This window comes from Microbulbifer sp. VAAF005 (assembly GCF_030012985.1).
Classification (GTDB): Bacteria; Pseudomonadota; Gammaproteobacteria; order Pseudomonadales; family Cellvibrionaceae; genus Microbulbifer.
In genome coordinates, this window is sequence record NZ_CP120233.1 from 1,595,001 (window position 1) to 1,825,686 (window position 230,686).

Sequence of the window (230,686 nt, forward strand, 5' to 3'; positions counted from 1 at the left end):
AGCCGGCCTTTTTTAGGGAACTGTTTCACTACTCGTTGCCACCCTCCTCGGAGGACTGCTTTTCACGCTGAATGCGCTGATAAATCTCTTCACGGTGCACAGCAACTTCTTTAGGGGCATTGACACCAATGCGCACCTGATTGCCTTTCACCCCCAGCACGGTAACCGTGACATTGTCGCCAACCATCAGCGTTTCGCCAATTCGGCGGGTTAAAATCAACATTACCTACTTCTCCTTGATCATCCTGTGATTAAGAGCAGCCGGCATTCCCCTGGAACTGCTCTTATTTGGTCATCATAACCGGATGGCGGTACACAAAGGCTAAAAACTACCCTTCACACTCTTCAGTATTGACCAGTCGAACAAAATCTCAACAGGTTGGAAGCTACGTCGAGCAACTGAATTGTAATGTGTTGTTTTTCCTGCCAGCTAACCGGTTAAAAAATCTCGTTATCTTTCTTTGTCTGAAAGTTCAAATTCGCTATGCAGCGCCCGAACAGCAAGCTCCAAATAGCGTTCATCAATAATCACCGAGATCTTAATTTCCGAAGTGGTGATCATTTGAATATTGATATTGTCTTCACCCAAAGCGCTAAACATACGACTTGCCACATTTGCATGTGAACGCATACCTACGCCAACTATAGAAACTTTGGCGATCTTGTCGTCTGTGATCACCTCTCGGGCACCAAGTTCCGCAGAAACTCGCTCCAATACATCTCGAGCCTTGCCAATATCATTGCGGTGAACAGTAAAAGTGAAGTCGGTCGTACCGTCGATAGCACTGATATTTTGAACAATAACGTCAACTTCAATATTTTCAGCACCAACTGGAGCCAAAATTCGGCATGCAACCCCAGGGGTATCGGGCACTCCACGGATTGTCAGCTTTGCTTCATCGCGGTTAAATGCGATACCGGATACAACGGGCTGTTCCATATCGTTATCTTCCTCATCCAGGCTAATCAAGGTTCCGTTACCCTCTTCAAAAGTTGAGAGCACGCGCAAGGGAACCTTATACTTACCAGCGAACTCTACGGCGCGAATCTGCAGGACCTTGGAGCCGAGGCTGGCCATTTCCAGCATCTCTTCAAATGTGATTCGATCCAGTCTGCGTGCACTATCGACCACTCGAGGGTCGGTGGTGTAGACCCCGTCCACGTCGGTATAAATCTGGCACTCGGTAGCATCTAACGCCGCAGCTAATGCCACACCCGTCGTATCAGACCCTCCGCGTCCCAGCGTGGTGATATTGCCGTCGTCATCCACTCCCTGGAAACCAGCTACAACAATGACCTTGCCTTCATTGAGATCGGTGCGCATTCGCTCCACATCGATACTTTGAATGCGAGCTTTGGTATGAGCATTGTCCGTAAGAATTTTTACCTGCCCACCAGTGTAGGAACAGGCGTCATAACCACGCTTCTTCAGGGCCATACTCAAAAGGGCAATTGTGACTTGCTCTCCCGTGGAAACCAGAACATCCAACTCTCTGGGATCTGGCTTTTCCTGGATTTGATAAGCGAGATCAATCAGACGATTAGTTTCACCACTCATGGCAGACAAAACGACAACCATGTCATGTCCCTGAGCGCGAAACGCGGCGACTTTATCGGCCACAGCTTCAATTCGCTCAATGGAGCCAACTGAAGTCCCGCCATACTTCTGCACGAACAAACTCATAACTTACTGTGTTTCCTTAGCTCCACAATAAGTACGCTTCCTGCCCAACTCGTGCAGGCGCGCACTTAATCACCAAACCTCTGCGAAATCAACTCAACTACGAATTCAGACCACTAATTTGACAAAACTTAACTAGTTTAAGGATTGCTCAATCCAATTTGGCACTTCTTTCAGCATATTAGGGAGTGCGGACACATCGGTTCCACCACCCTGGGCCATATCTTTTCGACCGCCACCCTTGCCGCCCAGCTTCCCGGCAGCAAAGCGCATAAGGTCACCCGCAGAAAGCCGATCTGTCAGGTCTTGGGTAACTGCGGCAACCAAAGCCACCTTTTCATCGCCCGGAGCCGCCAGCAACACTACGCCGCTGCCCAGCTTGTTCTTCATTTGATCCGCCAGATCTCTCAGTGATTTGGGGTCAGCTCCGTCAATAGAGGTTGCCAGCAACTTAAAGCCCGCCAGCTCAATGGCCTGAGCGGAAAGATCTCCGCCAGCACCACTGGCCAACTTGGTTTTTAACTGGGCAATCTCTTTTTCCAGTTTTCGGTTGTTAAGCAGCAACTGTTCAACTTTGTCAGCCAAGGAGTCCGGACGCGCCTTAAGCAGAGTCGCTACATGCTCCAGACGCTGCTGTGCCTGATCAAACAGAGACATTGCGTGAGCGCCAGTAACCGCTTCGATTCGACGTTGGCCGGAAGCAATACCGCTTTCCCCAACAACGCGAATCAAACCGATATCACCGGTACGCTTCACGTGAGTACCGCCACACAACTCAACGGAAAAAGCCTTGTCATCGGTTTTGCCCATGGAAAGTACACGCACAGTATCGCCGTACTTTTCGCCGAACAGGGCCATAGCGCCCATCGCTTTTGCAGACTCAATATCGGTTTCGTGAGTTTCAACTGGAGTATTTGCGCGAATTTGACTATTAACCAGGGATTCAATCGCATGTAACTGCTTTGCTGTTACGGCTTCTGGGTGGGAGAAGTCAAAGCGCAGGCGCTCGGAGTCCACCAGGGAGCCCTTCTGGGTGACATGCTCTCCCAGCACTTTGCGCAAGGCGGCGTGTAATAGATGGGTTGCGGAGTGATTCAGGGCGGTGGATTGACGAACATCTGCAGATACGACTGCCTCAAGGGTTTCGCCCACAGCGATGCCCCCGTTCAACACCTTACCAGTATGCAAATGATGCGCGCTCTGCTTGGTGCAATCGCGCACTTCAAAGCGGGCATCACCGGAACTCAAATAGCCACTATCACCTACCTGACCACCGGACTCTGCATAGAAGGGTGTCCGATCCAGAACAATTGCACCCTCTTCACCTTCTTCCAAGCGTTCAACCTGCTCACCACCTTTGACGATGGCCAACACTTTGCCTGCTGCCTCGGTCGCGTTGTAACCGAGAAACTCTGTAGCCCCTTCCAGTTCGAGGACATCGGTATAGTCCTGTTTAAATTTACCGGCAGCGCGAGCTCTCTGACGCTGGGCTTCCATAGCAGCTTCATACCCATCCATATCCAGGGATAGATCGCGCTCACGGGCAATATCCTGGGTTAGGTCTGTTGGGAAGCCGTAAGTATCATGCAGAGTAAATACCAACTCACCGGGGATCTCACTGCCTTCGAGGGACGCCAGGGCATCCTCTAGCAGCGCCATTCCCTTATCCAGAGTCTTCGCAAACTGTTCTTCCTCTTTGCGCAGCGCATTCTCAATCACCTGCTGCTTTTCACGCAGCTCCGGGTATGCGTCACCCATCTGCTCGGCGAGCGCTTCTACCAGCTTGTAGAAGAAGATGTCTTTGTGCCCAAGCTTGTGGCCATGGCGCACTGCGCGGCGAATAATGCGGCGAAGTACAAATCCACGGCCTTCGTTGGAAGGCATTACGCCATCGGCAATCAGGAATGAACAAGAGCGGATATGGTCAGCGATCACTCGCAGGGATTTCTCTTCCAGGTCGCTGCAGCCAACCACTTCCCCCGCCGCTTTCAGCAGCGCTTGGAACAAGTCAATTTCATAATTGGAGTGTACTCCCTGCATTACGGCGGCAATACGCTCCAGCCCCATACCGGTATCCACTGAGGGTTTGGGCAGTGGGTGCAGCTCACCATCAGCGGTGCGCTCATACTGCATAAATACCAGGTTCCAAATCTCGATATAGCGATCGAGATCGTCATTATCGGAACCGGGAGGGCCGCCGGGCACATCGGCACCGTGATCGTAGAAAATCTCAGAACTTGGACCGCAGGGACCAGTGTCACCCATCTGCCAGAAGTTATCCTCGTCGAGACGGGAGAAGCGCTCGGCACTCACTCCCATTTCCTTCAGCCAAATATCAGCGGCTTCATCATCGCTGATATGTACGGTTACCCAGAGACGTTCTTCCGGCAAGTTCAATACTTTGGTCAGGAACTCCCAGGCAAAGCGAATCGCTTCGCGCTTGAAGTAGTCGCCGAAGCTAAAGTTACCGAGCATTTCAAAAAACGTGTGGTGCCGTGCGGTGTAACCGACATTTTCAAGGTCGTTATGCTTGCCTCCTGCACGTACACAGCGCTGTGAACTGGTGGCGCGATTGTAGGAACGCTTTTCCTGCCCCAGGAAGGTGTCCTTAAACTGCACCATGCCGGCATTGGTGAATAACAGCGTCGGGTCATTGCCCGGAACCAGGGAGCTGGAGGGCACAATAGCATGGCCCTGCTCAGCAAAATAATTCAGAAAGGCGTCGCGAATCTGTGCGCTTTTCATCCAGCGTAATTCCACTTCGTTAGTTGAGTTTTATTTGATTGGCGTCAGTGACACGGTGTCACTTCTGTTCCACTACTGTGCCAGCCCCTGTTCGGGCATTCTTTTTTGGGCAAGCAGGTGAACATGCAGGTGAAATACGGTTTGACCTGCGCTTCGACCGTTATTAACTACCAGTCGATAGCCCTCGAGTCCCAGCTTGCGCCCCAATTCTGTCGCCACCCACATTAGGTGGCCGAGCAAGGGTTTATCCTCAGCCTGAGCAACGGATAAATTCACGAGGGGTTTGCGTGGGATAATGAGGAGATGGGTCGGCGCTTGTGGCGCGCGATCCTCAATAACGACACATTGGTCGTCCTCGTAGATCATCTCAGCAGGGATATCTCCCGAGATAATTTGACTGAAAACGCTGGGTTCACCCATTGGTTTACTTTTCCAGCTTTTCCTCGGCTGTCAGCTGCCGCGCTTCAGATTCCAGCATTACCGGTATACCGTCCCGCACCGGATAGGCTAGACCACTGGCCTTGCAGACCAGCTCCTGTGTGTCCTCCCGGTATTCAAGCGGCGCTTTACTCACCGGACATACCAACAGGCTCAGCAACTTTTTATCCATGTTCCACCCCACTATTTTCCCTCGGTAATACTTCCGATGGGCAAAAATGACCGCGTATCATACAATGCTTCATACGCTTTTACACGGTATTCGCCATAGCTTCTGCTGCGCCACCTGCTGGCTTAGCGCTTTTTTACCCTTATGTGACAGAAGCAGTCTCTACTGAAACAGAATTGAGATGGCTAAGTAACAGCTCCCGGGCTAAACGCCCCTCCTCTATTTCATTAAATACCTCGTGGTAAGACCTTGAGAAACAGTGCAACTGCTTGTTTTTTGACCCCACCTGTCCAAACCACTTGCGGCTGAGTTCCACATCGACAATATGGTCTGATTCCGGCAATAACAGAAGGCAAGGCATGGATATCCCATCCAACCGGCCAGATAAAAACTCCCGCTCCTGCAAAAAAGTCTTAAACCAGCGCAGAGAGATGCTGTGATGCACAAGTTCATCACTGACATACCGCTTGACCACATCCGGGCTACGAGATATCCACTGACTATTTATCTGGCTGGAAAGAGCCAACCCCGGAAGCCAGCGAGCCAAAAATAGCGCGAACCATAGCAGAAGGCCTTTTGGCTCACTTTTACCGCGAAAGCCCGGTGCGGAAAGATTTAAACTGTCGACAGATTTATATCGAATAGCACAGCCACAAGCGATAACAGCTCCCATACTGTGGCCAAGAAGATGCATCCCAAGTCCGGGGTTTCCACTTTTTACCAAGGAAATAAATTCATTTAGATCCTCACTATAAAGTGCAAAATCCTCAATATCCCCGCGCTTCCCATCCGACAATCCATGGCCATAATGATCTAAGGCATAGACACTGTACCTAGCTCGATTGAGGTCTTCCGCCAGATCACTGTAACGTCCACTGTGCTCTCCCAACCCGTGGGATATAACTACCACACCCACGGCTTCTTCTACCCACCAGCGCCGGTAATACAGCGTCACTCCCCTGGTCACAAACTCCATTGCAATCTCCTTATTGATTATTATTTTGCTAGCTAACTGCTATTCCAGGGTTTCGCGGTACCTGCCCAGCATGGCCAAATGATTCATGCGGGACCGTTTAAGTAGCGCTTCCTGGGCTGCTTCAACATTCTCCGGGCGCCCTTGCCAAGCAGCGAGTGCTGGCTCTTGTAGTGCGCGCCCATAGGAAAAGCTCAACTGCCAGGGGCCACCACCCTGCTGATTCATTGCATTGAGATTGGCCGTGGCCTCTTCTGGTCCCTGCCCCCCGGAAAGAAAATTAATCCCCGGCACTGCTGCGGGGACCGTTCGCCGCAAGCTGCGCAGGGTGTATTCGGCCACCTGCTCAGGATCAGCCGTTTCCGCCTCCGCACCCGGGGTTACCATACTGGGCTTGAGCAACATCAGTTCCAGTATTACCCCGTGCTGGTGGAGTGCGTGGAACACAGAGTGCCAAACCCGCTCATTTACCGCCGCACTGCGCTCTATATCGTGCTCACCGTCCATCAGAACCTCTGGCTCCACAATAGGAACCACCCCTTCGGCCTGGCATACCGCTGCATAGCGGGCCAACATCTCAGCATTTGCGGTAAGCCCCAGGCGCGTGGGGTTGTGATGGCCTATAGGATAGACTTCACGCCACTTGGCGAAGCGAGCTCCTTGCTTTTTATATTGCTGCAAGCGCTCAGACAACCCGTCCAGCCCGTAGGTGATCATATCCCCAGGCGCTCCAGGCAGAGGGCCCTTGCCCTTATCCACCTTAATACCCGGCACTATCCCCTGTGACGCTGCCACTTCCGGCAAGGGCTGACCCTCGGCATCTTTTTGCCCCAGAGTTTCCTCGAACAAAATAACGCCACTGACACATTCACCTAACCCCTTACAGGACAGCAGCGCAGCACGGTAGTCGCGCCGGTTTTTCTCAGTGGAATCCACTCCAATCGTGGCAAAGCGCTTGGCAATAGTGCCGCCACTTTCATCGGCAGCCAGGATACCCCTTTGACCATCGACCAAAGTTGCTACAGTTTCCTCCAGCATATCGATATGTGACATCTCTACCCCTCCCTTAGGTTATTACGCTAAGAGGATAGGCGGTCCAGCCTAAAAAGCTTTACAGGCTTTTACCGCCCTCCGCCAACCAGCCAACAACTGCTCCCTCTCCGCCTGAGTCATTGCCGGCATAAAGTCCCGTTCAATTTCTTGCAAACACTCCGGTAATTCCCTTGGTCGCCAGATCCCACTGCCAATACCAGCCAGCAACGCAGCACCAATAGCCGTCGATTCAATCTGCTGGGGCCGTTCAACACGCAAAGAGGAAATATCCGCCTGGAATTGCATCAGGAAATTATTCGCGCAAGCACCCCCATCCACACGCATATGGGTAATCGGCAAGCCCAGGGCCTGCTCCATCAAGCGGGCCAATTCATCACTCTGGTAAGCTATAGATTCCAAAGTGGCACGCACCACCTCAGCTCGACCAGCCCCCCGACTCAATCCGCAAATAGTCCCCCGTGCCGATGGGTCCCAGTGCGGCGCACCCAGTCCACTAAATGCAGGCACAAGATAAACGCCGCGGGTATGAGGAATACTCTGGGCGATAATTTCGGTATCCACCGCCTGCTGGATCATTCCCATCTCGTCCCGCAGCCACTGTATAGCGGAGCCCGCTGTGAAAACTGAACCTTCTACGGCATAGGCCGGATTACCCTGGGCATCACAGGCCACTGTAGCCAGCAACCCCTGGGGTAGCTCCGGGCGATCCTCGCCGGCAAAAGCCAGCATAAAGCAGCCGGTTCCATAGGTGTTTTTTATACTACCGAGCTCGGTACAACCCTGGCCAAACAGTGCTGCCTGCTGATCCCCGGCAACACCACAAATCGGAGCCGATGTGCCGAGAAAAGCGTGGGGGTCTGTATCGGTAAAGTGGCCAGCCGACGGTAGAATTCTGGGAAGAATGGATTCAGGGCACTGGAAAAAATCCAGCAGCTCACTATCCCAGGCTTTATCTTTTATGTTGTACAGGAGGGTACGACTGGCATTGGTGTGATCGGTGAGATGGGCTTTGCCACCGCTCATTTTCCAGATCAACCAGCTATCTACGGTACCGAAACACAGGTCGCCATTTTGAGCTCGGGTTAGTAAATCCGGATTGCGGCGGAACAGCCAAGTCAACTTACTTGCGGAAAAGTAAGCATCCAGCAATAGGCCACTGCGCTCTCGCAACCAACCAGACCTGCCGAGTTCCGCCAACTCCCGGCATACCTCTGCCGAGCGCCGGCACTGCCACACAATCGCAGGAAAAACCGGCTCACCGGTATACCTATCCCAGACGATCGTGGTCTCACGCTGGTTGGTAATTCCCACCGCGGTGATATCCGATGCGCGAACACCTGCGCGCTGGAGTGCTGCGGCACAGACTCGGAGAGTTACCGACCAAATCTCTTCCGCATCCTGCTCAACCCAGCCAGGCTGGGGGTAATGATTGGGAATTTCCGAGTAACTGCGACCAATCAGGTGGCCCTTACCATCGAAGATAAAGGCTGTGGTACCGGTGGTGCCCTGGTCAATAGACAGGATCATAAAGTTCTCGCGCTTATTCTTTTAGTCTCTTTCTGTACCTGAAAATACGGCCGAAACCTATCGACCAGTCATTCAGGCAGTAGTCAGAGTATAAGCCCGATTAATTGCCGTCCAGCGCCCAGCTAATCGCATCCGTGGGGAAGCCCCGGTAAGCCAGGTATCGCTGGCGCCGCGCTCGCTCCTTCATCCACTGATCCCGTGGAAGCTCTGCGCTCATAGGGACCCGGTATTTTCTCTGAAGCATTTCCGCAGCTAACTCAAACCAATCCACTTCCAACTGATCGAGCGCCTGGGCAATTAGTTCACCGCGTACGCCGCGCTGCTGTAGCTCCTGGCGAATACGCATCGGCCCCTGACCGCGCTGGACACGGGAGCGGGCAAAAACTTCGGCAAAGCGTTGATCGGATTGATAGTTGAGTTCGTGTAGGCGCTCAAATAGCGTGTCGAAATCGGCGCTGGGGAATTTTGCCGCGAGCTTTTGCCTCAATTCATGGCGGGAGTGCTCGCGGCGGGTCAACAGCTCAAGCGCCGCGCTGAAAAGCGCTTGAGCTGGATCAACGGAAAAATCCGCTTTTGAGTACGGCATTTACTCTTCCGGTAATTCCGCAGCCTCTTCAGGGGTCGCAGGCACTAAATCACCGAGCAGCTGCGCACGCAACTGGCCTTCAATCTCGTTGCGAATATCGGGGTTATCGCGCAGGAACTTGGTAGCGTTCGCCTTGCCCTGGCCAATTTTGTCACCCTTGTAGCTGTACCAGGCTCCGGCTTTATCCACCAGCCCCATCTTCACGCCGTAATCGACGACCTCACCAATCATGTTAATGCCTTCACCATACATGATCTGGAACTCGGTCTGCTTAAACGGAGGAGCGACCTTGTTCTTAACCACCTTCACTCGGGTTTCGTTACCCACCACCTCATCGCCATCTTTAACGGAACCGATACGACGGATATCCAAGCGCACAGAAGAGTAGAACTTGAGGGCATTACCACCAGTAGTGGTTTCAGGGCTGCCGAACATAACACCGATCTTCATGCGAATCTGGTTAATGAAGATCGCCAGGGTGTTGGTGTTCTTGATATTACCAGTGAGCTTACGCAGTGCCTGGGACATCAAACGAGCCTGCAAGCCCACGTGGGAATCACCCATCTCACCTTCGATCTCAGCGCGCGGGGTCAAGGCCGCAACGGAGTCTACTACCAGCACATCAACGGCACCGGAGCGCACCAGCATATCGGCAACTTCCAGCGCCTGCTCACCGGTATCCGGCTGGGATACGATCAGCTCATCGACGTTAACACCCAGTTTTTCAGCGTAGATAGGGTCGAGGGCGTGCTCAGCATCCACGAAAGCACAAGTGCCACCCTTGCGCTGGGCCTCGGCAATCACCTGCAAGGTGAGGGTGGTTTTACCGGAAGATTCTGGCCCATAGATTTCAACGATACGGCCACGCGGCAAGCCGCCTATACCCAGGGCCACATCCAAGCCGAGGGAGCCGGTGGAGATCGCAGGAATACGCTCGCGCTCCTTATCTCCCATACGCATCACAGTGCCTTTACCAAACTGACGTTCAATCTGAGATAGCGCCGCTTTTAATGCCTTGTCTTTATTGGAATCCATGACCATTCCCGTATTTCTGAGCTGAATTGAGTGGTGGCAAGCTTAACGAAGGATTACTGTATAGGCAACCAGTAATTCCTCATACTGAGTACCAGCTTCAGGCTGAGCGAGCCTCGCTTCAAAAAGAAGTCTGAAGCCGGGGTAAACGAACAAAGATTGACCCGGCGGACAAGTTCAAACCGGGTGCTCACGGACAATCCTTAACATTCCCTTCAGCGCCTCAACGACCGTCTGCGATTGTACCTCTGCCCGGTTACCACTGAACAGAAAACACTTCGCATCAATCTGCACTGGCTCTTGCCCCTCCGCATGGGCCCAGGCGATCCAAACCGTACCTACCGGTTTCTCAGCAGTGCCGCCATCAGGCCCCGCGATACCACTGACCGCAACCGCAAGATTGGCATCCATCATCGCCAGAACCCCACAAGCCATCTGCCGAGCAACCGGTTCACTCACTGCCCCAAACCGCTTGAGATCATCGCTGTCGACACCCAGAACACCGTTCTTGATACGATTCGCATAGCTCACGATCGATCCATCGAACCAATTAGAAGCACCTGCTATAGAGGTAATAGCCGCCGCAATCGCACCACCGGTGCAAGATTCTGCCGACGTCACACGCCAATCTCTCTTTTCCAGCTCCCCGCCCAACTCTCTGGCAAGCTCAGTTATCTCTCTGTATTCCACCGTTTCTTCCTATTCAACCGCTCCTGGGCCACAACCGAATATTACAGCACAGAAGTGGGCTCTTATTCTGGGTGCCGACCTGCAGCAAGCTTACAAATTCAATTTTAAGTAAGCTGCCCCATACCGAATATACAACCGCCCCTCAGTGGTGAAGCCACAACCCCTTTAAAAACTCAATCCACGCCGGCTGCACACCGGCGCCGACACCAAAAGATAAATCTCACGCTATCGAAGCGCTCGCAAGCGGCGGCAGCACTCTAGAAAATAAAACTACCTATGGGAACCAGGTTGCCAATTCTAATTTCCGCCGCCGGCCCACCTTCAAATTAGAATTTAAATTTTAAAAGGGGTCTTAAATCAGCAAATAATTTCAGGCGGGCAATCCAATAAGCAACAGCAAATTTAAAAATAAAAACGTAAACAATGTAAAAACACATTAATACGCACTGGCTGATTCTAATTTTAAAGCAGAAAAGTTTTGTATATGCGATAAGTTGGACCAGTCTTACGACAAAGGGCCCGGGCTTTCCCTATGCAACAATCGGCTTTTTGTTAGTCTGTTACTGCTGTACTGAATATATAAATATCACAATAAAAAAGCAGATAAATTCCCAAGCCCAACAAGCATTAATCATCGTGGCAGATCACCGCCATTATAAAAACACAATGAAGTTGGCACCCCCATAGATAATTAAAGAAAGACAAAATCATGAATTTGAAAAAATCAGCGATCGCGGCTGCTATTGTAGGCGCCTGTGTGTCCTCACTTGCCAATTCAAAAACTTTGGTCTGGGAAGATAATTTCGACGGCGACAGTATTGATAAGTCCGTTTGGACTTACGATGTGGGCAACTCAGGCTGGGGTAACAATGAGCTGCAAACCTACACCGATGATAGCGCCAATGCCTATGTTGAAGATGGCAACCTTATTATTCAAGCACTGCAAAACGACGACGGCAGTTTTACTTCCGCCCGCCTGAAATCCCTGGGTCGTATGACTTATAAATACGGCACCATTGAAGCCCGCATTAAATTACCCGACCTGGATGCCGGATTGTGGCCCGCCTTCTGGCAGCTGGGTGGCGACTACGGCCAAGTGGGCTGGCCCGCTTGCGGCGAACTGGATATTCTTGAGGCAGGCATGGCAGATGCGCTCAACGCCGGCACGGTCAACTCAGAGGTTTCTGGCGCTTTTCATTGGCAGTATGAATCCGATGAAGGTATAAACTACACAGCGGACTACGGCCTATCAAAAAATCTAGTTGACGACTTCGGCCTCAGCACAGACCTTACCGAGGACTACCATATTTTCGGCATGACCTGGACCCCGGACAGCATCATTATGTGGGTCGACGACGAAGCCAATGAAATCATCAGCTTCAACACTGAACCCGAGGATAGACCCGAGACGCTAGATGAATTCCGCCAGCACAACTTCCTGATTCTAAACCTGGCGGTAGGTGGCAAATTCCCGGGGATTTATGCCAATAGCGACGTCACTGCCCCCATGCCCGCCAAAATGTATGTGGACTATGTTCGCATCTACGATAACGACGACAGCAGCTACAGCACAGAAATCTCCCTGGCTGAAGACACCGCCAAAACAGGTGATATCGGCGTATTTTCCGAGGGCAGCAACCTCTCCGAATCCCTGGAGCTTGGCACCGATACCGAGCTGTATGTCTGGAACCAAAACAGCATGTCAGCTACTGTCAGCGCCGAAGCTGCCGAGGGTGATGAGGCCCTGGAGTTTGATATTACCGCTGGTGAATGGTTCGGCATGGGCTTCTGGATGCACTATGACCTAAACCTAATGAACTACGAAAACGGTCATCTCAATTTCAAAATGAAAACCACCAGCAGCCAGACTATCGGCATTGGTATTTCCAGTACTGGTGGCGGAGATGCCTGGGTAGATCTGGTGGATGGTGATGATACCTACGGCCTGGAGCGCGATGGCGAATGGCATCAGGTCAGTATCCCCCTAAGCAAACTGGGAGTGGACTTCAACACTATCAGTCAGGCGTTTATGATTCGAGGTGATGCCGCCTCTGAAGATTTTGTTCTGTCCATTGACGATATCTACTTTAGCGAAAGTGTTGAAAAAACAGCCCCGACCGGTGTCTTTTCTCTCTACACCGAAACTACAGAGGCCAACTCAACTTTCACACTGGGAACTGATGGCAACCTGTATATTTGGGGCGATACCCTGCTGGAGGCCACTCAAACCCCATTCGAAGGTGAAGAGTCCCTCTCCTATTACTCCTCCGGGGCCGGCTGGTTTGGAATGGCATTTACTGCCGACAGCTACTACGATCTATCCGCCTTCGATAATGATACTGCAACGCTGAATTTCGCCCTGAAAACCAGCTCAGAAACCACCTTTAAAATTGGCATGAAGAGCGGTAGCGTCAGCGATATTGGGCAGCAGTGGATTGAATTTGCCAACGGCTCTGATCCTTACGAATTCGCGCGGGATGGCGAGTGGCACCAGGTATCAATCCCCGTTACTGATTTCAGTAGCGAGGTAGATATGTCAAATGTTATCCAGTTATTTGAGCTACTGGGTGTTGATGGAGATATCAGCGATATTGAGATTGACGACATCTATTTCTCTGGCGGAAGCTCAGACAGCGATAGCAATGGCAACTGCCGTCCTCACTCTCACAAGTGCCACCCTCATCATAAAGGGCACAACCATCGCCATAGAGACTGCAACCCACCCGCACGATGCGCACAGGGACCTCGCAGAAACTAAAAGTACAAGGGCGCTGCCAAATAGCAGCGCCCCTTTCTTTATTACACCACTCAATCTTTTTCACCAATATCAAAACCTGCCTTATTTGCCGACAGATATTACCTTTTAGGATATGACCCGGCGTAAGACAAAGCATAAAAACAATAAATCCAGATTAAATCGCTTACAATTTTGTTCAATGCAGTAGGGCCGGAAAAAAAATTTCCACACAAAATATTTGCGAACAAAAACACAAAAAAGAATTTTTTCTTTTTGTAAAAAAATTACAAGAAATTATCTTTCCGATGTATGCGACAAGCAGGACCACAACTACGACGAGAGGCCTAAATTCACTTCCCTGTAGAACAATCGTTTTGCTAGGCTTTGCTCGTGGCCAGCACCCGATTTTCAAATGAATTGAAGGAAACTGCAATTTAAGTATCTAGCATTCACTAGATTTACAAATAGTATTTAACTGTGTCACACCATCACTATCAGGCATTTTATTCTTATAAATAATTAACAACGAAAGAAAATCATGATTATTAAAAAAACAGCGATAGCAGCCGCTATTGTCGGCACAATTGTGTCCTCAATGGCCAATTCAAAAACTCTGGTCTGGGAAGATAATTTTGACGGGGACACGATCGATACTTCCGTCTGGACCTACGACGTTGGCAACTCCGGCTGGGGCAACAACGAATTACAAAACTATACCGATGATAGCGACAACGCTTACATCGAAGATGGAAACCTAATTATTCAGGCCGTAGAGGAAAGTGACGGCAGCTTTAGCTCGGCACGCCTTAAATCCCTTGGCCGCCTAACCTACAAATATGGAACTATCGAAGCCCGTATTAAATTGCCAGATATGGACGCAGGCCTATGGCCGGCCTTCTGGCAGTTAGGCAGCGACTACGGCCAGGTTGGTTGGCCCGCGTGTGGTGAGCTGGATATTCTCGAAGGCGGTATGGCCGAAGCGCTTGAAGCTGGCATTGTAAACTCTGAAGTATCTGGGGCCTTCCACTGGTGGCACGAGTCCGATGATTACACAGGACAAGCAGACTATGGTGAATCCAAGAACCTGGTTGAAGATTTTGGCTCCAGTACCGACCTGACTGAGGATTACCATATCTTCGGTATGACCTGGACACCTGAAAGCATTGCTATGTGGGTAGACGATGAAACCAATGAGGTTATCAGCATTGGCACCGATGACCCTGCATTTGATGAATTCCAACAACATCACTTTTTAATTCTCAACCTCGCGGTTGGCGGCATATTCCCACAACTTTACGCCAATAGTGATATCACTGCGCCCATGCCAGCCAAGATGTATGTAGACTACGTGCGTATCTATGACAACGATGACAGCAGCTACAGCACTGAACTCTCCTTCGCAGCCGATACTGCGAAAAGTGGCAACCTTGGTGTCTACGGTGATAGTAGTGAATTTTCCGAATCCCTAACATTTGGCACTGACTCCGAGCTCTATGTTTGGAACAACATGGAAAGCCAGGACAGCAGTGACGCACTTGAATTTGAAGTGGGTACTGGCGAATGGTTCGGCATGGGTGTATGGATGCAGTACGACCTGAATTTGATGAACTATCAAAATGGTCACCTGAACTTCCTGATGAAAACGACCACCGAGCAGACCATCGGAATCGGCATTGCCAGCACCAGTGGTGGAGATGCCTGGGTAGACCTGAGCGTTGACGGAGACACTTTTGGACTTGAGCGCGATGGCGAGTGGCATGAAGTAAGCATTCCCCTAAGCAAATTCGGAGTGGACTTCAACACCATCAGCCAGGCAATTATGGTGCGTGGCGACGCACCATCAGAAGCCTTTACCCTATCCTTCGATGATATCTACTTTAGTGAAAGCGTCGATAAGACGGCACCAACAGGTACCTTCTCTATTTACAGCGAAACTACCGAAGCCGACTCCACTTTCGAGCTGGGTACCGATGGTAATCTGTACATTTGGGGAGATACCCTAATTGAAACCTCCCCCTCCCCCTATGAAGGCTCTGAATCCCTATCCTACACATCATCCGGTGCAGGCTGGTTCGGCATGGCCTTTACCGCTGATTATTACTACGACCTATCAGCATTCGACCACGATACTGCCACACTCAACTTCGCCCTGAAGAGCAGCTCGACAACGACTTTCCAGATCGGCATGAAGAGCGGCAGCGTCGGTGATATTGGACAGAAGTGGATTGAGTTTACCAATGGCTCAGATCCCTACGGCTTTACCCGAGACGGTGAATGGCACCAGATATCCATCCCAGTATCCGACTTCAGTGATGAAGTTGACATGTCCGACGTTATCCAGCTATTTGAACTGCTAGGTGTAGATGGCGATATCAATGATATCGAGATCGACAATATCCACTTCGCTGGCGGTAACGGAAGTAGTGATGACTCTGGAAATGACTCAGATAGCGGCGACGATAGTGACAACAGCGAAGCCGGCGACCAAGACCTAACTGCCCAAGCTATCGTCACCGCCAGCAGTGAGGTCCAATCCATAGCTAATGCCGTTGATGGCAACAGCAGCACCCGCTGGGAAAGCGCCCATGGCGGTGACTCAGTATGGGTACTACTGGACCTGGGTGAGGCAGAAGCTCTGAACACCCTGACAATCGACTGGGAAACAGCCAACGCTGAGACCTATACGGTACAAGGCAGTAACGACACTATTTCCTGGACCACACTGGCCAACTTTAGTGGTGGTAGCGCCGGAGAGAGAACCGATGAGCACTCCCTGAGTGGAAGCTATCGATATGTGCGCCTGTACTTCACTGAGCGCAGCACAAGCTATGGCTACTCCATCTGGGAGCTGGGCTTAACTGGTGGCGACGGTCAGGCTTCAAGTATCTCTGCAACCTCTGAACTGCAAAGTGCTGACCTGGCAATCGACGGAGATAGCAACACCCGCTGGGAGAGCGCCCACGGTGTGGACAATGTCAGCCTGACTTATGACTTGGGCTCTGTACAGTCCATTGGCACCCTCAATATCGACTGGGAAACTGCCAATGCGGCTGCCTACACTCTGCTCGGCAGTACCGATGGCAGCAACTGGACAACTGTTGAGTCATTTTCCGGAATGGGAACCGGTGAACGCACCGACGCAATCACCGTAGAGGGAAACTACCGTTACCTGAAGATTGACTGCACTGAACGCAATACCGTGTACGGCTACTCCATTTGGGAAATTAGCACTTACTAATTGCAGCTGGTAGTAGCAACTTGGGCAGCACTTTTACAGTGCTGCCCTGCCTATAATCTGTCCCCGAAAGAACTAAAATTCCAAAGCTAGAGGTACTACACATCTTTGCACAGTAATTCGTTCTAATTCAAAGCCAACCTGAAAATAATAACCTTCCCAAGGCTAACGGTAGACCATCGCCAGGATCGAGCGACCCTGCTTCACGTAACCGCGGAATAAATCCCCAACAGGACCACTTAACTCATTCACTTCAACCCTCTCAAACCCCAAAGAGGAGTAAAAAGGCTCCAGATGGTCGTAGGGAAATGTATAGGTGTCACTATCAAAACGTTCAGCGAGGAGCGTCAGCAGCTGCCTTGCAACACCCTGCCCTTGATGATCTGGTGCAACAGCAACTCCGGCCAGGAGCTTAAAGTTCTCATAGCGCCGCAAATAACCGCAGGCAATCACCTCCCCCGTTCGCCGCGTACTATCCCGCAGTCCTCATGGCGTTTGGCTTTGCCACGAAATCCATACATGCGATAAAATTTGTTCGCTAGCGGAATCTCTATATCTGCCAGCCACTGAACACTATTAGAAGGCTGCGTTTTCGCCATAAACCTGCCCCTGTACCCCTGAAGTAGAAAAATGCCCAGAGAGACCTGTAGCACCTGCCTGCGCCCGCCCAATGTCTGCTACTGCAGTGCGTTGGTGAGCCTGGCTAATACCATAAAAGTGGTGATCATACAGCACCCACATGAAGAGAAGCACCCGTTCAATACCGGGCGTATGGCGAACCTGTGTTTAAATAACAGTGAAATGCTTATTTCTGAAACTCTTCCTAATCAACAGCTGGAAAGGCTACTCGATACACCCAGCGCTCTACTCTATCCGTCACTATCATGGCTACCCCAAACACCCCGATTAGCTGAAGGGAACAATACCCCTAGCCACCAGAATCAGCTGGAAAAGATTGAACAGCTAATTGTTATAGATGCGACTTGGAAAAAATCTAAAAAGATTCTTCACCTGAATCCCAAGCTACAACAGCTTCCAAGAGTCAATCTCAGTGGGGACTTGAAATCCAACTATGCAATTCGGAAAACCACCGTTGCGGATGGTCTGTCAACCATTGAAAGTATTGCCTTGGCTATGACTCGACTTGAAGATAAAAATGAGTATTCCAAGCTTCTGCAACCATTTGAAAAGATGATTAGCCTGCAACAGCAGAGCTATTCAGTAGAGCCAGTTTAGGGCATTTGGTTGTCACAGTCAGTGAGGCCTCAAGCAGAGAACCTAAACAATCACACCACCAGAAAATATCAAATTAGAAATCCCCTGATAGGTCAGCACACACATAAAAATTGATAAGGCATATCGAATAATCGATCGATATCGCTCTTCATCAATCCTCGATTGAAGCTTAAATCCGATAATTAGTCCAAAATATGCAAATACGGTAATTGCAGATAGCGACATCAACTCCAAATCATCAAAACTCAAGTAAACTGAAAGCACAGAAAGCTGTATCAGCTTGCCAATCAAGAAACAAATATTGGAAATAAGGATTACTTCCTTTGAAGACTTGGCAACTTCCAATAAGTAAATCATCAGTAGAGGCGCAATCGCATTAGTCGCGCCACCAATCACCCCAGCCAAGCCGCCCATAATAACAGGAAAAAGTACTGGCCGACTGGAGAATTTGGACAGATAACCCCTTAAACGATTGGAAAACAGGTAAATCAAGATTGAAACCGCCAGTAACAACTTGAGAATATCCGGATTTGCCCAGGTTAACAGCCATGTTCCGGTAAGGCTTCCAATAGACACCAATAGTATTACTAAACTATATTTAGAAAGATCAACCCTATAATCTCGGCACTTATAAAGACTGGATATAATTACCAAAAGCGACGGCAAGATGGTTAACACCACCGCCGTTTTCAAATCATAAGCAAGTGCCAGAATAGGCGTCGCAAGCATTGGGAAACCAAACCCCAATGCTCCGTGAGCCATACCTGCTACCAAAATAAGCAACAACCCAACTATAACTATCTCTATGACCACCCGTTAAGCAACCCTCGATATAGCAGGCATATTAAAACGTATTCGTTTAAGGTGCCTTTTCCTATCCTTAATTCCTGTTCTCGCGTGAAGGTATCGTCGATTATCCAATAACAATATCTGATTATTATTCAACCTAACCTTAAACATATTATGTGGCAACGATATTTTTAGCTCCAGCTCACGTAAAGCATCAAGCTCATCTGAAGAGCAATACTCACGCTCGATAATATCATACCTGTATCTGAAACCATGGCTCTCATCAATTAAGGATGCCTCTATAAACTCAGACGACTTGCGAAACTCTTCAGGAACACGCAGTTTAAACTTACTACTTGAAAGCACCTGGAAAGTTTTATCGGAGAGGCTCTCGATTATCCTGTCGGCACAGACAAGAATATTTTCTCCGCCTCCATGCATATCAGCGTGCACAACGAAGAGACCAAAGTAGCCAGGCATCTCCGATTCAAAAGCACCGTCATTGTGCAAGAAGAATTCTCTATCACTATGAGATATAGCCAATGCCTCATCGCCTGTCTCACCACCAATTCTCACATCCCAAACCGTTCGCCCCATAGAATCATGCTCATGTACCAACCCAATGGTATTGACAATATCCTCCATCACTTCAGCAGAATCATCAGAAAATTTGAGATGGATAAGCGCAATCCCCTTTTTAAACAGGGCTATCTTATAGCTTTCATACTCTATGTCCGAACAGGACCCAAGTTCAAAGCAGCAGTAACTTGGGACTCTAAGTGGCATGGCATGCGATGAAAAATAGAGTGACGACATTTTCAGCTCCCTTGATGAACAATTCCTTTACGATTCCAACAATATGAACTTCTACCCACAAGATAAAAGGAGCAATCTTTATGCCAAATATCACACATGTACCAAACTCATACGTCTCCAACTTTAGTCCCTGATGGCGTTTAAAGCTCTTTAACACCGAAAAAGTAAGTGTCCCCGTGGAAACTCTCTGAATCGCCTATCACAAAGTAACCCAGGCCATTCTAATAAGCCCCCTGTTTATTTCACAAAACAGCAACAATCCTCGGTTCAGGCCAAGATAACCTACCTCCAAGCAGATAAAATTTATCATAGTACGGTAAAACCACAGCGAAATAGCTCCCTAGTCATGACCATTTAATAAAACCACAACAAATACCCCTTAAAAAAGAAAAGAAAGAATCGCAAGATAAGAGCCAATATCGGGGACAAGCATGCCCTATTAACTCCCCAATCAGGTGGAATAATAAAAAGTCAGGCGCTCACAATAAAATATATAAAGTGGATAAAGGTACCACCTATCAGGACCAATTCTGCTTTCGAGCCAAGCCGAGGGGAAAAGTATGGAAGATTTAAAGACACGGGAGCCATTTAAATGCCGTTACCAAACAGCCCCCAAGGAGATATCTAAACAAACCCTCCCCGATGGCAGCCATATAAAGTTGAGCGCCACAACTAAAGTACTCGTCAATTATTCAGAGACACGCAGACGCATACGTCTATTAAATGGGGAGGCCCAAATAAGCATTTGTAAAGAGGTAACCTGGCCATTTATAGTAGAATCACGACAAGCATTGATCCGTACACATAAGGCCACTTTCAATATTGACCAGCGATATGGAGTAACAGAAGTCACTGTTCTCGAAGGGAAAATCACTGTCAGCCCAGTAAAACAAAATAAAAATCGCGCCGAAATAAAGAAAGGGGAGATGCTCAAAGTAACTGAGCACAACACCGGTGCAATCAAAGATTTTGAGGTTTCCAGCTATAAGGATTGGGGAAGTGGATTTACAAAGGCTGATAACATCAGATTAACAGAACTTCTAATATCGCTAAATCGCTTTACAAATACACCACTTGTGACGAGAGACCAGAACACTAGTAGACTACTTGTTAGTGGAGTTTATGACCTGAATCATATAGAAGATACCGTCCTCTGTCTGAGCAAATCTTATAACCTGAAAGTCACAAAAGAAGAGTCTCACACAGTGTTAGAGCTGCTTCCAGAATAATAACCTAGCTTGTTAAATACCAACAAAAGTCGTCTTGTGTACCTAACAATAAAGATAAAACAGTACTTTTCTGTAATTCTACCAGCAAATACGGTCAATCTTAGGGGCTCAGTATTACTAAAAATACGTAGTTTGCTAGCCTAGTACCCTCAGCTGGCAAGGGGTACCAGGAATTCTCTTTCTGGTCCAGAGACTCCGAACCTTGCCAGCTTTTTTTATCACTTTGACTCAAAGTAAGTGACAGTAGAACCAAAGAAAAGACAGTAAATCCTACTCAACCGTATCCTTATCTTCTTGCCTCAAATAACCAGCCGCATTTTCATCTTGAGCTAATTGTCCCTGTTCTGTCATTGGCAGAGCACGACTTTGCTGATTAATAGCATGAATATTCGAAGTGTTTTCCAAGTCTCTACTGCTTGTAATGGAGGCAATAGACTCTCTATCTTTCAAGAAACTAATTACGTCATCCCTGATTTCAGATAAGTCGCGTTCAGACTTATGCATTTCAAGTATATGCCTTGGATACTCCAAGTTTCTCATGCCAGAAGCCGCAAATGTACTTGAGACAACCCTGGTTACTATCACCCAAGGCGTAATCGAACTTCTGACTAGTACATTTTCAGAGCGAGTACTGTCATGTATTCCAGTGCCCGTTGAGATCTTAGATTCAGTGAATGTCCCTTCGCATTTAAAATACACCAATAGTGATTCAAACTGCATCTCAGCAAAGAAGATATGTGACGCATTGACCAACAATCGAGCAAATGTATTAAGAATAAATCCTATCAAAAGCAGGTGAATTAGCGTCATACAGAGAGCGCCACCTGCTGAAATATACTGTTCTAGCAGAGCTAAGCGGCCAGCTTCCCCCTCTAAGGCGCCAAACTCCTGCTTAATGGCTGTAATAGATTCCGGCTGAAAAAAGTGAATAACATCAATCAAAGAGTATGCCAGCCAAATAGCTAGCGCAGTAACAACGATATAAAGCGCATTACCTGCGAAAAGACTAATATCGCGAATCAGCCTGAATTTTTCACCCAAATCAACAGGACGAACCGTAGGTTGTACTTCCTGGATCATTTCCCCATTGAATGAACCTTTACCATCCACTTGCTCTTCAAGTTTTGGATCAAGCTCTCTGTAAATACGATTGGGCACTTCCTTATAACGACGATTTGCCATCACAAGGTTATCCAAGTTTATAAAGATTTCCTTCGGGTGAACCGATTCCTGCCAGTTATCCCTTAATTCAGAAACCTCAGTGACTGGGTTTGCTATTTCGCTTCTAAAGCGCAGCATATAGACAACAGCAAAACTACAAGCAGCGCCTACAAATATAACCCCAAGAATATACAAGAACGGGCTAAAGCTCGGTAAAGCCTCAGTCAATACACCGGACACACTGATTATTTCATCTAGGGAAGTAGTACCTTCCCCCTTAAAAGCCTCAACGCCTAAACTTAACCCCAATCCCAGTAACAGGGGCACCACAATCGAGAATAATATCGTTTTTGCAATACTTCCCCCCGTAAGGCTCGCTACACTTTTCTGGGCTTCCCGTGAAATACCTTTACTCGCAGAGTGCCATACAATCAATGTATAAAGTAAAGCGATGGCAGAGTACATCGGGAATAGCTTTTCTCCCATATCACCAGCAAAACCACTGAGACAAATAAAAGCGACAATGACATAAGAGAGCAAGACAGTTAATGTACTTACCCATGCGCCAAACTGTGCCTGAGCCATATTTCGAATGGGGTATGGCATATAAAGCAATTTAGGGAAGATACTGTGTAATACCCGAGCCAAGAAGCCCTTAGGCTCTAGAAAGGTTGGATTCTTCCGGCCAACTAACATCTCTTCTAAGCCGGAAGCGGTATAAGCCACTTCATTTTTCTCTTCTGATGCCGTACTCGTTTCAGATTTAGAATGGTTAAAAGCTAATGATACGGGATGATTTCGACCAACAAAGAAGCGCAATAAGGCCAAAATGCCGCCTGATAGAGCCCTGATACCGCCGACCAGTAGAATTGCCCCCACTACGACAAGCACCCAACCACTTACGGGGTCCGACTTCACTTGGCCAGCAGCGATAAACAGCAAGATTAGGGCAACAAGAAACTGAACTCCCCCTAATTGCGGTAACCCGGCCTTCTTTCTTAAAAGGGTTCTTCAGGCCCAAATCAATCGAGCCGTAATCAAACGCCATAGAGTATCCCCTTAGTACTGGTACTTATGCTTAACGCCTTAATCTGCTAAAAGAAGATATACTTCTCAACTCAATGCAGCTTAAGGCTTTCCTGACTATTTTTCACTCACTTTATATAAAGATACTTACTATGCACTAGTAAGCTAATTGCAGCCCCCTATGTGTTGCATGTATTTCCGTATAACTGGGTATTCTTGAGGGCTTGGATAAGGAGTTATAGGCTGCTCACATATGGCCTGTACAACGCCTAGCCGATAAGTTACCTATACCTGTTCCCAGGCCAGAACATAGAATCGAGTTAATTCTCTCCGGGGAGTTTGATCGGTTAAATAGCTGCACAGAGTTTAAGATTGCTCGAAAAACGTAATATGCATTTAGCCTATTGGAAACATCTTCCGGCACGCGCGTAGTTGGAGCTGATATTAAATATGGCCAATTTTCATGGGAGGTAGGTACTAATACAGCTGATCCTATCGGGAGTTCTACATGAAAGTCGGATTTGATCCGTGCTTGCACCCGATCCTCTACTTGAAAACCGAGCCTACCCATAATTGGCAGATCCAACCCTCCATCCCTAATTCCGAAGCTATTGGCAGGGCTAACCATTGCATCAGCTGATTTGGAAAAGAAATCTCCCTCAATAACACCTACAACTCCAAAATCTTCAAATACTTCGCTCCAAGCTTCCACAAGCTCCTTGGGCTTATCAATTAAATAGATTTTATCTGGCAGCATAGGTATCTCAACCTTCAAAAGAACAGAAACATGTAGCAATATATAATCAACAGTATCTACAGCTCATAATTCCCTCACCTGATAATCAACTGTAAAATCCTTTACCCATGTAATTCCAGAGCCACTCATAACTTCATTCCCAAGTTCTATATCGGCAATAAATAGCCCCTTAGGGATTAAACTATTTCGAACTGCGTAATTCAGTAATTCCAAACCAGGAATAGCGGCAATCATGGAAGGTTGCTTGGCCCTAAATGATACATACACCCAATTATTATCATTTACTCCCGACATATCCTTCCAATTCTTATGGTACCAAACCTCCCATACTGAATCATTAATTGATACCTCACTATGTTTTATCCCTGCAGGATTGAAATGTCCGTCAGTAAAATATGTCCAGATCATAATTTCAGCAGCTATTACTGAACGATTTGGTTCACGCCCCCTATAAGCTTCAGAAATTAACCACATCGTCGTAGCCGTATTATAATCTCCACTCGATTTGCTTTCTGTATGATGTGAAATGCCAAGCTTCGCCAGGCTGGATATCTTTAAGGGAAATGCATCATCAAACTTAGGTTCCGGCGCCCAAGGAGAAGACCCTATTTTTATTTGTGGTTGGGAATAAATTACCCGTCGATCTAAAGGCCAAGACCATGACCAACCAAATTGTAACTCACCCTCTACCAGTCTTTTCTCCAAACATTGGGACCAAGGATCATCTTCTGCAGCATATTTATTCCAGACATTATTATTCATTATACCCAGCTTGGTAGCTACATTGTGAAAGTCTTCACAGCTAATAGTTGTAGTTTCTGGCTTTACCCAACCAGAACCATTACTAACTTTAGTAGCACAAGAAGCAGTCATAATAATAAAAAAACACAATAAAAATCTCAAAACCCCACTTCCCAGTAAGTTACCAAATAGCATTTTTACTCTTAAACTACCTAATTCTTTATTTTTGATAACAAACAAAATATTTATCATCCAATATTAGCCCCACCACCCATACTTTCGGCAACTGGTACATAACGTATATTGTTATGCCGCAATAGAGGAAAACAATATACATTTATATACTTACTCTTGCCTAACTCTAATGTTGAAAATCCGTTCCACTCATGGATAAATTGAGCCCACCTTCGGCGGCCACCGAAGGCCTTGTTTGTCACACTTGGTTTGATTGCCAACTCATAACAGTCATTAATACCCAGGAGCGTGACGGACACTCACTAGGCATAGCTCAGATAGCACTATGGGCAATGGGCCTCAAGCCAGACTAGCAAGTCAGAGATAGCTTATCTTATGAAACCTACAGAGATCGATATCGATATCGATATCGATATCAGCAGTAAACAACTCAATATTTATGTGAAACCTACTGACCAATTCTTTAGTGTTGCCAATGATAAAAATTACATTAAGGGCACCATTAAACAACGACAACCACTTAAACCTCAAAGAGCATTAATAGAGCCTATAGGAGGACTCGAGATAGAGTTTTTTGTGCCGCAGACAAAGCAGGATTACCTGTAGTTTTTTGCAATCGTTCTCAGATAAGAGGCTTTGCCAAATCCGCAGGACATTTTACCAAGGCTGGCAGGCTAGATACTATTGATATCACACAATTTGGCGAGAATATGAAAGCAAGACTATCAGCGCTTAAGCCAGAAAAAATCTGAGAGATCAGTGACTTACTAACTGTGAGAGGTCAGCGTTTAGAGATGAGCACAATGCAAAAGAATCGGCTTCAGATTATTGTTGATTGCCAAAGGAGTCGGAAATGTATTGGCTTATACGCTAATTAGTGAACTTCCTGAGCTAGGAAAATTGAATCGTATAGAAATTGCCACACTTGTAGGTATCGCCCCGATAAACCATGATAGCAGCAGCTTCCCGGGAAGGAGATATATTCGGGATGGAAGGCATCCTATACGCACGGTTCTGTTTGTTTCCATCACGTCGGCCATACAACATCACCCCAAGTTAAAGTCGATGTATAAGCGATTAGTCGACGCCGGAAAACCTAAAAAGCTTGCTCTGATTACGTGCATGAAAAAGCAGATTACGATCCTGAATACGATGGTGAAAAATAGCACCTACTGGGATGAAAGTATGGCTTAAAGACTTTACGAGCAACCATAGTCACTAGTTATGTGTTTTCAATACCTGCCCATGACTGGGCGCTTACTAACTTGACCTCTACAATAATCTCTTCAAATTCTGGAGAAAAGTCTTCAACATGAATAAAGTCATTGGAAATTTTATTACCTGATTCATCTTGAAGTATCAACTCCAGATCATCTCTCTTTTGATAATACTCATCATATTGCTCGCTGGTGAATAACTTAAAAACATTTTTTACTTTTTGATAGCCCGGACCTTGTATAAAACGCCCATGAACCATGCCCATACTTAAATCAGAATACTCCAGTCTCGATTGACCTATGTAAAAATCTTTTGAAAATATATAGTAATTCATATGTTCACATAACGCTCGCAGCTGCAGACGACTTGTAGCGACGAAGTAGTAGAAAGGCGTTCCGGCAGTCTGCGTTTGATATGTATTTTATGTGTCCGCATAGATACTGGCCTCTCTGACACTCAATATTTCAGCTTTCTCCCAGTTTTTATACTATGAACCTGTAGCTCACCGGTAAGAAGCCCATCCCTATTTTCTGCGCATTAAACTTCTGCGACTTTCTCGGCAGCACTAAATATTTCAACACCCACCTCTGACTCTATATCAGAGATGACGCCATACGACAAAGCCTGGTCGTTTTTTAAGCTCACTCAAGAAGGAAGTCAGTAAAAAGGTTCCCTCCCCTGCGTACCGGTCCATTATATCTTTCGATAAAGGTGTACCTACTTGAACTCTATTCATCTATCAAATCTTTGTTACACATTCCGTTGAGTGAAGGGGAGAAGCACCCAGTGCTTTGTCCCGCTTGCTCGACTTGTATGGTTGTTCTTGCCCGATTCTGATGTTGAAAATCCTTTTCGTTAACGGGTAAATTGAGACCCACCTTCGGCGGCCACCGAAGGCCTTGTTTATCACAGTTCGCTGCTTGGCTGGTTCGTAAAAGACCGATAACAAGTATGAACGTGATAAGCACTCACTAGGCATAACTCGGATAGTCATGTGGGCCTCGAGCCCGAATAGCAAGGCGGAGATAGCTTATCTTATGGAACCTCAAGAGATCAATGTCGGTATCGATACCAGCAGTAAACAACTCGATATTTATGTGAGACCTACTGGCCAATTCTTTAGTGTTGCCAATGATAAAAATGGCATTAAGGATGCCATTAAACAATTACAACCTCTTAAACCTCAAAGAGTATTAATAGAGTCTACAGGAAGACTCGAATTAGAGTTTGTTTGCGCCGCTGACAAAGCAGGATTACCTGTTGTTGTTTGCAACCCTTCACAGATAAGAAGCTTCGCCAAATCCGCAGGGCGCCTCGCCAAAACTGACAAGCTAGATGCAATGGATATTGCACATTTTGGTGAGGCCATGAAGCCAAGACTATCGGAGCTAAAGCCAGAAAAGCTTTGGGAGATCAGTGACTTACTGGCTGTAAGAAGTCAGTGTTTAGAGATGAGTACAATGCAAAAGAATCGGCTTCAGAGGATGCCGAAATCAGTACACAAACCTATCCAGACCATTCTAAACACCATCAAGAAAGAGTTACAAGGTATCGACAAGCAACTGGATAAACTGGTTAACAGTGTGTCTGAGTGGCGGCAAAGGCGCGACCTATTGTTGAGTGCCAAAGGGGTCGGAAATGTATTGGCTTATACGCTGATGAGTGAACTTCCCGAACTAGGAAAATTGAACCGTAAAGAAATCGCTGCACTTGTAGGTATCGCTCCGATGAACCGTGATAGCGGCAGCTTCCAGGGAAAGAGATATATTCGAGGAGGAAGGCATCGTGTACGAACAGTTTTGTTTGTCTCCATCATGTCAGCCATTCAGCATCATCCCAAATTAAAGCCGATGTATAAGCGATTAGTCGACGCTGGCAAACCTAAAAAGGTTGCTCTGATTGCCTGCATGAGAAAGCAGATTACCATCCTGAATACGATGGTGAAAAATAACACCTATTGGGATGAAAGTATGGCTTAAAAACTTGACGAGTAACCATAGTCACTTGTATTGCCATAACGGCAGATACTCATGAGGTATAGTAAAGACCACATGAAAATGTTCTGTATCAAATAATTTACGACGCTGCTGATCAACCCACTGGAGCTGTTTTCTGCCTGAGCAGAGCGGGCAACTTCTATGCCTACAAGAATGATGCTGTTCAGTGACATGGTTGTGCTTACAACGATAATAACTGCTTCCCATCGATTTTGTACGGCATTCTTGTATCGAGGAGATAGCTTTTAAATTTTTTAGTGGCTGCGCAGTTTTAGATAAATAACCACTGTACGCAGAAAATATATTTTGCAATACCCGGTTATGCATTTTCTAAAATGCCTCTTATAATTTAAAAGTGGCACCACTCCCGCGCAGCGGGTTTGTACAACGCCGCCATAAACGGCGCGAGTTTATGAGCGTCCGGCGACCAAAGGGAGCGAATTTAATGGCTTTGTTATGCGCTAGGACAATTAACACCACTACAGTACTCCTGAACGCCTGATTTCAGCTCTTTGACTGCACATTGTTCTTGCAGCTGATTCTCTAGCTTGATAATAAATGGGTAGATTGCATCAACAGCTTCTTGGGGTGGATAGCAGTTTAGACACCCATACCCATGTCTGAATTCGACTTTTCCATCGTAGGATTCTAAAAAATAGAAGTTATTCTTAATTCCGCTATACGTATACCAGTAGCGATGAACGATATTTGGCTTTTCTATTCTATGCAAAGTTAATGGTCTGCCCCCTTCCTCCCTACTGTAAGAAATTTGAGAGATACCATCGATAGCTTGCACAGCGGACAAAACACAATCGGTAGTCGGGTATGCCTCGAAATATGCGACACGAGTGACTCCTCTTATTGTGTCACAGCCCGTTAATATCAAAAATAGTATTGGTATTAGTAGATACTTCATATCAATTTCGCGTATAACGCCTCAAACACCGGCTTAGTGAAGTTGGCGGCTTTTTTGGAACAAAAAAGGTGACAGCTTTGCCAAGTCCGAGTGCTTTGACTTGTTAAGCCTTTGGTTCGAAATAAAGCTCATACCTTTCTAAGTGCTCCAGTTTAAAAAATTCTTGGTCTTCAAGATCTTCTACGGCATCAGGGTCTTCCTTGCCTGAATTTAGAGATCTTATGGTTAGCTTGTAAACCCCAGCCCCAATATTAAACTCTGGCTCATCATCACGACCATAAACTGGTGATGACAATTTTACCTTGCCAGAATTGATTATAATTTCAGTGATAGCATCATGCCCGCCTTCAGGCAGTGCTTCACTGGGGGCACCTTTGTGGATGGTCACAGCATGATCATTGTAATCACCGATAGCAACAACATGGATGCTGTTCTTACCTTGAAGATATCCTTTTTTAAGCACTTCATCAGACCACTCTTCATCTACCGCATAAGGGTCGGCATCACTGTCAAAGACATAAAACTGATAGTGATCTGCAAATATTCTGTGTTGTCCGATCATGACTTCTCTTGAGGCTTAATCGGGATAGGGAGGCACCTCACGATGCCTCTCCTCCCACACCACCAGGCATACGGGTCACGTACCATGGCGGTTCAATTCTATTCCCCTTCCTATCTGCCAATTCCGGCAGCCCCAAGTTCCTAAAGTATCTATTTGGCAATGCTCTGTAAAGGGCAGGACTTTTGCTTAGCCTCCATGGTCCATGCGCTGATTTGGCCGTGTTCCACGCTAAAAAGCGATCAACACCCAGCTTTCTTAATCTGCGGTAACCACTACGTCCCCATTGCTTCCATAGATAACATCGCAACTTCCGCCTTATCCACTTGTCCAGATCTTTCAGAGGGCTCAGTACTTCACTGATGTCAAAGTACGCTTTCCAACCAAGCAGGGACTTCTTTAACTCTTCTATGATCTGAGTAAACTTGCGGCCTCGTGTTCGGCGGGTGATCATTCTGATCTTTGCCTTCAATTTATTAATCGATGATTCTGATACCTTTATCCGGGCATCCTTCTTCAGCAATCTAAATCCTAGAAAGCTCCGCTTCCAGAAGTGATCCTCTGCACTCTTCTCAGTATTTACTGTGAGCTTCAGCTTACATTTGATGAAGTGCGTAAGGCTTACTTTTATCCGCTCTGCAGACCGACGACTTCCCACCAGTATTTGAAAATCATCGGCATATCGCACAAAACTGAGTTGCCGCTTGTGCAGCTCCCAGTCCAGTTCATTAAGCACAATATTAGCTAGAAGCGGAGATAGCGGCCCACCTTGCGGTACGCCTTTTGTAGTAGCTATTAACTCGCCATCGACTACCGTCGGCGCTTTTAGGTATCGGTTTATCAACCCCAGAACATCAGCCGGTATTCCACTTTTCTTCAGTGTTAGCATGAGCTTGTCATGATTCACTTCATCAAAGAAGGATTTCAAGTCCATATCGATCGTCCAGCGCTTTCCTTGCCGGACAAAGTTTTGGACCTGTCTAATCGCCTGGTGTGCCGATCGATTTGGTCTAAAACCAAAACTAAGAGCATGAAACTTCGGCTCCCATTGCTCACTGAGTATCTGTGCGATAGCTTGTTGGATCAACCTATCTTGCACAGTGGGTATACCCAATGGACGCAGGCCTCCATTGCCTTTTGGTATAAAGACGCGTTTCACCGGTTGAGGACGATAGCTACTACTTAACACCTTTTGTCGGGTAGCAATCCAGGTCTGCTTAAGATGTTCCGGCAACTGTTTTACCGTCATACCATCGAGACCTGGCGCACCCTGGTTACGAGAAACTTGTTGTAATGCTCGAAACAGATTATTCCTATCTAGAATTCGCTGCATTAAAAGAGATGGGAAATTGGACAATGTATGATTAAGTTTCCAGTTTGATGTTCATCCAGAAAAAAATATTTTTTTTCTGGCAACTAAGTTACTTGTCAGATGCAGTCATCAAGCTCTGCATTAATAATACCGTCCAGAATTGTTCAGGCCTTCAGTAGCACGAAATCTACCTACTATGCCCTCTGCTGACTTCTATGGGTCGGTCAAAACCAATCTCTCAGTTTTCAGTTACTCCATTAACAACCCATAGACCTCCCAGGGTAAGACATTTAACTTTCTTCACGTAGATGCTGGATTTATAAAACGTAGGCCAGTTGTGGATGGAGAGCTTTATGGTCACGTGCCCACTGGCTCCGCCTACGTCACACCTCATATCCAGTTCTTGTTCATCACCCCGTGAATTTGCGTTGGGCTTCCTCCAGCCAATACCTCGCGATATTAACCTTGCCCTTTCGCTAACCTTCGGCTCCACGAATACCTGGTAAGAGGACTTTCACCTCTCTAGTTAAATGCCATGCCTGGCACACACGCCGCTAGCAAGGGCAGCCGAAGCAACGCGTAGGCTGTCCAGCCCAGCCCCGAAGGGGTTGGGCGAGCTTGCCTAGCCTGGTTATGGCTGGCGCGCTCGGGACCGACTACTAGCACTTTGCCAGCCATAGTTTGGCTGGCCGCTGCCCAATATTTACGAGGGAAGAATACCGCACTTTCCCTAACCAATTCCTATCTTACTGGCAATCCGCGAAATTGCAGCGGACTGCCTCTTTTTACAACACCCGAGCGAACACTCTTGGAGCGAAACTGCCTGAATAGCAATCAGTAAAATTGCTCAATACCAGATGCTATTTAGTGGCACGAAACCTTCAGTTATCACGAAAAATCAATAAAACCGACCGCCACAATAACGCCCGCGTAATAGGCGCGAGCTTGCGAGCGTCCTAATTGACGCGCTTGTTAAGCGATTCATGCCGACTTTTCCAATGCCCAATCGCTTGGCCCAGAGACTGCCAATATAGGAGCGCGAACTCTAATATCGATCCGAGAAAGCAGCCCATACAATAGGTCGTTTAAATTATGGTCATTTAGATAGTGCGAAACAAACATATCGAGAGAGTCTATTTTACCGGTAAGGCTATATGCTTCTTTTATATTCGGGTGATTGAAGAGCTTTTCGGTAAATACATAATTCTTGAATACAGGCAAAATATTCTCTGCTTCAGACTCCCGTTTAGCTTCAGAAACTGCCTCCTCTAAAGCAGCCTCATCAATTGACGCTTCCTTTTTCAAGATTGCCACTGAATCTATGTCGCCCAGCGCATGACTTAAATAGTTGAAATACATATCTTGCCACTGCATCCTGACGATGCCTTTTTGAATATCTTCATTCATGGCTTTAAATAGCTCATCAAAATTGGTGGCCAAATTAGAAAGAAGAGATAATGACTTATTGAGATTCTTTAAGTCCGAATTCTCACCAACCTCCATACCACTTATAACAGTGATCATTTTCTCTAGCTGTGATTCGGCCTCTTTGGCAATTATTGCCTGCCTCTGCTGAATTCTGTTTTTTCGGAATTGAACAAAAGCCAAAATAAAAGCTAGAGCAGTAGCTATTTGTGCGATGCCATTGATGAGGTCTAAAAACGTTATTTGGGCACCAGAGTCGTATCCATTCACAATTCCATATATAACACAGGCGCCATAGGTGACATACGCTGTGATTATCACAACGATACAAATCATCCCGACTAGATCAAGCGATATAGGCCTTTTTAGATTCGGTTTTTCAAATAGCACGATGCTAGTTCCTTGCTACCGCTTAACGCCGCATTCAGCGGCTTGTCCGCTGTAATGCTTTGTTAAACGCTTTACCGGCTAAATCTATCAACTTAGATGAGTTCGTTTTGATATTTTTTATAGTGGTGAATAAGGTTTTTCTATAAATAGATTCCTCTCTACCCCCAAACAACTCTCTGCTTGAATTTGAAACCTTGATGCCGATTAGTATTGAAAATACAAAAACAAGAATAACCCATCGCTTATTTTCTTTAGTAGATTTTCCATTAATTTTATTCTTAATCTCTTTAAATTTACTCCACTCTCTTGTGATAGTCGGCATTATAGCCTCTATAGAAAGTGCATACTTTGTATAAGGATTCACATCGCCTTTAAGTAAGCCGGGATGCCTGTTCAGATCAACACTTAATGAACTGCAATAGGCTGATGTTTTACAATTATTAGTATTGTATCGCTCGATTTCAGCCTTCAAGTTAACAGCACTGATATTCTGGTTTCTGGATAATGATAATATCTCATCAATATTTGGAGCCGAGGTAAGAGTGACCTCTACATCGTTCATGTTTCTATAGCGATCAATGTAATTTTTAGATTCTTCTGACCACAAACATAGATCCTGGTATTCTTTTTTCAGATTACCGGCACATCCGTTGTTTAGGCGTCTTAACTCGTTATCCAGTCTTGAAAGTGATGTATAAAGATTACTTTTTGCTTGTGAAAGCTCATTAGATGGGCCGACTGTGCTTTGATCGCTTACATAAAAAACAATTGCTGACACACCAAAAAGGTACCAAATATGGTCAAAGAAGCTTTTAAAACTCTTGCCTGCTCGGAATGCATGAAGAGTAATTGTTGCTATCGACCAGCTAAGCACGACTACAGTAATAGAGTTTATTAGAGCCCCTTCAGGCAAGCCCATTTGATCTGGACCACCTGATCCAATGGTAAACCTCTCTGGAACTACTGGTTCAACCGTATACACCCCAAAGCTATGCAATATGCATGGAGATAGCCAGGCCGCAAAGAGCGCAAGTGCAAACCTACTAGATAGTGCTACGGAGGAAATTACATTAACTAGGCATAGGAGCAATAGAAATAAAAAATAACCTCCTGAAATAATGTTTATTGTGCCCGGCAAATCAATATATGGGCCACTCCATATACTAGTTATTCCCAATGCCTGAAGGTTCTGTAATAAAGCGTAAGAGCCTGTCAAAGCAATGAAGTAAATGGGGGATAAGAAATCTAAGATTGCTTCCATAATTATCGTTTAACAGTGTATTCAAAAGCAGCTGCATTATATCACCTGCCAATATATCCCAGGAGTAAGAATTCACCAAAACCCAAAAAACACATACAAATCAGTGAGTTAGTCAACGCCAACATAAAAACACCCAAGTGGATATATTGCAGCTGCACCATATCTTGTTATTTTGCTCCTTTTGATCACAAACCTAAACCGTTAAAAATCAATAAGTTAGCGCCTATATTGATGTGGATATGTGCAGCTGCTTTTGATCTCCGATATTGACAGCATAGGGAAATAGCAAATACTGTATATAAAAACAGCATGAGAAAGTATCATGGATGATATTCGCCCTAAGCTGCCCGCTAAACCAGAGCGTTTTATGGATATCTTGCGCCAGCATATTCGCAAGCAGGGACTATCGTACCGAACGGAGCAGACTTACACCCATTGGATAAAGCGATTTATCCACTTTCATCGCTTGAAGCACCCTGCCGATATGGGGGCCGCTGAGGTTGAGACATTTCTTACCTACCTTGCTGTTCAGGGGCTCTGCGCAACCAATACGCAAAGAGTGGCATTGAATGCCATTGTCTATCTCTACAAACAGTTCTTAGACAGGGAAATCCCAGATTTGGATTTTAAGCTTGCCAAGAGGCAGCGGCGACTGCCTGTTGTTTATAGCCGCGAGGAAGTGTTCGCAGTTCTCAGTCATTTACAGGGCGTTTTCAGATTGCAAATTGAGTTGATGTATGGCTCAGAGCTTCGCAGTGCCGAACTACTGTCTCTCCGAATAAAGGATGTGGACTTTAGCAGCAACAATATTTTTGTCCGTGGCGGGAAGGGGAATAAGGATCGCACTACCCTTCTGCCGAAAGGGATAGCTGAAGATATACAGCGTCAAGTCAAGCACGTATCTCTTCTTCACCAGCAGGATTTACTCGCCGGTTGCGGCTCAGTTTATCTACCAGATGCCCTCGATCGAAAATACCCCAATGCTGCCAAACAGCTGGCCTGGCAATATTTGTTTCCCGCTAATTCTATCAGTCAATGTCCCCGCTCCGGCATATATCGAAGGCACCATATGCACTCATCCACATTGACGCGCCAAGTAAGTAACGCCGTAAGAAAGGCGGGAATCAACAAACCAGCACGCTGCCATGCATTTCGCCATAGCTTTGCGACCCACTTGCTCGAAGCAGGTTATGACTTGCGTACGATTCAGGAGCTGCTTGGGCATTCGGATATAAGCACTACTGAAATTTATACTCATGTCGTAAATCGGGGAGATAAAGGCGTTTTAAGCCCCTCAGATCGCCTGCGCAACATAAATAAAATTGAAGAGACTGAAGCTAACTATTTTGTAGCGCGCAAAATAGGGGAGGTGCTAGGGCTTAGCTTATTGGCCGCGCCTTAGCAGCGGGGAGACCGAATACCAGCTTGCGCCGGTATCCCAATAAAAAATATAAATATCGGTCGAATTATCCCGGAGTGACATCACCATTTTGCGCGCGCTGGCGCAGGGTGTGATCGATCAGGACTAGGGCCATCATCGCTTCGGCGATCGGCGTTGCCCGAATACCAACACAGGGATCGTGGCGGCCTTTGGTTATCACTTCAATGGGGTTGCCGGAGCGATCGACGCTGCGACCAGGGATACGCAGGCTGGAAGTCGGCTTCAGGGCGATATGGGCAATAATGTCCTGGCCACTGGAAATCCCCCCTAAAATGCCGCCGGCATTATTTGATAGAAATCCCTCTTGCGGGGTGATTTCATCCCGGTGCTCGGTGCCCTTCTGTTCCACGGAGTCAAAGCCCGCACCAATCTCCACACCTTTTACCGCATTAATACTCATCAGGCCGTGGGCCAAATCTGCATCCAGACGGTCGAAGATCGGTTCGCCCAGTCCGGCGGGAACGCCGCTGGCGTGTACAGAGATACGCGCACCGATGGAGTTCCCCTCTTTGATCAACGCCTGCATATAGGCTTCCATTTCAGGAACCCGCTCCGCGTCCGGGCAGAAAAAGGGGTTTTGTTCTACCTGGTCCCAATCCAGTTTTTGTACTTTTATCGGGCCCAATTGTGAGAGATAACCGCGCACTTCAATGCCGTATTTTTGTTTTAGCCATTTTTTGGCGATGGCCCCGGCGGCAACCCGCATGGCAGTTTCACGGGCGGAGGATCGGCCACCCCCACGGTAGTCGCGGATGCCGTATTTTTGCCAATAGGTGAAATCGGCATGGGCTGGCCTTACCTGTTCAGCGATATTGCTGTAGTCCTTGGAGCGCTGGTCAGTATTTTCAATTAACAAACCAATGGGCGTGCCGGTGGTTTTTCCCTCGAAAACACCGGAAAGGATTTTTACCTGGTCGGGTTCGCGGCGCTGGGTGGTATAGCGGGAAGTGCCCGGCTTGCGGCGGTCCAGCTCTCGCTGAATTTCTTCTTCACTAATCTCCAGACCCGGAGGGCATCCATCGACGATACAGCCGAGCGCGGGGCCGTGGCTTTCGCCAAAGGTGGTGACACAAAACAGCTTGCCAAAGGTATTGCCCGACATAGACGACTTTTCCAGCTAGTAGGTGGTAAAACAGGATGGCCCACAATAGGGGCGCGCATTATAAATGATCTGCCCGCCCCAGTGCGCAGACTGGGGCAAAAAGCACAAGTGTCCGCAGAACCGGGCTTGTACCCATAACCCGGCAACCGAGATGGCCGCGGAGGCAAAAGGAATTATTCCTTTTCGAAGTAGGGTTGGTAGGCGAGCAGTTCTTCCCGGCTGATGGCAAAAACACCGTGGCCACCATCCTCAAACTCGGGCCACATAAACGGCACCTCCGGGAAGGCTTTTTCCAGGGCTTCCCAGCTATTGCCCACTTCGCAGATCAACAGGCCGTCGGGCTGTAAGTGGTTGGCAGCCTCGCGCAGCAAGCGGCGGGTAAAATCGAGACCGTCATCGCCAGAGCCCAGGGCTATATCCGGCTCAGCGTGGTATTCCTTGGGCATTTCGGCCAGATCGCGGGCATCGACATAGGGCGGGTTGCACACGATCAACTCGTAACTCATACCGTGCAGGCCGGAAAATAGGTCCGACTGCACTGCGCGCACGCGTTCGTTCAATTCGTGACGATTGATATTGATCTGTGCAACTTCGATCGCGTCCTCGGAAATATCGCTCACATCGACACGCGCTTCCGGGAAGGCCTCGGCACAGGCGATACCGATACAACCGCTACCACAACAGAGGTCCAGAATCGCCAGGGGCTCAACATTGAGCCAGGGCTGGAAGTTGTGGCGAATCATCTCGCCAATCGGTGAACGGGGTACCAGTACCCGCTCGTCCACATAAAATGTCATATCGCAGAAATGCGCTTCCTTGGTCAGGTAGGCCGCCGGTACCCGCTCGCTAAAGCGCCGCTCCAGGATAGTGAGTACGTCACGGCGCTCCTCCATGGTCAAACGGGCCTGGAGTATCTCCGGCTTACTGTAAGGGGGAGATGCAGGGCGTGGGTTACCAGTAAAACGGCCTCGTCCCAGGCGTTGTCGGTGCCATGGCCGTAGTAGAGGTCGGCCTCATTGAATCGGCTGGTCCCCCAGCGGATATAGTCCAAAACAGTGGTCAGTTCGTGGAGGCTTGTTTCACGCCTTTCTATCATCAATCTATCCTTAAGTGCTTTGTATCTCGTCGGGGCCCACTGTCACTAGCGGGTGCCCTCTGTTGCTGCTGCAGAGGGGCCAATCAATGCCCGGGGAGTGTAGTTTGCTCACACCAAATAAGCGACGAGTAAGGTTAAGTGGCCATTTTACAGCTGCTACCTAAAGACCCTAAGCCATTTTTCCGCCCAACTTCGCTCCGCCCTGCTAACAAAATAGCCTTCGTCAGTGGTCGTCAAATAACACCTAACAAGCTCCTCGGGCCGCGTGGATCTTTACTCTCGGGTTACAAACGCTTAGGGTAGCGCACCCGCCCTTCGGGCTGAGATGTTGGAAAGAGCAGCATGAACGAACATTACGCGCGAATTATTGAAGCAATCGGCGAAGATCCGCAACGCCCTGGGCTCAAAGACACCCCGGAGCGCGCCGCCAAAGCCATGGAATACCTGACCCGCGGCTATAAACAGACCGTGGAAGATGTAGTCAACGACGCGCTCTTCCCGTCCGACTGCAGCGAAATGGTGTTGGTTAAGGATATCGAACTCTACTCCCTGTGTGAGCACCACCTGCTGCCGTTTATCGGCCGCGCCCACGTAGCCTATATTCCCAATGGCAAGGTCGTTGGCCTGTCCAAGGTAGCACGCATTGTGGATATGTTTGCGCGCCGCCTGCAGATCCAGGAGCAGCTGACCGTAGAGATCGCCGAGACCCTGCAAAACGTTACCGGTGCTGCCGGTGTCGGCGTGATCATCGAAGCCAAGCATATGTGCATGATGATGCGCGGTGTGGAAAAACAGAACTCTGTGATGAAGACTTCGGCTATGCTCGGTACTTTCCGCAGCAACCAGGCCACCCGCAACGAGTTCCTCTCCCTGCTGCGCCAGTAAACGCCACAGGTACCCAGCGGCCGCCAGGGCCGCTTTGACCGAGGAGTGACCGCTATGCCTCACCTGATCATAGAGTATGCGAAAAATCTGGAAGAGAAGATTTCTGTCGCTGCACTGGTCAGCTCGGCTCAGGAGGCGATGCACCGTTCCGGTTTGTTCGCCTCCCACAATATCAAGACCCGCGCCAAGTCCTACGACCAATTTATCGCTGGGGACAATGGCAACAGCTTTATCCACGCAGAGATCCGCTTGCTTGAAGGGCGCTCTACGCGGGAAAGGGAGGCATTGAGCTCGGCGGTTTTTAACAGCCTGTGCCAATTTGCCGAGGGAGTTCCCGCAGTCTCGGTAGAGGTGCGGGAGATGGATGCCAGCTGCTATTCCAAGCGGGTTCCCTTCTAAGCGGTTTCACCGCGCAAGAAAGGCCCAAACCACTCTGCAATCGCCTGGGCACCACTCTCCTCCAAGTGTAAGTGGTGGCTTCCGGGAATCTCACGCGCCTCAATACCCGGAAACTCTTGCAGTACAGGGCGCAGGCGCTTGAGCATATCTGCGATACCGTCTTCAGCGAGAACCAACTGCACCGGCATCTTCAATCGGGATAAGTAAGCTTTAATCTGTGGCTCATTGAGCTTGGCCGTGGAAGCCGCCATCAGCCGGGGATCATTACTCCACATATAGCCACCCTCCACTTCCCGGGTGCCCCGCTCGGTCAATACCTGCGCAGCCCACTCAGTTAGCGGAAACATGCCATTCTTGCGCGCTTCGACAGCCTCTTCGAAGGTACCGTAAACCCGCAGCTTGCGCGTGCCGTAACGGGCTCTCTGGGCAATGGCCTTGGCCAGGTTCTCCGGAGCCTTTTCATCTTCGGTGGAGGGAGGTACCAGACCATCGATCAGTGCCAAGCGCTTTACCCGATCGGGAAAAGCGCCAGCGGTAATCACCCCGGCAATAGCACCTCGGGAATGCGCCACAATAGAGAACTTGCGCCAGCCGAGTGCGTGCACCGCACCCAAAATATCTTCCGCCTCTTCCCAGATGTTGTAGTTGGCATCAAGTGAGCGGTGATAGCTGCGTCCGTGGCCCGGCATATCTATCGCTACCAGATTAATTCCGCTCAGCAGGGGAGCCAGCCGACTGAAGGTGGCACAGTTATCCAACCAGCCGTGAAGAGCAATTACCGGCTCTCCCTCCGGGTCGCCCCACTGGCGTGCGGCAATCGACTTGTGATCAAACTCAAGGGTGATTTCACGGGGAGTGATTTGATTTATCGCCAAAGTGATATCCACCGGATAGTGACTAAAACAGGTGGTGAAATGGTGCGGCCCACCAACAACATCCGCAATGACAGTTGTGATCAGCGCAATAGGGATTTACTGGCAGACACGACCGGAAAAATTACTCTGCGTGCTGCAACCACTCCAGGTCAGCGCAGCCATTAGCCCATACATCCGCACTGACACAGGCGAGGCTGGAAGTGCCCATCGGGTGTTCGTTACCGCTGCCACAGAGGCCATTAAGCAGGCTGCCCACCAGAGGCTGGTGACTAACCAGTAGAAGCGGAAAGGTATCCTGGGTTTGCAAATGGTCGAGCAGTTGCTGTGGGTGGGTATTACCGATTAGCAGCGGCTCGGTAATAACGGGCAACCCCAACTGGGCGGCAGCAATCTCAGCGGTTTCCTGGGTGCGTACAAATGGGCTGGCCCAAATTGCCTTTACCGCCGCCAGTTCCTCAGCGCGCTTTTTACAAACCTGTGCAACCTGCCTGCGCCCGCGCTCTGTCAGGGCTCTCTCTGCATCATTGGCGAGCATGGGCTCGGCTTTACCGTGACGCAAAATAAACAGCTGCATGGGGCTTCCTCAACGGTGGGTTGTTACTTTATCGATGCCTGCGGGAATATTCGTAGGGAGGGCAGCGGATATTTATCCGGCGCCCACGGATAAGGCACCGGATAAATTAGCGATAGGAAAAGCGATCAATTCTTGTCGACAGGTTTGTCGGCGTCGTCGGCACTTTCCTCAACCAGCTCGGGCTTTTCACTGCTCTCGGGCTCGGAGCTACCCAGGATAATCGCATCCTCAGCTTCGTCTTCAGCCTTGTCCTTTTCACGCTTTACTTCCGTAGAAACCACTTCTGCAGAAACATCTTCGGCGCCCTCGTAACCGGACAAATCCTCTACTTCAGATTCAGGCCACTCGGCAAACGGGAAAGGCTTTTCGTCGGAGTTGTAGATCAGGAACTGGATCGCCTGGTAAACATAGGAGGCGAGCTGATCGCCAAAGCGACGCAGATTATCGTTGGATTTCCCGCTGATAATCGAAAACAGGAATTGCAGTATCACTACCGCCATCAGTAACCACGCGGCAACCTGAAGGCACACTGCAAACAGCACCATATAGATAAGGCGCACCCACTGGTTGCCGGAAGTAAGATTGCGCTTTAGATCGTCATTTTTCATATGAGGCTTCCATTTAAGGCTTGGCCGAGTAGGCCACATCAAAAGTTTGCGCGCCCGACATCAAATTACGAATCACCTCAGGAATCGGCCGCTGTTCAAATAATATGGCGTGAATCGCGGAAACCAAGGGCATGTAGACACCCATTTCGTCGGCTTTCTGTTTAATCAGACGAACCGTATTCACACCTTCGGCCACCTGACCGATTTCTGCGACAGCCTGATCGAGCGGCTTGCCTTTACCGACCATATACCCCACCCGGTAATTTCGGCTGAGATCTGAGGAACAGGTTAGAATCAAGTCGCCGACACCAGCTAGACCGATAAACGTCATGGGATCGGCACCCATCGCTTCGGCAAAACGCATCATTTCTGCCAGGGAGCGGGTGATCAATAAACTGATGGTATTTTGCCCGCGCTCCAGCGCCGCAGCCATACCAGTGACGATCGCGTAGATATTTTTTAGCGCACCGGCAAGCTCTACCCCAAACACATCGTTACTGGAATAAACCCGGAAAGTTTCCGAGTGCAGTGCCGATTGAATCGCTTTGCAAAGTGCCTCGTCTTCACTGGCCACCACCGTTGCAGTGTAGTGCCCCGCAACAATTTCTTTTGCAAAATTTGGTCCGCTTAAGACCCCGACACGCATGTCGGTGGTTTCCTCGCGCAGGATATCGCTCATTAAGTGGAAGTTGTCGTGCTCGATTCCCTTAGTGGTGGAGATCAGCATGGTGCCCGGCGCCAACAAAGGGGCTACTTTTTTTACCACCTCGCGAAAGGATTTACTGGGTATCGCCACAAAGACGATATTGCAGCCATCGACCGCTTGCTCCAGGTCGCTGGTAAGTTGCAATTCCGGGTGCAGGGGCACGCCGGGCAGGTATCTATGGTTTTCTCGAGTGTCGCGACACTCAGCCGCCGTCTCCGCATTGCGCATCCACTGGCGGGTATCGTGGCCGTTGCCCGCCACAATGTTAGCAATCGCGGTTCCGAAACTGCCGCCGCCCAATACGGCAATAGCGAGGGGGTTGGAAGTTTCTTTTTGCATTGTCACACCGATAAAGCTTCTTATAAGACTTGCGGATTATAGAGGCATGACCCGCTGAGCCCAATGGGGTCAATTTGTTTTAAACTTCTGCCAATTGTGCGAAACGGCACAGTAAATAGCAAAAACGGCCCTCTGCCTTGACCAACCGATAAAACACCGCTCGATCCGGCAGGGGCCGCTTCTGGGACCAGCAAAGTCTAAAACAACTCCGCTGGCCATCGCTTAGCACCAATCAATAGCGCTGACTTAGCCGTGCATTTCCAGCAACAGCGTGTTCAGGCGGCGCACATAATCCGCCGGATCTGCCAACTGGTTACCGGCAGCCAGATTAGCCTGGTCCATCAGGATATTGGTGAGATCCGCAAAGCGATCTTCATCCGCCTCCTGGTCCAGACGCTGTACCAGTGGGTGGGACGGATTGATTTCAAAGATCGGCTTGGCATCTGGCAGGGCCTGGCCAGCCTGTTCCAGGATGCGGCGCATTTGCGGGCCCATATCCTGTTCGCTCACCACCAGACACGCTGGGGAGTCCACCAGGCGAGTGGTTGCGCGTACGGATTCAACGCGACCTTCCAGAACTTCCTGTACCCGCTCAACCAGGGCACCGGACTCCTGCTCAACTTTTTCGCGCTCAGCTTTGTCTTCGTCGCTCTCGGCTTCACCCAGATCCAGCGCACCTTTGGCCACGTCCTGGAACTGCTTGCCGTCGAACTCGTTCATATGGCCCACGAACCACTCGTCCACCTGATCGGTGAGCAGCAGCACTTCGATACCCTTCTTGCGGAATACTTCCAGGTAGGGGCTGGACTTGGCCGTAGCGAAGTTGTCGGCACACACGTAGTAGATCGCCTTTTGGCCATCCTTCATGCGACCCACATAGTCTTCCAGGGATTGATCCTGCTTCTCGGTATCGGTATGGGTGCTGGCGAAGCGCAGCAGCTTGGCAATTTTCTCTTTGTTGGAGAAATCTTCAGCCGGACCTTCTTTTAATACATTACCGAACAGATCCCAGAACTTCTGGTACTCATCGCCATCTTTTTTCGCCAGTTTATCCAGCATATCCAGAACACGCTTGGTCAGCGCACTCTTGATCGCATCGGTATTGCGATCTTTTTGCAGGATTTCACGGGATACGTTCAGCGGCAGATCGTTGGAGTCCAGAACACCTTTCACGAAACGCAGGTACAACGGCAGGAACTGCTCCGCATCGTCCATGATAAAAGTGCGCTGCACATACAGCTTGAGGCCGCGAGCGGCATCGCGCTGGTACAGATCAAACGGTGCGCGCGCAGGGATGTATAGCAGGCTGGTGTAATCCTGTTTGCCCTCTACGCGGTTGTGACTCCAGGTTAAGGGATCGTCGAAATCGTGGGAGATATGCTTGTAGAACTCCTTGTACTCCTCAGATTTCACTTCCGAGCGCGGGCGAGTCCACAGGGCCTGGGCAGCGTTTACTGCTTCAAACTCAGGCGCTTTCTCTTCTTTCGGCTCTTCGCCCTCTTCCGCTGCCGGCATTTCCTCTTTCAACATTTCCACCGGAATGGCAATGTGATCAGAGTACTTTTTAATGATGGAACGCAGGCGCCAGTTATCGGCAAACTCTTTCGCTTCTTCTTTCAGGTGCAGAACCACCCGGGTACCGCGCTGGGGCCACTCTACAGTCTCTACGGAGTATTCCGCTTCACCGTGACACTCCCAGTGCACACCCTGGTCGGAATTCAAACCGGCGCGACGAGTGAATACGTCCACTTTGTCAGCAACGATAAAGGCGGAGTAAAAGCCCACACCGAACTGGCCGATCAGGTGCGCATCTTTTTTCTGGTCTCCGGTCAGCTGCTGCATAAATGCAGAGGTGCCGGAGCGGGCGATAGTACCGAGGTTTTCGATAACTTCATCGCGGCTCATACCAATACCGTTATCGGTAATGGTGAGTGTGCCCTCTTCCTTGTCAAACTCGATGCGAATGCGCAGGTCTGCATCTTCACCCAGTAATTCGGGCTTGGACAGCGATTCAAAACGCAGCTTGTCGGCGGCATCAGAAGCGTTGGATACCAGCTCGCGCAGGAAAATCTCCTTGTTGGAGTAGAGCGAGTGGATCATCAGGTGCAGTAGCTGCTTGGCTTCCGTCTGGAATCCATGGCTCTCTTTTTGGGCCTCAACGGTCATCTATTCGGTCTCCCCGTAAACGTCAATCGGAACAGGGAGCAAATATTGGGATCAGCCAGCAGGTTTCAAGGGGGAGGGACAATCACTTGCCAGTAGAGATCAGCGATCTCCACTGGTTTGAGCGGTAGCGAGATTGCCTTTGCCAGTAATATCGATCACGAAATTGGCAGTAAGATCTGAGATCACTCGGGACTCCGCATTCATCAGGATGGCAATACCCACTTTCAACTTTTCCGAATAGGCCACCGCCGCGCGGAAGCCCGCAACCCAACCGCCGTGATAAATAATACGATCGTCACCGATGGTGTAGAGGCGCCAGCCCAAGCCGTAGCCCGCGTGAGACAGGTAATCTCTCCAGATACGATGGCGCATATGGCGCTGGGTAGCGACTCGCTCAGTAGTCATATCGGCGATCACTTCCGGTGACAGCACCTTCGGGTAGTAGCCCATCTGCGCTTTCAGCCACTGGGCCATATCGGAGATACTGGCATTCACTCCCGCCGCCGGTGCAGCAAAGTAGTATTCCTTCTCTACTTTTACCGGGCGCCAGCCGCTGCCTGTCTGGATATGGGGTGCCGCACGGTTGTCGGAGGCCATAAAGCTCTCCCAGCCGACCGATGCGTTCTGCATTTTCAGCGGGACAAAAATTCGCTTTTTCAGCTGGCTGGCAAAGGAGACCCCGGTCGCCTCAAAAATCACGTCCTCAATCAGGCTGAACAACACATTCTGGTAGCCGTAGCATTTTCCCGGCGTACAGCGCGGATCGATATTGGCAAACTTGGGCAATATCTTGCTGAGAGGCTTGTTGTCCTCAAGGTAGTTGTCGTAGGCGTTGGGGGTCAGGCCCGAGGAATGGCTGAGCAAGTGCTCCACCTGAAGCTGGCGAGACAGCGAGGGCGTCTTAAAGCTGAGGTCTGGCACATAGTTGACCACCTTGTCATCCCATTTGAAGCGATCTTCATGCTCCAACATAGTGGCCATACTGGCAGCGAAGGTCTTGGATACCGAGGCCAGGCGGAACACCGTGTCCTGATCCACCTTGCCGGATTTACCCCTGACCCTGACGCCATAGGTGTCCATCGCGACCACCCGGTTGCCATCCACAATGACATAGGCGCCGCCGGGTATAGATTTACCCGCCATCATCTGTTTGAAGTAGCGGCCAAACTGCTTGGCCCTGTCGTCTATATCAACCGCTTGCGCAGGCAGGGACAGACTCCCCAGAATCATCAGGGAGAGGAAAAAACGTGCCATAAAAGCGCGCGTGCCGTAGACAATATTTGAAAGAATTGCAGGTCTCATAAGCAAATCGAGCCGCCAAAGCAATCCGGTAGTTGCAGATAAGACTAGCAGCCAGCGGGCAAAAACTCTATTTAGGCGCCACGCAGGACTGACCGCTGAATTCTAGTCTGCACTTTTCTCCGGCGCGGGGACGGCCATGCCAATCAGCGCAGATCAGCGCAACAAGGCTTGTACAAACAAAAAAACCGCCTTACGGCGGTTCTTCTTTTTGGAGTCCGGAGACCCCAACGCAAAAAGCGTCTTACAGCTTCTCAGCGTTCTCACTCAGGTAAGCCGCTACACCTTCCGGAGAAGCGTTCATACCTTTGTCGCCTTCCTGCCAGCCGGCGGGGCAAACTTCACCGTGCTCCTGGTGGAACGCCAGAGCGTCAACCATGCGCAGCATTTCGTCAACGTTACGGCCCAGCGGCAGATCGTTAACTACCTGGTGACGTACATTGCCTTCTTCGTCGATCAGGAAGGAACCGCGGAAAGCAACACCAGCGTCAGCTTCTACGTCGTACGCCTGGCAGATTTCGTGCTTAACGTCTGCAACCAGAGTGTACTTAACCGGGCCAATACCACCGTCGTTGACGGAGGTATTACGCCATGCGTTGTGAGAGAACTGGGAATCGATGGATACACCGATTACCTCAACACCGCGCTTTTCAAACTCAGCGAAACGGTGGTCGAAAGCGATCAGCTCAGAAGGGCATACGAAGGTGAAGTCCAGCGGGTAGAAGAAAACTACAGCCTTCTTACCTTTGATTGCTTCTTTCAGGTTAAAAGTATCGACGATCTCGCCGTTACCCAATACCGCTGCAGCGGTGAAATCCGGAGCCGGCTTGCCTACCAGAACTGCCATGAAAACCTCCTCAATCCAATGATGGGTTGTTGATGATACGTAGAGTGTTCAATTTATGAGCAGCAGCTATAAATCGAATGGGAATTAATAGTGGGCCGCTATGATACACACCCACTTATTTCAGGCCCATAAATTTTTTAAATCAGGCTGATAGCAGAACGGCTATGCGTGAACTAACACCCAAAATAGGATGACCTACCCGCAAAGATGTACAAATAGCAAACAAAGAGGGCGAAATGCGACCATTCCGGAATCTTATTGACACTCATTCTCAATTGCAATAGGATTCCTACCTGACTACTATTGAGTAAGAGTTGAACAGAGCCACCGCCATGTATGTATGTATTTGTAAGGGCATAACTGACCGCCAGATTAAAGAGGCGATCTATGATGGCTCCACTTCGGTGAAGGCTTTGAGACGCCAGCTAGGCGTTTCTTCTCAATGTGGACGCTGTGCCGAGCAGACCAAGGAGATCATCGACGAGACCATGAGCGGTGGGATGGTGTCCTCTGCCAACAGCGGCCTCTTCTACTCCGCCAGCTGACCGTCCAAGATGGCCACCCTCCTCTAGTGGCCTCTTTACCACTTTCATCTCTCCAGCTCTCCGTAAAACCTTACGAGCCTGTATAAGACCCCCACTCAGATCGAACTTACTTACACCCATTGTCTTTGTCGCCGCTCTCAGCCTGAACATATATTGGCCAACCTTAGACAGCTATAAATCTCAACCTGAAAACGCCCCCCGGCTTTACATACCCACCAAACTTTAGCCCTCCGAGTTACTTACCTCTCCGGTCTCTCAGCAATATCCTTTGGATCGGAAGAGCTGAACATTAAGAAAACCTGTTTTAGAGAGCTTCTAAATAGTTCCGTGAGGTTTTTGGTTCTTACAGCGCAGAGCATGAATTGCCATGAAAGCCTGTAGGGTGGGTCTTGTTAGACAGGGTACTTGCAACGAAGCACCGAATATCTGCTGACTTCAGGAGCCCGAAAGTATCATGGATTTATTCAGACACCGCTTTGTTAATCCCTTTGTAATCCACGTGACATTCAACAGTGATCAACATCAATTCAGGACATGATTCCATCAACAAAAGATCCCCCAATCACTTTTATATCTCAGGTAGCCATTCAATGAGTCGGTCAGATGGCAAACCATCAAAAGATGAGGTCATTTAATTTATAAATAAAATTAATTATTCAAGCGCCATTCGAATACTGGAAAAGGTTTTGACTCAGCTTATGACTACAAGCGTTTCACCTGCATATATAAATAAGAAGCATTATTAATACCAAACGTGAAAACATTAGCCTCAACTAAAGTACGCAACCTATCAATAACAAGGGTTAATATTCGAAATAAATGACTTATTGCTGCATTGCTCACACAACCTAAATGATAATTATTTTCGTTGCCATTTTCGGCTAAATTTGCGTTAAAACCCTTGTTTTTCCTGCATTCCGCAAGAAAAATTATTTCTTGACTTGCCGCAAATCGCAACGCAAACTCAGCCCCGATTGCAGCTTAAACCCTAAAATAAAATTAGGTAAATCAGGCAGCCGCAGACTTTAGTGACTAATAAACTTTAGTAACTAAAAATATCAACTAATCTCTAGCGACTTACAAATAGGAACTCTCTGCAAACCTTATTGAGTTGGCAGGGCTTCAGGAGCACAGGCTATGAAAGGCGACCCCAAGGTAATTGAGCATTTAAATAAAGTACTGGGTAATGAACTGGTAGCTATTAACCAGTATTTCCTACACGCCCGCATGTACGATAACTGGGGTTTAAAAGAGCTGGGCAAACAGGAATATCATGAATCCATCGATGAAATGAAGCATGCCGATTGGCTGATCGAGCGCATTCTTTTCCTCGAAGGTATTCCAAACCTGCAGCACCTGGGCAAACTTCTGATCGGTGAAAATACCGAAGAGATGCTCAAATGCGACTTAAAAATTGAATCCAAGGCCATCCCCGACCTGCGTGAGGCCATCGCCTATTGCGAGTCCGTTCGGGATTACGGCAGCCGTGAATTGCTGGAGAAAATCCTCGAGTCTGAGGAAGAGCATGTAGATTGGCTGGAAACCCAGCTGGAGCTGATCGACAAAGTTGGCATTCAAAACTACCTGCAAACTCAAATGGAAACTGCAGCCGGCCACTCTGGCAAGTAGTTTAAGTCCTCTCACAGGCATAAAAAAACCGCAGTTTTCGCTGCGGTTTTTTTGTTCCTACAATATGCCTGCCATCTATAGCGACAGACATATTGGAGCAAAAACGGAAATCAATCCTCGCCCTCGCTCTCCGCTGATGCCTCATCAATCAAGGTTTTCAGCTCACCGTTCTCGTGCATTTCCATAATGATGTCACAGCCACCGATCAGTTCGCCCTTAACCCACAGCTGGGGGAACGTCGGCCAGTTCGCGTACTTAGGCAGCTCAGCGCGGATGTCCGGGTTAGCCAGAATATCAACGTAGGCAAAGCGCTTACCGCAAGCCATCATCGCCTGGGAGGCCCGCATGGAAAAGCCGCACTGGGGGGCATTAGGGCTACCTTTCATATAAAGCAGAATGGTGTTATCAGCGATCTGCTGCTTGATGTTCTCCAGTGTATCCATAAGCGTGAAAAACCTCAGGTGGTCGAAGCAAAAAGTAAGTGTATAGGCACCATACCATCATCTGATATAGCGCGCCGGCATCCATTGTACCCCAGTGGGGCCGGCACACCATCCCCCTGATGAATGCAAGAACCGCAGACCTGAAACACTGCACACAATGTTGAAAATTCAGCCACCCAGGTAGCGCACAGTATATAAATGCTGTGTTAGTATTACCCCAATCAATATTAAGTGCAGATTAAAAGACTTAAACAAAATTTTCTGCGGAAAAGAGATAATCCAGACAGTCAATATCTAAGGAGATGCCTCAGTGGCCACCTCGACACTCATGCAAAACTATGGCGATCGAACCCTCACGCTAGTGCGGGGTGAAGGCAACTATGTGTGGGATGATCAGGGCCGACGATACCTGGATGCAATCTCTGGAATCGCCGTCTGCGGCCTTGGCCACTGCCACCCCAAAGTGACCCTAGCCCTACACGAGCAGATCCGAACCCTGTTACATGTATCCAATCTCTACAATATCCCGGCTCAGGAGAAACTGGCGGACAAGCTGGTACAGTTGTCTAGCATGGACAATGTCTTTTTCTCCAATTCCGGTGCTGAGGCCAATGAAGCAGCGATTAAATTAGCTCGCCGGCTAGGCAATAGCCGCAACATTGAAATCCCTCAAATCCTGGTAATGGAAGGCGCTTTCCACGGCCGTACCCTGGCCACCCTGACAGCAACCGGTAATGAAAAAATCCAAGAAGGCTTCGGTCCTCTGCCTGAGGGCTTCCTGCGTGTACCGTTTAATAACACCGCAACCATCGAAAAGCTCGCGGCTGAACGTAACGATATTGTCGCAATACTGGTAGAACCGATCCAGGGGGAGGGTGGTGTACGTATCCCCTCCCCCAACTACCTAAGTCAATTGCGAGAACTCTGCGATCAGCATGATTGGCTCCTGATGCTGGATGAAGTGCAGAGCGGGAACGGCCGCAGCGGCAAAATGTTTGCCTACCAGCATGAAGGAATAAAGCCCGATGTTGTGACAACCGCCAAAGGGCTCGGGAATGGCGTTCCCATCGGAGCCTGCCTGGCAAGGGGAGTTGCCGCACAGTTATTTTCTGCGGGCACCCACGGCTCCACTTTTGGCGGCAACCCTCTCGCCTGCAGCGCAGCCCTGACAGTTCTCGAAACACTGGAAAATGAATGGCTGGTAGAGCGTGCCGAGGTGTTAGGGCAACGCTTGCTTCATCAGCTGCAACAGCAGTTATCCGATTGCAACCAGGTTAAAGAGGTGCGCGGGCTGGGGCTGATGATCGGCATCGAATTACAGCAGCCCTGTGCCACACTGGTGGACAAAGCCCGCGAGCTCGGATTACTGATCAATGTTACAGCCGGCAATGTAGTTCGCCTGCTTCCCCCACTCACACTCAGCGACGACGAGTGCCATCAATTGGCAAACGATATCAGCTCACTGATTCACCAGTTTGCACTGCAAGCAGTCTGATGCAAAAAAAGGAGAACAGCTTATGGCGATCAGACATTTTCTTACCCTGACAGACTTGTCTTCGGAAGAGCTCAAGCAAATTATTGAGCGCGCGATCGAACTCAAAACACTGCGCACTCAAGGAATAAATACCGACCTTTTTCGCGGCAAAGTGCTGGGGATGATTTTTGAGAAATCCTCTACTCGCACCCGCGTTTCATTTGAGGCCGGTATGGCACAGATGGGCGGCAGCGCCCTCTTCCTATCTCCCCGCGATACTCAGTTAGGCCGTGGGGAGCCCGTTGAAGACAGCGCCCGAGTAATTTCCAGCATGGTGGATATGGTGATGATTCGCACCTTTGGCCACCAGGTACTGGAGCGCTTCTCCGAATATTCAAAGGTACCGGTGATTAATGCCCTCTCCGACAGCTACCACCCCTGCCAGCTGCTCGCAGATATCCAAACCTTTGTAGAGCACCGCGGCAGTCCAGAGGGCAAGGTGGTCGCCTGGGTTGGCGACGGCAACAATATGTGCCACTCCTATATTAATGCTGCCCGCCTGTGCAATTTTGAGCTGCGCATAGCCTGCCCGCCCGGCTACGAGCCCAACGCCAATATCCTCGCTTCGGCAAGTGATCGGGTCACCGTAGTACACGATCCAGTGGAGGCTGTGAAAGGGGCCGATTGGGTGGCTACCGATGTGTGGGCTTCCATGGGACAGGAAACTGAACAACAGATCCGCCTGAAAGCCTTCGAGAACTTCCTCGTGGACCACGAGCTGATGAGCCATGCCAATAGCGATGCCATCTTTATGCACTGCTTGCCCGCCCACCGTGGAGAGGAGGTGAGTGCCGAACTTTTAGAGGATGGCAACATCTCGGTGGTATGGGATGAGGCTGAAAACCGCCTTCATGCGCAAAAAGCCCTGATGGAATTCCTCCAAGACCACAGTCGATAAACCCTAAAAGGGTACAGCCACTCCTGCGGTTGTACCCTGCTACCTGTACTCACTCCCCTGCGCCTCTCCCCGACAATGTATAAAAGATGCGATTGGCGACAAAACAATCAAGAGATCGCTAAATTTAGCAATCGGCGCCAACGACTAATTTACAGCCAGCCAAGATGTCAGAATTAAATAAGCGTCAGTAAATTGAGCAATTGAGTACCACTTTGCTCAAAGAGCAGCCATTTGCAAATGGTTATTGCCGTTGTTAATTTACAGCGCTCGAGCTATTAAAAAAAATTGTAAGACACTGTACCCAGCGTTCTTCCCCGGCACCCACTCCTTTGCAGCCCAGGGCTGGCGGGCTCTGCCGCGAAAGTGGCTACTGACTCAGCACCTCTACCCACAATTTATCCACAAACAACTACATAGTTATTCGCCTTGAACTGACCCGCCTACCGCATTATCTTGTAGCGCACTCGAGGCCGACCCCCTATATATTGGGGTAGAGGCTTAAGAGCACCCCCATTTTGTGGGGCAAATTCCGGCGCATCACCACACTTTTTGGCAGTGGGCGTCAGGCGCTGCTTTTTTCAAAGCAGAATCAGAGGTAAGCGGGCGGAATGGAATTTCCGCCACAGGCAGCAGCTGGCAAACCTTTTCAGATAGCCAGTGACAAGCCGCCTGTTTCCAGTGTCCACAGCTGTGGATAAACACTGGCAATGCGAAGGACACGCTCCGCCATGCCACGCAGTCATGTGGCCGCCGTTCTTTTGAACGCACGCGGACAGACAACAGTACAAACCTTTCGGAGATTTACATGCACACAGAGACAGGGCGCTCTCAAGCCGTGCCTGCGGAAAAATCAGGCACCTCCAGCGACCAGGCGACTGGCGGCACGACTCTGGCCGCTACTGCACCGGGCCAGATCCGCGTAATCAAGCGCAATGGCACCGTTGTACCCTACGACGACAGCAAAATCGCCGTCGCCGTGACTAAAGCCTTCCTCGCTGTTGAAGGCGGCACCGCCGCTGCTTCCAGCCGTGTCCACGAGCAAGTTGAAGAGCTGGTCGGCCAGATCAGTGCCACTTTCAAACGCCGCATGCCCTCTGGCGGCACTATCCACATTGAAGAGATCCAGGACCAGGTAGAGCTGGCCCTGATGCGCGCCGGTGAACAAAAGGTTGCCCGCGACTACGTACTCTACCGCGAAGAACACGCCCGCCTGCGCGCAGAGAAAGAAAAAACTGCTCAAATTGCCGAGCAAGCCGTCGATGCCCACCCCAGCATCCGTGTAAAGCAGGACGATGGCAGCCTTGCACCTCTGGATATGGAGCGCCTGCGCACCGTTGTCAAAGAAGCCTGTGAAGGCCTCAAAGATGTCGACAGCGCGGCAATTCTTAACGAAGCCCTGAAAAACCTGTATGACGGTGTTTCCGAAAACGATATCAATACCGCGCTGGTAATCACTGCGCGCACCTTGGTTGAGCAGGAGCCCAATTACACCTTCGCTACCGCCAGCCTGCTGCTGGACAAGCTGCGCTCCGAAGCTCTGCGCTTCCTCGGTGTTGCCGAGCGCGCCACCCAGCACGAGATGGAAAAGCTGTACGCCTCTACCCTGCCCACTTACGTGAAAAAGGGTATCGAGCTGGACCTGCTGGACCCTGCGCTGGCCACCTTCGACCTTGAAAAACTCGGCGAAGCTCTAAAAGGCGAGCGCGATCACCAGTTCACTTATCTGGGCCTGCAGACTCTGTACGACCGCTACTTCCTGCACAGCGACGATATTCGTTTCGAGCTGCCGCAGATCTTCTTTATGCGCGTCGCCATGGGCCTCAGCATTAATGAAGAGAACAAAAACGAGCGCGCGGTAGAGTTCTACAACCTGTTGAGCTCTTTCGACTACATGAGTTCCACCCCGACCCTGTTCAACGCCGGCACCCTGCGCCCGCAGCTGTCCTCCTGCTACCTGACCACGGTACCGGACGACCTGCATGGCATTTACGGCGCGATCCGCGACAACGCCATGCTGTCCAAGTGGGCAGGCGGTCTCGGCAATGACTGGACGCCGGTGCGCTCGCTGGGTTCCTATATCAAAGGCACCAACGGCAAGTCCCAAGGTGTTGTGCCCTTCCTGAAAGTGGCCAACGACACCGCAGTAGCCGTCAACCAGGGCGGTAAGCGCAAAGGTGCTGTCTGTGCCTACCTGGAAACCTGGCACCTGGATATCGAGGAATTCCTCGAGCTGCGCAAAAACACTGGTGACGACCGCCGCCGCACCCACGATATGAACACCGCTAACTGGGTCCCCGACCTGTTTATGAAGCGCGTGTTCGAAGACAAAGAGTGGACCCTGTTCTCCCCGGCCGATTGCCCGGACCTGCACGACCTGTTCGGCACCGCATTCGAAGAGCGCTACAACCACTACGAGCAACTGGCTGCCGAAGGCAAGCTGCGTCTGTTCAAAAAGATCCGCGCACTAGACCTGTGGCGCAAGATGCTGGGCATGCTGTTCGAAACTGGCCACCCCTGGATCACCTTTAAAGACAGCTGCAACCTGCGCAGCCCGCAGCAACACGCCGGTGTGGTTCACAGCTCCAACCTGTGCACCGAGATCACTCTCAACACTAAGGCCGACGACGAAATCGCCGTGTGTAACCTGGGCTCCGTCAACCTGGCTCAACACATTGGTGAGAATGGTGAACTCGACCGCACCAAGCTGGCCAATACCGTAAAAACTGCGGTGCGTATGCTCGATAACGTTATCGACATCAACTACTACGCAGTTGAAAGTGCACGTCAGTCCAACATGCGTCACCGCCCTGTGGGCATGGGCCTGATGGGCTTCCAGGATGCGCTGTACAAGGCCGGTATCGCCTACGCCAGCGACGAAGCCGTCGCCTTTGCCGACAACACCATGGAAGCGATCAGCTTCGAAGCCATCTCCGCTTCCAGCGACCTGGCTGCCGAGCGCGGCAAGTACCAGACCTACGAAGGCTCCCTATGGAGCAAAGGTGTCCTGCCACTGGATTCCATCCAGATCCTGGCTGAGCAGCGCGGCCAGCAGTTTATCGAACAGGACACCAGCTCCACTCTGGACTGGGACGGCCTGCGCGAGAAAGTAAAAGCCCAAGGTATGCGTAACTCCAACGTAATGGCAATCGCTCCTACTGCGACCATTGCCAATATCACCGGAGTTTCCCAGTCGATCGAACCGACTTACCAAAACCTGTATGTGAAATCGAACCTGTCCGGCGAATTCACCGTAGTAAACCCCTACCTGGTACACGATCTGAAAGATCGCGGCCTGTGGGATCAGGTCATGGTTAACGACCTGAAATACTATGAAGGTTCTGTACAGAAAATCGATCGCGTACCGGAAGACCTGAAAGCGAAATACCGCACCGCGTTTGAAGTGGAGCCACGCTGGATCGTGGACGCTGCCAGCCGTCGCCAGAAGTGGATCGACCAGGCCCAGTCCCTGAACCTGTATATTGCCGGCGCCGACGGCAAGAAGCTGGACCTGACCTATCGCATGGCTTGGTTCCGCGGCCTGAAAACCACTTACTACCTGCGCGCACTGGCTGCCACTACCACAGAGAAATCTACGGTAAATAGTGGCACCCTGAACGCGGTAAGTGCACACGGCGGTAGCAACGGAGTGGCTGCGGCAGCACCTGCTGAGCAAGCTGCACCTGCACCGGCCGCAGTGCCTCAGGCCTGCTCACTGGACGACCCGGATTGCGAGGCCTGCCAGTAAAATTTAAGCCCCTTTTTTATAGGGGCTGCACTGACTCTCGGGGGAGAGCGTCGTAACCGCAAGTGCGGGCATGACCATGCGCAGCGACCCCGGTCCACCCATTATTTTAATAGTGGGTAATACCATAGGGACCGGGGATCGGCTGCGGCTTATTTTTCCGAGAAAACCCAGTGCAATTGCTAGCGAAAATTCAGTGCAAATAAATGCACAAAAGCGCAGCAAAAATTGATCTGGCACAGGATTTTCTGTGCCCAGGCGAGTTAAAAATACGAGCCTGTAATGAATTATTACCGGTAAAAAATATCACCGGTATGTCATCCCTGGTTACACACAATTAGTGAGTAATACACCAGGAAGATTTAAGAATTTTTTATCGAACTTTCGATAGTGAGACCGATCAAAAGGGCCAACTATGCTGAGCTGGGACGACATCGACACCAAGCCCCAACAACCTGAAAAAGCAACCGAACCGCGACCGACGCCGGAGGCCCAGGCAAAATCCGTGCAGGAGCCCAGCGCTTCCTACACAGCCGCTCCGGCGTCGCCTGCGGCCCAAAGCGGCTCCACTGCCGTTGATGCCGCCCGTGCCGCAGTTGCTAATATGGACCCGGCTCCCGGCCTGGAAGAACTGGAAATGGGTGCGGCCCGTATCCAGGTAGATGAAAAGCGCATTATTAATTGCCGCGCTGACCTCAACCAGTTGGTTCCCTTTAAATACGACTGGGCCTGGCAAAAATACCTGGACGGCTGCGCCAACCACTGGATGCCCCAGGAAATCAACATGAACAAAGACGTGTCCATGTGGAAAGACCCCAACGGTCTGACCGAGGACGAGCGTCGCATCGTGGAATACTCTCTGGGCTATTTCTCCACCGCAGACTCCCTGGTTGCTAACAACCTGGTATTGGCGATCTACCGCCATATCACCAACCCTGAGTGCCGCCAGTACCTGCTGCGTCAGTCTTTTGAAGAAGCCATTCACACCCACGCCTACCAGTACTGTGTAGAGTCCCTGGGTATGGACGAAGGTGAAGTCTTCAATATGTACCGCGAAGTGCCAGCGGTTGCCAAAAAAGCGGCCTGGAGCCTGTCCCACACCCAGGCCATCGGTGATCCCAACTTCAAAACCGGCACCGTTGAATCCGACCAGGAGCTGCTGCGCAACCTGATCGCCTTCTACGCTGTCACTGAGGGTATTTTCTTCTACTGTGGCTTCAGCCAGATCCTGTCCATGGGTCGCCGTAACAAAATGACCGGTGTTGCCGAGCAGTTCCAGTACATCCTGCGCGACGAGTCTATGCACCTGAACTTCGGCATCGACGTCATCAACCAGATTAAGCTGGAAAATCCACACTTGTGGACAGCGGAATTCCAGCAGGAAGTGACCCAGATGATTCTCGAGGGTATGGAGCTTGAAGTAGCCTATGCCCGCGACACTATGCCCCGCGGCGTACTCGGCATGAATGCGAATATGATGGAGGAGTACCTCCAGTTTATCGCCAACCGCCGCCTTAGCCAGCTGGGCCTGAAAGAGCAGTTCCCTGGCGCTCAGAACCCATTCCCGTGGATGTCTGAAATTATGGACCTGCGCAAAGAGAAAAACTTCTTTGAAACCCGCGTTATCGAATACCAAACCGGCGGCGCACTGCAGTGGTAAGCGCTTCCTGGTTAGCGAATTACTAAAAAGGAGAAAGTAGTCGCTCACAGGAAGAGAAGTATTGAAAACGGGCTTAATGCCCGTTTTTTTTATTTTGAGCATCCCAGTTTACTCTTCACTCTAACCATAGACTTAAGTTCTATAGAAACTCTTTCTCTCCCCCTGGCGCTGACCATCTCGGCAAAGCATTTGGATAGCGGCTTGTATTCGCGCATAATGCCCCGCATTAATTGGTATAACAGCTATGCCTCTAGATGAGCAGGCCTTCAGTTATCCCTACTCGCCTATTACCTAGCTACAATGAATTGATATATGAGCACCCCAGATTTAAGTGAAATAACTAATCTCAGCTGTGAAGATCGCTACGAGTATTTTCTGAGCATAGCCGGAGAAGAGCGGGAGATCTGGATACTGATCGATAGCCAAAATTGCTTTCTTAAAATACACACCGATGAAGATGGTGGCTTTGAATATCTGCCAGTATGGCCAAGCGCTGAATTTGCCCAAGCCTATGCTGAGAATGAAACGGGCCTCACCCCTAAAAGCATTCCCTTACCACAGTTTTTAAAGAAGTGGCTTTCCGGCTTAAAAGGTGACGACATTGAAATAGGTGTATTTCCTGCGCCGGACAAAAGCGTATGGATTACCGACTCAGAAGAATTAGGGGATGACCTACGTGAAGAACTAAATCAATTTTAACGTTCACACATCCATATCCCCCCACACAATAATCACACAAAAACCTTATAATAGAGGGCTCACTACCAAAAGCGGGCCTTTTATTAAACCCTGAACAATACATGTCAACAAAACACCCACAAATACCCCCTCCTCTATAAAAACCTAAAATTCCCGAAATTTATTCACAGAAAGTGAAGATAACTTACTACATATCTGTACTTCCAGCCTAAAAAAATAATAAAATATGAGCTGCTTTCCATAACAAAAACTCTAAAATGAAAACTGTTAGGCTGAATCAAATTATACATATATTATTCTTACTAACCATATTAAGCGAATCAATTTCAGCTTCGCAACTTAGAGATACCCTGGATAACACGACCACAACACATCAGGGATCAAGAAAGGCCCAAGAAGCTTATAATTCTCTCGAGCAGGGAACTGCTACTGCAGAGACTTTCTATTGGCTAGGGGTATCCAACCTCTACGGCAAAAATGGCATCCCACAAAATTCCACCAAAGGTATCCAGTTTATATCTGATGCAGTATATCTTGGCTCCTCTAAAGCAGAGTTACATCTAGCCGAACTATATTTTGATGGCGTACTTACTGAGAAAAATTGCGGTTATGCTATTCAAACATTAACAAATCTAGCAAGCAATGGAAACGCCAAGGCCCAGGTTAAGCTGGCAAGTGCTTACGGGCTTGGACTCTGCGTAAAGCAAAACCGTTCTCTCTCAAGAGATTATCTTGAGAAAGCCCTAAAGTCTGACAGTGCCAGCGCTCACTCCCTAGCAGGTGTTGAGTACTTCTTTGGTAATCTTTATCCCAAAAATCTAAAAAAAGCATTTAAACACTTTGAGAGAGCTACAGCCCTGGGAAGCTGTGATGCTGCAGGCAACTTATCTGCCATGTACGATAATGGACTATATGTACCAATTGACATTGAAAAATCTTTTTTGATATTACAGAGGGCTGTAGATTTAGGATGCCCAACTCTATTCGATGAACTTGGTAATTATTACATTAGAGGAAGGCATGTAGAGCAAAACAATGAGAAAGCCTTTGAACTTTATCAAATGGCTACAGATCGCGGAGATCTGTCTGGCCAGGTTCAACTAGCATATATGTATATTAATGGGCAGGCACCGTATCGATCCACTTCTAAGGGCTTAGACCTGCTTATTGATGCCGCAGGAAAAGGTCACGATGAAGCCGCTACTGAGCTAGGAATTTTATATCAAACAGGCGTAATACCCCGCGATTATGAGCAAGCAATTTACTGGCTAAAGGAAGGCATTAAGTACAACGACCCAAGAGCTCTATACAACTTAGGTCTGCACTATGAGTATGGATATGGAACTTCGATAAACCTTTCAAAAGCACATCACTATTACAATTTGTCACTAGCCCAAAATTTTGAAATGGCTATTTTGCAGCAAGCATATTGGAATGCAGTAGGAAAGCACCACCCGAAAGATCTTTTAAAGGCAAAGAGTATATATGAAAAATATATGAATCATGAAAATGGATTTTTAGAATTAAGTTATGCTTTATTTCTAATGTGTACTCCCTCCCCCTTTAAGGATGTACAATACGCCGCCACCTTAATCAAGAGTAGAAAGGCCAACAAAAGTCAGTTCTTTCCATATATCGATTTTGTTGAGTCTGCCTTAGATGCTGAAAAAGGTAATTTTTCAAAAGCCATCCAAACGTTACAAAGACTACTCGAGTTTGATTTGTTACCACACGAAAAAAGGGAAATCCAACATTACATAAACCTATATAGGAACCAATATAAGTGTAGTTTATTCAAAGAGTGAAGTGATACTTCAAACGTTTGAATATTCCCTATGATCTGTATGTTCAGCGGTGCCTGTATATAAGGGCCCTAGTAAGTCCCTCGAACCGGATAATTATTTTCTGGATTGCGAATAAACTCAATGCCCACCAACAATGTTTGTAGATCTGGCCTTGCAAATGGCGCGTTAGAAATATCTACAACCTGCAAGCTCCCAGATTCATTGATAACAAAAACACCTGGTTCAGCAAAGGGCCTATCTGTTTCTTCAGGGGAGCGGGGCTTTGAAATATAGAGCCCAAGCTGCTGCATTTGGGGTATTGATAAATCGTAACCGATAGTAAATCCCGGCTGAATTGTTTCCATATGCAGAGAAGCTTTTTCCTTTGTATCAGAAGAGACAGCGACCACGTCTATACCCTCCGCATGATAGCGGGGTAGTAGCACACTCAATACACGCAAATACTTGGTACAAAGAGGGCAGTGCTTACCTCGGTAAACGACTACCATTTGCCAAGGGAAGCTACCTTCAGGCTTCCCCAGTACCAACTCACCTCCACCAAGTCGCTTTACTTCTATTGCAGGAAAATCGATACCAGCAGCAAGCTTTATATTGCTCATTAGCACTCCACTTGAGAATATAAGAAGAGATTTGGTCAACCAATGAATCCCATCGTTAGTATAGGAGACTCGATGAAAAAGCCCCTTATTCGTTTTCTATCAACGCTATTAGCAGCCGGACTGCTAAGTGGCTGCCCTGCTAACCACCAAAGTAACTCTTCCCCTGAAAGTCATTCCCAGCCTCTTGAGTTTTTGCCTGCCCTGAATGGGGACTACTTTAAGCTGGATTCAGCGATTATTGGGCGCCCCTACCATATCTATACTCGCCTGCCAGAGGGCTATAATCCAAACGAGGATACAACTTACCCGGTCATTTATCTCCTTGATGGGGATTCCCTATTCCCAATTTTGGCTACTAATCACCTGTTTATGCATTACGACGATTACGCCCCCGAGGCGATTATTGTAGGTATTGCTTACGGCTCATTTAAACCCGAGATCAATCATCGCAGTTTTGACTTTTCTCTACCCGGTGACAGTGACACACTTAAGTATGGCGGTGCGGCGCAGTTTCTCAACTTTCTAGAGCAGGAGCTCTTGCCAGTAGTTGAAAGCCGCTACGCGGTAAACCCTCAGCAACGGGTTCTCTTCGGTCAAAGTCGAGGGGGATATTTTGTGCTTTACACGGCATTTTCTAAGCCCGACTTATTTCAAGGCTTGATAGCTAGTAACGCCACCTTCCTACCACAACAGGAATTTTTCTACAGGGAACCTGTGCAAGCGACAAGAGAGGATCTGACTCTGGTAGTAACCAGCGGCTCTAAAGATATGCCAAACCTGCGCAATGATGCACTCTCTTGGCATAAGCACTGGAAAGAACGAGGAAACACTCCCTGGCGCATTGCATTTACAACGATTCCATACGGTACCCATGCGGCAAATAGTACTGACAGTTACCGTTTCGGCATCCATGAGATTTTTGCGGAAGAGATCGAAATATCTCGTATGAAAGCAGAGAACAATTTGCAAGTGATAGAGGATCACTAGAGCTAAAAATTAATAGCAGTAAATATTAGGTTCCCGCAAATTAAAAAGCCCGCGTAAAAGCGGGCTCTTTAAAACGATCAGCTAATTACTCTGTGCAGGCAGCAATACGACCAGCCGTATTTTTACCGGCACCACAGTTCAGGCCATCGGGGATACCGGTGTAGTCTGGGGCCATAATACCGCCGTTACGCTGAGCATCATGGTCGGTATAAATACTCGCCAGGTTATAGGAACGCGCTGTTCCCTTGTTGTCATTATCGCAGGAGAAGATAGCACTCCCGTAAGCAACTCCCAGGAAAGTCTTATATTCCTTTAGGTTTGACCACAAGTTACGCTTGGCAGATCCAGAACAGTTCATCTGGGAAGCCAAGTTGATGTAACCATCGTCCTCACCGCTTAATAACAGGGAGCTAGCGCTCTCGATACCAGGGAAGCCCGCATAGCCACCAATAGTATAAACCGGCGCGGCCAGGTTGGTGCCAACATAGTTGCGTACAGCATAGACATCATTGGTCTGCAGGTAGCGTACGGCTGAACACTCACGACCGATAAACCAGTCATTGATCAAGTCTTCAATCCAACTACCATTACACAAACGGTCAACGCCCTCAGTGCCAGTTATTGCGCCACCGGTAGTAAAGATTGCTGCGATGCCACTGATGGCAGTTTCAAAATCCACTTCAACTGCGTAATCGTCATCCAGGCCGGCAACATTTACAGTTTCGGTTTTCGTTTTGCAGCTTTTCCAAAACCAGGAACCAGAACAAACTTCAGAGGTTTCGGTCACGGTGTTGGAATCATACTGGTTGTAGGCGCGGTTATAGTAGGGCGAACCCGGGATCGCATTACCAGCGAGATACATCATCTGGGTAGCGCCCTGACTGTGTGCAATCACATAGAAAGTATCATCGGCTGCACACTGGTTTTCGTGCTCAAAGTCATCGCCTTCCCCATTGCGAATGGCAATAATCTGCCGGGCAATTTCACCCGCTGTGCCGTCATGCCAATATGGCATCTCGCCTTCATCGGTAGAGTTATACCCAACTACACCATAATTACCGCCGTTTACACGCAACTGCTCAATAAAGTCACTACCCGTATACTCATCGAAGTACGCTTCACTCCAGTAATCCAAAGCTGGCTGCTCAAGATTCCCCTGGGAATCGGTTCGCTGTTTAATATGGCCCTCAGTACCATGGCCATGAACCAGGATGTAGCAATTATCTGCACTCGCTGAAGTCGACCCCAAGAGTCCAGCCAATAGTAGAGAGAAGCTCGCACCCAATCGCTGATAAAGTGTCATTGTGATGTCCTTTTATTTTGCTCGGGCTTGTTCCCAATTTTTAAATTGTCTTTTTATATTGCCGAGACTGTTTTATGGCTTGCGAAAGGTATCTGGTTAATTAGTGCCAAGAATATGACTAATAGCGCCACATAGATCTCCAGGGCGACAATGAAATTGACCAGCCGGTCAAGAAAGGCTTCTGAACTTAATGCAGTGTGATCCATTTCTCAAAATCTCTAATTTCCCAAGCCTAAACCGTGTCAAGTGAACCAGAGAGAAAGTGAGTAATGCTTACACAAATTTGAGATATAGCCCCCCAAAATTGAAAGATTGATATATTTGGAGAAAGCAGGCTTCGTATAAAATTTGACTTAACCCATATAAAGTAAAGGAAATTATTTAAGTCTCATTTTTTATGTTTATACATATATCAAGATAGGTAATTAAGAATAAGCTATCTACCCAAAATAAATACACATTATATTTCTAGTACAAATTTTGGCGCGGAAGTTAAACACTTAGTAGAAATTTCGAGATATAAATATATGCAGCAATCACCTTTGGGTAGAGAACAATGGTAGCCACTAAAGTTCCAAAAATATGGAAAGCTTACTTCCATCCTGAAAAGTTAGCCGGCAACAACTAGAAACCGTGAGAGCAATTTATATTGAGCATATTATCCACAGTTTACATAAACATCAGCAACCAAGCCTAAAGAGGGAATGAAAAGTGATAGATTCAAAAACATTTTGGGACAAAACTGCAGCCCGATACGAGAAAAGCCCAATAAGAGATTTAGATGCCTACAAAAGGAAACTGGCTATAACACAAGGGTATTTTAAATCAAACTGGTCTGTACTTGAGTTTGGATGTGGTACCGGCAGCACAGCAATTCAGCATTCACCATATGTGAACAACATTACTGCTACCGACATCTCTGATAAGATGCTGGAAATTGCCAAACAAAAAACGATAGATGCCTCAATAAAAAATATTATATTTCAGCAAGGAACGTTAGATACACTGAAGCTTACCAATGAGAGTTTTAATGCCATTTTAGGATTAAATATCCTACATCTACTGCAAGATATAGATACAGCAATAGCTAGAACCTATGAACTATTAAAGCCTGGAGGTATATTTATTTCTAGCACAGTGTTACTCAAAAACAGCAATTGGAGACTTATATTGCCCATTATGCAGTTCTTAAAGTTAGCCCCTTATGTTAATCCACTTGACAAGCAAGACTTATCAAATAAACTCACTCAAGCTGGGTTTAGCATTGAAAAAGAGTGGCAGCCAGGAAAAGGGTCAGTATTTTTTGTTGCGAAAAAACAAGTCTCACCCAATAAAACATCACCTTAAATAATACTTAAGTTCACGCCACTAAACTCCTATAAACACTAAACAACCTACAATAACCATCCACCTGAAACCCCCAAATTATTCGAGAGTTTCAAGCTCAACAAGCACAATTACTGGGATACTAATAATCCCTCAAATAAACTAATCACGAAGTAACTATGGATTACTTAAAGCTAATACCCATAAAGTCACTGGTTTTATCGCCATCTAAATCGGTACATACAACATTATCGTCCGTATACCTGACCACAATACTTCTATCTGAGGTAATAGCAGCCATCGTCATAGACAAAATTGAATTAAGCTGGCGATCGGTTGCTTGATCAGAAGTTTTGAAGATCCAATTTCCCTCTTCAAACTTCACCCAAACATTTTCGGCGTCAAGGCCAAGCCAAACATGCTCAGGGGTAAAGGTACACTCAGTCCAAGCAAGTGCTGAATTGGAAAAACCAATCGCAGCTAAAAATAAAAAAATCTTTTTCATAACTAATACTCACTCTAGCTGACAGAATATAAATACTCACTTGCAAATACAAAACTGTAAAGGTTCAAAACCCGGATGAGATTACACCAACATTCACACCAAGTCACCCTTAAAACTATATTGTTCCTATATTAATCGCCACATGACTCAAAAGTGACAACTACCCTAATTGGTTTAGTCAAATACAGAGTAATCTTATATTTTTGGACTGGAAAAAGAGGTGACGGCATCGCCCTGACAACATAACAGGTCAAAATCTATATAGTTCAAAAAAGGTACGGGAATCTTACTTCTAAATAGGACTATTTAACCAGTTAAGGCATAAAAACCCCTGAAGCCATCATCAACAACCTGAGAAAAAGGATGAAGTAATACAAATGTATAAACTAGAACGTACATTATATCCTGTTGACCACAATGAACAATCAAAACTTGAACCAGAAAAATACACCATCCGCAGAGCTGATGGATTAATGCGAACCAACATCATATAATAGTAAAGTCTCCCACCTTACTCTAACTATCTGTGTATTAAGATACACAAAGTCAGAAGTTGCCGATAAAACTGTGGAATAGACAATTAACACAATCATACCAAAAGCAGGGGCCAATATATATTATGAGATCTAAACTAGCAGCAATTCTAACAGCAGGTCTTCTAAGTACTCATAGCTATGCAGCAGAATACTCTGGGTGGACAACCATCGAACAGATTTCTCTTGGATGGGGCACTAAAAGAGTAAACCTAACACTAAAAGATGAAATGCCGGACCCACTTGATTGTAGCGATGCAGTGTACATGGTTCAGGCCGATGAAAGTGCACCGAATTTGGACCATATTCTTTCTATTGCCCTTAGCGCTCATACCGCAGGAAAAGAAGTAAATCTAATAATAGATGATTCAAACTGTTCAGCTGGAGGAAACATTAAATTACTTTCCATTCTAATTAGATAATCAATAGAATTTAATGTAAAAATATCCAGATCAGAATAAGAATTTTTGTTTTAACAAAAGCTAATAAAAATTACTGATCTGGATTTATCAAATAAATATTAATGTTTGACAAGATTGAAATCATCCACTAACGGTCCATCATCCTTTCATTCTACTAGAGTTTATTATAACTTAGTGTTTTATTAGGTGAGGCTACCCACACCAATCCAAACTATAAGTTGATCACAGATAAACGTCATGGGCCTGTTATCCCTTAGAGGATTAAATTGGGCTCTATAAATTGGAGAGGTCAAAGCTAAGTCTCGCTCTTTTCATTTGAATCTAGAAAATAAACACACTCCGATCACAATGACAATTAACCAGAAAACGATTTAAATCAAAAAGGAATAAGCGCACAGCAAGCTCGAATGGACCCCCAAAAAACTACCACTTGTGGTTGGCGAGCGTATGTATGAACACGCTTAAGGGACTGCCCTTTCATTTAGATCTCAACTTGGTACTGGTGGAGTGGAGTGGGCAACATTTAGCCCCCAGAAAATGCGGTGCTATTTTGAAGATATCTCCTCTACCTTCAAGCGGCTAGGCGTCTCACCAAAATACTGGCTCTACCTCAACCGAAACTTTGAAAGCCGATTTAAAATCTTGGTGGGATCCGCAGAAGCGGTGCGGAAAGCCTGCTCTCCGCTCGATAAACGCTGGGTACATGGACTGCGAGACTGCCAACAATTTCTTAGTCCTACACTCAGCTGAACCGCAAAACACCGATTTGCATTTATCGCCGAAGTACCAGCGCCCCAACCTGCCCCGCACTTTTTCACCTCTAAGATAACAACCTTATTTACGCCAGATCTCCGTCCACTTCGCTGTGAGTTGCCCAGCCGGCAGCCCTTTGGCACAGAAACTCTTAGTCAACGGCCACCTTCTAATCTATGGGTGTCCATTTCCTCTTTTAAGCTTTCTCCATCAAGGCCCCGAGTTTCTTTGCGGCTGATGCTTTTATAAGCTTCGGCCAATAGTCGCGGGGTGAGATGGTGGAATAAGTTAGTGAACCGTTCCTTGCGCTGCGCTTTTGCACGAGTGTGTAGACGCTCCAGCCCCGACGACCCTGCGGCTGCGCTCTGAGTCGCAGTCAGATCCGGCACAGAACGCCATTTCTTATCGTTAGATCCCTTCGCTCCACCGGCTCCGCCATGCGGCACTTTATTAGTTAGCACTTTGTTCACCGGGTTCTTCACTACTATGGATCTATCTGACTTCCTGAAGGCGTAAATGCCCGGCCTTTGCCTAACTGGCTTCGCCGGACCCGACCCGTGCGGGACACGCACGAATCACCTACAGGATCTCCCGAGTTCCGCGCAAAAGACATCAGTACATGCATCAGGTCAAATGACTCCGGAGACCGATGTAGATACTCGCAAGAAACGCATCTACCTCTGTTGCCTTCCCCATCACCCAACAAGGTCGGCGATCTCAAATCTTGTTTTCGGAGCTCAATACTGAGCCTGCACCTTCCCCTGTCAACGCTTAACCCTGGCCGTTACCGGACAGCGCCCATGACTCGGGGCCCCAGCGGCTTGCTAAACCTTACCGGGTAGAGGGCTTTCACCTCCAATCTTTTGCCGATTTATCTCGGCGCACTGGGTGTCCATTTCCTCCTCGATTGAGGTGTATGACACGAAGTTGGTTTTTATTGTGGGTTAAATAAAAAAGCCCGCGAATGCGGGCTTAATTACTATGAGTAAAAATACAAGTTGCAGTAAGGGTGATCTAACTTTTTGATCAATTCCTGAGATACCGCCTCGGCAAAATCTTTTTTAAGATTTTCTTCCGAGTATGCGGGATATTTCTGCGGACAGCTAGAGATATAACCAGACAACCGCCATAGATCAAAACCATCACTCCTATTATCAGGCCCAAAATCAAAATCAACTTCGCAATCATTAAAAATTAATAAACAACCGATTCCATGAAATTGATATTCAACGCCACTAGGGAAACTACCTGATTGAGGTAGTTTTTTATCGCGCCAAGCCTCCAGCGGTGGCATTTCTCCAACTTCTTTTTTAAATAGAGAAATACCTTTTCCCACTGCCGCGAGATAATCATCAACAACTTTTTTAAATTCTACGCTAATCATCTTCTTGGAGGTCTCAATCTATCAGGGCCTACTGAATCAGCGGACTTCAAAACATCATCAAGGCTATTAAAACTGCTCGGGTGATTCGCAATATCATCGACTACATTAACGTTCACATTTGTGCCTGTTCTCCTTGCAGCGGCTGCACGATGGTGGCCATCAATAATAAAACGTTGACCATTATGTTCAACTACGTCAATCCCATCTCCAACAAAGCCATCTTGCCTCATGCTATCGGAAATTTTATCGACTTTTTTCGATGATGTTTTACCCGAAATACTATGAGTGCGTTGCAAAGTATTTGGATCTACACTCTTTGTAACCTGCGACAAAGAATCCTCAAGCTTCTCCTCCTGCTTCTCAAGCTTCGAGACCATATTGACTGCTTTCAGAGGCTTTACGACAGTCTGTGCTGCCTTAGAAAGGGCCCCGCCTAGATTTCCTGCTGCCGCTTCATCTACCGCATGCAAAGCATCAGCAACAAACACCTCAAATATCGTGGTGAACCCAACATAGGCAAATGCCCCTGAGAACCCTCCTTGTTGAATACCATAATCCTGGATCTTATGGAGGTTGCGCATGGCCGCGTCATAGGCGCCAAGATTATCGATCCAAAAACTTCCATTCTCAGGTGGATGACCAATCACTATGATTTCGCCATCATCAAGAACCCCTGGGTCATTGAAACGATGAGTAGACTGCTCACTATTACCAACTACATAGTAGCCACTGGGATCAACAAAGCTGAGCGGGTTGTTAAAGGTATAGGTATACCGGTTGAAGCTCTGGCTATTGTAAGGCGACTGGATAAACAGGTCCGCGCTCATAAAGCGGCCAATGACTGGATCATAGACCCGCCCATTCATATGCACCAAAGAGAGCTGATCCAGCATTTCATGGCCGGTGTAACCCTTTGTGGTCGGTAGAGCCTCTGGGTCACCACCAGTTGGGTCGCCATCACTCCAATCATCCAGGCGGCGCAATCCAAATGGGCTGTAGGCTAACCGCTCCACCAAGTTGCCATCGGCATCGGTAATACTCTCTACAGACCCCTGGTGATCGAGGTGCATATAGAGTATTTGTGTATCGCCGGAATCAGCTTCACTGTGCAAAAGGTAGCTACCCAGGTAGCTCTTTTGGGTGGTGTCACTCTCCCCAACCACTACTTCATACTGGCCTCCCGCCAGGTAGTAAGTAGTTACTGAATCATTGACCTGCTTATAGCGAGCGCGGTCCGGACCATAACTGAAGTAGGTACTATCGATACGGGTGGGCTTGTTAAATACATCGTACTCCGCAGCAACACCTGCCCGACTCGTCATATTGCCGTAAACGTCGTACTGGTATGAAAGACCGCCCGCTTCAGTTACCGCATGGACGCCAGCATTACCGCTACGCTCGTATTTAAGGGTGCCCACATCGGTACGGGAGGTCAGATTGCCCAGGTCATCATAACCGTAATTGATAACCCGACTGCCAGAGGAAAGGCCCGTGGTACTCGCTTTAGTCAGGCGGTTAAGGTCATCAAAAGTAAAGCTCTCAACAATCGCTTCCTGCGCGGAACCCGCACTGTCCTCTCTGCTGCTGGCCCGATTCAGCAGGTTGCCCATGCTGTCATATTGATAACTTAGGGATTGGACATTGCCGGTAACCGTACCCCCCAGGTTTCCATCTCCGGTAATAATTCCGGTTAACAAGCCACTGTCGCTATCGTAAATACTTTTACTGACCAGGCCATTACCGTACTGCTGATAAATCAGGTTGCCCCGCTCATCCTCAGTATCATCCGCCTGCCACAGCAAGGCCGGGGCACTGAGATCGGTAATATCGTAGGCGTACAGCGGGAAACCTTTGCTGTCATAGCTATGCTCAACAGCAAACCCTCCAGGATAAGTAACCGATTGCTCCCGGCTGAAAGCATCGTAACTATAAGAAAAACTCTTTGTGCCCAGCCCAGTGATTGTTGTCGATATCTGGTCGACTCGTGTCAGACTGTCGTAATGATAGGATTCACTAAAGTCCGCCTTGGATTTACTACTGAGCAGACCGTACTTGGTTGTATCGTAAACCCAGCTACTGGTCTCAGACGTATTATCTGCCGCAATATCTATACGGGAGGTAACCCGGCCCAGTAAATCAAACTCCTGGATAAAATACTTTTCATTAGCCGTTCCCTGCGCCCAAGTCTGCCTGCGCAACTGACCCAGCCCATCGTATTCAAAGTTGAGCTGTCCCGAGTCGGGGTCTTGCATCTGAATCTTATTGCCAGACAAGTCGTAATCAATAGAAATCCGACTATTCGAATCACCATTAACTTCAGTTTGCACCAGGTTACCCTGGCTATCGTACTCATAGGAGATAGGCGTGCCGTTGGCATCGACTACACGAACAACCTGCCCCAAACTATTCAAGTAGGTGTAGTGCTCTTGCTGGCTACTGCCTCCATCACCATCTTCTACCGTCACCGTACGCTTTATTTTTTGTGCGTAAGTGCTGTCGCTACTGTAACTAATTACAAGGCTGCCACCTGCATCACGCTGCTTGGTCTCCATCCGCGACAGCTCGTCATAGGTATAAGTCGTCCAGGCCGTCGCTGAGCTTCCAGTAAAAGGTTCTGACTCACGGTAGACTTGGCCAGCCGCATTGTATTCAGTATCCACTTTAACGCTGCCGCCACTCATGGTGAGTTGCTCACTGCGCACCTCTCGCCCCAGCATATCGTAGTAGGCCGCTGAGGTCGGAGCGCCGAGATAGCCTGGCAGCGCGTCATTGGTTACCTCAGAAATTACCGCATATACAGCGTCTGCAGGGCAGGATACCTCACCAGAGTCACAGAAATAACGGAAAATTTCTGTGTAGGTGCCATCTGCAGACTGCTCAACCTCAGCACGGCCAAATGCGTCATACAGCGTAGTTTGGGTCAGCCCGTTGGCATCGGTAGTAGAGTTAACCAGGCCATACCGTGTGTCATAGGTTAAGGTGCCGGTATGGTCCAGTGCATTTTTTACAGTCTGGGGATAGAGCTGGTCCAGGAAATCACTGAGCGTTTCAATGGAGCGGCTACTTACATTGCCGCCATCGATATCGCCACCGGTAATCTTGGTATTGGTCACCAAGCCTTGGCTATTGCGTGTGTAAGTACTTTGCAGCCAGTTATCCTCGCCTACAAACTCCTTACTGACCGCTACCGCCAGCGTATCAGGTTCTGCAGTGTAGGAATGGGTATAGGAACGCTGGTCAGAGCTACTGCCATTATTGGTAGTTACCGTACGGCTATCTACAAAGGAAATCAGCCAGTCACTTTCATTCGGGGAAACACTACTAACTGTTTTCTTAGTGCCCTCCACCCCAGTCACCGTACTGCCAGAGAGGCCTGCACCGGAGGTTAAAGTAACTGTTAGCGAATTTCCGTAGGCATCAAAACTGCTCTCTGCTTTGCTAACTTTTAAAGGAGACGATGCACTACTCGTTGTTAAGCCGTATTCACGGGTAATACTATCGGCCAAATAGGGGAAGCGATCATTACTGCTATGTAGCTTATAGCTATTATCGATTATCTCTACCAGCTTGCCATTGGAGTTTTTAATCGTCTTGGAAGACAAAAATCCAGTGTAGGGAAACTCTTGCAAGTATTCGCTGGTTGTAACCAAATCGGAAACAGCATCTTCAACTATCTGCTCTTCAAAGCCCAAGAAACCACGACCGTATAGATCGCGCTTGAATCCCTTATAGTGATAATAACGATTTCTATCTCCTCCTAAGCCATCACTGGTTTCCGTTTGGTAAACCACATAGTGGCCACTGACATCATTAATAGCCGGAAAATCAGAGCCCTGTACACTGGTATATACGCTACCGCCATTCACTATACGACTAGATATCAGGGGGCTGTATGAAAATTCTACGCCGGCACCAAGACTGTTAGTGGCACTCTTTAAGAGATCAGTCCTACTCTCAGCTCCCATTAATAATTGAACAGGGTCTCCAGCTCCCCCAACCTCAGATGGAGCCGCCCTACTATAGTAAACATCTGCTTGGCCATCGCTATTGATATCAAATATCACTGGAGGATTATCTTCAGAGATATCGTAATCCAACAGGTGCTCCAGAATCCCACCAAAGGGGTCAACATCGAGCTCTACAAAAGTTGGAGTTGCCTGCCCCTGCGAATCGGTTACTTGTGTCGACAGCAATACTCTCCAGGCCGATCCATCCGCCTTCTGAGCGACAATATCCATTAACCCATCGCGGTTATAGTCCATCGGGAAGGACACCTGGTTTTGGTGATCACCAGTACTAATACCTGTGTCAATTTCATCACCAAATGTACCGCCTTCGTTTAAATAGATCCGCCAGCTACCGTTTGTTGCACCATCATCTGTAATTCGGACCAAGAAGTCTTGCAGTCCATCGCCATTAATATCGGTAAATATACCGTTATAGTTAGTGTCGTAATGCTTGTGTTTCGTCGTTTTTATATGCCACTTATTAGTCCTAAAAATTGACCGGTTTGTGCCTGACAACTCGGAGACCTGCACGATATCAACATCTTCACCATCACCGCGCGGTAAAATCGGTGTGGAGTCATATTCCAGAACTCCATCACCCTTGTTTCTAAGAATGTAGCGCCCACTACTGCTATGAACAGAAAGATCTAGCAGACCGTCATTATCTATATCAACAACCAAGGGGCTTCTTGTGCTGAAACGATCCGAACTCCCGTACATGGAGCCATCACCTTTATCAACAAAATTATCCCCGCCATCATCCCATTCAGCGTCATTCCTCAACCATACAGAACCACCAAACCCGATACGACTTAGGAAAAAGTCATCGCGACCATCACTATTAAAATCCGCAACTACCACAGTGGCCTGAGAGGACACCATATTGGCGCAACAGTCATCATCTTTAGGGAAAACCTTGGTAATTGTAGAGTTACCAGAACCATCGAGATCAAATCGGACTACATGTAACGCTAAATATGCTTGGCCTGTAGGAGCAACGGACCGATCCCCCAACAGCATCCCGTACTCACTACCAAGCCTAATGGGCTGAACGATATCCCCATCATCGGTGCCCTCTGTAATGACACCATCTGCCGTAGTAACCGCTGTAGAAGTAAAACAACCCTCCTCAGTCCCCCGAGCAACAAACCAACTATCACCCTTAAAAACAATGTCCTTAATACCATCATTATCGACATCCATAATCAAAGGAGATACAGAACGGAGGTAATCAGCTGGATCATTTTCACAGTGGCTAAAATCTGAGCTCTCAAAGCCCATCTCACCATCTTGCCAAGCAAAAGTAGTCGGGCGCGCGCAATCCTGGGTCACCCCATCATCGCGATACCCACATTCGGTTATACCCGCTAAGCGATATCGATGAGTAATACCGCCACGCTCATAGTGCAGGTTATATTCCCGCACAGGGGTTCCACTGGTAGAGCTTGAGGGATTGGTAACATCAATATAGGTGGTTACAGATGTAAGAAGCTTACTGGTGACGATACTGCCACCATCGCCATAACCCCAGGGGCGATCTGTCAGATAGCTGGCACTACCAGTCTCGCGATCTTCATATTCAAAACGCACAGCTGAATCGGGACTATAATCCACTCGCTGGGGATAAAACTCACCAGAAGAATTATCCTCGTAATAGGTAACCGTATAACTATTACCAAAACGGTCGGTTACTTTATTGACAGCCCAGGTACCTATAGGACCGCTGGATTGGCCTGGGGCCTCTACCCGACTATCGGAAGTATTACCAAATTCCAGAATCAGGCCACTTCGGGTCCAGGCTTTAAAATACTTGGGGCCATTACTTTGTGAACCACTGGAAACAATTTTGGTAAATACATCAATCTCAGTGCGGTACTCTGTACCGCTTGCCCAGTATTGGCTATTGGTTGCAGGATCACTGGCAGCGCTAACTGCAATCAGTTTTTTCCCGTCCAGACAAAGGCGCTCACTGGTGCTGTAACGCTCCGCCCCCGATTGGGCAGACGTGCCCTCTGTTGCCAGAGTAGGCTTGCAGCGATGAATATAGGAAAGGCCGTTTAGTTGCCACCCCATTCCCAGCAAGCCGTTACCACTTTGACTGCTGTATCCTAAAGAGAGCTTGGGCTCTATCCCGTTAATACCCACAGGGATCTCAAGGGGCATATTATATGAAGCTGTTCCGGTGGGCCCCACCCCGGCATTGCCTTTCGAAAGGGCAACAAAACTACTACTGCTATCGAGGTAAACCTTAAGCGCTGATAGTTCACCACTGCTATCACCGTAAGCTACTTCATGAACACTATCAGAGCCTTCAAGCAGCAGATCATCAATCCCGTCACCATCAACATCCGATACCGACACCGATGCCCGATTAGATGCAAATAAATTGCTATCCAAATAATCTGAAATAACAGGAGTGTTCCCCGACAATAAAATCAGGCTGTCATCACTGGCGCTGGTGCCTTGCAGGAAATAGTCAGTATTACCATCCCCATCAAAATCGCCCGTCAAAAGTGATTGGCGTGCACTGGACCAACTGACACTATCCAGCGTTGACTGATTGGGAGAAGAGACCACGCTATAAGTCCCATCACCATTAGAAAGCAGTACAATTGCCTCGTACAACGAATCAGTAACAATAGGGGTAATTACATCTCCGTGAAGTAAGACATAATTGGGATTTGGTGACAGGTAGAGGTCATCTTTACCATCTCCATCATAATCCCCAGTCAATACTTCATGGCCAACACTTGTCCACTCGACTTCATTGGCATTAGCTGTTCCAACGAAACCTGCAAAAGTAAAAAATAATGCTAATTTAAGGGGGGTCGAAAATCGAAAAGACAACCCAATACCGATTTCATTTTTAACATGCGTCTTCATCCCCCAGAACGATGCTTTTGTAGGCTACTTACGTTTCTTTAACGTAAGAATAAAGGTCAAGTTCTTATTGTTTTAAGTACGTAACCAGAAAGTGCCCCTAAACAACTGCACTTACAAACATTTCTAAAATGTAAAAAATTGCCGGAATACTATTCCGTAAAGAACATTTTTACAAGAAAAGCCTAAAACAACAAATAACAATTTGAGAAAAAGCACAAATGTAATAAGAGTCATATTTTCGCTTCATATATGCACTAGAATTTTTTCTAAGCACTCACAAGCAGAAAATCCACATTACCGTAAAATGTGTCCGCAACAACTCAAAAAGAAGGGCGCCGCTTGACATCAAGGTGTGAACATGAAAGCAAATCAACAAAAAGAATAGCGACACCTAATAATAATTATGAGGCAAACAAAAAGGGAAATAGAGCTAGAAAGATAAATTTAGAGCACAATCAAGCGAAAAAAATGAGATGCCAAGAAAGTAAGCTCCAGAAAATCACGATTCAGCCCAAGCGAAAAGGGTATCAAAAGGCTATAGAAAACTATTTACAATTATTAACAAGGGGGAGGTATAGCTCCCCCAGCCTTATCAGTTCACGCTATTTGAATGATATACCATTGCCTGCCAAACATTTTGCTGACCACTCACATAGTTATCATGCGTTGGATTCTTGATATAAGTCCAAGCCACCTTTCCATCGCCTAAATACATAGGCTCATCCAAGCCACCCCAACCATAATTTGGCAATTCTACAGGCCCTTCAAGTACATTTAAATCTGCATCAATTTCCATTACATAGAAGGCCTTTGGCACTAATAATCGCTTAGAGCCGTTATCGGCATAAATACGGTTATATGCGAGGTTGTCAGAAATACACTGAAATTTTGCATACCCAAATAAGTAACGTCCATTTTTTAAATCAATAAGTTGTGGATCACTGATTTGGCAATCATCGTCCTCGACCAACCAATTAAAGCCCTGCCCCTCCATACTACCAGTAGAGCTGACCTTGGCGATGCCAATACGGGTTAATGAGCTGGAATCTAATGCATCACCAGAATATAGTCCTTGCCTGGTTATTGTGGGGAAACTGTCATCACCCTCCCAGTAGTTGTAACTCATATAAGATAGGAAACAGTTTGTGGTGTCGTAGTCTGCACAATCTTCATCAAACGGCCCCTCCCCAGATAGATCAACACCAACCTCATCCTCAAGAAAACGATCCATATCCGCATCTTCAATATATTTAGGCGAGACGATCAAGGAAAGGTTGGTATTCGCATCCACAGGTACAACAGTGTGACCTCCACCATTAGATACCATCGCAGACGTTGAAGGCACGAAGTGATTAAAACGCCCTTCAATTGATGAGCTGGATGTTTCCATCTTAACGGCAATAGTTCCCAGCTGCCCATGAGTACTGCCAATCCAGTCATTCCAATCACTGGTACAAATCGCACCGAACATTTCATTATCTGGATTATAGAACGAGCGAATATTTACAACGTGGCCATCACCGCAGGCCCAATACCAACCGCGATTATCTGTGCTACTCATATCCAGAGACCAATTATTACGATCAATAACCGTTAAGCCTGCCGAATAATGGGAACTCCCATTCCCGTCAAATACCCGCGCAGAAACTGAGAACCCGTAGCTACTACGACCTTGGCTGTCATCTTCAACATAAATCAGCTCTTGTGCGCCAAGATGAGTTCCGCCATGCATTTTATTGACTACATAAGCATCGGGAACTTCATCCAAAGACTGATTTTCCCATTCCAAAAGCCAGATCTGCTCGTTATAACTGTAGCTGGCATCGCGAATATGCTGCAACAAATCATCATAGTCACCAGAGGATAGGCTGGAAATAATATAATCCATCTCCTCCTGCATATCTGACCCTTTAATGGTGGTGAATGAAGGTGAGTCCCCAAAATCAGTATCAGGGAAGGTTGCCTCCAAGCCAGCAAGGAAATCATCAAAAGTCAGAGAGGGGTGCTCTGTAAAGAAATCAATATATTTACTGTGGTTGGTAGCAACCAAAAGACCAATTTCGTTCTCAATACGGGATTCAATGGTGTCAATATTATCTTCCATTTTCATCCAGGTTGAACCGTATTGTTCAATAAGATCAGCCTCAACGTCATAGCGCTCATTGGCTTGGTACTCTGTATTGCATAGAACTGCTACCGTGGAGCAATCGGAGCTTACGGCTATGCCGTGGGATTCATAACACTGATTTAGCAGCGTGGCATTTCCTGTTGGTTCAAAACTGGAAGTATCTGGATCATACTGCAGCTCATAAACAGAACCGTGGGTCGTATCCGCAGCAGTGTCACCCTCTGACAAAGTAGTAGAAACAAACATCCTCGGAGTGTCAGTGTCTGTCGCACAGGTCGCAGTATAACTGCGAATCGGGATATCAATATCCTCTTCATCCTGCTCCCCGTCAGTACGCGCTATGTAGTGCGCCATCTGATAAACCTCACGAGCATTGTTCATGCCTTCTGGTAGGGTTACATCAATAGCGGTCAATGACGCAAACCCCAAATCAGTAAGTTCTACATCCCCAAGAACAACTGTGGTACCGACATTATCGGAAATCGGCGTATTATCATCGCCAGACGTATCCTCGCCACTACTACCTTGACCACTACCGCTATCTGTAGAAGAACCACTTGAATCTGAAGAGGAGCCTCCTCCCCCACCGCCACATGCGGCCAGCAATGCTGTTAAAGAAAGTGCCAATAACTTTTTATTTATTAGTAAGCCCATCAGTTCTGCCCAACTCGTATGTCACTAAAATAATTCATTACTACTGAATATCCTCGCCTGAATTTGTATCTCAAAGCTAAGGACCGGCGTGAACTTTAGAGAAATGCAATCGATTGTCTGTGAACTGGTTCTGGGGGCCGCCTGGGAGCGACAAGTGGTAATTCCATAGCGATAAACGGTATTAAGCTCTCACCGAGTAAAGCAATTCTGCACGAACAAAAATTGGCCAATTTTTTATAGCATACACTTTTACTCAACTGTTACAGCTGTAACGGCCTACCGAAACTGAGAAGTTTATAAAACTGATATAGTCCCATTAATACACTATGAGCTGGTACTGAATCGGACCCTTATTTATTCACTGTGAAGAATGTCAACCACCATGGAACAGCAAGAGCTGGAGCAATAGAAGAGATTATCGTTACTGCTTCCAGAGCTAGAAATAGTAAGCTGAAATTAGCTTTTCAGAAGCATATAGAGAAACTGGGGTTAACTCATTCGATGAAGTTCAGTATGAGGCTTCGTTATCGGTGGATTTTTAGGTTATGCCGGCAGACATGGAAGAATAGTTTTCGATTAAACCCTCTAATTGATAGAAGTCCAAACAGGTACTTCTACCAACTAAATACCTCAGTTATTTATCCTACCGAAAGTGACAATATCTGGCTAATCTCATTTAAACTACGATTTGACTGGGATTGCCAAGTTTCAATGGCTGCTTTTAATGCTGCCCAGTCTTTCTTTGAGGAGGGGGATTTGTCGACAACCCCCTCTCTGATAAGGGCTCGAATGGTATCACTTGCAAAAACCAAAGTATCAACTCCCATTCGCCTTAGAAATACTTGGGCAGTCTTACCACCAAGTCGATCGCCACCTTTACGTAGGTACAGAAGATTCTCAATATAGTTGTCTATATTCCAGCTGGAAAAATACTCGCCCAAACTTCCATGCTCATTAGATAAATGCCAGAAGAAGTCTGCATTTCTCTGAATGGAGCGAGTTTTAGTCCAGTGCTTGATCATACCTTCCTGCCGCATTAGGTCATCTAATGCCTCTTCCGGCAAGTAACGACAGAACGAAACATCAAAGCCATAAAAGATTTTCTCTATATCCGGCCACTTTTTTTCAACAACCTTCCAGCTAAAACCGGCTTGGAAAACAGCCCGGGATGCCGATGACAACCACTGGCTATCATGTATCTCTCTCAGGAACTGCGCAGGCTTGGGCTTAACCAGCTTCGCCTGAAGTCCGTCTAACCCTCCAAATCGATCAATCACAGGTGCCTCAATGGCGGCGAACTCACGCATAATTCAGACCTTCCAGATAAATCCACCTTCATTCTACGCCTATAACTAGAAATTCAAAGTTTTTAGTTTTTAGCGGAACACTAAAAAGTGTTGTACACGCTTAGCCTGCCCACACAATACGAAAAGCCAACAGGTTCTAGAGATAAATATTGCAGAATGCTGTAAAAGAAAAGGACAGTTCAATTCTTCCAACAAATAAAGGGGAGCCAGCTCCCCTTTATTTACATGATACTTAATTAAGGATGTAAAGAATAATTAGCCACCCATAATCAGACTTATATCGCTAAAATAAGCATAACTTATTTATTGCTTAACTTTTTTATTGGTCTCTCCATTTTTGTACCCAAGTAAATCGAGGTAAAATGCATACTGTAAAGCGGTCTCCTTATAGCGACGGAAACGACCCGAAGAGCCACCGTGACCCGCTTCCATATTGGTATTGAATAACAACTGATTTTCATCGGTCTTCAATTCGCGTAGCTTTGCCACCCATTTCATTGGCTCAAAGTATTGCACCTGGGAATCATGTAGCCCAGTGGTTACCAGCATATTGGGGTAATCCTGAGCTTTCACCTGGTCATAGGGAGAATAGGAAAGCATATATTCATAACTATCCTTATTATTAGGATTGCCCCACTCGTCATACTCATTAACAGTCAGGGGAATTGACTCATCCAGCATGGTAGTTACCACATCAACAAATGGCACCGCCGCAGTAACACCCCGGTACAAATCCGGTTCCATATTGACTACCGCGCCCATCAACAACCCCCCAGCACTACCACCTGAAGCAAAGATCTTATCAGGGGCCCCATATTTTAACTTCCCCAACGCCTTGGTAACGTCGATAAAATCAGTGAAAGTATTCTTTTTATTGAACATCTTTCCATCTTCGTACCAAGCACGTCCCAGTTTTTGGCCTCCACGGATATGGGCAATAGCAAATACAAAGCCTCGATCAAGTAAGGACACCACTGAAGAACGGAACCAGGGATCAACGGTGCTGCCGTAAGAGCCATAGGCATATTGCAATAATGGATTAGAGCCATCTTTGTTGAATTTATCTTTACGATAAACCAAAGATACCGGCACTTTAACACCATCGCGTGCTGCTACCAGGATACCCTCGCTCTGATAGTGCTCTGGGTCAAAACCACCCAGAACTTTGTCTTGCTTAAGTAATTCCAACTCGCCACTATCCAGCTTGGCTTCATAAACACTATTTGGTGTCGTTAAACTCGAATAAGATACTCGAACACTCGCTGAATCCAAGTTTGGATTTGCACTCAAGCCCAATCTGTATACCGGATCATTAAAACCTACTTGGAGGTCCTTATTATTCTCTAAATTAATGATTCGGAGACCCGTTTGCCCCGCTTTTCGTTCTATTACTGCCAGATGATGATCAAATAAAGTGAAATCTTCCAGCAAAACCTTACTACTATGAGGTATGACTTCCTGCCAATTAGACTTATCTGTTGCGTCGTCCATGGCAACCTTCATAAGGCGGAAGTTTTCAGCTTGCCAGTTGGTCATGATATAAAAATCACTCCCTAACTTTAACGCTGAATACTCGTGATCCTCTTCCCGGGGATATAAGGGAGTAAAATCAGCAAGAGGAGTGTTCGCATCCAGGATTGACTGGCCACTGCTAGTTGTAGAACTGTGGTGAATGCGTATCAGCTCTCCATCCCGGGATTTGGAAATCCACGTATAGAAAGCCTTATCTATCTCTTCGTAAACAACAACATCTTCACTCTGCGGCGTGCCCAGCTTATGGCGCATTACTTGATAGCCGAGCAGAGTTTGATGGTCCTTATTGATATAGAAGACAGTTTGGTTATCGTTTGCCCAAACGGCAACTGGTGAAGCATTCTCCAATTTATCTGGCAGCATCTCACCAGTCTTTAAGTCCTTGAAGCGAATCGTGTAAACACGGCGCCCAACACTATCTTCAGGATATGCTACCAATTGATTACTGGGAGAAACCGCCAGGCGCCCTACACTAAAGTAGCCGTGGCCTTCAGCCAGCACATTCACATCCAGCATAACCTCTTCAGGTGCTTTCTGGGTCCCTTTACGTCGCGCGTGGATCGCGTATTCTTTCTCAGGAAGATAGCGGCTGTAATACCAGTAGCCATTATAATAAACGGGAACCGTTGATTTATCTTTCTCCAGGCGACCAGTCATTTCCTCAAAGAGTAATTCCTGTAACTCTTCAGTGTGGTGCATTACCAAATCGGTATAAGCATTTTCTGCTTCCAGATGAGCAATAACATCTGGCGCCTTACGTTCATCGTCGCGCATCCAGTAGTAATTATCGATGCGCTCATGGCCATGCATAACCATTTTATGGGGCACCTTCTTGGCTACAGGAGCGGAAGCCTGCTCGCTAAACAAGGTTTTGTCCTTTGCTACTTGGTTATTTTCTGTCTCGCCGCATCCCGCCAAACCAAGAGCGAATAATAATGTCGCCGTAGTTTTCTTCATAAAAAAACGTCTCTCCAATGTGTGCTTTTTTATATACTGATACTTTTTATTATGATTAGGTTAAATCATCAATAAGCCGCATCGCATCCTGAGCTCCAAGGTTTTTCTTTTCTGGGTTAGCATTCCCTTCTGCTTGCCCTGGCCGCGCTGGCTGGCTTTTGGAACCCACTGAAACTGTAACTACACGAGCCATTGCTTGATAAGGATACCCTGAGTTGAATGCAAGTCCGCCAACAGGCTTCCAGCCCTCATTGAGCATTCGGGTCACTTCCTCCTCCAAACTTGAAAAACCAGTTTTCCCGACGGCAACTTTATATTCTGCTCTCTTCACACCTACTCCTACTTTGTAGCTTCGCTCACGTCCTAAACATCGCTTCTAGACTATTAATTAATATTTGAATCTAGCTAACAACTGAGGGTACCCCCTACATCATTCCACAATATCTCGACAAACCCTCTATTAAAAACACCGCGAGATTACATACAGACTCCCGAGGCTGGAAATCTATTACTATCATTTTTTTACTAGCCCGCCGCAAGCGGAATCTATCAGACCAGGATCAACCAACTCATTCCCGCTATTATCAGCGATGCCGTCACACTGAGTATCGCGCCCTCTCGAACCATATCCTGTATACGTACTTTACCGGTTCCATACGCAATCGCATTAGGCGCAGTAGCCACAGGCAGCATAAATGCACAACTGGCACTCATCGCCGCAGGTATCATCAGCACCATGGGCTCAAAACCCGCTGAAGTGGCAGCTACAGCTAAAATTGGCATAAGTAGAGTTGCCGTAGCTGTATTACTGGTTATCTCTGTCAGGAAGGTCACACTTAGGCATAGAATGACCAACAGCAACCACAGTGGCATCGCCGTCAGGAAAGAAAGACCGTTGCCGAGCATATCGCTCAGGCCGGAACTGGAGAAACCTTTTGCTAGCGCTATACCACCGGCAAACAGTAATAGCATTCCCCAGGGGATCGTCTCTGCCGTCTGCCAATCGAGCAGGCGCCCTCCCTTACCGTTAGGCACTAGAAACATAGCGACAACGGCTGCTAGAGCCACGGTTCCATCACCAGCAGCATCAATACCTATCAATTCGCTCCAACCACCAAACGGTGCATTGCGAGTAACCCATAGGAGAATTGCCACACCGAAAACCATTAAGGTTCGCTTTTCCTCTTGCCTCCACTCCCCCACTTGAGGGGGCTCAATGTCATTTTTCAGATGCACATGACGGGTCAGCCAGAGGGCCATTATAGGCAGCGTCACCAAAGCAACTGGGACTCCTATTTTCATCCAACCCAAGAAGCTAAACTCTCGTCCGGTTACTTCTTCGTATATTCCCATAAAAATAACATTGGGCGGCGTGCCCAGAGGAGTACCTACCCCACCCAGACTTGCGGCATAGGCAATACCCAGGATCAGGGCAATACTTAAGCGTTCGTTGTCGATCTTACTGAGAATTGCCAGGGCTATAGGCAGCATCATCAATGTGGTAGCAGTGTTGGAAATCCACATGCTCAGGAAGCCTGCTGCCAGCATAAATCCGAGCACCAGCCTGCGGCCGCTGGAGACGCCCACAATACGCAACATATACAGGGCAAGGCGCTCGTGGGCCCCACTTTTCTCCAGGGCCTTGGACAAAATAAAGGCCCCCATCAGCAACAGAATGACATGACTTCCCAAGGAAGCTGCCACCTCCCGATGATCCGCTACTCCAAATAGAGGCAAGAGGACAAAAGGCACCAGTGACGTTGCGGGGATTGGCAGTGCCTCCGTTATCCACCAAATCACTGTTAACAAGGTAATTGCAGCAGTTACTGCCGGTAGGTACTGCATTCCCAACGCTGATAAAAAGAAATAGAAGGCCACAGCAAAAAGAGGACCCAGAACTATAAAGCGCTGCCGCGCAATCGACATACCTGCCCCCAACTACTCAAGGGTTTAATTTTTATAAGTTTGAATCTTGGGAGGGGTATAAACTCCTCGGTCAAGATGGCCGATAAAAATACAAGAAACTGGTCCTTTTGCGCAGCTCTTTTTATTCCTAGAGTAAAATTCCCTCATGGAATTGGGTGTTACACCGTTGAATCCCTTAAATAACTGATGTTCAGTGATCAAATAGCAATCTATGTAACTGAAGGCATTGCGAGCAGTAGGGTATGTAATCACTTACGCGCACCCAAAAATATGGACATAACTGACTATCAAGACTGAAAAAGTAGCCCTTTGTACCATCACTTTTGTACATCTCTCTGGCATCCGTCAAACTATCGCCCACAATAGCTAGTAGTAGAATGAGGGCGGAAAGGAATCATGAGCAATATACCCAACACTGTGGAAGTCCTGGAGAAGCTCCGCTGGAATGCTCACCTGTGCAAACACAGCCACTTCCGAGCCTCCATGAAGGGGCGCAATTTGCATGTGCTTTGCGGGGTGCCCATCGTTGTCGTCAACCTGTTCCTCGGTTCGCTTTTCTTCTCCCTGATCAATGCAGAGCTGCCTGATTGGACCAAGTGGAGTGGTGCGGCGCTGGCCCTGCTGGCCGCGCTATTGGGCGGCGTGCAAACTTTCTTCAATTTTAAGAAAAACTATGAGGGACATCGGCAGGTAGGCAACGAGTACCTGGCAATCGCCAGGGAGTGTGAGCGGCTGATTGCCCTTTACTTCGACGATATCCTGGATCTTGAGCATCTATCCAAGAAGATCTCAGAACTGAATACACGCTACAGTGAAATCAACCAGCGAGCAGAAGAGTTTATTGTCTCAGATAAGGTATACAGGCAAGCGGTGCATATCCAGAATCAAAAGGCCAACCGAGAGCCCTCTCTGGTAGAGCAGATGCGTAATCGCCAGGCTGCTGCGCAAAGAGTCGCCGAGGAGGCTCTCGAAATCGCAGAGAGCAGCCACTAACTACCCCATCAATACCGCAGTACTTTCCTGGGGAAGTGGTAACTTCCCCACTTCCTATAGTAACAAACCGAAAAATGCAGACAGATCACAGTAGTCATCAACCCAGCACAGACACTTACCCATTATGCTATTTAGCCACCGATATCGGTACACCGAGCAATGTCGGCGGCCTATTTCGTATCGCAGATGCACTCGGCGTAGAGAAAATTTATTTAACTGGTGAAAGCCTGGTTCCACCTAATTCCAAAATTCGGAAAGTTTCCCGGTCTACAGAAAAGTACGTTCCCTACGAATATCATTCATCTGCAGTCAATATCGCGCAAACCTTAAAAAATAAGGGCTATCGATTAATTTGCCTGGAGATTGCCTCAAATAGCGTCGAACTCAAAGATACCCCCGTTTCCAAAGGGAATAAAATATGTTTGGTATTGGGTTCTGAAAAGGATGGGGTCAACCCCGAACTTCTGGAACTGGCAGATGCTGTGGTACACATACCTATGCAGGGTATCAATTCCTCAATGAATGTTACTTCCGCCTGCGCTATAGCGACCTATGCTTTGCTGGAAAAAATTTAATCGGGCACTTTGACCATTATATTTTTCTGATTAACATAGTCGGGATCACCGCCCAACCTTTTATTGCAGTTCAATCCATTAATTGCCTGGATCTCCGCATTGCTCAAATTAAAATCAGATAATAAGAAGTTATTGCGAATGTGATCCAGGCTTTCCGCCTTGGGAATAACTATGCGATGCTGCTGGATATTCCACTTAAGGATAACCTGCCCCGAAGTCACCCCGTGATTTTGCGCAATATCCACAATTACTGGATCTATGAGAGGTTTTTCATGAGCCTCGACACCGCTCCATGTAGATCCCGACCCCAAAGGGGACCAGCTGCAAATCGCAATTTTATGGAACTGGCAATAATCGACTAAAGGCTGCTGAGTGAAGTAGGGATGCAGTTCAATTTGATTACAAACTGGGCGCACTTCCGAGAAAGTCGCCAGTTGTTCAATATCAGATTTACGAAAGTTTGATACCCCCAGGGCCCGCACTTTTTTCTGCTGGTAAAGCGCCTCCATTGCACCCCAGGTCTCCCGGGTATAGGCCGGCATAGGCCAATGGATCAGATATAGGTCCAGGTATTCCAGCTGCAATCGCTCCAGGCTACGGGCAAATGCATCGTGAGTTTTATTGGTTCCCTGCTCCGTATCCCAAACTTTACTGGTAATAAAAAGCTCTTCCCTCGCTAGGCCGGATTCTTTGATCGCTCTTCCCAGAGCTCGCTCATTTCCGTAGACCGATCCTGTGTCAAAATGACGGTATCCCACAGACATGGCTTTCAAAATAACTTCTGTTACATACTCATCATCCTGCTGCCAGCTGCCAATCGCAGCCATTCCCATACCGAGCTGAGGTATCTCTACACCGTTATTCAATTCGAGAAAATACATAATCAATATCCTTTCAGACTACTGAGCGGTAAATCAGCAAGGACCAAGAGGGAATATAACCGGGGTCACATTTATTTCGCTGAGTGTAGGCCGAACAGAAGTCAACGCGTAGAAAACAGCGAACACACGCCAACTCCTGACTGCTAATCACTCACCACGCAATAAAAAGAAACTAATTTTCTAAGTTCAGTGAATATAAGCGATTATTTTGGAGGAAGTGAACCCGCAAATACCGCTCCACGACTGACCCAGTTATCCAAATCCTCTGCGACAGCATCTTCTTCCACATATACCATGCCTTTTAAGGGGCGCCCAGTGTAATCCATAGGCCGTGTATAGCGTTCGGCTAACGCAGTTTGATACTCATCAGGCCCAACCCGGACCATCAACTCCTCTCCAACAACCCCACAGGCCATATTGCCATTCAACATAAAAGCGAGACCTCCAAACATCTGCTTTTCACTGAGGCCTTCATTTCCCTGAAGTAATTTGCGCACTTTTTCAGCCAGAGTTTCGCTGTACGCCATAGTTTTCTCCTTAATCACTTTTACCAGGCAGGAATACCCCCTCAGAAACTGCTTTTTTCTGAAAAGGTTAAAAACGATGAAATTTGAAAAGAATCGAGCGGAATTAAATGTGAACCCTAATCCCAGCAAGACATTGGATGGAGCAATGAGCAAGTAAACTGCAAATACAACAGATAACTGCACCATAGCAAAAACGTTATTTCGAATAATCGTTTAAGTATAGCAGTAGCTGAAGTTTCTACTTTAAGGAAGGGAAAAAATACGCCAGGAAATGAAAGGGCTGAAAAATATTACAGAAATATTTCTATTTTTACTAAAGATTGTGGTGACCTGAAACGGCCACCACAATCTTTACGCGTACCTCGGCAGGCAAAGCCGAGGGAATGGCCTGTCTTAGTCGACAAACACCCGCGCGTTGCGGAACAAGCGCATCCAGCCGGAATCCTCTTTCCACTCATCTGGATGCCAGCTATTGCTGACAGCTCGAGCAACACGCTCAGGATGCGGCATCATAATAGTCACGCGGCCATCCTCAGAACTCAGGGAGGTAATACCATTTACCGAGCCGTTGGGGTTGGCCGGATAAGTTTGGGTGATTTCCCCTTTGTTATTCAGGTAGCGCATCGCGATAGTGCCGGAAGCTTCACACTTCTCCAGCGCCTGCTGGTCAGCAAACTCCACTCGCCCCTCACCATGAGCAACGGCAACCGGCATGTAAGTACCCGCCATACCTTTAAACAACACGGAAGGTGAGTCCTCAATGCCCACCAGTGCGAAGCGCGCTTCATACTGCTCAGAGAGGTTGCGCACAAAGCGCGGCCAGTGATCAGCACCTGGAATCAGCTCTTTGATCACTGAGAACATCTGGCAACCGTTACACACCCCCAAGCCGAAGGTATCGTTGCGATTGAAGAAGCCCTCAAACTGATCGCGGGCACGATCGTTAAACAGGATGGTTTTAGCCCACCCCTCACCAGCACCTAGTACGTCTCCGTAAGAGAAGCCACCACAGCCCACCAAACCTTTGAACTCATCCAACGCTACACGGCCAGACAGGATGTCACTCATATGTACGTCGACAGCGTTAAAGCCAGCGCGGTGGAAAGAGTGCGCCATTTCCACTTGGCTGTTCACACCCTGCTCTCGCAGTACAGCAACTTTCGGGCGAACACCTTTAGCGATATAGGGTGCGCTGATATCGTCGTTGATATCGAACGTGAGGTTTACTGTCAGGCCCGGGTCTTCTTTGGCGATTGCAGCAAATTCCTGCTCGGCGCACTCGGCGTTATCGCGCAGGGATTGGATACGGAAGCTGGTCTCTGACCAGATCTGCTGCAATTCAGCGCGAGAGCGCTTGAAGATTTCAACACCGTTATTGGTGATGCACAGGTGTTCGTTATTGTTCAGGTAACCGATCTTGTGGGTGGGTACACCCACAGCGGCAAAGCGCTGTACCAGCATATCCGCTTCACAGGCGGGAACCTGCAATACCGCACCCAACTCTTCACTGAACAGCGCCGCAATCGGGTCTTCACCCAATTCGTAGATTTCCACATCCATACCCACGCGGCCGGCAAAGCCCATTTCCGCCAAGGTTGTAAACAGACCGCCGTCAGCGCGGTCGTGGTAGGCCATGATCAGGTCTTCATTCAGAGCCTGCTGTACCACCTCGAAGAAACCTTTCAGCTTCTTGGCATCGTCCAGGTCTGCGGGCTTGTCACCCAGCTCGTTGTAGACCTGCGCCAGACAGGAGCCGCCCAAGCGATTTTTGCCGGCACCCAGATCGATAAACAGTAACTCACTCTCACCTTTATCGGTGCGCAGCTGCGGTGTCACTGTCTTGCGGACATCAGTTACCGGAGTAAAGGCAGAAATTACCAGAGACAGCGGTGCAGTAACCGATTTCTGCTCGCCCTCTTCCTCCCAGGCAGTGCGCATAGACATGGAGTCTTTGCCCACCGGGATGGTAATGCCCAATTCAGGACACAACTCCATACCCACCGCTTCTACGGTTCGATAAAGTTTTTCCTCTTCACCCGGATGGCCCGCTGCACACATCCAGTTGGCGGAGAGTTTGATATCGGACAGTTGCTTCACTGGGGTACAGGCGATATTGGTAATTGCCTCACCCACTGCCAGGCGGCCCGAGGCCGGTGCATCCAGCAATGCCACCGGGGTGCGCTCACCCATAGACATGGCTTCGCCGGCGTAGCTGTCATAGGCAACGGTAGTTACCGCGCAATCGGCCACCGGCACCTGCCAGGGACCGACCATCTGATCGCGGGAAACCTGACCGGTTACAGTGCGGTCACCGATAGTGATCAGGAAACTCTTGCTAGCCACTGTGGGCAGGCGCAGCACCCGCTCAGCCGCTTCATTCAGGTCGATATCTGCTGTGGAAAATGCCTTATTTTCCACCTGGCGAGTTTCTGCTTCACGGTGCATGCGCGGCGGCTTGCCAAACAACACCGACATCGGCAGGTCCACAGGCTTGGATTCAAACTTCTTGTCATTTAACAGCAGGTGCTTGTCTTCGGTAGCTTCACCGACAACGGCGTAAGGCGCGCGCTCGCGCTCACAGATTTTCTCGAAGCGCTCCAGGTCTTCCGGCATAACCGCCAGTACATAGCGCTCCTGGGATTCGTTACACCAGATTTCCAGCGGGCTCATACCCGGCTCATCACAGGGCACATTGCGCAGTTCAAAATTACCGCCGGTACCGCCATCTTTCACTAGCTCGGGGAAAGCATTGGACAAACCGCCCGCACCCACATCGTGGATAAAGGCAATGGGATTGCTCTCACCCAGCTGCCAACACTGGTCGATCACCTCTTGGCAGCGACGCTCGATTTCCGGATTTTGGCGCTGTACTGAAGCGAAATCCAGATCTTCAGAACTGGAGCCGCTGGCCATACTGGAGGCTGCACCGCCACCGAGGCCAATCAACATGGCCGGGCCACCCAGCACTACCAGTTTGGCGCCAGGGGAAAACTCGGGCTTGTCTACATGCTCTTCGCGGATATTGCCGTAACCACCAGCCAACATGATCGGCTTGTGATAGCCGCGACGCTCGCCATCGAAATTTTCTTCAAAGGTACGGAAGTAACCGCAGATATTCGGGCGGCCAAACTCATTATTAAATGCTGCACCACCGATCGGGCCTTCGATCATAATATCCAGAGCGGTAACAATACGCTCAGGCTTGCCATAGTTGGCTTCCCAAGGCTGCTCCCAGCCGGGAATACGCAAATTGGAAACCGTAAAACCGGTCAGGCCCACTTTCGGTTTGGAGCCACGGCCAACTGCACCTTCATCACGAATTTCACCACCGGCCCCGGTTCCAGCACCGGAGAAAGGAGCAATCGCGGTAGGGTGATTGTGGGTTTCCACTTTCATCAGCAGATGAATAGCTTCAGTGCTGAAACCGTATTCTTTGGTCTCGGGGTCTGGGTAGAAACGCCCCGCTTCGCTACCAGTAACGACGGCTGCATTATCCGCATAGGCGGACAACACATTGTCACCACCCTTCTGGTAGGTATTCTTGATCATGCCGAACAGGGAGTGCGGCATTTCTTCGCCGTCGATGGTCCAGGAGGCATTGAAGATCTTATGGCGGCAGTGCTCGGAGTTTGCCTGGGCAAACATCATCAGCTCTACATCTGTGGGATTGCGCTCCAGCTCTTGGAAACTGGTGAGCAGGTAATCAATCTCATCTTCGGCCAAGGCCAAGCCCAAGGTGACATTGGCATCTTCCAGAGCTTCGCGACCGCCCTCGAGAATATCCACACCGCGCAACGGGCGCGGCGCTTCTTCCACAAATAATTGCTCAGCTTTAGCAAAATCGGTGAATACCGCTTCAACCATACGATCGTGTAAGCGGGAGGCCAGCACAAGGCGTTCAGCTTCAGTTAACTCGACACCGGTAACGTAGTAGGCGATGCCACGCTCCAGGCGATGAACTTTGTTCAGGCCAGTGTTATGCGCAATATCAGTAGCCTTGGAAGACCAGGGAGAAATTGTGCCCGGACGCGGCACTACCAGGATCAACTCGCCTTTCGGCTCGTGCTTTTCCTCGGTTGGGCCGTATTGGAGCAGTCGCTCCAGCAGGGCCATCTCCTGGTTATCCAGTGAGTCGCTGTCTGCAAAGTGAACGAACTCAGCGTAGAGATCGTCGATGGTCGGTTGCAGCGCGCGCAGTTGATTGAGCAGGTTTTTATGGCGGAATTTCGACAGTGCAGGAGCACCACGCAGAACTAACATTGCGGGAGATAGCCTCTTGTCTAAATGAGAAAGATTGCGCGAATGGGATTTCGCACAAGGCCCCGGAAATTTGAGAGGCGCAATTGTACCTGAAGCATCGCTACTCCAACACACCCGCCCGACACTTGGATACACATGAACTAATTAGTGATCTGAATGTTCAAAAGACCAGCAGAATTACCTGCAAATAAATCAGTTTTGCGCCAAAGTTAGGGCTACCTACCTAAGTCTGTAATGCTTTGCAAGCGTGCAGATCACAGTGTTCAAAAGACAAACTGGGCAGATTGTCGTCAAATAATGTAAAATTGGCTGACTGCGTCAAATTTTGCCCTCGTATTTGAGAGCGAAATCGACATACAGGGCCTTAGGCACAACAGCAAATAAACCAACGGACTAGCTAGAGGGGACAGCCTATGATGATGAAAAGCCGTATGCTGCGCTACGTCCGCCGTGTGTGCAAAGGGATCGCCCTGTCCTGCTGTGCCTCCCTGCTGGTTGCCAGTAAAGCACCGAATACTCTCGAGCGTGTCAAAGCCTCCGGTGAATTGGTTGTACTTTCACAAAATGGCCCCACCACTTATTACGAAGACGCCTCCGGCAACCCGACGGGCTTTGAATACGGCATGCTGCGTGCATTTGCTGAAGAGCTGGGGGTGAAATTGGTAATTCGCGACGTGCACGATCTGGACGAAATGTTCAATCAGCTGCGCGACCCGGAGGGTGGTGCGCACTTCGCGGCTGCCGGCCTCACGGTAACTCCAGAGCGTCGCGAACAAGTCCGCTTTACCCCATCCTATTTTGAGATTCGCCAACAGGTTATCTACCGAGTTGGCGAACAGCGGCCGCGCAAAACTAGCGATCTCGAAGGAAAAAAGGTCGCCGTCATTGCCGGCAGTGCTCACGCAGAAGAAATGAAGAAACTCTCCGCCCGCTATACCGAGTTGGATTGGGAGGAAGTTTCCGACGTGGACGCCATGGAATTGGTAGAGATGGTACAGGAAGGAAAATACAATTATGCAATTGTAGATTCCAACGCCTACGCAGTTCACCGTGGCCTCTACCCCAATACTGCGATTGCCTTTAACCTCACCCAATTTCAACCGGTTTCCTGGGCCTTCCCGCAAAGTGATGACGACAGCCTCTATCGCAGTGCACGCCGCTTTATGTTGCGCGCCAATACCAATGGCATGATTGCCCAGTTGCGGGAAGAATTTTTCGGCCACGTCAGCGACCTAAATGTGGGCGGCGCCAAGGCCTTTGCCAAGCGCAGCCGTGAGCGCCTGCCCCAGTGGCGCGGCACCATGCAAAAGGTTGCCGGCCAATATAATCTCGATTGGCACTTACTCGCGGCCCTCAGCTACCAGGAATCCTATTGGAATCCGCGCGCCCGCTCTCGCACCGGTGTACGAGGCCTGATGATGCTGACTCTGAACACCGCAAAAGATCTCGGTGTAAACCGCCTAAACCCCGAAGAGAGCATTGAGGGTGGTGCCCGCTATATCGTACAAATCCGCAACAAACTGCCGGATCGCATTCGCGAGCCCGACAGAACCTGGATGGCTCTGGCTGCCTACAACGTAGGCTATGGCCACCTTGAAGATGCCCGAGTACTGACAGAGCGAATGGGCGGCAATCCGGATCTGTGGCCCGATGTGCGCGAACACCTGCCCCTTCTGGCCAAGCGCCAGTATTACAAAACTACCAAGCACGGCTATGCCCGGGGCTGGGAGCCGGTAACCTATGTACAGAATATCCGCCACTACCAAGCCCTGCTGAGCTGGAGTAGCCGCATCGAGGAACAGCGCCTGGCTGCAGCCAATGATGATAACGGTGGAATACTTGCCGAGAACAGCCCAGTTAAATCCGAAGCCAGCGCCGCCCCTGCTCTCTGATCCCCTTCTAGGCCAGCTTAGCCTGGCCGAAGAAAGCCCCAAATATCTCCACCTTAATCTATATTCATCTGGTCCCGGTTAGAGTGCCTGAGCGATGGATAATCCAGATACAGTAAGAGAGATTGAGCAGTTTATGGACTACCTCGTGCAGGCCGGGGTGTACTGCAAAGAAGACGAACTGGAAAGTGTCTACCACCGGGAAATGCAGGTCTTCCTACTAGACCCTTCGGATCGGGTCACAGTGGCAGACAAAACAGCCTTCATCAATATGTTTAAGGCCAAGCGTGACGCGGGTGAACTGCCTCTCAACGGCTGGAAAAAAATTCACCACATAGTGGCAAATGAAAACAGTGCTTTAGTGATCTTCTCGCGAAAAAACAATTTGGCTGGCCAGGAGCAACTGTTAAAACTGGCGATCGATTTGGTGTATGAAGATGGGCGCTGGCAGGTCACGCGGGAAGTTATATTCCTAGAGCCAGCACTTCCTGGTTCAAGCTAGAAATACCCCTTACTCTCGATTGCTTTTAATCTGCTTCCCGAAAATCTGCCAGACTCCTCGAAAGAGTTCTAGGTAAAAACTGCAAATCCTCAGGGTCATCAATATCTACAAGCACATCCAATTGCTGACACTGCATATCACATTCCTGTAATCGCGCCAGGGTTTGCTGGGCAACGACTTCAGTACTCCAACATATATCTTCAAACAAGCGAGAATGCAGCTGCCTCAAGCCCAATAGGGTGTAGCCACCATCATTTGCGGGATACATAACGGAGTCTGTATGCACTAGTGCCATAGCTGCAGCTCGGAGTCTTTCTGCATTTAATGCAGGGCAATCTGTCCCCAACAAAAAGAGCCCCTGACCATCGGCATAAGAACTTTTCGCAGCCCGCCACAAGCGCTGACCGAGATCACCTTCTGACTGGCTGTAAAGCGTTACCCCCTGAGGCAACTTGAACTCCTGCCAGAAAGGGTGCCGGGAGTTAGGCGCAACATGCAGCTCGACAGGGCCCAGATCCGCCTTCACCGCTTCTGCCAATGTACCCTGCAATAACTGTAGTGCGAGAGCAGCTGCGCCCTTCTCTCCCAAAGTAGGAATTAGCCGAGTTTTTGCATACCCTGGCAATGGAGCCTTGGCCATCACTACAAGACGCATGGGCGGCAATAGAAAACTACTCATAGCGCTTTGCCAAACTCTCTGCTGATACGCCCCGCCAGTAATCAAAACGCAATCGCCACATCAATAAAATGGTTCTCAATACGCCGTACTTTTCCCAGCGACGCCCTGAGGTTTCTACTTTTTCCCGAGAACAATAGGGCCAGTAATAACTGCGCAAACGGCGACTCAGCTCAATATCTTCCATCAACGGCTGCGCAGGAAATCCACCGATGGCTTCGAACAAACCACGGCGTACAAAAATGGCCTGATCCCCTGTAGCAATACCACTAAAACGAGAGCGAAAATTAACCAGGGAGGCAATTAATGGAAACCAAAAACTGCTCCCGACAATTTGAATATTAAAACGCCCCCAGTGAGCATTCTCCTTTTCGAGGTTTGTGATGGACTTGAGAGCATCTGCGGGTAGACGGCTATCGGCATGCAAAAACACTAACCACTGACCTTTAGCCATTAACGCACCGGCATTCATCTGAACCGCCCTACCCCGAGTGGCGTGGACCAGCTGCAAACCAGACTGCTCTAGGATCTCAACACTACCATCGGTACTGCCGCCATCTACGACAATAACTTCACAACCTTCCTGCACTTTCAAATTCTGCAAGTGCTCCAGTAAAGAGGTTATTTGCTCCTTTTCATTTAATAGAGGGACTATCACACTGAATTGCATTAGTTACGCCTCCAGCGGTTAAAAACCTCTAAGAAACGTAAAATAGCTGTTGGTGCGTGAGCACGTTTCCAATTGCCCGCAACAAATTTATTGGCTTCACTCATAGTGGGATAGATATGAATCGTTGAGAGAATTTTATTCAATCCCAGCCCATATTTCATCGCCAAAATAAACTCCGCAATTAATTCCGCTGCATTCTCACCGACAATGGAAACACCGAGTATTTTATCTTTCCCCGGCACCGTAAGTACTTTCACAAAACCCCGGCGCGCACCATCGACAATCGCTCGATCTAAATGTTCGAGATCGTAGCGGGTTATCTCGTAATTAACATTCTGTTTACGAGCGGCCTCCTCAGAAAGGCCAACACTGGCCACCTCAGGATCGACAAATACAGAACTGGGAACTAATGAATAATCTACGGCAAACTTTTTGAGATCACCAAAAAGTGCATTCACCGCTGCATACCAGGCCTGGTGGGAGGCCATATGGGTAAACTGATAAGGTCCGGCAACATCCCCTGCAGCAAGAATATGGGGATAGGTTGTACGCAGGTATCCATCCAATTGAAGCCTGCCACTTTCCTGCAAGCCCAAGTTTTCAAGCCCAAGACCTGCCAATTTCGCTTTTCTACCCAGCGCCAGAATTACTTCATCAAACTCCAACCTAACCTTATTGCCCTTATTCTGAACAATTAGGGTTCCACCGTTTCGTTCAGGACTACCCTCAAATTCAACGGCTTCATGATCTGTTAATATTTCTACACCATCGCGGGTGAGCGCCTCAGTTACGGCTGCGGATACTTCCGTATCAAGCTCCGGTAATATAGTATCGGATCTCTCCACCAAGACGACTTGCGAACCGAGCCGGACCAATGCTTGTGCCAGCTCACAACCTATTGCCCCGCCACCTAACAACACCAGTCGGCGGGGCGGAGCTTGTAGCTGGGTAAAGCGATCCCACAAGGTATCGCTTGTGAGGTAATTCACTTGATCGAGTCCGGGAAACGGCGGGGCACTCGGCTCAGCGCCGGTAGCTAATACAATAGCTCTCGCCGTCAGTATTTGCTCTCCCCCACCGTTTAGACAGGTCTTCACCGTCCAGGGGTCTACCAACTCTGCGGTTCCCTGTAGTACTTCAACCCCAAGCTCGGTATAGCGCTCAACACTATCGTTGGGCTCGATTGCTTGAATTGATTCTCTGACATGCTGCATAACCCGGGGAAAATCAATTACGGGCTCTTGAAGAATAACGCCAAACTCACTTGCACATCGCGCCCTATGGGCCTGCCGCGCGCACATAATCAATGCTTTGCTGGGTACACAGCCGGTATTGAGACAATCACCACCCATTTTACCCGCTTCGATCAGAGTAACTTTTGCTTTAACCGCCGCAGAGATATAAGCCGTGACCAAGCCCGCCGCACCACCACCAATAACAATTAAGTTACGATCAAACTTCTTAGGTTTCTGCATAAATCGATCACCCGGCCTGACGCCTGCGCTTAAGCCAGTTGAGCGCATATTTTGCAATTAAGGGAAACACACCCAATAGAACAAAAGACAATAACAGTGGCAAAGATAAAATATCCTTGAGATTTTCCACTCTCATCAACTGGGTGCCGGCATTTACGTAAACTATCGTACCCGCCAGCATTCCGAGCTGGCTAACCCAGTAGAAAGTCCAGGCTTTAATATGGGTGAGCCCCATCAGGATATTAATTAAGAAAAAAGGGAAAGCCGGCACCAATCGCAGCGCAAAAAGGTAAAATGCCCCCTCCCGCTCAATTCCCTTATTGACGACTTGAAGCCGCTCTGAGAAACGCCCCTGAATATAGTCCCGGAATAAATATCGAGCCATTAAAAAGGCCAGGGTGGCACCGATACTGGAAGCAAACGAAACGATTACAGTACCCCAGAAAAGACCGAACAATGCGCCGGCTGCAATAGTTAGAATTGCTGCCCCGGGAAGTGATAAGCCAGTCACCAAAATATAGAAGACCAGAAACAAAAACCCGACTAAAAGCGGCGACGACATCTGCCAGCGCTTAAAGTCCTCCGCTCCATCCTTTAACTTTTCCAGGCTCAACCAGTGGTGCAGATCAAGCACGTAGAAAGCCACCACCAATACGACAATAGCGGCTACCAGCAGGATTTTTTTACTCATCGTTTTCAGGTTCCATCTGCCTTAACAGAAAGCTAGAGAGCCCCACCACAACTACTTCCCTGCCCAGCTGTACAACCGTAACAGTGATCTGCAACGCAAATTGCCGCCCCCTTTAGATCTATCTCGATTAAATCTCGCAAATGTAATCGGCCGGGAATAGGCATGTTGAGTTGTTGGTTAAAATCGCAATCAAATAGGTTTCCCTGCCAATCGACACTAACCAAGCTACGACACATAACATCAGCGAGATTATCCGCACTGTAACTGTCTTTAAGTAGCGCCATATAATCGTGAAACTGCCCCTTGGAAACCAACATGGAACCAAAACGCTTGATTGGCATATTGGCGAGAGCGAACAAATGATTAAATTTAATGGAGAAGTGGTTCGCCAACTCTCTTCGGTAGTCCGCCTCCAAAGCACTTTGCTCCGGGGGTAAAAAGGGTCCCTGGGGGTTATAGACCAAGTTGAGCTCTAGGCCACTGCCGGGCTTGCCGTAGCCCAATGCATTTAATTTTTGTAGCGCGGCAATACTCTTATCGAATACCCCTTTACCTCGTTGCTTATCAACATTATCGATTGAGTAACACGGCAGGGAGGCAACGACCTCAACCTGGTTTTCAGCGAGGAATTCTGCGGTATCTTCCTGGCCCGGCTCAAAAAGAACTGTCAGGTTGCAGCGATCTATTACATGTACTCCTCGCTCACGCGCCCCTCTTACAAGGGATCGAAAGCCCCAGTGCAATTCCGGGGCCCCACCAGTCACATCCAGCACACGGGGTTTACGGACCGTGAGAACCTCCAATAACAGCGCCAAATTTTCGTCCGACATCATCTCGGTTCGATTAGGCCCAGCACTGACGTGGCAGTGTAAACAGCGCTGATTACAACGGTAGCCAATATTGACCTGCAAGGTCTCAATGGCCCCCCGGTGCAGAGAGGGGAAGTCCGATAGCTCCAGCAGGGGTAAGGTCTCACGCATCGATATCACTGCTCCATTTCTTCAAGCTCTGGTTCTGTCGGAGCAAGCAGTGGTTTTATTACAGCTTGTGTCTCCTCAGGCATAGCTTCGAGCGGAGTCACCAGACCGCTCAACAGTGCTGTATGAGCGGAGGACTCCGGTTGCTCAGCGCCTAAAATACGTATAGCTTCCATCGCAATCTGCTGCGCGCGCGCGGCATTTTGCTGAAGATTAGCAATCGCTATCTCTGCGGTTACCGCCTCCTCACGAGGGTGCCAACAATCGTAGTCAGTAGCCATGGCCAGCGTGGCATAGGCAATTTGTGCCTCCCGGGCCAACTTGGCCTCAGGCATATTGGTCATACCGATGACCGACGCCCCCATACTGCGATACCAGTGGGACTCGGCACGGGTGGAAAACTGGGGGCCCTCGATACAGATATAACTGCCGCCCCGGTGTAACTCAATTGGCTGCTCTGCCTGGGTCAGCGTGAAAGCACGCGCCAAACTATCAGCGACAGCAGGGCATACAGGATCGGCCATGGACACATGGGCAACCGCACCATCTCCAAAAAAGGTACTTTGCCGCCGGCGAGTCATATCAATGAACTGATCGGGGATTAACATATCCAGCGGCCGTACCTCTTCCTGTAGGGAGCCCACAGCTGAGAGAGATAGGATGTAGCGCACGCCCAGCTGGCGCAGGGCATGGATATTTGCCTGATAAGGTACTTGGGAAGGGACCAGGTGATGATTGCGACCATGACGGGCCAGGAAAGCTACTGGCACACCTGCAAGCTTACCGCAGACAATGGCATCCGAAGTCCTGCCAAAGGGAGTGTCGATATGGACCTCCTCCACCTCAGTCAACCCCGGCATATCGTACAGACCACTACCTCCAATCACCCCAATCAATGCCCTGGTCATATCCGCTCCTAAACAGTTGGTTTTCGGCAGTATAGGAGTGGGGGCAAGTCGTGTATATCACCAGCGACGATAAAGGAAACTTAGAAAAGCCGTGGCATCTCTATTACCTATACCCTGGCCGCTAAAATTTTACAGGTAAGCTAGAGTTATTCTTCAGAATTTAGATCAATAGAACGTCACGATTTACAGCTTACGATAATGAATTTCTATCCACCACATTAAGAGCTGACAGTTAATAATCATCGACACAGAAAAGGCAATATTCTCCTAGCAAAACCCAGAAAATCCTTTTCTTAATTGATAGATATGAAATTGAATTTTAAAGAGGCCACTACAGCTCAGCCCGACACCATGTAGCAACATAAAAAAGGGAGCAAAAAACTCCCTTATTTTTATTCCAAAAAAAATAATCGCATCGCACCCTAGTTCTTTCGGCTACATCAAAGGCCCGGCAAAAGATCTCGGCAGAGTCTGACGCTTGCCATCATAGAGATAAGAAAGCATATCCAGATCCCCAGCACTGGGATTCCAGGTAGAACTATTCACCTGATTGGCCGATATTTTACAGCCTCCCTCACGAGTGTTTTTTACAATCCCCAGTGCCCTTGCCTGGTCGTCATACATCATGATGGAGTTTCCATCAAAAGCAGAATTGTGTGTTAAAAACCTGGTGAGGGTTTGCACCCGAGTTTGCTGCTGCAGGGAGTCCAGTGTGTTCTTCACTGACAGAGGGGCGTCGGCACGCATGTGTTCGTGGGCCAAACCCAATGTATGACCGATTTCATGGGGAAGGGAGGCAATCGCTGCTCTATTAGTTTTCCAATCTACACCACAATATTGATCGGTTTTATTGGTAAACCCTACCGTCGCACTACTGCGGTCGTCCTTAATTGTAACCACTCCACGGCCTGCCGCTCCAACCTGCAGGAACTTAATCGCTGCAAATCTGAACTTTCGATAAATGCAAATTTCCCAATGAGACATAGCCTTTTTTACCGAATTAACATAACCGGAATCTAAATTGGAGGGCACGTAATATTTCACCACACCATTCGGCCAAACCCCACCTACCTCTTCATTCCTATCCAAAGAAAATCCACCAAAGTCTATCTTATAGGATATTTTTCGAATATTTTTATCTATAGCTAGCCCCATGCTGACGCACCTCCTGAAAAGTTATTTTCGCTGCCATAACGAGAACCAACACTGCCGCACCAAATTCGGCAAGTCAAAATTCACCCGACAGAAATAGAAAACAAAAAGAGGGAAGAGATCACAAAAAACCTTTTCCAAACACCAAAACCAAAATCGATTTTTGCAATAAAAAATATTCAAATATTTTCAGCAAGCAACCAAAAGAATCAGGAACCACAAGAAAAGCCTTACAAAACGCAGACTTACGTGACCTATAGATAGAAGTACAAAAATGAAGAGAGAATGAAAATCAACTTTCAGCGAAAAAAAGAAAACTTAACAACAGATAAAACTGTAAACACCATGAAAATGTAAAGATAGGTAAAACTATTTACTGGGAGAGCCCAGCGCAACCCTGCCTAATCTGACCCGACTTTATACAGCCATAAAAAAAGCCACCCAATGGGTGGCTTTTTTGAAAACTAAAAGTTGGCAATTACTTACCAGCCAGTAATTTCCTTCAGAGCGTCGCCGATCTGAGCCAGGGAGCGCACGGTTTTAACACCAGCGTCTTCCAGAGCAGCGAATTTCTCGTCTGCGGTGCCTTTACCACCGGAGATAATCGCGCCCGCGTGACCCATACGCTTGCCGGGAGGAGCAGTTACACCAGCGATGTAGGAAACTACAGGCTTGGTAACATTTTCCTTGATGTAAGCAGCTGCTTCTTCTTCAGCAGTGCCACCGATCTCACCGATCATAACGATTGCTTCGGTCTGCGGATCGTTCTGGAACATTTCCAGGATATCGATGAAGTTGGAACCCGGGATGGGGTCACCACCGATGCCCACACAGGTGGACTGGCCAAAGCCGTAGTCGGTGGTTTGCTTAACCGCTTCATAGGTCAGGGTACCGGAACGGGAAACGATGCCCACTTTACCCGGCTTGTGGATGTGACCTGGCATAATACCGATCTTGCACTCACCCGGAGTGATAACACCCGGGCAGTTCGGGCCGATCAGGCGCACGCCCAGCTCGTCGCACTTCACTTTAGCGTCGAGCATATCCAGAGTCGGAATACCTTCGGTGATACAAACAATCAGCTTGATACCAGCGTTGGCCGCTTCCAGGATGGAATCCTTACAGAAAGGCGCAGGTACGTAGATTACGGAAGCTTCAGCGCCGGTCTTCTCTACCGCTTCTTTAACGGTGTCGAATACTGGCAGGCCCAGGTGAGTCTGGCCGCCTTTACCCGGAGTTACACCACCAACCATCTTGGTGCCGTAAGCAATCGCTTGCTCGGAGTGGAAAGTACCCTGGGAGCCGGTGAAGCCCTGGCAGATTACTTTAGTGTCTTTGTTAATCAATACTGACATGATTATTTACCCTCCGCAGCTTTAACCACTTGCTGAGCCGCATCGGTCAGACTGGTAGCCGCGATAATGTTCAGGCCACTGTCGCTCAGAACCTTGGCGCCCAGATCTGCGTTGTTACCTTCCAGGCGAACAACAACCGGTACTTTAACGCCAACTTCTTTTACTGCGCCCACAACGCCTTCGGCGATCATGTCACAGCGAACGATACCACCGAAGATGTTGATCAGTACGGCTTTTACGTTCTCGTCAGACAGGATGATCTTGAACGCTTCAACAACGCGCTCTTTGGTCGCGCCGCCGCCAACGTCCAGGAAGTTAGCTGGCTTGCCGCCGTGCAGGTTTACGATGTCCATGGTACCCATGGCCAGACCAGCACCGTTTACCATGCAGCCGATGTTGCCATCGAGAGCTACGTAGTTCAGGTCGAACTTGGCAGCGTGCGCTTCACGGGAATCTTCCTGGGAAGGATCGTGCATTTCGCGCAGGTCAGCGTGGCGGTATAGCGCGTTGCTGTCGATTACCACTTTGGCGTCCAAGCAGTGCAGGTTGCCTTCGGTGGTGATTACCAGCGGGTTGATTTCCAGCAGGGCCAGATCTTTTTCCTGGAACATTTTTGCCAGGCCGAGGAAGATCTTGGTGAACTGCTTAACCTGAGTCGGGTTCAGGCCCAGTTTGAAAGCCAGCTCGCGCGCTTGGTAAGGCTGAGCGCCTACCAGCGGATCGATAGTGGCTTTCAGGATTTTTTCTGGAGTCTCTTCCGCTACTTTCTCGATCTCAACGCCGCCTTCGGTGGAAGCCATGAAAACGATACGACGGGTGGAGCGGTCAACAACGGCGCCAAGGTACAGTTCTTGGTCGATGTCAGTGCAGCTTTCAACCAGGATACGGGAAACCGGCTGGCCATTTTCGTCTGTTTGATAAGTTACCAGACGCTCGCCCAGCCACTTCTTGGCAAACTCTTCAATCTCTGCCTTGGAATCTACCAGCTTTACACCGCCAGCCTTACCGCGGCCACCAGCGTGTACCTGGGCCTTTACTACCCACTTATCACCGCCAATTTCGTCAGCCGCTGCTGCTGCCGCTGCCGGGGTTTCCGCTGCAATGCCTTTGGAAACCGGCAATCCGTATTCCGCAAACAGTTGTTTGCCCTGATACTCATGCAAGTTCATAGTCAATACCAATTCACATATAAAATGTGTTTACTAATTGCAGATCACTCTGCACCTGAAAGAGAAATTTAAAATTTCCGTCGTTGCAAATTTCAAATTCCACAAATGAAACCGGGGCGCTAATTAATCAATAATTAGTGCCCCGAAATCGAAAAATATTCTTACTTGCGCTTCTTGCGATTTACGGTGTGAATCGCATGGCCGTTCACTCCCAGCGCCGCTTCTTTCACAGTTTCGGAAAGAGTCGGGTGCGCAAATACCGTCATACCGATGTCTTCAGCACTGGAGCCGAATTCCATCGCGATCGCCACTTGCTGAACCAGGTCTGCGGCAGACGGGCCAACAATATGGGCACCCAGTACGCGGTCAGTTTCCGCGTGAGCAATGATTTTCACGAAGCCCTGGGTATCGTTGGCGGCCATAGCGCGGCCGTTGATAGCAAACGGGAAGCTGCCTACGTTGTAGGGCTCGCCATCGGCCTTCACCTGCTCTTCGGTGCGACCAACCGCAGCGATTTCCGGGTGAGTGTAAATAACGTTGGGGATCACGTCGTAGTTCATCATCGGCTTCTGGCCAGCGATGCGCTCGGCAACCACAACACCTTCTTCTGAGGCCTTGTGTGCCAGCATTGGGCCGCGTACCACGTCACCAATCGCCCATACGCCCGGTGCAGAAGTCATGCACAGGTCGTTGACATAGATGAATCCACGCTCGTCCATCTTCACACCGGCATCTTCAGACAGAAGGCCTTCAGTGTAAGGACGACGGCCAACGCAAACGATCAGCTTGTCGAAAGTTTCCTGGTGCTCTTTACCATCTTTGTCCTGGTAAGTAACAACCACTTCTTCGCCTTTCACTTCGGAGCCGGTTACGCGGCAAGCGAGACGGATATCCAGGCCCTGCTTCTTGAAGATCTTCTGGGATTCCTTGGCAACCTGTTGGTCCATGATCGCCAGGAACTTGTCCATCGCTTCCAGAACAACCACTTCGGAGCCCAGGCGGTTCCATACAGAACCCAGCTCCAGACCGATAACACCGGCACCGATAACACCCAAACGCTTTGGAGTTTCAGCGAATTCCAGTGCACCGGTGGAATCGACAATAATTTTGTTGTCTACCGGAGCGGGCGGAATATTTACCGGTACAGAACCGGAAGCCAGAATGACATTTTCAGCTTCGTAGACGGTGCTGTTGCCTTCGTCGTCGGTTACTTCCACTTTCTTGTTCGCCAGCAGTTTGCCGGTGCCGAAAATGGAGGTCACTTTATTGGCGGTGAACAGACCTGCTACACCACCGGTCAGTTTCTTAACGATCTCGCCTTTGCGCTCGATCATCTTGCTCACATCCATCTTGACCTTGCCGACTTCAATGCCGTGCACGTCGAGAGCATCTTTGGCTTCGTGGTATTTCCAGGAGCTGTCCAGCAGTGCCTTGGAAGGAATACAGCCAACGTTCAGGCAGGTACCGCCATTTACGTATTTACCTTCCTTGTTTTTCCACTTTTCGATACAAGCCGTTTTCAAGCCCAACTGAGCGGCACGGATGGCAGCGACATAACCACCAGGACCGGAGCCAATTACGATTACGTCAAATTTTTCGGACATGATCAGTTCCAGATATTTCTAATGCAGTGTGATCGAGGGGCCCGCAGGCCCCAAGATTTATTGTTTAAACTTCGAGCAAGATACGCGCTGGATCTTCGATCATTTCCTTGATCGCTACCAGGAAGCCAACCGCTTCCTTACCGTCGATCAGACGGTGGTCATAGGACAGCGCCAGGTACATCATCGGCAGGATTTCCACCTTGCCATTTACCGCCATCGGGCGCTCCTGGATTTTGTGCATACCCAGAATTGCAGTTTGCGGTGGGTTCAAAATCGGAGTGGACAGCAGGGAACCGAATACACCACCGTTGGTGATGGTGAAGGTACCGCCAGTCATCTCTTCGATAGACAGTTTGCCATCGCGGGCGCGAACACCCAGATCGCGGATATTGTTTTCCATATCCGCCAGGCCCATGTTCTCCGCGTTGCGCAGAATCGGCACAACCAGGCCTTTCGGAGAGGAAACCGCTACACCGATATCCTGGTAACCGTGGTAAACGATATCGTTGCCGTCGATAGACGCATTCACTGCGGTGTAACGCTTCAGCGCTTCTACTGCAGCTTTTACGAAGAAGCCCATAAAGCCCAGACGAGTGCCGTTGTGGGTCTTCTCGAACAGGTCTTTGTAGTTCTTGCGCAGGTCCATAATCGGCTTCATGTTCACCTCGTTAAAGGTGGTGAGCATGGCGGTGGACTGGGAAGCGTCCAGCAGGCGCTCAGCGATACGCTTGCGCATACGGGTCATGGGTACACGCTTCTCTACGCGCTCACCCGGAGCAACCGCAACTTCAGCAACAGCGGCGGCAGGTGCAGCAGCGGCAGCCGGCGCAGTGCCCGCTTTCATTACGTCTTCCTTGAGAACGCGACCACCCTTGCCAGTGCCTTCAACACCGGCCAGGTCTACGCCCTTCTCAGCAGCCATTTTCTTGGCAGATGGCATGGCAATTTTGTCGCCAGCCGCAGGAGCTGCGGCTTCGGCAGCCGGAGCTTCTGCTTTTTCTTCCGCCGGGGCAGCAGCTGCGCCAGCGCCCGCTTCAAACTTGGCAATCACCTCATTGGAGAGAACGGTATCGCCCTCACCCTTGATGATTTCAGTCAGGGCACCATCGGCAGGTGCAACAACTTCCAGCACAACTTTATCGGTTTCGATATCCACGATCAGTTCATCGCGGGACACAGCTTCACCTGGTTGTTTATGCCAGGTGGCGACAGTTCCGTCCTGAACTGATTCAGGGAAAGTTGGCGCTTTAATCTCGATCGTCATTTTTTCTGTTTCCTGAGATTGACTCTTCACTTATTACTGCCGCCGGTTATTTGACGGTCAGCGCCTCGTTGATGAACTTATTCTGTTCTTCAAGGTGCGTGGACATATAGCCCGCCGCAGGTGCTGCGGATGGGGCGCGGCCCACATATTCCAGATCCAGCTTCGGATGGGTTTCCGACAACAGGCGACGCAAGTGGTGCTGGCTGGAGTACCAGGCGCCCTGGTTCATGGGCTCTTCCTGACACCAGGCAACACTCTTGATCTTCTTGAATGCGGAAACCGCTTCCACAAACTCTTCGTCCGGGAATGGGTACAGCTGCTCGATTCGTACGAACGCCACATCTTCCTGTTCGCGCTCCATACGGGCTTCCAGCAGGTGGTAGTAAACCTTGCCGGAACACAGAACCACACGCTTCACTTTGTCTGGATCTACGCCCTGGTCCTGGATCACGTTGTGGAAGCGACCTTCTGCCAGCTCTTCCAGGCTGGAAGTGGCCAGCTTGTGACGCAGAATCCACTTTGGACTCATAATCACCAGAGGACGGCGCATTGGGCGCACCGCCTGGCGACGCAGCAGGTGGAAGATCTGTGCCGGGGTAGTGGCGTTACACACCTGGATATTGTGCTCCGCACACAGCTGCATAAAGCGCTCAAGACGCGCAGAGGAGTGCTCCGGGCCCTGGCCTTCGTAGCCGTGCGGCAACAGCATTACCAGGCCGCACATACGGCCCCACTTGTGCTCACCGGAAGTGATGAACTGGTCGATTACAACCTGGGCACCGTTGGCGAAGTCACCAAACTGGGCTTCCCACACCACCAGGGACTTTGGTGTCGTGGTGGCGTAGCCGTATTCAAACGCCAACACCGCCTCTTCGGACAGCAGCGAGTCGTAGATATAGAAAGGCGGCTGGTCTTCAAACATGTGCTGCAAAGGCACATAGCTCTGACCGTCTTTCTGGCTGTGAACCACCGCGTGACGGTGGGAGAAGGTACCGCGACCCACGTCTTCACCGGTAAAGCGGACCATAAAGCCCTCTTCCAGCAGAGTGCCGTAAGCCAAGGTTTCCGCCATGCCCCAGTTCAGAGGCAGGGCGCCACCGGCCATTTTGCGGCGGTCTTCATAAATTTTGGAGACCTGGCGCTGCATTACCACGCCATCGGGCACGTTGGTCATGCGAGTAGCGACATCCTGCAGCTTCGGCAGCGCATAGCCGGTATCTGCAGGCACCTGCCAGTCGTGGCCCAGGTAGGGGCTCCAGTCAACAAACATGGAGGAGTCCGGCTTCTTCACAAGACCGGTAGCAACGTCTTCACCGGCATCCAGTTTGTCGCGGTAGTCGTTGGCCAGCTTGTCTGCGGCAACCTTGTCCAGGATGCCCTCGCCCACCAGCTTCTCGGAATAGAGCGTGCGGGTAGTCTTGTGCTTGCGGATAGTCTGGTACATCAGAGGCTGGGTACCAGAGGGGTCATCGGTCTCGTTGTGGCCGCGACGACGGTAGCAGACCAGGTCGATAACGATATCTTTCTTAAATTCGTAGCGGTAGTCCACCGCCAGCAGCGCGGCCAATACGACCATTTCCGGGTCGTCGCCATTCACGTGCAGCACCGGCGCATCGATCATCTTAGCGGGATCGGTGGAGTACTCGGTGGAGCGGGCATCTTCGCGCTTGCTGGTGGTAAAGCCCACCTGGTTGTTCAGTACGATGTGCACAGTACCGCCGGTGTAGTAACCGCGGGTCTGGGACATCTGCAGGGTTTCCTGCACCACACCCTGGCCGGCAAAAGCCGCGTCACCATGGATGTTGATCGGCATTACTTTCTCACCGGTCGCATCTTTGCGGCGATCCTGGCGGGCGCGCACGGAACCCACTACCACGGGCGCACTGATTTCCAGGTGCGACGGGTTAAAGGCCAGGGCCAGATGCACTTCACCACCGGGAGTCATCACGTTAGAGGAGAAGCCCTGGTGGTATTTCACGTCACCAGAAGTATCGAGGGTCTTCTTGCCTTCAAACTCCTGGAACAGATCCGCAGGGTTTTTACCGAGGATATTGACCAGGGTATTCAGGCGGCCGCGGTGGGCCATACCGATCACCACTTCCTTCACCCCGTAGGTGCCGGAGCGACGGATCAGAGCGTCCATCATCGGGATCAGGCTCTCACCACCCTCTACACCGAAGCGCTTGGTGCCGGGGTACTTGGAGTCCAGGTGGCGCTCCAGGCCTTCAGCGGCGGAAAGGCGCTGCAGGATTTCAATCTGGATGTCGGTGCCGAAGTTGGCTTTAGACTGGCTGCGCTCAAGGCGCTGCTGGAACCACTGCTGCTCTTCCAGGTTGGAGAGATGCATGATCTCCGCACCCAGATTGCCACAGTAGGTATTCTCCAAACCCTCGACGATTTCACGCAGGGTCGCCTCTTCTTTACCGAGGAACAGGCTACCGGTATTGAAGGTGGTATCGAAATCACCCTCAGTCAGGCCGTGGTAGCTCAGTTGCAGGTCGGGCACTTGTTCGCGAGCCATCAAGCCCAGGGGGTCGAGGGTCGCTTTTTTATGGCCGCGATGGCGGTAGGAATCGATCAGTTGCAGAACTTTAATCTGCTTGCGCTCGTGCTCAATATTGGCAGAGCCGGCCGCACCGGGAGCGGCCACCGGACGCGCGCGGTGTTTGCTGAGCAGCTCAAAGTGCTGGCGAACAGCAGCGTGGGAAACATCGCTGCTGCCCTCAACGCGGGGGAGGCTATCGAAATAATTGCGCCACTCCTCGGGGACACCGTTGGGGTCGTGCAGATAGGTCTCGTAAAGCTCCTCCACGTAGGCAGCATTGCCCCCGGAGATATGGGAGCTACGCCACAGCTGCTCCATGGTACTTTCGTGCATGTTGATGCCTACCTCAATTGCAGTGTGCTTATTTCTCTTGAGCCACTGCGCTTTCCTTTCACTCACAAAAGGGGAGGCGCACAAAGCCACCTCCCCTTTTCAGTTTTTTACCGGTTAGAACCGGCTTTTTGTCGTTTGCTTGGCACCCTACCTGGCACCGGGTTCGCAGAGCGCGAACCCCAGCGGGCCGATAACCGGCCGCAGTATCCCCTACACGGCGCGGGTCAGCAGCATATTGCGGATATGGCCGATCGCGCGCGTCGGATTCAGTCCTTTCGGGCAAACATTGACACAGTTTTGAATACCGTGACAACGGAATACGCTGAAGGGGTCATCCAGATTTGACAGGCGCTCATCAGTAGCCAGGTCGCGGCTATCTGCCAGGAAGCGGTAAGCCTGCAACAAACCAGCTGGGCCGATGAACTTGTCCGGATTCCACCAGAAAGACGGACAGGAAGTGGAACAGCAGGCGCACAGGATACACTCGTACAGACCGTCGAGCTTTTCGCGATCTTCCGGAGACTGCAGACGCTCGATGGCCGGAGCCGGAGTATCGTTTTGCAGGTACGGTTCAATCTTCTTGTACTGCTCGTAGAACTGCTCCATATCCACAACCAGGTCGCGGATAACAGGCAGGCCCGGCAGCGGACGCAGAACCAGTTTACCCTTGGGGGCAGCTTCAGACAGTGGCGTAGTGCACGCCAGACCATTGCGACCGGAAATATTCATACCATCGGAGCCACAAACGCCCTCACGGCAGGAACGACGGAAAGACAAGGTCTGATCTTCGGCTTTCAGCAGTTCCAGAACGTCCAACACCATCAGGTCCTTGCCCTTGGTGTCCAGTTCATAGTCCTGCATATAAGGCGCTTTGTCGGTTTCCGGGTTGTAACGGTAAATGCTTACTTTCAACATACTCTATTCCGCTCCCGAATCAGTAAGTCCGAGCTTTCGGTTCAAAGGCTTCCATAGTGTTAGGCGCGAAGTTTACTGCACGCTTGCCAACACGTTTTTCCGTGGGGAAATACATAGAGTGGCACAGCCAGTTTTCATCATCGCGCTCCTGGAAGTCCTCACGGGCGTGAGCACCGCGGCTTTCAGTGCGGGTCTCTGCAGCAACTGCAGTGGCCTCGGCAACTTCCAGTAAGTTTTGCAGCTCCAGCGCTTCAACACGGGCGGTGTTAAACGCACGGCTCTTGTCTTCGAGGCGCACATTTTCAATACGCTCGCGCAGATCTGCAAGCTTCTTCACACCTTCGGCCATAAAGTCGCCGCGACGGAATACGCCGAAGTGGTTCTGCATCACGCCCTGCAGCTCTTTGCGCAGGTCGGCAGCCTTCTCACCCTTCTCATTGGTTTCCAGGTGATTCAGGCGGGCCATAGCGGCTTCGAGATCAGACTCGGAAGCTTCGCGGTGCTCGATACCTTCGCGCAGGGACTTCTCAATAAACAGACCGGAAGCGCGACCGAATACCACCAGGTCTAGCAGGGAGTTACCGCCTAAGCGGTTGGCTCCGTGTACGGACACACAGGCAACTTCGCCACAGGCGTAGAAGCCATCAACAATCTGATCGTTACCCGCAGCGTCCTGGGTCAGAGCCTGACCGTGAACGTTGGTGGGAATACCACCCATCATATAGTGACAGGTAGGTACTACCGGGATCGGCACCTTAACTGGGTCGGCGTGAGCGAAGGTCTTGGACAGTTCACAGATACCGGGCAGACGGCTGTTGAGCAGCTCTTCACCCAGGTGATCAAGCTTCAGGAATACGTGATCGCCTTCCGGGCCACAGCCGCGGCCGTCGAGAATCTCGAGAACCATAGAGCGAGCCACAACGTCGCGGGAAGCGAGGTCTTTGGCGTTGGGCGCATAGCGCTCCATAAAACGCTCACCATCTTTATTGATCAGGTAGCCACCCTCACCGCGACAACCTTCGGTCACGAGTACACCGGCACCGTAAATACCAGTGGGGTGGAACTGCCACATCTCAATATCCTGGACCGGCATGCCAGCACGCAGGGCCATACCGACACCGTCACCGGTATTGATGTGTGCGTTGGTGGTGGAAGCGAAGATACGACCGGCACCGCCGGTAGCGAATACAGTCGCTTTGGATTTGATATAAACCACTTCGCCATCTTCGATGCACATGGCGATCACACCGACAACAGCACCGTCCTGGTTCTTCACCAGGTCAATCGCAAACCATTCGTTCAGGAATTCGGTTTTGTGCTTAACGTTGTTTTGATAGAGGGTGTGCAGCAGTGCATGGCCGGTACGGTCAGCAGCAGCACAAGTACGTGCAGCCTGGCCACCGCGGCCGAAATCTTTAGACTGACCACCGAAGGGGCGCTGATAAATACGACCTTCCTCAGTACGGGAGAAAGGCAGGCCCATGTGCTCCAGCTCAAATACCGCTTCCGGACCTACGGAACACATATATTCAATAGCGTCCTGGTCACCGATATAGTCGGAACCCTTAACGGTATCGTACATATGCCAGCGCCAATCATCGTTGGGATCTGAACTGGCAATTGCACAGGTAATGCCACCCTGGGCAGATACTGTGTGAGAACGAGTCGGGAATACCTTGGTAATAACCGCAGTTTTATAGCCGGACTGAGCCATTTGCAGGGCAGCGCGCATACCGGCACCGCCTCCACCAATTACAATCCCGTCAAATGAAATAGTACGCATGTTCGCCATTGCTTATACACCCCAAAGAATTTCAATGCCCCACACCGCGTATAACACGGCAACGGCAGCCAGAATCACTTCTACGAACAAGCGCAGAACAGTGGCTTTACCGCCCATCATCCGGTTGGTGATGTAGTCAGTTACCACGGACCAGAGGCCAATCCAGGCGTGAATAATGGTGGACAGCAAGGCAACCAGGCTGAAAACACGCATCCAGCGCTGGGCGAACAGTTCGGACCAGGCCTGGTAGCCGAAGTCCTTACTAAAAAAGATAAAACCCACTATAAAGAGGGTATAGGCGAGCAATATTACCGCAGTGACTCTCTGGTAGAGCCAATCGAAAGTACCGCTACGGCCAAAGCTTGTTACTGTTTTTACCACAACCATACTCCCGCCAGAAGAATAAGGATTACAGCCAGCACCAGCACTGACACAGCGCTGCGACGGCCGCCTTCGAGACTTTCACCTACTCCCATATCCATAAACAGATGACGAACACCTGCCAGAATGTGGTAGATAAGTGCCGCCAGCGATGCCCAGAGAATGAGCTTGGCAGGGATACTGTTAAATACCGCTGCAATTTCGGCGAATCCCTGCTCGGATTCCAAACTGACATCGAGCATCCACAGCAGTAGTGCAACAACAACGAAGAGCACTACACCGGAAATACGATGCAAAATGGAAACCACAGCGGTAGCGGGAAGCTTTATAGTGGAAATGTCTAAATTGACAGGTCTGTTTTTGTTCACAGGAAAAACACCTTGTTGCCCTGAACGACCGGGCGCCCGTTAGCTTTTCAATGGAGGGACGAGCTGCTTGCTAATTACTTTGCACTCGATCTGATTAAGCCTTATACAAAGTAGCCGTACCATGGCGCAAGCCGCGCGGATTATAGGCATTCACTAGTCAAAACACAACGAACGCCTGCGATTACACTGGGTTCCCACTACTATCACGCAGTAAATCGGGAACTGCGGGATTTCCTTAGACATTACTGTGTATTATCTAGACAAATAATCTACTGGTGCGAGGCGGAACCGGATATCCTGCCGCCAATAGACTGGCCGTCCACTCCTTTTGGTTTGACAATTTGCGGCGCGGCACTTAAGTTTGGCCCCGCTCAAAAGGCCGCCAGCACCCGAAAATAGCGGGAAAAGGCCGGCAAAAGAACATTTTTAGGAGTCCGCAATGTCCGATAAAAAAGCGCACCTCACAGTCGATGGTATCGACGGCGCTCTTGAGATGCCCGTTCGCTCCGGCACCCTCGGCCCCGATGTGATCGATGTCGGCGGTCTGACCGGCAAAGGCTTATTCACTTACGACCCGGGCTTCGTATCTACCGCCTCTTGTGATTCCAAGATCACCTTTATTGATGGCGGCAAAGGCCAACTGCTGCACCGCGGCTACCCCATCGAGCAACTGGCAGAAAAATCCGACTACCTGGAAACCTGCTACCTGCTGATGAATGGCGAACTGCCGAATGCAGAAGAAAAGAAGAAGTATGTAGACACTATTATGTCTCACACCATGGTTCATGAATCCCTGGTGAATTTCTTTAAAGGCTTCCGTTACGATGCCCACCCAATGGCAATGATGTGCGGCGTAGTGGGTGCCCTCGCCTCCTTCTATCACGACTCTTTGGATATCACCAACCCAGAGCACCGCGAGATTTCCGCCCACCGCCTGATTGCCAAGATGCCAACTCTGGCTGCCATGTGCTACAAGCACTCCCAAGGCATGCCCTTCATGTATCCGGACAATAGCCTCAGCTACTCCGAGAACTTCCTACACATGATGTTTGGCAATCCCTGTGAGCCCAGCAAGATAGACCCGATTGTCGCCAAGGCAATGGATATCATCTTCCTGCTGCACGCCGACCACGAGCAGAATGCGTCCACCTCCACTGTTCGCCTGGCCGGCTCTTCTGGCGCCAACCCCTTCGCCTGCATCTCTTCCGGCATTGCCACTTTGTGGGGACCCGCTCACGGCGGCGCTAATGAAGCGGTACTGAACATGCTGCAGGAAATTGGCGATGAAAGCCGCATAGACGAATTCGTACAGCGCGCCAAGGATAAAAATGACCCCTTCCGCCTGATGGGCTTCGGTCACCGCGTCTACAAGAACTTTGACCCTCGCTCTCGCGTAATGCAGGGCATCTGCGATGAAGTTCTGGGTGCTATGGGTGCGGAAAATGATCCTCTACTGAAGATCGCCAAGAAACTGGAGAAAATCGCCCTCGAGGACGACTACTTCGTAGAGAAGAAACTCTACCCGAATGTAGATTTTTACTCCGGCATTATTATGAAGGCTATTGGTATTCCCACCGATATGTTCACTGTAATTTTCGCCACTGGCCGCACCTCAGGCTGGATCGCACATTGGAATGAAATGATTTCCAACCCGTACAAAATTGGCCGCCCTCGCCAACTGTATACTGGCTATCCGCAGCGCGATTATGTACCGCTCGAGCAACGCTAACGCTAGCCTCCAGCAAAAAACCCGGCTACGCCGGGTTTTTTATTAGGCTGGCAGTAAAATTCCACCCAATTATTCTCAAGTTAATCAACTGCATTCCGGTAAAATTACAAAAGCAAATAGCTTAAGCGTGACACAAGTCTCACTTTGCAAATTTTACCCGCCTTTAACCCCCCATTGCGGTCAAACCCATTGTCATCCAATGTAAAATCCGCCACGCCCGCTGGGACCCAAATAGCTTTGCTTTCTTTAAGTTACCCCCAACTTCGCGGAGCGATCAGACCTCATAACAAACCTTTAAAAATTACTGGGACTAAATTCATGCTTAGTTTTATTTCTGGAATGTTCCGGAGTAACAAAACAGAAGATGCGGCGGATCTCGAAGAAAAATACACTCGCAGCTCCTATGCAGGAACTAAAGGTACCCGCACCATCTCTTATGACCCCAACTTAATCAAAGCACTCGAAGATGATCACCGTACCCTGATCAGTATTTTTCAGCGTATGTGGTCAGAAGGTTACGAGAAACAAAACTATCGCCAGTTATCGCAGCTGTTGACCCAATTTAAGTCTGGCTTTCAAGCTCACCTGATCAAGGAAAATGTACGCTTTTATGTTTATCTAGAGCAGGCCCTGGCTGGCGACGCCCACACCCTGCAGGTAGTTAAAGATTTCCGTACTGATATGAACGAGATTGCAAATGCTGTTGTGCAATTTTGTAAGCGCTACAACCATGAAGCCTTCACCTCGGAAATGGTTCGCGATTTCAAAATGGATTACCAGAAAATTGGGGAAGCTTTGACCCGTCGCACAGCCCTTGAAGAAAAAGAACTCTACGTCCTTTATCAACCCTCCTAAAAGCAACTATTAGTTTTTTTATCAGGAGTGGTGAGATATTTAACCTAGAAATGCCAGTAAGAAACAGTTCTTTACAATAGGCATACTATTTTTAAGTCCGCAGCCCACAAGGACGGGGCCGCATGCTTTTGAACTCCGAGCACCTAACCTTAGACCAAAGAGTCTCTCCTACCATCCCGCAATTTTTGCAGCTAAATAAAACTTAAAGCACCGCATTGGGGCAAAAGGCTTTCGGCCACCCCGAAAGGAAACCAAAGCTGCGCACTCAAGTTAAGTCCATTCAAATTTTCCGAACTAACCTCGCTTTACGTCCAATTCTCTATCGTCATCACTCAATCGGCACTAGACGTTTATTTAATTTTGTTTAAACATATAGGAATTAGAATTCAAAAAAACAATACAGAGTGGGATATTGGTCTAAGAAAGTTTGTAAGCTATCTGGCTAACAAGTTAAAAAATACAAAGACCGATAGAAAAACCAAAGCAGTCGGGGGAGGTATGACTGAGCTAGACGGCACACTTGCCGAGCAACTACCAAGTGGTATTCATACCAGTGACAGTAGTTACCCAATTTATGTGATTATCGGTACGGGTCCAGTGGGTGTGCGCTGCGCACAAAAACTGCTGGAATTCTGTGACGAAGCTCAAATTGTTATCTATGGAGCGGAAACAGAATCTCCCTACAACCGAGTAAAACTTTCTCAGTATTTATCAAGCCATGTTGAGCTGGAGGAGCTTAATAACCCTATTCTCAGCCAAAGTGACCATCGGCTTGCCGAATATATTGATCGCAAAATCGTTTCGATCGATCGATCGCAAAAGACAGTTACTGATGCTGCAGGAAATGTACAGCCATATTCCAAGCTCATAATTGCTACCGGGTCAAACCCGATTATTCCAAATATTCAAGGCGCAGATCTGTCGGGTGTGTACCCTTTTCGAAGCTTGCGAAATACCAATGACCTGCTCACCTTAAGAGAGCAAAATGCTGATGTCTGTGTTATTGGTGCCGGTGCTCTGGGGCTTGAAGCTGCTACAGCATTGAAAACACCAAAAAATAATGTCACTTTGCAATCTAGAGGTCACTTACTCAGTGGCCTCTTAGGAGAGGAAGGTGAAGAGTTTCTTAAATCAGCACTCACCGCACTGGGTGTCGAGCTAAAGATATCAGACTCGCTAGAAACCATTGAGGAAAATGATAGCAAGCGCATACTCACTTTTGCCAGTGGAGAAAAACTTCCCGTTGACGCTATCGTATTGTGCACGGGAATTAAGCCGGAAATTAGCCTGGCCGAACAATGCGGTCTATCTACTGAGCGCGGAATCGTAGTCAATGAATGGATGCAAACTTCCGATCCAGATATTTATGCTGTAGGAGAGTGTGCTGAATTTGATCAAAAAGTTTACCAGCTTGTTCGGCCGGGATACGAGCAAGCAGAAAGTTGCTGTTCGCATATTCACCGCAATCACAATAGAAGCCTTTCGGCTCAACCTTACTCCGGAAGTTATACCGATATCCAGCTGAAAATTGCCCATATTCCCTGCGGAATTATGGGGGAAGTAACACCGGAGAATATCGATCAGTTAGAAGGCGTAAAAAGCTACATCTATCGGAATCGCTTCAAGGGAATTTATCGGCGTTTATTTATCAAGGGCGAATATGTTGTCGGGGCCATTTATATCGGCAGCTGGGACGAAGCCAATGAATTGCGCCAGACAGTAGCACAAGAACAAAAAATTTCTCTGCGCGCACTGAAAGACTTTGAAAGCGAAGGGCGAGTATTTGCCAAAAAATCCGGCAATAGCATCAAAGATTTTCCCGATAGTTATTTGGTTTGTCAGTGCAATTCTGTCACCAAAGGGGAATTATGCAAAGCTATTTCCGACGGTAAGCGCAATTTAAATGAGTTGCAGCAGGCAACAACTGCCGGGTCAGTTTGTGGTAGTTGCCGCCCTCTAATGGCGGAACTTTTAGATACTCCAGCCCCAAACTTGGTAATGCGTCATTCAAAGGGGATATTGATCACTTCAATACTCTCACTAATTCTGATTTCGCTCGCCTTCCTGATGCCACCAACTCCGGTTTCCTCCTCAGTGCAAACGGCACTTTTCTGGGAAAAACTCTGGTATGACAATTTTTGGAAGCAGATTACGGGCTATACCATTCTTGCTATGTGCCTGTTTACTGCCGCTCTCAGTATCAGAAAACGCTGGAAGAGGCTTAGCCTTGGGCATGTCGATCACTGGCGGTATGCACACAGCGTTACAGGGTTAATCGCTCTAATTACACTCGCTGTACATTCTGGCTTCCGCCTTGGTGAAAATCTGAACTTGGCATTAATGCTGGTATTTCTAACTGCAACCGCAACTGGTTCTCTCGTCGGCGTTTTTATGGCGCGCAACCACCATTGGACTGACCTGAAACTTCGCGAACACCGAAAATGGTGGTCCCGAGTTCACTATGCCCTGCTCTGGGCCTTACCGGTCCTTCTCGCCTACCATATTTTTGCGGTTTATTACTTCTAGATGAAATCATATCAATTTAAATTCTGGCATTACGGTGTATTGCTAACGCTGGCTATCGGCTCTGCGGTGGCATACAACCTTAATGTTGACGATAAATCTCTATTTATCAGTGGAGATGCTACGCACGGTCACCACCAGATTGAGCTGGCTTGTACTTCCTGCCATACCGATGGCTTTGCTGGTGAGGATGCTGTTCAGCAAGCTTGCCTGAATTGCCATGCGGAAGAACTGGAGCTTGTAGACGACTCACACCCCCGGCAGAAATTTTTAGATCCACGCAATGCTGTACTTCTAGAAACTCTTGACGCCCGGCTATGTGTAAGTTGTCACACTGAGCACAAACCACAGATCACCGGAGAGATGGGCGTAACCCTGGCGGGCGACTTTTGCTTTCACTGCCACAGCGATATTGCCGAAGAGCGCAGTAGTCACAAAGACCTGGGATTTGAAACCTGCGCAAGTGCGGGCTGCCACAACTATCACGATAATGGCTCGCTCTATGAAGACTTCCTTATCGCCCATGTTGATCAACCTGATCTATTGGAAACTGCAAAACTTCCCGCTCGTACAGCAGTTCAGTCCTGGCTAAATGAGCATTCAGATAAAGCCCCTTTGAAAGTTAGCGAGGCAGACATTAGCAGCTCTAGCCAGACTGCAGAAATCGCAACGGTCTGGGCACAGAGTATTCACGCACAAACAGAGGTGAACTGCAGCAGCTGTCACGTCGATGGGCAAATGCAATTCAGTAGCGTTGAGATTGTCGAGCAATGTGCTAGTTGCCACAGCGATCAAAAAGAGTCCTTCACTCAAGGAAAACATGGAATGCGCATGTCCAACAAGCTGGAAGAGGGCTTTATCCAGCAGGTCGGCGCCATCTCCCCGCAACAGGCCCGCCTTCCCATGAATAGCAGCGCAACGGATGAATTGAGCTGTGTCAGTTGTCACGGGCCCCATGAAGTAAATCTGCAATTTGCCGCTGTAGAGGCTTGCCTGGGTTGTCACAGTGACGAGCACAGTCTCTCTTACAAAGAGTCCCCTCATTTCGATACCTGGAATTCAAACCCAGAGGGTGGCGTAAGCTGTGCCAGCTGCCATTTACCACGGGAAACCCATGGCGAACAGGTTGTAGTTAACCATAATCAAAATCATAACCTTCGCCCCAATGAAAAAATGATGCCCGTTTGCCTGAGCTGTCATGGAGCCGAATTCTCCCTTGCTGCCCTGGCTGACAAAACTCTAATTAACAATAATTTCAAGCATAAACCCGCAGAGAAGCATGAAACCTTCGAGCTGATCCGCGAGCGTATTGCAAGGATTACCAAAAGCAAAAACAAGCAAAATCAATCCCAATAGGAGGGGAAAATATGCGTATTGCCGCTTGTATTATCGCTGGACTGGCACTGCTCACGGGCTGTGAGAAAAACCAGGGAGTTGCTCCGGAGCGAATGGCGGATGCCATCTTTGCCGTTATCGAGGCAGACAGGGCCAACTACACCAACAAGGTTGTAAACCGCCTGCAGAACGAGGAGAAAATCCTTGACGCTGATGAGCACTGGCAAGATAAGAAATTGCTACCACTTCCCGCGCAGATGATGCGTATGGGAGCTGAACGTGTTGCCGAAAATGAATCTGGCTTTAACTATGCCCTGCTCTCCCTGTGGCCAATCAACAAACAAAACAAACCGCGTACTGAGATGGAAAAAGAGGGCTTGCAGTACGTAATCGACAATCCAGGGAAAAACTTTTACGGCCGCGAAAAACTAGGTGATACCGAATACTTCACTGCAGTATATGCGGACGTAGGTGTTTCACCTGCTTGTGTGAGCTGTCACAACGATCACGTAGACAGCCCGCGCACTGACTTTGAGCTGGGCCACACTATGGGTGGTGTTGTTATCCGAATCCCGCTCTGATCAGTTAGTTAGTAAATAACTGCGTCCGACTTTCGGGTCGGGCAACTCTCTCACAAAATATTGCCGGCGGATATTAGTCGGTGAGAACTGAGTTTAGAATAATGTAAAAGAGTGGCGGCCGAATTCGTTTCGACCGCTCCCTCTTTTAAGCTGACTGGCTCTACTCCCGCTACTACCTCGCTGAAATCATTCAGACCAGTGGTTACCCGCTGTGGGCCTATTTCCGGGTCAGTCCAGTCTCCATTACGGCCCGCTTTTTCTTGGGCTTCGCTCCGCAAAGCACACCTAGGCATTACTATATTAATGTCAAAGTCCCGCAGAGCAAACCGACCAAGGTGATTGCAATACTGAGAAAACCTACTAAAAGGTCAGCGCAGAGGATCAATAAGCCCCTGCAACCCCTCTACTTTTATCTCTAAGGCTAATGCCATCAACTGTCCTAGACGCCCCTCTGGAAACCCCTTTTTTGCGAACCAAAGCAGGTACTCCTCAGGCAAATCTATTAAAACCCGGCCCGAGTATTTTCCAAATGGCATTTTGAGTCGAGCCAGTTCTACCAAGTCTTGTTTTTCGAACAACTTAACAACCACCTAAATATTGACAAAAAAAGGGAATGAAACTCCCAATTTGGATTTGTTGCCAGTTCATGCGGACTCTACACTGGCTCCGAAATAGTTGGCCTGCGCCGACTCTTTATACCTCAACCTTCCAGTAACAGAGGTGTCTATGCGTATCAAAGCTATCAAATATCTCAGCTTGGCCGCAGTATTGACTGCAAGCCTTGGAGGTACGGGCTGCGCCAATATGAGTGATACCGATCGCCGAATCGGCACCGGTGTCGGTATAGGCGCAGTAACAGGTGCCTTGATTAGTGGCGGGCGCCCCGGTGGCACTGCCGCAGGTGCGGTTATTGGTGCCGGTGCAGGCTACCTCTATGATAGGGAAAGAAAGCGCAGAGATTACTATCGTTATCGCGGTCGCTACTATCGTTATTAATTTACGGTTTATTTTCAGTAGCTAATTAATATAGTGCGAGTGCTATTTTATTTCAGTACTCGCACTACTGAACCAAGTAAGGAAGTCAGCTCCCACCAAAACTGATTTCTATAAGGCAGAATTTACACAAGCTTCGTTTTCGTTTTGCCGCACCGTTCACAGCAATATTCAGTAACCAACTTTCCCTGCTTTACGTCAAACTTGCGCTCGGTGACCACTTTCCATTTATGAAAACCTTCCCTGCACAGGGTGCTGCCCTTGTGCTTTTGCCAAGCGGTTTTTCTTTTAAAAGGAATAACATCTCCCATTTGTTCTCGCACAATAAAGTTTGAACACTAATTTTATTTTGGAACAATAAAGTTTGAACACTAATCACTTCAAGAGCCTAAATGTACCTTTGGGGTATCAAACAGGTGAGATAAATGAAGAGGTAAGTTGCTTCAAATTACACACACATACCGACAATTTTATCCTAAAAAAAGAAAAAATTAGATATAGCATACCAAAAAAATCTTTATTAAAAAAATTCTTTCTATTTATTTGCTTATTGGTTGGTTACAAATCTAGCGCTCATACCTCATCATTACAAGTGAACCACCCGATCTTTGATGGAATCCATCTAGATTTGTAGCAACGCAGCCACTAATCCTCGGCAATGGAGCGCTCAGTCAGAAAGGTCAGAAATAAAAGAGTTATCTAGGTGGTAAAGACACGTTGGTCTTGCCCACAAAAAGTAGACACTCTAACTATGCGTATTTTCGCTCATACTCTGCTGGACTTACATAGCCCAATGCAGAGTGCCTACGAACTCTATTGTAGAAAATCTCAATGTATTCAAACACCTCAGATTTTGCTTGCTCTTCGCTTTCGAATGTTCCGGCATAGACCAGCTCGACTTTTAGCCTGCTAAAGAATGATTCCATTGCCGCATTATCCCAACAGTTAGCCTGGCGACTCATACTCGGCTTGCACTTGCTTTCGGACAAGAGATCCTGGTATTTCTGCGATCGATATTGCACACCCCTGTCAGAGTGAACTAGCAGTCCAGGCTTTATTGGTCGTCGCTCTAGGGCCATTTTCAATGCTCGACGTGTCAATTCATCGGTCATCTGCGAGTCGAATGCCCAACCTACAATACGTCGAGAGTACAGATCCATAACTACCGCGAGGTATAGCCACCTATCCAGAACCCAGATATACGTAATGTCACTGGTCCAGCGGCAATTTGGTCGATCCACATCAAAGCAACGCTTAAGTAAGTTGGCGGAGACGTTAATGCTCCCCTCTACGGGCTGACTATATCGAAAGCCTTTGCCGTTTCTCGCTTTAATATGTTCCTGTTGCATAAGCTTAGCGACGTAGTTCCGCGAGCATGGCTCACCTAACTCTTGAAGCTCGCAAGCAATTCTAGGCGCGCCATAACGACCTTTAAACTCAACAAACGTCTCTCGGATTTTCTCGATTGTTCGTATCTCTCTAATCGTGCGAGCAGATGGCAATCGCCCCCGCCATCGATAATAACCCGATCTTGAGACTTCTAAACACCGACACATCAAGCTAACCGGGAATGACCCTACATGCTCTTGTATCAATGCGTACTTTACTCTTGGTGGTTCGCAAAGTACGCAGCTGCCTTTTTTAGAAACTCAACCTCCTGACGAGCTTCATGCAGCTCCTTCTTGAGTTTGCGAACTTCAGCGCTTTCCTGTTTGGAATAGTCGACACCGTCTAAACTATTGAACTGCTTATCAGACAGTCGATTAAATTGACGACGCCAGTTGTAGATCTGCTGTGCGCTGACGCCTAGCTCTCGCGCCACAGAAGCCGTTGTTGCTCCAGCCTTTTCCGCTCTCTTAACTGCTTCTCTGCGGAACTCCTCCGTATACGCCTGAGTTCTTTTCTTACCCATGATACACCTCCGTGTTAGGCCTAAACCTAACTATACAGGGTGTCTACTAAACGTGGGTAAGTCTTACGTCTAACGCCGCCCCCAGCTGCATTTCCCTACTTAACCAGGGAAATTAATAAACCCCAGCCCCCATAGCCTCTGAAATTCCCTATCAGATAGCAGGAATACACCTTTCGATAATCACAGATACTCAAGGTTCATATCTCTATCCAGAGATGGCTAATTCTGCGCTCTTGCAAGAGCGATCAATCGAGAATTACTCTCCTCCCAGTTTGCCTATGATAATTAGTAAGTGCCGGGAGGGTGCGCGTGCATTTTGAATTCAGAAGTAAAGTTTCAGCACACTATCCGCAACACAAACCAGGCGACCTGAACCTTCAACCTCTACCTCAATATGATTGATCATTTCCACACTACGCTTCGATGGCACCAGGGACTTTAAAGTCGTACGAGCTCGGATACGATTGCCAGTCTTAACTGGATAAGGAAAACGCACCTGTTCAAGGCCGCAGTTTATAATCATTCTAGCTTCAGGGTAAGGCGGTTTTTCCGGATTGACAGCATCGGTGAGCTCGGGAATTAGCGATAGGACCAAAAAGCCGTGGGCAATTGTGCCTCCAAACGGCGATTCAGCCCTTGCTCGTTCTGGATCAATATGAATCCACTGGCGGTCTCCAGTTACTTCGGCAAAACTGTCAATGCGCGACTGGTCAACTACAATCCAGCGCCCAATATATATCTGCTGACCAATACGTGCTTGCCAGTCTTGGTAGAAAGCGATGGCCTTAGGGTTCTTAATGACTTGTAATTCACGATTGGTAGCAGGATCAACAACCGGCCCAGCTTTCGAAGTCCATGAATTTTTAAGCAAGTTACTGATGTAATAGGACAACTGATGCAGGTGATTATCATGGGTGCTTTTGAGGTCCAAATTGTTAATCCGAGCCCTAAGCAACCTTTCCTTTTCCCTGATGTACTCGAGCACGTCCATCATCTCATCCTGTATTAATGACATTGAAGCAGCGTAACTGGACCTAAAATTAATTTTGTGCGGCAGCTACTTCCAACTCCACGTCTTGTTTCTAAAACGCCTTGCGGCTGAGTAGGTTAAAATGGTTTGTTTCCAATCGACCCAAAGGCGACAACGCCGGCGACTCCATCGCTACACAAAGCCAATAGCGTTGCGCCAACGTGCAAAGGTTAAACCAAAAGCTCCCCATTTCTCTTACCTTACACTCAAGCCACGTGGCTGGTTGCGAGTTAAGCAAAGATACAAGATCAAACTCGATCGTAGAAAAAGGCAGTCGAAGCCCCAAACCACACACTTTGGACACAGACTCTTTAATGCACCAAACCCTTGTTAACAATTCACAGTGAGCAGTGCTTGGGATAGTCATTACCTGGTCATATTGCTCTGGACTAAGTAAATGCCTGAAATTTAGACCTGAGCCCAGTTCACGAGCAAGGGGCTCCAGATCTATACCTGGATCAACGGTAGAGCTAAGCGCAATCGCGACCACACCACTAGCATGAGAAATACTAAATTTTATTGGGGCCACACTTTGGTTTAAAACTCTAGGCCTGCCTTGCTCATCAGGGAAAATTTCCCAATCTGCCGGCAAAATACTTACGCCACTTTTAGCGGATAAAACATAACGCAATAGGTAACGACCAAGCAGAAAATGTAGGCCCGCCGCTCGATTAACAATCCCACTATATCTTTTCTGCTCAGCCTCGCTAACTGTGGTGAAGACAGTTTGCGGATCATGCTCGATTAGAGTTTCAAACTCCTTCACGGTAGCAATCCAAAGACCTATATCCCTGTTAACTCCAGTCTTCATAGGGTCCGCTCAAAAAGAATAATGCAACTTAAACTCGATAAAATCCTCATCCCGTACTGGATACAGCCAAGTATCACTGCGGCCCACATTGAGGAATAAAAACGCCCGAGTTTCGATTCTAAAATAATCGCTCAGACGGTGTTCTAAGCCTAAGTCGAGGTAGTTGCCATGACTATCGAAGTCATAACTTATGACCCCTCGAAATTCGCTGTCACCGGTATCACCGAAGCTAGCTCTAAGGCCGACAAAGAGATCGTTCTGACCTAATGTTTCAGCTTGCTCATCCCTATCGTCGATTAGATATTCGGCGATCAAGGACAGATCTTGCATACTATCCGGTAGCGAATAAATCGGGTGCTCAAGGCCAACGTTTGCAGCAAAGAAACCTTGCTCCAGTTCGCGACCAGTTTTCGCTTCCAACTTCAAGGTCGTGTCGCCGAGGAGATAAAGTGTGTCCAGTAAAAAATTCTCGGTTTCGATGTAAAAGGGAGTCAACATCGTCGCTGAAGGGCTAGGCCTTACCAGTAGTGGCGCCCGCCTAGTGCCTCTGAAGTAACCGATCCCTGTTTCTAAATCACCAGCGTAAAAATGGCCTCGCAGAGCAACATCTCCACCTCTATTCGAGCTTTCAAAAAGTGCCCGGTCCGAAATCGGTAGTCCGAATGACGGGCGCTCTGGAAATTCTCGCTCACGAAAAGTTGGCAGATAGAATATCGATAGTTCGCCGTTATCAAAACGCAGACCTAAAGATGCGAAGGTCTGCCCCATCTTTTCCTTTCCGTCGATAGCTTGGCGCAAGTCAGCCTGATTAAGTACATTGACTATATTCAGAGATTCAGAAACGCCCCAAAAGAAAGTGCTAACACCAAGATTCAGCGATAACTGATCACGGCGCCAGTGAAGGCTGGCTTGGCGGATATCGGCATAACGACGCTCCCCATCCTGCTTATCCCAGCTACCAAACAACCGCAGCTTATAGCCAGTATCACCAATATCCCCCTCAGCATTTGCTTCAATTTCCAGCCCCGGTCCGAAGCGGTAGCTATCATCAATGGCCAGCGACTCCTCTTCTGCAAATATACGAGCCGTGGCCGCGATATCAACAGAATACTTGTCAACCTTGACCTCTGCGAGGACCGGCATAATGGTAAGGCTTAGACACAGCTGCACCCAAAACGCTAAACGCAAGACCCCCATACCCTTAATCCCGGAGTGTATTGCGATGGAAATTCGCAACTGAGAGACCGGTACCAAACTCGATGCGGCTATAGCTTAAGATCGTTACGTTTCCACTCTGCTGATTATGCATAACCACCTCCATGGGCCTCCAATAACGATCGTCGTAGAGGCGAAAATCCCTTGCGGAAAAAGTCTTGAGCAGCGTTTCCTTACGGTCGAAATAGTCTATACGGAAGATACGTCGAGCACTCTGATCAACCCAGACCCGCTGCCGGCTATATGCAGAGTGAGAGTCTTCTGGCACTCGGTCAATTACGTCACAAACCAGGGCACCATCTTCGCATGATTCCTCTCTCACGTAGGTATAGCGGAAATCGTCGACCGCCTTATCAGACAAGTCCTCGAACGAAAACTCACTACCGACGAACGCACCACTCTTATTGCGAGATGAGATCCTCTTAATACGGGAATAGGCAGGCAAATATAACCACTGCTTATCGGTATCCTCTAACTGCGGATGCGTTAGAAGCGCCGTGCCCCGGATATCGGCAGGAAAATTGAAGCGGATTAACGATTTGTCTCCACCCTCGTGACTCTCAAGTGAGCTGATCTGCAGTTCACGTCGAGTTTCATCTCCGGCCCTGTTGCGTAGAATCATCGTCAATTCGGCAACACTGTCGCCGTAACCAAGATCACGGTTATCCACTGCCACTGCGACCTCCCGCCCCTTTCTAACATCGCTAGCAGCGCCTTGAACCGGCAAACCGATTAGGCCACAAAGTATTGTCACTGGAAGGAGGAGACGGTAATCAGTTCGCATTATTTAGTTCCTTGTCGGTACGAAATTGCAGGTTCGACGTACGTGTCCTGCGCATAAAGGTTAGAACCAAGGCCGGTAGTAATATCAAGTCAAACACCAATGCCAACACAATAGACATCCCCGTGAGCATACCCATCTGGGCATTTTTCTCGAACGCCGAGGTCGACAATAGAAGGAAGCCTATCACTAGCAGCATTGAGCTAATCACGATCCCACCCATAGTCTTACTAATGGTTTCGCTTACGCTATCTTCAGGACTGAGCCCCCGCTTTAGACCGTTGACATACTGATAGAGGAAGTGAACTGTATCATCGACGATTATGCCGATCGCCATTGCCGACACCCCAGCCAGCCCCATTGAGATTTGACCATTAACGAGATACCAAAATCCAAATGCTGCCGCGACTGGAAGCAGGTTTGGAACCAAGCTCAATAGACCAATATCGAGTGAGCGGAATACCAGCATCAACGTCAATGAAATCACCACAAACGCTAGCGAGGCACCTTCAAGGAGACTTACAATATTTGATTGACCAATGTGGGAAAAAATCACTGCGGGACTGCTGTGATAGATATCAATGGAGCGAGGTTGGTTTTGCAATAACCACTCTTCGACCCGTTTTTCAAAAGCAATTAAGCCCACCGAGCTTAGATTCTTTAATCGTGCAGTCAGTTTCACCGAGGATTTATTCAAATTCACCTGATGGGTCACATCACGACCAAACGGCAACGACATCTCGTATAGCAGGAACTGCTGTGCAGCGGTAATTGTATCGCCAGGTAACCGGTAAGAGTCCTCATCACCACCATTCATCAAACGGTTAAGATCCTTGATTCGGTGCAGGGGGCTTGCAGTTGTAAAAACTTCTGGCTGCTCATGTAGCCAGTCATCGAATGTATCAAGAAACTGTAAAAACTCTGGCTGAAACATACCGTTCTGCTCTGGTACCGAGAGCGAGTAATCGATTGTATAAATACCAGAAAAGTGGCGATCGATACGTTCAGAATCAGCACGGAAGGGCTGCGACTCATCAAAATAGCGGATTAAATCATCGTTTAATTGATTCAATGGACTGAGTGCAGCGACGCATAGGGACAAAGGTAGCATTAGCCACAATATCCGCTGGCGGTAAGCGATAACCCAGCCTGACAACAAAGCCATGCGATTAATCAGTCGGTTGGCACCTGTTTCCCGCGTTGAAAAACGAATACGCAGCAGAAGCTGTGGTAGAACCGTCAACGACAAAAGTAGCGAGAAGAGCACACCTAAGGCAACTATATTGCCAAGATCTCGAAACGGCGGTGAGTCACTGAAATTCATCGCCAGAAAACCGATAATAGTAGTGACATGGCTCACCGCAATCGGCTTGAGATTGCGCCGGTAGGATTGCAAGACTGCTTCTTCACGAGAAACACCACTGCGTATCTGGCGCTGAATATAGCTGAGGATGTGGATGGCCGACGCTACTATCACCGTGAACATGATGATTGGAGCCGATACTGATGGCGCAGACAATTGAATACCGAGCCAACCAGCTAGACCCAAAGACCCTAGCAGTGCCAACACTACTACCGTCAAAATAGCGCCACCTGCAGCAGGTGATCCGAGAATTAGAGCAGCGCTGACCAGCACAAAAAGGATCATCAACGGTATCAGCGTGATGAAGTCTTTTTTTGCCGCCTGGAAAAAGGCACCGTTCATCTCCACCACACCGGTGACAAAAAAACGATGATCCGGATATTCCATCTTGAATGACTTAATCAATTCATCGACAGCACCGGTAACGGCTAGCACTTCGGCCTTATGGTCTAACCCTGGCAACCGAATGGTCGCATTGATCGCGGTAAATCGTCCGTTCTTACTAACCAAATTGCCAACCAAGTCCCTCTCACTACTAGCGGCAGTTTCAATAAAGGCGATCCTTTGCGGCGTCAATTCGTCAAGCTCGTAGACGAACTCCTCAATCAAAATATCATCGTCTTCAGCAGAGCTATAGGGGAAGTTCGTTAGCGAATCTACTCGAGAGACATGGGCCGTCCGCCACAACGCGCGTGTCATTTCATGTATAAGGCTCAGAGTACGCTGGTTGTAGATGTTGTCATCCACCGGTTCAATCATGATGAACACGTTATCAGTCGTGCTATAAGTATCTTGCATCTGCTCCAAGCGCAGTAGGTCACGATCGTTATCATCGAAGAAAACGCGATAATCACTGGCCAGCCCCATCCGTTTTAGGCCAACAGCCGACATCAATGTGAGCAACAGCACCAGCGCTAATAGCCACTTACTGGCGCCAGAGCGAATGATCCAATCGGTCTTTATATTTTTGTTCAAGGTATTTCTTTCCTTTCGGATAAAAAGGCTCGCAGCGGCACCATTACTCGCTCTACATCCTTCTCAACCCCCATTACCAGCTCCGACGCTCGACAACTAAGCCATTTACGTCCCACTAAGAAAAGCCCAGGCTCTGGAGTCCTTCCATAGTTTTCAATGAAGCCCCTCTCATCGACACAGTGCGGCAACTTTAGCCAGCTCGTTCGGTCGCAATAGCCTGTTGCCCAAATCACTGTATCTATGTCATGCCAACCGACGGAGTCGAAACGGATTTGACGGCCAGAGCACTCCAAAGCACGGCCAACAATCTTTACGCCTTTAGCCTTCAGCCGTCTATTGTTGTATTCACCACAGGGGACAGGGTTACGCTTTTTTAATATCTTCGCGATGAGGCTGTTCTTATCGGCGGAAAGGATACGCAAGCGATCAAGCCACCAAAAAATATCACGTCCGAACAAACGGTTGGGAGGCAGGCCACGTGGGGAACCCGTGGCCAAAAACACATTGCAACGTCCCGCTAGCCGGTCCACGATCTGACGCCCAGTAGCACCATCCCCAATAACGGCAACAGTGTGGCCATCAGAAATGACATCGGTTGAGGCGAGACTACCGTCTAGTTGCTGCACCTCTCCAGCAAGTTGGGAACTTATCGCCGGCACCTGGGGTATCTGATTAGCACCAGTTGCATTGACGATACTGGTGGCGAGCAGAGACGTGCCGTCGGCAAGGTCGACCTGAAAACTGCCGTTCGAAAGGCGATCGAGACCAACAACTTCACAGCCTTCTCGAACCTGAAGATCAAAGTGGCCTGCATAGCTGACCAAATAATCAGCTATTTCTACTGTAGTCGGGAAGCCCTCAGGATCGCCCGGAAAGGCTAGTCCTGGCAGGGCACAGAATTGACGTGAAGTGAATAGCTTCATACCTTCGAGCCGGTTACGCCAAACGTCGCCAATACTATCCCGTTCAAGCAGAAGGTAGTTGAGATCAGCCTGCTGCAGCATTCGTGCGGTGTGAAGACCGAACTGGCCTCCACCGATAACTATGCAATCAAGTCGCGACATCAACTGCGCTCCAAAGCTGTTCTTGAAAAATTCTTTTCGAGATGTGCCACAAGAGCGTTAATCGTTGGGTAGTCGAAGGCTAGCGTCGGATCGATGTCAACAGAGAGGTGGTCCTCCACCATAGTCGATAGCTGGACATGGTCTGCCGAGTCTAGACCTAGACTTGAGAAAGAGGTGTCACTGTGCTTATCAATCGAAAATTCTGGTGTCTTAGCAGCGATAAAATCTGTGATCTGTTCCACCAGGTTTTTCATTCTAAATTCATTCGTCATCTTATATTTCCTATCAACGGTTCATGCGAGCTGCGCCTCTTCGGCTGCAATCAGATCCCTGCAGGCAGTCCTACGAACTTTGCCGCTGGTGGTTTTCGGAATACCGCCAGGCTTGACCAGCAAAAGCTGGTCGAGGGCGACATCATGTGCCAACATCACTGCCTCACGCAGCTCCTGTCGGAGTTCATCGTGGTTTCGGTTAAGAAAGGCGTGGCGGCGAATCTCAACAATGGCTGCCAGTCGGTTTTGGCCATTGCTATCCACAGTGAAAACCGAGGCTCCGTTATTGCCTGCCGCATCAGGATGGTCACTACAGGTACGTTCAATATCGTATGGATAAAGGTTGCGGCCGCGCAGGATTAACATTTCCTTAATCCGCCCGGTGATATACAACTTATTGTCACGGACGAAGCCCATGTCCCCGGTTTTGAGGTAATAATGACCGTCGCAGGGCGATATACGAGCACCGAATTGCTGCTTACTAATCTCAAGGTTGTTAAGATAACCTTGTGCTATTGAGGCACCACTAATCCATATCTCACCAATACAACCCTCATCTGCTAGCCGGCCACTCTCCGGATCAACAACCTTCAAAATCATCCTTGGCGTGATACGACCGCAGCTAACCACTTGACGCCCCTCACCAGTAGATTGCAGTCGACCAGAGTCAAATGCTGCGGGATCGAAAGCCAGGGTTTCAATGCCTACGCCTTTCGGTCCTCCAGAGACAAACAAAGTGGTTTCAGCCATGCCGTAGCAGGGAAAGAAAGCAGTAGAGGAAAAACCGTAAGGCTGGAAACGTTCAGCAAATATCCTCATAGTGTCGGCGCTGACAGGCTCAGAGCCATTCAAAGCCACCTTCCAGCAACTCAGGTCTAATCCCGATAAGTCCTCTCGCTCACCTATGAACTTGATGCAGTGCTCATAGCCAAAATTAGGTGCAGCAGAGCTATGAATTCGATAGTGAGATATCAATTCTAACCACCGGCGTGGACGCTGAACGAACTTCATCGGTGGCATGAAGACGTAGGTACCACCAAGGAACAATGGCTGCAGCATATGGCCTATCAGTCCCATATCGTGGAACTGTGGCAGCCAGCCGCCAGCAATTACACCTTCGCGGTGGCCACACGCCTGCTGGATAGCCAATTGGTTATCGATAATGTTGGCGTGACTTACCATCACACCTTTGGGTAGATCAGTAGAGCCTGAGGTGTACTGAACAAACGCCAACTCATCTGGAGCCGGAAGAGGTAACTCTACATCTTTAGCAGCACCAACCTGCTGCTCATCAATCCAGGCCTGGTCGCCCAAATTAATCGCCGGTAATTCTGCTAATTGCTCAAATAGCTGTTCACGAGTCTCAGCGGTCGTCAGAATGGCTTTGGTCTTTGCATCACCAAGAATACGAACAGTGCGCTCTAATTGCTGAGCATTGCGACTCAGGTTCAGGGGTACAGCAATGACGCCAGCCGCGAGGCAGGCGAGGAAGTTGACCACAAAATCAAGACCAGCAGGGAAAAGCAGAGCAAGCGGCTGGCCTCTATATCCGCGCTCGACTAACAGTCGGGCCCGTTCCAGTACCTGCTGATTCAGTTCACCGTAACTCAGCGATAGAGCACTATCAGGCCCATGAGGCTGGAATACGCAGGCGGTACGGCTAGGCTCATTAACCACGTGTCGGGCGAACTGATCCATGAAGCGCTGAGCTGGAAAAATCTTATCCGTCATGAGCCCAACTCCTCACCCTTTAAAGCTCATGCTTTTGAGCTGTGCCACGCACCGCTGCAATGAATCAACAAAACGATCTATATCATCAAGGCTGGTAAAGCGGCCGAAGCTAATCCTGATCGCACTTTGTATTTCTTCATCACTTAGCCCCATTCCTTGTAATACAGGCGATAGTTGACGGGTCTTGTTGTTACTGCATGCAGAGCCAATCGACACCACAATCCCATCTTTCTTTTCCATTAACAGAGCAAGCGCCTCACCCCGAATGCCTGGAATCGATAGGTTTAAGGTATTGGAAATCGCCCCCTCATAATGACTAGCACCATTGATATGTGTTTCGATAGAGGATTTGCCAAGCTGTTCGATCAAGTGCTGTTTGCACTTCAGACAGTGATGATCCCAGTACTCAAGCTCCCTGCGACATTCGTCAGCAGCCTCACCGAGTCCGGCGATAGCGACCAAATTCTCGGTACCAGAGCGCATTGCCATCTCTTGTCCACCACCATGAATCAAGGGAGATATGCGATCTATATTCTGGATATATAGGCCGCCAATACCCTTGGGACCATAGAATTTGTGTGCGGAAAAAGAAACAAAATCAGCACCTAATGCCTCGACATCAAGAGGCCGCTTACCTACTGCTTGCACTGCGTCGACATGGAACGGAATGCCTCGGGAGCGGGTCAGCCTTGCCACCTGATCCACAGGTTGAATAACGCCGGTTTCATTGTTCGCATACATCATGGAAATCAATCTGGTGTCAGGCCGGATAGCTTCAGCGACAGCCTCAAAACTGACGGCGCCACTCGGTCCCGGCTTCAAGCAGGTGACTTCGAATCCGAATTGGTGGGCGCAGTATCGGATAGTTTCTAGAACTGAAGGGTGCTCAATCGCCGTGGTTAGGATATGGCCGGCCCTACCCAGGTCGTTCATCAGGCTTCCTTTAATAGCCCAGTTATTGGCTTCAGAACCGCCGGAGGTAAAGAAAACTTTTTCCGGCGCGGTACCCAGTAGGCTAGCGACATGGGTCTTTGCTCGCTGGATTAGCTCACGATTACTGGTCGAAGGAAGCGTACGCCCCGATGGATTAGCAAAGAGCCGAAGCGCAGAGGACATAGCCGTAGCTACAGCCTCCGACACCGGGGTTGTGGCGTTGTAGTCGAAGTAACCCTCAATCGAGTGAGCATTTGTCATGGCATCACCTCCCGACAATCTTTGCCAACTAAGCTCAGCAACCTATGATGAAGCTGCTGCAAAATCTCAACACAATGGTGTTGTGATGGCTCTAGTTCACCAAGCATGCCTTCTATTTCGCTACTTGTTCTCCCGGCAAGCTGTTCCGGTGCCAACCCCTCAAGCGAGGCACAGAAAATGTTGGCCGTCGCCACCGAAGTAGCGCAGCCCCAAGCTCTAAAGCGAGCACTGTCAATCAGTCCATTGGTGATGTTGATCTGAACGCGAATCCGATCTCCACATACTGGATTGCCAATTTCATATTCGTAATTGGGTTCGTTGATATCACCGACATGAGCCGGGTCGGAAAAGTTGTCAATGATGATGTCGTTGTACATGTTGTAGCTCCATCTTGGACAGCTGTAATTAGGCGACGACTGGACAACTGCCGCTAGCAGCCTGCTCTGCGTCCAAATCTTCAAGCCGCTTATCTAAATTAACCGCACAGCAACCAAATTCTTTTGACTCAGGTAGGCGCATTACATACTGCATGCGTTGACCACTTCTTCCCGAACGACTCGCTTCAGGCAACAGTCGCACCAAGTCCTCAGTAAGCATGAAACCAGGCGTCGAACGTGCGAGAGGGTCAAGAATTGCCAATTGGCCGGTCTGGCCCGGTTCGACCTCTCGATCTAGTTGTTTGGGGTCTCTTACCGAGAAATGAACGAAGGGGGAGACATGCTTGATTCCATACTCATCGTCAATAGCAATGACATTGGATTCAACCAAGGCGTAGATGTCACGGATCTGGCTCTCTTCAACGCCCAAGTACTCGATACATTCACTGTTGAATTCTGCACGTGACAACATCTGGCCTGAGAAGCGCTTCCACCCCCAAGAGTGATGATGTAACTACTCTTATCGAGTTTAATTCGGGTGTTGGTAGCTTTGAGGTAGCTGATAAAACGATTGATCAGGAATGGAGGACCAATCAAATGGCGACTGAATTTATCATTCCAATCCTCAAGCTGTTCTAAGGCCTCTTCGGGCTTAAAAGATTCTTGCCGAACCATGAATCTATGAGTGTCCAGCAGACCTGCGAGCATATTGAGGGCCTTGATCATGCCCATTTCAGGAATTTCCTCGGTTGAGGGGCAAAGATAAAGGCCGGCACCTTTGGAGATCTTTAGGAATTCGCGATACATCGAGTAAATCCCCAGCACCGCATTGTCAACGGTGTCCGCGCAGCGGCGCGAAACGCTGGGAATACCAGAGGTACCTGTGCTTCGCATTTCTAGCTCTACATCACGTAGGCTGACTGAAAGTAACTTATGGCTATCGTTTGATTTAAAAAGCTCAATGGGAATCAGAGGTATTTTGATCAGGTCAGCTGGAGTTGAGATCATATCCGGTGTCACTCCTTTGCTATCGCAAGCGGAGCGGAAAAAAGCATTGTTCTCATAGTGATAAGCGAATGCCTCATGGATCAAGCCTGTCTTGAAATCCAGTAAGTTATCCTCTGTCATCGAATAGAGTTCCGCCACAGATGACAGTGCCACCTTTAAAGGGTCTAACCCGTTTTCCTTGAGTATGTTTTGTAACTGTATCGACATTTCAATCTCCATTTTTAAAGTCAAATAAGACACGGCCTCAATCGTCTATGCGGAGGCATTTAGGCTATTTTTTTACTGTTTTAATCAAGCTGATATATATCAAAAAACTTAACAAAAACCTCAAAGCTTGAATTAAGAATGGTTTAAACATCAGAGAATTTAGAACTCGACTGAAAGACCCATCCGGGAATCATGCCGGGTAAACCTGCCGGGTAAATCTGCCGGGTAAATCTGCCGGGTAAATCTGCCGGGTAAATCTGCCGGGTAAATCTTTGACCACCATCAAGAGTCTCTACTTATCGATTCTATTTATTATTTTCCGAGAGAAATATTAAACACATTAGAAATTTTAACAATCACTTCAAAGTAATTTTCTTTATTTTTTTATTTTTCTTGCCGCGTAGTATGGTTTTTTTTTTGCTACATGACCAGCCCCTCTCACTTACACCCACTTACAATCTTACCCCTTCAAATTACCTCTAAAAATTAGCCAGAACAATCGGTCCGCCAATCACATAAAAATCATCTTGCGATCATGAACTCACAACAAAACGAACAGGCTTTATACATATTTTTTACTATTGAAGCTTGCACTCACACCTGAACTCCGACTCCCAACGGGAAACCCAAGAAAGCACCTTGCCGCCAATTACAGCAAATTACAGCTTATATTTTGGTAACATATTGTGACCAGCCAATTAACAAATATAAACTATTTGATGACAAGCTTAATAGAATTAATTCAATCTTAGGGGTAGAGTAAATTCGCACAAATATTCAAGCTTACATTGTCGTTTTTCCTCAATCTTTAATCTCCCTGCTATTTTTCAGCAGAAAATTCGTATTTTTAAGTAAAGATTGATACATCACATTCATATAAACCACACCACAATTAACAACACGCCCCGCAACACCAAGTAATTTATTGGATATTTTTTTATTACAACGATCTACTTTAAGGAGAATAGTACCAAGTAAGGCGCAACTGTACTTCCACCTCCTTTTCTTTTACCTACACCAACTAAACGCCATTAATTCTCATGACTAAAATAGAAAACTCAGTCTCATTTATGACAACCATCCATAATAATCTATTTATTACTCTTTATTTTTTAACTATCAATAAAAAATTATCCACATTATCTTTGCGAGATTCCCTATTGCACAATTAAAACCACAGAAACAATGGCCATTTTCAACACACAAAAAACCAGAATACCGCTTTAGACATCCCTCAGAAATACCCAATCGTGCTTACACATTTTATTACCATGGGAAAATATCTATTCAGCAGGCACTTTAGAAGCATCCACCAAACTAAAAATGCTGAAAGCTGAGCACCAGGGATAGATTTACCTACATCCGCCGATGAACTGAAAAACATTATCTTTGCCGGCCAGCTTAAAGAAGCACTACAAAATCGGCTTCAATTATAAAGCGCATACCAAACCTCGTAGATGTGGCTGAAGATAAGATCTGATTTCTAGCTAACTTTAGGAGTACTTTGCAAAATGAGAGAGCATACGGCACACGCAATCTACGTAACATTTTCTTATTTCATCTAGCAATGGCGATATTTAGTATCAAAAGAAACAGAACACCTTCCTAGTACCTCCGAGCCACCTCCCAATTAAGCCCCATACTTCACCCTAACTTAGTGTTAAATTATTAAACTCAACTTTCCCACCAAAAGTATCCACTAGACCGGAAGTTATGAAGAGTATAAATTTTTACAGGCACAGAACCACACACTTAATTGAAAATCGTTATCATTACCAATATTACCTATAGAATATGAGCGACAGAGAACTTTCTGAAACATCTAACTCGATGAAACAGCTGCTCGACAATTATTTGCCATACGGCTTTAAGACTGAAGAGATATAGATCAAATCACCGATCTAAAGCATTGCACCATACTTTGCCATGAAGCTCACCTAGTAGACATTAATGTCGCGGCTCAATATTCTTTTCAACAGAAGGTACGTATCAATTTTTAGTTACAGTCGGCTAAAAATTTAGAGCTATAAAAAAAACACTTGAGGACTTCTTAGGCTTTTATGCCCCAATGAAAGATATTCAACACCTAACAATACTTCGACTAGATCCTTTGGAGGCTGTAAGGGAATATTCGGCAGCATATAATAATAAAATTTCTGCCTAGACCATCTAGGTCAAAGGTGAAAAAAGTGCGTCATGTCATAACGCATTAAAATGGATGCACAAAACTGCTCTATGAGAGAAAAGCACTCATAAGTTCGCCAACTCAAACCTTAAGGGATCATTGCATCTTTTGCTCTCAGAAATTAGTGACAAGCATCTTCAGGTAAGACTCCCATTGATCTACAAACTATTTTAGACAAGCCACTAAGAAGTTGATATTACTCATACTATTAAAACCTTAAGGTCACTTAGGATATTTTGGCTTTTCGAGTGGACTCCCTCGCCTCTTTAAGAATCAAAAAACCACCTCGAGTGACAACAGCCGAAATTATTAAGCCTATAGCAAGATCAGGAAAACGACTATCGATTACCGCCACTAGTAGTCCTGACACAATCACTCCTAAATTTGCGACAACATCATTGGCTGAAAAAATCCAAGCGGCTCTCATATGTACACCCCCTTCCCTATACTTTGATATTATTAGGAGGCAAACAACATTTGCTAACAAGGCAGAGGCCCCTATTGATATCATTAGTATACTTTCTGGCTCGCTTCCAAAAAGTGATCTCCTACAAACCTCATACAACACCCACAATCCCAATATAATTTGAATTATTCCACTGACATTAGCTGCCTTAGCTTGATATATAACCCCTCTACCTACAACAAATAAAGAGATCCCATACACAGCAGCATCAGCCAACATATCTAGAGAGTCAGCAATCAGTCCTGTTGACTGAGCAAACCATCCAAGAATTAATTCAAACACAAACATAATTGCGTTGATCACTAGCAGCACCATTAAAGTGCTTCTCTCTAATTTATCTGCTTGCTCTACACCGCAACCACATTCAGACATATTCATGCCCTCTCTAAACAGAACTCCACTTAGGGATATTTATGTTTTAAACATCAACAATTACTTACTTCAAATTCTCTCTCGAGGCTAGATCCTGTCTTTCTTTAAAAATTCAGATCATATTTATTAGTCAACCTCATGAGAAGTCAAATTACAATTCACTAAAATCAGAGATCAAGGGCACCAGCACTTCCGCCCACTCAATTTAGGACCTATAAAGGTTGGCATTGAACTAGAATAAAAATCTGCAAGCAGTAAACTCATACTAAACCTACACACTAAAAACCCGTCACTCCATTGAGGCAATAGAAACATCTATTATTTTCTATTTATCTTATATAAATATCAAGCGCATCCATTTCTTTCATGCTCAAAAATGAACCAACAAACACTTAAATATTTTCATTAAAATTTTGCTCACCCCTACCTAAATATAAGCAAAGGTGAGCATCATAAATTATGTTTATATTTTCAATATACCTTCTCTTCCATGCACTATCCGATAAAGCAATGGCAGTACAAACAAGGTTAGGAGAGTAGAAGAAATTATGCCTCCAATTACCACCGTAGCTAGTGGTCTTTGAACCTCTGCTCCAGTACCTACATTCAAAGCCATAGGAACAAAACCGAGACTTGCAACCAACGCAGTCATCAATACTGGACGCAGGCGGATCATAGCACCATCGATAATGGATGTGAGCAACTCACCACCTTGCTGACGAAGTTGTCGGATGAAGGAGAGCATTACCAAACCGTTTAACACCGCCACACCAGATAGTGCAATAAATCCTACTCCAGCAGAAATAGATAAAGGCATATCGCGCAACCATAGGGACAAGACACCTCCAGTAAGCGCCAGGGGTACTCCACTGAAAATAATTAAGGCATCCTTGAATGAACCAAAGGCCATCACCAGAAGTCCCAGAATTACCAATAGTGTCAGTGGAACCACTATTGAGAGGCGAGTACTGGCGGATTCCAATTGCTCGAAAGTGCCGCCGTATACTAGCCAGTAACCTGCAGGCAAAGAGACCTGCTGATCAATACGGCTCTTCGCCTCTTCAACAAAGGACCCCAAATCACGGTCGCGGACGTTGGCAGTTACCACAACACGGCGCTTACCATTTTCCCGGCTGATCTGGTTGGGGGCAGGGGTCATTTCCAAGTTAGCAACTTCTGACAAGGGCACATAGCTACCCAATGGGCTACCAGTAGGTAACGGAACAGGTAAATCCCCAAGGTTCTCATAGTCTCGTCGCAAGCCTTCCGGCAGACGCACTACCAGATGAAAACGGCGATCGCCTTCGTAAATCAATCCAGCCTCTTCACCTCCAATAGCCGCTGAAACCAAATCTTGCAAGGTTTGCAGATCTATTCCATAGCGGGCGAGTGCGATTCGATTCGGCACTATTGATAGAATCGGTAGACCCTCCACTTGTTCTACACGAGCATCAGCAACACCCTCAATTCCATTTAGCACACCGAGAATTTCATTTGAAGAAGCCACCAGCTGATCCAGATCATCACCGAATACTTTAATACCCAGGTCTGCACGTACGCCGGAAATTAGTTCATTAAAGCGCATTTGGATTGGTTGGGTGAACTCGTAGTTATTTCCCGGTAACTGACGCACAGCTTCTTCGATTTCAGCAACCAATTGTTCCTGGGGCAGTTTCGGATCGGGCCATTGGTCACGGGGCTTCAGGATCACAAAATTGTCGGCTACATTTGGCGGCATTGGGTCTGTTGCTACTTCTGGTGTACCAATTTTTGCGAATACTTTATCTACTTGAGGAAACTCCTTAATACGCTGCTCCAACAAGCTTTGCATTTCTACAGATTGCTCTAAACCGGTACCAGGAATACGCAGGGCGTGTAAAGCGATATCACCCTCATTGAGCTGAGGAATAAATTCAGAACCCAGTGTTGTTGCAAGCCAGCTGCAGAACAGTACTAATGCAAGAGCCCCAGAAAGTACTAACCAGCGCACTTTCATTGCAGCAATCAACAGTGGTTTATATAAAGATTTGGTCGCAACAATAACTTTGTTTTCATTTTCACTGATTTTACCTGTCAGGAAAACAGCAACTGCTGCAGGCACAACGGTCAATGAAAGCACCAGTGCAGCGAGTAAAGCCATCACTACAGTGGCAGCCATGGGGTGGAACATCTTCCCTTCCACACCTGTAAGCGAAAATAGAGGGATATACACCACGGTAATGATCAAAACACCAAACAAACTTGGGCGAATCACTTCGTTGGTAGCTTGGAATACTAGCTCCAAACGCTCTTGTAGGGGCAGCTTGCCTCCGTTGCGATGCTGGGCTTCGGCAAGTCGGCGAATCGCGTTCTCCACAATTATCACGGCCCCATCGACAATCAGGCCAAAGTCAAGGGCTCCGAGACTCATCAGATTGGCGGAAACACCCGTTTGCACCATGCCGAAAATGGTGGCAAGCATGGAAAGCGGGATTACCGCTGCAGTAATAAAGGCGGCTCGAATATTTCCCAGCAACAAGAACAATACCACGATAACCAGCAGCGCACCCTCAACAAGGTTTTTTTGCACTGTAGCGATAGCTTTATCTACCAGAGTGGTCCGATCATAAACCGCCTCTACCTTAATACCTTCAGGTACGGTTGATTTTATTCGCTTTAAGGCTTCCGCTACACTTCGAGCTACCTCCCGGGAGTTTTCCCCTACCAGCATCATAGCTGTGCCCAATACGGTCTCTTCACCATCGCGAGTGGCAGCACCGGTGCGAAGCTCTTTTCCAATAGCTACTTCGGCTACATCCGAAATTTTAACCGGCACCCCGGCGCGACTGGTAATTACCACATCCTCAATTTCGGCAATATTTCGCAACTGCCCTGGTGAACGCACCAGAAGTTGCCGTCCATTCCCCTCCAAGTAACCAGCGCCGCGACTTTCGTTATTGCGGCTCAGCGCTAGAGCGATATCTTCCATGGATACGCCAAAGTTAAGCATCTGTCGAGGTTCGGGTGTTACGTGATACTGCTTGTTATAGCCACCGATGGTATTAACTTCAGTAACTCCGGGGACTAAGGATAATTGCGGTTTTATAATCCAATCTTGAATTTCCCTCAGTGAAGTGGCGTCGTAAGGCTGCCCATTGGGCTGGGTGGCGCCAGGCAGAGCCTCCACTGTGTACATAAAAATCTCACCGAGTCCGGTAGCAATGGGACCCATTTCAGGCTCTAACTCCGGAGGCAAATGACTTTTAATACTACTGAGACGGCTATTAATTAAGTTCCGAGCAAAATAGAGATCTGTACCCTCTTTAAAAACAACAGTGACCTGGGACAAACCGTAGCGAGAGAGCGAACGGGTATATTCTAAATTAGGCAAGCCGGCGAGTGCCGCCTCCACAGTGTAAGTAATCCGCTGCTCCGCCTCTAAAGGTGAATAACCAGGAGCCTCGGTATTAATCTGTACCTGAACATTGGTGATATCGGGAACCGCATCAATTGGAAGTCTCTGATAACTCCAAACCCCCAGGCCCACCAATACAAAGATCAGGGACAGTACGAAGTAGCGCCGCTCAATTGAGAAGCGCAGTATACTTTCAATCATCTTCTGGCCTCATTTAATGGCTATGTGCAGCGCCGGACTTTTCAATATCCGCTTTGATCAGGTAGCTGTTCTCGGTGACATAGCGATCACCCTCATTGAGGCCACTCAGCACTTCGGTTACAGTGCCGTCGCTACGGCCGAGTTTTAGTGGACGAATTTCATAGGTTTCTCCCACTTTGATAAATACCACCGTCCAATCGCGGAAAGGTTGTAGTGCACGATTCTCGACCACTAAAGGCACAGATTTTTCATTGGTTACTACTTGGCCTTGGACCATTAGATCGGTAGTCCAGAGCTCATTGGGGTTTTCAATCACCGCTCTTGCAATCGCGAAGGGCTGACCATTACTGCTCGGAGCAAGGCTGCTGATAGTTGACTCAAAAGAACGCTCACCAGCTGTAATTGAAACCTGTTGCCCTAATTTGATCTGATCGCGACGCATCGGAAATACTTGCAACTCAGCCCACAGCTGGTCGTAGTTAGCTATGGTAAACAGCACCCGTTCGCCACTGAATTCACCTTGGCTGGCTTGCTTATCAATTATCTGACCGCTAATAGGAGCGACCAATGGATAAATTTGCAAGCTGTCATTGGATTCGATAGAAGCAAGCTCTTCCCCTTTCGCTACCAAATCGCCAAGCGTTTTTTTAACAGTGATTACGGTTCCTGGGTAACGTGCACGCACATGACTGAGGTTACGATGATCTATCGCAGTTTTACCATATAAGGTAACGCTTTCTTTAATTATACCTGGAGCAGCAATTGCAGTTTTAATGCCTGCCTTTTTTGCCATTTGTTCAGAGATCTGCACTCGACCTTCATGGGACTCATAATCCCAACTTGTGCGCTCGCCGTTGTAAAAAACAGAAACGGCAACATCAAAAGAGTGAGGTTCCTTTACTACGCCTTCACCGCGGTAATACCCAACACTATCCTCCCAGGCAAAGGGTATTTGATCCACTTTTCCACCAAGTCTTTCAAGCTCTACGGAAACACGAGCATTCTCTAAAGGTTTACCATTAAGAGAAATCCAGGCTCGAAACTCTGGCTTTACACCACTTTCATAAATAAGCAACTCGGCCGTTAGATCCCCCTCAGTCAGTAAACGGCCACCATTGGGGCCCTTTTCCTCCTGATGCTCATCATGTCCGCCATGGTTATCACTATGTCCATGACTAGAGAATTGTTTCCCTTCCTGTTCATCATGCTCATCATGGCTATCATTGGAGCCCAGCTCTTCATCTTGCTTAACATGTTCATCATGACCACCATTTGCATGACCCAGGCTTGCAATCCAAAATCCAGAGAAAATGAGGAGTATGGATAATATTGCCAGGCGAATTACTTTACTTAATCTGCTCATATCTAAATCCAAAATTATTTTCCGCTTCCTACACTCTCGGAACCTAAAGGCCCTGCTGTAAGCTGCTCAATCTCAGCGCCGAAAAGAAGTACAGACCGCGCTGCTTCGATTCGTGCACGTTCAGCATCGAGCAACTCTTCCCGAGCAACAATTAAGTCAAGATAAGAACTCCGGCCACGACGATAGGCACGATCTACTTCAGTCAATGCCTCGCGAAGCTTAGGGATTACAGAATCCTGCAAACTGGAGACAGTAGCCAGGGCCTGTTCGCGACCGGTTACGGCAAGAAATAGCTGAGGATAAAGTTGTAGTAATGCCGCCTCACGACGGAGCATAACCTCATCCAATTCAGTCATTGCTGTTAGCTCGGCACCACGATTGCGTTTTGCGGTAAAGAGTGGAACTTCGAAACCAGCTAAAGCTGTAGTTTCGTCAACAGCCCGATTCACGAGAAGACCTGCAAACCATCCAACATCAGGCTTTGAGTTGGACTGGGTGAGACGAAGCTGTGAAGCACTCAGTCGCTCTTCGGAAGCAAAGCGCGCTATAGCTGGGTTTTCCTGCGCACGCGCATAAAGTTCCTCAAAACTAGCGCCGGGCTCAAAACGATAGAGCTCACTGGAGTCTACTCGATAATCTATACTCGGCTGTCCCCACAGAGCCGATAGGGCATGCCTGTAGTACACTAGCATGCTCTCATCCGTCTGCTTAGCGAGGCTTGCTTTTGTCAGGGCGGACTCCGCTCGTAGGCGTTCAGAAACCGGGCTAGCAGCAGCGCTGACTCTGGCGCTGACAGCGCTTAGCGTTTCACGTGCGAGTAATACCTTCTCCCTAGCCAATACAGCTAATTCCTGGGCAGCAAGAACCTGAGCATAGCGACGGATAACTTCTGCCAGAAGATCTAGCGCCTTAGCTTGCTCATCCGCGATCAGTAAATTACGCTGGGCATTGACTACATCTATTCGAGCTCTACGTTTATCTCCTAGCTCAATTACGGAGGATAAAGTTACCGTCAACTCAAGCTCATTGTCGGCATCATCCTCGGGATCTGGCGCATTATTGGAGCCACCATCACCAAAGTTCTTGTATTGAGCCTCACCTCCTAGGCTTAACGCAGGCCGCAGTGCTGCAGTCTCTTCAGCACCATCTAGACCTCTTCTCTGTAATGGGAATACCGCAAGCTCCGGATTCTGTGCGAGCGTCAGCTCAATCGCATCTGGTAATGTCAGTAAATCCCCCTCCTGCGCGGATACTGATTGCGCAGCTAAATACATTATCGCCACCATCAACTGGAATATGGCACGACGACGAATCACACTCTCAGTGAGCGTGCAGTAAAAATCCATGGGTATCTCCCAAGTCAGTTTTTAATTGCGCAAGGGGGCCTTGTAGCTCTCCTTACTCGCGCGGCATTAGAGCAATCAGACTTGGGTTATAGGTGGGCGGAGTAGAGGGGTAAAATAACCACTGGGAACACGTGTATTGCCGAATTCTCGATAATTAACGATTCCGCTCAGAATAGAGAGTAATGATTGACCTACCAGGGCGGTAAAGGTACTTCCATGGCAATGACAGCAGTGATTACATAAATCCAGAAGAAACGAAGATTGATCAGCCTCATCCCCGCTGGAGGGGATCTGTAAGCTTAAATCAGAAGGGGAGCTGTCCGGTTGAAACGGTAAATTGCCGGGCAGATCTTCATCATGATGTAGAGACAGGTGATTCGTTACCTCCTGAACTTCTTCATGGCTATCATAGAATGCACCTGCGGTCTGAAAGACCATAAGCACAATTAATAGAAATGATAGTCGAACTACATTCATAAAAGTTACAAAGAGACCAGAATCTACTGAATGGGATTCTAGCAAGTAAATTCAGACACCTCAACTTAACTCACTGCCCTAAAGTTATCATTAACCCCAAAGTGGCTATTTGGTCACACCTTCTCTCCAAGTGAGGAGTCAGCCTCTAGAAGAGGTCAATTTACAGTTAACGACACTTACACTAGTAAGGAGTCTATCGGTCCCATAGTCCACGGAATTTGGGTTGGAAAGGTAGAGCTTTAAAAGGGCTATATTCTTCAAGTAATCGGGATGCGAGATCATAATACTAATGTTAAATTCATTAAGTAGATTAAAATTCTTTCAGGAACCGTTAACCTTGCATGAAAGTGGGGGATTAACTTTGAATAAGCAGCCCAAATAAAAGTCTATGCGACATTCATTTAGGAATGATTTTGATAAGAGAGCTTTCGTGAAGTCTTAGGAGGTTTATTCAATTATACGAGAGGGCAGAGTTTAAATAAGCCCACATTATAACTTACCTTGGAGAACAAATGAATGAAGACACTTACTCGTGAATACTTATCAGAAACCCCTATGCTTGACTTTGAGAATAAAACCATTCAGATGTTAATTGAAAATAAGAAATGGCGTAAGCTATCTCAGTATGACGCCATTGGTGCCATCTATAAGTTTGTTCGTGATGATATTTTATTTGGTTACAATAGTGATGATCGTATTCCGGCTAGCAGGGTACTGAAAGACGGGTACGGACAATGTAACACTAAAGGAACATTGCTAATGGCTTTGCTTCGCGCTGTTGGCATTCCTACACGCATTCATGGATTTACTATTTTTAAAGACCTTCAGAAAGGTGCCATACCTAGTTATCTATTCTATATCGTACCTGAACGAATTATCCACAGCTGGGTTGAAGTATATTCAAATGATAGGTGGATCAACCTTGAAGGATATATTATCGACCGCCCATACCTGAACAAAGTCCAAGAAGGGTTCCGTAATCAATGCTCTGAGTTTAAAGGCTATGGTATTGCCACAAAATGCCTACAAAACCCACCCATTGACTGGGAGGATAAAGATACATTTATACAGAAAGAAGGTATCGCAGACGATTTCGGAGTTTATACGCAACCTGATGATTTTTATCTGCTCTATGGAAGTAATTTAACTGGCATTAAGAAATTACTATTTCGCTTCGTGATCCGTCATTTAATAAATATCAATGTTAAACGGATTCGAGCAAAGGGCTTAGGTAAATGTAATACCTTAGAATTAAGCTGATAAAGTATAGCGATACCACCTCTAGCGAGGGTGTTCAAAACTCTGCCTAATTACCACCTATACTAAGCCAATTTTCAGCAGTCTTTCCGGCATTGGAGGTGTCCGAAGAGAGAAAAAAAGTCTTGGAATGAGTGCTGATAAGTCGAACCGTCGATTAAATCGATATTGAAATTCTGCCAAATATCGCTGCGCATATTTCGGCCTAATCGCATGGTAGGTACTACGCAGTGCACTTTTTAGATTGCCGAGTACCGTATTCACCCAATAGAACTCAGGCTCTTCAACAGAAGCTCGACCACCACCACAAACAATCTTGTCATGTACACAATTAGCCTCTGTGACAGCATTGAAGCATGCAAGGCCATCTGAGATAACCATGCTACCGCTGCAAAGATGCTTTTTGCTCCAGGTAGAAATCTCACTGCTCCTGAAGCCCTTGATAATAGAGAGCTTGATACGAGTAGGACGTCTATCTTTGGTAGTTTCAACGGCAGCCACAAAGGGAGTTTTACCCTTAGCTCCGCGCCCCGGCTTGCATCCAGTATGTTCACCACCGAGATAGGCATCATCCAATTCAATAAAACCGGATAGCTTGTACTGTTGGTCCCGCTCCATCATCACCTGCATGAGTTTCTGCTTCATACGCCAGGCAGCGTTGTAAGAGAGACCCAGATGACGAGCCAGCTCCATAGAGGAAATACCCTTCTTATCCTGGGTAATCAGAAAGATACCGAGAAACCAAGTAGTAAGGGGCAGTTTGGTGGAGTCAAATATCGTACGAGAAGTAATCGATGTCTGACGTCGACACCGGTTACATTGCTTGAGCTTGCGGTAAGCGAGGTTGCAATGTTTGTCATGTCCGCAGTGAGGGCAACAGAAGCCATTTGGCCAACGCCATTGACAGAGAGCATCGAAGCACTGCTCTTCTGTACCATAAGCTTTAAGGAATTGGGTCAAACTAATACCCTTCTGGAACTGTACCTTGTTGCGAGCCATGGTGTATTCCCTTACAGATCAACATGATAGCTGTATTTATATACAGTTACATGTGACTTAGCAAGGGTGGTAATTAGGAAACTCTGTGTCAGCCAAATAGCCTCATAGGCTGATGTATTTCTCCAGTCGATCTGGGAAGTGGATCGTCAGCTGTGATAGTGTCAGATTCCAATTTTGAATTGGGTGCGTCCAGCGTTCGGAGGCTTTTAGTATACCGGCATAGAGAAGCTTCAGTAAGCTATTCTCATTGGCGAAGCCGCCCTTGGTCTTGGTCAACTTGCGGAACTGCCTGTGTACAGCCTCCACCGCATTCGTAGTGTAGATCGGTGTGCGGACGTATTCCGGGTATTTAAAGTAGGCCGAGAGAGTCGGCCATTTACCCCGCCAGGACTTAATCACCATTGGATATTTGTCACCCCACTTGGTCTCCAGCTCGTCCAAAGCGTGCTCGGCGGCATTGAGCGTTGCCGCCTTGTAGATGCATTTGAGATCGGCCATAAAGGCCTATTGATTCTTTGAAGCTACATACTTTAGTGAGTTGCGGATCTGATGGATGATGCAGTGCTGGATCTCGGTCTTAGGGTAGATGCTCTCTATGGCCTCAGGGAAACCCTGCAGGCCATCAACACAAGCAATGAGGATATCTTTGACCCCACGGTTGTGGAGATCGGTCAGAACACTCAGCCAATGATGTGCGCCTTCTTGATCGGATAGGTAGAGCCCCAATAACTCCTTCTTGCCTTCGATATTGAGGCCAAGAATCGTGTAAATGGCCTTGCTGGCATAACGACCGTTTTCCTTGATTTTGTAATGGATAGCATCGAGCCAGACAATAGGATAGACAGCCTCCAGGTCGCGCTCACGCCAAGCTTGTAGTTCAGGCAGCAGCTTGTCAGTAACGGCATTGATGGTGCCGTTGGAAAGCTCCATTCCGTAGATATCGGCAATATGTGTGCGGATGTCCTGATAGCTGTTACCCAGGGCAAACAGGGCGGTAATCTTGCGTTCCAGTTCGTCGGTAAGCTGAGTTTGATGCTTCTTGACGATTTGAGGCTCGAAGGTGCCGGCACGATCCCGCGGCGCCTGCAGCTCGAAGCTGCCAGCGGGGCTTTTCATAGTTTTTGAGGTGGTGCCATTCTTGCGGTTGGGCTTATCCTCGCTGGCGAGGTGCTCTTCCAGCTCCGCTTTCATGGCAGCTTCAGTGAGTTGTTTGATCAGAGGGGTGAGGATGCCATCTTTGCCATTGAGGTCTTTACCCTCGCATAAGGCTTTGACGGCGGCATCCATATCGAAAGTAGGTTTGGTCATGGGTCATCTCTTTTTTGCTAATAGTAAAGAAATGACACAGAATTCTGAACACTACCCCTCTAGCTCTAGTCTGAGATCTAAATATGTAACTTAACTGCCACTATAGGAGATATGGTGGGTATCATTTCCTTTAGATACGATATCTATAATGAGTCCCAGAAAATATAAAACAATCTTTTTGAACAAACCCAGGATTACATAATCATATAAAATAATTTAACTTTCATATCAACAACCAATCAAAGCGGAGTATCTAAACAATATTAAATCGAGTACTCTTGATCTTCCCGCAATAAAAGATTAAGAGTCATAAAATACAATAGCCATCTATGAATAAATGAGACAAATTTCTATGACATGAAAGGCAGAGGTTAAGCCTCTCATACAATCAAAATTATATTTATAATAAGTACATCACCTATTCGCATCAAACCAACGATACATTTTTTAAATAGTCAAGTAAGGAAGTATTCTCGAAATATTACGTGCATCATCCACACCGCGATGCTGCTGACCTTCAAAGACAATACCGAGAGACTGTAGAGCAGATCCAAGTCCTGAACGACGCTTCTTACCTGTCTTTTCTTGCCATACTGCTTTCAGGTTGATATGCGGTTTAGCAAAAAAATCTGGCGCGCAACCGTGCCGTATCAGCTCTACTTTGATCTGCTTCCAATCGTATTCCCCCCAGCTAGCCCAGGCTTGATACTCATAATGAGATAACCATAAGTTAAGGAGACTCGTGCTTTCTCTGAAATCAGGCGCACTAGCCACCATGCTATTTTTGATACCTGTAAGTTCACTGCAAAACTTACTAAGTTTCGGATTAATCATTGGTCTAACAAATTGACTATGACTAGCTAAGATTTCACCATCCAAAGTAGTCAGTACAAGTCCGAATTCAATGACCTCCATTACCCCAACAGATAGTGGGCGATCATTCCAACAAGTTGCCTCAAGATCTACAATCAGCAGGTGCTTAATACCATTGAAGCAATTCTGAAAAACCATGCTAAACCCTATAGTATTTTTTAAAAATGAAAAAAATCCCATTAGTATACGAAAATTATAATATACATATAAACAGAGTGAGATATTTAGAACGAGCCCGTCATCAATTGACATGGCTCAATAGAGTATTGTAAATTTTTCAAGGGATATACTATATGGAAACAATAACATGTCCTTTAAGTACTTTTAATTATTAAATATTAGATTTCTTGGTATATCATTAGGTATTCATAAAAAATAATAAGCCATTTCAAAATATATGTGTGTATATTTATGAAGCTCTATAGCTCTCAGAACAAACTTATCAGCAAGCTAGATAGAGAAACTACAAACCACACAATATTTCTATCTTTACAATATGGTATAACTATGTTTAGAGCACTGCAACAGCCGGGTGAATCCATCCATTCCTTTATATTAAGAGTTTTTATAAAAGCTGGGTTTCGGAATATAAATAGCTTAATAGCTGGCGGGGGTGGATGGAGAGAGTACCCTTCAATTCCGGATACAGCCAAAAAATATTTCACTTTTTATCCCGAGAAAGTACTGATTGACATTTTTGACTCTACTTACTCTATCGGAACAGAGGACACTTTTAGCAGAAATAGATTTACACATTTTAAAGGCTTCCCGCAAATTCTTAACTACTCTCATGGACAATTTACTGGAAAACGAATACCTATTAAGTTTTGTAAAAGGTGTATTGAAGAAAAACTTGCAAATCAGGGCCATGCGTTTTTCGAAAGCAAGTGGTTATATATATCATATTGCGAAAAGCATAACTGTCCGTTATGGCAAATCAAAAGAACCCCTTCAGTAAAAAACAAAATTAAAAGCGTGATTTTAGGTGTTTTATCGGCTAACTGGGAGAAAGTATCCAGCTCAATAAAACATTTAACTTCAGAAGTTTACAATAATAAACATTATGAGGACCCCATAAGTAAGTGGAAACTTTACTTTTCTCCCTGTGCAAAACTAACCTACATAGAATATTTTGTTCAGACTTTATCCTATCAGAAAAATTACATTGGGAAATTTTCTGATAGGAGATCAGCAGAACCCACGAAGAGCGACCTGAACCTCTTAAGAGCAAGATTGAAGAGATATTGTCATATGAGTTTTTATGATGTGTACAGTAAAGAATTGCAATCAAACTATAAAATCATTAAAAACTTCGAAAAAGAAAATTTTGAAACTATAAAAGTTAAACGATGGGGAATGGAGTTCCCTATACTTAAAGATAAAAAGGGAGCCTGCGCATCTTGTTCCCGATGGAATATAGATTCTTTCACTGACTGTTCAATTTCTGGTGTTATAGCTAGCTCTCGTGAAAGCGATTATTCAAGAATGGAAATTAACAGCAATAATTATATTGACTTTACAAAAAGATGTGCTATTACTTGGCTAAACATACAGAGATATGAGTTTCGCAAGAAGTATGGTTATAAACATCCCTTAGGCCTTCCTGCACCTCTCAATCAATAAATATGTTCTCTATTTTTTAGGATACCTCCCCTTAGCCTTTAGAGGTTTAGGTAGAGCAACCTCTAGCCATTCACGATCATATAAATACAACCAATAAAAGGCTTTATTACAGTGTAACTTAATATCTTTACGAATTGCTTTAGGGTGGGATTTGTAATATTTAAGGATTTTTAGCCTATAGCGACGTCGCATTGACTCCATATGGCATCGTTTACGATAAGTTACTAGTTCAGGATGAGTTGAGATAACTTGTTCTACTGATCCTACACCAATTTTACAAATTGTAGCTATTCGATGCCGGTTCATTCTTGTATACCCAAGGTGAATAATTTCATCTCTACAAGCCTTAGATAATTTCTTTGGCTTAAGATTCAAGGGGATATCGTGGAGCGCTGCAAGTCTTTTCAGATAAGTTCTACTTTTCCCTGTAATTTTAGAGGTTTCATTAAGCGACCTGCTTCGTAGAATATCAATACATTTCCTCTCTTTCCTTTTCGTCCTCATAGCAAAATCCTTTTTACGGGTTTGGAATTCAAACTCTACACTATTATGATCCTCTAATAATTGCTGGAAGGTAGAAAAAAGCCAACTTGAGAAAAAAATGTGCTGGAAGGGATTATGGCTTGCTCCTTGAACTAAAAGTTGAGAAACATATCTGAAGTCTTCAGAAGATTTTGGGAGCGAGCTATTATAAAATGGCCGATACTGCTGTGAATATACATAAAAATTTTGCATTAATTTTAGACGCCTAATACGGCCACTATTCGTTACCAAGCCCATATTATTTAATTTAAGGCGATATTTTGAAGTAACATCTATTAACGGAATAGGCCATTTGATCTTTCTTAAAAAATCATATCCAAACTTACCTACCTTATATTCAACACTAGATGCTTCTTTAGCACAGCAGGTCACTGATGGTAACAATCCAAGGTTAATTCGTTGACGATTAAGTAAGTCAATTCTCTCTAAGAGTACTGGATGTATACCACAAGAAGAGACCCCAGGGATTTGATGCGACCTATGCCAATAAGCAACTCCATATTGATTTATATCGCTACAGGCGCACTCTTGACACCATTTCAAGCATAGCGAAGAACCTGCACCAAATGATGGGAGCTGACTTTCCCTTATTGATCTCGCGCTATCATTACTCAACATAAATTTTATTATGTTATTTGAATACTTAGGCAAATAAAATATATATATTGGAGCCAATGTCTGACCAAATAAAATTTCGTACGCTTCATCATCTGTCAGGGCTGAAAGTTTTTTTAGATTCGATGTCAAAAAGGGGTGTATGGAGGCCCTCTCCTCAGCAAGATATATTTTATTAAACTCTTTACCCTTTAATCCAGAAATAGTAGCAAAGCGAATAATTCGACTAAAGAAAAGTTCATCAGGAAAAGCTTTGGGCAGGAGCATATTGTCAAATATGGGGTGAAACTTACTTTGAGGATAGATGCTTGATCGGATTTTTAAATAAAATTTCCATTTTTTTTAACTCAGCTTCAGGATTCTCTGCAATAGATGCTCGCCTTATCAAGTCTGGATCTTTAATAAGTTCATTTAAGTCACCAATAGATTGCAAGTAAGATAGCTTCTGATGAAATTCATGGTGCTGGGGGCGATTTAAATCTCCGGGGATAATCATAACTTCTGATTTCGAAGTATCTATAGATTTAACGGAAATTTCACTAGTTTCGACCTTAGACCTATTATTACTCTTTTCCCTTCTGATACGCCGAAATTTTTCAAGCCTATTTATCCTTGCTTCATCTACAGATTTTTTGGAGAAATTTATAGCTTTTTTTGCTGCATACTCCAGGACATATTCTGTTATAGACTCGTTATCTGAACCAATTACTAAACGCTGAGACTCCCTATAAATTCTTACAGCCAGATCCATATTACCAATAGATAGATCATATAATTTGTCACTAAGAGATTTAGTTAAAGGAGTTTTTTCCTTTGTCCATTGCAACACCCAAAGTTCTTCAACAAACATGGTCCACTCCTCATCATTTTTCATCAAGTCCATAGTAAAAGAAGCTTGACTTTCTGCACGTCTTGCTGTCTTTAGAGTTTTCCCTAATAATTTGTCAAAAGGAGGGTTTGCACACAGAAGAATGGGAACTCCCAATTCATTCATAAGATTATGAAGAAACCCCAGAAATTTATCTTCGCCTCCAGCTTTTGCCAAATTTAAATGCTGCATTTCATCTATTATTATGACACCTAAAAAGCTAGACTTTATTTTAGCTTCAATTTGCTTAACAAGTAGATCACTCGTTTTTTCTGGCTTAGTCTCTTCTCCTCCAAGCTTTCTATCAATTTCCGATAAAATCTTAAGACAAAGGGCTCTGATACTTGAGTTTTCTGGGCAATCTACTTTAGCCCATACTACTTGCTTAATATATAAAGGCTCACCTTGGTATTTACGATGCTCAATAACTTCTGGAAAACAATTTAAAATCTGCTCTAGCATACAACTTTTTCCGACACCGCTTTCCCCAAGTAAAGTTATACCACTCCCGTTAGATTTGAAATAACCTGTTCTAGGAGCAACTTTAGATCGTTGGTCTACAGGGTAGTGTAAATAGTTCATGGTTGTCGGCGACAGGGGATTCTTGCTTGAATAACCTTTCTTAATCGCAATTTCAATTGCTCTAAAGCATTCTAGATATACTGGAAGAGGCTGCCTTAACTCTTCGATTCTTGTAAGGTATTCAATACGCTCGAAAGCACTCAACTTTCTCTCGTTTTCAGAAAATGAAGGATAGCTACTTAATTTTTCTACCAAATCCTCATCTTTCAATTTTTTTGGTAATGCTTCGATCAAGGGGTTCCCCCGATGCTCCGGGAGTATTGCAATGTTATACTCTGCATAATTTACACCTCTCACTGGTTCCGCCTCTTCCTTTTTATTAATGAGACAGCTTCATTTTTCCTTTTTGACTCTAAGTTCTCATCATCGGGATATAGTTCTGATTTCTCTTCTCTAATGGATTCACCGTATTCAATTCGTCTATCAAGAACCGCCTCTTTTCTTCGTGTTCTCATTCCCTTTATTCGCTCAGTCTTACTCTTATCTTGTACATCTTTTTTTGTCTCACTTTTTGCTACTTGGCTAACTAATTTACGTCTATTATGTCTTTCTATAGACTTTTTACCTGGTTTATTTTTACATTTTTCTTTCTTTTTCCAATCTTTAAAATACAATATATCAGCTTGATGCTTATCACTAAGGCTTGCAGAAAACTTCATCAAGTTGCATTTAGTGAACCCTTCGCGCTCCTTAAGGCGAACATATATGAATGAAGAGTTATCTTGATCGATACGAGCTTCCATTTTCCAGCACTTGGTAGACCTGGCAAGCACTTTCCATTCTTGAAATTCTTCCCGGTCACATTCATAGTACATATCCTCATTTAAGCGGATACCTTTACTCGTCATAGATACTTCTACCGCAGGTAGAAGTTTAGCCCTTACTTCGGACTCCTCTGATCTACTTAAAGCATGCCGATGCTTTTTTAGATGGATATTCCAATAATTAAGCGGTGTAGGGGGCAATCCATTTTGCACTAACAAGACGGATTGTGCAGCTAAACCGTCAAATAGAGAATTATTATGCTCCATAACCTCATCAATAAGTAATTTTGTTACTTCATCTAATGTATATGTTGCATCGAGACGTGGATCACGATCACCTCGAATATAATGATGTCCTCTAGTTGTCCCTAATAATTCATGGACTAGATTTTTATTCAATATTTCGAATCTTCGTTCCACAATGCCTTTAAGATCGGCGCGATAAGGTGGAGCTATACTCAGGTGACCGATTAATGGAACGGCTAATTTTTCAGCGCTCTTACATATAAACTCCCCTCGATCGCAAAGCAAACGCTGGGGGATATGATGGCAAGGCCATTCATGATCTTCGATTTCGATACCGAACCTAGAACAATAACTTTTCTTATCCGTAAAGCTATTGACAAGAGCTTGACGACCCGCACGCCAAGAAGCATATTCCATAGAAACGTGAAGCCCAACAATCATCCTGCTTTCTTTATCTACCACACAATAAACAGTAGGCCTACCTAGAACATGAGAGCGCCTAAATTCAGAGACAATATGAACATCCAGTACTGTTGAATCCAATTCAAAGCAACTTCCAGGAACTTCGGTATGATCTGTCGCAGCTCCTCTTAACCCACGCTTGTTTCTTTCAAAGTCACCCACTGTAGTTTGCTTTCGGATTATTTCATTTTTTGGGATTAATTTTTTAACCCAATATATAAAAGTACGATATGATGGAACATTCGGCGACCTAGATTCACTCTCTGCCAGTATTAGTTCTTGTGAGTATAGCTCCTTCAACATTTTTTCATAAACTTGACTAAATGGAACTCGACGCCCTTTCAAGCCATACTTCTTCATCGCTAAAATAAAATTATTCTTATCATTTTCCGAAGTGTTAACCCCTTGATGTATTTCCATGCTCGGTGTAAGCATTCTTATTGGAGCTCCACGTTTAAGACCTCCTGAGACCCTAACTCTTCCAGCTCCTCCAGAATTCTTGTAAGCAGGCAGGAGGGCATTTCTTTCTTGCCCACCCCTCCAATATTGATTTAATAACCTATATATTCTCTGAGCCCTTACCCCTTTACTTTTCGCCTGATTTACCAGAACTTTGCTTCTTTCTTCAGTAGAAATCTCAAGGAGAAAATCTGGATTTTCTATTAGCTCACTTATCAGCTCAATATTTCTATCACGTTTTTTAATATGAGCTTCAGGTATCAACCCCTCATCAGCTAGCTGATAGTAGGGAAGAGGACTAAAGTTTCTTTTCACAGCTCCTCCTTTAATCGCACACAAAAATCTGGAGCTATCAATCTTAATAGGCCTTCTTAAACCTCCAGATTCTTCAAGATTAAAAAGAACCAGAATATTTATATCATAAAAAAGTTCAAGAACACGATACACACCACTATCAACCCCATCAATATCAGTTATACTCCAAACACTGTTTCGTTCAACTCGCATGCTTACCTACCGATTGATGAAAGAATATTTGTTATATCTATAACTCCAGACTCTGCTATCGGTTTACTTAAGTCTACCTCAACTTTCTTAATAGCGATTAAATGCTTCAAAAGTACTAAAGCTTCATCGTTCTTAACATCTACATTTTTACAGAATCCATTGCATATATCTTCGATCAAATTGATCCCGACATGTAATGTCTTTATGGCTTGCTTTTCTATACTTTCCTTAAATCTACGTCCTTGTCTATATGCAGAGGTAAACCACTGAATATTTTTAGATTGAATAACCGATATTTCATTCATAGTATATATATGGAAATTTACCCCCAGAAGCTCCCACCAAATACGTTCAATTTCTAATTTTTCAGCTGTACGCTTTATTGATAGTTCTTGGGCTGATTTAACAGAGATAGCCTCATACCAAAAGTCGTGTTTATCTGTGCAAGTCAAAACAAAGTCTGTAGTCATGACATTGTATGATCCAGAACCAGGCACTTTTGGATGATTTATATCTAGATTCTTTGCAATCTTGATAGAAAAGTCTAGGGGGAGAAGGGGAAACTGTTCCCTTATATCGATTACTGAATCACAGTTTTCAACCAGATAGAAGAGACAGCTTTCGTTTTCTGAGAGGGTATGATGCTCTCTATTAACTTTAATACCCTGAATTTTTCCACTATTTCCCTTAGATTTAACATCCTGAACTCTCAGCCAGGGTTTGTATTCTTCTCCAGCTCCCAGCCCATACTTGTTTTTCAGAGCTCTTTGAAAATCAGTTAGCCTCTCTAACCTTCTGTGTCGCGCCAAAACTTTTCACCCCAATCTGATTTATGACTAAAGCATTAACATCTTAGGTCTGTAAGATTTATTAATCCGGTATCTATAGTATACATACTGAGGTCATATTTAAGTGGTTGTGTTCATCCTTATTCAAACATTATGAAATTTAGCAGATCTTACAAATTCGTAGGACCGCTACGCCTAAACCGTAGAGTGTTTCTACCTATTATAAATCTGATTTTTTTATGTTATATGATTTAAGGATTGTCTTGATAATTTCTTATAAAAAGAAAATATCTCATAAAATTTTCAGCCAAAGTAAATCTACTATGAGTCATAGAAATAGGCTCTATGACTCATTTAATGGGTATTTTGTGAGTCATAGAAATAGGCTCTATGACTCATTTAATGAGTATTTTGTGAGCCATATAAAGCCTTACACAACTTCTGAGCTTGGCTTAAAATACGGAAGGCCTTAAAAGGTGGCATTCAAATCAACAGTTTGCACTTAATATCTATATATAAGATTTGGTTTGTTATCGATTTTGAACTAGTAACGAAGGATATATTGTTATATTCATCCTCATTTATTCCTGCTGCATAGGCTGCACGACTACCTCTCCCGCTGAGTGCACTCGCAGATGTGGCAATATTCACACTTTATAATTAGTGTTCAAACTTTATTATTCAGTGTTCAAACTTTTTCTACAGTGTTCAAACTTTATTGTACCGGCACACCATTAAGCCACCTCTCCTGCGGCATGACCTGAAGCCCAAGCCCATTGGAAATTAAACCCGCCGAGCCAGCCGGTTACATCGAGAACCTCACCAATAAAATAAAGCCCCTGCCGGGTTTTACATTCCATAGTACGGGAAGAGACCTGTGCAGTATCGACTCCACCTAATGTTACCTCAGCAGTGCGATAACCCTCAGTGCCCGCCGGTACCAATTTCCAGCTTTGTAACTTTTCTCCAGCTTGCTGTAATTCCCCCTCCCCAAACTGTTTTAGGGGGCGGCTGACAATTTGCGCTCGCTGCAGGAAAAACTGTACTAACTTTTTGCTCCAAACCTCAGCCAAAACGCTGTGTAAGTGGCTATCCGGGCTCTGTTGTCGGCGCAACGGTAACCACTCTGCCAGATTTTTCTCTGGAGACAAGTCAAATACTACCGTTTGACCTTCTCGCCAGTGGCTGGAAACTTGCAAAACCGCTGGCCCACTCAGTCCCCTGTGAGTGAATAGCATCTGCTCCTGGAAACTACCTTCAGCGCAAGAAGCGGTCACTGAAAGAGAGGTTCCAGGCAGGGTACCCTGACGCTCTAATTGCCGTTTATGCTGGGTGAATGGCACTAGCGCTGCTCGAGTTGGAACTACATCAAGCCCAAACTGCTTAGCGATCTCATAGCCAAATCCGCTCGCCCCCATGGTGGGGATAGAAAGGCCTCCGGTAGCCACGACCAAGGATTCACAGGTAACCGTCCCCATACTGGTTTCGACCCTATACCCCTGCCCCAGAGCTCGAATTTGAGTAATGCTACAGCGCGTGCGGATCTGTGCCTTGGCCGCGCGGCATTCCGCCAGTAACAAGTCGACAATATCCCTTGATTTATTGTCGCAAAAGAGCTGACCGAGGGTTTTCTCGTGGTAGGCAACCCCGTGCTTTTCCACCAATGCAATAAAGTCCCACTGGCTATAGCGAGCCAAGGCGGACTTACAGAAATGGGGGTTGTTACTGTAGAAGTTCTCTGCACTGGTGTAGAGATTGGTAAAGTTGCAGCGGCCACCACCAGACATCAGGATTTTCTTTCCGACTTTGTTGGCGTGGTCCAGGACCAACACGTTGCGCCCGCGCTGGCCCGCTGTAGCCGCGCACATTAGTCCAGCTGCCCCAGCACCAATGACCAATACATCGACGCTTTCAGGTAGCTGGCTGGTAGAAACCTCTGTCATAGGTAGGAAATAGTACTGCAGTAAGACCGGTGATCAGGTGCGAGGCAAGGTAACGCCGCGCTGGCCCTGGTATTTGCCACCACGATCGGCATAGGACACATCACAAACCTCATCGGATTCGAAGAACAGCATCTGTGCCACACCCTCGTTGGCATAGATCTTCGCGGGCAAGTTAGTGGTATTGGAGAACTCCAAAGTCACATGACCTTCCCACTCCGGCTCCAGTGGCGTCACATTGACGATAATACCGCAACGGGCATAAGTGGATTTACCCAGGCAAACCGTCAATACAGAGCGCGGGATGCGGAAATACTCCACTGTACGCGCCAGGGCAAAGGAGTTTGGCGGAATAATGCAGTGGTCGCCTTCAACATCCACAAAGCTGTTTTCATCGAAGGTCTTGGGGTCAACTGTCGCTGAGTGAACATTGGTAAAAATCTTAAATTCACGAGCACAGCGAACATCGTAGCCATAGCTGGAGGTGCCATAGGAGATGAGTCGATCGCCATTATCGTTATGACGCACCTGACCGGCCTCAAAAGGCTCAATCATACCGTGCTGCTCTGCCATGCGGCGAATCCACTTGTCGGACTTGATACTCACTCCGTCCCCCTGAATAGAATAATTAGTGCTCATTTAAAGAGGCGGAATCATAGCCGGTTTAGGCTGTGCAAAAAAGTGCCTATCCAATGAATTCTCACTTGTTGCCACTGGATATATACTGTATAAATTAACAGTATCGCTGTATACACATACAGTTTAAGGCAAAGGTATTGGCCAGATCGGGCTAAAATTCAGTGGTGGAATCGTGGGCAGCGCAGAAAACTTCATAGAAAACAATCAGTTAGACCGCCAGGCAAAACACCAGAAACTGGCACAGCTACTCACCAGAGCCGATATCTGGCAAGCAGCGAATGAGCCCCGACGGCAGCAAAACGGCATCGCCAGTGGTTTTCCAAGCCTCGATGCCCTCCTTGCGAACCACGGCTGGCCAAGAGGGGCCACTACTGAGCTACTTATGGACCAGATGGGTATCGGTGAACTCACCCTATTACTTCCGGCCCTGGCAGATCTCACTCAGAGGGGGCAAATGGTCATAATGGTCAATCCACCCCATATCCCCTATGCGCCCTCATTAGCCAACAGTGGTATCCGCCTTGAGAACCTGCTGATGCTGCACCCCCGAGGCCCCAAGGATACTCTCTGGGCGATCGAGCAATCCCTACAATCCGGAAGCTGTGGTGCCTTACTCAGCTGGCAGGGGCGGCAATCCCTGAACCATAAAGATCTTCGTCGCCTGCAGCTCGCTGCCCGCAATGGGGACTGTCTGCACTTCCACTTTCGCCCTCAGTGTGAATCAGCAAACCCCTCACCCGCGAGCTTGCGCCTACAGCTCACTCCCAGGGAAGGAGAGCTGGCACTAAGGCTTTCAAAGCAATTGGGCGGAAATTCAGGCCAAAACCTCTATTTGGCAAGAGCAGCAAAACTGGTCCGACAGGACCAACCAATGCACTGAACGGTTTCAAGGGGTAGCTCCATGCTATGGCTTTGTATTCAATTCCCCAGGCTTCCGTTAGAGGTTCTGACCCGCGCTCAGCAACAAGGAGAAGAGGCTCTACCCCAAGTTGTGGTTGAAAAACAGTTGGTGATTGATAGAAACCCAGCGGCATCCCAATGCGGTGTTGAGACCGGACTCAGTATTGCCACTGCGTCTGCTCTCTGTGCAGACTTACAGCTGCTACAACGCGATTCCCAGCGGGAACAACAAGAGTTACAGCAACTGGCCCAGTGGGCATACAGCTTTACACCACTTGTATCACCTCAGTCCGCAGGGCCTTTGAGCAATGGAGAGAGCACTCCCGCCCACCTATACCTGGAGCTGAGCGGCTGCCTAAAGGCCAGCGGTGGCTTCAAGGCATTGATACAGCAGCTGAGCGATGAGCTTGAACAGATGGGAATCCACAGCCTGATGGGCCTCGGCCACAGTCCCAGTGCAGCTCATATGCTAAGCCAACTGACAGAACACCGGAACTGGCTTGCGAAATCAGATTCTCCGCCCAGCCCTCAGCAGTGGAGACAGTGGATTAGCTTTGCCCCATCCAAGCTCCTTAATTGCGACAAAAAAACTATTTCCAAGCTCTACGCATGTGGTATCAAGCGAGTAAGCCAGCTGCTCGCTATTCCACTCTCTGAGGTAGGCTCTCGTTTTGGCCGTCCATTTGTCGACTACCTGGCACGCCTGAACGGAACTCGCCAAGATCCAGTCTGTAGTTATCAGCCTCCAGTACAATTCCGCAGCGAGCTATTTTTCCCCAGCCCCTTGGATAATAGCGAACAGCTGCTATTTCCTATCGGTCGCCTACTAAGGGAATTATGCTCCCAGTTGCAGCGACGCCAGCTCTACACACAACAATTAAATTGGCATATGGATTTCGGCCAAAATGAATCTCAGGAAATAACCGTAGAACTCTCCACTCCGCAGTTGGACCCTCAACGCCTAATAGCACTAACCAAGCTGCAAATGGAAAGAGTAACTCTTAATCAGCCAGTGCAGTCCATCAGCTTAAATTGTAAGCATTTACTCCCCTTGGAGCAGGGATCACTGGATGAAGATTTATTTGGTGAAGGCAGCCGACATAAACGCAGCCAACAGCTATTAGACAAATTAAAAGCCCGCCTCGGTCATCAAGCACTCTCGGGAATTGCCCTAAAAGAAAGCTACCTACCAGAGCAGGCCTGGCAAAATACAGATACCCTGATAATTAAAAGTAACGCTAAGGGACAGCAAATTAAGCCCATCCAAGCACCGCGCCCCAACTGGCTATTAGCTCATCCAACCAAACTGGAAAGTAGCGAACACAAATTATTTTATCAGGGAGAGCTTCAACTATTACAGGGGCCAGAGCGAATTGATGGCTATTGGTGGCAGCACGGGCGTCATGGGCGGGATTACTATATCGCAAAAAATAGAAGAGATGAGCTCTACTGGGTCTTTCAGGATCTTACAACCGAAGAGTGGTTTTTACATGGTGTTTATAGCTAAGCCTAAACCCCTTTCTTAATACTGATCTTCACCAAAACCCAAATCCCATCACAATCAACAGATAGACGCCGAGAGAATCAGCATGAGGTACGCCGAACTCTTTTGTCAAAGCAACTTTTCTTTTCTGCAGGGGGCATCGCATCCGCAGGAATTAGTCCAAACTGCTTACAACCTGCAATATACAGCCCTTGCTATCACCGATGAATGCTCCCTTTCCGGAGCCGTTAGAGCCTATAAAGAACTTGAAACCATCAAGTCTACAGACTCTAAAAATCCCGAGTTTAAACTAATTTTTGGCAGTTATTTCCGGCTCCATAACAACATAGAAATAGTTCTACTGGCTCCGGACAAAACTGCCTACAGCGAGCTATGCCAGTTAATTTCAAAATCACGCTTAAGAGCGGAAAAAGGAACCTACATTACTTATCAAAGTGACCTGGTAGAGTTATGCAAAAACCTAATTGCCATCTGGATTCCAAATTTTAATAAGATAGAAATACCTGAAGAAATCAAGAAAACCTTCAGCGAACGGCTTTACATTGCCATCAACAATCACCTACACGCAGAGGAAAGCCTTAAGTCCAATAGAATTAGTGAGCTTGCAAGAAGAGAGAATATTTCCTTGGTTGCAACCAATCATGTCTTGATGCACTGCTATAGCCGAAAGCCACTACAAGATGTACTCAACGCAAATTACCATAACTGTACCCTGGATAATCTAGGGTATCGTATTGAGCAAAATGCTGAACGTTATCTTCGCAGCTTAGGTGATATCCAGTCGTTACACTCCAAAGAGTCTATAGACAATACCAACCTCATTGCCAAACAGTGTACTTTTTGCTTGAGCGAACTCAGTTACGAATACCCATCAGAAGTTATCCCTCAAGAAAGTAATGCGAGTAGCTATTTAAAAAAGCTAGTACAAATAGGAAGGGCTGCTCGCTGGCCACAGGGTCCTGAAAAGAGAATTGATGAGATTATCAATAAAGAACTCGCAATAATAGCAGAACTGCACTATGAGCATTACTTTCTAACCATTTACGATATAGTCCAGTTTGCCCGCGAAAATCATATCTTGTACCAGGGCCGAGGCTCCGCAGCCAATTCAGTAGTTTGCTACTGCCTATTCATCACAGAAATAGATCCTCATAAAATTGGATTGCTATTTGAACGGTTTATCTCACGGGAACGCAATGAACCCCCAGATATTGATGTAGACTTTGAACACGAACGACGTGAAGAAGTTATTCAGTATATTTACACAAAATATAGCCGCGAAAGAGCTGGACTTACCGCTAGTAAGATCACCTACCGCTTTAAAAGTGCCGTAAGAGATATCGGCAAAGCCCTTGGTATCAACGCTGCCACAATAGAACAACTTATTGCTGAACGCGCCTGGTGGGACACTCTAGATAGTTTCCCCCAGCAGATGCAGAAAGTAGGAATAGATCCGAGCAGCGCAATAGGAAAAATATTCCCACAGTTACTGCAGCAAATATATGGTTTTCCAAGACATCTATCGCAACATGTAGGCGGTTTTGTTATTACGGAACAACCATTGCACCAGCTGGTTCCTATTGAAAATGCCGCTATGGAGGATCGCACCCTAATCCAATGGGACAAAGAGGATATTGAAGATTTAAAACTAATGAAGGTCGATGTGCTCGCCCTGGGAATGCTGACAGCACTGCGTAAATCCCTGAGTTATATCGCTCTATACGGCCCCAAATTGCGATTGCAGGATATTCCCGCTGAAGATCCACAGGTCTACGAAATGATGTGCAAGGCCGATACCGTTGGAGTCTTTCAAATTGAATCTCGCGCTCAAATGAGCATGCTACCAAGATTACAACCCCGAAATTTTTATGAGCTTACTATAGAAATCGCCATTGTCCGCCCCGGGCCAATTCAAGGCGGTATGGTACACCCCTACCTTAAGCGCAAGCAGGGGTTGGAGACCGTGCGCTACCCTCATAACAGCTTACGGCCAGTGCTTGAGCGCACTCTCGGTGTTCCTATATTTCAAGAACAAGTTATTCAACTGTCGATGGTCGCAGCAGGGTTTAGCGGCGGTGAAGCGGATGAGCTTCGCCGAGCCATGGCCAGCTGGGGAAAAAATGGAGACTTGTATAAATTCAGGGATAAGCTTGTGCGGGGAATGCAAAGTAATGGCTATAGGGAAAGTTTTGCTGAGCAGCTCTTCAACCAGATGAAGGGGTTCGGTTCCTATGGTTTCCCCGAATCTCACTCTGCAAGCTTTGCGCTTTTAGCCTATTTTTCCGCCTGGATTAAATTTCATCATCCAGCAGCCTTTTACTGTGGACTGCTCAATAGCCAACCGATGGGATTCTATGCGCCGGCACAGCTGGTTTATGATGCTCAACGCCACGGAGTTAAGGTTTTGCCTATTGATGTACTTTATAGCTATTGGGATCATACTTTAGAGCTTAAGACACCTAAAACTGAAACTAAGAATCATGCATCCAGGCTTAACAAAACGAACCATGGAAAAAAGTCTCACGACATAATTGTCGCACTTCGCATTGGCATGCGTTTAATTAAAGGAGTAAAACAATCAACATCAAAGCTAGTTGCTAATCTTAGACTGGAAAATCCAAAGTATAACTTAAGACAACTGTTTCAACGCCCAGAACTCAAAGAGCAAGTTAACTACTTAGCCCAGGCTGATGCACTTAAAAACTTAAATGGAGGGCGACGGAAGAATATCTGGAATTCTATTAATGTTTCAGAGGTAAATAGAGAACCCCTCCATATTCCAGTTATTCCAGCATGGAAAACACCAATGATGATTACAGCATCACTAGCCTGAGCCTACGCGAGCACCCTATTAGCTTCCTTCGGAAACAAAGAAAATTTCATCACACAAAAAAAGCAATCGAAATCATAAATTGTAAAAATGACCAAAGAGTATCTGTGATCGGATTGGTAACTTGCAGGCAAAGGCCTCAAAGCGCTTCCGGGGTACTATTTCTTACTTTAGAAGATGAAAGCGGGTCAATAAACATCATCTTATGGAAATATACTCAAGAAGCATTTAAGAAAGAAATCATAAAGGGGCGCATATTACAAATAAACGGACGAATCCAAATATCCGCCTCACATAAGGGAAACGTGGCACAAACAACCTACCTGCAAGGGGAACATATTTTCCGCCTAGAGTAGAGCTACAACAGCCTTAAATTCGCCAGCCTACAACTCTCCATATTTGAACTCAACATCAAATGTAACAGAAAAGAAAAAGACACTGCATATCAGAAAACAAAACCAAACTGCCGTCAGTGATGTTGCGACCCAAGCGGGGCACCAAGTGGATAAAAACTGAAACAATCTCATACTACCGCCCCAAAAATAGTAAATTCAACACAGAAGACATATCAGAAAAAGTTACTTGGCCAACCAACAAGAAACCCAGCCACACAAAATGCACCGTTAACAGTACACAAAAGCCTTCCCACACTCTAACCCAAAAAACTGATCCTACCGAAGGCAATATAGGCTTCAGCCGTGTATACCCCTGCCAGCATAAAATGCCCAGCCAATGATATACTCCCCAAGCAAAGTATCTCAGAGATAACTCATGCCAAACACCAATAACCAGCAACGAAGCAAGCACGCTCGCACTGGCACTTCGAGTATTAGCCATAAAATACTTATAAATATACTCATTACTCCAACTAGTAAGTGAGATATGCCAACGACGCCAAAATTCTGATATATTCTTAGCGAGATAAGGCATAGCGAAATTCTCGCCAACCTTGTACCCCAAGGTATATGCCAAACCAATAGCAATATCAGAATAACCAGAGAAGAGCAAATATAGGTTAAGCCCACCCCTGACAAGCTCAAGATATTGCCAAAACTGTGATTGCTCACTGGTAATTTCAACCACCCAGTGAGGCCAGGCTAACTCCAGGAAAAAACCGGAAATAATTACTACTTTTACGTATCCGTAGATAATCCTCTCCAGCCCTTGCGAGAAAAGCTCATAATCCCATCTATGCCTACGGCGATCCCGTTCAAACTCGCTAAATCTATGTATCGGCCCCATCCAAATTGTTGGCAAGAAAAATAAATAAGGTATTAACGCAGATAGTGATACCTGACCCAAATTACCTCTTCCTCTCTCAAAGATAACATGCATGCACCTCAGGGAGTAAAAAGATAGACCTAAAGGGATTACACCTACAGTAAAGAAATCCGAATTCAGGCTTAATCCGGATCCGACCGCCTTATAAATAAGTAATGCTGCAATGATTAGTAAAACCGAAACGGTATTTCTAAACTGACTGACCTGACGCCCTCCAACAGCAATAAAACACAGTAGTGCCATTAAAACCAGGATAAGGCAAGAATATTTATCCACCCAAAAAAGAAACGAAAAAGTAACCAAGGAAACGATTTGGCTACGATATTTAACCGGCGAAAGCCAAAAAAGTACAATCCCAGAAACAGCCCAAACAACCCATTCAATGGAAACAAAAGTGAAATCATCCATTGCTATTTTTGACTCATTGAATGTACTAACAAACTATTCTGATATCGCCGACGAGCTACATCTATAGAAATGGGAGCTTCTACATCCAATAGATCATAACCGCAAACCTCTAATAGCGGATTAAGCTTTTCAGCCACTTGCGATATCAGAGGTGAGGGCAATCCCTTCCATTTTGAGAGACTCTCAGTATCGACAATTTTCCGCTGATAACTCTTATGATCACTAAAACCTATAACTTCTGACCCACTAAATCCATTCGACAAAATAGACTTATCAAAAGCCTCACCAAGAACTGAAAAGATTTGAGCAAGAACTTCCTCTGTATCTGTAACCAAATCTTCATATCGCACTATCAGGCAGTTGTCTTCTTGACGCTCCCCCAGAGATAGCAATGATTGTGTTGTTTCAATCCAGGAATTCACAAACGCTTCGATAGGCCTAGGGTATTCTTTAATGTAACTATGCATCACTTTGGGGTAAACCCCAGCGGCATCACAAAATTCAACTGAACTAACTGCCACATCCAGTGGGTGGCGTATAATACCCAAATAAAAAACCTGATCTTCAAGGATTCTTTCTATCGAATCCAAATAGAAAATATCAAATGCGGTTTTCTCCGCCCAACGTCTTTTTCCCTGACGCTCGGCAAACCTATTCAAGAAACCAAACGCAAACTCTCTCAACTCCTGTAGTACAACTTCATCATCAAAACCAGCAAAATTAAGCCCTGACAATACCCCCATATCAACGCCATCCGCGGTATGATCCCTGTCAATAAAGCGTGCACAGGCACTAAATAAATGTGTTTCAGGTGGGGATGCTATAGCCTCATGCAAATTAAGAAGCCGACGCAATAAAGTTGTACCAGAGCGAGGGTGCCCTAAAACTGTAATACCTTTACCAAATTTCATCACACCCCTACTGCCTCCACTTCTTTTCCCAGCAAGCAGACCAAATCACCTAAAGATCTTATTTTTAGTACATCAGATGCATCTAACTTTATCTGAAACTCGCTCTCAACTACCATTAGCAGCTCTAGAAAAGCCAGTGAATCCCACTCCCTTAAATTATCTGGACTTGTTTTCAATGAAAGAGCTTCTATAGATACGCGAAAGACTGATGCACCCAGCATAAGAACTTTATCGCATATATCGGATTCTTTTCCGGAGAATATATCAGATTTTCCCCCTATATCGCCCCCTACCTTTACCTTAAGCGTCGGCAAATCCACTTTTCCGGATGGCCCATATGGCAAGCCTTCAACTTGAATAATTTTATTCGGCAGCTTTTCCTTAGCCATCAAGTCCCGGCAATGTATGAAGATATCGTTTATAGGCAAAGGATTACAAGAATGAGAAACAACGCAAGCAATTACTTTTTCACCAAGCAACTGATCTGGCAGCCCAATAACTACTGCTTCATCAATCCCCGGAAACGCTTTCAAGATCCCAGACACCTCTTCCGGAATAATATTTATCCCACCCCGTATAATGATATTTTTTATTCGCCCAACAATATATACAAAACCGTCATCATCCAACCTTGCCAAGTCGCCAGTATAAAACCAACCATCCTTCAAAACTGTACTAGTGGCGCCAGGATCATCAAGATAACCCTGCATCATTGCTGCGGTACGAATACATAGCTCACCACTTTTTCCAGGTTCAACTTCACAACCCTTCGGGCTAACAATTTTTACATCACATTGAACGGGCTTGCCAACACTTCCCACTCGACGAGAGGTTTCATCTGGCCCGCAATAAATTGACTCACAAACAGTTTCAGTCAAGCCATAGCAGTTTACGATCCTAGCAGTAAAACGCTGCTCAAACCTCTCCCAAACCTCTTTATCCAGAGGCCCTGCTGTCGACTCCACAAACTGAAATTCAGGAGAGGAAAAGCTATCATCAAACTCTTCCGGCAGGCGCTCTATCATGCCAAGCACTGTAGGAACAGTAATAAAATGCGTTGCTCTTTCTCTATAGATTAAGTCCAGCACTTGACCAATATTTTGCATATCTGGGGACGGTGGAACCAACCATTGGCTTTTTACAACTAATGGCAGCAAGACCCCCTGGTTGAGACCATCTGTATGGTGGAGGGGAAGGTGATTGGCGATTACAGCTCCTTTAGAAAGACCAAAATGCTGTATAAAGGCTTCCATTTGAGCATATAAACTGGCATGGGTATGCACGACACCTTTTGGCTTTCCCGTTGTCCCCGAAGTAAACAGGACTAACCCCGCAGTATCTGAGGATAACTCCAGAAAATCTGAAGCCGCCGACTCAAAATCCAACATTGCAGGGTATCTTTTCTTTAAGGAATTCTTTTTTTCCTTACTGACAAACAGAGCTGGATATTTAGCCTTCTTAACAGCACAGTCAATCTCGACCACTTTTTCAGATTCAGCTCGCTGTAAACTATATACGCGAGAAAAAATCTGACTATCTATAAAAATAATAGCTGGGTCGCTTTTCTTCGTTAAAAGCTCTAACTCAGTACCTGAAGCATCGGGGTCCAATACTATCGCTGTAACCCCCTCCAAAAGAGAAGCAACATAAAGTACGGCAACAATATGCTTTTCTTTACTGACAATTAAGGCACGCTGACCTGATACCACACCAAGCCGCCGCAGTAAGCCTCGGGTATTACATATCAAGCTCCAAAACTCACTGTACTTTAAGGTTGCGTCCTTCCCCTTAAAAAAATATCCATCTCCATTGATACTTTGAAAACTCTCCTTAAATAGAGAAACTAACGGACTATAGATATCTTTAGACACAGGCTATCCTCCAACCTTTAGTTTTTTTTCCAGTTCAGCCGCCAACCAAGCTGTATATACATTCCTTCCTTTTGTATTCAGGTGTACGACATCACAATATTGGGAATCCGAGAAATTATATTCAGGACGAGCAGTATAAAAAACAGGCTCATCTTGCGGGATAGGAAATATAGAGCGTCCCTTTGGGGATACCGGAATCGAGACAACAAGCAAAGGGATCCCCAAGTGTCCTAACTCACTTAGAAAGTCGGTTACCGTCTGCGGCCGCTCCTGGATGCTACTGAAGTAAGCCCACTTTAAGAAAAAGTCACGTCGCTCTTCTGCAGTCTCAGATTTACGCATAACGCCGCATCCCATAGAAACTTGGAATTTTTCCTGATCAAATACAGTTTCCCCTTTTATTGACCCGAAATATTCTGACTCAATAAAACGGCGAGCATAATAGATTCGCGATTCCAAAGTCCGCTTTTTAGTCAACATTTCTTGCTGGATCACTATCAAATCTGGTTTTGCATCATAGATATCTGGGAACAATCCTCTAAAGTCTTTTAAGATTGCCATATCATGGGTAAGCCTAAGCACTTGTACGGGAACATGAAGCTGCTTAGATAGTATTACAGAAAAGTCTTCACTTAATGGGGTGGCATAGCGCAACCTGGAATCCCCCATCATCACAATCTTCACCACTTCGTTTCCAGACTGAAATTGGTTCATTCTAGGCTGGTTGTATTCGGCAAACTCAGATAATGGAGGGATATCTGACAGCAGGCCGTAATAGAAGTAGCCTGCAGAAAGTGTTAAAAGAAAAAGTGAAAATAACCAAGTAGAGATAGGAATCGCAATTTTTTTATAAAGAAAAGACATTTTCAACTATAGAGGATCAAATATACTAAAGCTCACAATAAACCATTCAGGTTTAACTGCTATTGTAACTACTTATCAAAGTCCTGAGCTTCTATTTAGCTCTTTAGTTTACCCTTCAAACTTAAAATAACCCCCTAAACTTGCCTACCATAATCATTTCCCATAATAAGCAGAAAGTTTTTGATAAAGTACTTTATCCATACCAAAAGTCGATAATCTTTCAGGCTCACCATTCCCCAGGCGAACAGTGACACCTCCATACTCATCAATCAATAATGTCCCCGACATCCCGTAAAGTCGCCCCGGTTGCACGAACACCTTTAGCCCCCCTGCTGTGGAGCGATAAGTATATAAGCCAAAGCCATAACAGCGAATAGCTGTCTCCATATCACAAGTTCGACTACTAGTATCTGACAGGATGTTCATGGGCACTTGATCCAACATTGGCAGCACAGCACTAGCTAATGCCACAGCGCTTCCCGTTAGGCCTGCTGAGGATGCTAATGCATTAAAATCAAATTGGCTGGTGTACCCCTTACCATAAATAGGGCTATTGCGAAAATCGTATTCGACTTCATCAGGATAATAGCCTGAAGCTATAAACTTTATCCCGCGAGAATGCAGATCATAGTTTTGCAAAAGATACTCTTTATATGGCCGCTCATGAGTCTGCGCCAATACAGCCCCCAGAAGGCAATAACCTAAGTTTGAGTAACTCTGCCTTTGACCCGGTTCAAAATCGAGGCTTACCTCCCTAAACTTTGCCATTTTATACGGACACCAGGGTTCTTCACCTGGCACCACAACTGGGTCAGGTGTCAATTTTCGATCAAACCCCCTGAATGCTCCAGAAGGTTCCTGACCGTAATTCTGTTAATTCGTGAATCAGCCACCTCGCCCGATATACTCAAGATATCCACAATCCGATCATTAAGGTCAATGTCTCCGGTATTAACGCCACGAAGAATACTATCAACCGTAAAAACCTTTGTAAGGCTTGCATACCGGAAACGGCTATCAACAGAAACCCTGGAAGAAAATAAAGTTGACCCCATCCAGCCACTTTCACAATGGTACAAATTACCCTCAGGAGAGATATAGGCCAATTGATTTGCTAGCGCTCCTCCAGATGAAATAGCGTACTCCAAAGCCTCAGGCATCCAATGAGGGGCAAAATTAGAGCAGCGTATAGAAGATTCAGCAGCGATAGCCTCAAAGGAATATAGGAGCCGTTTAATTCTGTAAGGGTTAGCTACCCATTGGTGAATAACAAATGCAGCCAAAATGCCCAGTGAAATGTAAGCAGCCAGTTTTTTTAGCACAAAATCCCCTTATATAAAAAAGGGCACCGTAGGTGCCCTTTATATCGCTGCTTTCACCGGAGTTAGCAAAAGAGGCAGTTTTTACTCGGCCTTAGTCAGCCGCTGGCGCTTCCTCTTCCTCTTCACAACCGGTAGGCAGATATTTAGAGTCTGCAGAAGAAGAGCAGCTCCACACGCCATCAGTATCACGAGCCCAAGTCAGATCTGCATTAGTTAGGGCCGCAGCTGCATTTTGGCCAAATGCCGCCACGATAGACGCTGAGCCATCAGCTGCAAGCGTAACAGTCAGGCCGCCTTGGATGTCATCTTCTTCAGCAGCAGCACCAATCATCAGATCGCCAGCACCAGCAAATGCGGTAATCAGGTTACTGTCGGTCCAACCCAGCTCACAGTCAGCTGCATCGGTAATACCTTCCAGTAAACAGCTCTCAACAGCCGTTTTCAGGGAAGCAGTTTCCTGCATTACACGGCTCACCTGTGACTTAGCGACGTAAGTCTGGTACTGCGGGATCGCTACCGCTGCCAAAATACCGATGATCGCAACTACGATCATCAATTCAATAAGAGTAAAACCCTGTTGCTTTTTCATTGTAACCGTCTCCATACAGACTTTAGATAGTGAATCCCGCTAGGGAGCGCATCCCGTGAGGAAGTCGACAAGCAAGATACAAGGTTTATGCCAACTCTTGCAAGACATACGATGGTACGAGCTTTGTTAATGCGACTGGTAGCACAGTTCTATCGATTTGGCGGAAAAGCCAAATTTGAGATCGACAAAGCAAGATGATAACTGACAAAAAATGTCAGTTTTGGCCAAACCAAGACAATAAAGAAATAACAGATCCGGTCGTGAGCTCCACTATTTGGCTCTCGGCACCTTATTCGCTATATTGCCAACCCTATATTTAGTGGTACCCCTTGCAATATAAACATTCGATTGCAGCAATAGCCGGCTTCGCAGCAGTATCGATGATCAGCGGCTATTTTTACGAGTAATCTTTCGGTATGAGTAACATCCCTTTAAGTGGCCTCGCCAAGAAATTGGTAGCAGACAACATTCTTGACCAAGCAACAGCCCAGTCGGCCTTAAAGGCCGCCCAAAGAGCTGGCCAGGCTTTTGCTCAGCATGTGATAGAAGCAAAGCTAATCAAGAGCAAGGAACTCGCCAATATTGCCTCCCAAGCTTTTGGCTCTCCGCTACTCGATCTCAGCTGCTTTAATTTCGAGCAGCTGCCCAGGGGCATTGTGGATGAGAAGCTCATCAACAAACATTTTGCCCTCCCCCTATACCAGCGTGGTAACCGGCTTTTTATTGCGGTGGCCGACCCCACCAACCTCGCCGGCCTGGATGAAATAAATTTTAACACCGGATTAAACACAGATGCGGTACTTGTAGAGGCTGATAAGCTCAGCAAAGCAATAGAGAGCTACCTTTCTGACGGTGATGATATCGGGGCCGGATTGGAGGGTATTGATGATGATGAACTCGACGCCCTGGATGTCGGTGGCGATGAGCAGAGCCAGGATAGTGATGATGCCCCTGGGGGAGATGAAGCTCCTGTTGTTCGCTTCGTCAACAAAGTCCTACTCGACGCAATCCGTACCGGCGCATCTGATATTCATTTTGAGCCCTACGAAAAATCTTACCGCGTCCGCCTGCGTACCGATGGCGTTCTTCACGAAGTAGCCAAGCCACCTATACAGCTAGCACCTCGTATTTCTGCCCGCTTAAAGGTGATGTCGAAAATGGACATCTCCGAGCGTCGCGTCCCCCAGGATGGGCGCATCAAAATGAAGCTGTCGAAAACCAAAGCTATTGACTTCCGTGTTAACAGCTTACCGACACTTTGGGGAGAGAAAATTGTTTTGCGGATTTTGGACCCGTCTTCAGCCAAACTGGGAATTGATGCACTCGGCTATGAGGATGAGCAAAAAAAGATCTACATGGATGCCCTGGCACAGCCACAGGGAATGATTCTGGTAACCGGCCCCACTGGATCGGGGAAAACAGTTTCCCTTTATACAGGCCTAAATATTCTCAACACACCAGAACGCAATATTTCAACAGCCGAAGACCCTGTAGAGATCAACCTGGAGGGCATTAATCAGGTTAACGTATCATCCAAGGTAGGACTGGATTTTGCCGAGGCACTGCGCTCTTTCTTACGCCAGGATCCGGATATTGTCATGGTGGGTGAGATCCGAGACCTGGAAACAGCAGAAATCGCGATCAAGGCAGCACAAACCGGCCACTTGGTTCTTTCAACACTTCATACCAATTCTGCCCCTGAAACCCTAACCCGCCTTATGAATATGGGCGTCCCCAGCTTCAACATTGCAACCTCGGTCAGCGTTATTATCGCTCAACGACTTGCGCGGCGTTTATGTGGAGAGTGTAAAAAGCCCACAACGCTCCCACCTGAAGTTTTAACAGCCGAGGGGTTTGATGCGGTAACAGTACCAGAAAACGAGTGGACAATATTTCAACCAGTCGGCTGCGATCATTGCTCGAAAGGCTATAAAGGGCGAGTCGGCGTCTATGAAGTGGTTCGCATCACCGATGGTATCGCAAGAATTATAATGGAGGGAGGCAATTCAATTCAGATTGCCGACCAGGCAAAAAATGAAGGATTCAACAACCTAAGAACCTCAGCCCTACGCAAAGTTGTCATGGGCGTTACAAGCCTGGAAGAGGCTAATAGGGTCACGAAGGATTAGCACTTCGCGACGACTGATCTATAGCGGTATCCTAAGGAAAGGTCAGGCATTATTGCCTTTGCATTTAGGTTTCAGCCCTAAACACAAAGAAAACACCAAGGTCTGATAAAATCCACACTGCCAGCCTCATCACTGGCACCAAGAGACAACAGGCAGGAATAATAACTATGGCCAACGCCGCAGCAGTAACATATATCTACAAAGGCGTAGATAGTAAGGGCGCAAAGGTCGAGGGTGAAATCAACGGAACCAGCCCTGCGCTAATTAAGGCCCAGCTTCGCAAGCAAGGGATTATCGCCAATCGCGTGCAGAAAAAGCCAAAACCTTTATTTGGCGGCGGTAAAGGTAAAGTAAAGCCTGTCGATATCGCCATATTTACTCGCCAAATGGCGACCATGATGAAAGCCGGTGTCCCTCTGGTGCAGAGCTTTGACATTGTTGCAGATGGCTCCGACAACCAAGCCCTTAAAGAGTTGATATTAAAAATTCGGAGTGAAGTTGCCTCTGGCACAGGGTTTTCCGAGGCACTCCGTAAACACCCCGTGTACTTCGATGATCTGTTTTGTAACCTGGTTGCCTCTGGTGAACAGTCTGGTGCCCTGGAAACTATGCTGGACAGGATTGCTACCTACAAGGAGAAAACCGAGTCTCTAAAGGCAAAGATCAAGAAGGCGATGACCTATCCTATCGCCGTCATTATTGTAGCTGTTATCGTCACATCCATTTTGCTGATTAAGGTTGTTCCTCAATTTGCACAAACTTTTGCGGGGTTTGGTGCAGACCTTCCCGCATTCACCCTCTTAGTGGTCAATATCTCAGAGTGGATGCAAGCCAACTGGTTTTATGCCCTGCTTTCCGTCATTGTTGGTGTCGGCGGTACGATTGAAATAAAGAAGCGTAATAAAAAAGTCGCTGAGGCTTTTGACAGGATTATGCTGCGTATTCCCATTCTTGGCACTATCACCTACAACTCAATTGCTGCCCGCTTTGCCAGAACCATGTCAACCACATTTGCAGCCGGTGTCCCCCTTATCGATGCACTCAAATCCGTTGCCGGAGCAACCGGCAACTGTGTTTATGAGGAGGCAACCCTAAAAATAAGGGACTCAGTTGCTACCGGTGTACCCCTTAACTTGGCGATGCGACAATCTGGCCTTTACCCCACCATGTTGATTCAAATGGCTGCAATTGGTGAAGAGTCCGGCGCTCTCGATGAGATGCTGGGTAAAGCTGCAGACTTTTACGAAGAAGCAGTAGACAACCTGGTGGATAATCTTACTACCTTGTTAGAACCGATGATCATGGCTGTTCTGGGTGTCCTTGTCGGTGGCCTGATGATCGCAATGTACCTCCCAATATTTAATATGGGTAATGTAATCTAAAGCCAAATGTTAGACGTACTCCAGAATCATCTAGCGCTGCTCATAGGCAGCGCCTTTATTTTAGGCCTCTTAATAGGCAGCTTCCTTAACGTCGTAATCCTGCGCCTCCCCGTTATGATGGAACGGGAATATAAGCGGGATTTCTATAGCTATTTTGATACAAAGCCCACTGCCCAAGAGCAAAAAGAGTTAAATAAGCCTTTTAACCTGATACTCCCTCACTCCCACTGCCCCAAGTGCCAGGTTGAGATTAAGCCCTGGCAAAATATCCCCGTCATTAGCTACCTTTTCCTTCGCGGAAAATGCGGTTCTTGCGGTACTGCTATTTCCAAGCGTTACCCAATGGTGGAATTGGTAACTGGTATTCTGACTGCCATTGTTGTTTGGCAGTTGGGCTTCACTTGGCAGGCATTAGCTGGATGCTTCTTTACTTGGGCTCTCGTTGCTCTAACAGGTATCGATTTTGACAAACAGCTGCTTCCAGACAGCATTACTCTACCGCTACTCTGGGCCGGTTTACTCATCAATATTTGGGGAGCTTTTACTTCTTTGCAGGACGCAGTCATCGGCGCTATCTCCGGCTATCTGTCACTGTGGCTGGTGTTCCATATCTTTAAGATTGTTACCGGTAAGGAAGGTATGGGGGCTGGGGATTTTAAAATCCTAGCAGCCATTGGCGCCTGGTTTGGCTGGCAAGTGCTGCCAATGGTCATCCTACTTTCCGCTGCTGTTGGCGCAGCTGCTGGAATTTCCTGGAGCATTGCCGCAGGGCGGGATCGCAACTTGCCCATCGCCTTTGGCCCCCACCTTGCCGGAGCCGGCTGGATCGCCATGCTTTGGGGTGATCAAATCATGAGCTGGTATTTCAATATCTCTGGTCTTAGCAGCTAAACGACCAACTCACTATTCTCCACCTATTTGCTTTACTATGACCCCGGCCAGCTATCTGGCCGGGGTTTTTATTTATACCGCAACCTATTTATTCTTGGGGAGGGCAGCCATTGTTTACCGTAGGCTTAACCGGCGGGATCGGTAGCGGAAAGTCAGCAGCAGCTGGGTATTTCCGTGGCCTGGGCATTAATGTAGTAGATGCAGACTGGGCGGCAAGGGTTGTGGTACAACCGGGAAAGCCCGCTCTGGAACAGATAGCCCGACACTTCGGGGCCGATGTCTTACTGGAAAGTGGCGAATTAAACCGGAGCAAACTGCGCACACTGATATTTGACGACCCAGGCGAACGGCAATGGCTGGAAAGTCTATTACACCCACTGATAAGAGAGGAGATAACTTCCTCGCTGAACGGAACTCAGGGGCCCTACGCGATACTGGAATCCCCCTCCTGATTGAGTCAGGCCAATATGAGCTCGTTAACAGGATTTGTGTGGTCGATCTACCCGAGGCTTTGCAGCTTGAGCGCGCCAGCGTGCGCGATAACAGCCAGCAGGAACAGATTCGCAAAATCATGGCGGCCCAACTGACAAGGGAGCAAAGACTAGAGAAGGCGGATGATGTGCTGGATAACGCTAGTGACTTAGCTTCACTCAAAGATCAAGTAGAGCAACTCCATCGGGAGTACTTACGGATTGCCCGGCTGGAACAGTCGAGCTAAGTTAATTAGAGTACAATTCCGATTCAGATCACTTTAGAGCCCAAGCTAACTTATGCCTAAATCCAGCGTAACGCCGACACTCAACTGCCCTACCTGCAAAAAGCCAATTGAATGGAGCAATAAGTTTCCCTTCAAACCTTTTTGTAGCGAACGTTGCAAGCTGATTGATCTCGGCGAATGGGCTAGTGAGGGACACAAGATTCCCGGGGAGTCAGTGTATGACGATGTGCTGAGTGATGACCTGGACCCGAACAAGCCCCGCCATTAAGGCCATCCAACCCACTTGAACAGCTGCCTGCAAGCAGCTGTTCAAGATGAAGCTTAGGAGAAACTCCCTTTTACCGCTTCAATAATTGCTTGATTGGCATCGGGGAAGTGGAAGTTATCCAGCTCCCCAGCAGACACCCACTTGATTTCCTGCTTCTCTCGTCCTAGGGCCTCACCCGTGAACTGCGTTACCTGCCAAGTATCCAGCAGCACGGTTTTTTCAGGGTAATCGTGACGAATTTCTACCAGAGGCTGCAACTCCTGTACTTCAATGGCCACTTCTTCAAGTAGCTCCCTATAGAGCGCCTCCTGCACAGACTCACCAACTTCCACCTTGCCACCGGGAAATTCCCAGCGCCCTCCCATATGCAAATGGTCGGGGCGGCGGGCAATCAGGATCTTGCCGTCCCCTCGGGTTACTACACCAACAGCAACATGGACAACCTTACTCACTCCACTACCTCAAGTCCGATATTCTGCGTTGATGGTGACATACTCGTGAGAGAAGTCACAGGTCCAGATGTGCTCACTACTGGCACCTCGACCCAGCTCTATACGGATTGTAAATTCGGGTTTTGAAAATACCCGCTCTCCAGCCTGCTCTTGATATCCAGGTGCGCGCCCACCGGCACTTACCACCTGTACATCATCGAGGAAAATCTCCACCTTATCGGTGTCTAACTCGCCTTGGATAGCATTGCCGATCGCCATAACCAGCCGACCCCAGTTAGGGTCTGAAGCATAAAGTGCAGTTTTCACAAGCGGAGAATCACCGACTTCAAAAGCTACTGCCAAGGCCTCTTCACTGCTGAGCGCGCCATCCACTTGTACGGTAACAAACTTGGTCGCCCCCTCACCGTCCCTGACAATGGTCTGGGCCAGCTCTATATGAATTTCCGAAATTGCTTTATACAGCTCCAGGTAGCCAGTGTTCTCAGAGCTGCTGATCATCTCCCCCCGAGCACCTGTGGCCATCAAAACACAAGCATCATTCGTCGAGGTATCTCCATCTACGCTAATCCGATTAAATGAGGCCCCGACAACTTCGCGTACCATTTGATCTAGCAGGGGTTGCGCCACACCGGCATCAGTGGCGACATAGGCGAGCATGGTAGCCATGTTCGGCTGGATCATGCCGGAACCTTTGGCTATACCGACAACGGCAATCTCTTCACCATTAATCATTAACTTGCGACTTGCAATCTTTGGCCGGGTGTCCGTAGTCATAATGGACTCGGCCGCCAATTCCCACCCGGCGGGATCAAGCTGTCCAGCAGACCCCGGGATAGCAGCGAGTAACCTCTCCATCGGCAAGTGCTCACCAATGACACCTGTACTAAAAGGCAATACTTGTTCGGCAGAAATCTTCAGTGCATCTGCCACCGCCTCGCAAGTAGCCCGGGCATCCGCCAGCCCCCTTACCCCAGTAGCGGCATTGGCATTGCCGGCATTAACCACCAGGGCTCGCACTTCTCCTTTGGCGATATGCTCTTTGGCCACCGCTACTGGAGCCGCACAAAAAGTATTCTGGGTAAAAGTGGCTGCAACTGAAGTTCCTTCAGCAAGCTCAACCAACAACAGGTCATTGCGTTCCCAGTCTTTGATCCTGGCGGGTACACTGGCGAGGCGAACCCCTTCGACAACGAGTATGGATAATTCAGGCATAAGAATAACGACTTTGGGCTATCACAGCGCAGGCAAACCTAGACCCCGGTCCACCCAAACGGATTAGCGGAAATAAATGAGCGGTCGACATTATCAAAGCCGAACTTCAGTAAGGCAAGCCAAAAATAAACTTATCTGCGGAATGGGAATTTTTTTCCGCAGATAATTCTTTTACCGGTTAAAAAAATACCCCGCTAAGCGGGGCACTTTCTGAATTCAAGCAGTAGAGAATTAGCTCTGGGTAGAGGAAGCCAGCTTGCCGTGACACTGCTTGTACTTTTTCCCGGAACCACAGGGGCAGGGATCATTACGCCCGACTTTAGGACCGCGACGCTCCGGTGCCGGGGCAGCCGGCTGCTGCTCCTTGGACTCACTTTCTGGAAGCGCCGAAGCTTGAGCGTGTTGCAGCTCAAGCTGCTGCCTGCGCTGCTCTTCCAGGCGACGCTGCTCCATCTCTTCCGCTTGCTCACGAGTCATCGGCTCTACGTGGGCAAGAATACGCACCACTTCATGCTTGAGGTTCTCCAGCATGCTCTGGAACAGGTGGAAAGACTCGCGCTTGAATTCCTGCTTGGGGTTTTTGTTGGCGTAAGCCCGCAAACCAATACCCGCACGCAAGTGGTCCATGCTGGAAAGGTGCTCCTTCCACAACTGATCCAATACTTGCAGCATAATCTGACGCTCGATAGTCGGCATCAGATTGGCATCACCGGAAGATTCACCAATACGGGAAACTTTTGCAGCATAGGCTTCCTGCGCGGCGACAGTAATCTTTTTCCGCAGGCTCTCTTCGTGCAGAGTGCGATCTTCATCGAGCCACTGCTGAACCGGCAACTGGATACCCAATTCGCCAGAGAGCTGCTGCTCCAGGGCTGGAATATCCCACTGTTCTTCCACGCTCTGGGGGGGGATAGAACCGGAGACAATGCCGTCAACCACATCTTCGCGAATGGCAGAGATGGTATCACTGATAACCTCAGCTTCTAGCAGCTCATTGCGCTGGCCGTAAATCACCTGGCGCTGGTCATTGGCCACGTCATCGTATTCCAACAACTGCTTGCGAATATCAAAGTTGCGGCCTTCAACACGGCGCTGGGCTTTTTCGATAGCGTTGGAAACCATGCGGTGCTCAATCGCCTCACCGCGCTCCATTCCCAGCATCTGCATAAAATTCTTCACCCGGTCGGAGGCGAAGATGCGCATAAGGTTATCTTCCAGGGATAAGTAAAAACGAGTAACACCCGGGTCACCCTGACGTCCTGCACGGCCTCGCAGCTGGTTATCAATACGGCGGGACTCATGGCGCTCAGTACCGATAATATGCAGACCGCCCGCAGCGATCACCTGCTCGTGGCGCTTATTCCAATCTTCCTTGACTTGTGCGAGCTCCGCTTCGGTCAGCTCACTACCCTTCTCCTGGGCCAGGGCTGCCGCTTCAGCCTCCCAATTACCGCCGAGAACAATGTCGGTACCGCGACCAGCCATATTGGTAGCGATAGTCACTGCACCCGGGCGACCCGCCTGGGCGATAATCTGTGCTTCGCGCTCGTGGTATTTCGCGTTGAGAACCTGGTGCTTAATTCCCGCCTTTTGCAACTTGCGGGACATTTCTTCAGAGGTTTCGATAGAAGCGGTACCTACAAGGATTGGAGCCTGCTTTTCGCGACAGTGCTTCACATCCTCAATAATCGCTTCCATCTTCTCTTCCTGGCTTAGGTAAACCAGGTCATTGAGATCTTCACGTTGAATTTGCTTATTGGTGGGGATCACCACCACGTCCAGGCCATAAATTTGCTGGAATTCAAACGCTTCTGTATCCGCTGTACCGGTCATTCCCGCAAGTTTGGGGTAGAAGCGGAACAGGTTCTGGAATGTTGTAGAAGCGAGGGTCTGGCTCTCACTCTGAATCTGCACACTCTCTTTTGCTTCCAGCGCCTGGTGCAGGCCTTCGGAGAGACGGCGACCCGGCATGGTCCGGCCGGTGTGCTCATCAATTAACACCACCTGGCCATTCTGCACGATGTAATCCACATCGCGATTAAACAGTACATGCGCGCGCAGGGCGGCGTGCACGTGGTGCAACAGGCCCAGGTTCCCTGGGGCGTAAAGGGACTGGTCTTCCTTCATCAACCCGCTGCGTGACAACAGGTCTTCGATCAACAAGTGGCCCTGTTCCGTCAGCTCAACCTGGCGAGTCTTTTCATCAACGGTGTAGTGCCCCTCCCCACCTTCTTCGGCACGCTCCAGCTGGGGAACCAACTTATTCATTGCCATATAAAGGTGGGACGAGTCTTCGGCGGCTCCAGAAATGATTAGCGGAGTACGCGCCTCATCGATCAGGATGGAATCCACCTCATCGACAATAGCGAAGTTCTGAGGGCGCTGGGTACGGTCCTCTTTGCGCAACACCATGTTGTCACGCAGGTAATCAAAACCGAATTCGTTATTAGTGCCGTAAGTAATGTCAGCCTCATAGGCCGCTTTCTTTTCTTCCGGTGGCTGCTGGGAAACAATAACTCCCACTGTCATGCCCAGGAATTCATACACCGGGCGCATCCAATTGGCATCCCGCGAAGCAAGGTAATCGTTCACCGTAACAATATGAACGCCCTTACCTTCAAGTGCATTCAGATAGGCCGGCAGGGTTGCAACCAGGGTTTTACCTTCACCGGTACGCATTTCTGCAATACGCCCTTCATGCAGGGTCATCCCGCCGATCAGCTGAACATCGAAGTGGCGCATACCCATGGCCCGGCGACCCGCTTCACGCACCGCCGCAAACGCCTCAGGCAGGATTTGATCGAGTTTTTCCCCGTCAGCGAGTCGCTGCCTAAACTCATCCGTTTTAGCCCGCAGGCCTGCATCGTCAAGCTTCTGGAAATCCTCTTCCAAAGCGTTGATCTTTCCCACGACGCGTCGCATGCGCTTCAGCTCGCGGTCATTTTTTGAACCAAAGACCGATTTAATCAGTTTGCCAATCATTATCTAGAAACCACTTATCTTATTTGCGCTGTCGGCGCTAATATCGGGCAGATCGATGCACCGACGCTCCTTTATGCGAGGGGTGCAAGTAAACAGGAAGGCGCAAGCGCTGGCAACTCTTATGCCAAGCTACCAACAATTACGCGTAAAGGAAGGATAGTTCTTATCTGCCTGTGCGGCGGATATAGCTAGCTGGATCAACCGTGCGGTTGTTCTTATATATCTCAAAGTGAACATGGGGCCCGGTAGAACGGCCACTGGAACCCATCAGGGCAATAATTTGCCCTCTCTTGACCACGTCACCCAATCCCACTTTCAGCTCACTATTGTGCCCATAGCGGGTTGAATAACCATTGCCGTGATTAATTTCTACCAACTGACCATAGCCATGGCGCTCATCAGCCCAGGTGACAACACCAGCGGCTACCGAAACAACATCGGAGCCCATCTTGCCAGCAAAATCCACACCCTTGTGCCAAGTCCTACGGCCAGTGAATGGATCGGTGCGATAACCATAACGGGAAGACATCCATCCCTTGCTGATCGGGCGGCCCGCCAAAAACTGCTCGTCCTCAAGTTTGAGGTTGGCCATCAGGGATTCGAGTGTGTTCAGCTGCATCTGGCGATCTTCAATCTGATGAGAGAGATCTCCAATAACATCCAGGAATTCCGGTGGCTGATACGGCAACTCCGATGCACCTGCGATTCCGGGGTCTTCCGGCCCACCAATAGCAGGTGCACTGCCAAACTCAAACTCTCCTTCATCGAGATTGGCAACAGAGGTTAAACGCTCACCCAGTGCATCAAGGCGAGTTAAACGTGCCTGCAACTCCGCAAGCTTAACGGTAAGAGCTGCCAGCTGCTCCCGCGCCTCTCTATCTGCTTCAGCAATTTCTTCCTGCTGTTTGCGCAGTGCGCGACTCCAGGCCTTGGCCGTTCGGGAATCAAATAGGTCAGTTTTAGTAACCGGTAAATTCGCCCCCAGCAGAAATGCACCCACAGGGAGGCTCAGCAAGCACAACCCCAACAGGGCTTTGCTCAAACTGCCAAAATTAAAGCTGCGAGTCGCACCGCGCTCATTAACCAGGATTACTTTCATAGGAGCTGTGAGAAGTTCGACATTTTTAATTTTCGTTAGTCCCCAGCTCACAAGCCGAGGTGCCAAACCAATAAGGATACCAAAAATCTATAGGCTTTCTCTGTGAAACAATCATACAAAAAAGCCGGCACTATAATGCCGGCTTCTTGCGAAAGTATCAAACTGCCAAAATAGGTTTGATATAAGAGATCGGTGCTTCTTCCTGCTCACCTTCAAAGGTGACCATTTCCCAAGCATCCTCCTGAGCCATCAGGTTGCGAAGGGATTTATTGTTCAGCGCATGGCCAGACTTAAAGGCCTTGAACTCACCAATCAGGCTGGTCCCCAGAAGATAGAGATCGCCAATCGCATCCAGAATTTTATGTTTCACAAATTCGTCTTCATAACGCAACCCGCCTTCATTCAGAATACGGTACTGATCAATCACAATTGCGTTATCAACGGAACCGCCCTGAACCAAGCCTTTAGAGCGCAAGTACTCAATCTCGTGCATAAAGCCAAAGGTACGGGCGCGACTCACTTCCTTCACAAAGGAGGTACTGGAAAAGTCCACGGATGAACTCAGGTTGCGCCCCTGGAAAACCGGGTGGTCAAAGTCGATTGTAAAAGACACCTTAAAGCCATTAAAAGGTAGGAAGCTGGCAACCTTATCGCCATCCTCTACAGTTACTGGCTTCTTGATTCGCAGGAATTTCTTCGGAGCTGCTTGCTCCTGGATGCCCGCGGATTGAATTAGAAATACAAATGGGCCGGCACTGCCATCCATAATGGGCACTTCTTGCGCGGATAACTCGACAACCGCGTTATCAATGCCAAGACCCGCCATTGCTGAGAGCAGGTGCTCTACCGTAGCAATGCGAACATCACCCTTTTCCAGGGTGGTTGAAAGGAGAGTGTCGCCGACATTTTCCGCACGAGCCTCGATTTCAACAACCGGGTCCAAATCGGTTCTACGGAACACGATACCGGTGTCTACGGGCGCTGGTTTAAGGGTAAGTACAACTTTCTTGCCAGTGTGCAGACCTACGCCAGTGGCGCGAATAGCATTCTTAAGCGTGCGCTGTTTGATCATGAAACTATCTTTTCCCCGTCGGTGGACTACGCCCCTGAGGCGCAGCAAGCCATCGATACTAGCACAATTGCGACGCCAATACCAATTCTGGGCGAGTGGTCACCACAACTGTGCACCACCTACCTATAGAGGATAGATCAAGCAAAGATTGCAGCGCCAACGCATGTCGCTATGACAGCATTCTAAGATCGGAAGCTCCGCAAGCGCTGTTAATAATTGTTAATTATTTTAGATAGTTATTGCGACTCGTTGGTTCTGGCAGAAATCTGCATAAACGGGGCAAGGGCCTACCCATTCGACAAGGTAGACCCGAGCAAAAGCCGTACCGCAGCGGCAATACCCAGCCGGAGCCGGGCAGACATGAGCGGTGTTCTGCCTCTGCGGTACCGTTTTTCTAGTCTGCCTGACGGCGCAGGAAGGCTGGAATATCCAGGTACTCCATATCCGCATCAGCGGGATTCAAGGCAGGAGCCGGGCGCTTGGGGCGCTCCGCTTCAGTACGAGGGCGCGGATCAATGGCCTCGCGGCTTGCCAGCCCTGCAGAGCTGTGACCAGCATGAGCTGTGTGACTATCGCGAGCCTCACGGGTTTCACGAACGGGCTCCCGAGGCTCAGGGCGGCGGGTATTATCCACTACCTTTGCCGGACGCGCTGCCGGAGTACCCTCGCCAAGACCTGCGGCCACAACGGTAACCCGCATCTCATCACCGAGCTTATCATCTACCGCTGTACCGATAACCACAGTAGCTTCATCGGAGGCGATTTCCTGGACAATCTCACCTACTTCAGAGTACTCACCCAGGGTCAGTTCCTGACAGCCCGCCTCTTCGCTACCGGTGATGATATTCACCAGGATACCGCGAGCACCTGCCAGGTTGACGTTATCCAGTAGCGGGCTTCGCACGGCTTTCTCAGCCGCTTCGCGCGCACGGTTTTCACCGACGGCAGAACCGGACCCCATCATCGCCATGCCCATTTCAGACATTACGGTGCGCACATCGGCGAAGTCCACGTTCATGATGCCCGGACGAATCATCAGGTCGGCAATGCCTTGTACAGCACCCAATAAAACGTTATCTGCCTCTTTGTAAGCAGATTTCATTGTGATCTTGCTACCGAGTACTTCCAGCAAACGATCGTTGGGGATAGTAATCAGAGAATCAACTTTATCACGCAGCTCGAGGATACCCTCTTCAGCTACAACTGTGCGTTTGCGCCCTTCGATCTTAAATGGGCGAGTAACCACAGCAACGGTAAGGATACCCAGTTCTTTTGCAATCTCAGCGACAATCGGCGCACCACCGGTACCGGTACCACCGCCCATACCGGCAGTGATGAATACCATATCCGCACCGGTTAATACCTCAGCAATGCGATCGCGATCTTCAAGTGCGGACTGACGGCCAATATCCGGGTTTGCCCCTGCGCCCAAACCGCGTGTAATTGTGTTACCCAGTTGCAGGATAGTGCGGGCCTCAACATCTTTGAGGGCCTGTGCATCTGTATTTGCACAGATAAAATCTACACCCTCAACATCATTGGCGATCATATGCTTAACAGCATTACCACCACCGCCGCCGACACCAATCACCTTGATGACAGGCTTATCCTGTACGCTATCAACTAGTTCGAACATTGCTGTTCCCCTTTCTTGCTCATGTCGAATTTTACAGCCATGCCTAAAAAAATCCTTCACCGGATGGCTAAATCTGGTTGCACTCTATTACAAATTTCCGCGAAACCAGTGCTTTACCTTGTCCCACCACTGATTATCGTTGCGCACAGGCTGTATTTTGCCCTCTCGAGCCTCTTCCTGCTGCATCGCATACATCAATAATCCAACTCCAGTGGAATAAATTGGGTTGCTGACGATATCCGTCAAACCTGCAATACCCTGAGGCACTGCTAGGCGAACCGGCATATGAAAAATTTCCTCAGCCAGTTCAACCGCGCCCTCCATTTTTGAAGAGCCGCCGGTAAGTACTACACCCGCCGCACACAAATCTTCGAAGCCGCTGCGACGTAACTCCGCCTGTACTAATGTAAACAATTCGTCGTAGCGCGGCTCAACGACCTCGGCCAATGCCTGTCGGGATAAATCCCTGGGCGCGCGATCACCAACGCTCGGTACCTTAATGGTCTCACCTTCGCGAGCGAGTTTTGCCAACGCGCACGCATATTTGATTTTCAAATCTTCTGCGTGCGGTGTCGGTGTGCGCAAAGCCATGGCAATATCATTGGTAACCTGGTCTCCAGCAATCGGTATCACACCGGTATGCCGAATAGATCCACCAGTAAACACAGCAATATCGGTGGTTCCCCCACCAATATCTACCATGCATACTCCCAACTCTTTTTCATCTTCGGTCAGGACTGCGTAACTTGAAGCCAATTGTTCAAGAATGACATCTTCTACTTCCAGACCACATCGACGAATACACTTTTCAATATTCTGTGCAGCATTCACTGCACCGCTGACCAAATGGACCTTTGCTTCGAGGCGAACACCAGACATTCCGAGAGGTTCTTTTACCCCTTCCTGATTATCAATCAGGTATTCCTGCGGAAGCGTGTGCAAAATCTTCTGGTCCGCAGGAATAGCGACAGCCCTGGCAGCATCAATAACACGATCGAGATCCTGCTGGGTAACCTCTCGATCCTTAATCGCAACTATACCGTGAGAGTTCAAGCTGCGAATGTGACTTCCCGCAATCCCTGCGTACACAGAGTGAATTTCACAACCCGCCATCAACTCAGCTTCTTCCACAGCGCGCTGTATAGATTGCACGGTTGATTCAATATTAACCACTACGCCCTTTTTCATTCCAGTGGAACGATGAGAGCCGATACCGACAATATTAAGTTCCCCATCACCGGAAGCTTCACCGACAATAGCGACTACTTTAGAGGTGCCTATATCCAGTCCAACAATCATGCGCTGATCGGATACCTGTGTCATTTTCGTGCCAACCTCGCTGAGCTGCATTCTGTTTCAGGTTCTGCTATCGGACCAGAACACAGCATTCGCTTTTAAACTTTTATCTATAAAACAGCCACCCGGGCTGCCTCGATGTTTACTTTTCTTCGTCTTTCCATTGAACCGCTACCGCATTGCTGTAGCGCGTATCGACGCTGACAACTTTTTGCAAGTGCGGCGCCAGTACACCCCGACTCAAATACAGAAAACGGTGTACCCGCTCCAATAAAGCATCATGGCCAAGTTTTAATTCAATTCCCGACACTAACTCCAGATGCCAACCGCTTAGGTCGTCAAATGACAACCGTTTAACCTCCATATCCCGCGTGGTCAGTAACCCCGCAAGCGCGCGGTATTGCAGCATAATCCGCTCTACCAATTCTTCATCCCCGGCAAGCTCGGGCAGGGACTGAACCCCCATATGTGACGGACGCGGTAGCAGATCCCCACTCGCTACCAACAATTTATCTTTACCCCAGGTGGCGAGAGGTTGCGCTTCAGTGATATCAACCTCAACACCCTTCGGCCAACGCCTGCTCACCGAGGCGGAAGTAATCCAGGGGTTAGACAGTAATGTCTGCTGCATCGCCTGAATGTCCGCTGAAAAAAGCCTGCTTTCAAGTGAGGAAGAAGCACCTCTCTTAACTCTTCTTCAGTTACCGCATTAAAAGCCCCGCGCACCTCAACTTGCTCCAGGGCATCAACATTACTCAGCTCAACCGATGGCGCCCACCGCCACAACCAGACTGCACCATAGAGCAAAGCCGAAAAGCCTGCGAACATCACCAGCAAAAAAACACCGCCCCCAGTTCAGGCGAAGCTTTTCAGAATCGCTGGCCCCTAAGGGGCTCGCACCGCGAGCAGCTTTTTTTTCCTGGAGGTTGATTTCGTTCCAGCCCCTTTCACTCGCTACCTAGCCCTCACTGCTGCGCTCACCCAAGCGCCAATCAGCCAACCTTTGCGAAAGTGCTCCGACGTTGCCAGCTCCCTGGGTCAGGACAATATCACCCGGCTCCAACAGATCAGCTAATACCGGGGGAACCTGATCGATAGTTTCCATAAAAATCGGATCTACCTGTCCCCTGTTGCGTAAGCTTCGCGCAAGCGTTCGGCCATCGGCACCAGCAATTGGCGCTTCACCGGCACTGTATACATCCAGCAAAATTAACTTATCCACCTCAGAGAGGACCTGGACAAAGTCTTCAAACAAGTCCCGCGTACGGGTATAACGGTGGGGCTGATAAATCATTACCAAGCGACGATCCGGCCAGCCATCTCGAACTGTCTTTACGGTAGCCGCTACCTCACGTGGGTGGTGACCGTAGTCATCTACCAACATCACCTTATCAGCTTCGGTATCATCGCTAACTGCATAATCACCGTAGATCTGGAATCGACGACCAACGCCCTGGAAGCCTATTAGACCTTGGCGAATTGCTTCATCACTAACGCCTTCATCACTAGCTACAGCAATTGCTGCAGTCGCATTGAGAACATTATGAATACCCGGTGTATTCACAGAAACCTGCAATAGATCACCCTTGGGTCTCTGTACCGTGAAATGGCTGCGCAGAGGTTCTTGCTTTACTTCAACGATGCGGTAGTCATTACCCTCATCAAATCCATAGGTCAGAACCGGGCGGGAAAACTTGGGGATGACTTCCTGAACATTGGCATCATCCCCGCAAACTACCGCCAGACCGTAAAATGGCAGGTTGTGTACAAAGTCGATAAAGATCTGTTTCACCTTTTCGAAGTCGCCACCATAAGTTTCCATATGGTCCGCATCGATATTGGTAATCACCGTCACCATCGGCTGTAAGTGAATAAAAGATGCATCGCTCTCATCAGCTTCAGCCACTAGATAGCGACTTTCGCCCAAGGCAGCATTGGCACCGGCAGCGTTGACCAGGCCACCGATAACAAAGGTCGGGTCTTTTTTATCTGCCGCAAAAATTGAGGCGATTAAGCTGGTCGTGGTGGTCTTTCCGTGGGTTCCCGCCACAGCAATGCCATAGCGATAGCGCATTAGTTCACCGAGCATTTCGGCACGGCGTACAATAGGGATTCTCTTTTCTCTCGCTTCAATCAGCTCCGGGTTATCGCCATGTACGGCAGAGGAATTAACCACAACATCAACGCCGCGAACATTTTCCTCGCTGTGCCCGATTTGGACCTTAACGCCCAATTTGCGCAATCTATCAGTAACCGCAGATTCACGCAGGTCAGAACCTGAGACTTCGTAGCCCTGGTTCTGCAATACCTCAGCAATACCGCTCATACCGGCACCGCCGATACCGATAAAGTGGATACGGCGGATACGGCGCATAGCCGGTACCGCATAACTTTTATCTTCGTTTGTCCGCACTGAAGACATTACTTTAACCTTCGTCCACTTATTCTGTGTTACCTGGCCGAGGCCAGCTCTTCTCTGCAAGCGTTAACCACTTGCTCAGTCGCATCAGTTTTTGCCGCGCGCCGCGCGGAGGTCGCCATTTGCAATAGTTTCTGACGATCTTCTAACAGGCTTTGTAACAAGCCGGATAACTTCTGCTCGTCCATTTCCCGCTGCTGCATAACAATCGCTCCGCCAGCATTTTGCAACCACTCGCCATTACGCGTTTGATGATCATCAATTGCAAAGGGGAAAGGCACCATGATTGCACCGACTCCCGCCGCTGAAATTTCAGAAACAGTCAAAGCCCCGGAACGGCAAATAATCAGGTCCGCAGAGCGGTAGGCCTCAGCCATATCCGCAATAAAAGGGACCACCTCAGCTTCTACTGCCGCCTCTTTATAGGCGTCTTTGGCAGCCTGAAGGTGGCGCTCTCCAGCCTGGTGGACCACTACCGGGCGCAGGGAGGGTTTCAGCAATGCGATTGCCTTAGGAACCAGTTCATTAATTGCTACAGCACCGAGACTACCGCCCAATACCAAAAGGCGCAGAGACGACTGGCTGCCAATTCGTGTTTCTGGCTCAGGCAATTCTGCAATTTCTTTGCGCACTGGATTACCCACCTGCCTGGCACCGGGTAACCCACTGGGAAATGCTTCAAGCACCTGGCTGGAAATCCGCGCTAACAAGCGGTTTGTCGTTCCGGCAACAGCATTTTGCTCGTGAATAATCAACGGTATCCCCCTGAGACGGGCTGCAACGCCCCCTGGGCCGGTCGCAAAGCCACCAAAGCCGAGTACTGCATCAGGTTGTACCTGCTTAACAACTGTCCTGGCCTGAGCAATTGCCCGCAAAATTTGCAACGGGGCTTTAAGTAAGGCCAACTTTCCCTTCCCCCGAATACCCTCCACTTTAATGCAGTGCAAAGGAATATTCGCCGCAGGTATTAATCGGGATTCAATCCCACGGGCAGTACCTAACCACTCGACAACAGCTCCCTGCTCTTGCAACGCTTTAGCCACAGCCAACGCTGGGAACACATGACCGCCGGTACCACCGGCCATCAGCAAAAACTTCTTTCCAGAAAAACGCTTATTTACTTCAGGCATCAAACCGTTTCTCCGTTGCTGCCCTTCACACTGGACTTGGTTGAATGGAATATTGGCAGCTGACGCAAAAGCTCAAGCCCCCCGCTTCCGTTTTCAGCAGGCTCTTTTAGTTCAGCCCGAATCCGCATCGCCAAGCCAAGTAATGCACAACATACAATCAGGCTGCTGCCACCAGAGCTGACAAATGGCAGCGTTAGCCCTTTAGTCGGCAACAGGCCTGAAGCAACGCCCATATTCACGAAAGCTTGTCCTGCCAATAGCACTGCCATACCAAAAGCCAGAAGTGCAGCGAAAAATTTCTCCTGCACCAAGGCCTCTTTTACCAGGCGGAGCAGTGAGTAGGTGAGAACAACAAAAAGCCCTACCAGCACTACGCCACCCAACATTCCCCATTCCTCTGCCAGAATGGCGAAAATAAAATCCGTATGGGCCTCAGGCAGGTAAAACAGTTTCTGCACACTATTGCCCAAACCAACTCCAAACCACTCTCCGCGACCAAATGCAATCAGGGACTGGGTAAGTTGGTAGCCACTGGCAAACTGATCCCCCCAAGGATCCAGAAACGTCAGCAATCGCTGTAAGCGATAGGGGCTCATCAGTGCCATTAGCGCCAGTCCACTCGCAGCCGCAGCTACCAATAAAAAAGTATGGGGAAGACGCGCTCCCGCCAAAAAAACCATTGCCAATACGGTGCCTGAAATTACAACCACCGAACCGAAGTCCGGTTGTAAAAGCAATAACAGAGCAACCGTTGCGAGAATCACCACTGGCACCATAAAGCTGGTCCAGTGACGTAGTTGCTTATTTCGACGAGTTAAAAAACTGGCAAAAAAACTAACAGACAGAACTTAGCCACTTCCGCGGGTTGCACAGTTATGCCTGCAAATACCAGCCAACGCCGGCTACCGTTCACCTCCCGTCCAATCCCCGGCACAAGCACTGCGATCAATAGCAGGCAGGCAAACAGTAATAATGGCCAGGACAGTCGCGACCAAATTGACAGGGGAATCTGACTAACGACAAATCCAGCTAATCCACCAACCATCAAAAAAGCCAAATGACGCCTGAGGAAATACCAGGGATCACCATAAATATCCGTAGCAAAAGCGATAGATGCTGAAGCGACCATCACCACACCAATGCTAGCCAGAACCAGAACACTGAGTAGCAGCAGCCCATCCTGCCATTCACTACCTTGAACCTTGATTACCTGAGCACTCACTGGGAGCCTCCAGCGGTATCGCATAATTTCAAAACGGCCTGGCGAAAATCATCACCGCGGGCTTCAAAATTCTTATACATATCAAAGCTGGCACATGCCGGTGATAACAATACATAGTCACCGCCATTGGCTAATTGTCTGGCCTCAGCGACGGCCTCTGCCATTGTGCTAGCCCTGCGAATCTCGCACAGGCCATCAAAGACACCTGCTATTTTGTCTCCATCTACACCAATACAAACCAGGGCCCGGAGTGCTCCTGCACTTTTCCGTAAGGGAGCAAAGTCAGCACCCTTGCCATCCCCTCCAGCAATAAGCACTATTTTTCTGCTTGCCGTAGCCAAGCCATCCAATGCCGCCTGGGTTGCTCCTACATTGGTGCCTTTTGAATCGTTAACATAAACAACGTCTTCAAAATCAGCCACGCGCTCACAGCGATGTTTCAACCCGCGAAAGCTGCGTAAAACTTTTAGCATCGCCTCATTGGGCAGGCCCAGTGCATAGCCCATTGCCAGGGCTGCCAAACCATTGGCGATATTATGCTTACCCACCATAGCCAAATCGGCCACAGGCATTAAAACTTCTGTGCCTCGAGCCAACCAGTTCTGCCCCTCATGCAAGCGCAGTCCAAACTGATTGAGATCCGGCTGATCAAGCCCAAAACTCCACTCCCGTCTCTCTCGGGAAAGAGGCCCCTGGGATAAGGGGTCCGCGCGATTTATCACGAACTGATCCGCTCCGCGATAAATGCGCTGCTTGGCCCGGTGGTACTCCACCATACTGGGATAGCGGTCCATATGGTCCGCACTCATATTTAAAATGGTGGCTACGTCAGGTGCCAGCGAGTAGGTGGTTTCCAATTGAAAACTGGAAAGCTCCAAAACAAAGATGTCCGGCAGAGGTTTCTCAAGTAAATCCAGCACCGGCACACCAATATTGCCGCCCACACCAACTGTCAGCCCTGCCTCTTCAACCATCTCCCCCAGGAGTGTGGTCACTGTACTCTTTCCGTTGGAACCGGTAATCGCGGCGAGCTTCGCTGTCGATTGCATCCGAGTCAGGGCCTGGGCAAATAACTCAATATCCCCAACCACAGGAATCCCATCCGCAATCGCCTGCTGCAATACGGGTTCAGCAAGCGCAACTCCGGGGCTGGCAATAATCAAGCTCGCCGCGAGTATTGTCCCCGGGCGCAGTGGACCTGTTTCCACCGCAACCTCTGGGAACTCCTGATGAAAAGCTTCGAGCCCCGGCGGGTTATCGCGACTGTCTACCACGACCGGCGTATGGCCGTGACGCAGCAGGTAGCGCACCACCGACTTTCCGGTAGCGCCAAGACCTATTACCACTTTCTGCTGTGAAGAAGTCGCGATCAGGCTCATTTATCTATTTATCGAATTTTCAGTGTTGCCAAACCAGCCAAGACCAGAATGACGGTAATAATCCAAAAGCGCACAATGACTCGAGGCTCCGGCCACCCTTTTAACTCAAAGTGGTGGTGGAGAGGCGCCATGCGAAAAATTCTCTTCCCCGTTAATTTAAAGGATGCCACCTGCAAAATTACGGAAACCGTCTCCATCACAAACACACCGCCCATGATGAACAGAATAATTTCATGACGGGTAATTACCGCAATAATTCCCAGCGCCGCCCCCAGTGCCAGAGCGCCCACATCCCCCATAAACACTTGGGCCGGATAAGTGTTAAACCATAAGAATCCGAGTCCGGCACCACCGAGGGCAGCGCAGAACACCGCCAACTCCCCGGCTCCTGGAATTGCGGGAATATGCAGGTAGTCAGCAAACTCCATATGGCCGGATAGATAAGCAATCACCCCAAGTGCTCCACCCACCATCACAGTAGGCATAATCGCCAAGCCATCGAGGCCATCAGTCAGGTTAACCGCATTACTGGAGCCAACAACAACAAAATAGGTCAGCAATATAAAAGATACTGGTCCCAGGTTTATCGCAACATCTTTAAAAAAGGGAACAAAAAACTGGGTCTCTGCCGGGCTTGAAGCACTCATATACAGATAAATAGCTGCACCCAACCCGGCAACGGATTGCCAAAAATATTTCCAGCGAGCAATAAGGCCACGGGGATTTTTGTAAACGACTTTTTTATAGTCATCCACGAAGCCCACAGCACCGAAAACAAAGGTAACTAATAAAGTAACCCACACGTAACGATTACTGAGGTCAGACCAGAGTAGGGCTGAGGCAAAAATTGAGGCGAGAATCAAGGTGCCGCCCATAGTCGGGGTGCCAGATTTACTCAAATGGCTTTGTGGACCATCATCGCGAACAGCCTGCCCCACCTGTAAATGGTTCAACCAGTGAATCATGCGCGGACCCACAAGTAGTGAAATACCCAGAGCCGTCAACGCAGCAAGAATTGCGCGCACGGTCAGGTAGTTAAATACCGAAAAACCGCTGATATGTTGTTGTAATAGCTCCGCTAGCCAAAGCAGCATTACTTCTCCCCTCTGCTATTGCCAAGCAGTGCCTGCGCTACCAATTCCATACGGGCGCTGCGTGATCCTTTAACCAAAACTGTGGTTTGTTCATCCAATTGTTGAGTGAGAGCAGTAACCAGGGGTTCTCTCTCGCGATAATTGCGCAGCGACTCTTGCCTCCCCGCAGAAAAGGCCATGCTGGCGGCAGTACCCAGCGGCCCCAATGTAAACAGCGCATCCAAGCCCCGCTCTCGCGCCAAAGCTCCAACGCTTCTATGCATTTCCTCTGCGTCCGGCCCCAACTCGGCCATATCCCCCAGCACCAGAATTTTTTTACCCGAACGCTGTGACAGCAATTCAATGGCCGCACCTACTGAACCCGGGTTCGCGTTGTAACTGTCATCAATAACGGTTGCACCGGCAATACCTGCCTGCTCCTGCAAGCGCCCAGCAACCCCGGTCACCGTGTTAAGTCCGCTGATAACTTCAACCACAGGTATTCCCGCAGCAAAAGCACAGCCAGCAGCAACCAGAGCGTTGTGAACGTTGTGCTCACCAAGCAATTTCAGGCTAACAGGGTGGGCAACGCCTTCAATTACCAAGTCAAATGAAGGGCAACCATTGGGATTCAATACAATATTATCCGCATGGATAGCACACTCATTAGATAAGCCAACAGCCAGAGTCTTTACCCCTTCGGGCATATTCTCCAACCAGTAATTCGCATAGCCATCATCGGTATTGATCACCGCCGTCGCCGATACATCCAAACTGGTATAAATTTGGCCCTTGGCTTTTGCGATAGCATCAACAGAACCAAAGCCCTCGACATGCGCTGGCATTACGTTATTTACCGCCGTCACCTGCGGCTTGCCGATACTACACAGGTAGCCGATATCGTCAGGGCCGTTAGCTCCCATTTCGAGAATCAACACATCATGTTGCACTGTCAGCCCAAACAAAGTCATAGGTAAACCGAACTGGTTGTTCAGGTTTCCCTCGGTTACACAGGGTGTATGACTCTGGGAAAAAATTGCAGACAGCATCTCCTTAACGGTGGTTTTTCCGCAGGACCCTGTGATCGCCACAACCGGACCGTCAAACTGCTCACGGCACAGTAAGCCAATTTGTCCTAATGCGACCGTCGTATCTTCAACGCGCCACTGCGGTAAACTGCAACTAGGCACTTTACGATCGACAACCAACCCCAATACCTGGCCATCCAGCTCACCGACAAAGTCGTGAGCATCAAAATTTTCGCCAACCAGAGCAACAAATAAAGATTTGGGGTCCAGCTTGCGGGTATCCGTGCAAACCAGTTCAAACTCCACAGAGCCATTGATTAACTCACCACCAAAACGGCTTTGCAGTTGCTGCAACGTAAGGGAATTAATCACCTTGGCTCTCCTTGCCTTCACTTGACTGGCCCGATTCATCCACGCGGGCTTTGAGAGCTGCAGCAGCTTGCTCACGATCGCAGAAGTGAATTTTTTCACTGCCGATAATTTGGTAATTTTCGTGCCCTTTACCGGCGATCAATACAATATCCCCCGGTTGTGCTGCAGATACCGCCTGAGATATCGCTGTCGCGCGATCAATTTCAACTTCGATATTACTGGCAGCCCCTTCGAGAATATCGTCGATAATTTTTTGTGGTTCTTCGCTGCGCGGATTATCGCTAGTCACAATGGCACGGTCCGCCATCTCGGAGGCAATACGCCCCATCGCCGCGCGCTTACCCGTATCCCGGTCGCCGCCACAACCAAAAACACACCACAAATTACCGCGACAGTAAGGGCGCGCTGCTGCTAAAGCCGCGCGAAGAGCATCTGGTGTATGGGCATAATCCACCAATACACCCACATCATCGGAACCCTCAACCAGGACATGCTCCATACGCCCCGGCACCGCTTTGATAGTGGGGAAAGCGGCAAGAATATCTTCAAAAGGCATGCCCTCTGCCGCTGCAGCAGCTACGACAGCCAAGGCATTGTGAATATTAAAATCGCCAATTAAGGGTGCGTGCAGCTCACCGCTACCCCAAGGGGAATTAAGTTTTACAGAAAAACCGCGCTCATGGCGACGCAGGTCTGCAACATATAAATCACCCGCCTGCAGCCCATAAGTAATAACGCGCAGGCCACGCAATTTGCAGCGCTCTGCCAACTGGGCGCCGAACGGATCATCCAGGTTAATGACTCCTCGCTTCAATTTTGGCAGTCCGAAAAGTTTCTCTTTGGCTGCGCCGTAAGCGGCCATATTGCCGTGATAATCCAAATGATCGCGGCTCAAATTGGTAAAAATTGCCGTATCAAAAATCAGCCCATGCACACGTCCCTGAGAAAGGGAATGCGAAGAAACTTCCATTGCGGCAGCGGCAACGCCACTATCGCGATAATTTGCAAAGTCCGCTTGTAAACTCACCGGGTCAGGCGTTGTTAAACCCGTTTCCTGCAATTCGATTTGGTTATCTTTCCAGACCCCATTACCAATGGTGCCTATCAATGCTGCACTGCCATAGTGGCGAGCCAGTAATTGGGAAGTCAAATAGGCGCAAGTGGTTTTACCGTTGGTGCCAGTCACTCCAACCAAGTGCATTTCACCACTGGGGTTACCGTGGAAGCGCGCGGCAATTTCCCCTACCCGCTTTGCCAGACCGGGAACACTGACCACCTGGATATCACCACGGCTTTTACATCCCAACTTGTCACCATCAGCAAGCACTACCGCAGCACCTGCAGTAATTGCCGCATCGATATATTCCCGACCATCGACCACAGAACCGCGCAAGGCCATAAATGCATCGCCCGCTTTTATCTTGCGGCTATCCAGGGCAATACCAGTGACAGAAATATCGGGAATACCGGCGTAACCCGGCACTAATTCTTTGATAGAAACAGAATGTTGTTCGCGCTGACTCACGATTTTGAACCCCTCTCGCTTAACTGCGCGGCCAATTGCCCTTCCGCCGATTCAATTTTTTCCGGCGGAACCTGCAACAGGCGCATAGCACCAGTCATCACCGCACCGAATACCGGTGCAGCAACTTCACCACCGTAATATTTGGCGTGACTGGGATCATCAATAACAACTACCGCGGCAAGGCGCGGATTATCAGCGGGGATAAAGCCCGCAAATACTGAGCGATAGCGATTATCCGCATAGCCACTACTGCCAACTTTGTGCACAGTACCGGTCTTGCCGGCGACACGATAACCTTCTACAGCGGCAAGGCGTCCGGTACCCTTAGCACCAATCACCGTCTCCAACATCGCAGTAACCTGCCCAGCCAAGGACTGCTCAATAACCTGCTCAGGCTCGCCCGGAACTTTGTCACCGGATAAAACCAGGGAAACAGGACGCTTAACCCCTTCATTCGCCAGTACACTGTAGGCTTGTGCCAGTTGCACAGCGTTAACTGTTAAACCGTAGCCGAAGGCGAAATTAGCCCGCTCGATTGGGTGCCAGCGGCTGCGACTGGGCAAGATCCCCTGTGCTTCACCGGGGAAGCCGCTGCCCACTGCCTCGCCCAGACCCAAGCGATAAAAGAGTCCCCGCAGAGAATTTGGTTCCAAATCGAGAGCAATTTTTGTAATTCCCACCTGGCTCGACTTGGTAATAATCTTGGTGAGGTCTATTTTTCCGTAATTAACCGGGTCCACCAGGGTTTTTCCCGGCACGCGAATATATCCAGGGCTGGTGTTTATTTCTGTTCCTGGGGTGTAGCGCCCGGTTTCCAAAGCCGCCAATACCGTTAAGGGTTTCACTGTAGAACCCGGCTCAAACTGGTCGATCAGCGCACGGTTACGCATAGCCGCCGATTTAACCCCTTTACGATCATTGGGATTAAATGAAGGCTGGTTGGCCATGGCCAACACATCGCCACTGTGAGTATCGAGAATCACCATAAAGCCGGAAGCGGCGCCGTTTTCCGACACCGCCCGCTTTAATTCCCGGTAGGCCAAATATTGCAGGCGCATATCGATAGACAAACGCAGATCCCTGCCCGGTTGCGCTTCCTGACGAATTGCCAAATCCCTTACCGTGCGCCCTTTCAGATCTTTAATTACCTGACGTGATCCCGGCTGTCCGGACAGCCAATCGTCGTAGGCCAATTCCATTCCTTCCTGGCCGCGATCATCGATGTTGGTAAAACCGAGAAGTTGGGCTACGACCTCCCCAGCAGGATAGAAGCGCCGATACTCTTTTTTACTGAAAACACCTGTAATACCCAGGTCCAGCACTTTCTCAGCCTCTTCTGGAGACAGGTGCCGGCGCAGGTACATAAATTCTTTGTTTCGGTATTTCTTTAGGCGAGAGCCCAGTTTGGAAGACGGTAAATCCAGCGCGCGAGCCAGGCGCACTAAATTCGCATCGCTTATTTCACTCAACAGCTTGGGATTGGCCCACAGGCTGTGTACCGGTGTACTGACAGCGAGAAGCTCACCGTTTCGATCGACTATTGAGCCCCGATAGGCAGCAATCTCTTCGGTGCGCAAGGTGCGGGCCCGGCCCTGGTCTTGCAGGAAACGATATCCGCGCTCAGCAGCAGGCACTACCTGCAGTTTGGCCAAGTGGAACACAAGGGTAAGAGCGAGCAGGCACAGCAGGACCGCCACCAGCGCAAAGCGCCAGCGGGCTATACCCGGCTGAATATCCTTTTTTTGACTGCGCCCATGTTTTCCCAGTTGGCGTTATCTATTTATTTTGCATCCCGGCTGAGCATGCCACTCTCCAGGGCCTGAACTCCAAAACTCAATTAACGCAAAATTCTTTATAATTATTTAAAGGCCAAAGCCCCCAAACGCAGAAACCCCACCGGGCAAGCAGTGGGGTACTTACGTCTTCATCCAAGGCGGTTAAAACTTAATCCGCCACTACCAATACCTGTTCCGAAGGTGCTGGCATATGCATTTTTAATTTCTCTCGAGCGACGTGTTCGACCCGGCTATAGGCAGACCAGGCACTTTTTTCCAAAAGGAGACGCTCCTGCTCATAGCGCAATTCATCGTGGGCTTTTTGTGCCTTACCCAGCTCAGCAGTTAACTCTCGGCTTTGTTGGGTGGTATGAATAACAGATAGCGACGACAGTATTACCGCTATCCACATTACCCCCACTCCAAGTAGAGCCTTGCCAGACATAAACTCAGCTTCCCGCCAGCTTTTCTGCCACCCGCATTACTGCACTGCGGGACCGCTGATTTTCATCCACTTCAACCGTGTTGGCTTTCACTGCCTTGCCCACCGAGCGCAGTGACTTGGCTATCTGACTATCCATAACCGGAAGGCCACGAGGCAACTGGGGACCGCGCTCTTTTTCCCGAATAAAACGCTTCACCATTCGGTCTTCAAGAGAGTGGAAACTGATAATCACCAGGCGCCCACCCGGTGCCAGCAACTGCAGGGATTTATCCAATGCGCTCTGCAGATCATCCAACTCGCCATTAATATGGACACGAATAGCCTGAAAGACTCGGGTAGCAGGATGTTTACCTTTTTCCCAAGCCGGATTCGCCTCTTTCACAACCTCGGCAAAATCGAGGGTGCGCTCAAATGGTTTTTCCAGCCGGCGCTTTACAATGGCAGCAGCCATTCGACGGGCAAAACGCTCCTCGCCGTACTCTTTAAACACCCGGGCCATTTCGGCCTCAGCCTCAGTGTTGACCCACTCCGCTGCACTGATACCCCGACTGGTATCCATACGCATATCCAGGGGGCCATCCTGCATAAAACTGAAACCGCGCTCGGCCTGATCCAGTTGCGGCGAAGACACTCCTAGATCGAGCAATATTCCACTGACCTTACCGGCAGCTTGCCCGGCAGCCTTATCCATATCGGCAAAAGACCCATGCCAAATGGAAAAACGAGATTCACCGGAAAACCGCTGCTCTGCAAATTCAACAGCCTGGGGATCTTTATCCACCCCTACCAACTGGCCATTGGGCCCCAAGTGCTCAAGGATTGAGGCGCTGTGCCCACCCCGGCCAAAGGTGCCATCGATATAAAACCCATCCGGCTCAGTCACCAGAGCGTCTACGGCCTCGCGTAACAACACACTGCGATGCAATTCTTGAGACACCCGGTACTCCCCTTATAAAGAGAGGGATGCCATTTCCTCAGGCATACCCTCTTCGTCTTCACTATCATCGAGCCAGGACATCCAGCGCTCCTCACTCCAGAGCTCCAGCTTTTTCCCCTGGCCCACTAACATCAATTTCTTTTCCAGCCCTGCGTACTCACGCAGAGTTGGCGGAATCAATACCCTGCCATTGCCATCCACCTGCAGTTCACAGGCATACCCGATCAGCAGGCGCTGAGCGCGCCGAGCCACTTTGTTAAAGCTGGGCAATGCTTCAATCTTCGGGAGAATTTGCTGCCACTGGGGCGACGGATACACCAACAAGCAGCGTTCCTCTGTATGGGCAGTCACCACCAAGCACCCCGCACACTCATCCAACAGCCTATCGCGGACGCGTGCCGGTATTGCCAGACGCCCCTTGGCGTCCATATTGATTGCGTGGCTGCCCAAATACACGTTTAGTGGTTCTCGCTTTGGAGATCGCGCCTCTCGCGACTCACTCCCATATGGCAGGTCAATGGAGAAAGATGTTCGACTTTAACCTGGCGGTGTGAACACCCACTTACTTATCGCGAATAAACCACAAATTTCCACGATTTTCCACTTTTTCCCACTCTCGACACTATAAAACTGGTCGACACAAAGTCAAGGAATTCGACCCCAAAGTCCCCATAACCCCTTGTAAAATCGCGGCCTCCAGAGAAGTGGCGCATATTGGCACATTGAAACTAGTCGGAACAGCCCTATCTGGCACGATCGCCCCCTTAACAGTTAATCAATTTTTTTGCGCCAAGAAGAGGCTTTAGCCGAAATTAAACGAGAAGAAATAGGCGAACACAAAGAGGGCTACCGGAGCCGGGACCACCACATCAGGCAAACAAAAAAGCCCGGCGAATGCCGGGCTTTTGAAATTGTTGAGCTGGCCTGTAAGCCGGGTTCTGTCGAGGACAATCATTCATCTGGGATGCCTGTCACCAGACACCTCAAGCGACCTACCCGCCCTCAGTGCGGGTCACACCTATAGAGGGCCTATTTGGTCTTGCTCCGAACGGGGTTTACCATGCCGCGGACTGTTACCAGCCGCGCGGTGCGCTCTTACCGCACCCTTTCACCCTTACCTGTACTCCCAAAAAAGGAGCCATCGGCGGTCTACTCTCTGCTGCACTTTCCGTAGGCTCGCACCCCCCAGGCGTTACCTGGCGTTCCACCCTATGGAGCCCGGACTTTCCTCCATCGCACAAGGCGACAGCGATTGCCCGGCCAGCTCGCGGCGAAGAGTAAAGAGGCGACAGACGGATTGCAACAGGCAATTGCAGCAATCAGTGCCTTATTTTTTCTCCAGGCTCCAGTTGTACAGGGCTTTCTTTTTCACTCCAGTAATTTCGGCAGCGATCGCCGCCGCCTTTTTTGGCGGTAACTCCGCCAACAGCAGCGACATTACACGCTGTGCCTCCCCATCCAGCTCGCTTTCACGAGAGCGCTCTGCACCACGCACCATCAAAACAATCTCACCGCGCTGCTGATTGCTGTCAGCGCGGACCCACTCAACCAACTCAGCCAGAGGCATCAACTGAAAAGTTTCAAAGGCCTTGCTGACCTCGCGAGCTATCACCGCCTCTCGATTACCGCCGAACACGACCGCCATTGCTTCCAGAGTGTCAGCAACCCGATGCGGGGCCTCGTAGAACACCAGGGTACGGGTATCACCGGCCAACTCCTGCAGGGCTCGCTCACGAGCACCGGACTTAGCCGGCAGAAATCCCTCGAAACTAAACTTGTCACTGGGGAGTCCGGCGGCACTCAGTGCGGAGACGAAAGCACAAGCCCCCGGTATCGGGGAGACTTTGATTCCTCGCTCCCGGGCCTCACGTACCAGGCGATAACCGGGATCTGAGATCAGTGGGGTGCCCGCATCGGAAATCAGGGCAATGGTCTGGCCCTGCTCCAAGCGCTGCAAAATCTGCTCTGTGCGCTTGTCATCCGAGTGATCGTGATATGCCATCAGTGGCGTATCGATATTAAAATGGGAAAATAATCGCTGACTGTGACGTGTGTCCTCCGCCGCAACCAGATCGGCACATTGTAGAACTTCGATCGCTCGCGGTACCATATCGGCCAAATTACCAATGGGCGTAGCGACAATATAAAGCAGCGCCTGATCCGGCCCCATAGCTGTTCACTCCAAATATAAATATTGCGGGAGAAGATTATGTCCGCCTCTTCCCGGCGCACCTCTACTGTAATCACCAGAATGGCAGCTGCCTCACTGGCAGTCGCACTGGCTGCTTGCCAGACACCGGCTTCCCGGCCAAACGTTTACCAGCCGGATTATTCGGCCGGCCACACCGCAAGCCGCAGTGAAGCTGTACGTATGCTGCGCAGTGCCGACACCCTGCCGGCACCGGCGCGGGATCAACAGCGCCTGCAAGCGGCCGCTATTCTATACGAGCTGGGAGATAAAGAGACGGCAAAAGAGGCGGTAATCAAAATTACGCCCGAACAGCTGGACGACAACCTCTTCGCCAGCTATGCACAGGTTTATGGCAGCCTACTTGCCGCAGACGACGACTTCTTTGAGGCCCTCGACCTAGCAGCCTCTCCACGCCTGGAAAATGTGTGGCCGGAGTTACCACAGAAGACTGCCTTACCTCTACGCAGCCTGCGCGCTGACCTATGGGGACTTCTGGGAAATCTCGACAGCGCAATTAGTGAGCGGCGCGAAATTTCCTATATCGCCCAGTCCGACGAAGCGATCACAGAGAATAACAACGGCTTTTGGCATCTCTTGACCCAGCTGCCCTCCAGTGAATTGCAGGCTCGCGCCACCCAAAGTAATGACACCCAGATGCGCGCCTGGTATCAACTCGCCCTGCTGGGCCGCGACACCCAGACGGATATCAGCTCACAGCTGACCGCCCTCAGCCGCTGGCGCGAGCGCTGGCCCGCCCATAGTGCCAATTCCCATCCGCCACAGGCATTGCAGCTGTTAGAGCGCTTGGCCGCCCAGCGGGCAGACCGCGTAGCGCTACTCCTGCCACTGTCCGGCCCCCTGGGCAATGCCGGCAGGGCAATCCGGGATGGCTTTATGGCCGCCCACTACACCGCCCTGAATGCTGGCGGCGCAACTCCGAAAGTGATGGTTTACGACACCGGTTCCGATCAGCCATTCGAGGAAATTTACCAGAGCGCCGTAGATGCCGGTGCGCAGATGATTGTTGGCCCACTGGATAAGAGCAAGGTAGCCAACCTGCTTGCCACAGAAAAACTGCCAGTGCCTACTCTCGCCCTCAACTACGGCGATGAGGGGCGCCTGACCACAGACCTTGTCCAGTTTGGCCTGGCAATTGAAGATGAAGCGCGGCAAATTGCCCAGCACGCTTACCGGCAGGGCAAGCGACAGGCAATGGTCCTCACCGCTGACAATAGCTGGGGGCAGCGCGGCGCTGAAGCATTTGAAGAAGAGTGGCTGCGCCTCGGTGGCTCAGTCAGCATTCGCCGGACATTTAAGGACAACAGCAAGTTCTCAGCCCTGGTCAGCGATGCCCTGTTAATTCCCGCCAGCAACGCGCGCAAGAAGGAATTGCAGAGTCGCCTGGCGGCAAAGCTGGAATTTACCCCCAGACGCCGTGACGATGTCGATATGGTATTCCTGGCAGCACAACCCCAGCAGGCGCGCCAGCTCAACCCCATGCTGACCTACTACTACGCCAGTGACCTGCCCGTATACGCTACCTCTCATGTCTTTGGTGGCAGCATCAACCGCAATCGCGACAGGGATATGAACGGTATTCGCTTTACCGCCCTGCCCTGGCTGTTTGAAAGCAATCAAACCAAGCAGGATATCGAGGAGCAGGCGTCGCCCGCACCGGCTTTTGCCAGACTGTATGCCTTAGGCGCCGATGCCTTCCGCCTCTACCCGCGCTTGCCGATGCTGCGCCAATTCCCGGAACAGAAAGTACACGGTCTCACTGGCGCATTGAGCCTGAGCGCCGATGGCCGCATAGTGCGCGAACAAATGTGGGCGCGAATCGACAAAGGGGTGCCGGTGCCCATCACTACCGTCGAGCCCCAATTGCCGCAGCGGGAGCCGATCGAATTAAGTGGGAATCGTGAGGCTTTTTAAGGGCTCAAGCGGCACTGTCGGCAGCCAAATGGAGGCTGCCGCGGGCCGCTATTTGCAGCGCGCGGGGCTCACCTTGATGGAGCGCAATTATCGCAGTTCACACGGAGAGATAGACCTTATCGCCCGTGAAAGCGATACTATCGTGTTCGTGGAGGTGCGCTTCCGCCGCAAGAGCCAGTTCGGCGGAGCTGCAGCCAGCGTGGATTCACGCAAGCAAGCTAAGCTACTGGCCACTGCCAACCGCTATTTGCAGCAACATAAACTGGACTGTCCGTGCCGCTTCGATGTCCTTGCCATAGATGGAGATGCACAGAACATCCAGTGGCTTAAAAACGCCTTTGAAGCCTGAGGCAAAACCGAGATTTACCCCGTCAAGTTATGGTGAGTTCGAGCTCACCTGAATTAAGGACACAATGGAACAGCGAGTCGTAACCCTTTTTCACCACAGCCTTGAAGCCACAATGAACGCTGGCGAGATACTGGCCCCGCTGATTGCAGAAGCCAGCGAAATGGTGGTGCATACACTCTTGGCAGAGAGCAAAGTCCTGCTCTGTGGCAATGGTGTCAGTGGCGCATTGGCGCAAAGTTTTAGCTCGCAATTGACCGGCGGCTTCCAGCGCGAACGCCCCGGCTTACCGGCTATGGCCCTCAACAGCGACGGCGTCTCCATGGGCACCGTTGCCTCAAACCACGGCGGTGCAGACACCTTCGCACATCCGGTTCGCGCCCTGGGGCAACCCGGTGACCTTCTCGTAATTATCAGTAGCGATGGGCGCGACTCAAACCTGGTTCAGGCCATGCGTGCGGCTCGGGACCGGGATATGGGCATACTCGCACTGACCGGCGGTGATGGCGGCGACTGCGCCGCCCTGCTCGATACCCATGATATTGAACTACGGGTGCCATCCGATGTCGCAGCAGAGGTACACCAAGTACATCTTCTGACAATTTTTTGCCTGTGCGACCTAATCGACAGTAGTTTGTTTGGTGGCTACGAGGAATAAACGATGAACAACAAAAAGTTGACCCTGGGGAAATATCTCCTGGCTGCCTTCGCGGCAACCACCTTGTTAGCGGGATGCAGCACTGTATTGGAGGCCACCCATGACGGTCCCATACAGCAGGACCCTGGCGAGCGATCTTTTGGCACCTATATTGATGACCAACGCATCGAGACGGTGACCACAGTCAATATCAACAAAGCTCACCCAGACCTGAAAATCTCCAACATCAATATCAATTCTTTTAACGGTGTTGTACTGCTCACCGGCCAGGTGCCCAGCCAGGAACTGCGCCTGCTCGCCGGGCGCACGGCGGAACAAGTGCAGAATGTTCGCCAGGTCTACAACGAAATTCAGGTGCGCGGTAAAGTCACTTTACTGGCCAGCACCAGCGATACCTGGCTAACCACCAAGGTGAAAAGCAACTTGTTTGCCAATAAGGAAGTAGACAGTGGTCGCATCAAAATCGTGACCGAGAATGGAGTTGTTTATTTGATGGGACTGCTAACTCCTGCCGAAGCGGAACGGGCAGCCGAAGTGACCCGCTCGGTAGGCGGGGTACAGAAGGTTGTGAAAGCAGTGGAATACATCAACTAATATTTCCCGCACTACACAAACAAAAACGGAGGCAACTGCCTCCGTTTTTGTTAGCGCTCAAGTCTGTAACTTATACGCGCTCTATAGCAACCGCTGTAGCCTCACCGCCACCAATGCACAGGCTTGCCACGCCCTTCTTGGCATCGCGCTTTTCCATCGCTGCCAACAGGGTAACCAGGATACGGGCACCGCTAGCACCTAACGGGTGGCCAAGGGCACAGGCACCACCGTTAACATTGACCTTCTCCCAGGGCAAATCGAGCTCACGCATTGCAGCCATAGTCACTACCGCAAATGCCTCATTAATCTCGAATAGGTCCACATCCGCCGCAGACCAACCGGCATTTTCCAGCAGCTTGTGCATAGCGCCGACCGGAGCCGTAGTGAACCACTCGGGCTCACGGGCAAACTGGGATTGCCCTTTGAGAACAGCCAGAGCTTTCAAGCCGCGCTTCTCAGCTTCACTTTTGCGCATCAACACCAGCGCCGCAGCACCGTCAGAAATAGAGCTGGAGTTCGCAGCGGTTACAGTGCCGTCTTTACGGAACGCTGGCTTCAGTTGAGGGATTTTATCTGGACGGGCATTACCTGGGGCCTCGTCAACACTCACTTCAATCTCACCTTTGCGAGAGGCAATCGTGACCGGGGAGATTTCACGAGTAAAATCACCACCTTCAATCGCAGCCTGGGCACGCGCCAGAGATTCCAGGGCAAAAGCGTCCTGCTCTTCGCGGGTGAAATCGTACTTATCGGCAGTAGATTCGGCGAAAGTACCCATCAGCTTGCCATCTGCAGCATTTTCCAGGCCATCCAGGAACATGGAATCTTTGACCTCTCCATGACCGAGGCGCATACCAGAGCGGGCCTTGGCCAGCAGGTAGGGGGCATTGCTCATGCTTTCCATACCACCAGCAACGATAACCTTACCCTCACCCATCAGCAGGGCATCGCGGGCCATCATCACAGTCTTCATTCCGGAGCCACACACCTTGTTAACAGTGGTGCAAGGAGTGCCGACAGGGATGCCAGCACCCAGTGATGCCTGGCGTGCCGGAGCCTGACCGACACCTGCCGGGAGCACACAACCCATCAGCACTTCATCCACATCGGCAGGTGCCACACCTGCGTCCTCAAGGGCCGCGCGAATCGCCGCAGCACCCAACTGCGGGGCAGTGAGGGCTGAAAGGCTGCCCTGCATAGCGCCCATTGGCGTACGCGACATTCCGACAATCACTACAGGGTCCGAAGTTACATCACTCATTCTGGCTGCTCCAAGTTCTGTGCCGCCATCACTGTGGTGGCGGCAATTGTTTTAATGTCGCCGCATTATAGCCGAAGCCGCACCCCGCTCCGCCAGGGGTGCGGCCGGTGCGCAGCAGTATCAGCCCATCGTGTTACTATTTACGCCACCAACAGGGATAAATAGGGGAGCGTTATGGGGTCTACGGGACTTATTGTGCTGGCGGTGGTCATCGCACTGTTCTTTTTCATCATCAGTATCTTTAACAAACTGGTTTCACTGAAAAACCACAGCGAAAATGCTTTTGCGCAGATAGAGATACAGTTAAAGCGACGCCACGACCTGGTACCAAATCTGGTAGAGAGTGCCAGGGCATACCTAAATCACGAGAGGGAAACCCTGGAAGCGGTAATCAGTGCGCGCAATACCGCAATTTCAGACCTTAAATCTGCCGCTAAAAACCCTACCAATCCGGCCGCTATCGATAAGCTCGGCCGCGCAGAAGGCCTTCTCAACAGCGCTCTGGGTCGCCTGAATATGGTGATTGAGGCTTACCCGGAATTGAAAGCCGACCAGACCCTTCGCGAACTCAACGAGGAGTTAAACAGCACCGAAAACCGTGTGGCATTTGCACGCCAAGCTTTTAACGACTGCGTCACCAGCTACAACATCTACAAGCAGAGCTTCCCTCCAGTATTTCTGGCCGGTTTTTTTGGCCACAGGGCCAACGCCAAACTGCTTGAGTTTGCAGACTCAGAAACCTTTCAAGTCGCGCCACGTATCGAGTTTTAAATATGAACTTTTACGTTCACCAGGACAAAGCCAAGCACAGCAGTCGTTTGCTGGTTTTCCTGTTCAGCCTGGCCCTCATTGCCCTAATCAGTTTGAGCACCCTGGCTACGGCAGCCATGGTGTCACTGTCTCGCGGCCAGCCATTTACTCCCTTTGAAGTTGTGCAACTTCTGGGCTGGGAGACCCTTGGCTCAATAGCCTTTGTCATCGGTACCGTCGTTATTCTGGGCAGTCTGTACAAGTTCCATCAATTATCCCCTGGGGGAAAGGCTGTGGCGGAATCCCTGGGAGGGCACAAGCTTAATACTTCCGCGCAAACTGAGCGGGAAAAGAGAGCTCTAAACGTTGTGGAAGAGGTCGCTATTGCAGCAGGTATTCCGGTACCCGATGTCTACATCATTGAGGACAGCACCATCAATGCCTTTGCCGCTGGCCAAAACCCTACCGACGCCATTATTGGCCTGACACGGGGCTCCCTGGAAAAGCTTACCCGGGAGGAACTACAGGGCGTTGTTGCCCACGAGTTCAGTCATATTCTCAATGGAGACATTCGTCTAAACACCCAGATCACCGGGCTGTTGCATGGAATCTTAATTATTGGACTTTTGGGACAGCTCCTTGTCAGAAGCCCGGCACCCCACAGGCGCGTAACCCCCATAAGATATCCGCTACTAGGCCTGGGAATAACTCTGATTATCCTCGGCTACACCGGCACGCTGATCGGCAACCTGATCAAGGCCGCAGTCAGTCGGCAGCGGGAGTTTCTTGCCGATGCCTCCGCAGTACAATTTACTCGCAACAACCTCGGTATTGCCAACGCACTGAAAAAGATTGGTGGCCGCAATTTAGGCTCAGAACTCAGCAGCCCCAACGCAGCAGAGTTTAACCATATGTTGTTCGCGGTTGGGGTAAAACGCTCCCTGCTCAGCCTTTTTGCCACTCACCCTCCATTGCCAGTGCGCATCAAGAGGTTAGAACCCGCCTGGAACGGCCTATTCTCCAATACGGAAGAACAGGTAAAAAGTGAAGCCCAGATTTTAAAACCCAGTGAATTGCAAAATCCTCAGTTCGCCATGGCCGCTCCTACAACGCCTTTCCAAGTTGCTCTGGATGCGGTGGACAACAGCATCACGAAACCAGATACACACCAAGTTGAGCTTGGATATCAACTGCTGGGTTCTATTCCACCTCTGATCCAACAGGCTGCACACGAACCTTTTACCGCCCGGGCACTGGTTTACTACCTTCTTCTGCACAAGGATAAAGCCGAGCGAGACAAACAGCTAAACCTCCTGGAGAAAATTGCCCATCCCGCTGTTATCCGCGAGATGAAAAAACTCACACCACATATGGAATCACTGCCGAGCAACGCTCGCCTCGCATTGATAGACCTATGTATCCCGGCCTTGCGCGCCTTAGTCCCTCAGCAGTACCAGATCTTTAAACGAAATCTTATCAAGCTTCTACACAGCGATGGGAAAGTTGAAGTTTGGGAATGGGCCCTGTACCGGGTATTAATGCACGCGCTCGACGGCGCTCCAGATCGACAGCGCCTCTCCCACAGCAAACATGCCAACAAAGATGCTTCACGATTTATCATTGCAGCCATCGCCCATGCGGGAAACAGCCAATACCTTCCAGCAAAACGTGCTTATGAGAAGGGACTCAGTGCTCTCAGGCTTGAAATAACCCCGCTACCCGGCATCGCTGATATCACCCTGCCACGACTGGACAAGGCCATTGCAATCGCCAGCCTTATACCGCCCCTGGAGAAACCCGACTTACTGAAAGCGATTGTGATCACCTTGAATCACAATGGGGTAATTAAAGCGGAGGAGATCGAACTGTTAAGGGCCGTCGCTGACAGCCTGGACTGCCCTATGCCACCGATTATCGATAAGGCTAGATAGCCGCACAACGCCAGCACAAGTGCTGGCGTTGTGCGGCCTTAATAGGCGTGGTGCTGATAAACCGGCCCGATGCCCACACTCCATAAAATGACGGAGCCAATAAGCACCGTAACCATCATTACCAAGGCAACGGTTAATACTGCACAGGCATACAGAAATGCTCGATCCTTATTCATATTCATCAGGATCGGAATGCCGGCAAAGACCAGGTAAATAGAATACATCCCGGCAATGCCTACCGACGCCATCGTGAGCCAGGGGTGTGGATAAAGGACGACGATACTCGCCAGGAAGATTGGCGTAGTAATAAACACCGCAAGTGCCGTGCCTTCATAATGGCGCGTGGGCTCATCGCCCTCAACTCCGTAGGATCGCGCCATCCAGTTAATAAACTCTCCGAGGCAATAGACGCCAACCAGCAATGCAAAATAAGTAACAACCGACAGAACAGCTGCACTTTCAGGTGTCAGCTTTGCCAGATGCCCCCCAACCTGAAAGCCTACCCGGGTAACCCCAAAGTAACCGGCCACTGTAGGAATCAACGCCAGAAGCGGCACATGAGTTACAAACACCTCAAAAAAAGAATGGCGATCAGCGCGTATCGCTTTCCACTCTTTTTCCGGGTTGGTAAGAATACCTATTGTATGACTGAGTATCCGCACACCAAATCTCCCTTCCAATACCCTGCTTTGCAGTATCGGTGGCGCACAACAGATTGACCAATGCCAAAAGGGAATTAAGCGTCACTTTCAAATTTACTTGATTTATATCAGCTGTGGACAGACAGGCAATTTCGCCCGCTGCGCTTTGCTTTATAAAGCGCTTGATCAGCCGCTTTAAGGATACTCTCGGGTTTCTTTAGTTTTTTATTGCGGTGGGCAACGCCAATACTCACAGTAACTTTTACTGGCTTCCCACCGCCCTTTCCCCTGAGCGAAGCCCCTGCGGCAAGGCGCCCCGATGACCTTAGGCGCAGTGGGTAGCTTGAGATTTTCTCCCTGATTTTTTCCAATAAAGCTTCTTTCGCCTCGCGACTGCGGCCCGGAAGATAAATAACAAACTCCTCGCCGCCATAGCGAAACACGGCACCGTGAGAGTGGCGCGCGAGTTGAGCCGCAACCATTTGCAAAGCCTGATCACCCACTTGGTGCCCATAGCGATCATTCAGCTTCTTAAAATGATCGATATCAACCATGGCAAGACTGTAATTCCATGCTGGCGTCAGCATCTGATAGCGGAAGGCCCGCCTGGAATGAAGCCCAGTCAGCTCATCGCGAAACGCCAATTCATAACTGGCCCCAAGCAGCGAAGCGACCAACAATATTCCCGCTACAGACCCGGTAAACTCGAGAGGAAGGCTCAGCCAAACACTGCACAGCAGCAAAACAGTGCAACTAAACAGACCCATAGTAGTGGGGCCAGGGTAGAGAAAAAGTAAGGTAAAAGCACCGAGAGCAGAGACACTGCCAATCAATTGTGGCAACGAAAATGCGTCGGGTAAAAACCCGGACAACCAGCCAGGTAAATTCTCGACAGGAAATGCCAGCCTCAGCGGCGCACAGCAATCGTAAAGCAAGACAAAGCCCACCCCCTCAGCCAGCAAAAGCAGGCCCCATAAAAACCCAAAAATACTGAAAACACTGCGATCACGACTGCAAGTAAACAGAACCAGATTTACCGCAACCAGTGAGAGATAAAGCGGGAGATCCCTTTGCAGGCTGGGGAGTAACTGGGAGTGAGCCGCTATGTATAGGGCCATGATAAGCAGTGCTGAAAGCGCAACCCGGCTTGAGCGAAAACCAAAACTGAGCAATGCCGCCATAGCCAATAGCAACACTGGCAACTGCGGACTGTATAAATGGGTCAGATCGATCCAGGGAAGATACTGCGCAACGAGAAGCACCAGAAGCATCCCTGGCAGCCAAATAAAGCGCAGCCACTGAAGGTACGGCGGCATGACATTCGCGGCAATAAAAGATAACGCGCCATTATACGGACTTGGGGCAAGCGTATACTCGGAACCGGGTCACAAAATTGAAGAAGGGGGAACCGGCAGGGCTGCAGAAATCTGCCCTGCCAGCAAAAAGGAGCGCTATTTAACGACACGCAGAGCCGGCTTTTTCACCGACTTTTTGCCCAAACTGGTGGGTGGCGTCGGTTCGGGTGGCTCTGGAGTTTCCTCGGCCTCAAACACCATCCCCTGCCCATTTTCCCGCGCGTAGATTCCGACCACAGACCCCACAGGAACCTGGATATCTGTCGGAACCCCGCCAAAACGGGCGTTAAACCTGATGGCGTAATTATCCATAGTCAGACTGGCAACCGCTGATTCCGAGATGTTCAGCACTATCTGACCATCGTCGTTCACATGTTGTTGCGGCACCAAAACACCGGGGAGGTGCGTATCAACCAGAATATAAGGAGTGCACCGGTTATCGGTTATCCACTCGTAAAACGCCCGCAGAATATAGGGACGATTGGATGTCATGGCCGGCTTGCTCACGAGTATTCCCTCAACGCATTTCCCGTTCGTATTCGGTCAGACTCTGCTGGAATGCCTCGCGGGCAAACAGGCGGTCCATATAATCCAGCAACGGTTTAACCTGCTTGGTTTTCGGAAGGCTGATTTCAAACTGCTCGAGGCGCCACAACAGCGGGGCCATGCAGCAATCCACCAGAGAAAACTCTTCATTAAAGAAGTACGGCAGGTCGGTAAACATCGGAGCGATACCAACCAGGTTGTCGCGCAGTTCTTTGCGAGCGGAGGCCGCGTCCTTACCACCGGCAAGGATCTTGTCCACCAGAGGACACCAATCGCGCTCGATACGATGCATGATCTGGCGGCTCTGCGCGCGGGCAACCGGGTAAACCGGCAGCAGCGGCGGATGCGGGAAACGCTCGTCCAGGTACTCCATCATCACTTTGGTCTCGAACAGAACCAAGTCGCGATCTACCAGGGTTGGCAGGGAGTTGTAAGGATTGAGGTCAGCGAGTTCAGCTGGTTTATCATCGGCGTCCACATCGGTGATATCGACGGAAACCCCTTTCTCTGCAAGTACGATACGTACTCGGTGGCTATAGTGGCTGCGACCATCGGAGAAGAAGGTCATCGAGGAGCGCTTGTTGGTAGGCACACCCATGTTCAAACTACCTCAAACTTTAAGCCGGCTAGAGCCGACCTTTTATTCAAAATATAAAAGGGCAGTGAGTAAACCCACCACCCATTAGAGACAAACTAGCGACGGCTTTAGTGGTGCACGTCTTTCCAGTATTCGCGGTTCAGCAACCAGGCGAAGATAAAGAACACAAAAATAAACGCCAGCACATAGAAGCCAACACGCTTGCGATCTTCAGCCATCGGCTCAGCAATGTACTCCATAAAGTTGACGAGGTCATACATTGCCCCATCAAACTCTTCAGGTGTCATAGAACCTTTCACCTTACCGACTTCCAGGCTACCACAAGCGGCGTCCATAATCGGGTTGCCCAGCTCATCGCGAACAACTTTACCGTGATCGCGCTTGGGACCAGGGGCACATTCCTGCAAACCTTGCAGCTCCATCAGAACGTGAGGCATGGCCACACTCGGGAAGACTTTGTTATTTACCCCGGTAGCACGACTGTCGTCCTTATAGAAGCTGCGGAGGTAAGTGTAGAGCCATTCCGGTGAGCGAGAACGAGCAACCAACGTCAGGTCCGGCGGCGCGGCGCCGAACCATACTTTGGAATCATCTGGACGCATGGAGATCGTCATCAAGTTACCGATTTTGTCGTCACCCAAAACCAGGTTCTCCATCATCAACTCAACCGGGATATCCAGGTCAGTGGCCACGCGCTCCCAGCGGGAGTAATTGGCACTGTGACAACCCATGCAGTAGTTGACGAAGTACTTGGCACCACGCTGCAGGGACGGCTTGTCCCGCAGATCGATATTGATGTGATCCAGCTCCACTTCAGATTCTGCACCTACCGCTTTAATCGGGATAAAGGTCAGCAGGCCGACAACGATAATACCGATAAACAGAATGCCGAAAGTTTTACCACCAGACGGGCTGGTTACACGCTCGGGCTCTGGGTAGACCTCATCGCGATTGGTAATCCAGGGCAGCAAAGTAAAGAAGGCAGCGAGCAGCAGAGTTACAATCACCATGAAAGTATTCACGGAGTAATTAGCTACCGCCATCCACAGGAACAGCACGCCGAAGATGACACAAACAGCCCAGGAACCAATGCCTTTCTTACTCTTCGGATTCGTCCAAACCGGCATGGTCAGGAAGAAGGCGAAGTAGAACAGGGTCGCTACCTGAGACAGGAAGTTACGATCCGGGGTCGGGGATTTAACACCCAGATAACCAAGGATAATAAATACTGCAGCAAACAGAAGCAGCAGGCCCTTCGGCAACCAACCCTTGTAGCGGATCGAGCGAACCGGGCTCTTGTCCAGCCAAGGCAGCACAAACAGCACAGCGATAGCGGCACCCATGGCTATCAAACCAAGGAATTTCGCAGTCAGCGGACCGATATCCATGGTAACCGCACGCAGGATTGCGTAGAACGGCGTGAAGTACCAAACCGGAGCAATATGCGGTGGCGTCTTCAGCGGGTTCGCCTCTTCGAAGTTAGCGTACTCCAGGAAGAAGCCGCCCATTTCCGGGAAGAAGAACACAACCGTTGCGAAGATAAACAGGAATACCGCGATACCTACCAAGTCGTGAACAGAGTAGTAAGGGTGGAAAGCAATACCGTCTTTGGGGATGCCGTTCTCATCCTTGTTCTTCTTGATCTCGATGCCGTCTGGGTTGTTAGAACCCACTTCGTGCAACGCCAGGATATGCAGAACTACCAGCAATACCAATACCAGCGGCAGTGCAATAACGTGCAGGGAGAAGAAGCGGGTCAGGGTAATACCAGAGATCAGGTAGTCTCCGCGAATCCACTCAACCAGGCTATCGCCAATACCGGGAATTGCTCCAAACAGGGAAACAATCACCTGGGCACCCCAGTAGGACATCTGGCCCCAAGGCAGTACGTAACCCATAAAGGCTTCTGCCATCAGGACCAGGTAGATACACATACCGAAGATCCACACCAGCTCGCGGGGCGGCTTATAAGAGCCGTACATCAAACCGCGGAACATATGCAGGTATACCACCACGAAGAAGGCAGACGCACCTGTGGAATGGAGATATCGTATCAACCAACCCCACTCCACATCACGCATGATGTACTCAACCGAGGCAAATGCCTCCTCGGCAGAGGGGTTGTAGCTCATAACGAGCCAAATACCGGTCAACAGCTGGTTGACCAGGACCAATAGGGAGAAAACGCCGAAGAAATACCACAGGTTAAAGTTTTTGGGCGCGTAGTACTTGCCCATGTGCTTATCCCAGGCCTGGTAAATGGGTAGTCTCTGATCTACCCAATCACCGAAATCTGCGAGCCATTTCATGCGGTGCCCTCCTGGTCTACGCCAATCACGATTACATCGTCGTTTTCATAGGAATAAGGCGGCACCTCCAGGTTGGTAGGCGCGGGAACACCGGTATAAACACGGCCAGCCATATCATATTTGGAACCGTGACAAGGGCAGAAGAAACCACCCATCCACTCATCGCCACCCAGGTCGGCAGCGCCCACTTCCGGGCGGTACATAGGCGCGCAGCCAAGGTGCGTACACAGACCAACCAACACCAAAAGCTTTGGCTTGATAGAGCGGTTTTCCGGATCTACATAAGTTGGCTGGATAGACTCCTCGGAGTTAGGGTCGCGCAGTAAAGGCTCGACTTTCTCCAGGTCTTGCAGTATTTCATCGGTGCGGCGCACAACATAGACCGGCTTACCTCGCCACTCTACAGTGACCATCTGGCCCGGTTCGACTTTGCTAACATTGTATTTAACCGGAGCGCCCGCAGCTTTCGCCTTGGCACTCGGCTTCCAGGAAGCGACGAAGGGAACGGCAACCCCCACCGCACCCGCACCACCAACAACTGAGGTGGCAGCGGTTAGAAAACGGCGCCGTCCTACATTTACACCGTCATCACTCATGACGTAGTTCTCCCATCACAGCGACCCCGATAGCCCGGAGATTCGCTGGCCCAAACCCAAAAAGTCTTGAAAGAAGTCCCGCCCGGCAGATTGCCCGCGCGAATAAACCCCACAAATCAAGCGGATACAAATCGGCGCAATGTTAAAGAAAATGCCAATTTGATACAAGGCAATGCTACGGGGAACGTCGGGAATCACGCGGCGAAACCGCGATATATCCAGCAAAAGTCATAAGAGCACTGGATAACCACAGATACGGGAATATAAAAAAGCCCGGCAAAAGCCGGGCCAAAAAGAAAGCTTATCGCTTGGAGAACTGCGGCTTCTTACGCGCTTTGCGCAGACCCACTTTCTTACGCTCAACCTCACGGGCGTCGCGGGTAACATAACCAGCGGCGCGCAGCGGTTGACGCAGCGCTTCGTCGTACTGCATCAGGGCACGGGTCAGGCCGTGACGGATAGCACCCGCCTGACCAAAGGAACCGCCACCTTTAACAGTAACAGTGATGTCGAATTTCTCGACCATTTCAACCTTTTCCAGCGGCTGACGCACGATCATGCGAGCCACTTCACGGCCAAAGTATTCGTCCAGGGTGCGACCGTTTACGGTGATTTTACCTTCACCCGCCGCGAGAAAGACGCGAGCGGTGGAGGTTTTGCGGCGGCCGGTACCGTAGTATTGAGTAGTTGCCATCAGATATATTCCCGTTTAGAGCGCCAGTTCAATCGGCTGTTGTGCCGCATGAGGATGTTCACTACCGCTGTATACTTTCAGCTTCTTGAACATGGCACGACCCAAAGGACCCTTCGGCAGCATGCCTTTTACGGCGCTTTGAACGGTGCGCTCGGGCGCTTTTTCGATCAACTTTTCGAAGCTGATGGATTTGAGACCACCGGGGTAGCCGGAATGGCTATGGTAGATCTTGTCTTTGGCCTTGTTACCGGTCACGCGAACCTTTTCTGCGTTGATTACAACAATGTAATCACCAGTGTCCACGTGGGGCGTGTATTCAGGCTTGTGCTTGCCGCGCAGGCGGGTTGCGATCTCGGCAGCAATACGGCCGAGGGTCTTGTCCGCAGCGTCAACAATGTACCAGTCGCGTTTTACCGCTTCTGGCTTGGCACTGTAAGTCTTCATGTTATAAACACCTGTAATATGACCCCCAGAATTAGGGGCCGTCCCACAAAAGAGCGCGGATAGTACAAAAGGAGTGTATGCTTTTCAAGCAGAATTTACCCCGACCCGACAGACTTATTCGGGGCGGTGGGGCCGCTCCAGATATTCGCGGGACTGCATCTCCAAAAGCCGACTCACCGTGCGCTCAAACTCAAACTTAAGATTCCGGCCGACGTACAACTCCTCAGCTGGAACCTCCGCAGAAATTACCAACTTCACGCACCGGTCGTAAAATTCATCCACTAGATTAATGAAGCGACGCGCCTGGGCATCCATACGCTCATCAAACTTGACTACCGACCCCAGAAGCACCGTGTGGAACTCCCTGGCCAATTCGATATAGTCATTTTGCGATCGCGGCCCATCGCACAAATCCACAAAATCAAACCAAGCAACATCATCCGCTACTTTCAAGGCTCGAATTGGGCGCCCCTCCACTTGCAGCTGAACCTCGCTACGGGCTTCGCAGCCGCTGACACTCAATTGTGAAAAACTCTGTTCCAGACTGCTATCCGCCTCAGGTCCCAGCGGAGAATGATATAACTCCAATATCTCCAGGGTGCGCAGCCGGTAATCGGTACCGCTATCGACATTAACCACCTTGGTGTACTTCTCCAGCAGATCGATGGCCGGAAGAAACCGTACCCTCTGCAACCCATCTTTATATAAGCCCTTGGGTACAATATTCGAGGTCGCCACCAGAGCCACCCCTCGGCGGAACAATGCATCCAACAGGCCGGCCAATATCATGGCATCGGCAATATCTGAGACGAAAAACTCATCAAAGCAGAGCACCCGAGCGCGGCGGGCAATCTTATCTGCCACCTTCTCCAGCGGATTCTTCTCCCCAGCGTACTCCTTTAGATCCTGGTGAACTCGACGCATAAAGCGATGAAAATGGGTGCGCTGTTTTTCCGCGAACGGCAGGGACTCAAAAAACGCATCCATTAGGTAGGTTTTTCCGCGGCCTACCCCACCCCAAAAGTAGAGACCCTTCTCGGGCTCATTAGCGCCACTGCGAATACGGGACAAAAAACTGACGATCGCACCGCGCTCAGACCGAGCCACCAAGCGCCGATGAAGATCTTGCAGCTCCTCAACTGCCTGACGCTGAGATTGATCCTCAACAAAGTCAGGGCGCTGAAGGTCTCTCTCATAACGCTCAAGAGGAGAAGAAAATAGTGGTTTGGCGGGCAACATAGAGGAAAATTTCTTCGACTACTGAATAACTGGCGCGCACTCTACCAAATTCAACCATTCAGCGCACAGGACAAGACAGTCGACACCTCAATTACCAGTGCAACCATCCGAAATAGCCAGCCCTCCCTGCAAACTGGAACCAGGCGCCAAGCATTCTGTCGCAATTAGCCGACAACATTGAATTGTCAGCGTAATAATCGCGTATACTGCCCACTCTATTATGAGGGGCCACAGCCACGTAACATCGGCTGCCCACAGTGCAGACACCGGCAAAGCCGAACACAGGCAGCCTCACCTCTTCGCGAGGAGATCTGTACAATAAAAAGCAAGTTGAGGAGGTAGTAAGTGCACTCTACATCGGTATTAATTCTAGTCGGCGTCCTCGGTATGACCCTGGGTGCATTCCTGGCATTCCTGGCTGTGCGCGGGCGTACCAGTGTGGAGCGCTCAGAGGAGCTGGAGCAGAGACTCCGTGAGGCCAACAACAAGCTCGAAGATTTCCAGCTACAGGTCAACGATCACTTTGACCAGACTTCACAACTCGTCCACAACCTCACCGAAAGCTACAAAGAGGTTCACGAATACCTCTCTAATAGCGCGCTGCGCCTATCCAGCCAGGATATTGGTCGCCAAATGCTGAAAGCAGGTAGTGGGAAATTAAATGACAACGATGAAAAGCTGCAGGATATAGAGCCACCTCGCGACTGGGCCCCAAAAGAACCTGGTGCCAAAGGTACTCTTGCCGAAGACTATGGACTCGAAAAAGAGGCTCACGAAAGCAGTTAGGACAGACTGAGCCCACCAGACAGGGGGCTAACACAGTTTTTCCAGATATAAAAAAGGCGGGTAGTTACCCGCCTTTTTTATTTGGCACCTACAGACTCTGATAATAGTCCATCAAAATCTGCGCCACTTCAGGACGGGAGAACTCTGGGGGCGGCGCAATACCATCACCCAACATTTCACGTACCTTGGTGCCCGAGAGCAGAATAAAGTCTTCTTTGGTGTGATCCGGAACATCACGCATCATAACCACCTTATTCAATTTCTTGGAATAAGCAGTGTGATCAGCACGGAAGATCTCAATCTCAAGAGCACCCTCGGGTACCTTCTCATCAAAAATAGTCTGCGCATCAAAAGCGCCATAGTAATCGCCAACGCCAGCGTGATCGCGACCTACAATCAGGTGGCTACAGCCACAGTTCTGACGGAATACGGCATGCAGTACTGCTTCGCGAGGGCCGGCATACAGCATATCGAAGCCATAACCGGTAACCATCACAGTATTTGCCGGGAAGTACAGCTCTACCATCTTGCGAATGGAAGCATCGCGCACTGGAGCGGGGATATCGCCAGGTTTCAACTGGCCGAGCAACATATGGATCAGAACACCATCCGCTTCTACGCCATCCAGGGCCATTTTGCACAACTCTTCGTGAGCACGGTGCATCGGATTGCGAGTCTGGAAGGCTACAACCTTATTCCAACCACGCTCCTTGAACTCATTGCGAATTTCAACTGCAGTGCGGAAGGTGTCCGGGAAGTCACTCTGGAAATAGCTGAAGTTCAATACTTCAATCGGCCCAGAAACCAGAGTGCGGCCAGCAGATTTGAAGGTTGCAACACCAGGATGCTTCTCATCCAAAGTGCCAAATACCTGTTCAGCTATGGTGTCCATTTGCTCTTCAGAGATGGTTTCGATCGCCTCAACATCCATCACCGCGAGAACTGGATTACCCTCTACGTTCGGGTCGCGCAGGGCAATACGGGAGGCTCCCTCGATTTCACTGGCATCTTTAACAACGTTGACAACCGGCACCGGCCAGAATAAACCATCTACCGTGCGCAGGGTTTCAGCGACACTCATAGCATCTGCCAGATTCATATAGCCGTGCAACGGATTAAAGTACCCCGCCCCAAGCATTACCGCGTTGGCGGCGGCAGCAGAACTGACCACGATTGACGGCAGGGACTCCGCTTCGTGCATCAATTGGTGATGCCTTTCACTGTCATATACAAAGCGTGGCTGAAGCTCAACGCTGCCATGGGGGCGAACTAGGGACATTTAGGTCTCCAAAAACAGTAGTTACCGGTTAGTCTTAAAATTTCGACTGGCCATTATACGCATCTATCGCAAGCGACCAATGTCAATGGGATACAGGAATCACATTATACCCAGCAAATAAGGACCACCGATCAATTCCTCGGCCTTCCTACCCCCAACTTCACAGATATACCAAAATTGCACAAGGTAGCTGTAAATAAAAAACGCCCAACGCAAGAGACCATAAATACTCATCCAACCAAAACAGAACACAGAGTATTTATGATCCAAGACAGTCCGGTGCTGAAACAAGCATACTCAGGAGAAGCAACAATTTCCTCTAACCAACGCTATGTGCAGCGATTCCACTTGGAGACGTGTGTATAATCAGCGCAAAGAGGAGTCACGAGTGTCCCAGAACCGATTTCTACAAGATTGGGCCCTACCCACCTTGGTAGGCCTAGCCATGGCTGCCCTACTCTTGGTTATATTCCCGCAACTACGTGGTGTCACGCCCAAAGCCGATGGAAACGATATCCAAGGCCCGGTTTCCTATGCCCATGCCGTCAATGTAGCAGGCCCCGCTGTAGTCAACATCTACACGCGAATGGCTATGCCCCAGCGCCAACACCCTTTGTTTAACGATCCCCTATTTAGACGTCTATTTGACAATATGGATGTTCCGCAAAGGCAGAGGATGCAATCCAACCTTGGGTCAGGCGTCATTGCCAGCGATAACGGTTACATTTTGACCAATCATCATGTAGTCGATCAGGCTGACGCCATCGTTATCCTTTTGGCTGACGGGCGGGAAGCACAGGCAAGGCTGGTAGGCAGCGATACGGATTTTGACCTGGCCGTTCTCAAAATTGATCTCGACGGCCTAACCTCCATCTCAGTTGGTGAGCCAGATAGAGCCCAGGTCGGCGATGTAGTCCTGGCAATTGGTAATCCTTTCGGCGTTGGGCAAACTGTGACCCAGGGCATTATCAGCGCAAAAGGTCGCCACCTTGAGAATTCAGGTACCGGAAGCTATTTGCAAAACTTTTTGCAAACAGATGCTGCCGTCAATCCAGGAAACTCAGGGGGTGCCCTCGTTGACTCTCGCGGCCGCCTGCTTGGCATCAATACCTCAATCCTCAATCAGTCCGGCTATTCCGGCGGTATCAGTTTTGCCATTCCCGCCAACATTGCCTTCAAGGTAATGCAGGATATTATTGCTTATGGCCGCGTCGTACCCGGCTGGCTGGGCATTGAAGCTCGCGGCATCAGCCCGCAAATGGCCAAAGAGTTCAATTTAAACTCGACCGGCGGCGTAATGGTGACAGCCATCTACAATGAAGGCCCGGCGCACATTGCAGGGCTTCAGCCCGGAGATGTCATTACACATATTGACGGCTTACCCATCGGCGATGGCAAGCAAGGGGAGGCTACCATGGCCACTCTGCGCCCCGGCGACACCATATCAATAACATTTATTCGTGATGGAGTGTCCCACACGGTTGATGCCACTGTTTCGGAAGAGCCCCAGACAAAGACGACAATAGAATAATTTCTAAAGAAGGAGCCCTCTATGCGCTCACTGGTTTTAGCTCTGTTTTTTACCATAACCACAACCCCAGCGGCCGCTGGGGATCGAGAAGATTTGCATCAACTGCTGATCGACTTTATCGGCAGGGCCGCCACTGACTCCCAGGCCCATCAACGTTTCTGGGCCGAGGACCTGGTGTATACCAGCTCCGGAGGAAAACGCTTTGGAAAAAGCGAGATTATGCAGGGAATGCAAACATCTCCCAGCGAGTCTGTAACTACGAGCTATACCGCCGAGGAGATCGACATTCGATTGCTGGGGGATACCGCTATCATTGCATTCAAGCTATCTGCAAATGACAGCAGCAAAGATGAACAAAGCTACTACTTTAATACCGGCACATTTATTAAGCGGGAAGGTGAGTGGCGCGCTCTAGCCTGGCAAGCTACCCGTATTCCCACTACAGAATAAGGTTTTACACCCCCGCAGAATCAGCTCTGCCGGGGTGCTCCCCTCACAAGCCCTTTACCCTATAAGCCGCAGAGCGGGCATGAGCATCCAACCCCTCCCCGAGAGCAAGGGTGCGCGCCACACGCCCCAAGGCATCAGCACCTTTTTCCGAGCAGTAAATAACCGAGCTTCGCTTCTGGAAATCGTATACCCCCAGAGGCGAAGAAAATCGAGCAGTACCACTGGTAGGAAGGACGTGATTGGGGCCGGCACAGTAATCCCCCAAGGCCTCTGCGGTATAGCGCCCAAGGAAAATAGCTCCAGCATTATGAATTTCTGCAAGGTAAGCTTCCGGACTCTCTACTGACACCTCTAAATGCTCCGGCGCAATCCGATTAGAGATTTCTATCGCCTGCTGTACGGACTCCACCTGGATCAGCGCCCCGCGATCAACAAGGGAACGTGCGGCAATTTCTGCCCGGGGCAGCTCTGACAAAAGCCTCTGAAGCGAGCTCTCAACTCGATCCAAATATTCGGCGTCTGGACACAACAAAATAGATTGCGCCTGCTCATCGTGCTCCGCCTGCGAAAGCAGATCCATTGCAATCCAATCGGGCTCGGTTTGCCCATCGCAGATCACCAGGATTTCAGATGGACCCGCAATCATGTCGATGGCGACATGGCCAAAAACTGCCCGCTTGGCACTGGCAACAAAGATATTACCCGGGCCAACTATTTTATCCACAGCTGGGACAGACTCAGTGCCATAAGCGAGCGCGGCTACTGCCTGGGCACCACCAATCGTAAACACCCGGTCCACTCCAGCAATTGCCGCTGCCGCCAACACCAGGTCGTTTAGCTCTCCCTTCGGAGCAGGCACTACCATATTAACGGCCTGCACACCTGCCACCTTTGCTGGAATTGCATTCATAAGCACGGAAGAAGGGTAGCTCGCCTTACCTCCGGGAACATAAATACCAACACTTTGCATTGGGGTAATCTGCTGCCCCAACACAGTCCCATCAGCCTCTGTATAGCGCCAGGACTCCTGTCGCTGATGCTCGTGATAGCGCCTAACTCTATCAGCAGCGACTTCCAGGGCCTCGCGCTCTTCGACAGCAATACGATCCAGAGCTGCATTAAGCTCAGTGGCTGGAAGGGCGAATTCTTCTGCAGCTGCGAGATCTCGATGATCGAAGCGGTTAGTAAATTCAATAACAGCCTTATCACCCTGAGAGCGAACCCGCTGCAATATTTCTGCAACGATACTTTCGACCTCATGATTTGCCACCGACTCCCAAGCGAGCAACTGCTTCAATTGTTCATCAAAATCTATATCGACCGTATTTAGCCGACGAATTATTTTGTTCGTCATAACGCTTCAGGAATCTACTTGGTTTGTGCGACAGCCGCTGCCAGTTTCTCAATCAGACTATTAATAGATGCATATTTCATCTTCAGAGCGGCCTTATTGACGATAAGCCGGCTACTAATTTGCGCAATGGTCTCGCGAGCTTCAAGGCCATTGGCCTTTAGCGTATTGCCGCTATCCACAATATCCACGATCTCATCGGCCAGGTTCATTAGCGGTGCGAGCTCCATAGCCCCATACAGCTTAATAATGTCGACCTGACGCCCGATCGAGGCGTAATGCCTCTTGGCGCTTTGCACAAACTTGGTAGCGACCTTGATTCGGCCACTGGGCAGCTGTCCACCTTTAACACCGGCTGTCATCAGGCGACAGCGAGCAATACCCAAATCTAGAGGCTCATAAATGCCATCAGAACCGTGCTCAAGCAATGTATCCTTACCAGCCACACCGATATCAGCAGCGCCGTGCTGCACATAAGTAGGCACATCCACGCCTCGCAAGAGAAGAAGATGAACCCCTTCGCAATTCGTTGGGAATATCAACTTCCGACTCTTAGTCAGATCCTCAATAGGCTCCAATCCCGCCGCCTTAAGAAGCGGCAGAGTCTCCTGAAGAATCCGCCCTTTAGTCAGTGCGATTGTAATTTGTGCAGTCATTTCGATTTACGCCAGTCCGTCTTTGGCTCTTGGGGTTAACTTTGCAGCAATCAGCCGGGAATACGCCGAATATTCGCGCCGAGCTGTCGAAGCTTCTCTTCAATACACTCATAGCCGCGGTCAATATGGTAAATACGATCCACCATAGTAGTGCCCTCTGCCACCATGCCGGCAATAACCAGGCTCGCTGATGCGCGTAGATCAGAGGCCATTACCGGAGCGCCTTTAAGTTTCTCTACCCCGGTAACAATTGCCGTATTGCCCTCCAGGGTGATATCCGCTCCCATTCGATTGAGCTCATGGACCTGGATTAAGCGGTTTTCAAAGATGGTCTCAACCACAGTCCCCTTCCCTTCGGCTACAGCATTCATTGCTGTGAACTGGGACTGCATATCTGTAGGGAAAGCTGGGTAAGGCGCTGTGCGGAAGCTCACCGCTTTAGGGCGATTGCCTTTCATATCCAGTTCAATCCAGCTGTCACCGCAACTGATATGGGCGCCAGCTTCTTCAAACTTGAGCATCACCGCATCGAGGATATCAGCACGGGTATTAAGCAGGCGCACCTTACCTCTCGCCGCAGCAGCGGCTGCCAGGAAGGTTCCGGTTTCAATACGGTCCGGCATAACGGTGAACTTACAGGGGGTGAGTTTAGGCACACCGTGAACACGCATGGTGTCGGTCCCAACCCCTTCTATCTGGGCACCCATCGCAATAAGGAATTCAGCCAAATCAACGATTTCAGGCTCACGCGCAGCGTTGTGGAGAGTTGTTGTACCCTCTGCGAGCACTGCTGCCATCAATAAGTTTTCAGTGCCACCAACCGTCACTTTTTCCATGACGATATTGGCACCTTTGAGACGGCCATTAGAGCGAGCCCGGATAAAACCACCATCGATAGTGATCTCGGCACCCATGGCCTCCAGGCCTTTGAGGTGAATATCGACCGGTCGACTGCCAATTGCACAGCCACCAGGGAAGGAGACATTTGCCACACCGTGCCTGGCCAATAGAGGCCCCAGAACCAGGATTGAGGCCCGCATGGTTTTAACCAGCTCGTAGGGAGCCGTCAGGTCATTGACTGAGCGGGGATCGATTTCAACGCCCAACTTTTCATCAATAGTGACATCACACCCCATACACCGGAGCAAGGTGATCATGGTGGTAATATCATTGAGGTGCGGCAAATTATCGATTTGCACGGGCCCATCAGCCAATAACGCAGCAGCCAATATCGGCAAGGCTGAATTTTTAGCACCAGAAATCCTCAGAGTCCCGGAGATCGGGCTACCGCCCTCTATTATCAACTTATCCATTCAATCTCTTAATCTAGATCGCCAACACCTCAGCGGCAATGGCAGGTTAACGACTGGCTTCTTCTGGAGTCAGAGTCTGCATTTGCACGGCATGCAAGGTACCATCGGCGATTTTTTCGCCAAGTGCGGCATAGACAAGCTGTTGTTTTTTTAAACGACTCAAACCTTCAAAGGCACTGCTCACCACAGTCACCATCAGATGACTACCTTCGAAAGCCACTTCAACAGTGCTATCGGGAATTTGCCCTTCAATTAGGGTCTTGATTTCGTCTGGTTGCATAGGAGGGAATTGCGATTAGTTAAAAACAGCACGCAAGTGTACTTGAATCAGGCGGAGTGCGCAGCTGCGCACCCCAAAGTTCGCGGATCAGCTCACTTTATTGGCTGCATCATCTGCCGCCGACCAATTGGAAATCACCTTATCGATATCTCCATAAGTCTGCATTGACTGGGAGAACTGACTGCGGAAAGTCTTGCCCAGGTTGACCCCGTTCAGAATTACGTTGATCAATTTCCACTGGCCCGCCCGATTGCGCACCAAGGTATAAGATACCTTTGTGATTCCTTCTTTACTGCGGACTTCCTGAAGGACATTGACACGATTACCCTGCGGAGTGGTGCCAGGGTTAACCACTTTTACGTCCAAATCCCCAAAATTTGCAACGCCACGAGCAAATGTTGCAACCAGGTCACGACGAAAAGCCTGCGTAAAACGAGAACGCTGCTCGGCGGTCGCTTGCTTCGCATAGCGCCCCATTACACCCCGAGCGATAAAATCAAAATCTACAACCGGTGTCAGCACGCCCTCGACAGCACCGTAATATCTTTGCGGATCTGAATTCGCATACTGGGCATTAGATCGAATCACCCCCAGTAACTCATCAGAAACCCCCTCAATCATTACATATGGATTTTGAGCAGCATTAGCTACAGGCACTACTGCAGACGCAAAAACAACACAAAGCGCAAACCTAATCCATCGCGACAAACCGTACCGGCCAATCCAAAATGATGCGTTCACAAATTATCTCCAGTTAGCAAATCATTCCTTGGACGCACATGGCACAATTTAGTGCCATAGCAATACCACATATCAACTTTCCCGCAGCCCAACTGAGAATGTGTCGATCATCCATTGAGTGACATAGCTGACAGCGGAGACGGCAAACTATACCATGGCCGCACCTGGTAATGTGGCGATGTACAAGCGTGTCATTTGACACAACCGAACAACACACTGGCTTTTTCCTCAGCCAGCAGACCGCTAATATAGATTAGCACGACAGCAAAATGTCGAGCCCTCTTCGAGTGCTGGGCCCTAAAGACAAAAATTATCCACGCTGTCACACAGGTAAATAGCGAAGCTGTCGCATAATAGGCAGTTTTACGGCACTGGTTAAAAAGCACTAGCAAGCGATACGAGGCAGTTGATGACACAGAATTTAATTTTGGAGGCCGGACGCCGCACCGTCCGTATGGAAACCGAAGCGGTGGCAGCACTGGAAAACAGAATTAATGGGGAGTTTCAGCGAGCCTGTGACATGATCATGCAGTGTCGCGGCCGCACAATCGTTACCGGAATGGGGAAGTCAGGGCATATTGGCCGCAAGATCGCCGCAACCCTTGCCAGTACTGGCACTCCTAGCTTCTTTGTTCACCCCGGCGAAGCGAGCCACGGCGACCTCGGCATGATCACCCGAGACGATGTTGTTATTGCCATATCCAATTCTGGCTCCTCCGGTGAAGTCCTCACCCTACTCCCCCTACTAAAACGCCTGGGTATTCCACTAATAAGCATGGCAGGTAAAACTGACTCCCCTCTCGCTCAAGCTGCGGAAGTCAATCTGGATATATCGGTAGCCACAGAGGCCTGCCCCCTCAATCTGGCTCCCACCTCATCCACAACCGTCACTCTCGTGATGGGAGACGCCCTTGCTGTCGCCCTTCTCGAGGCTAGAGGTTTTACCGCAGAAGACTTCGCATTCTCTCACCCAGGCGGCGCCCTAGGGCGAAGGCTTCTATTAAAGGTTGAGGATGTAATGCATGCGGGCGACGAGCTTCCCCAGGTAACTCCAGAGACTCTACTATCAAAAGCCCTACTGGAGATGACCAGCAAAGGGTTCGGCATGACGACTATTGTAAATAACAATGGTGAATTACTGGGTGTATTCACTGACGGTGATTTGCGCAGGGTAATAGACCAAAAAATCGAACTCGACAAAGCAGTTATGGAGGAGGTGATGAGTCGCCGTCCTAAAACGGTTTCTGCTGACACTCTTGCTGCAGAGTCGCTGAGGATTATGGAGGACTATAAAATCACCGCATTAGTTGTGGAAGATGAAGCGCATCACCCAGTTGGCGTACTCCATATGCACGATATTCTGCGCGCCGGTGTTATCTGAGATAATACCGGATATTTAATATGCAGGTTTTGCCCTCACAAACAAAGGCGAAGAGAGATTATTCCGGTGATATCCGAACAAAAAATAAATGATTCCCTTAAAAATATCCGCTGGCTTGTTCTGGATGTGGACGGAGTCCTGACAGACGGAAAGCTTTATTTTGACAACAGCGGCAATGAACTCAAAACCTTTAACACCCTGGATGGGCACGGCATTAAGATGCTGCAAAACTCCGGGGTTCGCGTAGCCATTATTACTGGCCGGCGTAGTAACGTTGTAGAACGCCGCGCCCACGACCTAGGTATCAATAAGTTAATTCAAGGTCGGGAAGACAAGTTTGCCGCCCTACAAGAGTTACTATCTGAGGAGTCTTGCCGCCTGGAGGATATCGCCTATGTCGGTGATGATTATCCCGACCTTCTAGTAATGACCAAGATTGGGTGCCCCATCGCACCACCCAATGCGGCCCCACCTGTACGGGAACGCGCGCTGTGGGTCACCGAAACACGTGGTGGCGAAGGCGCTGTACGCGAAGTCTGTGACCGCATTATGATTGCTCAGGGGACTTTTGACGCGGCGCTCGCCCCCTATATCGGAGAAAAATGATGCGTTCCTGGCTGCCTCTCGTACTGGTCATTCTGCTTATCAGTGCCGGACTCTGGTTTTCCGAGAGTCCGCCAGAACAATTGCTGGGTAAAAGGCCCACACCGCAGCAGCAAAATCGAGCTCCAGAACTTGTTATCATGGGGGCTGAAACTCGAAATTTTGACCAGGCAGGCAATTTAGCTTATCGCGTGGATGCAGAACAAATTACCTACTTTCAGTTTAAGCGCAGGGATCGCGCCAACCTAAAAGAACCGCGTATGCTGTTCTATACGGACGACCAACCCAAGTGGGCAACTCGATCCGAACGAGGTGTGGCCTTCAACCGGGGAAAACGAATCGTACTCACAGGCGATGTTCAAATTGATGAACTCCCCACCCCTAATGGCATCCAACTAGTCACACCACGAATCACAATCTTCCCAGACAGGGAATTCGCCGAGACCGACAAAGTTGTTACTATTAGCTCCGGCCCCAACCGCACTGAAGGAACGGGGATGCGCGCTTACCTGAAAGAAAACCGGATGGAAATCCTGTCCGATGTAAAGAGCAGCTATGACACCCAATAACCGCTATTCCTCTATCTTTAAGGCCCTCACAGCTATTACGCTAGCAGCTATTACTACCGTAACGCAGGCTTTACCCGACGACAGAACCCAGAAAATATCTGTGGGCTCGGAATCTATGTCAGCTGACCGCGCCAACAACCTCGTGGTTTATAGTGACAATGTAGTCATCACACAGGGCTCCCTTCAAATCAGGGCAGATCGAGTGGAGGTCTACTTTACAGCCAGCGATGAAATTAGCCGGGTCATTGCTGTTGGCCGCCCGGCACACTTCCAACAAAAGATATTGGAGAGCGAGGAACCTGTAAAAGCCCACGCTGAACGCATAGAGTATGTCATCAGCTCTGAAGAGCTACAGCTTACCGGGCAGGCTTATATCGATCGCGATGGCAACACCCTGACTGCCGAGAAAATTGACTACGACCTCGCAACCGAACAAATGAGCGCTCGCAGTCAACCGGGCAAGGGGAGAGTTGAGATGATCTGGAAGCCTGAGAGTACCGGAGCCGGCGAACCCACAGAAACCGAAGCCGAAACAGGTACCACCACAGATCAGTAATCCACCCAAATTTCAATGCCTGTAAACCAGCGCTATTTACAATGATGTAATCCGCTGCCTCTCTCGGCTGCGGCTAGATTTCAGGACTCATTATGCCAACGCTACAAGCGTTACACCTCGCCAAACAATATAAGAAAAGAAAAGTTGTTCAAGATGTCTCTGTCAGTGTCTCAAGTGGGCAGGTCGTCGGTTTGCTAGGTCCCAATGGAGCTGGAAAAACCACCTGTTTCTACATGATCGCAGGGCTGGTGCAGGCTGATGCCGGGCAAGTCCTGATCGACGACGAAGATATTACCCGCCTGTCAATGCACGGGCGTGCCCGCAAAGGGATCGGTTATCTTCCCCAAGAGGCCTCTGTTTTCCGCCGACTGTCAGTACGCGACAACATTCTCGCAATCCTAGAAACTCGCAAGGGACTCAGTCGCGCGGAGCGAGAAAAACAGGCGCAGGAGCTGCTTGAAGAGTTTAACATTACCCACATTGAAAACAGTCTCGGAATGGCTCTATCCGGTGGGGAAAGACGTCGAGTAGAGATTGCCCGCGCCCTCGCTACAAACCCGAGCTTTGTCCTACTCGACGAACCCTTTGCCGGTGTCGACCCCATCTCAGTAAATGATATTAAATACATAATTCGCCATTTGCGTGACAGGGATATCGGCGTTCTGATCACAGACCACAATGTAAGGGAAACCCTGGATATCTGCGAAACCGCCTATATCGTCAGCGAGGGCCATATCATTGCCTCAGGCACACCAAATGACGTCCTTGCCAATCAGCAAGTGCGGGAAGTCTATTTGGGACACGAGTTCACCATTTAATGGCGAATGATGACAAACATAATCAAATAAGCGAAATATCGAGAGCCACATCATATTTTATTTTTGGACTGACCATTCAATTGCCGGTAGTCGGCACGCTTATTGCTTGTAATAGTTTGGGGGCCGGGGTAGTCTGCGCCATCTCGGGTTAACTTTGACGAACCCATTGTCGCACCGGCCTGCAGCCCTAAACTATGAAGCAGTCTCTCCAGCTCAAGCTCGGCACACAGCTAACAATGACTCCCCAGTTGCAGCAGGCAATACGCCTCCTGCAACTTTCTACATTGGATTTACAGCAGGAAGTTCAAGCGGCCCTCGATAGCAACCCAATGTTAGAGGTTGAGAGCGAGGACCTGACTCCTGCAACAGCGATTACCGAAAAAAACGCCCAGCAAGAGCCCCCAACCACCTCGGAGGAAGGCTTAAACAGCACCTCCAGTGAAGAGAAAGAGCTTGGCGATACCGACTGGAGCCAGGACATTCCAACAGAGCTGCCGGTTGATTCTCATTGGGATGACATTTACAGCAGCTATAGCGGCCCAGCAGAGGGGGAAGACTCCAATTTTGAGCGCAACAGCTCAACTGATACGCTGCAGGACCACCTACGCTGGCAATTAAACCTAACTGCTCTGTCTAGCCACGACAAGTGGATCGGCGAGCACCTCATTGATGCGATCGATCCGAACGGACTACTCAACACTGACGTTGATGATGTTGCCACCTCCCTACAAGTCGACGAGGATGAGGTAGCGGCCGTACTTAAAGCTGTGCAACAGTTTGAACCTGCCGGCTGCGGGGCCAGAAGCCTCCAAGAGTGTTTATTGCTTCAGTTAAAACAGCTACCAGGAGAAACCCCGTGGCTGAAAGAGGCACAGGCCATCATTGAGCGCCACCTGGAATTGCTTGGGAAAAGAGACTTCAGGCAGCTCAGCAGGCGCTCACGCCTCAACGAATCTCAATTAGGTGAGGTGATCCGCCTTATCCAGACTTTAACCCCTAATCCCGGTGAGGAATTTAATGGCGAGCAACCTGCTTACGTCATTCCTGACATTATTGTGTCGCGCAAAGAACACCGCTGGCTGGTTGAACTGAACCCGGAAATCACCCCCAAAATCCGCATCAATGGGCAATATGCATCCCTGGTAAAACGAGCGGATAACTCACGGGACAACAACTTTTTACGGGATCACCTCCAAGAGGCCCGATGGTTCCTTAAAAGCTTACAGAGCCGCCACGACACCCTACTAAAAGTTGCCACCTCAATTGTGGATAAGCAGCAGGGCTTTTTTGAAGAGGGGCCGGAGGCGATGAGACCGATGGTTCTGGCTGATATTGCCGAAACCATTGGCATGCATGAATCCACCATCTCTCGAGTAACTACTCAGAAATACATGTTGACCCCACGTGGAGTATTCGAACTCAAATATTTCTTCTCCAGTCACGTCAGCACAGATTCTGGAGAGGACGCCTCGTCCACAGCCATTCGAGCTCTAATTCGCAAGCTAATTGATTCAGAGGCGCCACGAAAACCGCTCTCTGACAATAAAATCACCCAGGAATTGGATAAGCAAGGCATCAAGGTTGCGCGACGAACAGTAGCGAAATACCGCGAATCCATGGGTATCCCCTCCTCAAGTGAGAGAAAAAGGCTGGTTTAGACTCTCCTATAAAATTCAACCAGCAATTTTGACCGCAACACTATAGATAGTCATGCACTAATGACGCCTTCCGCCGCCCACCTGCGACCAAAATCCAAAATTTGAGTGTATCCTTCCATTCTGGCCCACTTCCTAGTAGGGTTGCGACCCGATAGGGGGTGAGCGCGGACTTGTGATGCACTTTTAAGGAGAAATCCATGCAGATCAATATTAGTGGCCACCATGTCGACGTAACCTCACCTATGCGCAGCTACTGCGAAAGCAAAATGGAGAAGCTGTCCAGGCACTACGACAATATCACCAACGCGCAAGTTATTTTGTCCGTCGAAAAGCTGATCCAAAAAGCTGAAGCGACAGTACATATCAATGGTCACGACCTCTGTGCAGGGTCTGAGGACAGAGATATGTACGCGGCAATTGATGCGCTCACTGATAAGCTGGACCGCCAACTGAAAAAACACAAAGAGAAGTTGCAGAACCATCGCTGAACTATGACACTGGAAGCATTACTCTCTCCCCGCCTCAGCCTTTGCCACTTGGCGGGGAGCAGCAAAAAAAGTTACTGCTCAATATTGCCCAGGCGATTGCCGAACAATATCCCCAACACGACTCCGACACAGTTTTTAACCAGCTGATCGCCCGTGAGCGCCTGGGCTCCACTGGTATTGGTGATGGTGTCGCAATCCCCCATTGCAGATTGCCCGGATGCGATAGTCCCATCGGAGTTCTCTGTACCACACAGCCCGCCATTGATTTTGACTCTGTCGATCGCCAGCCAGTCGACTTGTTATTTACTCTCCTGGTTCCCGAAGATGCGGAGCAGGAACATCTGGATACACTGGCAGAAATTGCCGCCTTGTTTTCCGATAGCCTGGTAAGAGATAAGCTAAGGCAAGCACAGAGTAGTGATGAACTCTACGCCCTCGCTATTGATAGTACTGCAGCCGCTTGAGGGCAGTTCGGTTAGCAGCTGACATTGACTCCGGTGTTTAAGTGGTACAACAAGCGGAACAATAAAGACTTGACCAAAGAAAAGGGCTCCCCATGCGCTTGGTGATAATTAGTGGCCGCTCCGGTTCCGGTAAAAGTTCTGCCCTGCAGTTATTGGAGGATGTTGGCTTCAACTGCATCGACAACCTCCCCACCAGCCTTCTCCCCGAGCTGGTTAAGCGAGTCAGGGCACAACCG

General features: G+C 48.7%; 191 protein-coding genes, 1 other RNA gene and 5 pseudogenes (1 of these 197 running past the window's edge). 60 read left to right on the top strand and 137 right to left on the bottom strand.

The window, feature by feature from the left end; genetic code table 11:
• Nucleotides 1-28: 28 nt before the first annotated feature.
• The 11 genes from csrA to P0078_RS07180 form a co-directional block, all read right to left on the bottom strand.
• Entirely contained in the window at nt 29-223 is a 195-nt protein-coding gene (csrA, locus tag P0078_RS07130) for a carbon storage regulator CsrA (protein WP_091391203.1), read from the bottom strand.
• A 228-nt stretch (nt 224-451) separates the two neighbouring features.
• A complete protein-coding gene (locus tag P0078_RS07135; RefSeq protein ID WP_282933747.1) occupies nt 452-1,684 on the bottom strand; it encodes an aspartate kinase in 1,233 nt (410 codons plus the stop codon).
• Nucleotides 1,685-1,816: 132 nt separating this feature from the next.
• Entirely contained in the window at nt 1,817-4,426 is a 2,610-nt protein-coding gene (gene alaS / locus P0078_RS07140) for an alanine--tRNA ligase (RefSeq protein WP_282933748.1), read from the bottom strand.
• A 72-nt stretch (nt 4,427-4,498) separates the two neighbouring features.
• Entirely contained in the window at nt 4,499-4,846 is a 348-nt protein-coding gene (locus tag P0078_RS07145) for a histidine triad nucleotide-binding protein (RefSeq protein ID WP_282933749.1), read from the bottom strand.
• Nucleotides 4,847-4,850: 4 nt separating this feature from the next.
• Nucleotides 4,851-5,036, bottom strand: coding sequence for a Trm112 family protein (locus P0078_RS07150; RefSeq protein ID WP_108734085.1), 186 nt, complete (start codon nt 5,034-5,036; stop codon nt 4,851-4,853).
• Nucleotides 5,037-5,175: 139 nt separating this feature from the next.
• A complete protein-coding gene (locus P0078_RS07155) occupies nt 5,176-6,009 on the bottom strand; it encodes an alpha/beta hydrolase (protein ID WP_282933750.1) in 834 nt (277 codons plus the stop codon).
• Nucleotides 6,010-6,048: 39 nt separating this feature from the next.
• Nucleotides 6,049-7,059 carry a class I fructose-bisphosphate aldolase gene (locus tag P0078_RS07160; RefSeq protein WP_282933751.1) on the bottom strand — a complete coding sequence of 337 codons (1,011 nt, stop codon included), beginning with the start codon at nt 7,057-7,059 and terminating at the stop codon, nt 6,049-6,051.
• 48 nt (nt 7,060-7,107) lie between these two features.
• On the bottom strand, nt 7,108-8,586 hold the full coding sequence (gene glpK / locus P0078_RS07165) for a glycerol kinase GlpK (RefSeq protein WP_282933752.1): 1,479 nt from the start codon (nt 8,584-8,586) through the stop codon (nt 7,108-7,110).
• Nucleotides 8,587-8,686: 100 nt separating this feature from the next.
• The gene (locus P0078_RS07170; RefSeq protein ID WP_282933753.1) at nt 8,687-9,172 is read right to left on the bottom strand and encodes a regulatory protein RecX; all 486 of its coding nucleotides are present in this window, start codon (nt 9,170-9,172) and stop codon (nt 8,687-8,689) included.
• Nucleotides 9,173-10,207 (bottom strand): recombinase RecA, encoded by a 1,035-nt coding sequence (recA, locus tag P0078_RS07175; protein WP_282933754.1) that lies wholly within the window; start codon nt 10,205-10,207, stop codon nt 9,173-9,175.
• A gap of 174 nt (nt 10,208-10,381) precedes the next feature.
• The gene (locus P0078_RS07180) at nt 10,382-10,894 is read right to left on the bottom strand and encodes a CinA family protein (protein WP_282933755.1); all 513 of its coding nucleotides are present in this window, start codon (nt 10,892-10,894) and stop codon (nt 10,382-10,384) included.
• A gap of 709 nt (nt 10,895-11,603) precedes the next feature.
• On the opposite strand from P0078_RS07180, the gene P0078_RS07185 reads away from it, so the two are divergent.
• Both P0078_RS07185 and P0078_RS07190 read left to right on the top strand, forming a co-directional pair.
• Nucleotides 11,604-13,652: a glycoside hydrolase family 16 protein gene (locus P0078_RS07185; RefSeq protein ID WP_282933756.1), complete on the top strand. Its 2,049-nt coding sequence runs from the start codon at nt 11,604-11,606 to the stop codon at nt 13,650-13,652.
• A gap of 517 nt (nt 13,653-14,169) precedes the next feature.
• Entirely contained in the window at nt 14,170-16,869 is a 2,700-nt protein-coding gene (locus P0078_RS07190) for a discoidin domain-containing protein (RefSeq protein ID WP_282933757.1), read from the top strand.
• 162 nt (nt 16,870-17,031) lie between these two features.
• Here the strand turns inward: P0078_RS07190 and P0078_RS07195 are convergent, their stop codons facing one another.
• Nucleotides 17,032-17,319 carry a GNAT family N-acetyltransferase gene (locus P0078_RS07195; RefSeq protein WP_282933758.1) on the bottom strand — a complete coding sequence of 96 codons (288 nt, stop codon included), beginning with the start codon at nt 17,317-17,319 and terminating at the stop codon, nt 17,032-17,034.
• Between the two features lie 177 nt (nt 17,320-17,496).
• Here P0078_RS07195 and P0078_RS07200 point away from each other — a divergent pair, with 177 nt between their 5' ends.
• Nucleotides 17,497-18,102, top strand: coding sequence for a tRNA-uridine aminocarboxypropyltransferase (locus P0078_RS07200; RefSeq protein ID WP_282933759.1), 606 nt, complete (start codon nt 17,497-17,499; stop codon nt 18,100-18,102).
• A 42-nt stretch (nt 18,103-18,144) separates the two neighbouring features.
• On the opposite strand, the gene P0078_RS07205 is transcribed toward P0078_RS07200, so the two are convergent.
• Both P0078_RS07205 and P0078_RS07210 read right to left on the bottom strand, forming a co-directional pair.
• Nucleotides 18,145-18,915, bottom strand: a complete 771-nt coding sequence (locus tag P0078_RS07205) for a sulfite exporter TauE/SafE family protein (RefSeq protein ID WP_282933760.1) — start codon at nt 18,913-18,915, stop codon at nt 18,145-18,147.
• 3 nt (nt 18,916-18,918) lie between these two features.
• Nucleotides 18,919-19,707, bottom strand: a complete 789-nt coding sequence (locus P0078_RS07210; protein ID WP_282933761.1) for a TauD/TfdA family dioxygenase — start codon at nt 19,705-19,707, stop codon at nt 18,919-18,921.
• Between the two features lie 560 nt (nt 19,708-20,267).
• On the opposite strand from P0078_RS07210, the gene P0078_RS07215 reads away from it, so the two are divergent.
• Nucleotides 20,268-20,936, top strand: a complete 669-nt coding sequence (locus P0078_RS07215) for a FecR family protein (RefSeq protein WP_282933762.1) — start codon at nt 20,268-20,270, stop codon at nt 20,934-20,936.
• 270 nt (nt 20,937-21,206) lie between these two features.
• On the opposite strand, the gene P0078_RS07220 is transcribed toward P0078_RS07215, so the two are convergent.
• From P0078_RS07220 to P0078_RS07230, 3 genes are all read right to left on the bottom strand, one after another.
• Nucleotides 21,207-22,976 (bottom strand): hypothetical protein, encoded by a 1,770-nt coding sequence (locus tag P0078_RS07220; RefSeq protein WP_282933763.1) that lies wholly within the window; start codon nt 22,974-22,976, stop codon nt 21,207-21,209.
• A gap of 394 nt (nt 22,977-23,370) precedes the next feature.
• A complete protein-coding gene (locus P0078_RS07225; RefSeq protein ID WP_282933764.1) occupies nt 23,371-23,880 on the bottom strand; it encodes a macro domain-containing protein in 510 nt (169 codons plus the stop codon).
• Nucleotides 23,881-23,943: 63 nt separating this feature from the next.
• Complete coding sequence (locus tag P0078_RS07230) at nt 23,944-24,873, bottom strand: GH12 family glycosyl hydrolase domain-containing protein (RefSeq protein ID WP_282933765.1); 930 nt, start codon at nt 24,871-24,873, stop codon at nt 23,944-23,946.
• A gap of 318 nt (nt 24,874-25,191) precedes the next feature.
• Between P0078_RS07230 and P0078_RS07235 the strand changes: the two genes are divergently transcribed.
• Together P0078_RS07235 and P0078_RS07240 are read left to right on the top strand one after the other, a co-directional pair.
• On the top strand, nt 25,192-25,422 hold the full coding sequence (locus P0078_RS07235) for a hypothetical protein (RefSeq protein WP_282933766.1): 231 nt from the start codon (nt 25,192-25,194) through the stop codon (nt 25,420-25,422).
• 225 nt (nt 25,423-25,647) lie between these two features.
• Complete coding sequence (locus P0078_RS07240; RefSeq protein ID WP_282934567.1) at nt 25,648-26,010, top strand: transposase; 363 nt, start codon at nt 25,648-25,650, stop codon at nt 26,008-26,010.
• Between the two features lie 28 nt (nt 26,011-26,038).
• Here the strand turns inward: P0078_RS07240 and P0078_RS07245 are convergent, their stop codons facing one another.
• On the bottom strand, nt 26,039-26,368 hold the full coding sequence (locus P0078_RS07245) for a hypothetical protein (RefSeq protein WP_282933767.1): 330 nt from the start codon (nt 26,366-26,368) through the stop codon (nt 26,039-26,041).
• Nucleotides 26,369-27,071: 703 nt separating this feature from the next.
• Between P0078_RS07245 and P0078_RS07250 the strand changes: the two genes are divergently transcribed.
• Nucleotides 27,072-28,013, top strand: a complete 942-nt coding sequence (locus P0078_RS07250; RefSeq protein ID WP_282933768.1) for an IS110 family RNA-guided transposase — start codon at nt 27,072-27,074, stop codon at nt 28,011-28,013.
• Nucleotides 28,014-28,034: 21 nt separating this feature from the next.
• Here P0078_RS07250 and P0078_RS24525 read toward each other — a convergent pair whose 3' ends face one another.
• The 5 genes from P0078_RS24525 to P0078_RS07270 form a co-directional block, all read right to left on the bottom strand.
• The gene (locus tag P0078_RS24525; protein ID WP_353057054.1) at nt 28,035-28,358 is read right to left on the bottom strand and encodes a transposase zinc-binding domain-containing protein; all 324 of its coding nucleotides are present in this window, start codon (nt 28,356-28,358) and stop codon (nt 28,035-28,037) included.
• 692 nt (nt 28,359-29,050) lie between these two features.
• A complete protein-coding gene (locus P0078_RS07255) occupies nt 29,051-29,509 on the bottom strand; it encodes a hypothetical protein (RefSeq protein WP_282933769.1) in 459 nt (152 codons plus the stop codon).
• A 37-nt stretch (nt 29,510-29,546) separates the two neighbouring features.
• Complete coding sequence (gene ltrA / locus P0078_RS07260; RefSeq protein WP_282933770.1) at nt 29,547-30,839, bottom strand: group II intron reverse transcriptase/maturase; 1,293 nt, start codon at nt 30,837-30,839, stop codon at nt 29,547-29,549.
• Between the two features lie 960 nt (nt 30,840-31,799).
• Complete coding sequence (locus P0078_RS07265; RefSeq protein ID WP_282933771.1) at nt 31,800-32,633, bottom strand: hypothetical protein; 834 nt, start codon at nt 32,631-32,633, stop codon at nt 31,800-31,802.
• Nucleotides 32,634-32,667: 34 nt separating this feature from the next.
• The gene (locus P0078_RS07270) at nt 32,668-33,894 is read right to left on the bottom strand and encodes a hypothetical protein (protein WP_282933772.1); all 1,227 of its coding nucleotides are present in this window, start codon (nt 33,892-33,894) and stop codon (nt 32,668-32,670) included.
• A 322-nt stretch (nt 33,895-34,216) separates the two neighbouring features.
• Between P0078_RS07270 and P0078_RS07275 the strand changes: the two genes are divergently transcribed.
• On the top strand, nt 34,217-35,296 hold the full coding sequence (locus P0078_RS07275; RefSeq protein ID WP_282933773.1) for an integron integrase: 1,080 nt from the start codon (nt 34,217-34,219) through the stop codon (nt 35,294-35,296).
• Nucleotides 35,297-35,360: 64 nt separating this feature from the next.
• On the opposite strand, the gene aroC is transcribed toward P0078_RS07275, so the two are convergent.
• Nucleotides 35,361-36,437, bottom strand: coding sequence for a chorismate synthase (gene aroC / locus P0078_RS07280; RefSeq protein ID WP_282933774.1), 1,077 nt, complete (start codon nt 36,435-36,437; stop codon nt 35,361-35,363).
• 173 nt (nt 36,438-36,610) lie between these two features.
• A pseudogene (gene prmB / locus P0078_RS07285) lies at nt 36,611-37,533 on the bottom strand (50S ribosomal protein L3 N(5)-glutamine methyltransferase).
• A gap of 342 nt (nt 37,534-37,875) precedes the next feature.
• On the opposite strand from prmB, the gene folE reads away from it, so the two are divergent.
• On the top strand, nt 37,876-38,418 hold the full coding sequence (gene folE, locus P0078_RS07290; RefSeq protein ID WP_282933775.1) for a GTP cyclohydrolase I FolE: 543 nt from the start codon (nt 37,876-37,878) through the stop codon (nt 38,416-38,418).
• Nucleotides 38,419-38,472: 54 nt separating this feature from the next.
• Nucleotides 38,473-38,817: a 5-carboxymethyl-2-hydroxymuconate Delta-isomerase gene (locus tag P0078_RS07295; protein WP_282933776.1), complete on the top strand. Its 345-nt coding sequence runs from the start codon at nt 38,473-38,475 to the stop codon at nt 38,815-38,817.
• Here P0078_RS07295 and P0078_RS07300 read toward each other — a convergent pair.
• The 7 genes from P0078_RS07300 to P0078_RS07330 all read right to left on the bottom strand — a co-directional run bounded on the left by P0078_RS07300 (nt 38,814) and on the right by P0078_RS07330 (nt 46,231).
• Complete coding sequence (locus P0078_RS07300) at nt 38,814-39,692, bottom strand: alpha/beta fold hydrolase (RefSeq protein WP_282933777.1); 879 nt, start codon at nt 39,690-39,692, stop codon at nt 38,814-38,816. The genes P0078_RS07295 and P0078_RS07300 overlap by 4 nt on opposite strands.
• A 121-nt stretch (nt 39,693-39,813) precedes the next feature.
• Nucleotides 39,814-40,266: a phosphohistidine phosphatase SixA gene (gene sixA, locus P0078_RS07305; protein ID WP_282933778.1), complete on the bottom strand. Its 453-nt coding sequence runs from the start codon at nt 40,264-40,266 to the stop codon at nt 39,814-39,816.
• 125 nt (nt 40,267-40,391) lie between these two features.
• Entirely contained in the window at nt 40,392-40,874 is a 483-nt protein-coding gene (locus tag P0078_RS07310) for a DUF4389 domain-containing protein (RefSeq protein WP_282933779.1), read from the bottom strand.
• A 13-nt stretch (nt 40,875-40,887) separates the two neighbouring features.
• A complete protein-coding gene (locus P0078_RS07315; protein ID WP_282933780.1) occupies nt 40,888-41,919 on the bottom strand; it encodes an NAD(P)H-dependent glycerol-3-phosphate dehydrogenase in 1,032 nt (343 codons plus the stop codon).
• 246 nt (nt 41,920-42,165) lie between these two features.
• Nucleotides 42,166-44,085, bottom strand: a complete 1,920-nt coding sequence (gene htpG / locus P0078_RS07320) for a molecular chaperone HtpG (protein WP_282933781.1) — start codon at nt 44,083-44,085, stop codon at nt 42,166-42,168.
• 99 nt (nt 44,086-44,184) lie between these two features.
• Nucleotides 44,185-45,387, bottom strand: a complete 1,203-nt coding sequence (locus P0078_RS07325; RefSeq protein WP_282933782.1) for a serine hydrolase domain-containing protein — start codon at nt 45,385-45,387, stop codon at nt 44,185-44,187.
• A 241-nt stretch (nt 45,388-45,628) separates the two neighbouring features.
• Nucleotides 45,629-46,231: a peroxiredoxin gene (locus P0078_RS07330; RefSeq protein ID WP_143730920.1), complete on the bottom strand. Its 603-nt coding sequence runs from the start codon at nt 46,229-46,231 to the stop codon at nt 45,629-45,631.
• A 314-nt stretch (nt 46,232-46,545) separates the two neighbouring features.
• Here P0078_RS07330 and P0078_RS07335 point away from each other — a divergent pair, with 314 nt between their 5' ends.
• Complete coding sequence (locus P0078_RS07335; protein ID WP_444893084.1) at nt 46,546-46,776, top strand: bacterioferritin-associated ferredoxin; 231 nt, start codon at nt 46,546-46,548, stop codon at nt 46,774-46,776.
• A gap of 702 nt (nt 46,777-47,478) precedes the next feature.
• Here the strand turns inward: P0078_RS07335 and P0078_RS07340 are convergent.
• Entirely contained in the window at nt 47,479-47,733 is a 255-nt protein-coding gene (locus tag P0078_RS07340) for a hypothetical protein (protein ID WP_282933783.1), read from the bottom strand.
• A 180-nt stretch (nt 47,734-47,913) separates the two neighbouring features.
• Between P0078_RS07340 and bfr the strand changes: the two genes are divergently transcribed.
• Entirely contained in the window at nt 47,914-48,405 is a 492-nt protein-coding gene (gene bfr, locus P0078_RS07345) for a bacterioferritin (RefSeq protein WP_020412720.1), read from the top strand.
• 110 nt (nt 48,406-48,515) lie between these two features.
• Here bfr and grxD read toward each other — a convergent pair whose 3' ends face one another.
• Nucleotides 48,516-48,848: a Grx4 family monothiol glutaredoxin gene (gene grxD / locus P0078_RS07350; protein ID WP_282933784.1), complete on the bottom strand. Its 333-nt coding sequence runs from the start codon at nt 48,846-48,848 to the stop codon at nt 48,516-48,518.
• Between the two features lie 310 nt (nt 48,849-49,158).
• On the opposite strand from grxD, the gene P0078_RS07355 reads away from it, so the two are divergent.
• From P0078_RS07355 to P0078_RS07380, 6 genes are all read left to right on the top strand, one after another.
• The gene (locus P0078_RS07355) at nt 49,159-50,343 is read left to right on the top strand and encodes an aspartate aminotransferase family protein (RefSeq protein ID WP_282933785.1); all 1,185 of its coding nucleotides are present in this window, start codon (nt 49,159-49,161) and stop codon (nt 50,341-50,343) included.
• A 22-nt stretch (nt 50,344-50,365) separates the two neighbouring features.
• Nucleotides 50,366-51,280: an ornithine carbamoyltransferase gene (gene argF, locus P0078_RS07360; protein ID WP_282933786.1), complete on the top strand. Its 915-nt coding sequence runs from the start codon at nt 50,366-50,368 to the stop codon at nt 51,278-51,280.
• Between the two features lie 805 nt (nt 51,281-52,085).
• Nucleotides 52,086-55,025, top strand: a complete 2,940-nt coding sequence (locus P0078_RS07365; protein WP_282933787.1) for a ribonucleoside-diphosphate reductase subunit alpha — start codon at nt 52,086-52,088, stop codon at nt 55,023-55,025.
• A 412-nt stretch (nt 55,026-55,437) separates the two neighbouring features.
• On the top strand, nt 55,438-56,682 hold the full coding sequence (locus tag P0078_RS07370) for a ribonucleotide-diphosphate reductase subunit beta (protein WP_108734126.1): 1,245 nt from the start codon (nt 55,438-55,440) through the stop codon (nt 56,680-56,682).
• A gap of 312 nt (nt 56,683-56,994) precedes the next feature.
• Complete coding sequence (locus P0078_RS07375) at nt 56,995-57,381, top strand: DUF2750 domain-containing protein (protein ID WP_282933788.1); 387 nt, start codon at nt 56,995-56,997, stop codon at nt 57,379-57,381.
• A 257-nt stretch (nt 57,382-57,638) separates the two neighbouring features.
• Nucleotides 57,639-59,186, top strand: a complete 1,548-nt coding sequence (locus tag P0078_RS07380; protein WP_282933789.1) for a tetratricopeptide repeat protein — start codon at nt 57,639-57,641, stop codon at nt 59,184-59,186.
• A 68-nt stretch (nt 59,187-59,254) separates the two neighbouring features.
• Here the strand turns inward: P0078_RS07380 and P0078_RS07385 are convergent, their stop codons facing one another.
• Nucleotides 59,255-59,785, bottom strand: coding sequence for a redoxin domain-containing protein (locus tag P0078_RS07385; RefSeq protein WP_282933790.1), 531 nt, complete (start codon nt 59,783-59,785; stop codon nt 59,255-59,257).
• Between the two features lie 72 nt (nt 59,786-59,857).
• Here P0078_RS07385 and P0078_RS07390 point away from each other — a divergent pair, with 72 nt between their 5' ends.
• On the top strand, nt 59,858-60,772 hold the full coding sequence (locus tag P0078_RS07390) for an alpha/beta hydrolase (protein WP_282933791.1): 915 nt from the start codon (nt 59,858-59,860) through the stop codon (nt 60,770-60,772).
• An 85-nt stretch (nt 60,773-60,857) separates the two neighbouring features.
• On the opposite strand, the gene P0078_RS07395 is transcribed toward P0078_RS07390, so the two are convergent.
• A complete protein-coding gene (locus tag P0078_RS07395) occupies nt 60,858-62,075 on the bottom strand; it encodes a hypothetical protein (protein ID WP_282933792.1) in 1,218 nt (405 codons plus the stop codon).
• 711 nt (nt 62,076-62,786) lie between these two features.
• Between P0078_RS07395 and P0078_RS07400 the strand changes: the two genes are divergently transcribed.
• A complete protein-coding gene (locus P0078_RS07400) occupies nt 62,787-63,422 on the top strand; it encodes a class I SAM-dependent DNA methyltransferase (RefSeq protein WP_282933793.1) in 636 nt (211 codons plus the stop codon).
• A gap of 163 nt (nt 63,423-63,585) precedes the next feature.
• On the opposite strand, the gene P0078_RS07405 is transcribed toward P0078_RS07400, so the two are convergent.
• Nucleotides 63,586-63,906 (bottom strand): hypothetical protein, encoded by a 321-nt coding sequence (locus P0078_RS07405; RefSeq protein ID WP_282933794.1) that lies wholly within the window; start codon nt 63,904-63,906, stop codon nt 63,586-63,588.
• A 619-nt stretch (nt 63,907-64,525) separates the two neighbouring features.
• On the opposite strand from P0078_RS07405, the gene P0078_RS07410 reads away from it, so the two are divergent.
• Entirely contained in the window at nt 64,526-64,861 is a 336-nt protein-coding gene (locus tag P0078_RS07410) for a hypothetical protein (protein ID WP_282933795.1), read from the top strand.
• A gap of 908 nt (nt 64,862-65,769) precedes the next feature.
• Here P0078_RS07410 and P0078_RS07415 read toward each other — a convergent pair.
• The 8 genes from P0078_RS07415 to P0078_RS07450 all read right to left on the bottom strand — a co-directional run bounded on the left by P0078_RS07415 (nt 65,770) and on the right by P0078_RS07450 (nt 82,393).
• Nucleotides 65,770-66,075: a hypothetical protein gene (locus P0078_RS07415; protein ID WP_282933796.1), complete on the bottom strand. Its 306-nt coding sequence runs from the start codon at nt 66,073-66,075 to the stop codon at nt 65,770-65,772.
• A gap of 518 nt (nt 66,076-66,593) precedes the next feature.
• The gene (locus tag P0078_RS07420; RefSeq protein WP_282933797.1) at nt 66,594-66,998 is read right to left on the bottom strand and encodes a DUF6896 domain-containing protein; all 405 of its coding nucleotides are present in this window, start codon (nt 66,996-66,998) and stop codon (nt 66,594-66,596) included.
• Nucleotides 66,995-73,888: an FG-GAP-like repeat-containing protein gene (locus tag P0078_RS07425; protein WP_282933798.1), complete on the bottom strand. Its 6,894-nt coding sequence runs from the start codon at nt 73,886-73,888 to the stop codon at nt 66,995-66,997. The genes P0078_RS07420 and P0078_RS07425 overlap by 4 nt, the downstream gene beginning before the upstream one ends.
• Nucleotides 73,889-74,480: 592 nt before the next feature.
• Complete coding sequence (locus tag P0078_RS07430) at nt 74,481-76,670, bottom strand: hypothetical protein (RefSeq protein ID WP_282933799.1); 2,190 nt, start codon at nt 76,668-76,670, stop codon at nt 74,481-74,483.
• A gap of 638 nt (nt 76,671-77,308) precedes the next feature.
• Entirely contained in the window at nt 77,309-77,977 is a 669-nt protein-coding gene (locus tag P0078_RS07435) for a DNA-3-methyladenine glycosylase I (protein WP_282933800.1), read from the bottom strand.
• A 303-nt stretch (nt 77,978-78,280) separates the two neighbouring features.
• Nucleotides 78,281-80,467 carry a S9 family peptidase gene (locus tag P0078_RS07440; RefSeq protein WP_282933801.1) on the bottom strand — a complete coding sequence of 729 codons (2,187 nt, stop codon included), beginning with the start codon at nt 80,465-80,467 and terminating at the stop codon, nt 78,281-78,283.
• Between the two features lie 55 nt (nt 80,468-80,522).
• A complete protein-coding gene (locus tag P0078_RS07445; RefSeq protein WP_282933802.1) occupies nt 80,523-80,798 on the bottom strand; it encodes a hypothetical protein in 276 nt (91 codons plus the stop codon).
• A gap of 218 nt (nt 80,799-81,016) precedes the next feature.
• On the bottom strand, nt 81,017-82,393 hold the full coding sequence (locus tag P0078_RS07450) for an SLC13 family permease (RefSeq protein ID WP_282933803.1): 1,377 nt from the start codon (nt 82,391-82,393) through the stop codon (nt 81,017-81,019).
• A gap of 396 nt (nt 82,394-82,789) precedes the next feature.
• Between P0078_RS07450 and P0078_RS07455 the strand changes: the two genes are divergently transcribed.
• Nucleotides 82,790-83,386 (top strand): SLATT domain-containing protein, encoded by a 597-nt coding sequence (locus tag P0078_RS07455; RefSeq protein WP_282933804.1) that lies wholly within the window; start codon nt 82,790-82,792, stop codon nt 83,384-83,386.
• Between the two features lie 74 nt (nt 83,387-83,460).
• Nucleotides 83,461-83,961 carry a TrmH family RNA methyltransferase gene (locus P0078_RS07460; RefSeq protein WP_282933805.1) on the top strand — a complete coding sequence of 167 codons (501 nt, stop codon included), beginning with the start codon at nt 83,461-83,463 and terminating at the stop codon, nt 83,959-83,961.
• Here the strand turns inward: P0078_RS07460 and P0078_RS07465 are convergent.
• The 3 genes from P0078_RS07465 to purL form a co-directional block, all read right to left on the bottom strand.
• Entirely contained in the window at nt 83,958-84,842 is an 885-nt protein-coding gene (locus P0078_RS07465; protein WP_282933806.1) for an aldo/keto reductase, read from the bottom strand. The genes P0078_RS07460 and P0078_RS07465 overlap by 4 nt on opposite strands.
• A 203-nt stretch (nt 84,843-85,045) precedes the next feature.
• Nucleotides 85,046-85,369, bottom strand: coding sequence for a TfoX/Sxy family protein (locus tag P0078_RS07470; protein ID WP_282933807.1), 324 nt, complete (start codon nt 85,367-85,369; stop codon nt 85,046-85,048).
• Nucleotides 85,370-85,762: 393 nt separating this feature from the next.
• Complete coding sequence (gene purL / locus P0078_RS07475; RefSeq protein ID WP_282933808.1) at nt 85,763-89,629, bottom strand: phosphoribosylformylglycinamidine synthase; 3,867 nt, start codon at nt 89,627-89,629, stop codon at nt 85,763-85,765.
• A 413-nt stretch (nt 89,630-90,042) separates the two neighbouring features.
• Between purL and mltF the strand changes: the two genes are divergently transcribed.
• Both mltF and P0078_RS07485 read left to right on the top strand, forming a co-directional pair.
• Entirely contained in the window at nt 90,043-91,521 is a 1,479-nt protein-coding gene (gene mltF, locus P0078_RS07480; RefSeq protein WP_282933809.1) for a membrane-bound lytic murein transglycosylase MltF, read from the top strand.
• Nucleotides 91,522-91,615: 94 nt separating this feature from the next.
• Entirely contained in the window at nt 91,616-92,020 is a 405-nt protein-coding gene (locus P0078_RS07485; RefSeq protein WP_282933810.1) for a hypothetical protein, read from the top strand.
• 25 nt (nt 92,021-92,045) lie between these two features.
• Here the strand turns inward: P0078_RS07485 and P0078_RS07490 are convergent, their stop codons facing one another.
• The 16 genes from P0078_RS07490 to sdhC all read right to left on the bottom strand — a co-directional run bounded on the left by P0078_RS07490 (nt 92,046) and on the right by sdhC (nt 110,286).
• Nucleotides 92,046-92,699 (bottom strand): TIGR04282 family arsenosugar biosynthesis glycosyltransferase, encoded by a 654-nt coding sequence (locus P0078_RS07490; RefSeq protein WP_282933811.1) that lies wholly within the window; start codon nt 92,697-92,699, stop codon nt 92,046-92,048.
• On the bottom strand, nt 92,692-93,366 hold the full coding sequence (locus tag P0078_RS07495; protein ID WP_282933812.1) for a TIGR04283 family arsenosugar biosynthesis glycosyltransferase: 675 nt from the start codon (nt 93,364-93,366) through the stop codon (nt 92,692-92,694). Before P0078_RS07495 ends, P0078_RS07490 begins: the two co-directional genes overlap by 8 nt.
• On the bottom strand, nt 93,366-94,841 hold the full coding sequence (locus P0078_RS07500) for a dihydrolipoyl dehydrogenase family protein (RefSeq protein WP_282933813.1): 1,476 nt from the start codon (nt 94,839-94,841) through the stop codon (nt 93,366-93,368). Before P0078_RS07500 ends, P0078_RS07495 begins: the two co-directional genes overlap by 1 nt.
• 7 nt (nt 94,842-94,848) lie before the next feature.
• Nucleotides 94,849-95,532 (bottom strand): TVP38/TMEM64 family protein, encoded by a 684-nt coding sequence (locus P0078_RS07505; protein ID WP_282933814.1) that lies wholly within the window; start codon nt 95,530-95,532, stop codon nt 94,849-94,851.
• A 32-nt stretch (nt 95,533-95,564) separates the two neighbouring features.
• Complete coding sequence (gene arsS / locus P0078_RS07510) at nt 95,565-96,512, bottom strand: arsenosugar biosynthesis radical SAM (seleno)protein ArsS (RefSeq protein WP_282933815.1); 948 nt, start codon at nt 96,510-96,512, stop codon at nt 95,565-95,567.
• A 5-nt stretch (nt 96,513-96,517) separates the two neighbouring features.
• Nucleotides 96,518-97,417 (bottom strand): S-methyl-5'-thioadenosine phosphorylase, encoded by a 900-nt coding sequence (gene mtnP / locus P0078_RS07515; RefSeq protein ID WP_282933816.1) that lies wholly within the window; start codon nt 97,415-97,417, stop codon nt 96,518-96,520.
• A 435-nt stretch (nt 97,418-97,852) separates the two neighbouring features.
• On the bottom strand, nt 97,853-98,572 hold the full coding sequence (locus P0078_RS07520; RefSeq protein ID WP_282933817.1) for a M12 family metallopeptidase: 720 nt from the start codon (nt 98,570-98,572) through the stop codon (nt 97,853-97,855).
• 479 nt (nt 98,573-99,051) lie between these two features.
• The gene (gene sucD, locus P0078_RS07525) at nt 99,052-99,924 is read right to left on the bottom strand and encodes a succinate--CoA ligase subunit alpha (protein WP_108734154.1); all 873 of its coding nucleotides are present in this window, start codon (nt 99,922-99,924) and stop codon (nt 99,052-99,054) included.
• 2 nt (nt 99,925-99,926) lie between these two features.
• On the bottom strand, nt 99,927-101,093 hold the full coding sequence (sucC, locus tag P0078_RS07530; protein ID WP_282933818.1) for an ADP-forming succinate--CoA ligase subunit beta: 1,167 nt from the start codon (nt 101,091-101,093) through the stop codon (nt 99,927-99,929).
• 161 nt (nt 101,094-101,254) lie between these two features.
• Nucleotides 101,255-102,697: a dihydrolipoyl dehydrogenase gene (gene lpdA, locus P0078_RS07535; RefSeq protein WP_282933819.1), complete on the bottom strand. Its 1,443-nt coding sequence runs from the start codon at nt 102,695-102,697 to the stop codon at nt 101,255-101,257.
• A 64-nt stretch (nt 102,698-102,761) separates the two neighbouring features.
• Nucleotides 102,762-103,961: a 2-oxoglutarate dehydrogenase complex dihydrolipoyllysine-residue succinyltransferase gene (gene odhB / locus P0078_RS07540; protein WP_282933820.1), complete on the bottom strand. Its 1,200-nt coding sequence runs from the start codon at nt 103,959-103,961 to the stop codon at nt 102,762-102,764.
• 46 nt (nt 103,962-104,007) lie between these two features.
• Nucleotides 104,008-106,839, bottom strand: coding sequence for a 2-oxoglutarate dehydrogenase E1 component (locus P0078_RS07545; protein ID WP_282933821.1), 2,832 nt, complete (start codon nt 106,837-106,839; stop codon nt 104,008-104,010).
• Nucleotides 106,840-107,049: 210 nt separating this feature from the next.
• Nucleotides 107,050-107,754: a succinate dehydrogenase iron-sulfur subunit gene (locus P0078_RS07550; RefSeq protein WP_282933822.1), complete on the bottom strand. Its 705-nt coding sequence runs from the start codon at nt 107,752-107,754 to the stop codon at nt 107,050-107,052.
• A gap of 19 nt (nt 107,755-107,773) precedes the next feature.
• Nucleotides 107,774-109,546, bottom strand: a complete 1,773-nt coding sequence (gene sdhA, locus P0078_RS07555) for a succinate dehydrogenase flavoprotein subunit (protein WP_282933823.1) — start codon at nt 109,544-109,546, stop codon at nt 107,774-107,776.
• A gap of 3 nt (nt 109,547-109,549) precedes the next feature.
• A complete protein-coding gene (gene sdhD / locus P0078_RS07560; RefSeq protein ID WP_282933824.1) occupies nt 109,550-109,918 on the bottom strand; it encodes a succinate dehydrogenase, hydrophobic membrane anchor protein in 369 nt (122 codons plus the stop codon).
• On the bottom strand, nt 109,912-110,286 hold the full coding sequence (gene sdhC / locus P0078_RS07565; RefSeq protein ID WP_282933825.1) for a succinate dehydrogenase, cytochrome b556 subunit: 375 nt from the start codon (nt 110,284-110,286) through the stop codon (nt 109,912-109,914). The genes sdhD and sdhC overlap by 7 nt, the downstream gene beginning before the upstream one ends.
• A 439-nt stretch (nt 110,287-110,725) precedes the next feature.
• Between sdhC and gltA the strand changes: the two genes are divergently transcribed.
• The 5 genes from gltA (at nt 110,726) to P0078_RS07590 (ending at nt 117,309) form a co-directional block, all read left to right on the top strand.
• The gene (gene gltA / locus P0078_RS07570; RefSeq protein ID WP_282933826.1) at nt 110,726-112,015 is read left to right on the top strand and encodes a citrate synthase; all 1,290 of its coding nucleotides are present in this window, start codon (nt 110,726-110,728) and stop codon (nt 112,013-112,015) included.
• 318 nt (nt 112,016-112,333) lie between these two features.
• Nucleotides 112,334-112,870 (top strand): hemerythrin domain-containing protein, encoded by a 537-nt coding sequence (locus P0078_RS07575; protein WP_282933827.1) that lies wholly within the window; start codon nt 112,334-112,336, stop codon nt 112,868-112,870.
• A 498-nt stretch (nt 112,871-113,368) separates the two neighbouring features.
• Nucleotides 113,369-115,396: an FAD-dependent oxidoreductase gene (locus P0078_RS07580; protein ID WP_282933828.1), complete on the top strand. Its 2,028-nt coding sequence runs from the start codon at nt 113,369-113,371 to the stop codon at nt 115,394-115,396.
• Complete coding sequence (locus P0078_RS07585) at nt 115,397-116,749, top strand: cytochrome c3 family protein (RefSeq protein ID WP_282933829.1); 1,353 nt, start codon at nt 115,397-115,399, stop codon at nt 116,747-116,749.
• An 11-nt stretch (nt 116,750-116,760) separates the two neighbouring features.
• Nucleotides 116,761-117,309, top strand: a complete 549-nt coding sequence (locus P0078_RS07590) for a Tll0287-like domain-containing protein (RefSeq protein ID WP_282933830.1) — start codon at nt 116,761-116,763, stop codon at nt 117,307-117,309.
• A gap of 368 nt (nt 117,310-117,677) precedes the next feature.
• Here P0078_RS07590 and P0078_RS07595 read toward each other — a convergent pair whose 3' ends face one another.
• Nucleotides 117,678-117,887, bottom strand: coding sequence for a DUF3820 family protein (locus P0078_RS07595; RefSeq protein WP_282933831.1), 210 nt, complete (start codon nt 117,885-117,887; stop codon nt 117,678-117,680).
• 148 nt (nt 117,888-118,035) lie between these two features.
• Between P0078_RS07595 and P0078_RS07600 the strand changes: the two genes are divergently transcribed.
• Nucleotides 118,036-118,305, top strand: coding sequence for a YMGG-like glycine zipper-containing protein (locus tag P0078_RS07600; RefSeq protein ID WP_108734168.1), 270 nt, complete (start codon nt 118,036-118,038; stop codon nt 118,303-118,305).
• Between the two features lie 122 nt (nt 118,306-118,427).
• On the opposite strand, the gene P0078_RS07605 is transcribed toward P0078_RS07600, so the two are convergent.
• The 19 genes and pseudogenes from P0078_RS07605 to P0078_RS07700 form a co-directional block, all read right to left on the bottom strand.
• Nucleotides 118,428-118,613 carry a hypothetical protein gene (locus P0078_RS07605; protein ID WP_282933832.1) on the bottom strand — a complete coding sequence of 62 codons (186 nt, stop codon included), beginning with the start codon at nt 118,611-118,613 and terminating at the stop codon, nt 118,428-118,430.
• Nucleotides 118,614-119,051: 438 nt separating this feature from the next.
• Nucleotides 119,052-119,897, bottom strand: a complete 846-nt coding sequence (locus P0078_RS07610; protein WP_282933833.1) for an IS3 family transposase — start codon at nt 119,895-119,897, stop codon at nt 119,052-119,054.
• Between the two features lie 8 nt (nt 119,898-119,905).
• On the bottom strand, nt 119,906-120,214 hold the full coding sequence (locus P0078_RS07615; protein WP_282933834.1) for a transposase: 309 nt from the start codon (nt 120,212-120,214) through the stop codon (nt 119,906-119,908).
• A gap of 322 nt (nt 120,215-120,536) precedes the next feature.
• Entirely contained in the window at nt 120,537-121,229 is a 693-nt protein-coding gene (locus P0078_RS07620) for a MaoC family dehydratase (protein ID WP_282933835.1), read from the bottom strand.
• Between the two features lie 67 nt (nt 121,230-121,296).
• Nucleotides 121,297-122,010, bottom strand: coding sequence for a 4'-phosphopantetheinyl transferase family protein (locus P0078_RS07625; protein WP_172975418.1), 714 nt, complete (start codon nt 122,008-122,010; stop codon nt 121,297-121,299).
• A gap of 54 nt (nt 122,011-122,064) precedes the next feature.
• A complete protein-coding gene (locus tag P0078_RS07630; protein ID WP_152454482.1) occupies nt 122,065-123,252 on the bottom strand; it encodes a hypothetical protein in 1,188 nt (395 codons plus the stop codon).
• 4 nt (nt 123,253-123,256) lie between these two features.
• Nucleotides 123,257-124,054 (bottom strand): outer membrane lipoprotein-sorting protein, encoded by a 798-nt coding sequence (locus tag P0078_RS07635; protein ID WP_152454483.1) that lies wholly within the window; start codon nt 124,052-124,054, stop codon nt 123,257-123,259.
• Nucleotides 124,044-126,389 (bottom strand): efflux RND transporter permease subunit, encoded by a 2,346-nt coding sequence (locus P0078_RS07640; RefSeq protein ID WP_152454484.1) that lies wholly within the window; start codon nt 126,387-126,389, stop codon nt 124,044-124,046. Before P0078_RS07640 ends, P0078_RS07635 begins: the two co-directional genes overlap by 11 nt.
• Entirely contained in the window at nt 126,386-127,453 is a 1,068-nt protein-coding gene (locus P0078_RS07645; RefSeq protein ID WP_152454485.1) for a flavin-containing monooxygenase, read from the bottom strand. Before P0078_RS07645 ends, P0078_RS07640 begins: the two co-directional genes overlap by 4 nt.
• A complete protein-coding gene (locus P0078_RS07650; protein WP_216646255.1) occupies nt 127,453-127,725 on the bottom strand; it encodes an acyl carrier protein in 273 nt (90 codons plus the stop codon). The genes P0078_RS07645 and P0078_RS07650 overlap by 1 nt, the downstream gene beginning before the upstream one ends.
• A 21-nt stretch (nt 127,726-127,746) precedes the next feature.
• Nucleotides 127,747-129,456, bottom strand: a complete 1,710-nt coding sequence (locus P0078_RS07655) for a fatty acyl-AMP ligase (protein WP_152454486.1) — start codon at nt 129,454-129,456, stop codon at nt 127,747-127,749.
• 12 nt (nt 129,457-129,468) lie between these two features.
• Nucleotides 129,469-130,650 carry a cysteine desulfurase family protein gene (locus tag P0078_RS07660; protein WP_152454487.1) on the bottom strand — a complete coding sequence of 394 codons (1,182 nt, stop codon included), beginning with the start codon at nt 130,648-130,650 and terminating at the stop codon, nt 129,469-129,471.
• A complete protein-coding gene (locus P0078_RS07665; protein WP_152454488.1) occupies nt 130,647-131,027 on the bottom strand; it encodes an iron-sulfur cluster assembly scaffold protein in 381 nt (126 codons plus the stop codon). The genes P0078_RS07660 and P0078_RS07665 overlap by 4 nt, the downstream gene beginning before the upstream one ends.
• Before the next feature lie 28 nt (nt 131,028-131,055).
• Nucleotides 131,056-132,254, bottom strand: a pseudogene (locus P0078_RS24530) (LuxE/PaaK family acyltransferase).
• 2,399 nt (nt 132,255-134,653) lie between these two features.
• The gene (locus P0078_RS07680) at nt 134,654-135,271 is read right to left on the bottom strand and encodes a cation efflux transmembrane domain-containing protein (protein WP_253868658.1); all 618 of its coding nucleotides are present in this window, start codon (nt 135,269-135,271) and stop codon (nt 134,654-134,656) included.
• A 457-nt stretch (nt 135,272-135,728) separates the two neighbouring features.
• On the bottom strand, nt 135,729-138,860 hold the full coding sequence (locus P0078_RS07685; RefSeq protein WP_152454490.1) for an efflux RND transporter permease subunit: 3,132 nt from the start codon (nt 138,858-138,860) through the stop codon (nt 135,729-135,731).
• A 13-nt stretch (nt 138,861-138,873) separates the two neighbouring features.
• A complete protein-coding gene (locus P0078_RS07690; protein ID WP_152456399.1) occupies nt 138,874-140,223 on the bottom strand; it encodes an efflux RND transporter periplasmic adaptor subunit in 1,350 nt (449 codons plus the stop codon).
• Between the two features lie 14 nt (nt 140,224-140,237).
• Nucleotides 140,238-141,569 carry a TolC family protein gene (locus tag P0078_RS07695; protein ID WP_152454491.1) on the bottom strand — a complete coding sequence of 444 codons (1,332 nt, stop codon included), beginning with the start codon at nt 141,567-141,569 and terminating at the stop codon, nt 140,238-140,240.
• A 75-nt stretch (nt 141,570-141,644) separates the two neighbouring features.
• Nucleotides 141,645-142,046 (bottom strand): hypothetical protein, encoded by a 402-nt coding sequence (locus P0078_RS07700; protein WP_282933837.1) that lies wholly within the window; start codon nt 142,044-142,046, stop codon nt 141,645-141,647.
• Nucleotides 142,047-142,562: 516 nt separating this feature from the next.
• Between P0078_RS07700 and P0078_RS07705 the strand changes: the two genes are divergently transcribed.
• Nucleotides 142,563-143,306, top strand: a complete 744-nt coding sequence (locus P0078_RS07705) for a transglutaminase-like domain-containing protein (protein WP_152454492.1) — start codon at nt 142,563-142,565, stop codon at nt 143,304-143,306.
• Nucleotides 143,307-143,363: 57 nt separating this feature from the next.
• On the opposite strand, the gene P0078_RS07710 is transcribed toward P0078_RS07705, so the two are convergent.
• The 3 genes and pseudogenes from P0078_RS07710 to P0078_RS07720 all read right to left on the bottom strand — a co-directional run bounded on the left by P0078_RS07710 (nt 143,364) and on the right by P0078_RS07720 (nt 146,663).
• Nucleotides 143,364-144,302: an IS1595 family transposase gene (locus P0078_RS07710; RefSeq protein WP_282933838.1), complete on the bottom strand. Its 939-nt coding sequence runs from the start codon at nt 144,300-144,302 to the stop codon at nt 143,364-143,366.
• A gap of 102 nt (nt 144,303-144,404) precedes the next feature.
• Nucleotides 144,405-145,610 (bottom strand): annotated as a pseudogene (locus tag P0078_RS07715) (IS256 family transposase).
• Between the two features lie 447 nt (nt 145,611-146,057).
• A complete protein-coding gene (locus P0078_RS07720) occupies nt 146,058-146,663 on the bottom strand; it encodes a 3'-5' exonuclease (protein ID WP_216646256.1) in 606 nt (201 codons plus the stop codon).
• 327 nt (nt 146,664-146,990) lie between these two features.
• Here P0078_RS07720 and P0078_RS07725 point away from each other — a divergent pair, with 327 nt between their 5' ends.
• Entirely contained in the window at nt 146,991-148,106 is a 1,116-nt protein-coding gene (locus P0078_RS07725) for a hypothetical protein (protein WP_152454493.1), read from the top strand.
• Between the two features lie 9 nt (nt 148,107-148,115).
• On the opposite strand, the gene P0078_RS07730 is transcribed toward P0078_RS07725, so the two are convergent.
• The 6 genes from P0078_RS07730 to dcd form a co-directional block, all read right to left on the bottom strand.
• Complete coding sequence (locus P0078_RS07730) at nt 148,116-149,531, bottom strand: TnsD family Tn7-like transposition protein (protein ID WP_152454494.1); 1,416 nt, start codon at nt 149,529-149,531, stop codon at nt 148,116-148,118.
• A 22-nt stretch (nt 149,532-149,553) separates the two neighbouring features.
• Complete coding sequence (locus P0078_RS07735) at nt 149,554-150,948, bottom strand: ATP-binding protein (protein WP_216646257.1); 1,395 nt, start codon at nt 150,946-150,948, stop codon at nt 149,554-149,556.
• A 59-nt stretch (nt 150,949-151,007) separates the two neighbouring features.
• Nucleotides 151,008-153,152, bottom strand: a complete 2,145-nt coding sequence (locus P0078_RS07740; RefSeq protein ID WP_152454495.1) for a TnsB C-terminal domain-containing protein — start codon at nt 153,150-153,152, stop codon at nt 151,008-151,010.
• Between the two features lie 2 nt (nt 153,153-153,154).
• A complete protein-coding gene (locus P0078_RS07745) occupies nt 153,155-153,961 on the bottom strand; it encodes a TnsA endonuclease N-terminal domain-containing protein (protein WP_152454496.1) in 807 nt (268 codons plus the stop codon).
• Between the two features lie 713 nt (nt 153,962-154,674).
• Complete coding sequence (locus tag P0078_RS07750) at nt 154,675-155,883, bottom strand: BaiN/RdsA family NAD(P)/FAD-dependent oxidoreductase (protein WP_282933839.1); 1,209 nt, start codon at nt 155,881-155,883, stop codon at nt 154,675-154,677.
• 33 nt (nt 155,884-155,916) lie between these two features.
• On the bottom strand, nt 155,917-156,486 hold the full coding sequence (gene dcd, locus P0078_RS07755) for a dCTP deaminase (protein ID WP_282933840.1): 570 nt from the start codon (nt 156,484-156,486) through the stop codon (nt 155,917-155,919).
• 205 nt (nt 156,487-156,691) lie between these two features.
• Here dcd and imuA point away from each other — a divergent pair, with 205 nt between their 5' ends.
• The 4 genes from imuA to P0078_RS07775 all read left to right on the top strand — a co-directional run bounded on the left by imuA (nt 156,692) and on the right by P0078_RS07775 (nt 162,109).
• A complete protein-coding gene (gene imuA / locus P0078_RS07760; RefSeq protein ID WP_282933841.1) occupies nt 156,692-157,399 on the top strand; it encodes a translesion DNA synthesis-associated protein ImuA in 708 nt (235 codons plus the stop codon).
• Nucleotides 157,400-157,420: 21 nt separating this feature from the next.
• Nucleotides 157,421-158,926 carry a Y-family DNA polymerase gene (locus tag P0078_RS07765; RefSeq protein ID WP_282933842.1) on the top strand — a complete coding sequence of 502 codons (1,506 nt, stop codon included), beginning with the start codon at nt 157,421-157,423 and terminating at the stop codon, nt 158,924-158,926.
• Nucleotides 158,927-159,008: 82 nt separating this feature from the next.
• Entirely contained in the window at nt 159,009-161,756 is a 2,748-nt protein-coding gene (locus P0078_RS07770) for an error-prone DNA polymerase (RefSeq protein WP_282933843.1), read from the top strand.
• Nucleotides 161,717-162,109 carry an OB-fold nucleic acid binding domain-containing protein gene (locus P0078_RS07775; RefSeq protein WP_282933844.1) on the top strand — a complete coding sequence of 131 codons (393 nt, stop codon included), beginning with the start codon at nt 161,717-161,719 and terminating at the stop codon, nt 162,107-162,109. The genes P0078_RS07770 and P0078_RS07775 overlap by 40 nt, the downstream gene beginning before the upstream one ends.
• 172 nt (nt 162,110-162,281) lie before the next feature.
• On the opposite strand, the gene P0078_RS07780 is transcribed toward P0078_RS07775, so the two are convergent.
• From P0078_RS07780 to P0078_RS07810, 7 genes are all read right to left on the bottom strand, one after another.
• Nucleotides 162,282-163,442 (bottom strand): MBOAT family O-acyltransferase, encoded by a 1,161-nt coding sequence (locus tag P0078_RS07780; RefSeq protein WP_282933845.1) that lies wholly within the window; start codon nt 163,440-163,442, stop codon nt 162,282-162,284.
• Between the two features lie 2 nt (nt 163,443-163,444).
• A complete protein-coding gene (locus P0078_RS07785; RefSeq protein ID WP_282933846.1) occupies nt 163,445-164,353 on the bottom strand; it encodes a sulfotransferase family protein in 909 nt (302 codons plus the stop codon).
• On the bottom strand, nt 164,353-166,224 hold the full coding sequence (locus tag P0078_RS07790) for an AMP-binding protein (RefSeq protein ID WP_282933847.1): 1,872 nt from the start codon (nt 166,222-166,224) through the stop codon (nt 164,353-164,355). Before P0078_RS07790 ends, P0078_RS07785 begins: the two co-directional genes overlap by 1 nt.
• 3 nt (nt 166,225-166,227) lie before the next feature.
• Nucleotides 166,228-167,088 (bottom strand): hypothetical protein, encoded by an 861-nt coding sequence (locus tag P0078_RS07795; RefSeq protein WP_282933848.1) that lies wholly within the window; start codon nt 167,086-167,088, stop codon nt 166,228-166,230.
• A 153-nt stretch (nt 167,089-167,241) separates the two neighbouring features.
• A complete protein-coding gene (locus tag P0078_RS07800) occupies nt 167,242-167,910 on the bottom strand; it encodes a serine hydrolase domain-containing protein (protein ID WP_282933849.1) in 669 nt (222 codons plus the stop codon).
• A complete protein-coding gene (locus P0078_RS07805) occupies nt 167,907-168,410 on the bottom strand; it encodes a serine hydrolase domain-containing protein (RefSeq protein ID WP_282933850.1) in 504 nt (167 codons plus the stop codon). Before P0078_RS07805 ends, P0078_RS07800 begins: the two co-directional genes overlap by 4 nt.
• Before the next feature lie 91 nt (nt 168,411-168,501).
• Nucleotides 168,502-168,999: a pilin gene (locus tag P0078_RS07810; RefSeq protein WP_282933851.1), complete on the bottom strand. Its 498-nt coding sequence runs from the start codon at nt 168,997-168,999 to the stop codon at nt 168,502-168,504.
• A 416-nt stretch (nt 169,000-169,415) separates the two neighbouring features.
• On the opposite strand from P0078_RS07810, the gene pilB reads away from it, so the two are divergent.
• The 5 genes and pseudogenes from pilB to yacG all read left to right on the top strand — a co-directional run bounded on the left by pilB (nt 169,416) and on the right by yacG (nt 174,387).
• A complete protein-coding gene (gene pilB / locus P0078_RS07815) occupies nt 169,416-171,128 on the top strand; it encodes a type IV-A pilus assembly ATPase PilB (protein ID WP_282933852.1) in 1,713 nt (570 codons plus the stop codon).
• Nucleotides 171,129-171,295: 167 nt separating this feature from the next.
• Nucleotides 171,296-172,510, top strand: a complete 1,215-nt coding sequence (locus P0078_RS07820) for a type II secretion system F family protein (RefSeq protein WP_282933853.1) — start codon at nt 171,296-171,298, stop codon at nt 172,508-172,510.
• A 6-nt stretch (nt 172,511-172,516) separates the two neighbouring features.
• Nucleotides 172,517-173,401, top strand: a complete 885-nt coding sequence (locus P0078_RS07825) for a prepilin peptidase (protein WP_282933854.1) — start codon at nt 172,517-172,519, stop codon at nt 173,399-173,401.
• Between the two features lie 110 nt (nt 173,402-173,511).
• Nucleotides 173,512-174,119, top strand: a pseudogene (gene coaE, locus P0078_RS07830) (dephospho-CoA kinase).
• A 52-nt stretch (nt 174,120-174,171) separates the two neighbouring features.
• Nucleotides 174,172-174,387 (top strand): DNA gyrase inhibitor YacG, encoded by a 216-nt coding sequence (yacG, locus tag P0078_RS07835; RefSeq protein WP_282933855.1) that lies wholly within the window; start codon nt 174,172-174,174, stop codon nt 174,385-174,387.
• 53 nt (nt 174,388-174,440) lie between these two features.
• Here the strand turns inward: yacG and mutT are convergent, their stop codons facing one another.
• The 21 genes and pseudogenes from mutT to rsmI form a co-directional block, all read right to left on the bottom strand.
• Complete coding sequence (gene mutT / locus P0078_RS07840) at nt 174,441-174,839, bottom strand: 8-oxo-dGTP diphosphatase MutT (protein ID WP_282933856.1); 399 nt, start codon at nt 174,837-174,839, stop codon at nt 174,441-174,443.
• Nucleotides 174,840-174,848: 9 nt separating this feature from the next.
• Nucleotides 174,849-176,051 (bottom strand): bifunctional glutamate N-acetyltransferase/amino-acid acetyltransferase ArgJ, encoded by a 1,203-nt coding sequence (argJ, locus tag P0078_RS07845; RefSeq protein ID WP_282933857.1) that lies wholly within the window; start codon nt 176,049-176,051, stop codon nt 174,849-174,851.
• A 231-nt stretch (nt 176,052-176,282) separates the two neighbouring features.
• Complete coding sequence (secA, locus tag P0078_RS07850) at nt 176,283-179,033, bottom strand: preprotein translocase subunit SecA (protein ID WP_282933858.1); 2,751 nt, start codon at nt 179,031-179,033, stop codon at nt 176,283-176,285.
• A 163-nt stretch (nt 179,034-179,196) separates the two neighbouring features.
• The gene (locus P0078_RS07855) at nt 179,197-180,132 is read right to left on the bottom strand and encodes a M23 family metallopeptidase (RefSeq protein WP_282933859.1); all 936 of its coding nucleotides are present in this window, start codon (nt 180,130-180,132) and stop codon (nt 179,197-179,199) included.
• Between the two features lie 157 nt (nt 180,133-180,289).
• The gene (lpxC, locus tag P0078_RS07860; RefSeq protein WP_282933860.1) at nt 180,290-181,204 is read right to left on the bottom strand and encodes a UDP-3-O-acyl-N-acetylglucosamine deacetylase; all 915 of its coding nucleotides are present in this window, start codon (nt 181,202-181,204) and stop codon (nt 180,290-180,292) included.
• Nucleotides 181,205-181,598: 394 nt separating this feature from the next.
• Nucleotides 181,599-182,840 carry a cell division protein FtsZ gene (ftsZ, locus tag P0078_RS07865; protein ID WP_282933861.1) on the bottom strand — a complete coding sequence of 414 codons (1,242 nt, stop codon included), beginning with the start codon at nt 182,838-182,840 and terminating at the stop codon, nt 181,599-181,601.
• An 87-nt stretch (nt 182,841-182,927) separates the two neighbouring features.
• Nucleotides 182,928-184,163, bottom strand: coding sequence for a cell division protein FtsA (gene ftsA, locus P0078_RS07870; RefSeq protein WP_282933862.1), 1,236 nt, complete (start codon nt 184,161-184,163; stop codon nt 182,928-182,930).
• A gap of 115 nt (nt 184,164-184,278) precedes the next feature.
• Nucleotides 184,279-184,767 (bottom strand): cell division protein FtsQ/DivIB, encoded by a 489-nt coding sequence (locus tag P0078_RS07875; RefSeq protein ID WP_282933863.1) that lies wholly within the window; start codon nt 184,765-184,767, stop codon nt 184,279-184,281.
• Between the two features lie 327 nt (nt 184,768-185,094).
• Complete coding sequence (gene murC / locus P0078_RS07880; RefSeq protein WP_282933864.1) at nt 185,095-186,558, bottom strand: UDP-N-acetylmuramate--L-alanine ligase; 1,464 nt, start codon at nt 186,556-186,558, stop codon at nt 185,095-185,097.
• 29 nt (nt 186,559-186,587) lie between these two features.
• A complete protein-coding gene (gene murG / locus P0078_RS07885; RefSeq protein WP_282933865.1) occupies nt 186,588-187,685 on the bottom strand; it encodes an undecaprenyldiphospho-muramoylpentapeptide beta-N-acetylglucosaminyltransferase in 1,098 nt (365 codons plus the stop codon).
• Nucleotides 187,685-188,931, bottom strand: a pseudogene (gene ftsW, locus P0078_RS24535) (putative lipid II flippase FtsW). Before ftsW ends, murG begins: the two are co-directional and overlap by 1 nt.
• Nucleotides 188,904-190,286 (bottom strand): UDP-N-acetylmuramoyl-L-alanine--D-glutamate ligase, encoded by a 1,383-nt coding sequence (gene murD, locus P0078_RS07900; protein ID WP_282933868.1) that lies wholly within the window; start codon nt 190,284-190,286, stop codon nt 188,904-188,906. The pseudogene ftsW and the gene murD overlap by 28 nt, the downstream one beginning before the upstream one ends.
• Before the next feature lie 8 nt (nt 190,287-190,294).
• The gene (mraY, locus tag P0078_RS07905; RefSeq protein ID WP_282933869.1) at nt 190,295-191,380 is read right to left on the bottom strand and encodes a phospho-N-acetylmuramoyl-pentapeptide-transferase; all 1,086 of its coding nucleotides are present in this window, start codon (nt 191,378-191,380) and stop codon (nt 190,295-190,297) included.
• The gene (locus P0078_RS07910) at nt 191,380-192,759 is read right to left on the bottom strand and encodes a UDP-N-acetylmuramoyl-tripeptide--D-alanyl-D-alanine ligase (RefSeq protein ID WP_282933870.1); all 1,380 of its coding nucleotides are present in this window, start codon (nt 192,757-192,759) and stop codon (nt 191,380-191,382) included. Before P0078_RS07910 ends, mraY begins: the two co-directional genes overlap by 1 nt.
• A complete protein-coding gene (locus P0078_RS07915) occupies nt 192,752-194,284 on the bottom strand; it encodes a UDP-N-acetylmuramoyl-L-alanyl-D-glutamate--2,6-diaminopimelate ligase (RefSeq protein ID WP_282933871.1) in 1,533 nt (510 codons plus the stop codon). The genes P0078_RS07910 and P0078_RS07915 overlap by 8 nt, the downstream gene beginning before the upstream one ends.
• The gene (locus P0078_RS07920) at nt 194,281-195,981 is read right to left on the bottom strand and encodes a peptidoglycan D,D-transpeptidase FtsI family protein (protein WP_282933872.1); all 1,701 of its coding nucleotides are present in this window, start codon (nt 195,979-195,981) and stop codon (nt 194,281-194,283) included. Before P0078_RS07920 ends, P0078_RS07915 begins: the two co-directional genes overlap by 4 nt.
• 247 nt (nt 195,982-196,228) lie before the next feature.
• Nucleotides 196,229-196,504, bottom strand: coding sequence for a cell division protein FtsL (gene ftsL, locus P0078_RS07925; protein ID WP_282933873.1), 276 nt, complete (start codon nt 196,502-196,504; stop codon nt 196,229-196,231).
• Nucleotides 196,505-196,508: 4 nt separating this feature from the next.
• On the bottom strand, nt 196,509-197,441 hold the full coding sequence (gene rsmH, locus P0078_RS07930) for a 16S rRNA (cytosine(1402)-N(4))-methyltransferase RsmH (RefSeq protein WP_282933874.1): 933 nt from the start codon (nt 197,439-197,441) through the stop codon (nt 196,509-196,511).
• Between the two features lie 12 nt (nt 197,442-197,453).
• Nucleotides 197,454-197,897, bottom strand: a complete 444-nt coding sequence (mraZ, locus tag P0078_RS07935) for a division/cell wall cluster transcriptional repressor MraZ (RefSeq protein WP_282933875.1) — start codon at nt 197,895-197,897, stop codon at nt 197,454-197,456.
• Nucleotides 197,898-198,352: 455 nt separating this feature from the next.
• An RNA gene (rnpB, locus tag P0078_RS07940) (RNase P RNA component class A) lies at nt 198,353-198,709 on the bottom strand.
• A gap of 59 nt (nt 198,710-198,768) precedes the next feature.
• A complete protein-coding gene (gene rsmI / locus P0078_RS07945) occupies nt 198,769-199,611 on the bottom strand; it encodes a 16S rRNA (cytidine(1402)-2'-O)-methyltransferase (protein WP_282933876.1) in 843 nt (280 codons plus the stop codon).
• Nucleotides 199,612-199,650: 39 nt separating this feature from the next.
• Here rsmI and P0078_RS07950 point away from each other — a divergent pair, with 39 nt between their 5' ends.
• From P0078_RS07950 to P0078_RS07965, 4 genes are all read left to right on the top strand, one after another.
• Entirely contained in the window at nt 199,651-201,564 is a 1,914-nt protein-coding gene (locus tag P0078_RS07950; protein WP_282933877.1) for a penicillin-binding protein activator, read from the top strand.
• Nucleotides 201,551-201,913, top strand: a complete 363-nt coding sequence (locus P0078_RS07955; protein WP_282933878.1) for a YraN family protein — start codon at nt 201,551-201,553, stop codon at nt 201,911-201,913. The genes P0078_RS07950 and P0078_RS07955 overlap by 14 nt, the downstream gene beginning before the upstream one ends.
• 64 nt (nt 201,914-201,977) lie before the next feature.
• On the top strand, nt 201,978-202,568 hold the full coding sequence (locus P0078_RS07960) for an SIS domain-containing protein (RefSeq protein ID WP_108734203.1): 591 nt from the start codon (nt 201,978-201,980) through the stop codon (nt 202,566-202,568).
• Between the two features lie 3 nt (nt 202,569-202,571).
• Complete coding sequence (locus tag P0078_RS07965) at nt 202,572-203,162, top strand: BON domain-containing protein (protein ID WP_282933879.1); 591 nt, start codon at nt 202,572-202,574, stop codon at nt 203,160-203,162.
• A gap of 70 nt (nt 203,163-203,232) precedes the next feature.
• Here the strand turns inward: P0078_RS07965 and P0078_RS07970 are convergent, their stop codons facing one another.
• A complete protein-coding gene (locus P0078_RS07970) occupies nt 203,233-204,423 on the bottom strand; it encodes an acetyl-CoA C-acyltransferase (RefSeq protein WP_282933880.1) in 1,191 nt (396 codons plus the stop codon).
• Between the two features lie 174 nt (nt 204,424-204,597).
• Between P0078_RS07970 and P0078_RS07975 the strand changes: the two genes are divergently transcribed.
• On the top strand, nt 204,598-205,194 hold the full coding sequence (locus tag P0078_RS07975) for a LemA family protein (protein WP_282933881.1): 597 nt from the start codon (nt 204,598-204,600) through the stop codon (nt 205,192-205,194).
• 2 nt (nt 205,195-205,196) lie between these two features.
• Nucleotides 205,197-207,104 (top strand): M48 family metallopeptidase, encoded by a 1,908-nt coding sequence (locus P0078_RS07980; protein ID WP_282933882.1) that lies wholly within the window; start codon nt 205,197-205,199, stop codon nt 207,102-207,104.
• A gap of 38 nt (nt 207,105-207,142) precedes the next feature.
• Here the strand turns inward: P0078_RS07980 and P0078_RS07985 are convergent, their stop codons facing one another.
• The 9 genes from P0078_RS07985 to zapE form a co-directional block, all read right to left on the bottom strand.
• The gene (locus P0078_RS07985; RefSeq protein WP_282933883.1) at nt 207,143-207,766 is read right to left on the bottom strand and encodes a Yip1 family protein; all 624 of its coding nucleotides are present in this window, start codon (nt 207,764-207,766) and stop codon (nt 207,143-207,145) included.
• 107 nt (nt 207,767-207,873) lie between these two features.
• Nucleotides 207,874-209,061 (bottom strand): GGDEF domain-containing protein, encoded by a 1,188-nt coding sequence (locus P0078_RS07990; RefSeq protein ID WP_282933884.1) that lies wholly within the window; start codon nt 209,059-209,061, stop codon nt 207,874-207,876.
• A 135-nt stretch (nt 209,062-209,196) separates the two neighbouring features.
• Entirely contained in the window at nt 209,197-209,592 is a 396-nt protein-coding gene (locus tag P0078_RS07995; RefSeq protein WP_108735312.1) for a ClpXP protease specificity-enhancing factor, read from the bottom strand.
• A gap of 25 nt (nt 209,593-209,617) precedes the next feature.
• Nucleotides 209,618-210,244 carry a glutathione S-transferase N-terminal domain-containing protein gene (locus P0078_RS08000; RefSeq protein WP_108734210.1) on the bottom strand — a complete coding sequence of 209 codons (627 nt, stop codon included), beginning with the start codon at nt 210,242-210,244 and terminating at the stop codon, nt 209,618-209,620.
• 107 nt (nt 210,245-210,351) lie between these two features.
• Nucleotides 210,352-212,553 (bottom strand): ubiquinol-cytochrome c reductase, encoded by a 2,202-nt coding sequence (locus tag P0078_RS08005; RefSeq protein WP_282933885.1) that lies wholly within the window; start codon nt 212,551-212,553, stop codon nt 210,352-210,354.
• Nucleotides 212,550-213,149, bottom strand: a complete 600-nt coding sequence (petA, locus tag P0078_RS08010; RefSeq protein WP_282933886.1) for a ubiquinol-cytochrome c reductase iron-sulfur subunit — start codon at nt 213,147-213,149, stop codon at nt 212,550-212,552. The genes P0078_RS08005 and petA overlap by 4 nt, the downstream gene beginning before the upstream one ends.
• Nucleotides 213,150-213,450: 301 nt before the next feature.
• Nucleotides 213,451-213,843 carry a 30S ribosomal protein S9 gene (gene rpsI / locus P0078_RS08015; RefSeq protein WP_282933887.1) on the bottom strand — a complete coding sequence of 131 codons (393 nt, stop codon included), beginning with the start codon at nt 213,841-213,843 and terminating at the stop codon, nt 213,451-213,453.
• Nucleotides 213,844-213,858: 15 nt separating this feature from the next.
• Nucleotides 213,859-214,287 carry a 50S ribosomal protein L13 gene (rplM, locus tag P0078_RS08020; protein WP_282933888.1) on the bottom strand — a complete coding sequence of 143 codons (429 nt, stop codon included), beginning with the start codon at nt 214,285-214,287 and terminating at the stop codon, nt 213,859-213,861.
• Between the two features lie 114 nt (nt 214,288-214,401).
• Nucleotides 214,402-215,526 (bottom strand): cell division protein ZapE, encoded by a 1,125-nt coding sequence (zapE, locus tag P0078_RS08025; RefSeq protein WP_282933889.1) that lies wholly within the window; start codon nt 215,524-215,526, stop codon nt 214,402-214,404.
• Nucleotides 215,527-215,871: 345 nt separating this feature from the next.
• Between zapE and P0078_RS08030 the strand changes: the two genes are divergently transcribed.
• Complete coding sequence (locus tag P0078_RS08030; RefSeq protein WP_282933890.1) at nt 215,872-216,312, top strand: Z-ring associated ZapG family protein; 441 nt, start codon at nt 215,872-215,874, stop codon at nt 216,310-216,312.
• Between the two features lie 88 nt (nt 216,313-216,400).
• Here P0078_RS08030 and sat read toward each other — a convergent pair whose 3' ends face one another.
• Nucleotides 216,401-217,591, bottom strand: coding sequence for a sulfate adenylyltransferase (gene sat, locus P0078_RS08035; RefSeq protein ID WP_282933891.1), 1,191 nt, complete (start codon nt 217,589-217,591; stop codon nt 216,401-216,403).
• A gap of 388 nt (nt 217,592-217,979) precedes the next feature.
• Between sat and P0078_RS08040 the strand changes: the two genes are divergently transcribed.
• Nucleotides 217,980-219,122 carry a S1C family serine protease gene (locus P0078_RS08040; protein ID WP_282933892.1) on the top strand — a complete coding sequence of 381 codons (1,143 nt, stop codon included), beginning with the start codon at nt 217,980-217,982 and terminating at the stop codon, nt 219,120-219,122.
• Between the two features lie 21 nt (nt 219,123-219,143).
• Nucleotides 219,144-219,572: a nuclear transport factor 2 family protein gene (locus tag P0078_RS08045; RefSeq protein WP_282933893.1), complete on the top strand. Its 429-nt coding sequence runs from the start codon at nt 219,144-219,146 to the stop codon at nt 219,570-219,572.
• Nucleotides 219,573-219,615: 43 nt separating this feature from the next.
• Here the strand turns inward: P0078_RS08045 and hisD are convergent, their stop codons facing one another.
• The 5 genes from hisD to P0078_RS08070 form a co-directional block, all read right to left on the bottom strand.
• Nucleotides 219,616-220,926, bottom strand: coding sequence for a histidinol dehydrogenase (gene hisD, locus P0078_RS08050; protein WP_282933894.1), 1,311 nt, complete (start codon nt 220,924-220,926; stop codon nt 219,616-219,618).
• A gap of 14 nt (nt 220,927-220,940) precedes the next feature.
• A complete protein-coding gene (gene hisG / locus P0078_RS08055; RefSeq protein WP_282933895.1) occupies nt 220,941-221,579 on the bottom strand; it encodes an ATP phosphoribosyltransferase in 639 nt (212 codons plus the stop codon).
• 50 nt (nt 221,580-221,629) lie between these two features.
• The gene (gene murA, locus P0078_RS08060; RefSeq protein WP_282933896.1) at nt 221,630-222,892 is read right to left on the bottom strand and encodes a UDP-N-acetylglucosamine 1-carboxyvinyltransferase; all 1,263 of its coding nucleotides are present in this window, start codon (nt 222,890-222,892) and stop codon (nt 221,630-221,632) included.
• A 46-nt stretch (nt 222,893-222,938) separates the two neighbouring features.
• Nucleotides 222,939-223,172, bottom strand: coding sequence for a BolA family protein (locus P0078_RS08065; RefSeq protein WP_282933897.1), 234 nt, complete (start codon nt 223,170-223,172; stop codon nt 222,939-222,941).
• Nucleotides 223,173-223,259: 87 nt separating this feature from the next.
• A complete protein-coding gene (locus tag P0078_RS08070; RefSeq protein ID WP_282933898.1) occupies nt 223,260-223,913 on the bottom strand; it encodes an MlaC/ttg2D family ABC transporter substrate-binding protein in 654 nt (217 codons plus the stop codon).
• Nucleotides 223,914-224,322: 409 nt separating this feature from the next.
• Here P0078_RS08070 and P0078_RS08075 point away from each other — a divergent pair, with 409 nt between their 5' ends.
• The 9 genes from P0078_RS08075 to rapZ form a co-directional block, all read left to right on the top strand.
• On the top strand, nt 224,323-225,294 hold the full coding sequence (locus P0078_RS08075) for a KpsF/GutQ family sugar-phosphate isomerase (protein WP_282933899.1): 972 nt from the start codon (nt 224,323-224,325) through the stop codon (nt 225,292-225,294).
• Between the two features lie 60 nt (nt 225,295-225,354).
• Complete coding sequence (locus tag P0078_RS08080; protein ID WP_444894794.1) at nt 225,355-225,900, top strand: KdsC family phosphatase; 546 nt, start codon at nt 225,355-225,357, stop codon at nt 225,898-225,900.
• Nucleotides 225,897-226,466, top strand: coding sequence for an LPS export ABC transporter periplasmic protein LptC (lptC, locus tag P0078_RS08085; protein ID WP_282933901.1), 570 nt, complete (start codon nt 225,897-225,899; stop codon nt 226,464-226,466). The genes P0078_RS08080 and lptC overlap by 4 nt, the downstream gene beginning before the upstream one ends.
• Complete coding sequence (gene lptA / locus P0078_RS08090; RefSeq protein WP_282933902.1) at nt 226,453-227,022, top strand: lipopolysaccharide transport periplasmic protein LptA; 570 nt, start codon at nt 226,453-226,455, stop codon at nt 227,020-227,022. The genes lptC and lptA overlap by 14 nt, the downstream gene beginning before the upstream one ends.
• Nucleotides 227,023-227,114: 92 nt before the next feature.
• Nucleotides 227,115-227,840 (top strand): LPS export ABC transporter ATP-binding protein, encoded by a 726-nt coding sequence (lptB, locus tag P0078_RS08095; RefSeq protein WP_282933903.1) that lies wholly within the window; start codon nt 227,115-227,117, stop codon nt 227,838-227,840.
• 194 nt (nt 227,841-228,034) lie between these two features.
• The gene (locus P0078_RS08100; RefSeq protein WP_282933904.1) at nt 228,035-229,498 is read left to right on the top strand and encodes an RNA polymerase factor sigma-54; all 1,464 of its coding nucleotides are present in this window, start codon (nt 228,035-228,037) and stop codon (nt 229,496-229,498) included.
• A 197-nt stretch (nt 229,499-229,695) separates the two neighbouring features.
• Nucleotides 229,696-229,986 (top strand): ribosome hibernation-promoting factor, HPF/YfiA family, encoded by a 291-nt coding sequence (gene hpf, locus P0078_RS08105; RefSeq protein WP_108734230.1) that lies wholly within the window; start codon nt 229,696-229,698, stop codon nt 229,984-229,986.
• Nucleotides 229,987-230,027: 41 nt separating this feature from the next.
• Nucleotides 230,028-230,450, top strand: a complete 423-nt coding sequence (locus P0078_RS08110; protein WP_282933905.1) for a PTS sugar transporter subunit IIA — start codon at nt 230,028-230,030, stop codon at nt 230,448-230,450.
• A 92-nt stretch (nt 230,451-230,542) separates the two neighbouring features.
• Nucleotides 230,543-230,686 carry the start of an RNase adapter RapZ gene (rapZ, locus tag P0078_RS08115; RefSeq protein WP_282933906.1) on the top strand. 717 nt of this gene lie beyond the right edge of the window, so 144 of the gene's 861 nt are visible here — the first part of the coding sequence; its start codon is at nt 230,543-230,545; its stop codon lies beyond the right edge, outside the window.

What these genes read in the sequence shown, in the direction of transcription:
- csrA (WP_091391203.1), bottom strand. Translation starts at nt 223, where the DNA reads ATGTTGATTTTAACCCGCCGAATTGGCGAAACGCTGATGGTTGGCGAC.
- P0078_RS07135 (WP_282933747.1), bottom strand. Translation starts at nt 1,684, where the DNA reads ATGAGTTTGTTCGTGCAGAAGTATGGCGGGACTTCAGTTGGCTCCATT.
- alaS (WP_282933748.1), bottom strand. Translation starts at nt 4,426, where the DNA reads ATGAAAAGCGCACAGATTCGCGACGCCTTTCTGAATTATTTTGCTGAG.
- P0078_RS07145 (WP_282933749.1), bottom strand. Translation starts at nt 4,846, where the DNA reads ATGGGTGAACCCAGCGTTTTCAGTCAAATTATCTCGGGAGATATCCCT.
- P0078_RS07150 (WP_108734085.1), bottom strand. Translation starts at nt 5,036, where the DNA reads ATGGATAAAAAGTTGCTGAGCCTGTTGGTATGTCCGGTGAGTAAAGCG.
- P0078_RS07155 (WP_282933750.1), bottom strand. Translation starts at nt 6,009, where the DNA reads ATGGAGTTTGTGACCAGGGGAGTGACGCTGTATTACCGGCGCTGGTGG.
- P0078_RS07160 (WP_282933751.1), bottom strand. Translation starts at nt 7,059, where the DNA reads ATGTCACATATCGATATGCTGGAGGAAACTGTAGCAACTTTGGTCGAT.
- glpK (WP_282933752.1), bottom strand. Translation starts at nt 8,586, where the DNA reads ATGATCCTGTCTATTGACCAGGGCACCACCGGTACCACAGCCTTTATC.
- P0078_RS07170 (WP_282933753.1), bottom strand. Translation starts at nt 9,172, where the DNA reads ATGCCGTACTCAAAAGCGGATTTTTCCGTTGATCCAGCTCAAGCGCTT.
- recA (WP_282933754.1), bottom strand. Translation starts at nt 10,207, where the DNA reads ATGGATTCCAATAAAGACAAGGCATTAAAAGCGGCGCTATCTCAGATT.
- P0078_RS07185 (WP_282933756.1), top strand. Translation starts at nt 11,604, where the DNA reads ATGAATTTGAAAAAATCAGCGATCGCGGCTGCTATTGTAGGCGCCTGT.
- P0078_RS07190 (WP_282933757.1), top strand. Translation starts at nt 14,170, where the DNA reads ATGATTATTAAAAAAACAGCGATAGCAGCCGCTATTGTCGGCACAATT.
- P0078_RS07200 (WP_282933759.1), top strand. Translation starts at nt 17,497, where the DNA reads ATGCCCAGAGAGACCTGTAGCACCTGCCTGCGCCCGCCCAATGTCTGC.
- P0078_RS07210 (WP_282933761.1), bottom strand. Translation starts at nt 19,707, where the DNA reads ATGTCGTCACTCTATTTTTCATCGCATGCCATGCCACTTAGAGTCCCA.
- P0078_RS07215 (WP_282933762.1), top strand. Translation starts at nt 20,268, where the DNA reads ATGGAAGATTTAAAGACACGGGAGCCATTTAAATGCCGTTACCAAACA.
- P0078_RS07225 (WP_282933764.1), bottom strand. Translation starts at nt 23,880, where the DNA reads ATGCTGCCAGATAAAATCTATTTAATTGATAAGCCCAAGGAGCTTGTG.
- P0078_RS07230 (WP_282933765.1), bottom strand. Translation starts at nt 24,873, where the DNA reads ATGATAAATATTTTGTTTGTTATCAAAAATAAAGAATTAGGTAGTTTA.
- P0078_RS07235 (WP_282933766.1), top strand. Translation starts at nt 25,192, where the DNA reads ATGAAACCTACAGAGATCGATATCGATATCGATATCGATATCAGCAGT.
- P0078_RS07245 (WP_282933767.1), bottom strand. Translation starts at nt 26,368, where the DNA reads ATGAATTACTATATATTTTCAAAAGATTTTTACATAGGTCAATCGAGA.
- P0078_RS07250 (WP_282933768.1), top strand. Translation starts at nt 27,072, where the DNA reads ATGGAACCTCAAGAGATCAATGTCGGTATCGATACCAGCAGTAAACAA.
- P0078_RS24525 (WP_353057054.1), bottom strand. Translation starts at nt 28,358, where the DNA reads ATGCATAACCGGGTATTGCAAAATATATTTTCTGCGTACAGTGGTTAT.
- P0078_RS07255 (WP_282933769.1), bottom strand. Translation starts at nt 29,509, where the DNA reads ATGATCGGACAACACAGAATATTTGCAGATCACTATCAGTTTTATGTC.
- ltrA (WP_282933770.1), bottom strand. Translation starts at nt 30,839, where the DNA reads ATGCAGCGAATTCTAGATAGGAATAATCTGTTTCGAGCATTACAACAA.
- P0078_RS07270 (WP_282933772.1), bottom strand. Translation starts at nt 33,894, where the DNA reads ATGGAAGCAATCTTAGATTTCTTATCCCCCATTTACTTCATTGCTTTG.
- P0078_RS07275 (WP_282933773.1), top strand. Translation starts at nt 34,217, where the DNA reads ATGGATGATATTCGCCCTAAGCTGCCCGCTAAACCAGAGCGTTTTATG.
- aroC (WP_282933774.1), bottom strand. Translation starts at nt 36,437, where the DNA reads ATGTCGGGCAATACCTTTGGCAAGCTGTTTTGTGTCACCACCTTTGGC.
- folE (WP_282933775.1), top strand. Translation starts at nt 37,876, where the DNA reads ATGAACGAACATTACGCGCGAATTATTGAAGCAATCGGCGAAGATCCG.
- P0078_RS07295 (WP_282933776.1), top strand. Translation starts at nt 38,473, where the DNA reads ATGCCTCACCTGATCATAGAGTATGCGAAAAATCTGGAAGAGAAGATT.
- sixA (WP_282933778.1), bottom strand. Translation starts at nt 40,266, where the DNA reads ATGCAGCTGTTTATTTTGCGTCACGGTAAAGCCGAGCCCATGCTCGCC.
- P0078_RS07310 (WP_282933779.1), bottom strand. Translation starts at nt 40,874, where the DNA reads ATGAAAAATGACGATCTAAAGCGCAATCTTACTTCCGGCAACCAGTGG.
- P0078_RS07315 (WP_282933780.1), bottom strand. Translation starts at nt 41,919, where the DNA reads ATGCAAAAAGAAACTTCCAACCCCCTCGCTATTGCCGTATTGGGCGGC.
- htpG (WP_282933781.1), bottom strand. Translation starts at nt 44,085, where the DNA reads ATGACCGTTGAGGCCCAAAAAGAGAGCCATGGATTCCAGACGGAAGCC.
- P0078_RS07325 (WP_282933782.1), bottom strand. Translation starts at nt 45,387, where the DNA reads ATGAGACCTGCAATTCTTTCAAATATTGTCTACGGCACGCGCGCTTTT.
- P0078_RS07330 (WP_143730920.1), bottom strand. Translation starts at nt 46,231, where the DNA reads ATGGCAGTTCTGGTAGGCAAGCCGGCTCCGGATTTCACCGCTGCAGCG.
- bfr (WP_020412720.1), top strand. Translation starts at nt 47,914, where the DNA reads ATGAAAGGCGACCCCAAGGTAATTGAGCATTTAAATAAAGTACTGGGT.
- grxD (WP_282933784.1), bottom strand. Translation starts at nt 48,848, where the DNA reads ATGGATACACTGGAGAACATCAAGCAGCAGATCGCTGATAACACCATT.
- argF (WP_282933786.1), top strand. Translation starts at nt 50,366, where the DNA reads ATGGCGATCAGACATTTTCTTACCCTGACAGACTTGTCTTCGGAAGAG.
- P0078_RS07365 (WP_282933787.1), top strand. Translation starts at nt 52,086, where the DNA reads ATGCACACAGAGACAGGGCGCTCTCAAGCCGTGCCTGCGGAAAAATCA.
- P0078_RS07370 (WP_108734126.1), top strand. Translation starts at nt 55,438, where the DNA reads ATGCTGAGCTGGGACGACATCGACACCAAGCCCCAACAACCTGAAAAA.
- P0078_RS07375 (WP_282933788.1), top strand. Translation starts at nt 56,995, where the DNA reads ATGAGCACCCCAGATTTAAGTGAAATAACTAATCTCAGCTGTGAAGAT.
- P0078_RS07380 (WP_282933789.1), top strand. Translation starts at nt 57,639, where the DNA reads ATGAAAACTGTTAGGCTGAATCAAATTATACATATATTATTCTTACTA.
- P0078_RS07385 (WP_282933790.1), bottom strand. Translation starts at nt 59,785, where the DNA reads ATGAGCAATATAAAGCTTGCTGCTGGTATCGATTTTCCTGCAATAGAA.
- P0078_RS07390 (WP_282933791.1), top strand. Translation starts at nt 59,858, where the DNA reads ATGAAAAAGCCCCTTATTCGTTTTCTATCAACGCTATTAGCAGCCGGA.
- P0078_RS07395 (WP_282933792.1), bottom strand. Translation starts at nt 62,075, where the DNA reads ATGACACTTTATCAGCGATTGGGTGCGAGCTTCTCTCTACTATTGGCT.
- P0078_RS07405 (WP_282933794.1), bottom strand. Translation starts at nt 63,906, where the DNA reads ATGAAAAAGATTTTTTTATTTTTAGCTGCGATTGGTTTTTCCAATTCA.
- P0078_RS07410 (WP_282933795.1), top strand. Translation starts at nt 64,526, where the DNA reads ATGAGATCTAAACTAGCAGCAATTCTAACAGCAGGTCTTCTAAGTACT.
- P0078_RS07420 (WP_282933797.1), bottom strand. Translation starts at nt 66,998, where the DNA reads ATGATTAGCGTAGAATTTAAAAAAGTTGTTGATGATTATCTCGCGGCA.
- P0078_RS07425 (WP_282933798.1), bottom strand. Translation starts at nt 73,888, where the DNA reads ATGAAGACGCATGTTAAAAATGAAATCGGTATTGGGTTGTCTTTTCGA.
- P0078_RS07430 (WP_282933799.1), bottom strand. Translation starts at nt 76,670, where the DNA reads ATGGGCTTACTAATAAATAAAAAGTTATTGGCACTTTCTTTAACAGCA.
- P0078_RS07435 (WP_282933800.1), bottom strand. Translation starts at nt 77,977, where the DNA reads ATGCGTGAGTTCGCCGCCATTGAGGCACCTGTGATTGATCGATTTGGA.
- P0078_RS07440 (WP_282933801.1), bottom strand. Translation starts at nt 80,467, where the DNA reads ATGAAGAAAACTACGGCGACATTATTATTCGCTCTTGGTTTGGCGGGA.
- P0078_RS07450 (WP_282933803.1), bottom strand. Translation starts at nt 82,393, where the DNA reads ATGTCGATTGCGCGGCAGCGCTTTATAGTTCTGGGTCCTCTTTTTGCT.
- P0078_RS07455 (WP_282933804.1), top strand. Translation starts at nt 82,790, where the DNA reads ATGAGCAATATACCCAACACTGTGGAAGTCCTGGAGAAGCTCCGCTGG.
- P0078_RS07460 (WP_282933805.1), top strand. Translation starts at nt 83,461, where the DNA reads ATGCAGACAGATCACAGTAGTCATCAACCCAGCACAGACACTTACCCA.
- P0078_RS07465 (WP_282933806.1), bottom strand. Translation starts at nt 84,842, where the DNA reads ATGTATTTTCTCGAATTGAATAACGGTGTAGAGATACCTCAGCTCGGT.
- P0078_RS07470 (WP_282933807.1), bottom strand. Translation starts at nt 85,369, where the DNA reads ATGGCGTACAGCGAAACTCTGGCTGAAAAAGTGCGCAAATTACTTCAG.
- purL (WP_282933808.1), bottom strand. Translation starts at nt 89,629, where the DNA reads ATGTTAGTTCTGCGTGGTGCTCCTGCACTGTCGAAATTCCGCCATAAA.
- mltF (WP_282933809.1), top strand. Translation starts at nt 90,043, where the DNA reads ATGATGATGAAAAGCCGTATGCTGCGCTACGTCCGCCGTGTGTGCAAA.
- P0078_RS07485 (WP_282933810.1), top strand. Translation starts at nt 91,616, where the DNA reads ATGGATAATCCAGATACAGTAAGAGAGATTGAGCAGTTTATGGACTAC.
- P0078_RS07490 (WP_282933811.1), bottom strand. Translation starts at nt 92,699, where the DNA reads ATGAGTAGTTTTCTATTGCCGCCCATGCGTCTTGTAGTGATGGCCAAG.
- P0078_RS07495 (WP_282933812.1), bottom strand. Translation starts at nt 93,366, where the DNA reads ATGCAATTCAGTGTGATAGTCCCTCTATTAAATGAAAAGGAGCAAATA.
- P0078_RS07500 (WP_282933813.1), bottom strand. Translation starts at nt 94,841, where the DNA reads ATGCAGAAACCTAAGAAGTTTGATCGTAACTTAATTGTTATTGGTGGT.
- P0078_RS07505 (WP_282933814.1), bottom strand. Translation starts at nt 95,532, where the DNA reads ATGAGTAAAAAAATCCTGCTGGTAGCCGCTATTGTCGTATTGGTGGTG.
- arsS (WP_282933815.1), bottom strand. Translation starts at nt 96,512, where the DNA reads ATGCGTGAGACCTTACCCCTGCTGGAGCTATCGGACTTCCCCTCTCTG.
- mtnP (WP_282933816.1), bottom strand. Translation starts at nt 97,417, where the DNA reads ATGACCAGGGCATTGATTGGGGTGATTGGAGGTAGTGGTCTGTACGAT.
- P0078_RS07520 (WP_282933817.1), bottom strand. Translation starts at nt 98,572, where the DNA reads ATGGGGCTAGCTATAGATAAAAATATTCGAAAAATATCCTATAAGATA.
- sucD (WP_108734154.1), bottom strand. Translation starts at nt 99,924, where the DNA reads ATGTCAGTATTGATTAACAAAGACACTAAAGTAATCTGCCAGGGCTTC.
- sucC (WP_282933818.1), bottom strand. Translation starts at nt 101,093, where the DNA reads ATGAACTTGCATGAGTATCAGGGCAAACAACTGTTTGCGGAATACGGA.
- lpdA (WP_282933819.1), bottom strand. Translation starts at nt 102,697, where the DNA reads ATGTCCGAAAAATTTGACGTAATCGTAATTGGCTCCGGTCCTGGTGGT.
- odhB (WP_282933820.1), bottom strand. Translation starts at nt 103,961, where the DNA reads ATGACGATCGAGATTAAAGCGCCAACTTTCCCTGAATCAGTTCAGGAC.
- P0078_RS07545 (WP_282933821.1), bottom strand. Translation starts at nt 106,839, where the DNA reads ATGCACGAAAGTACCATGGAGCAGCTGTGGCGTAGCTCCCATATCTCC.
- P0078_RS07550 (WP_282933822.1), bottom strand. Translation starts at nt 107,754, where the DNA reads ATGTTGAAAGTAAGCATTTACCGTTACAACCCGGAAACCGACAAAGCG.
- sdhA (WP_282933823.1), bottom strand. Translation starts at nt 109,546, where the DNA reads ATGGCGAACATGCGTACTATTTCATTTGACGGGATTGTAATTGGTGGA.
- gltA (WP_282933826.1), top strand. Translation starts at nt 110,726, where the DNA reads ATGTCCGATAAAAAAGCGCACCTCACAGTCGATGGTATCGACGGCGCT.
- P0078_RS07575 (WP_282933827.1), top strand. Translation starts at nt 112,334, where the DNA reads ATGCTTAGTTTTATTTCTGGAATGTTCCGGAGTAACAAAACAGAAGAT.
- P0078_RS07580 (WP_282933828.1), top strand. Translation starts at nt 113,369, where the DNA reads ATGACTGAGCTAGACGGCACACTTGCCGAGCAACTACCAAGTGGTATT.
- P0078_RS07585 (WP_282933829.1), top strand. Translation starts at nt 115,397, where the DNA reads ATGAAATCATATCAATTTAAATTCTGGCATTACGGTGTATTGCTAACG.
- P0078_RS07590 (WP_282933830.1), top strand. Translation starts at nt 116,761, where the DNA reads ATGCGTATTGCCGCTTGTATTATCGCTGGACTGGCACTGCTCACGGGC.
- P0078_RS07600 (WP_108734168.1), top strand. Translation starts at nt 118,036, where the DNA reads ATGCGTATCAAAGCTATCAAATATCTCAGCTTGGCCGCAGTATTGACT.
- P0078_RS07605 (WP_282933832.1), bottom strand. Translation starts at nt 118,613, where the DNA reads ATGGGAGATGTTATTCCTTTTAAAAGAAAAACCGCTTGGCAAAAGCAC.
- P0078_RS07615 (WP_282933834.1), bottom strand. Translation starts at nt 120,214, where the DNA reads ATGGGTAAGAAAAGAACTCAGGCGTATACGGAGGAGTTCCGCAGAGAA.
- P0078_RS07620 (WP_282933835.1), bottom strand. Translation starts at nt 121,229, where the DNA reads ATGTCATTAATACAGGATGAGATGATGGACGTGCTCGAGTACATCAGG.
- P0078_RS07630 (WP_152454482.1), bottom strand. Translation starts at nt 123,252, where the DNA reads ATGGGGGTCTTGCGTTTAGCGTTTTGGGTGCAGCTGTGTCTAAGCCTT.
- P0078_RS07635 (WP_152454483.1), bottom strand. Translation starts at nt 124,054, where the DNA reads ATGCGAACTGATTACCGTCTCCTCCTTCCAGTGACAATACTTTGTGGC.
- P0078_RS07645 (WP_152454485.1), bottom strand. Translation starts at nt 127,453, where the DNA reads ATGTCGCGACTTGATTGCATAGTTATCGGTGGAGGCCAGTTCGGTCTT.
- P0078_RS07650 (WP_216646255.1), bottom strand. Translation starts at nt 127,725, where the DNA reads ATGACGAATGAATTTAGAATGAAAAACCTGGTGGAACAGATCACAGAT.
- P0078_RS07655 (WP_152454486.1), bottom strand. Translation starts at nt 129,456, where the DNA reads ATGACGGATAAGATTTTTCCAGCTCAGCGCTTCATGGATCAGTTCGCC.
- P0078_RS07660 (WP_152454487.1), bottom strand. Translation starts at nt 130,650, where the DNA reads ATGACAAATGCTCACTCGATTGAGGGTTACTTCGACTACAACGCCACA.
- P0078_RS07665 (WP_152454488.1), bottom strand. Translation starts at nt 131,027, where the DNA reads ATGTACAACGACATCATCATTGACAACTTTTCCGACCCGGCTCATGTC.
- P0078_RS07680 (WP_253868658.1), bottom strand. Translation starts at nt 135,271, where the DNA reads ATGAATATGTCTGAATGTGGTTGCGGTGTAGAGCAAGCAGATAAATTA.
- P0078_RS07685 (WP_152454490.1), bottom strand. Translation starts at nt 138,860, where the DNA reads ATGATTGAAAGTATACTGCGCTTCTCAATTGAGCGGCGCTACTTCGTA.
- P0078_RS07690 (WP_152456399.1), bottom strand. Translation starts at nt 140,223, where the DNA reads ATGAGCAGATTAAGTAAAGTAATTCGCCTGGCAATATTATCCATACTC.
- P0078_RS07695 (WP_152454491.1), bottom strand. Translation starts at nt 141,569, where the DNA reads ATGGATTTTTACTGCACGCTCACTGAGAGTGTGATTCGTCGTCGTGCC.
- P0078_RS07700 (WP_282933837.1), bottom strand. Translation starts at nt 142,046, where the DNA reads ATGAATGTAGTTCGACTATCATTTCTATTAATTGTGCTTATGGTCTTT.
- P0078_RS07705 (WP_152454492.1), top strand. Translation starts at nt 142,563, where the DNA reads ATGAAGACACTTACTCGTGAATACTTATCAGAAACCCCTATGCTTGAC.
- P0078_RS07710 (WP_282933838.1), bottom strand. Translation starts at nt 144,302, where the DNA reads ATGGCTCGCAACAAGGTACAGTTCCAGAAGGGTATTAGTTTGACCCAA.
- P0078_RS07720 (WP_216646256.1), bottom strand. Translation starts at nt 146,663, where the DNA reads ATGGGATTTTTTTCATTTTTAAAAAATACTATAGGGTTTAGCATGGTT.
- P0078_RS07725 (WP_152454493.1), top strand. Translation starts at nt 146,991, where the DNA reads ATGTTTAGAGCACTGCAACAGCCGGGTGAATCCATCCATTCCTTTATA.
- P0078_RS07730 (WP_152454494.1), bottom strand. Translation starts at nt 149,531, where the DNA reads ATGCTCCTGCCCAAAGCTTTTCCTGATGAACTTTTCTTTAGTCGAATT.
- P0078_RS07740 (WP_152454495.1), bottom strand. Translation starts at nt 153,152, where the DNA reads ATGCGAGTTGAACGAAACAGTGTTTGGAGTATAACTGATATTGATGGG.
- P0078_RS07750 (WP_282933839.1), bottom strand. Translation starts at nt 155,883, where the DNA reads ATGACAGAGGTTTCTACCAGCCAGCTACCTGAAAGCGTCGATGTATTG.
- P0078_RS07765 (WP_282933842.1), top strand. Translation starts at nt 157,421, where the DNA reads ATGCTATGGCTTTGTATTCAATTCCCCAGGCTTCCGTTAGAGGTTCTG.
- P0078_RS07770 (WP_282933843.1), top strand. Translation starts at nt 159,009, where the DNA reads ATGAGGTACGCCGAACTCTTTTGTCAAAGCAACTTTTCTTTTCTGCAG.
- P0078_RS07775 (WP_282933844.1), top strand. Translation starts at nt 161,717, where the DNA reads ATGGAAAACACCAATGATGATTACAGCATCACTAGCCTGAGCCTACGC.
- P0078_RS07780 (WP_282933845.1), bottom strand. Translation starts at nt 163,442, where the DNA reads ATGGATGATTTCACTTTTGTTTCCATTGAATGGGTTGTTTGGGCTGTT.
- P0078_RS07785 (WP_282933846.1), bottom strand. Translation starts at nt 164,353, where the DNA reads ATGAAATTTGGTAAAGGTATTACAGTTTTAGGGCACCCTCGCTCTGGT.
- P0078_RS07795 (WP_282933848.1), bottom strand. Translation starts at nt 167,088, where the DNA reads ATGTCTTTTCTTTATAAAAAAATTGCGATTCCTATCTCTACTTGGTTA.
- P0078_RS07810 (WP_282933851.1), bottom strand. Translation starts at nt 168,999, where the DNA reads ATGAAAAAGCAACAGGGTTTTACTCTTATTGAATTGATGATCGTAGTT.
- pilB (WP_282933852.1), top strand. Translation starts at nt 169,416, where the DNA reads ATGAGTAACATCCCTTTAAGTGGCCTCGCCAAGAAATTGGTAGCAGAC.
- P0078_RS07820 (WP_282933853.1), top strand. Translation starts at nt 171,296, where the DNA reads ATGGCCAACGCCGCAGCAGTAACATATATCTACAAAGGCGTAGATAGT.
- P0078_RS07825 (WP_282933854.1), top strand. Translation starts at nt 172,517, where the DNA reads ATGTTAGACGTACTCCAGAATCATCTAGCGCTGCTCATAGGCAGCGCC.
- yacG (WP_282933855.1), top strand. Translation starts at nt 174,172, where the DNA reads ATGCCTAAATCCAGCGTAACGCCGACACTCAACTGCCCTACCTGCAAA.
- argJ (WP_282933857.1), bottom strand. Translation starts at nt 176,051, where the DNA reads ATGCCTGAATTATCCATACTCGTTGTCGAAGGGGTTCGCCTCGCCAGT.
- secA (WP_282933858.1), bottom strand. Translation starts at nt 179,033, where the DNA reads ATGATTGGCAAACTGATTAAATCGGTCTTTGGTTCAAAAAATGACCGC.
- P0078_RS07855 (WP_282933859.1), bottom strand. Translation starts at nt 180,132, where the DNA reads ATGAAAGTAATCCTGGTTAATGAGCGCGGTGCGACTCGCAGCTTTAAT.
- lpxC (WP_282933860.1), bottom strand. Translation starts at nt 181,204, where the DNA reads ATGATCAAACAGCGCACGCTTAAGAATGCTATTCGCGCCACTGGCGTA.
- ftsZ (WP_282933861.1), bottom strand. Translation starts at nt 182,840, where the DNA reads ATGTTCGAACTAGTTGATAGCGTACAGGATAAGCCTGTCATCAAGGTG.
- ftsA (WP_282933862.1), bottom strand. Translation starts at nt 184,163, where the DNA reads ATGACACAGGTATCCGATCAGCGCATGATTGTTGGACTGGATATAGGC.
- P0078_RS07875 (WP_282933863.1), bottom strand. Translation starts at nt 184,767, where the DNA reads ATGCAGCAGACATTACTGTCTAACCCCTGGATTACTTCCGCCTCGGTG.
- murC (WP_282933864.1), bottom strand. Translation starts at nt 186,558, where the DNA reads ATGTCTTCAGTGCGGACAAACGAAGATAAAAGTTATGCGGTACCGGCT.
- murG (WP_282933865.1), bottom strand. Translation starts at nt 187,685, where the DNA reads ATGCCTGAAGTAAATAAGCGTTTTTCTGGAAAGAAGTTTTTGCTGATG.
- murD (WP_282933868.1), bottom strand. Translation starts at nt 190,286, where the DNA reads ATGAGCCTGATCGCGACTTCTTCACAGCAGAAAGTGGTAATAGGTCTT.
- mraY (WP_282933869.1), bottom strand. Translation starts at nt 191,380, where the DNA reads ATGCTGCTTTGGCTAGCGGAGCTATTACAACAACATATCAGCGGTTTT.
- ftsL (WP_282933873.1), bottom strand. Translation starts at nt 196,504, where the DNA reads ATGTCTGGCAAGGCTCTACTTGGAGTGGGGGTAATGTGGATAGCGGTA.
- rsmI (WP_282933876.1), bottom strand. Translation starts at nt 199,611, where the DNA reads ATGGGGCCGGATCAGGCGCTGCTTTATATTGTCGCTACGCCCATTGGT.
- P0078_RS07950 (WP_282933877.1), top strand. Translation starts at nt 199,651, where the DNA reads ATGTCCGCCTCTTCCCGGCGCACCTCTACTGTAATCACCAGAATGGCA.
- P0078_RS07960 (WP_108734203.1), top strand. Translation starts at nt 201,978, where the DNA reads ATGGAACAGCGAGTCGTAACCCTTTTTCACCACAGCCTTGAAGCCACA.
- P0078_RS07965 (WP_282933879.1), top strand. Translation starts at nt 202,572, where the DNA reads ATGAACAACAAAAAGTTGACCCTGGGGAAATATCTCCTGGCTGCCTTC.
- P0078_RS07970 (WP_282933880.1), bottom strand. Translation starts at nt 204,423, where the DNA reads ATGAGTGATGTAACTTCGGACCCTGTAGTGATTGTCGGAATGTCGCGT.
- P0078_RS07975 (WP_282933881.1), top strand. Translation starts at nt 204,598, where the DNA reads ATGGGGTCTACGGGACTTATTGTGCTGGCGGTGGTCATCGCACTGTTC.
- P0078_RS07980 (WP_282933882.1), top strand. Translation starts at nt 205,197, where the DNA reads ATGAACTTTTACGTTCACCAGGACAAAGCCAAGCACAGCAGTCGTTTG.
- P0078_RS07990 (WP_282933884.1), bottom strand. Translation starts at nt 209,061, where the DNA reads ATGCCGCCGTACCTTCAGTGGCTGCGCTTTATTTGGCTGCCAGGGATG.
- P0078_RS07995 (WP_108735312.1), bottom strand. Translation starts at nt 209,592, where the DNA reads ATGACATCCAATCGTCCCTATATTCTGCGGGCGTTTTACGAGTGGATA.
- P0078_RS08000 (WP_108734210.1), bottom strand. Translation starts at nt 210,244, where the DNA reads ATGGGTGTGCCTACCAACAAGCGCTCCTCGATGACCTTCTTCTCCGAT.
- P0078_RS08005 (WP_282933885.1), bottom strand. Translation starts at nt 212,553, where the DNA reads ATGAAATGGCTCGCAGATTTCGGTGATTGGGTAGATCAGAGACTACCC.
- petA (WP_282933886.1), bottom strand. Translation starts at nt 213,149, where the DNA reads ATGAGTGATGACGGTGTAAATGTAGGACGGCGCCGTTTTCTAACCGCT.
- rpsI (WP_282933887.1), bottom strand. Translation starts at nt 213,843, where the DNA reads ATGGCAACTACTCAATACTACGGTACCGGCCGCCGCAAAACCTCCACC.
- rplM (WP_282933888.1), bottom strand. Translation starts at nt 214,287, where the DNA reads ATGAAGACTTACAGTGCCAAGCCAGAAGCGGTAAAACGCGACTGGTAC.
- zapE (WP_282933889.1), bottom strand. Translation starts at nt 215,526, where the DNA reads ATGTTGCCCGCCAAACCACTATTTTCTTCTCCTCTTGAGCGTTATGAG.
- sat (WP_282933891.1), bottom strand. Translation starts at nt 217,591, where the DNA reads ATGTCCCTAGTTCGCCCCCATGGCAGCGTTGAGCTTCAGCCACGCTTT.
- P0078_RS08045 (WP_282933893.1), top strand. Translation starts at nt 219,144, where the DNA reads ATGCGCTCACTGGTTTTAGCTCTGTTTTTTACCATAACCACAACCCCA.
- hisD (WP_282933894.1), bottom strand. Translation starts at nt 220,926, where the DNA reads ATGACGAACAAAATAATTCGTCGGCTAAATACGGTCGATATAGATTTT.
- hisG (WP_282933895.1), bottom strand. Translation starts at nt 221,579, where the DNA reads ATGACTGCACAAATTACAATCGCACTGACTAAAGGGCGGATTCTTCAG.
- murA (WP_282933896.1), bottom strand. Translation starts at nt 222,892, where the DNA reads ATGGATAAGTTGATAATAGAGGGCGGTAGCCCGATCTCCGGGACTCTG.
- P0078_RS08065 (WP_282933897.1), bottom strand. Translation starts at nt 223,172, where the DNA reads ATGCAACCAGACGAAATCAAGACCCTAATTGAAGGGCAAATTCCCGAT.
- P0078_RS08075 (WP_282933899.1), top strand. Translation starts at nt 224,323, where the DNA reads ATGACACAGAATTTAATTTTGGAGGCCGGACGCCGCACCGTCCGTATG.
- lptC (WP_282933901.1), top strand. Translation starts at nt 225,897, where the DNA reads ATGATGCGTTCCTGGCTGCCTCTCGTACTGGTCATTCTGCTTATCAGT.
- lptA (WP_282933902.1), top strand. Translation starts at nt 226,453, where the DNA reads ATGACACCCAATAACCGCTATTCCTCTATCTTTAAGGCCCTCACAGCT.
- lptB (WP_282933903.1), top strand. Translation starts at nt 227,115, where the DNA reads ATGCCAACGCTACAAGCGTTACACCTCGCCAAACAATATAAGAAAAGA.
- P0078_RS08100 (WP_282933904.1), top strand. Translation starts at nt 228,035, where the DNA reads ATGAAGCAGTCTCTCCAGCTCAAGCTCGGCACACAGCTAACAATGACT.
- hpf (WP_108734230.1), top strand. Translation starts at nt 229,696, where the DNA reads ATGCAGATCAATATTAGTGGCCACCATGTCGACGTAACCTCACCTATG.